This is a genomic window from Paenibacillus sp. ALE2 (assembly GCF_054113385.1).
The window spans coordinates 1,746,366-1,977,051 of sequence record NZ_CM134213.1 but is presented as its reverse complement, the minus strand read 5'-3'; the positions used below and the strand labels follow the sequence as shown (position 1 = coordinate 1,977,051).

Genomic DNA, 230,686 nt, shown 5'->3' with positions numbered 1-230,686 from the left:
CCTCCTCGGTTTTAGGCGATCCGTTCATCTCTTTCTTCGCTCGTTTGTTGTTGTCCTTACCAATCCATGAAGGACGTTTGGTCATTTTCCACCAAGGTGCACGGACGATAATATCCTTTTGATCCATATGGTTGTACGGGCTATATCCACTCATATAAGGTACACCAAACGATGTTAGCTTGGTTAGGTGCGTAGCAATCAGCGTTGTCGCAATAATGATGCCAAACAAGCCAAATAAACCAGCCATCAGCATGATTGGGAATCGCAGCAGACGAACCGTAATGGCAAAATTAAAACGCGGTATGGTAAACGAGGCAATACCTGTGAGCGACACAACAATAACTATTGGCGCCGATACGATCCCTGCCTGTACTGCGGCCTGACCAATAACGAGCGCCCCAAGGATACTGACGGCCTGACCAACCGTTTTGGGGAGACGAATCCCAGCTTCTCGCAGCGCCTCAAAGGAAATTTCCATCATCAATGCTTCCACCAGGGCTGGAAAAGGGATGGATTCCCGAGCCGCCGCAATACTCAATATGAGTGTCGTCGGCAGCATATCATGATGATAGGTCGTCACCGCTACATATAATGCTGGCAGAAAGAGAGCCATGATGAGAAAAAGAAAACGAATCCAGCGCACCATATTACTGATGAAGAAGCGCTCGTAATAATCTTCGCTCGCTTGCATCATTTGCCACATCGTGACTGGTCCAATCAGGGCAAAAGGCGTGCCGTCCACAAAAATGGCAAACCGTCCTTCCAGTAATTGCGCGGTGACGGTATCGGGACGTTCGGTGTATTCCATTTGCGGAAACGGTGAATATGGGTGATCCTCAATCAGTTCCTCAATATACCCAGTCTCCAGAACACCATCAATTTTAATATCGCTGAGGCGCTTTTTAACATCCTCCACCAGCTTCGGATCTATGATCCCTTCAACATAGGTAAGGACGACGCTCGTTTGAGTTTCTGTTCCGAGGGTCATGCTGTGCATCTTGAGCTTGGAGGTCTTCAGCTTGAATCGTAGCAGTGCCGTATTCACGCGAAGCGTCTCAGTGAAGCCCTCACGTGGCCCACGAATAACAGCCTCGGTCTGCGGCTCCTCCACGCCACGGCGGACACCTCCCTTGGCGCTGAAAATATAAGCACGAGCCGTTCCATCTACGAACAGAGCGGCATTGCCGTCCAGTATCGCTGCCGATACCTGCTTCCATTCGTCCATCGTTTTGGTCTGGGACATGGAAATACGAGTCTCATCCAACGGCTCCAATTTGCCGTTCACTTCAGGGTCCTTGAGCATCATGCCCAAGATGACAGGCCGCAGAATATGATCCTGCAAATCTTCTGATTTTACCGTACCTTCGAAATATGCCAGCAACCCTTTTCGTTCAGGGGAAATCATGAGCTCTCGGTAGACGATATCAGAGCATTCCTTGAAAATATCACGCATTGCGACCCTATTGTCTTCCAGACTGCTGCGCAGTGGCTCTTCCAGCCATGAAGACTCAGGCAGCCCTTTGGGCACACGAGCATTTCGTGTTTTGCGTTCAGTGGCTGGAACCGCTCTCCGGCTCCACGGTAGCTTTGGCAGCTTGGGAAAGCGCCCTTTCTTCATCGTTAGTCCCCCCTTTACGAATAAACCGATCAGTTAATATGACATATAGGATGTACCAGCCTGCAAAGGATTATGTATCCAATGAACTCACCATCTTGAACTCATAACAAAAAGACCCTGCAATGATGCAGAGCCTTCGAAAATCGATTATACATCCGAACATTTATGATTAAGAAGATTTAGTCTCCCCAATACTCCTCAGGGTGGTATTCAATCTCAGAACCGGCTTCAAACGTAAGCTCACCGATCTGAGCATGATATTGTACACTTTCCGGGGTGACGTAATACCAATGCTTTACCACGAATCCGCCATCTGCGGGCGTTACAAAACGAAATACGTTCAGTTCCTCGCTGAAACGCACAATCGCCTCCGCTGCCTCACTCGTCAACTCTTGAAGCGTGAAGCGAAACACGCCGTCCGCCGATTCCAAACGACAATCGAAACGCTGCTTGCGGCTGTCAGCAAAGCTTCGCCCTGTGACGGCATGCTTGATCAGCCATGTTTCCTGCTGCGCCATTGTGCCACCTCCTTTTAGGGCAAATCAATCAACATATAAAAAACAGAATCCTCTGCCTTCAGTGATAGCTTCCGCTCCTCCTCTATACGAGCAGAATCTCGCTCTTGCAGAAGATGCTCACCGTTGACACGCAGTGAGCCCTCGATGACGAACAGGAACACGCGCCGACCCTCGGCCTGTGTAAATTCTACTTGTTCCCCCGGCTGAAGCTTGCTTAAATAAATCGTTAAATCCTGATTGATTGAAGCTATCTCACCCTCCGTGCCGGGTACACGCTTTCCAGCAACGACAGGTAGGAGTTGACCTTGCAGACGTTCCGTATTGAACGTTGTAGTCTCATAGGAAGGTTGCAATCCTCTTGTGTGCGGACTAAACCACAATTGCAGCAGACTGACATCCTCGGTTTGCGAAGCGTTGTGCTCCGTATGAATGATGCCGTTGCCCGCTGACATTCGCTGAATGCCTCCAAAACGGGTCACCGCCACATGTCCACGGTTGTCTTCATGACGCAGCTCCCCATACAGCACAATGGAGACAATCTCCATATCGCTGTGCGGATGCGCCCCAAAGCCCCGGCCTGGTGCGATGACATCGTCATTACAGACACGCATAGGACCAAACGCTGTATTGTTCTCATCCTGATACTCCGCGAATGAAAAGCTGTGGCTCCCCCGCAGCCATCCCTTATCGAAGCTGAATCGGGAAGCAGCCGGATATATTGTAAACATAATAGCCCTCCTTCAAGGATGAACAATGAGATCAAATCCCTCTCATTGTACCCGAGCCCAAGCCATAAAGCTACGCTTCTGTCTGAGTGGTAATCTCATCTATAAAAGACTGCAAGGTACTGGTAACGAAGGCCTCCTTACGGCGGATAAACACCGTTGTCACTTCATTGTAAGGCTCAGGGATGGCATGACCGCACACAAGACCTTGAGCCACCAGCCCGCTGATCGAAGATTCGGGGAAAACGGTCATTCCAATGCCTGCCGCTACACTGCCGATAATCGTCTCAAATGTCCCAAACTCCATGATCCGCTTGGGGATAATCCCCTCCATTTTGAGCCATGTTTCCAGTCTTCCCCGATATCCGCAGCCTTTTTTATATACCAGGAGCGGACGAGTTGTAAAATCGTCAACCGAAAAGTCATTTCCTTGAGATACGAGGACCAGCTTTTCCTGAAATACATCAAACTGTTCAATGAGCGGATGCTTGACTGGTCCGGTTACAAAGGCTCCATCCAGTCGCATTTCTGCAACCTCCTGCACCAGTGATTCCGTAACCCCAGCCTTGAGGGACAATTCGACATCTGGGTACTTACTGTAGTAAGCATGTAAAATGGCCGGAAGGGCAATGACAGTCTCCACGATACCAATCTCCAGTACCCCAGAAGGTGTGGATGTGTTCTGAAACGCATGCTTCATTTCCTCAAATTGCGATAAAATGCTTTTCGTATATTGCAGCAGACGCTTGCCCTCAGCATTGAGGATCATCCCCCGCTTATGTCTATAAAATAAAGGCGTCTGCAGTTCCTTTTCCAGCAGCTTGATTCTGGCCGTTACATTGGACTGGACGTAGCTAAGCTCGGCTGCAGCCTTGCTGACACTGCCATGTGCAGCCACCGTCTGGAAAATGTTTAAATCGTTCAGATCCACTACTGTTCCCCCTTATTGTGAAGGGCAAGGACCACCAAAATTGACGCGCCTTGTCACTTATTATCATTTTAAATGATCATAATGTTTATTTTCAATCATTTTACCAACAGCTTCCTATCCTTTATGATGTGTCCATAAGATATGTCCGCTGAGACCGGCAAGGAGGAGCTTTTGTACACCATGAACAAACAGATCATGACCGGATCTTTACTATGCCTGATCGCCAGTATGTCCTGGGGGGCGATGTTTCCGGTTTCGCACATTGCATTACAGCATATTAATCCACTGTACTTTTCATTTTTGCGCTATTTATCGGTTACACTCATATTAATAGTGCTATTGTGGCTCAAAGAGGGACGGACTGCATTTCGCTTTGAGGGCAATGGCAAGGTGTTATTGTTCTTCGGAACTATGGGATTTACCATTTATAATATGGCCGTTTTCCAGGGACAGCACGCGATGGGGGCAGCAGGTACCCTTGTAGCTGCTATTATGGAAGTGCTAATGCCGATGATCTCCATTGCGATGGTGTGGATCATGACCCGTACAATGCCTCCAAAATATACATTAATCAGCATGTTGATTGCGCTGGCTGGGGCATTACTGGTTATCACGAACGGCAAATGGACCTTTTTCACGCTTGCCGGACAACATCTATTGGCGCTGCTGCTTATTTTCGTGGGTGTCGTCGGTTGGGTCGTATATTCCATGGGAGGCAGTCATTTTGCAGGGTGGTCTACTCTTCGATATTCAACCTTGACCTGCCTGCTTGGAACTCTGGTTTCTTTTGTAGTCGTGACCTTTGCCTCTGCTTTCAACTGGATTGCAGTGCCGGATTGGCAGCACGTATGGTCAGTCAAATACGAAATGAGCTTTATGATCCTGCTTCCAGGGCTAGCGGCCTTGCTGAGTTGGAATGCCGGAATCCGCAAGCTGTCTCCGCTAAACGGTATTCTATTTATTAATTTTGTACCGATTACCACGCTGGTACTTATGTATTTCCAAGGTTATGCCATTAGCCGTTTTGAACTGTACGGGACTGTACTGGTCATTTTCGCACTGATTCTGAACAATATGTTTCAGAGAAGCTCTCTGCGTCCGTCCAACAGCTCACGGGGTGCCCGTTTCCGTCTGAATCGTCGCAAGTCGTTCAACGGTGACTTCTAACCCTGCGACCCAAAGTTATGATAAAACATCAAAAAAAGCGCCTGGATACGGAATATAACCTCCGGTATCCGGGCGCTTTTTATCATTTCAGGATTTTTTTTCAACCTGGAAACGTCCAACCAGTTCGCGCAGCTCCTCTGCCATTTGGCTCAGGTCTGCTGTGGATGAAGCAATTTCCTCGATGGAAGCCAGCTGTTGCTCAGCCGCCGCTGAGATCGACTCGGTGTTGCTCGCTGCCTCGTCCGAGATGTGGGAAATATCGCTCATAATATCTGCGACGCCTACAGTCCCCCTCGCCATTTCCTGAGTCACTCCGGTAATGTCATGGATATGCCCCATCGCGCGTTCGACAGCCTGACTAATCTCTGCAAAGGAATGCTCGGATGTGGTTACCGAATCAATACCTTCGGATACCCGTGCCCGCGCTTGTTGCATCGCACCCAGTGCATGGTTCATATCCAGCTGCATCGCTTCAATGCGCTCCGAGATCAAGGTAGCTGATTTGGCGGATTCCTCAGCCAGCTTACGTACCTCTGTAGCAACCACGGCAAAACCCTTGCCATGATCCCCAGCGCGTGCGGCCTCAATGGATGCATTCAGTGCCAACAGATTGGTCTGTTTGGCAATACCAGATATAACACTGATAATATTCACGATTTCACCGGAGCGTTCATTCAGCGAGTCCATAGCCTGTCCCAGATCATGAACAGTCTCGTCGATGTCATGCATCTTCTGTACAGCCTGCGTAGCAGCCCTACTGCCTTCCTGTGCCGACTCGGCATTCATTTTCACATGTTCAGATACGCCCACCATGCGCTCGGATACATCCGCTGCTTGCTGAGCCAGCCCCTCCATACTCACAGAGCCATGCTTAACGCTTTGCAGCTGACGTTCGCTGCCTACAGCTACTTCTTGAATAGCAATTGTGACATGCTCAATGGCTTGGGTCGTCTGATCTGCACCCGCAGCCAGCTCCTCTGCCGAAGAGCTTACCCGGTCTGTCGTTTCACGCACGCTTCGAATCATCGTGCGCAAACTATTCACCATGGTTTGAAAGTGAGCTGATAGTTCGCCTACCTCATCTGTTTTTCCTGTTTCCAAATCGCCCGTCAAATCTCCTTCACTGATTCGTTCTGCTGATTTTTGCAGCTTACGAATCGGAACCAGAACCGAACGGGTAATTAGGAAAATCGCGATAAGCGCAATTACCAACGAGGCAGCCAGCACGAAAATCGTTACATAACGAATGGCAGCGGTGGCATCGCTAATCTCGGATTGATAGAAGGTGCCTGCAATTTTCCAGCCGGTATCCTTATTCGTTACATAGGTCAAATATTTCTCGCGACCTTCATGCATATATTTAAAATTCCCGCTCGGCGCAGTATACAGCCTATCAAGTGAATTGTCCTGAGGAGATGAGCCTGGTTTAACCGTAGGATGGACCACGAATTTCTTCGTGTGATCCAGAATGAGGATATATCCCTCCTGACCCACTTTAATGGAGGCCAGTTTACGTACACTTTCCAGATTCAGAGAGATCCCGATCACGCCAGACTGGTCGGAAAGCGTCTGGGATACGATAACTACAGGAATACCTGAAGAATTGATGATAACCGGGGTGATCGCTACCTTGCCCGGTTGCTTCATCGCTTCGATGTACCATGGTCGTGTGCGAGGATCAAATGTCCCTTCGTCCTTTTTGGGCACCCCCCGGATCATCAGCCCCTTCGGTGTTCCCACAAAAATATCCTTCGCGTCTTCGTGTAAGCCTATGTATTGGATCAGCTTGGGCTGAATCAAGGGACTATTTGGTCCGTCAATCATCGAACCGTCGAGGCGTTCCGCCAAATATCGCACATCTTCAATTTTACTGGCGATTGCATATTCAATCACGGAGTTAGCCGTCGTTACCCCCTGATTTGCACTGCTGTAAAGCTGTTTTTCCATAGCATTATATGATGATTCATAGGTTGCAATGGAAATACTTAAACTTGGAATCAGCAAAACAAGTAAAAAGCCTAAAATCAACTTGTTCCTGAGTGTCCATATGGTCTTTCTTTTTCGCGTTGTTGCCATGTATCTTTCTTCCCCTTTGCTCAAAAAGCGATATTATTTCATTACATTTCATGTAAGTTATATCGGCAGAAAGTAGCAAATCATTTACAAAGAATTTTCATAAAAGAGCAAAACAAAAACCGCATCCTATGAGACTAAGGATGCGGTAATATGAACATTTAGACCTGTACGTTACTATTTTCAGCCTTTTTACGGCCAAACAACTGATCCACCGCCAGAAAACGCCCACCGACAAGGGCTTGCTGAAGACTGGTGAACAAAATCAGGAGATCAAATTCAATCGAGCCAAAAGGCTGTCCTTTTTTTGCAGTCAGCAATACACCGATCATTACGATGGTCAATGCCGCTCCAGCCAGTCGTGTTCCGATACCCAGAACCAGTGCAATCCCTCCAACCAACTCAACCGTAGCGACCACAGGGGCCATCCAGCCAGGGAGTCCGAGGCTCTGGAAGAATCCGGAGGTTCCGTCTAGTCCCTGAAACTTTTGTGCACCGTGAACGATAAAAATAACTCCTGTAAAAATTCGTACCAATAACAATCCAATATTCGCAAGCGTTTGATTCATAAGCTCATCTCCTTTAAGTTGTATACGGATTAGATAATCAACACTACAAAATGTAGTGTTATACATATCAAGAACCGGTAGCGCACAAGGCGCCACCTTCTATGATACATATTGCCAAACTAGATTAACGCCAGTGTAAACATAAGCGTTAGCATGACGAGTACATAGCCTGAAAACATAATCGAACGCCAAGGCATCTGAATGGTCGGCTTTTGTTGAGGGTCTAGAATACGTGAGATACGATAATTAATGGACGTTTCTGCAAAAGAGGAACAAGCGGCGGAGTTTACCAGACGGGCATTAGCGGGTGTCATACTCAGAAGCTTGAGCAATGCGCTCCCAATCCCAACCGGTGAACCGGCTCGGTGAATCGCTTCGTTGTCCGCCAAGATTTCACGGGCCGTCTTGTAATGGTTGGTAATGTGACGTAGCACCGGCAAGTAAAACAGCTGTGTAGCGCACATTTGCAGGAACCAGGTCTTCAATGGATCATAATGCTTCATATGATAGGCTTCATGGTATATAACCGCTTCTTCCTCATGCTTGTCCAGTACGGACAACAGTGCAGAGGACAATACAATTCGCGGCTTCCATAACCCCATGGTGAAGGCAGCAGGCTTGGCATAATCAATGACCCAAATTCGATCGGTCCCGAGTTCGCGATATCGCTCACCCAGTGCTTCGGTCAACGGCAGGTCGCGCATTCGGTGCAGTCTGCGGAAAGCCGCCCTGGTAGCCATGCACTGTCTGACTGCTTCTCCTCCGGCGATAGCGAAGGTTACAAAAACCAGTCCGCTGAGCGCATCCACCATGTAGCCGATTCCGTAGTGCTGCAACAAACTTCTGCAAATTTGAAACACGTTAAAATTCAATTTCCAGCCGAAAACATGCTGCCCGGCGTACATCCCCATCTGCATAAGGGCAAAACCCGAAATCAAGGCGCCTGCTGTAAACAGTAATTTAGAACGTGTTTTCCACATCGTCTACATATCCTTTTTCCATTGTTTAATTTTTTGTTCCAAACGTTCAATCAAAATCGGATCAGCTACTTCCAGAGCATCAATCATATGGTTGACAGCAAGCGGACCAAATTCATCCACCAGTTCGTGACTCAGCTCTTTGGATTGCTCATCCATAAACTCTTCTCTGCTTAAAACAGGACGGTATAAGGACGTTCTCCCGCGTATACTTTTGCTCAAAATCCCCTTTTCCACTAAACGGTTCATCACGGTCATTACCGTATTGAAGTTAAAGTCCCGATCCCCCTCCAATGCGGTCTGCACTTCTTTGATACTCCGATCCGAAGTGGACCATAAAATATCCATGATTTTGGCTTCCAGAGGCCCGAAAAATCGGTTAAGTCCGGTTTCGCCAGCTTTAAAATTCAGTCGTTTCATAAGAAGCACCTCACACTACCGATTGTAGTGTATGTATCCTGATAAAGTCAACTGTCACACCTAGTGTCAGCTTTAAGCACCATATACAAACCGCCGAATGGTATCCATCCGGCGGAATTTATCGATATTCATAACTTTCCGTTTAATCTGCCAATCTGTATCCTACACCTCTTACGGTTGCTATATATTCAGGCTCCGCAGGTCGATCGTCCAGCTTCTTGCGCAAACTTTTGACATGCACATCCACAACATTGCTGCCGCCGACAAAATCGGTTTCCCAGATATCATGCATCATTTGCTCGCGCGAGATCACTTTTCCTTGAGAATCTATCAGCTTCAATAGCAAATCGTATTCCGTTTTGGTTAGATTCAATGGATTCTCTTCCTTATATACCAACATTTTATCACGGTCAATCCAGATATCCTTGAACACCGTACGATGGCTGGTTTGCGCTGCCTGGCGGGAAATCACCGGATGACGCACAATCATCCGCTCAATGTCATGCACCATTTGGTTGGATGCTAGTGGCCATATCAGTACCTCTTCCGAAGGAAGCAGCTCATGCGCACGTACAGACATCCGATCCTGAACCACATACATGACTGGTGTATCTTTCATATATTCATGTTCAAGGTTATTGCGGATACTCAGCAATTCACGCCGTGGATCAGTGGCGGTCAAATCGTAAATCAAGAGGTCGCTCCCCAAATGACGCTGCACTTCAGGCTCCCAACGATGGAATACCATTACGTCAAAACACGCATCTGACAACGTACGCACCACACCGTGGACTACACCCGGTACGGAACTGATCAGGATGATGCGACGCGTGGTCGGACAATACAAAGGTTCATTAGAAGGAACGGTCTGCACCGCAGGTGTAGACGGGTTAGACAACATTGATGTCCAACTGCCCTTCACCCGTCTAGGCATGTCAGCCACTTTAATACGATTCGTTACTTGATTCGCTTGCTTTGACATTCCTTACACACTCCTCCGAATACGACATGGGCATGGGCAATCGTATATCCCGTTTCATGCGCAACCGTATCAATCCAATCGTGTGGGACTTCACTCATCACTTCATCTACTCGGCCGCATACCTGACAAATAATATGCTGATGATCGTCCATCCGACCGTCATAACGACTAGCAGCTTCCCCTAGTTTCAGCTCACGGATTAATTCCTTATCCGTTAAATAACGTAATGAATTATAGACCGTTCCATAGGCCAGATTATATCCGCGCTCCATCAACCGATTCATAACATCGGCAGCGGTAGGATGATCGTGAGCCTCACGGACCACATCATATACCGCTTGGCGCTGCGAAGTTAAATTTAAAGTTCTCATACCGCATCTCCCTTCATCAACGCAGATTATATTTATTATAAACTTATAATCACAATAAAAATTAATTTAGAATAAGTATAAATCTTAATTTATTTCAAGTCAATGAGATCGGATAAATTGTGCCGCTTTGCAACACAATGTATACATGATATACATTCAGCTCATGGAGGGATGTTTGATGAAAACACTTTGGATATTTATGCTTTTTATGCTGCTAATGCTTGGGACAAGTGTGTCAATAAAATGGCTTTTCGGTATTCATCATCCTTGGGAACCTATTTCATTGGCTTTTCGCACGATGCGACCATCAGAATATATCGTCCTGGCTGGAATGCTTATGGTGCTCCTTATAAATGTGAGCAAAAAGCCATTAGGAAACGCACTTCGCTTCCTTTTCTCACAATGGTCACGTTTCCTCAAAGTTTCCACTTCTTCCTCTGCTTCTCCGCAAGAGGGCCATCAGAAAGAACAAACAAGGGAAAACGTAAACAAATAATGGGTGAATATAAATGAGGGATAGTCGTCCAAATTCAAAGTGCTCACTCAGGCTCGTTGCCCCTATCTGTGACCATAGTAAAACAAGAATACCGCAAGGTATCAGCGCTTTTCGGTATGGTAAACCAAATACATCCGATATACCTACCACTACAGCATAAAAAAACAAAGCCACTTTAAAAAAGTCTCCGATGATAATGGACATCAGTACAATAACATCTGGACGCTGCACATATTCCGAAAGCTGCACATTCGCAAATGTGCTTAATAATGGAAAAATAGAGCGTTCCGTTATACTCGTACCCAGCACGGTTACATTTAATATTGCAACTTCAACTAAAACGATACCCCCGGCTAAAATACTCACGTATCCGGCTTTGATGAGCTGTGAAGGCCTTTTTACACAAGGGACAAACATCATGAAACAGATCATTTCACCGTATGGAAAAGCCAAACGTTCCCTTATAGCTGACATGAGAACAGGCTTAACCCCTTGACTCATTACGGGCATCAGCTCCTCCAGATGAATACTGCCTGATAAGACTAATAACGTATTCCCTAAAATCATTACAAGTATGATCACTGCAATAAATACTTGTCCTGTACGAGCCAACACTTCAAATCCAAGCCAAAGGACATAGATTGTACATATAACCATCAAAAAAGCGACGACCAGGCTTGGGGTTTTTTCCAAAATAGAAACACGCACCAATTCAGTCTCATCACGTAAATTTCTGCTGGTCAAATACAAGAAAAACACAATATAGAGTATTCCTATAACTGTTCCGCCCGTCTTCCCGATCAATTGACGGGCATACGTGGTCAACATCTGGCCAGGAAACATTTCTGCTGTGTAGGTGTACATTCGGAACAAAACAATCCCGATAGCCATAGCGATCATCTGAACAATCCATGTATTTCGGTCATATTGATTATCCATATTAATAATGACCGCATTCCCTAGAAGAAAATGGAACATGAGAATGAGCATTTGTCCGGTACTGATGTATGTTTTATTGGCAAGACCATTACTCACGAGACATTCTCCTTTCCCCTTTTATTCCGTGTCTTTTTCAACCATGACAAAGTAAGCAGCAAAAAAGGAAAAAATACGGCAAATATCGGAAACAGCCATTTCAGCACAAACTCGCCTGTTTCAAGATGATCTTGATAGCCCAGTGCCATCAATACACAGGAGACCAACATGATCAGCCCAAAGGGCAGGATCAGCTTATGGTAAGACATTCTCAATACATCCTCTGCCGCTTTAACTGCGGCATAATAAAAAATGAAGATTTTGAAAAAATCGAAGATAATAACGGTCATAACGCCGATGACATCGACTCTGTCAATAAAATCAGATATTTCGACCTTGCTGATCATAGAGAGCAAAGGGTAAGTAGCCCGTCTGAACACGTCCTCTCCTAGTACAAGTACATTGGACAACGTAACCACAGACAGGAGTAGCCCTCCTAGCAATATAGCGGAGACTCCGACCCCGTTGGCACGATAGCCCTTTTTTAAAGTGGGAAGGATCATCGCGAACGTAACCATCTCACCGTACGGCAGCATTACGGCTTGCGAATAAACAACTTGCCATATCGACTGCCAGCCGTGCTCGGCTATGGGTAGAATATTGTCTATATTCACAATACCCGCCAACAAAATCAATATATTCGTAACGAGACCCAGCAGCAGCAGCAAAATCAACATGATAATGGCTGTCCGGCCTGCAACTTCGATTCCCAAATACACCACATACATGACAAGTCCAATCATTAAGGCACAAATGACTGTCAATGGCGTATGCTGAAGTGTCCGGTCAGCAATCAGGATCCCTGTGTCCCGAAGATCCCGTGCTCCGCCATAAAGAAAAAATACGATATATAAAAAAGCAAGAGCCCCCCCTGCTTTCTTGCCCAAAAGAACTCTGCAATACTGTGTCATGAGCAAGTTAGGAAAGCGTCGGTGAAGGCTGCCATAACATACAAAAAGCACTGCCCCGAAAATCGTGGAAATGAGGATGGCGATCCATGCATCCTTACCCGCATCCCTTCCGGGAATAGACATCATGGATGTGCCCAATTCAAACAGCACCATGAGAGAGATCATTTCTTTTATACTTATCTGTGTCTTTTTCATCGCCTTCCCCCCTTCCTGATTTCACTAGTTGGCTTCTCCCCTTGAGTACGGATTGGTTCGCGACTGTGTATGCTTCAGTACCGAAGTCACCTGAACACGAACGGTGCTTTCTGCAAAATAACGACTCCATTCGGAGGAGCGTTTTTCCCACTGTTTGGGGTACTTCCTTTCCAGAGCAAGCCCTAACCCGAATACATCGCTTCCGGTACGCTGAACCTCTTTGACCGTTGATAAAATGATTCTTTTCATTTCCTCTGCCCATTGCTCCTGCAATTGTTTTATTACCTCCGGGCTTTTCAAGTTAATGGAACACTCGGCTTCCTGAACCGCCCCGGTCTGCTTCAAATGAATTACAAAAACAGGATCTCCTTGCTCCATCTTACTGTCTATAGTGGTTTTAGAAAATAAGGTTTCAATACTAACGGCTCCCCCTTTTTTATCACAACTCAATGTTGTTTCAGCACTTTTTACCTTGTTGTTGATCAAAGACAGGCCAACTGCTCGGTCATCGTCCAACCAGCGGACAAGACGGTCTTTTTGGAACACTCCCATCCCTTTAATGCGAACAACTGCTTCCGGTAAAACATTGTCCACATTGTCCTTCCGTGAGGCCTGCTCCAAATTTCCTTTTACTTCTACGCCCGTAAGTACAGGACCGCCCCCTTTATTGGACATGCTGCGAATGACATCGTCGACACTCACTGCATAATCCCCAGCGTACAAATTTTGAGATATCTCCAGCTTTCCTGAAATATCATTAGCAGGAATACGGCCGATCGCAGTCATGGTTGTCAGTACATCCCTTCCTGCCTCACCGCGCGCTATCAGCATTTTTATCGTCAGACGGGTCTCCGTATACCTTTCCAGAAAATCCAGCGTGTCGCCAATCCCACGCCGTGCCAGCTTTTCTCCGATGACGACAAGCCTGGCATGCGCCAGGGAAATAATCCGTGGAACCTTTTGCGAAGCCTTGCGGATCGCTTGAAATAGACTTTTCCCTCTTTCCCGATACAAAACGACAGGGGTATCTCCTCTCGCTTTGGCCCCGGCGATTTCATCTGCCACGATCACTTGCAGGGAAACTTCGTAATCCGACTCCCCAACCATATCAATTCCTATCCCCGCTACTACTGCTCTCTGGTTTAACTCCACAGAATCCCAGCAACCGGATAACAATGGAGCAAACAGTACTAGGACCAAGCACAGTCTCCCTATTCTCCCCTTTAAGGTTACTGCACTTTGTTCATTCCTCTTCTCCTGATACACCCTGATTGCCCCCCTCCTGCATCGGCGTGGTTTTATCCGAAGGGGAATTTCCGCTTCCATCCTTCATTCGTTTCTGGTTCTTAGACGTAATGCTTTCAGGACGTTTTTTCATCATCCAGAATGGAAGTCGCAATACGGCATCCTTTTGACTCTCCAGCACAAAAGGACTGAAAGGCGCCATGTAGGGCACCCCGAAGGAACTCAGACTGTTCATATGAGCGATCAGCGCAATCAGCCCCAATGTAATGCCGTATAGCCCCATAAATGCAGACAGTATCATGAAAACAAACCGGCACAATCTCCCGGCCACTGCCATGTTATAGGCTGGGATTGCGAAACTGGCTATTCCCGTCAGGGCTACTACAATGGTGAGCAGCGGGGTGACAATCCCGGCTTCCACGGCCGCTTGACCCAACACAAGCGCACCTATAACGGATACCGTTTGACCACCTGCACGCGGCATACGAATACCCGCCTCACGCAAAATCTCAAAGGTGATTTCCAAAATAAACGCCTCTAAAAATGCCGGAAACGGAACGGATTCCCGCTGAGCCAATATGCTGATCAGCAATGGGGTCGGTATCATTTCATAGTGATATGTTGTTAAGGCAATGTAGAGAGAAGGCCCCAAAATAAGAATAATGAAGCTGATATATCTAATGAGCCGAACAACAGTCGCCATATCGTAACGTTCTTCATAATCGGAAGAATTCTGAAAAAATTGGGCAAATACTGTAGGCATCACCAGAACAAACGGAGTTCCGTCTATAATGAGCGCCACTCGGCCCTCCATAATATTGCTGCTGATGGTATCGGGTCTTTCCGTGTTAAAGATCGTTGGGAAGGGTGTGAAATGATTTTCTTGTATCATCTCCTCAACCATACCGGACTCAAATACAGCGTCAATATTGATGCTTTCTACCCGTTTACGAACCTCATCCACGACGCATGGATTTGCAATATTCTTCATATACAGCATGGCCACATTGGTGAGGGACGTGCTTCCCACTTGGAACATCTCCAGTGTAAGATCGGAGCTTTTAATCCGTCGCCGGACCAGAGAAATATTCGTGAACAGGGATTCTACAAATCCATCTTTCGGTCCTCTGACGACTGTCTGTGTTGTGGGCTCGCTGACCGCGCGTGTCTCTCCCCCACGCGTGCCGCACGCAATGGCTTTTTGGCAGCCTTCCAATAGGATGATCGTGTCTCCCATTAACAGTTGTTCCATCATGGAACTCCAATCATCGCAGTCCTTCACTTCTCCCAGTGCAAGCGCGTGACTCTGTATTCTTGCGTACAGCGCTTCTGCGCTCTCCACCTCAGCAGCCACTTCAGCAGATGGGCGGCTAAGCATGGATCTCATGATGAGTTCATTCACCGTATCCGTTTTGGCCATACTATCCAGAAATACAATTGCGGCGGGAACATCCGCCCTAATCCCCACTTTAAAGCGGCGAATTAGAAAATCTGGACTATCTGACGTCAATTTCTTAATTTGCTGCAGGTTGGTTTCCAAGCAAGTCTCGATTTTTAAATAGCGCGGAGAATTTCCATTATTCTTATCCGCACCCAATTTTCTATTATGTTTGCGATAGGGATAGCGAATCATGAGCAAACCTCATCTCCAAAAATGGCAGCAGTAAACACTACCTATTTCCTAATTAATGTATCTTTGGAGTATGCTCAATCTATTCCCAGTTATGCACCAAGTACAGGATCGAAACATTATAAGCCAACCTAACGTAATAAATTTCAATTAAATTTTTCTTTTTTAAGCCTAATGTCAGTTCTTTTTGATAAAATGAAGGAATATGCCTCTCGGGAGGGTTAGCATCTTGTTTAGTACGTTTTTTGTAAATACCTGTATCCTTGTCACCTTTTTGTACATAACCGGTCTTATTTCACAAAGGTATAAAATCCGCCTACACACCTTAACGCGCAAGGTACATTGGATCGGAGGCGCTCTTTTTGGTTGCTATGGCATTGTCATAATGTACTACTCCATTCCAGTGGGGTTTAATACCATCGCCGATCTTCGTCATCTGGCTATCGTTGCTACCGCAACTTATATCGGCGCCCCAGCTGCGCTTATGGCAACGCTTTTTATATGTTTAGGCAGACTATTGCTGTTTGGTATCAACACTCAAGCCGTGGTAGGCGCCATTTTTATGCTACTCGCTGGTCTGGGGTGTACTGTACTGTCACATTTGTCCTGGTCACGTTTACCCAAGCTGATGATTATGAATGTTTTTGCTTTGGGCATTATTTTCTGTCCCCTTATGATTAATTTGAAAAATCTCGATGATGTTCTGCACGTGTATCCGCTCCAATTCTTCATTTCTATGGTCGGCGGATGTCTTCTGTACCTCATTGCTGAATCTATCAACACATCCAATGAGCTGTTACTTCGACTGGAGCATACCTCCTACACAGACCATCTCACTAATTTAAGCAATAGAAGACAGCTTGAGTTCTCATTGGAAGAGCAGCTCCCTCAAGCTCGTCAACGTCATGAGCACTTATCTGTACTGGTGTTGGATATTGATCACTTCAAGGAAGTCAATGATACCTACGGACATGCCGCAGGCGATGCAGTGCTGCGTCAGCTTGGGCAGATTTTAATGGACAAGTGCCGTACTAATGATGTAGTCACCCGCAGCGGGGGAGAAGAATTCACCGTACTTTTGCCGAATTGTGCTTTTCGGCAAGCTCTGCGCACAGCTAATCAGATTCTTAGTGGAGTAAATCAGCACGAGTTTATTTTAGCGGACGGGCTTATTCTTAAAGTTACCGTATCCATCGGCGTGACCACCTTCCCTGGTACAGGAGAAGATATATCTGGAGCAGCCCTGCTGGAACAGGCGGATAAAGCACTATATGAAGCTAAAAAAGCAGGACGTAACCGGGTTTGCTCATATGAAATATAATTTGAGGCATGAGCTTTATACAGAAATAGCCGATACAACCCTCTCTTGAGGATCGTATCGGCTATTATCCTTTTAAATGAAAAGATGTTAATCCCTTGGGGAAGGTGAGTTGGTATCCTTATCTTCAATATGATTGCAATTTTCTACCACAAGTGATGTACGCTTGGCGAGCGAAGCAAGCGTATGAGATTCCCATACTTCCAGCATACGACGTTCACTCTCAGCTAATATCTCAGATACGGCGATCGCCAACTCCCCGCAAAAAGGGTTCGTCTCCGGTTCATGCATCATACCCGGGAAAATGGGGTCACATATTTCAATGGCGTGGTATATATCGGCAAGTGTAATATGATCCGCGGAACGGGTAAGCACATAACCTCCCTCGCGCCCTTCACGTGCTGCAATCAAATCAGCCTGCACAAGCCGTGTCAACACCCTACGCACCAAAGTGACCTCGCAATCAATGGAGCGGGCAATAGAACCGCTGGCACAAAGCTCCCCGTGTTTTTCCAAATAGACAAGCGCCTTTACCGCAATTCCAAGCCATTTGGGTGTTGCGGTGCGTAGTCTTTTTTCATTATTCAAATGAGATGACACCCCTAAGCTGTAGAAACTTCGTTGAATGCATTGTACGTGATGTCAGATGTAAGTTCAAGCCTGAAAGCCGGAACCCTCTGGATCCCTAGCGCCCAAAGTAAAATGACCTAGTCGTACTTCTCCACTAAGTGACAGATAAACATCCCGGATGCCGGAGGCTGACTGTACCTTTTCCGAGAGTGTCACCCATGCTTGTGTCCCTCCTGTATTGCCCACGTTGATGCGTGCCACAGCTTGGCTGTCTGGCCCATCCAAATGCAGTTCAATGGCTGCATCACTGCTGTTGCCTGACACGCGGCACTGAAACTCGACTACACTCACCGTATTCATATCTACGCCATGAAAAGCGATCCAACCAGAACGTTGCGCTGAACGGGGACGTATACAGGCCTCCCTTTGCTCCTTGCTTTCATCCAGCAGGATGTCGAAGCAATCATCAAAGTTTTCAGCTCGTATCCTTGGTCCAGCTTGCCGTGGTGGAATAACTTCACCTCGTACATACACAGGATGCTTCAACCGAATATCCGCTGAGGAGGCGCCTGCCAGCAGTGTATATTCACCTGATTCAACGCAATAGCAATCGCGTGTGACATCCCAAATCGCCCAATCCTTCACCCGAACCGTAAAAGAAACCGTTCGTGTCTCACCTGGCTCCAAGCGAATGCGCTGAAATCCGCACAATGTCTTCAACGGTCGCTTTACGCGCGAGGCTTCAGAGCGTACATATAGTTGTACAACCTCTTCGCCAGCAGCTTCCCCCCGATTCGTCACATCTATCCACACCTGGAGAGTTTCTGCAGCGTCAAGTGCAGCCATAGATTTAACGTTATCCTTATGGGCGTCTGTATGCAGATCACTATATTCAAATGGCGAATACGTTAGCCCATGCCCGAATGGATATAACGGTTCACCTTCAAAATATTGATAGGTACGGCCGCCACGGATAATATCATAATTTCTGATATCACCCAATTGATCCTCGTTCTGAACCCAGGTCATGTTCAGACGCCCAGCGGGTGCGTAATCTCCAAACAATACATCCGCTATGGCTGTACCATGCTCTTGTCCCGCATGAGACGTATATACGATCGCTGGAATATGCTCTTGAAGCCAAGGAATCGCAAATGGATAGCTGCCCGTCAGAACCACAATCGTATTCGGATTGACGCGATATACTTCCTCGATAAGTCGTTGCTGGGAAGCAGCCAGTTCCAAGCCTGGGCGATCATTCTCTTCCTTTCCGTTAATGAGCGGGTGATTTCCAACGAATACAATCGCTGTATCTGCAGCTTGCGCAGCGGCTATCGCTTCCGCTAAGCCATCCGATACCGTCTCTATACGGAAAGTCGTATGGTTGGAGTCTGTGGCGCTAGGTGCAGGAGTTGCGGATTCCATCACATTTAATGAACCCTCTGTTCCTGCGATCACTGGCTTACCGTTCCATGTGGTCCACAGATGCTCTCCTTGTTCCACAGGAGTCAGTCCAAAGACTTCTTTAACATACCAGCCATACGCTTCATCGGCCGTCACGCGAAGCGTCTCCTCATCGCTCGTCACATAGGTACCCAGATGTTCATCATGCAGCGTCACGCTGCCATAGCCCCAATCTGTCACGGTCAATACCGTTGGCTCTCCATCCTGGGACAGGCGCATATCGCCAGAAGAATTAACTATGAGCTTCGCGCCATCAGTCGATGCCCTCAAGGTCACACGATCTTTGGCATCGGAGTACACGACACGTTCCTCCGCGCCCCCTCTTTCCAGCTTGGCACGAATCGCCTCCAGCGGTGTAACCCAGTAAGGTAGCGTACCAGAATACCAGTCGCGGAACACCTCATTGCCATGCGAACCAATGACCGCTATTTTGCCGCACTGGGCAGGGTTCAATGGCAGAAGCTTTTGCTCATTTTTGAGCAATACGATCTGCTCCCTCGCCGCACGCAACGACAATTCACGGGCTTGCTCTGTCATTAAAGACTCCTCCCCAATAGAGGCATAGGGATTGTCTGCCGCCGGATCAAATTCCCCCAAACGAAAACGAACACGGAACGTATGGAACAATGCTCGATCCAAGTCCTCTTCTTGTAGCGAGCCCTGCTCCAAAGCTTCTCGAATCGCTTGCTTGGAGAACTCTGCATCATCGGTAATGCTGTCAATTCCTGCGCGAATAGATTCAGCCACGCCCGGCGTATGGGAATCGTAATATTGATGGTCGTTCACAATCCCCATCACATCACCCGCATCACTTACGACAAAGCCGTCCATTCCCCATTCGCCTCTGACAATATCGTTAACACCATGGTATAACGTAGCAGGCGTTCCGTTAATCAAGTTGTAAGAAGTCATCATCGACTGGGCTCCGCCTTCCGTAAAAGGCTTCTCGAATGCTTTTAGATAATATTCTCGCAGGTTTCGTGGGTCTATACTGGAGGAGCCAATTCCCCGGTCCACTTCATTATTGTTACCGAGAAAATGTTTTAACGTCGCAACCGCTTTCAAATATACCGGATGGTCACCCTGGATCCCCTTTACTAACTCCTTCGACAATTCTCCCGTCAAATACGGGTCTTCGCCGTAGGCTTCCTCGTTACGTCCCCATCTTGGGTCACGCTCCATATCCACTGTAGGCGCCCACAGGGTAAGACCATTCAATTTTGGATCACGACGATAGTAGACACGCGCCTCATCTGCAATTACAGAGCCGATCTGACGCATTAACTCCGTATCCCAAGTACAGGCCAAACCCACAGGCTGAGGAAATGAAGTGGCCTCCCCCAACCAGGCTATCCCGTGTGCTGCTTCCGTACCGTGCTTGTAAGCTGCAACTCCCAAACGGTCAATGGCCGGCTGGTATTGCAGCATAGATTCGATCTTTTCCTCTAAGGTTAGTCGTGACACGAGATCCCGTACACGCTCATCTAGTTGAATCTTCGGATCTTGAAATAAATATTCGATACCCGTTGTTTCATGACTCAAATCCGTCATCTCCTTAGCTTCATTAAGATGATAAAAAGTTTATTCACGAAAGCGCTTTAATATATCATAACGAAAAAGGAGTACACCAGCAACAATACCGAAAACATCCTAAATTGGATGAAATACAAACCGCGGCATACGAGAAAAAAAGTTACAATTTCTTTTTCTTATATAAAGCTAAAAATGATATTTTTTGGTATAATCAGGATATATCATTGAAGGAGGAAGCGCTGATGAAAAATACCGGAATGACACGGCCTCTGGATCAGCTGGGGCGAATTGTACTCCCTAAGGAAATGCGCACCACTATGGATATCAATATCGGTGATTCGCTTGAATTCTTCGTAGATGAAGAAGGATTTGTATTAAGGAAATACACGGGTGTCTCCTGCAAATTTTGCGGCGTAGTGGATCATTTAACTTATTTTCGGGACAGCTTTATTTGCGCTGATTGCATCCAGTTATTAAAGAACGATGAACATGTACATGCCACAAGCAATGATGCCATCCAGGCTCAAGAACATACCAAATCGAACCAAGCCAACACTACCTGGCAGCCCAAGCATTCCAGAGTGCAACAAGGTGAAATGGTAAAAAAGCTCCGCAAGCTGATTCAGGAACATCCGAACCTGCCACAAAAAGTGTATGCAGAAATGCTCGATATTTCCCAAGGCCGTGTGTCCCAACTGAAAAAGCTGCTCTAAACCTTCTAAAAATTTTTTTCCCAATATCATATACGATGTACTCGAAAACCTACTTATTTCACTGTAACTACAATGGCCAGGTGTAGAGTAAGGTGCATATCTGTGAATGTGTCCCTTATTCTATACCTGGCCTTTTCCTGCTTCTCGCCTCTATCAAGGTGACAATAGTCACATACTCTCAATGTCTACGTATATACAATATATAGATCGAAACAATTGGTTATCACTAGATATCATCAATATGTTGTTTTTGTGAAAAATATATATTTTTTACTATATGGAGGGTTTTACGATGAAGGTGCTGGAGGAACATCAATTATACGACATCGGTGAGCGAGTCATTGGGGCACAAGATCTGGACATGCTGCGGGAGAATGCAAATTTAAATGGAGAATCGTTCAGCGGTAAAATGAGCAAGCTTGGCTCGGAATATGCCAAATGGTATGCGCGCCTGCGTGTACTTCCGCCTGAATTAACAGACGCGATTGACCATGGGTATGTGTATGTTCACGATTTGGACCAATATGCGCTCGGAACTACAAATTGTATCTTTATCCCATTTGGTCGTTTGCTACAAGACGGTTTCAATACAGGCAATGGCTCTGTACGCACACCACAAACAATTATGTCTGCTATGGCACTGGTCGCCATCATATTCCAGTCTCAACAAAATAGCCAATTTGGTGGTGTCTCTGCCAATAAAATAGATTGGGATCTAGCTCCATACGTTGCTCGTTCCTTCCGCAAGCATCTGCGCAAAGGACTCCGGCTGTTCGAGGAAGAGCTAGACTCCCGTTGGTCTGACGACGAGCTGCATTTAGCCAATACTCACTTGCAAGAGGTCTGTCCTCGTTCATACTCATTCGCACGCGAAGAGACAGAGACAGAAACCCGGCAGGCGGCGGAATCGCTCATTCATAACCTGAACACGATGAGCAGTCGGGCAGGGGGGCAAATTCCATTCACTTCATTGAATTACGGGATGTGTACGTCTGCTGAAGGTCGGCTTGTTTCGCAATCGTTGCTGGAAGCCACGATTCGTGGACTGGGCAGCGGGGAAACTCCTATTTTCCCACAACATATTTTCCAATGTAAAAAAGGAGTCAACCAGGCAGAAGGCGATGTCAACTACGATTTGTTCTTAAAAGCGGTAGAATGCTCCAGCAAGCGGATGTATCCCAACTTTGTGAATGTGGATGCTACCTTCAATCTGCCTTATTACCGCGCAGATAACCCGGATACCATCATTGCCACGATGGGCTGCCGTACCCGTACCATTTCTGACCGTTTCGGCAGAAACCGCCAGAGCGGCAAGGGTAATCTCTCATTTAATACTATTAATCTGGTACGGCTCGGGATTGAATATGGTATTTGCACAGGCAAGCGTCTGACACCTGACCGTGACCGCTTTGACGCGAGACTGGAAGAGGTTATGCGAATTGCAGTAGACGGTCTAATCCATCGCTATCATATCCAGACCAGCCAGCCAGCCAAAGCCTCGGACTTTATGATGCGCGAAGGGGTATGGGAAGGCGGAAAAGAACTGGCACCTGATGAGAAGGTGGGAAGCGTCCTAAAGCACGGTACGCTTTCGATCGGATTTATCGGGCTGGCTGAGTGTATGAAAGCATTATACGGAAAACACCACGGAGAGGATGATTTTGTATACCGTGAAGCACAGCGAATCATCACCTCCATGCGCGTGTATTGTGATCGAATGAGTGAACATCACAATCTAAATATTACACTGTTCGCGACACCTGCCGAAGGGCTGTCGGGCAAGTTCACATTGCTGGATCAACGTGACTTCGGAGTTATTCCTGAAGTAAATGACCGGGAATATTACACGAATTCCTTCCATATTCCGGTGTATTACAAGCTCCCGGCTGCTCGTAAAATCAGCTTGGAGGCTCCGTTCCATAATCTATGTAATGCGGGTGCAATTTCATACATCGAGCTGGACGGTAATGCGCGGAATAACCCGGAGGCGTTTCTTAAAATTGTTCAATACGCGCTGCATCAGAACATTGGCTACTTCTCCATCAACCATCCGGTGGATCGTTGTACGGAATGCGGCTATGAAGGAATTATCGGGACAAGCTGTCCTCAATGCGGCACGGATGAGGAACACACGCACTTTCAGCGTTTACGTCGGGTAACCGGATATCTGACAGGTGATTATACCGTTCGTTTTAATGCTGCCAAGCAAGCGGAAGTTCGCGACCGGGTGAAGCATAAGTGAATTTGTGCGGCTATATTCCAGAATCTCTGAATGAAGGATACGGCCTGCGCACCGTTGTATTCATTAGTGGTTGCCGCCATGCCTGTCCCGGCTGCTTTAATCCAGCTTCGTGGAACTTCCGCGCAGGGGAGCCATTCACGCCCGAGCGTCAACAGGAGGTCATCCGTGATATCATGGATAATCCGCTGTTGGACGGATTGACTCTCTGCGGGGGAGACCCTTTTTTCTCAGCAGCAGAATGCTCGCAATTTGTACGTGACTTCCGCGCGGCTTGTCCCGACCGAACCGTCTGGGCCTACACAGGCTTTGTCTACGAAGATCTGCTCATGGATCAGGAGCGACAGGAGCTGGCACTATTGTGTGACGTGATTGTAGATGGCCGTTTTGTTGAACAGCAAAAAGATCTGACCCTCCCCTTTCGGGGCAGCCGTAATCAGCGCCTGGTAGATGTGAAAGCCAGTACTCAAGCAGGTTACACCGTTTCATTAGCTTAAAGGCGATGTTCTATTTAGCAAGATGCTATACCAAAGACAAGTCCCCCACGATGGGTTGGGCTTGTCTTTTTTGCATATAACTAACAGATTCCACTCCAGTTTCTATTCCTGTTTCTATTGCACATCCTGTGAGTTTCACTTATGATGGTGAACAAGTATACGAGTGCATAATTATTCGTCATACCTTAATCTTATAGTTTGGAAATAGGTGTCTGTTCTATTCAGATCAGACTTAAAAGGGAAGCCGGTGCAAATCCGGGACGGTCCCGCCACTGTAAACGGGGAATGTTCAGCTGCTCATACACCCACTGGTCCACAGACCGGGAAGGGATGCTGAACGTCATGATCCGTAAGTCAGGAGACCTGCCTATTTTAACAACATCGCAGTACCTACGGAAGATAGGGAGGTGTTAAGAGCAGTCGCCGTATTTTTGAATTTTAATCGCGGAGGCATTCTTTCCCCTACTCATTTTTAGCCTTGGGGACAGAATGCCTTTTTTGGTACGTAAAAATAAACTGGCTACCACTTAGGAGGAAACCTACATGTCCATTAACGAACGATCTACATTGTCCGGTTTGACTAGCAGTAATCTGGGATATCCGCGTATCGGCGGGAACCGGGAATGGAAGAAAGCACTGGAGCGCTTCTGGCAGGGTAGTATTAACGAAAGTGAACTGCATAGTGAGATGAAAAGATTGCGTCTGGAGCATCTGAGCAAGCAACGTGACAAAGGGATTGATCGCATTCCTGTCGGAGACTTTTCCTATTACGATCATGTGCTGGATACATCTGTGATGTTCGGTCTCGTACCCGAACGGTTCAACTATCGTCCTACAGGTCCGGTTCCTCTGTCTGTGTATTTCGGGATGGCACGTGGGCAGAAGGGAGCTACCGCCAGCGAAATGACCAAATGGATGAATACCAATTACCACTACATCGTTCCCGAATTGGAAAATGCGGCTCCAGTGCTCACTGAAAATAAGCCCTTACTCGCTTATCGTGAAGCAAAGCAGGAGCTAGGTATTGACGGTAAACCGGTTCTCATCGGTCCCTACTCATTTGTTGTTTTATCCAAAGGCTATGATCGTAAGGATCTGGCCTCTATTATACGAACCTTCCTGCCTTTATACACCCGAGTCCTGTCCGAACTAGCAGCAGAAGGCGTACAATGGGTCCAAATCGATGAACCTGTCCTGACCACCTCATTCCCAGTAGAGGATCTGGATATTATTCAGGAGGTCTATGAAGCTTTGACCCAAGCTGCTCCCTCCTTAAACATCATGCTGCAAACCTACTTTGGTAGCCTAGATCATTATGAGCGTCTGACTGAACTTCCGGTCCAGGGACTGGGTCTTGACTTTGTCTATGATGATGGCGAAAATGTCCAGCATATATCGCGACATGGCTTCCCCAAAGGGAAAACGCTGGGTGCTGGTGTCATTGATGGGCGCAATATATGGCGCAGCGACCTGAATGCCGTGGCTGCGCTGTTGGGCCAGTTAGCAGAACAAATCAATGCAGAACAGCTTATCGTGCAGCCATCGTGCAGTCTGCTGCATGTGCCGGTCAGTCTGGAAGCAGAGCACAAGCTGGACCGAGAGCTGGTGCATGCCCTAGCCTTTGCCGATGAAAAGCTGGATGAAATCGCAGTCTTGACGGCTGCACTTGGTAAGCATGATCCATCCGCACTTGCCAAGCTTGAGCAAAGTGCGGAAGCGGTAGCCCGCTTCAACAGCTCAGCGGCAAGGGTACAGACAGCTGCCGATTTGGCCAACCTGTTGGCAAAGGAGCCACTATCACGCAGCGTTCCTTTCGCCGAGCGCCGTATAATTCAGCAAAATAGGCTGAAGTTACCCCCACTGCCTACGACGACCATCGGCAGCTTCCCGCAAACTGCTGAGGTTCGCAAGGCCCGTCTGCACTATCGCAAAGGAGAATGGTCTGCCGAGCAATATCGGACATTCATCCAGCAGCAGATCAAGGAATGGATTGATATCCAAGAGGACATTGGCATAGATGTGCTTGTACATGGGGAATTTGAACGGACCGACATGGTTGAGTTTTTTGGCGAAAAACTAAAAGGCTTTGCTTTTACACAAAACGGATGGGTGCAATCCTACGGCTCCCGCTGTGTTAAACCGCCGATTATTTACGGAGATGTGTCGTTCGATCAACCAATGACTGTAGAAGAGACGGCATTTGCCCAATCGTTAACCTCCAAGCCAGTTAAAGGAATGCTTACAGGCCCTGTGACCATTTTGAACTGGTCCTTTGAACGTAATGATATTCCACGCAGGCAAGTTGCTTTGCAATTAGCTCTGGCATTACGGGCAGAGGTAGAGGCACTCGAACAAGCGGGTATTAGCATGATTCAGGTGGATGAACCCGCAATTCGCGAAGGGCTCCCGTTGAAAAAAGAACAACAGCAGGCCTATCTGGATTGGGCGGTTCAAGCCTTCCTTGTGACCACGGCCACTGTTGAACCTGCGACCCAAATCCATACACACATGTGCTATTCCGAATTCCAAGATATGATCCAGTCCATTTCAGACATGGATGCCGACGTGATTTCTATTGAAACCTCTCGTAGTCATGGTGAACTGATTGTTAGCTTTGAGGATCAGGTGTACGACAAAGGCATCGGTCTGGGCGTGTACGATATCCACAGCCCGCGCATTCCTGATGAATCAGAAATGCTAAGCATGATTCAGCGTGCCTTGCGCGTACTGCCAGCAGATTTGTTCTGGGTTAATCCAGACTGTGGGCTGAAAACCCGCACCAAGGAGGAATCTGTTGCCGCGTTGCGGCAAATGGTACAGGCGGCTCAAGCAGCCCGAGCCGTGCTGTCTGTATCCAACTAATATTTTTATCGTATCCAATCACGTTATTATATCCATCATATCCTATTCCCTTTTCGGTCTTTCTATTAGAGACCGGAAGGGAGTTATTTATTCCAAGTCATATAATGTATATAAACCTTGAATATGCTCGATTTTTAGCTGCTTCAGATGTACGCCTAAGCCATGCTCTCGATCCCAGGAACAATTAAAATTCAAATATAGTTCATCCTTTTCCGATGAGTCGGAAATCAGTATAGATATAAGCTGCATTCGATCCAGCAATTGCTCTGGTCGCTCCACATAAGGCGCATATTCATTAGGGTCCTCTCCCCATGAGCTGTATGCCTTCCGATACTTTTCCACGATGTCTACATAATGTTGGTATATGGACTGCAATACTTGAGGATGGATCGCTGACGAACATGCCATATACTTCTCCCATGTCTTTCTCTGAGGTTCCGTAGGTTCTTCTATAGCCTGTGCCTGTTCTTCAGAGTCGGCTCCCACGATAAATTCGACTTCTACCTCCGACGGATGCCCGCAAAAATCAAGATGTACCACACCACGCAGTACAACCTCCTCCGACACATCCCAAGTCTCATCATCCTGTTCCAATTCCCTATACCAGTGCTTCCAGTCCATCCTTTATCCACCTCTTCATAAAAGGTAATCTTTAGCTCTATTGAACACTTTACAATCTATCATTTTAATGAATGAAATTAAAGTAACATTCTATGGGTGTTTCCAGCCAGAAATCGAGGAATTTCCAAATAAAACTACTTTTTTCTACAAGATTTGCTATTCGTGTAAGCCTTCAAGAAAGAAAACCGGCCCATTTTGACCCGAAGATTTTATTATTAAAAATTTAGTACCTTGCATTAATCAGTACATGATGTTAAATTATACCTGACTACTGATTTATAATTAGTACCCGTGACAAATTATGCACAAACACACGTTTCTTCCCCTTATTCCGAACGACACCTATGAATTATGATTACATCAGGAAGGGAGCATCGCTCGTGAATGTGAACATCCAATTCAAAAAAGGGGTACTGGAACTATGCGTTCTAGTTCTAATTGGACGTAGAGACCGCTATGGCTACGAATTGGCTCAAGCCGTCTCCCGTCATATCGAAGTAGCAGAGGGAGCCCTATATCCACTGCTTCGCCGTCTGGTATCCGAGGGATACTGCACGACGTATTTACAGGAATCGACCGAGGGCCCGCCCCGTAAATATTACCGGCTGACCGATACCGGCAGCCATTATACAAGATTACTTACACGGGAATGGAATGATTTTGTCCATCATGTCGCAAGCCTACTGAAGGAAGGAGATCCTGATGAATAGAAAACAGTTTCTTACAGAGGTGGAGCAGCGCCTATCTCCTCTCCCTGCAGAGGTACGCCATGAGTTGCTTAGTGATTTGAGCCAGCATTTTGACTACGGCTTGGCCAATGGAAAAAGCGAAACTGAAATTGCCCATGAGTTGGGGAACCCAGAGGATATTGCCCGAGAAGCATTGGATGTTCCCAATGTAGACTGGAACGCTTCCCCTCCACTTCGCCAAGGAAGCTTCGCACGCAATCTTTTTACTTTCTTAGGGCTGCTGTTTCTCAACTTGTTGATCTCCATCCCGATTCTAGCTGCCCTATGGGCGGTATGGGCTTCATTAACCGCAGTGGCGGTCAGTTTCGTTGCAGCCCCTCTACTCGCCGTCACTGATTATGCGCTCAACAGCACCTTTTACCCAACCAAATTCTTCTTCTCCATCACGTTAACAGGTATGGGGCTATTGCTGCTGCCTGGGGTACGTTATCTCCTACTCCTTATGGTAAAGGGCACAGTGCGATACTGGAAATGGAATCAGACTACCCTGAGGGGAGCTTACTAACAACATGAATAAAATGTGGTTTATTGCAGCTGGATTGTGCATTGTCATCGGTGTAGCCGGAATGGTGGTCTACGGTGCTCCATGGAATCAACAAGTAATGAAAGAAACAACAGCTATAAATAAAAAATGGACATTCACACGTGGTCAGCTTCAAAACCTGAAAGTGGACAGTTCTGATGATGTTTCTATTTTGTTCACTCCTGGCTCTGGCGACCAAGGTACGATACGCATCAGCGGAGAAGTTCAGACAAAAGTAGCCGACCAGATTCATAATGCCCGAATTGAGAACGGTAAGCTTACCATTCAATCGAAGCCGGCCCCTTCCTTGTCATTCTTTTCGTTTACCCCTGATTTGGATCAAACGATTACTGTAGAGATGCCTGCTGGGGAAACACTAGCTGATCTGCAGGTAGATACACATTCAGGAAATGTAAAACTTCAAGATGCCTCCGTGGAGAATACTTCTATTACTGCTACCTCAGGCACTGCCGAGATTACAAACCTCCGAAGTACCCACCTGATCGCAAATCTAACATCCGGTAACTTTATAGCCAATCAGCTTACAGCAGATATGGAGCTAAAGCTTACTTCAGGAGATGTCACCATCCGCGATTATAGCGGTAACGGCCTTCTATCCCTAACCTCAGGGGAATCTAATATTACGCAACGCACCGTATCCAACTTGGAAGTGAATTCTGATTCCGGTGATGTAAATATTAAGCAGGCTCTCGATTTTAAAGGTGTCTATAATGTCCACTCTGACTCTGGAAGCATAAACACTCCCGAATCTGTTCCCGGCGCCGCGAGCGTGATCAAGGTCGAAACCACTTCAGGGGATATTGATATTTCCAAATAGGAGGCTACTACATAATGTCTCATCAGGCGAAGTTTGGTTCAAGGGGTTTAACCTAGTATAATGTAACCATGTGCTCAGATGCACAACCACGTTATATAGTGATAAGGAGGAGACTGGATGGAACTTAAAAACAAAACAGCCATTATTACAGGAGCCAGCAAAGGAATTGGTAAGGCAATTGCCGAGACCTTGGCCAAGGAAGGCGTTAATCTGGGGTTAATCTCACGCACATTGACCGACCTACAAAAGCTGCAGGATTCACTGGGAAGTACATACGGTGTGAAAGTGGTGAGTGCTGTTGCAGATATATCGGATCGTACACAGGCCGCTGCTGCTGTAGCTTCACTGGAGCATGAGCTGGGTGCCGTCGATATTTTGATCAACAATGCAGGCATCGCCACCTTCGGCACAGTCGCAGATATGGACCCCGAAGAGTGGGAACGTATTATTCGCGTAAACCTGATGGGAACCTATTATGTTACACACGCCGCTCTTCCAAGCATGCTGGCACAACAGAGCGGAAATATTATTAACATTTCCTCCACAGCAGGGGAACGAGGTTTTGCAACAGGCTCGGCATATTGCGCATCCAAATTTGCTTTGATGGGCTTCACGGAAGCACTGATGCAGGAAGTTCGCAAATCCAATATTCGGGTAACCGCGCTGACTCCAAGCACGGTCAATACAGAATTGGCGGTAAATGCGGGATTGAATATTGGTGACGAAGACCGCATGCTTCAGCCGCAGGATTTGGCCGATCTGACATTAGCTGCATTGAAGCTGCCGCCACGGGTTCAATTAAAAGTAGCCGGCATTTGGACAACCAACCCACAGTAATTCGACATGACATCTTAGATTCATTGGCTGCACCAAGCTCCGGCAGACGTAATTGTTCGTCATGCCGGAGCTTTTTTTAGGATAGCTATACCAAAACAAACTGTAATATAAGCGCTTTGTACTTCCAGCATACATAACATACAATTCCAGCAACCATAAGCGCATTCCAAGAAAGGGGAAAAATGATGAAGAATACAGGAATGACACGACCACTAGACCATTTGGGACGCATTGTGCTACCCAAAGAACTGCGCACTTCTATGAATATTAATATTGGAGATGCTCTCGATTTTTTTATTACACCAGAGGGACTGATGATTCGCAAGTATACGGGGGTTTCTTGTTATTTTTGTGGTGCCGTTGATCATTTAAGCTATTTCAGAGATCATCTGATATGCAAGAGTTGTATTGAGAACCTGAAGAGCGATAATCCCTCCAGTCATTTGAGTGAAGCACGTCCTGTCCAGCCGAAGAAAAGAAGGAGCTACAGAAATCAGAATGAGCTCCTGAATAAACTTAAGCAGCTCATGGAGGAATACCCTAATGTCTCTCAAAAAGAATTAGCCGAAATGCTGGAATTGTCTCAAGGTCGCGTCTCACAGCTTAAAAAGCTGCTCCTTTGAATCTATCCGTTCACCTCGTTTGTTAAAAATAATAAAAAAAGAGCCTGTCGGCTCTGGAATCATTCATTATTACGCAATGTCAGACTGCTCCATAATCGGGACTCGATAGGCAAGCAGGGACTCGTCTATTACGGCAGAAATAAACGATGCTTCTATTTCAGGCACCAGTCTAAGCGCATAGTTCCATGCGTTTTCCTCAATTTGCAGCGCAAGCAGTTGCCGGGTCCCGATCATGTTCTCTTGCTCCATTGCATCGGAGAGACCCTCTAATTCAGTATCGGCGGCGTGCCCGATCTCATGCGCAAGCACAACCGTAAAATACTCCTCAACTCGATCCGCGCTGCCGAACATCTGTAAACATTGTGTTTCAATAACATCCGTATACATGGTAATGGCGTGAGCATGCATAGCATATTTGCCCCCAATCAGCCGTCCACCAGGAAAACGTTTCTCCAGCTTCACTGTTACGCCTATAGCAGCCCGTTCCAAAAGCTCAGCGACAATGCACTCTGCCTGATTTCTCTCCAACTCAGCTTCGCTCCTCAAACCAAGATATATAAAGTTATATTTACGATATAACTTATGAAATTATGAATGTACTCATACAATACACAGTACGATATTATACCTTTTTACAAAGGAGAATACCATGCCAGAAGATTATTATCTAGGCTGGGGAACACTTGCCCTTATTAATGCCGGCTTGGCACAATCCAAAAATCGGAGCAGGCTTAACTGGTTTGCGCTCTCACTACTTATAGGGCCGATCGCGACCCTATTGATCGTTGTATGGGATAAACCGGAGTCCTGATCCAGCAATTAGTCTCCCGTTAGGTTAACCAGAATGAAAAGGACAACCTTGCGGCTTTTCCTGAACTCCAAAATTCGGCTTCACAAGCCGATTATCGTAAGAACTATGAAAAATATGTGTGGTTGCTGGGGATAATGGTGGGATCAACCACGTCCAATTACCTGTCAGTGCGCGGCCAGCCTTGGCTTCCCGTTCCTCAAACAACTTAAATTGGGCCGCTGCGGTATGATGGTCGACAATGCTGACTCCTGCTTTTTTAAAAGAATGCAGCACAGCAATGTTCAACTCCACCAGCGCCCGATCACGCCATAGCGTTGTTTCACTCGTCGTATCCAGCCCCATCAGTTTTGCCACCTGTGGCAACATATTATAACGGAAGGTATCCGCAAAATTACGGGCACCGATTTCTGTCCCCATATACCAGCCGTTAAACGGAGCTGCTGTATAGATGATACCGCCAATCTCCAGTGTCATATCCGAAATCATAGGCACAGCATACCAGCGCAATCCAAGAGTGGCTATACAAGAGAGTTCTGGATGCTCAATAGGCACCTCCATCACCAAATGTTCAGGAATATCAAAGAGCTTGGGAGGCTGACCCCCCGCTTCCACAACCAGCGGCAATACATCAAAAGCAGTCATCGCTCCTTGCCACCCCATATCCCTACAAGCATTGGTGAAATCCACCGAGATTGGATCCCCGATGACCCCTTGAGCCGTTTCATATCCAGCGTAACGAATGAGTTGATGGTTCCAGATACGAATATTCGGCTGTCCCGGCTGGGAGGCGCGAAATACAGTAAGCGTTGGCTTAATTTTACCGCCGTTTGTTCCTATACGGATATGCTCCAATAGCTCGTGAACTACTTGCGTCGCATCTGACGCTCCACGTGCATCCCTGACCAATAGCTTGTCCCAAAACAATCGACCGATACAACGATTGCTATTCCGCCAAGCCATAAGTGCCCCGTGTTCCAGCTCTTCGTAAGTATGATCGTATGTTCCAGTAGTCTCTATGTCGTGACGAATATGAAGAAGCCGGGCTTCCGCATCATCGCGGCTTCGACCCAGCTCCTCATAACATGTATATATAAACTGCTCCGCTTCATGCAAAAGCTGTTGTTTCACTTCCATAACCTACACCCCATCCCGGCAGCTCACTTCCTTATGAGCCTGTGGTCTTCCATGCTTCTTTGTCATTATACTCCAGTAGCAGGCCGGAACCAACGGGATGTATATCTTGTTCACCTGATCTCCATATCCGTGGAAAACACTCCCAGAAACTTATCCCAGATATGCGCTAAGCATCCAGATATGTTTATCCATTTCTTCTCTCAAGCCATTCAGAAGATCCTCTGTCGCTTTGTCCTGTGCCGCTTCTGCCGCTTCCATACCATTAGCCAGTTCAACAGTAATCGTTTTAAAATCGGCTACAACGGACTTCACCATATCTTCAGCTGTTTGCTCGCCTGCGGACTCCTGAATAGCTGACAGTTGCAAATGCTCCTTCAAGGTCGCAGCAGGACGGCCGCCAATAGCCAACAAACGTTCAGCAATCGTATCTAGATTAGCTGTTGCTTCATTGTAAAGCTCCTCGAATTTAGCATGTAGTGTGAAGAATTTAGGTCCTTTTACATACCAGTGGAAATAATGCAGTTTTGTGTACAATACAGACCAAGTAGCCACGTGTCGGTTCAATGCCTTGTGCAGTTCTTGAATTGCCTCTTGTGTAGGTGCGTTCGTATGATTTAATGTACTCATGTGTAAAATCCCCTCTCGTTATGATTCATCGTATAGTTGAGTGATGCTTGATACTCGCTAGCAGTAGTGTCTGATTTTCTTCTAAATCCCATGCGTAAACCTAAAAAATAATTAGCGATTAATTTAGACTTAATCTAAATCCTGTTTTAATTATAACACTATGTTAGTGTTTTTCAAGCACTTTATTAGAGTTTAATCATGAAGATTATGTGAAGTTGCCAATTGATTAATATTCATCAAGTACTCCCAACGCATCATAAATAGGTTACAACAATAAGCCTCTACAAGATGTTAATTTTGTCTGCTGAATAATGAAAAGAGCCGACCCGCAATGGATCAGCTCTACTTTTATTCTTATACTTCAGAAGGTTCCACGATTAAGGATACAACTTTGCCTGCATTTACATCAATCAAGCCGTGATCGGTAATTTTCAAAGCCGGGCTAACTGGCAAAGAATGAGTACTGAGCGACATGATTGGATTGTAATGGCGATAGCCCAGCGACAGTAAGGCTGAACGCAGTTCCTTCACATGGGCAGCAACCATTTCTAGTGGTCCTTCTGTTAAAATTCCGCCCACCGTTAACGGTAAATGGGACAGCACCTTGCCATTTTCAACTACGCAAAAGCCCCCTTGGCTGGATAAAACCGTATTCGCGGCCAATATCATATCTTGCTTGTTATGCCCCACGACCAACAAGTTATGGTTATCGTGCGAATAGGTGGTTGCCACTGCCCCGCGTTTAATCGTATCTCCCCCGATCAAACCGTAAGCACGGTTGCCGTTCTTGCCATACCGCTCAAACGTAGCAATGAGTCCATGTTCACCATGTTCCCATACCAGTTCACCCTGCTCTACTTGTGCAGGTGCAATCCGTTCGCTTGTAAAAGTAGATCCATCCTTGACCATCATAATACGGCATGGATGTGCGCCATCAGCTACATCCAACTTTACAGTAAAGTCCTGCTCCGTAAGCGGATTGAGCTTCACACTTTGATAAAAGTGGGCGGGAAAGCAACTTTTTACCGGTGCCTGATGGTATTCCTCGAATTTATCGAATACCTTGAGTCCGTCCTTATAGACTTGCTCTACATCAAATTGCTCCAGATCCGATAGCAGCACGAAGTCGGCTATTTTCCCTGGCGCAATGGTCCCGCGGTCATGCATACGCATCCGGGCAGCAGGAGTATACGTCGCTGCATAAATCGCATCCTCAGGCTTCATTCCCATCCCGATCGCTTTACTTACGATGTGGTTCAGATGCCCTCGCTCTGCGAAAGAGTCCGGCATCACATCATCCGTTACGAAGCAAAAATGTTGTGCCACGTCTTCCTGAATGAGATAGTCCATCACCTCAGGGGTCATGGATTTTTCCTGAATCTCAATAAACATTCCGGCGGCCATTCTTGCTTTCATACCTTCAATGCTTTGGTGGGTATGGTCTGAGCCTATTCCTGCATAGATCAACTGATGCAGATCCAGATCAAGCAACTGCGGCGTATGGCCTTCAATGATCAGCTCTGGGTAGTTTTCACGAACGTGGCGTAAGATGCGGTTCGTCTTGCTCTCCGGATCACGAATAACATCCACATAATTCATAATTTCACCCAGACAGATCATCTCACCTGTTTGCAACAAAGCATCAATTTCAGGGATGTCAATTTCACCCCCTGAGGTTTCCAAAGGCGTCGCTGGAACAGAGCTAGGAATCCCGTAAAACATATCAGCCACGCAATCTTTGCTGGCCTCCATCATTTCCTGAATGCCTTCCAGTCCGAAAACATTCGCCATTTCGTGCGGTTCTGGTACAATCGTCGTGACCCCATTGCGAATGAGTCCATAGGAAAAGGTTGCTGGTGTCACCATTGTGCTTTCGATATGCAGATGGATGTCGATTAGGCCGGGAATCATATATTTCCCGTGCCCCTCCACAATTTCAGCAGCCTCAAAAGACTCCAGACCGCGCTGACCGATATACATAAACTTGCCGTCAAGTATAGCCACATTGCCTTCCTCGAACGTCTTGTAGTAACTGTTATACACCTTAACTTGTAAAATCATTTTGTCTGCACGCATGATGTATCTCCTTCATCGAACCCGCTGATTATTGGACCAGCACCATTTTGTCTGCCGGAAAATGCAGGGTAACCCGTTGACCACTCAAGTAAGGCGTATCCATTTCCTGATTAGCCGTAAAGTTTCCTTTCGCTGTCTCTACCACATACTGATAGCTGCGTCCTAGGTACGTACTTACCTTAATGACACCGGGAAGCTCATTTTCTCCTGTCTCGTTGCCTTCTGTTCGAATGACCAAATCATCCGGGCGAATAGCGCCTTGGCGAGCACCCGGTTGGACTGTACCCTGATTACGCACTATGCTAAACGAAAGGTCGCCTGTATTCAGTCGAATACGTTCCCCTTCTTCAGTGCGCTCGTCAAAGCTTAGAAAATTATTAAACCCAATAAAGCGGGCGACAAATTCGGTCGTCGGATATTTAAAAATGGTCGATGGAGCATCTAATTGCTCGATGTTCCCCTTATTCATAATCGCAACCTGGTCAGAAATCGAAAAACATTCCTCCTGATCGTGCGATACATATACGGTAGTGATGCCCAGTTCCTGTTGAATACGGCGGATTTCTACGCGCATATTCACACGCAGGTTAGCATCTAAGTTACTCAGAGGTTCATCAAACAACAGCAGATCGGGTTCAATTACAAGCGCTCGTGCAATCGCCACACGTTGACGCTGCCCGCCTGATAATTCGCCGGGGAAACGTTTTTCAAATCCCCCCAAGCTAACCGTATCCAGCATAGTCATAACGCGTCGTTTTACATCATCTTCTTTTACTTTACGCAAGCGTAAACCAAAGGATACATTATCAAAAACTGACAAATGCGGGAAAAGCGCATAACTTTGAAATACAAAACCGAAGTTCCGTTTATTCACTGGAACCCGGGTATAATCCTTATCACCAAACAGAAATGTTCCTTGTTTAGCTTCGAGAAATCCTGCAATAAGACGAAGTGTAGTCGTTTTGCCACAACCACTCGGTCCGAGCAACGAGAGCAATTGCCCCCGTTCGAGCTGCAAATCGAAATCCTGCAAGATCAGTTGGTTATCATAAGCGACCGAGACGCGATCCAGAGTAAGCAGTGCCATAAGGTTGAAGCCTCCATTACCTTTTAGTGAAGTAAGACAATCCCATCAGTCGTTCAATCAAGAACATCAGGATACCCGTTAAAATCATCAGCATAACCGAGATCGCTGCAATCGTCGGGTCAAAGTAATTCTCGACGTAAGTCAGCATTTGAATAGGCAGGGTGCTGAAGCCCGGTCCTGTCATGAAGACGGAAATGTCGACATTGTTGAATGATTCCAGAAAGGCAATCAGGATAGCCGCAATAATACCTGAGCGGATGTTGGGTAGAACCACCTTGAAAAAGGTTTCCAGCCGTCCAGCTCCCAAACTAAGCGCTGCTTCCTCAATCGCAAAATCAAAGTTAGACAAACTGGATGCAATGACTCTAATAATGAACGGCAGCATAATCACCGTATGCCCGATCAAAAGTCCAGCGTATACCGGCAAATGGTACACAATGATCAAATAACGCAGCAGTGTAAAACCAAGCACAATACCTGGTATAAGTAACGGGGAAAGGAACAAGGCATTCAGCGCATCCTTCCCGCGAAAGGAAAACCGACTAAGTGCATAAGCGGCTGGCATACCGATTAACAACGCCAAGATATTGCCCAGCAGAGAGACGACAATCGACGTTTTGAACGTAGACATAAACAAATCCACTTCAAAAATATTTTCATACCAGCGCAAGGAAAAGCCCTGCGGAGGAAATTTTAATACCGTGCCCGGCTCGAAAGAAGTGACCGATATGATCAACAGCGGACCGAGCAGAAAGATGAAGACCAGCAGGCTAAAGAAGCCTAGTCCGTAATGTTTCTCCCGCATATCCACCTACCCCTTCGGATTGAGTTTATGGGCCGCCTTATTTAAGAGACCGACCACGATAAATGTAATAGCAATCATAATTGTTGCGATAACAGAAGCTAAAAACCAGTCGTTAAGCGTCATCGCATTTTGATACAAAAATGTAGCGATAACCCGCTGTTTTCCTCCCAGCAGTGCTGGGGTCGTATAAGCCGTCAGGCTGCCTACGAAAACAAGAATGCTTCCAATGATCAGACCCGGAACAGACAGCGGGAATACAATTTTACGAAATGCGCTGAATCTGGAAGCTCCAAGACTCTGAGCAGCATGGACAAGATCACCGTCGATATTTTCAAGCACACCAATTAGTGAAATAATCATCAGCGGCAAAAACAAATGGACCAGACCAATAATCATCGCTGCCGGGGTGTATAAAATATTCAGCGGCTCATCCACGAGTCCTAAACTCATTAGCACGTTGTTTAATAACCCCTTGCGACCCAAAATGACCATCCAGCTGAATGATCGCACCACCGGACTAGTCAACAAGGGGAAGATAGCCAGCGCCAGCAAAATCCCTTTACGACGCGGGGCCTTTCGTGAAATATAGTAAGCCGTCGGAAAACCGAGCAATACGCATACGAGAGTCGTTACGACACTGACCTCCAGCGTAGTTAGCAATATTTTCAGAAAATAAGGGTCCTTGAAGAAATGGAGATAGCCTTCTAAGGTGAATGAGCTGTTCTGTACGAAGGTCGAACCGATCGTCAACACAATCGGAATGACCATGAACACCGCCAGAAAGAGCAAACCTGGCAGCAGCAGCCAATACAAGTATGTTTTCTTCATGGGTAGCTCCTTGCGGTTATCAAAATGTTATTCCTTGTTCAGCACCTGGATAAACAGTTCCAGAAAAGCTTCGCTGTCCACCTGTTCGCACACAGTCATATTGGGACTATGATTGAGGCGGTTCTGCACATCGCCTACCGTTTGTCCGTCACATATGCGACTGGAGGTTTCCACGTCGACATATAACAGCGAGGTATCAACTATCCTCGAATTCAATGCCACACCTACGGCAAGCGGGTCATGAAGCGCACACGCTTTTACGCCGTTGCGTTCTTCATAACGCTTGGTATACACGGCCGTGCTTTCAGCTACATAATTACGAATCTCTGGACGGGTCAGACGAGCAATATGATCGGCAGTCAGCAGCGCCTTCCGTGTTACATCCAGCCCCACTTGTATCAATCGTCCAAATCCTGCGTGAAATACGATCCGTGCGGCTTCAGGATCCGCATACATGTTATACTCCGCTACAGGTGTGATATTGCCGCATCCGTGAATAACGCCGCCCATAAAAATGACCTCATGGACGTGATCCGTCAGATCGGGACACTTCAGCAGTGCCAACGCCAGATTGGTGAGCGGTCCGGTGCAAACCAGCGTTACTTCCCCCGAGTGAGCCATCACAGTCTCAATGATAATATCTGGTGCGAAACCTTCGGATGCAGAGATGGCTGGGACTATTCCGCTCAATGCGCCTCCGATGCCGTCTTCTCCATGAACACGGTGCTCGTGCAGGCCTTTGCGAATTAATGGAGCCTCTGCCCCCCGATAGACCGGAATATCCGGTCTATCCAGCAGGTTGAGGATTTTGCATGTATTCAGTGTTGCTTGCTTAAGTGAAACATTACCGCATACTGTAGTAATCGCTTGGATATCCAGCTGACCACTTTTGGCCGCAAGTAAAATACCCAACGCATCATCAATGCCTGTATCTACATCTAATATGATCTTTTTCATTATTGTGCAACTTCCCGGTTCCAGCGATCTGTCCATGCCTTGATATGATCGTTAACGAATTTCATATCCAGCTTGGTCAGCTTATTCACTACATCTGCACCGTACGTAATTCCCTCTGTATCCGCACCAGACAGTACCACCTGTGTGTTCACCGGAGAATCAACCTTTGCTTTGGCCGACTTTTCTTGAACTTCCTTGCTCAGCTGCCAGTTGATAAATTCCTCAGCCAGTTCCCTCTGATCAGACCCTTTTACTACATTAACTGTGTTCATTACTGCGTAGGCACCCTCGTTAGGAGCCACGAATTTCGCCCCTGGCACAGCTGCCTGCAAATCTTTGAAGTACATTTCCATAATCGGACCGCCCGCAATTTCCTGCTGGCTAAACATGTTTACGAACTCAGACGTTTTACTATAAAACTTAACAATATTCGGACTCAGCTCTTTCAGTTTCCCAAAGGCTTGGTCTTCATTAAATTCCTTGCTACCCGCTACCTTGGAGGCCGCATCCACCATCATCGGCCCAGCCGTTGCCGTAATATTCGGCAGAGTCACGTTTCCTTTGAATTCAGTGCCCCACAGATCAGCCCAGGAGGTCACATCTTTTTTCACCAGCTCCGGATTATAGGCAATACCGAGGCGTCCAACTGTATAAGCAGGTCCATATTCCTCACCCAGCGGTGCTTTGGCAATATCATAAATTTGGTTCAAGTTCGGCACTTTACTGCGATCCAACTTCTCGAATAGCCCTTGTTGAATCCCCTGTTGGGCATAATAATCAGACAGATAAATCAGATCGACATCCGTGCTGCCTTGACTGATTTTGTTCAATCGCTCCGCATTATTTCCGATTTCTACAACAATATCAACGTTATGCTCCTTTTCAAAAGGCGCGTACACTTCTTTATTAAAAAAGTCCTCGGAGAAGCCCCATGTGGAAATAACTAGTTTCTTTTTCCCATCAGCTGAGCCATCTTTTCCATCTGCCTGACCACCAGTAGCATTGCTGCCGCAACCTGCCAGTACCACAGATGCCAAGGTCACAGCCATAAATCCTTTAAACCACTTTTTCATATGAAACTCCCCCTGTTTTTTATTCTGCACACCTTATGACACAAAAAAGAAAAGTACTCTTGTAAAACAAGAATACTTTTCTTCGTAAACAAAGAATAAGTTGATCCCGCTGCGCGTTATAACAGGTTCTCCCCTCAGATAGATCCGAAGCGAAAAGCCGAATATCCAATTTTATTAGGATTCTTTCAGTATGATGTTCGTAATGGCCCACTGCGTTGCTGAATCATAATCGCGCAGTAAAGCTTCTATATCGAGCTCCATATCCTCAATCAGCTTCTCGCGAAGTCTCTTCTTGTACAGCATGGACATTCGGAAATCCACTTCCAGCTTCAAGCCGGGGGCTTCCACTTCCAATGCCGCCGAGCGTGGAGAACGCCGGTGCTTCGCTACAAAGGTAACAATGTTGTTCTCAACGGTGGCCCGCAACAGCGTGGTCCCGAAGCCGAACAGTTCCTTTGAAACTTCATTGTAAATCTGGCACATCCGCTTCTTGCTTTCGTTACTGTCGAGCAGCGTCATGAACCCACCCTCATCAGCATATTACGTACAATCAATCTTTCAACACGATAGATTATACATAAATATGCGATAAATAGCAAACTAAAATCCCTGATTCAATAGTATACATCGCGAAAAAGCGAACAATATGTCGAACTTTGTAGCTTTAGAACATTTTTTACACTTACCGACTTCAAAAATCTCGGTTTAGATCCATCCTACCAAAGGGCTGATAACAACGAAAGGAAATAAATAGCTATTTCCATTGATCAGATGAAACTTACATTAACTGTAGCCCGTACAACAATGCTCCAAAATAACAGCAACTTCAAGCTACAGACTCCAAAGATGCTATTTTCGCATTTCGGGAGATGTTTTTTTCTTCTACTATATATGTAGTTTTTATGTACACACCATTAAACCGTACCCCGCAGAAGTCCCCTAGCGATAGTACGGTTCTTTTAAGTTATGTAGCTGGCACAACAACATAAAGTTAGCTATGATATACGCCTAATCACCATTGTGCTGCTCGTTTGCGCTTTTCTTCCCGCCGATCAGCTTCTTCCATTTTGCGAATATAACGTTTCAACTGCTCTTTATGCTCATCCAACTCGTGTATTCGTAATGTGGTTCCTTGGAGGAACGCCTCCATTTTGCGTGTTAATTCAGCAGCTGATTCACCCCGCCAGTCTTGCAGACGACTATATATAGTTTTCATCTGTTGCTCCTGATGCTGAAGTCTTTGCTTTAGCTGCTCGCACTGCTGTACAGCCCTCCGCAGATCCCCCAGGCTCAAAGATATTCTGCTCATCTCTTTCGCCTCCCGTTGTGTTCTTCCAGCTGCTCTTTCTTATTGATCCACCATCGTAAATTCCTGGCCCTTGCGATCGATGTACTCTGCTATCTCTGTAATCGATTCCTGATACCAACGATTAATTCGATCCAGTGTCGCCGTAGCACTATGCGCAAGCGGGGTCAAAGACTGACTTTCACTTGTTCCGATATGAGCCTGAAATAACTGAATGGACGCACGGGTATCACTAGAAAATCCATGCAAGCTAGAGCGCATCTGATTAGCCGCATGCTTTAGCTCTTCAGGTGTTAATTGAATTGTACCCCCATTTTTGTTGCCTACAAAATAAGCTCCACCATTAGCGCGGCCATTTTGTTGGCCTGCTCCCATCAAATTCACACCTAGGGCATTAGCAGCAAACTGACCGAAGGCACCCAGTTGTCCACCGTAGCGTTCGACCAAATCGCCCATGACTTGCTTGAGCTCTGCCTGCGCAGCCAGCATTTGCTCGTACGCTTGGACCCGCGGATTTCCTTCTACCAATTGTCCATCCATGGTGTACAACAGATTGCTAATATTTCCACTCCCATCAAATGTGAAATGATCCATGCTATGCGTCGCTTCACCCAATACCGAATTATAGAACTTGGTAATTGCATCTTGCTGCATCATAGGCAACGTGATTGGGACATAAACAATGGGAGTCCATTTGGGTCCCAAAAAAAAGTTGGCCCACTTATTTTCTCTTTTGACTGGTAATGAAACAGGAACAGTGATTTTGGCTTCATTAGCCGTCTTATAATCATTGTCTATAAAGTAGGTTGCACCCACATGTGGCTGTGCATCATTAACTCCCGAACCAATAGTATCTTTCGGGTTGACATAAGCGACATTCGTCTTTCGAAAATCTCCATTTTCTACCTTCTTTTGAAGATCATCCGGTAATAGATGTACAATGCTTGGTGGATTATAACTGACGGATGTCAGTCCATTCCGCACCGCCACATATTCTGCCTCCGCTCCTCCTAAAGAATGGCCTGTGGTCGTTATCTCAGCAGAGGGATACTCTTTTTTTACAACATCATATAGATTTTGAGCTTGTGTAAATTGATTATTCTGATACTTTTCCTCATATTGAAGAAATGCAGTTTGCACTTGTGGTGGGAGTTTAGCCACCTCTTCCTTATTATTTTCATAATAATGATGGACTTCTTCCAACGTTTTCGCACGTCCTCCGACAACATCGCTGAAATCCGTTCCCCAGTCCATCGCTACGCTCCACTTGGGCCGATCCGGAGGTTCTGTTCCCCTGTAACCGATGATCACCTGATTGGTTTTTTCGTTATGGAACACCGTCGCATCGAATCCAGAACCGTTTGTGTCATGCAGCATAGCACCTTCAGGTTCAACAATCTTCCAGTCAGGAAGAATTCTGCTTTTAGCATCTTTAGCAGTCAAATCCCGGTCATACACTCTATCTGCAATGGTCCAATATGTTTTGTCGTTAATGTAGGTCAAGTTATTCCCACCTTGTCTATTGTGTAAATATATTATAGAGTTATGAAAAAAGGTGATTACCAGAAAAGGAGAATTGTAACTTGAACAGAAAAATCCAACTGATTCTGGCACTTATTTTAATTATTATGTATTTAGGAGGTTGTTCCAGCTTGTCCGACAAAGAGAAAAAAGAATTAGTAGACGTCGCCACTCCGATCGGCGTGGAATTTATTAAAGAACACTATAATGCTGATTTCATACTAAAAGATTATGTTGTGGACGATCCGGCTATCCACTCAAGAATATATCTGTATGGGTACATTAAAGGTCACGAAGACAGCAAAATTACTATTTATTACAGTTATAAAACCAAAGAAGTAATCGACGTCTCTGGGCCAGATTGGTTTATCGACAGCGAAGTTCCCAAATACAAGACCCCTTCTTCCTGAGAAGGGCTATTATAAATGTTAACGTCTAATTTTTCCCAAATTAAGAAGTAGTATAATTATAGTGCATCCTATTTACGAGTGATATAGTCAAGAGGAAAAATAAGTATAAAGTCATTGGATTCAGTATTTCTGGTCATAGTACATAGTTTATGCGGAATAGGTCTTTGTAACTGTATGTTAGGTGAAAGTTGCACAGATGAACATAGAAATAAGGCTCCTAAGGAGCCTTATTTACTCGTTGCCTGACTTATTTAACGTTTTTCACTTTGAGCGAGAGGTTGATTTATATAAATAAAAGGATATTCGCCTTTTCTTATTTTACGTTTCCATTCTTGAACCATATCTTCCTGGGTCGGCGTTTTCTCATTCACGATTGCTCCTGTAGTTACTTTAGCCATGCTTTTCCCCTCCCTTGGTGGTTTTATTTACTGCGTCTTTATCTTTTCTCCAGTCATTTTGATGTTTCCGTCCATTTCGACCAAACTCGTTTTACATTTTAAACCGATGGCATCTTTGGCTGTGACTTGTATGGTGTTACCCGCATTGAGTACTAGGTTTCCATCAGCCTTAACACGGATGTCCTTTTTACTCCGCAATTCGATGCCATGGTCATCTAGCAGTCGAATCACTACTTCATCGTCGTTCCCCGTGATTAAAATTTCATTTTTCTCAAATATAATGGCTTTGCGGTACTTGGTCATAAAGATCTTCGTGGACGGGTCCTTAATAAAGTCGCCCCCTTTGGATCTCTTGCGGATTGAATGAGTTACGATGGCGTCCTTTTCTTTAGCGGTCGGAAAGTAAATGTCTACAAAGTCAAACAACTCCGGCATACAGTACCATCCTGTATTTCCTTCCGATGTATAAAATGTAGCCGTTGGAAAAGCGTAGGTTTCCTTTACGTTCGGCTTGACCTTGTCCATTTCGTAAAAGAAAACCTTCACATGATCCTGATCGATTCCAATGACCTTGGACTTCAACGAGATGCCACGAATGCTCTCATTTACAATCAAATCCTGCTTCATTCCATCCGCTGTAGTCAGCACATACTCATGCCACAAAGCACTATGACGTATAAACGCCACAGACTGCAGGACGTATAAAGTTTTCCCTTTAAATTTAACCTCAGCCCCAATTTGCAGTAGGACATCTTTGGCTCCTGTCGTTTGCACTTTATAATACAAAAGGTTGTCGTCCTTGCCGGAACCTGGTTTGGTTTTTCTGGTCATGGAGTAGTTATACTGTTCCAGCTCGCCTTGATTCACACCATCCGGTAATCCAAAATAAAACTGAGGTTTTTCTCCAATCGGATCAGGTATCAGTCCCCAACCGAGTCGAGACGCTATACGCTTCAAAAACGACCAGTCTGTTTCATCGAATTGCATCGTAAATTCCTGTAAAAGCTGATCTTTTAAGCGGCTCGTACAATTGGCTTTGGGATAGGATTTGAGCACATGTTCGAGCAATACTTGCAGCTTCATCTTTACATTTTGAAAAGTTTGTCTATGAAGCACTTCATCCAGCTGGCTTGTATAGGATAGAGCTTCGACGACCAAATGGGCTACATTGGACACCAACTTGATTCTAAACTGCGCGACTAATCCTCGAAATAATACAATCTGTTTATGATCATCATTCACATAAGATACAACTAACTTCGCCCCTGCTTCCATATGATCTGTATATTCTTCCATTTGGGCACCCGTTAACACACCTGTCAAAAAGACTTTCACATGCTCATTCATTTTCTGTACAACTTTAACTTTCGGGTTTTTAAGAGATAAAACCGTCCCGTTATATTTGATGATTGGATATCCCATGTTACCGCTCCCTTTTGTCGGTTAGTTTACGTTAATCCGTTGTTTGCTTACGTATTGAACAACATCTTGAATGGTTTGATTATGTCCCTGATCGTTAAGAGTCTCATCTAATGCAGGGATCGTGGTAAAGGTTTTATTTGTTTTCTGAAAATAAATATCCGCTATAGGGAATTCATCAACTCTACCAGGCCCATGAATCCCGTTGTCAACATCGGCAATGATGATAACATCCTTCAATCCATCCTTATTCACATCCTTGAAGGCCACTGCTTCTACTCCTCCGTAACGTGCAACCCACTCACGGTTCCCGTAGAAATTGGGGAATGGATATAGAATATGTTCTTGGTCATCCAGTAGGAAGAAAAAGAATTTACGAAAACCTTCTGGATACCCATATGTGGATACAAAACGTACTTTTCCAAAGCCTTCGAGAGTAGTTTGAAAAGACTGCGACTCTTCAATTTCATATTGGTCGGTATCCAATTTTTCACCGCCAACTGTGGAAACAGACTGATCCTCAACAGAACTTAGCTCACTCCATAGTTCTTTATTCTGCCTGATATTCTCTGGAATTTGTGCAAAATGAATTTCATACTCCGCATGGTCCCCTACTACATGAGCCATAGGTACACTCATCCCCAACGAATCATTTGTGAGATAACTAAACGATTCCATTTCTACTTCCGCAAGCGAACCTTTGGTTACATCTGCGTTTGCTAACAATTGCATCAAATCATCTTTTGTGAAATCACCGATTAATCCTTGTTGCTCCGGCTGAACAGCTGTAATCTTCCCGCTTTTTATAAGCTCAATAAAAGGTTTCTCGACCTTTACCAGATCCCTCAATCTTATTCTTGAAGCCTGCTTCATATCCAGGTTCGTCGTATAAAACATATGAGTAGGATAGGCTGCGTCCTTCACATAACGAATACCCTTATATTGAACGCTCAAGAATCGTTCACTTTGTCGTTTGATCTCATAATCAATTTCGACATGGACTCCAGAATTGGAATCCGCATAGTCGTGTAATCCTCCTAAAGCTTCGGTCTTAAGAATTTGGTTTAAAGATTTTTGCTTTGCAATATCCTTGAGTTTTGTAATTTGAGGGTATTTAATCACGATCCCATTTTTGGAATACTTCTCTCGAGTGAGCTCATAGCTTTGCGGTTCACCATGGGTATTCGAGGCGATGCTATATTCGGAATCAATACGGACTTCTCCACTTTTGGAGAACTCAATGATAAGGTTTTGTTCAGAAAAATCACTGTTTATTAAGAAACCATCACCGTGGTCTAAAACCTCGATACTCATGCTATCATGTTGTCGATTCTCAATAATAATAGGCCCATTCATATCCTTGTTCAGTTCCCACGCATCCGGGAGCTTCATCTTACCTACATCTATACTTTTCTGCATCCACTTTTGTCCAGACAACTCCCACAAATCAACAAATACGGGGTCTGGATGATATATGGAAACATGTCCCCCTAAACACAACTGTATTCCTTGGTCTGAATCTCGAACCACAAAGTCTGTAGTCAATTCTGGCCCGCCATCCTCAATCATCTGGGCGTGTACAAGTTGCTTCGAACTCCACCACTGAATAAATGTGTATTTATCTCCGATCGTACCTGTCAGCGTTTTAGGTGCTCTATAATTCATAACCCTAACGTTTAGCTGCACACTTTTTAAATGAAACGATTTTGTTAAGATAGTGAAATTGTTATCGAATTTTTCTACTAATTCTCCATCCTTCATCTCTACACTTTCTGGCTCGTTTAACAACAAATTAAGTTCCTGTGTGAACTCCTCAAGCTTGTTTTGTCTGATATCAGAATCCTTATTCTCATCGTTGACTATACGAAGTTTTTGAACTAACGCATCCAACATTTTTGAATAAGAAATCGTTTTAACGTCATTTTGGAGAGAAAGTGTATGATTTGTTTCTGTTGCTGGAGAATCCTGTCCCTTCATGCATCCATTCAGCACTACACAGGAAATGAATAATAACAGCACATAACAAATTCGCACATACTTCAAGTAACTCATGCTGGAGATCACGCTTTCTACAATTTATCGTTCATCTCTATACTCATAATCTTCCACTTGCCTGACTGCTTTTCTAACGTAAACGTAATTTCCTTTTTCGCTCTTTCTTCTAATGAATTATCTTTTACCAAAATTTTTTTTCGGTTATCATCGCTACTAACCTCATTAATACTCAGTTCCAACACCGGGTAAGATAAATATGCTAAACCGGATAAATCGACAGCATCCTCAAAATCATACGTTTGCCTTGCTGCCGGATCAGTGAGCTGGTCCATTTCAGAAAAAGGTAAATCAAACCGCTTCATAAGATAATCAACTTCCAAGTAGTTCAGTATCACAGCCTTAGGATCGCTTGGATATACAAACTTTTTACTTTTATTTGTATAGAAAATCTCCTTTTTTTCAGGCCCTGTTCCATCATATTTTTGATAGACCACGATGGTATGCTCCTGAGTGTCGCTAAACTCGTAATAATCTACACTTTCAAAGACACCGTCATGATCGGTATCCTTTAACGTCCGAATCCCTTGTCCTGTAGCATTAGGAAAATCAGAATTTATATTTTTAATATGGTTATTTTCCAAGGCATATATAGAGAATCCTTCGGCCTCATCCACTTCGCTAGTGGAATATACAACTATAAATTTTTGATCTGTTTGATCCAGCTTCATGATTTTCATGTCTGTATTAAGATGTGCAACCATAACTGGGTCCTCTAATTTACCAATGATGTGATAGCCAGCATCCTCCCGGACTACAAATATGTTGTCAATCCCCCCTTTTTCTAATCCAAAAGCAAGCACATATTCCGGCTTTCCATCACGGTCCAAATCTTCTTTTAATACTTTTTGAAGCTGCTCATTTGGGGGTTGAATTTTTTTTATAAACTGATCTAAGGTGTTAGAATCTTGCACATTAGTTTTCCCAGTATCCTCCACAGTAACTTTACTAGTACCTTCCGTTATCTCAGGACTAACAACAGTTGATGTAGATGGTTTAGGAGCGATACTTTTTACCTCGGCCTCTTTATTCACACCACAACCACTAAGAATTAAAACAACTAAAACGAGTGCAAATAACTTATCACTAATCACACTTTCCCTTCTTTCAAAATGCCTATTTTATACTAGCTTGATTACCTTGATGAAGCCTGTGTAGGTTCAGGACAAGCCGTTGCAGGCATATTCTTATATACGGGTATTCTAAAAGTAAGAGGTGCATCTACGGTTTTAAGACCCTTGGAAAAGCGATCCGATTTTACATAAGCATCCATAATATTCGTGGCATACTGCTTACTAACAGTTCCGTTACTCCTAAAGGAATTTACATTCCACTTTAAGCTATAAAGCGTATCTTGCCCTGTTTGAATATAATTCCTATAAATCCATTTACCTCCGCCAATTATTGCACTATCGACAGAATTCCAATTCTCTGACTTAGCTTTTTTTGCACCATTTTTGAGCGCACTCCCATCGTTTGCGCCAATGCCATACATATTGTACCATCCGATATATCCCGGAACCTGTCCCTTACCTAAAGTTGAAGTTCCGCCTCCTGATTCAACCATAGCTTTTGCTGCTAAAAATACTGCACTCGCTTCATTGCCACCTGCCTTTAAGAATACATCCCCTTTATTAGCCAAGCTCTTGCTTAGCACTTTATTAACAGCTTCTTTATTTTGGGTGTTCTTATCATACTTTCCCGACAAAAATTGAAATACACGAGACTCAGTCAAAAAATTACGCGGGTCTAAAAAATATGAAACTGCCTTAGGAGAAGCAGCGTTATATCCTCTATCATATTTGAACTTAGGGTCTCTCCAAGATGGTGAATATCCATATTTGTCTACTTCCGTACACACCAGTCCATTTTTCATTTCTGCCTTGAGAAAACTATTAAAATCTACATTCGTTTCTTCTGCTATAAAGCGCCAAGAAGGATGCTGCTTGTGTAATTTTAATAGAGCTGGCCTGTATGATTCCGGAAATTTAGCAAGCTCAGCTTCAAAGCTATCATTTCCTGATTTATCAGGAGGTGCTTGTTCAGTTTTAGAACCATCCTTTGATTTATTGGTAACTGGTTCTTTTGGTGGCTCTTTAATACTAGTATCAATCAGCCCCAACTTCTCTCGAATGGCTCGTCCCGCCTTCTCAGCAGCTAACTTTTCCCTGATATCTCCGCTTGCCTCCGCAGTCATCCAACGAACGGTTTCTTTTTGCATCTGTTCTTGAGCCCACTTGGGGAATGTGGCCATTTCACGTAATTTGCTTCGCAGCCCCTCTGCTAGCTTTTGTGCTTTACGCATGCCAACCTCATCACCGTTGGCTTGAGCAATGTACCAGTCCTCTTTGTATTTACGCAGCCAGGACTGGGCCCAGTCGGGGTAATTCAGTTTCTGTTTCTTCTGTTCTGCCACCAGATCAAAAGCCTGTGCTTTTCTGCGTGCATTAGCGGTTGTTAAAGCTTTCAACATAGGGGTTGCACCAAACGTTGGCTCTTTCCATTTCATAGGCTATCTCCCTTTTGTAAGAATGCTAGAAAAGCCGTATATCAGAAATGCATGTATCCTGATATTTTGTTCCACGTTCAACTGATAAAATCGTAAGTTTGATAAATGAGGTATGAATAGGCTTCTTAAATTTTTTACGTGTGTTAAAATCATTCATTTCTAGAGAGGAACCATCCGAGAATTCCAGTTTTAGTTGTTGAACTCTATTATTCTCCCGATAACTTTTTTCAGATTTAGCATATCCATTAATAATTTGGATGCCATTTACCTTTTGTAAAGAGCCCAGGTCTAATACTATTGTTTCTCCTTCCCCGTTGCCGTTCACGCCTTCACACCATGCAGTAGATGAATCTCTATCTACCAAATTTTTGGCGTCATAAGTTTGCGTGCCTTTACTTGGCAGAGTCGATGAAGCTTTAATTTGATGCACTTTTATCTCACTTTCATACTTAGAAAAGTCATTAGCGGTGTAAAACCACTGCACAGGTGTCGCCATATTTTCATTAATTATAGTGATAGATGCGACTTTACTTTCTAAACCTGTATTTATATTCAGTTTATAGTTGGATGGCGAATCTAACTTTTCAAACCATACCTCCGAACCATCTCGAGACATTAAGGGCTGTTCCATCCCCTTGCCTAAAAGGCGCCGCTCTTCATTATTTAAATTTAACAAGTACGTTTTATTTACAGACATGGAATCAATAGAGTAGATTAATTGATTCTTCTGAGTCCATTGGTTGACTATCGCCATACCAGAATCTATATGGATTTTCTTAAGGAATCTATAATCCGAGACATCAAATATGACAAGATTCTGCTGGCTGTCGGTAAAACAAAACTGGGTACTATCTGGTGAAAATTGTCCTAGATGAATGTCATCTATATCTATAGAACTTCCATCTAAATGAATAGCTGTTGATTGTTTTGTTACCGTATCATATATATACGTTCTATCTTTATCCTCATATAAATACTTGGTTAAATCAGGAGAAATTACCGGACGGTTATAAGGTAGCTTAAATTCATTGACTTTGTTACCCGAATCCAAATCATAAATCTGTACTATTAATTTCGCTTCATTAAATAAATCTAATACGAATGCGACTTGACTCCCATCTTCTTGAACTCTCCCTACATCTACATAGGAATCTCGATATTTCTCTTTATCCTCCTTCGGCTGTAGGAGACTAATCAGTTTCTTGGCATTTAAGAACCGTTCGACTTTTGTCCCTTCCAGCTGAACTAAATAGGTTTCAGGATCTTCTCTGCCTTCTTCTATCGTTACAGCCCACTCTTTCTTATTTTTCTCTTTAACAAGCTCCGTTTTATTATCTTTATTAGATGATGCTATCGCTTCTGAAGTCACACCTACTGTTTTCGAAGAAAAGGAAGTGGGGTCTTTTGGAGAAGCATTACATGCTGACAACATAATTAAAAGAAGAATGACTAATATGCTTCTGATTATCTTCACTTTGTTCTATCCTTCCGATCAAGAATAGCTAATCCTTCTACAGGATTAGCTTTTTCATTTAATGAGTTCTTCACCACGCCTACTGAACTCAGAAATCTGACATATTCGTCTTTATGAACCGTTATACAAGCTGTCGAAGTTGGTTTAGGCTTTTTATCAGCATTATAGCCCTGGTGTATATTTACACCTTCTGCTGTGCACTCCTTTTTTTGACTTCCTTTGGTTGCTGGAACTGGTGCACCATTCCGAATACGCAAAGCAGGATAAGTACTCAAATGCAACCCGCCTACAAACTCATATACTCCATCTTTAACCGTTTTATACTTGCTCTCATAATCAGGAAGTGTGCTGGCATTTTTGCTTGTATACTTAATCTCGCCGTCTATCACCACAATTGCCATTGCTCCATATCGACCTTCCGGGTGGTCTTCTTGTTTATAACTATAAGAACCATCCCCTTCAAAGAAAAACACAAGCGGTGCTTTACGATTCGAGGACAGCTTCTTTTGAATGATACTGTTATTGGTATAATCGTTTACTCTGTACAGAGCCCGGGCTTGATTACCTTTTATGCCTTTACTACTTATATAGCTTTCAATCTTTTTCACCGCTACCAATCCATCTTTATAATCCTTAGGATCTAATGGCTTCGTTTCCTCTTTCGACGGTTTATCAGGAGTAGTCGGCGTCTTCTTGCCCGGTTCCGTTTTCGTTATTGGAGCTGCTGGCGTTGCAGCCTTATTAACCTTAGGCCATGGAAGAATACCATTGGCTACTTGATGCAGGTATACGGCCAGTACATCCCGACCATAGCCCTTATTCTCCAGGCCGTATTTTTTCGCAAAATCATGCAGTGCGGCGTTAAGCTCTTTATCCCAATCGCCTGTAGTTGGTAGCTTGTACGAGAAGCTGTCTGGATACTTCTTGGCAAGCTTGTTCAAATTCTCTCTGGCAAGCTGACTGTTCACCCCGTACTTACTCCGCAGAGCGGCCGCTTCCTTAGCCATAGCCTTTTGGTCAGCAACGGTCAGCTTATGGGCCGCATCTGCGTATTGCCCGGACAGTTCCTCCAGCCGATTCGCATCCAGATAGGATTTGGCTGAATGACCACGAATCAGCTCGTTGATTAGCACGTTGTCACGCAGTTGGTTGGCGAGAAGATGCATCTGCTTTTGCTTGGCCTTGTCGTTTGCGCCATGCGCTTCCCACCATTGGGACGTGTATCCATACATTTGCGCTCTGGCCCAGGCAGGCATACGATCTATTTCTGCCACCTGCTGACGCAATTGCTTGGCCTTGGCCGCTGCTTCCTTGGCCCCCTTTTTGTCCCCTGCTGCCACGGCCTTGTAGTAGTCGGCTTTGTACTGAAGCAGCAAATCCTGTACCCATTGTGGATATCCCTTCCCCTTCAATTCTTGAATCAGGGATTGATAAGCTTTCAATTCGGCATCAGGCATCTGATTTTTCATGAACTTACTAGCCTTGATATGAAGTGTTCCATCGGTTCGGATATAGCTGGTTTTGCACGTCAGAGATATTTCGCGAGTAGCGGTCATCTGTACCTTTTTGCCATGCAGCACCAGGTCTGTATCGGCGTGAAAGGTAAGATCGTGATGACTGTACACGTGAATACCAGATGCAGGATTTAAGCGTACAAGTATCTTGTCTTTCTGGGTGGAGAGAGCCAATTCCTTATCATCGAATCTCGCCACTTTTTGTGATTTGGTATGAAGCAGCTTTCTGGATGGCTGGCTGATTTCATCCCCTGTGTAGTCTCTCTTACGCAGGGATTGAACTACACGAGCTTCCTTTTCTTTGTTGGATGGAAAATACAAATGGACATGATCCCCAAGCTCGGGCATGCAATGCCAGCCGATCCCATCACCGGTATACATAGTGGGGTAGGCAAACCAGCACCCTTCAGCTTTGGACTGTGTGGAATCTACGGACAAGTGAAGTTTAACGGATTCGTTTTCGCTATTTAATTCAATAACTTTCCCTTCAATAGAAGCACCTTTGATAAACTGATTATGTATAACCCCCCTCGGAATGCCCGCTTCTGGAACGAGAACGTAGTCATATGTCATAATGCCCTGCTTCATCTCTGCATGAATCTGATCAATAACCCAATGCTTTCGTCGAAACAAGACCACATCTCCAAGTTCAAAACGTTTCGTGTCCTCCACTTCAGCATACGTATACTGGGGGCCTGACTTTGTTTTTTGGAGGGAAAAGTTAATGCTGCTCAGTTCACCTTTCACCTGTTCTTTTGAGGTACCTAACCATAGCCGCGGAAATACGGATGTAATCTCGGCAATCAGTCCAGTGTGCAGATGAGAGGCCATCCTTTTCAGAAACTCCCAATCACTCTCCCCATACTGAATAGTAAAGCCGCCCAGCTTTTGGTTGCTGTCTGTCAGGTCAATAAAATCGCCGTGTGGATAGCTATCTATAAGCTCCCGAAACAATTGATAATACGTCAAGCTGCTGTTTTGAAACGAACGATTTTTCCGTTGTCGATCCAGCATATATGTAAAAGAGGCTGCCTCTATGTACATGTGATATACACCATTTGTGAATCCAATTCTAATATGGGTGACGATTCCTTTAAAGATGCTTACTGTGCCTCGAGCTTCATCCATCTCGTATACCTCTAGCACATCCTCATCATGCGCTAAACCATCATATTTCGCATGATCTTCATCCGGTATGAGAGCAGTGATGTACACTTTGCCGTGCTCATTTACCTTCAGTGTCAATTGAACATCCAGTAGACGGACAATTTCATACGGCGCATTCACTCTAATATTTCCATAAGTCAGCACAGTTCCTGCCAGTCCCATCTTACTCCCCCCATTTGTCTTAACATGTGATGTTTCTACAATGAGTAGCTATTCCTGCCCATCTGACGTGAATGAAATTTTTCCGCACCACATGCATAGGTTCGTGGAGCAGCTCATCAGAGCAGGAGATTGATCTACGTATACATCTCTTTTTCCATTCAACCAAGGCATAGATACACTCGGATTGCAGGGCTGGGGAATAATTTTCCCAGGATTACCCTTGTTAGCAGAAGAAACAACAGGATTATGCATACTACGGCACATGCCGAAAGATGGGATATGCGTCTGCGGGTGAAAATCCTGAATATTCCCCTGCAATTTATCACCAATACTAATCCCCCTGTTAGCTGAAACACTAAACCTGCCCGAATGACTTCCATAGGTACACTGTATCTGTGCCCCGTCCACTACATAGCTCTCACTCATGATCGGACTCTCCTTTATATAGACGGCCTCTCCGTATCGACCTTTTGTAATTTCAAGCCAGCCAGATTAAACTTCAAAATACATTCAGCTACATCTAGGTCCACAATGATATGCTGATTGGCATGCTGAACCCTGAATATCTTATGATTCTCGACTGCATATTCATCTAAAATGATTTTCTTCAGTGTACCGTCCCTATGACATTCGCTAAGTAGTGATAAACACATCAGGCTAGGCGGATGAGCCAGCCAATACCTCGTTTGCTGCATACGCTGCATATCAGCAAAAACAATCAGCTTCCAGCGTAATCCGGCTTGGTATATATCAAAGATTTCCTTTAGTTGCTCAGAAACAATGGCTACTGGTTGCTCTATAAAATCAATATAGTCCGCATCGCCTGATACATAACATTGCAAAATAGACTCTTCATCAGTACACAATGAGCGTTCTGCCCATTCCAACATTTGTCTACGATTTGTCTCTACTGGAAACATATACTCTGTAATACGATTATCCTGTTGAATCATGTAGTACTCCATAAGCTGTTGGATACACCACCTCACTGATTCCTTTATACTCTCCTATTCTTATTTCCAAATCGTTCTCGCATTTCAATGCTTGGAATTCAGGGAGTTGTACAGCCTGCTGTATAGCGTCTTTAGCTAATTTCAAAATGTATTGATGAAATTCCCACGCAGCCTGAAGGACATATCGCTCGACATCAGGCTGAATAACCTTATTCATATAAGGTTTTCGAAGCTGATTCAGTTCGTCCTCCAGTTCTGCCAACAAGCTGAACGCCCAGCCTGCATCATAGGTTCCATGCCAAGGTTGAGGGTCAAAGTACCAACCCTTACCATACACCTCGATGACATAGTTATAATTGCGATCCATCAGATATGTGCGCCGCATAGAATAGGTAATATATCCGATTCTTATTTTGACCATTTCTGCAGAATTCGCTTGCAAGCAGATCAATTGAAAGGACTGGATAAAAGAGAAGATGAGCTCTTCTTTTCTGTGCTCATACAAAGACGCCACCTGATGTAATTTCTGATTCAACACAGCTTCCCCATAGGTCTTATGGAAGTGATCTAGGGCTTCCAGTCTATTCATAATTCCACCTCTGAACCTATTATATAGAATATTTACATGATTTTACTGGTTCTATTCTCCTATTTAATTACACTTTTTTTCATATGATGAGATTGCAAACGAATGTATAAAAAACCAAAAAAATCATTTTATGATTTCATAAATGTGTACTCGCATACCCCATACCTCTCAGAAAAACTGTAGACTAGACCTAGGAGATGAAGGTTTGTGCAAATGAATAGGTAAATCGAAGTAGAAAGCTCGGTTTATAATGAAATAATCATGTATAATTAACGATACGCTCCAACAACACTTTCAGAGAACCAGGAATGGGGTACACAAACTTCTAGAGTTTTGATAACCACCACTTTGCATCAGGATTGGAGACACATGACTACTTCACCTACAGGTTTTTATAATAGTATTCAAGAAGCTACCGCACACGTCATTGATGTGCTGAGTGATATTTTACATGTAAATACCATTTTTATTGCCGCTAACGATGGGGTTACCAATGTGATTTTAGATTCATTTAACCGGGAAGAGGTACTGGTTCGCAATGGTGAGGAGCTTCCTTTTGAGCTTAGCTATTGCAGTCTGGTGCTGAACCATTCCGCCGATTATCTCACCATTTCGGAAACGTCTACTCACCCGCACACATGTGGTTTAGATGTGACTAAAACCATTGGGAACCACTCATTTACAGGAATTCTTATTCGCATGAAAGATGGTCAGGCTTACGGAACCATTTGTGTTTTGGATGCGCCATCTGCCCATTTGACAGAAACGGAAATAAAGGCTCTTCAGGCTATGGCTGTATTTCTGGGTTATGTGGTAGAACTGGAAAAAGACAAGTTCGATGCTGAAGTCTCTTCTATGAACAAGCTGGATTTGATTTCTTCCCTGAGTAATAAAATTCGGTTTTCGCTCACTGAAATTTGGGGAGCCACGGATCTCATGCTGACCACGGAGTTAACAGAAGAACAACAGCAATATATGAGTATCATGGAGTCGAGCAGTCGCTCACTTTTGATGCTGCTGAATAATATTTTGGATTATAGCAATATTGAGTCCAGACAGATTGATGATCTTGAGGACCCGTTTGACCTGAGAACGATGATGGAAAATGTGTTGAGCTTGTACACAGAAGTAGCTGTGCAACGGAATTTAGAATTGAAGCTGGATTGGAATCTTGCCAGTTCGCCTATTTTTATCGGGGATGAGGCTAAAATTCGGCGTATGCTGATTAATTTGGTGGATAATGCAGTGAAGTTTACAAGCACAGGATCAGTCATCTTATCTGCAACCACTCAATCTGTGACCGATGCGCCTGAGGTTGAATTGGAAGTACGGGTGAAGGATACCGGAATTGGTATATCTCCGAATAAGCTGAAATTGTGGCTTGAGCATGACCATGGGTACTCTCCCTCATATGACAATCCCGGCTTGGGTTGGCAGATTACCAAACAGCTGTTGAAACGACTGAATGGTAAAATGACAGGGATTAGCGAACCTGGTAGAGGGACGGAGATTACGCTCCAGTTTACCCTGAAAATATACCAGGAGTCAGCCTGAACAAACGGTAGGCTTGGGGATCATATTGGGCCAATTAATAAAACCCGTGACAGATAGCGTCACGGGTTTTAGCTATGCATACGCACTAGGCAGTGTGATCACTGTATGCCACACGTTTGTGGACAGTTGGACTTAGTAACGTTTGGGAGCAGCCTGCTTGGCCAAATCCGCCATATACGTAAAGAAGGCTTCCGGGTCTGTATCATATACCAGGTTCACAGGGCGTCCATCCGCCTGTTCCACCGTTCTGCCCTGACTTGGGCCTTCTGCGATAACACTGCAATGCACGGTCTTTTTCTTGACAATGTCTGGGCGTCCTACAGATGCAGTGGTCAGTACATCCCACAGGTAATATGTTGAGTTGGTCTCACTGTACACAAGCGGAGGACATCCTGCGTAACAATTGCCCAGGAAATCAACGCCTTCATATCGGCGCTCGGCAGCCCAACGATTGCGTACGGCTGGAGTTAAAGGCACTTTGCTTGTGCTTTCCAGCGCTACCAGATCAATTGTGATGCTGCTTTGCCATACTCGATAGGCCGCTTCCGGGTCCCAGAACACATTCCACTCTGCGGTACCGTCATGCTCAGGCTCCTCCACATTCCCTTTTTCAAAGGTGCCGCCCATCCATACCAGCTTTTCAATCTTGGCTTCAATATCCGGTGCTTCATCCAGCGCCCGTGCCAGATCGGTTAGCGGTCCAGTGAATAGCAACAGCGTTTTACCTTCAGCTCCGCTTACCTTTTCAATTAGATGCTGATGAGCTGGCAGGGATGAAAGCGGTGCTTCCATTCGCCCCGATTCATTCAGCACAGGTAATGCATCTACATAGAAGGAATGTAAACGCCAAGCGGCAGGAAACGGATTTTTACCGCGTGAATTAGACTTGGCGACTTCAACAGGCCCTTTATTTTGTCCAAAACGATCAATAATTTTACGGCTGGCATCCGTCGCCGGCTCCAGGTAACCATCTGCTGGAATAACCGATACTCCGGTCAAATGAACCTGTTCCATCTGAAGCAGCATAAACAGGGATACTAGATCATCCACTCCACCATCATGATTAAAATAAACGTTTGTCTGACTCATCTGTCTCTTCCTTCCTTTATCCCCGTAAAACAGGCTTGTTCTTTTATCGGCAACCATCCTTCATTATGCCTGATCGCTACACAGGAGTAAATGTGTGATAGTACGTGCATCAGGGATTTTTTTATCTGCTCCATGCTTAAAAAAGGTAGAAATGTGTGTAATAACAGGGTAGAGGCATGGGTCCTAATCGGAAGCGTAGGAAGGAGAGATGCATATGACAGTCCGAACAATAGAAGAGTTGGAGCAGATCCGCAAAGAGTGTAAATCCATGGTGACGAAAAGGGCCGCAGCTTCAGGGGGAGCTGTATTGGTCCCCATTCCAGGGGCTGACGTTCTTGCTGATGTCGGCATTTTGATGCAGCTACTGCCTGCCATTAATGAAAAATTCGGATTATCTGAGCAGCAGTTGGAGGGTCTGGATGCAGAAACAAAGTCGATGGTGTATGGCTTTATCACTTCAATTGGCAGCAAGCTAATCGGACGACTCATCACCCGAGAAGCCATCGTGAAGATTTTGCAGAAAATGGGCATTCGCATCGCCACCAAGCAGGTTAGCAAGTTTGTCCCTCTCCTGGGGCAAGGACTAGCCGCAGCGATTGGCTTTACTGCAATGCGGACCATTGGCAACCGGCATATTGATGAGTGCTACGAAGTGGCCAAACGCCTGCTGGAGCAGCAAACAGCCGCAGATACGGCACGCAACTGGACAGTACCACAGCAGCCTCTAAATCCCGTGGGAGTTGATCAGTTGCCAAATCAAAATCCGGCAGCAGCGATTCCGCTACTGCCGGCATCCCATAAAGAATAATTTTTCAGACTTAGTATTCTCCAATTCTCCAGCACGGGGTAACACAGGTCGAGACAGCCCCTGTATCTCCGTGCTTTTAACCATCTATCTTGGCTCCATAGGAGCGGGCCACTGCTACGGCCTGCTCGATATCTAGCTTAGCTCCGGTGATGTCCAAATCTTTAAAATTCACGCCATCCATCTTCGCACCGCGCAGGTCTGTTCCTTGAAGGTGGGCTTTGTGCAGCCTTACCCGAGTAAGATCCGCCTCCCGCAAATCTGCCTTTTCCAGATGGCATTCGGATAAATCAGCTTCCTTGAAGCGTATTTTTCGCAAATCCTGTTTTCTTAAATCTGCATGACGTAAGTTCGTATAGGACCAGTCTCCGCCCGTAATCGTGATCCCATCCATATTTGCCCCTGCAAAGTCTGAACCTACCAGCTTACAGTTATCAAACCGGACTACAAACAGATTCGCGCTGGTGAATAGACAATTGGTAAAAGCGGACTCCTTGTAGTGAGATGCATTCAGGATGGCTCCGGTAAAATCACAGTCCACAAAGGTACAACCTTCTACAAGAGACTCATTCATCTCTACACCCCGAAAGCGACAACGGGTAAACTCGCAATTTCTCCACTCGCCTTCTCTGGCATCCATTGAGCCAAAATCACGGCCTTCATAGACCTCATCTGTATAAAAGAACATATTTCCCTCTCCTATTCCTTATCCCCGACATCAGGGATTCAGCTTTTCGGCAACGACCGCTCAAAACCGTTTTTCATTTTCCCCAGTAAACCCTTCATCATCTTATGATCCTGTGGCGTAAACTCAGACATGCATGACCGAATCAGCTTCGTATAATAAGGGACTATCTTACTTAATAGCTCTCGTCCTGCCTCTTTTAAGCCGACAGTCACCATCCGTCCGTCACTCTCATGAGCCACACGTTCAATCATGCCATCTCGCTCTAATCCGTCGATCAACCCCGTCATGGTTCCACGCGTGACATCCGCTTTTTCCGCTAACTCCGATGGTGTCATGCGATGCGGCGCATGGCAATGCAACAGACTAAGAACAATAATCCGGCCCTGAGAAGCCCCCAACTTGGTCAAATCTGTATCCATTTCCCTGAAAATACCGTTAGCCAAGCGCGCAAATGTCACAAAAGTCTCTATATTATCTACTTCGGCATCCTCATGTCCAAAGCTACGCAGCACCCCGCGTATGGAATCATTATGAAAATTAAAATTCATAGTCCATCCATTCCTTCCTTAATCCCGCTTGTTCCGTCAAACGGTAGCTTTTCCATTCGTCTGGCAGCAAAGAAGCATATGGCTCCTTGGCAAAACGATCATCTACCAGGACCAGCAGCCCTTCGTCATGCTCTGTGCGAATAAGTCTGCCTCCTGCCTGAAGAACCTTGTTCATCCCCGGATATACATACGCATAGTTGAAACCATTTCGTCCCTGTTCCGAAAAATAATCCCGCAGCACATCCCGCTCCGCTCCAATTTGCGGCAAGCCGACGCCGACGACCACTACCCCGTTTAAGCGATCACCCGGTAAATCGACGCCTTCAGCAAACACACCCCCCAGTACGGCAAACCCAAGCAGGGTACGCTCTTGCCCAGGCTGGAAGGTGTCCAGGAACCGATCACGCTCCGGTTCGGTCATACCTGGACTTTGTACCAACGTATCTGCAGACACGTCCCGAAGCATGAACTCCTCGTATACCTCACGCAGATACGGATAAGACGGGAAAAACACAAGGACGTTCCCTTTCCGCTCCGCAACCAATCCAGCCAGCATATCGGCAATCGCCCCTTTGGAACGCTCACGATCCCGATAACGGATGGAGAGCGGCAGCAGGCGTACATCCCATTGCTCCTGATGGAAAGGGGAAGGGACCTGTAACGTATAGTCTTCCTCGCTTGCTCCGAGCATGTCCCGGTAATAAGCAAGCGGTGTCAATGTCGCCGAAAAATATATAGTTGAGCGGTAGTTCTTTACAGCCTGTCCCAGCAAATGCGAAGGATCGAGGCAGAACAGCTTGATCCTCACCTCACTGCGCCCCGCTTCAATATAAGTAACGTAACGTTCATCGTATAGAGCAGCGATTCGCAGCATATTTTGAGCGGTAAAATACGTATCCAGAAGCAATGCGTAGGCCGTCCCCTCACTGCTTGCGCGGCTTGTACTGCTCCCCGTCACCAGTTCACGTTCAGCAGCTTCCACAAAAGGCACTAACAGCTCTAGCCCCCCTTGCGGTGCTGATGTTTCCACTGCTTTTCCTGTATCTGCATGTAGCTTGCGCAGCGTAATCATATGTGCGTTCACTGCACTCGCAGCCGCAGCAATCTCAGGGCTAAGCAACTTAAATTCTCTCTTCAGTTCCAAAAAAGAAGATTTCAGGATTTCCGCCGAAAACATGTCCCGACCGCGTTCCACCAGATTATGCGCCTCATCCACCAGCACAACACCTTTTCGCTTGTGCTCCTCCAGCAATCTTTTCAGAGAAATCCGTGGATCAAAAACATAATTATAATCACTGATTATACCATCCGAGGCATACGCCACATCTAGCGAAAATTCAAAGGGACATACCTTATGCTTGCGCGCATAATGCTCAATCACCGCCCGCGTCATTAACGTTTCATTCGCCAAAATATCGGACACCGCACCGTTAATCCGGTCGTAATAACCCTCACACATGCTGCATGCTCCTGCATCGCAATCATTTTCATCCTTGAAGCAAATTTTATCCTTCGCCGTCAACGTTACCACATGCATGTGCAGCCCTCGGGCCTGCATTCGGGCATATGCCTCTTCAGCTGCTGCCCGAGTGGTGGTACGCGCCGTTACATAATATACTCGCCTAGCCAGTCCTTCGCCGATCGCCTTAATCGCAGGATACAAAGTGGATACCGTTTTACCGATACCTGTGGGTGCTTTGGCAAACAGGTTAACCCCTTCGGCAATCGTCTTATACACCGAACCCGCTAGAGTTCGTTGACCTGAGCGATACGTGTCAAAAGGAAACTCCAACATAACAATACTGGTATCCCTCTTCTCCGCATGTGCTCTCAGCAGGAATGCATACGGTGCATAACCAGCAATCATTTCCTGAGCGAAAGCCTCCAGCTCTGCAAAAGCTAGCATCCGTCTGAAGCGGCGAATATTTTCACTGTGTGCTTGTACATAAGTAAGTTGAACTTGCATGGAATGATGCTGTTCCTCACGAGCAATCATATAGGCATACAGAAATGCTTGTGCCCAGTGCACCGGCTGGCCGTCCCCCTGAATATCTTCGAGGGGCTGAGAGATTGATTTAATTTCATCAACCGTCCATACGCCATCCAGCTCAATCAATCCGTCACAGCGGCCTTCAATGATAAACAATTCGCCCTCATACAAAATTTCTGTACGTAAATGCACCTCTTTGCGGTCATGCTCCTTGTAACCTTTCTGGATAACCTGATGCACGCGAGTTCCTTCCTGCATACTGCTATTCGAACGAAAGCCGCTCTGAATGCTGCCACTTCGATGCACATATTCCACAAGTGGACGCACCGAAATGTGAATTGGTTCCTTCATACGATCACCCGTTCCGGTCATAGTCCTTACACTGTACCACGTAGATCAACGAAACGTAAGGGACATAAGAATCGTTTGTGGTCGATTGGTATTCATTCATATCTACTTTTTACCGAAATATAGAAACGAGGCCTTTTACTTTATTCCCAACGATACTACAACTCACATTACAGCATAAAGGACAGGGATATGTTAAAAGAATTAATTAACAATTTTGCGTTATTAACGAGCTTCTTATTCTTTGGAAATTTATTTTCCCGGAAATATGAACGTTACCTGAAAAATCACGCACTCATTCATCGGGTAATGAACGGTTTAATGCTGGGTCTGTTTGGCATTCTGTTAATGATGACCGGTTTATGGATTCGTGGGTACATTGTGGTTGATCTGCGCCAACTGGCGATTATCATATCTGTTTATATGGGGGGATCGGTATCTGGTCTGCTGACCACCCTGATCATAAGCCTGTACCGTATTTACATCACTGGAGGTTGGACGGATATTTCTTTGACTGCTACTGTCAATTGCTTCATGACATTAGTCGTTTCACTTATCTTTATTCGAGAAAAAAGACTAACACTCAGCAAATGGATGTCAGCCGTGCTTGGAGCTGTTGTTGTGTCGCTGTTATCTACTTTCTTTGTGGCTAATCCTCCGAATTCGGAAACTATTATAATAATCACAACCGTGAAGATGCTGGGCGGCTTGTTCACTTATTTTATGATGTCCCATATCAAAAAAACAGAACGGGCTATTCATCTGCTGGAAGAAGCTGCAAACCGGGATCATTTAACCGGGTTATACAGTCCGCGTGCTTTTGATGCGCTGTTCGAAGAGGTACTTCATGCTTCCAAGACTACAAAAAAACCCTTTGGACTCGTGATGCTAGATATTGACCACTTTAAAAAAATTAATGATACGTATGGCCATTTGAACGGAGACACCGTCTTAAGCCAACTGGGAATTCTGTTAAACCGGGAATCTACAACAAGAGCATATCCCTCCCGTAAGGGCGGAGAGGAATTCGCAATTTTACTCGGAGATTGTGATACCGAAAAGGCGACAAGCTTTGCCGAGAAGATTCGGAAAGCTGTGGAAAATGAATGTTTTCTCTTGAATGACGGAACCATAATCTCTTTAACCGTATCCATCGGAGCAGGCAGTTCTCCTGTCATTGCATCAAGGCACTTACTCGAAAAAGCAGACGAAGCATTATATGAAGCTAAACGGTCAGGACGCAATCAGGTAAAGTTGGCAAAACCATAATTATTAGTCGCTAAATGTCAGGAAAGCTGGATTAATGTTAATAAAAAGTGGTAAAATGGAAATAACATCGTTATCAAAAAAACTTCTGCCGCTAGTGGAGACATGCCTTACAATCGACATGGGGGGTGGGCTTTGTGAACCTCGAACAATTGGAAAAACTCATGGAAAAAGAACGCCGTGAACTGAATCGCATGGCTGACTTACACGGATTAAGAGATGAACGTGTATTGGACAAATCCTCCAGGCTTGACCGTATTATGGACAAGTACCTTCACACCAAGCGCGCAATCAACCAAACACACTCATAAAAGCAAGCTACTTCGCTGCCCCTCAGGGCAGCTTTTTTATGATGTAAGCCACTTCCGTCCTTCTCACCGACGACTTCCGCCATATTCTGTCCGCAACAATCGCTGTGTGAAGGATATCCACTCTCTGGCCGCAAAGGACAGATACCGATCGTTCCGCCAAATCATCCCCAAATGCCAAGGAATGACAGGGTCCACCAGCGGAAGAACACGCAAACGTTCGGAATCCAAATCCCGGCATATCGCCTCCGGCAATAACGCTACTCCCAGGTTGGCAGCAACCATTTCGCTAATCAAATCCCATTGAGAGCTTTCGTAGACTACACGCGGCTGAAAGCCGGCACGGACACATTCGGCAATGATACGGTCATGCAGCGTAAAATCCTCACGGAACAGCACAAACGCCTCCTCTGCTAACGCAGATAGCGGCACCTCCTTGCACTCAGCCAATGCATGTGTAGGATGAACGAGCAGATTCAGCTTTTCCTCCACAAATAGAAATGTCTCGAACATATCGCCAACCGGAGGCAGCACAATCACCCCAATATCCAATGCCCCGGCTTCTACATCCTGCTCCACTTTCTTTGCCCCATCCTCAAACAATTGAATGGTTACATCGGGAAAGGCCTTGTGAAATTCTCCAATGACACGCGGAAAAAAGCTCGATCCGACCATAGGAGGCAGACCAATACGGATATGTCCTTTTTTCAGGTTCATCAAATCACTCAGTTCCGAGGACAGGCTCTGAAAGGACTTCACAATCGCTTGGGCCTGAAGCTCAATGACCTTGCCCGCATCCGTCAGTTCGATTTTTTTGCCAATCCGATCGAACAGAGTAACTCCCAATTCTTCTTCCAGGCTTTTAATCGTCTTACTGATCGTCGGCTGGGTAATAAACATGCTCTGGGCTGCCTTCGTAAAGCTGCGCAACCGCGCGACTTCCAGAAAATATTGCAAATGTCGGATATCCAAAGCTACACCTTCTTCCATAGACAAACGGAATAGACTTCATTCTTTATATGCATTTTACTCATGAAAGCTTGTGATGTAAAATTTCATTACAGTTTGAAAATAACGGATCTCGAAGATAGGAGACTTTATATATGAAAAGCTTCATACGCGGTGTCCTTCAGATCGCCGTCCTGATGGCCTTTTCGCTCATCCTGAACGCGGTGGTCTCCTGGCTCCACCTGCCTGTACCCGGTAGTATCATCGGTATGCTGATTCTCTTTATTCTGCTGCAAACGGGCGTGGTTCGACTAAGCTGGATCGAGGTTGGCGCTAACTGGTTGCTGGCCGAGCTGCTATTATTCTTTATTCCCTCCGCTGTTGGTGTTATGAATTATTGGCCAATGCTGGAACACGACGGCATGAGCATTATGCTGGTCGTGCTGCTCGGCACCTTCCTGGTGATGGCCTGCACAGGTATGATCGCCAGTCTGCTTGGTAAACGAAAGGAGCATAAATCATCATGACCGGTCTTCTATGTATTATATTAACACTTGCTATTTACTGGATGGCCAAACGCATGTACCGCACATTGCCCAAGGTGTATTTGTCCCCATTGCTCATTACACCTGTGGTTATCATTTTGATTTTGACGCTGACGGGTGTGAACTACCGTTCTTATAATTCGGGCGCTCATTTGCTATCCATGCTGCTACAGCCAGCCACGATTGCATTTGCTGTCCCTTTGTACCGATATTTCCCTGTGTTAAAGAAACACGCGGCCCAAATTGTGCTTAGCGTGTTGTCTGGATCTGTCGTAGCCGTGCTGTCCTCCATGGAGCTCGCCAAGTGGATGCACCTGGACTCCTCGCTGCTGAGCAGCCTGATTCCTCGCTCCATTACGACGCCTATTGCGATGAATGTATCGCAAACGATTGGCGGTAATCCAACAGTCACGGCTGTATTCGTTATTTTGACCGGATTGAGCGGTCTTATTATCGGCCCAATGACCGTAAAGCTGTTCCGTATCGAAAATGAAGTTTCACGCGGGGTATTGCTCGGTACCGGTGCGCATGGTACGGGTACTTCCAAAGCATTCGAATTTAGTTCGCTGACAGGTACGATTTCCAGTATCTCGATGGTGCTCGCCGCTCTCTTTACCTTGGCGGCTGCTCCGTTCCTGTTCCACTTGATGCTGTAAGCCATCTGTATACAAAGAAGCAGTGATTCTCTTATCAATAGAGAATCACTGCTTTTGTTTTGTAGGACCCTTTTTCGCTTAAAGCAGTGGTGAGAAACGAAACGATTGTAGAGAAGCGGAGCGGTAAAGGATACGCATCCCTCACGCTGTATCAGATGGCTTTAACAGCGCTGGGTTCCGCCTCTACCTCTACAGGTGTCACAGCTTCATACAGATAAGCATCCAGCTCAGTCGTATATTGGCGTTCTTGCTCGGCGCTCCAGCCTGCGTACTCGGACATCCATGCAATGACAGCCTGCTTCCAGCGCTTCACCTCGTCAATCTGAAAGAACAGTGCTCCAGTGCGACGTATGAAAAAGTCAGACGGTGTCACCGTCATTTCCTGTTCCATCGCGTACAATAGCGGAACACGCACTTCTATAGGCAACGCCGCTTCCGTCTCGGTGGCGTTCTTCATGCTCCGTGTCGCTATGGCGAACAGTCGCTCCGCATTTGAGCCATAGCGAACAGCCCATGCTCTGGCGGTTTCCGGCGATAGACCGAGCGCAGCGCCCGCTATGGCCTGCTTGCTCACGAAAGCGTCCCAGCCCGCCGAGCCGCCTACATTGCCGCCCGAAATCGGGATATGCCTTGTGCGGCATGCCCGAAAGCTTTGCCCATGCAAGCGGCCCAGCTCCCGTACCGCGCGATCCACGACGAGTTCGGACATTTTCCGGTAGCCTGTCAGCTTGCCGCCTGCAATCGTGATCAGACCTGAACGGGATTCCCAAATTTCGTCCTTACGTGAAATTTCCGAAGGGCTTTTACCGTCTTCATAAATGAGCGGGCGTACTCCTGCCCAACTGGATTCCACATCTGCAACCGTCAGCTTCACATCCGGGAACATCCCGTTGATCGCTTGAAGCACATACGCCCGGTCTTCGGCGGTCATCCGAGGGTGCGCCGTATCCCCTTCATACACCGTGTCGGTCGTACCTGCATAGGTTTTGCCATCACGCGGGATCGCGAACACCATGCGTCCATCCGGTGTATCGAAGTACACTGCTTGTTGAAGCGGGAAACGCTCAGCATCGAATACCAGGTGGATACCCTTCGTCAGGCGAAGCACCTTGCCCTCTTTGGAGCGATCCATTTCCCGCAACGTATCTACCCATGGCCCGGCAGCGTTAATGACCAGCGAAGCCCTGATCTCGTATGGCTTTCCCGTTACCCGATCGGTTACACTGGCGCCGCTTATTCGTCCGCTGTCATACAGCAGCTTGTCAGCCTTGGCATAGTTCACGGCCAGCGCCCCTCGTGTAACGGCTTCCTTCATCACCTCAATCGTTAGGCGAGCATCGTCTGTGCGGTACTCCACATAACTACCGCTTCCCTTCAGTCCTTCTCTCTTCAGCAAAGGCTCGCGCTCCAGCGTAGCCTGGATGTCCAGCATGCGGCGACGCTCACTACGCTTCACGCCAGCGAGGAAGTCATACACCAGCAGACCAATCGAGGTGGTGAATGCATTAAATGTGCCACCCTGGTGAAAAGGAAGCAACATACGCTCCGGAATGGTCACATGAGGGCCATTTTCAAATACGATAGCTCGTTCCTTCCCGACCTCTGCTACCATCTTAACCTCAAATTGCTTCAAATAACGAAGACCGCCATGCACCAGCTTGGTAGAACGACTGGATGTGCCTGCTGCAAAATCCTGCATTTCCACCAGAGCCGTCTTCAAACCACGATCCGCAGCGTCCAGCGCAATTCCCGCCCCTGTAATGCCGCCACCAATAATTAAAATATCAAAATGCTCACGCCCCATACGTTCCAAAACAGCCGTTCTCTCCTGTGCAGCAAATCCCTGTTCTCCCATCATCTATCCCTCCAATTTCGTACATGTCTGCTTTGCCATCTGACACCGAATCACCAAAAGATACAAAAAAAGACCACGAACATCGCTGCGGCGGATGCCGAGCGGTTCATGGTCTCTCCAAGTCTCCTGACGAGTATTAACTTATCTATATCGTAGCATACACAGTACACGATGAAAAGGGGAATCTGCCTGTTGTCAGCTGACTGCCTACTGTCGTAAAACCACCTTTACTTGAATGCCATCGCGGCATGGACCGCCTTTTTCCAGCCACCATATCGTTCAGCCCGCACTTCTTCACTCATGGTCGGAGTGAAGGTTCGGTCACTCTGAGCATATCCCCGGACTTCATCCAAACTGTCCCAGAAGCCGACTGCCAGCCCTGCCAAATACGCCGCCCCCAGTGCAGTTGTCTCGTTCACAGCAGGTCGTTCCACATGCAGATCGAGAATATCGCTCTGGAACTGCATCAGGAACTCGTTCATCACTGCGCCCCCATCTACACGCAATGAGCGCACAGGTACACCCGAGTCGCTCGCCATGGCGGTTAGAACATCTTTGGTCTGGTAGGCCAGCGATTCCAGTACCGCTCGTATAAAATGCTCCTTGGATGTTCCCCGTGTTAAGCCAAAGGTCGCGCCGCGCACATCACTGTCCCAATACGGGCTGCCAAGACCCACAAAGGCTGGGACAAAATATACACCCTCCGTTGAGGTCACCCGCGCCGCATACGCTTCACTGTCCTTGGCCTCGCGGAACATACGCAGCCCGTCACGCAGCCACTGAATAGCAGACCCGGCTACAAAAATGCTGCCCTCCAACGCATACTTCACCTGACCGTTCAACCCCCATGCAATGGTCGTAATCAGTCCATGCTTCGATTCACAGGGCTCATCTCCGGTATTCATCAGCATAAAGCAGCCCGTACCGTATGTATTTTTAATCATGCCTTTGTCAAAGCATCCCTGACCGAACAAAGCTGCTTGCTGATCGCCCGCCGCTCCGGCAATGGGAATTTCCTGTCCAAAAAAATGATAATCCACCGTATTCGCATATATTTCGGAGGATGACCTCACCTCCGGCAGCATAGACGCAGGAACGCCGAGAATATCCAGCAGCTCCTCATCCCATTTCAGCTCATAAATGTTGTACATTAGCGTACGAGCAGCGTTGGAATAGTCCGTTACATGCGCTTTACCGCCAGACAGTCTCCAGATCAGCCAGGTATCGATTGTACCGAACAACAGCTCTTCGCGTTCCGCCTGGGCTCTCGCTCCTTCAACGTTGTCGAGTATCCATTTGACTTTGGTACCCGAAAAGTAGGGATCAATGAGCAGCCCTGTTTTGCTATGAAAAGTTTGATCAAGTCCACGGCCTTTCAAGTCCTCGCAAATCCCGGCCGTTTGCCGTGATTGCCATACCAGCGCATGATATACCGGCAGGCCTGTATGTTTATTCCACACCACCACAGTTTCCCGTTGATTGGTAATGCCAATTCCAGCAATTTGACCGGCTTTCACACCTGATTCCGACAGACAAGAGGCGATGACGGCCAAAATAGAGCTCCATATTTCATTCGCGTTGTGCTCTACCCATCCCGGCTGGGGAAAATACTGAGGAAACTCCCGTTGTGCCTTGTACACCACTTTCCCCTGCCGATCAAACAAGATGGCCCGCGAACTAGTTGTGCCTTGATCCAAGGCAAGAATGTACTGTTCCATCATTTTCCAGTCTCCTTGCTTTATGTATGTTGCCTACTTGATTCAAATAGAAGCTATCGCTTATAGTGCTCAAACAGTTGTTTATTGGAGGTGGTAACTGCTGTAGCTCCCGCTGCCAACGCCGCCTCCACCTCCTCCGGGGTACGAATAAGTCCGCCAGCCAAAATGGGAATCCCTGTACGTTCACTGACCTCCGCAATCATCGGTGGCACAACACCAGGTAGCACCTCAATATAATCGGGGCGCGTTTTTTCCACCAGTGCGTAGCTTTTTTCCAGCGCAATCGTATCCAGCAGGAACACTCGCTGTACAGCAAGGATTCCCTTTTTTTTGGCGGTTGCAATCACCCCGGAACGGGTCGAGATAATACCAAATGGCTTAATCTCCTGACACAAATACTCAGCGGCATACTCGTCATTCTTCAAACCCTGCACCAGGTCGGCATGCAGAAGCATCTGCTTGTTGCGGCTCCTTGCCATCTGGTACAAGTTGCGCAACTGCGCTACATGCGTATCCAGAAAAACAGCATACTCATAAGAGCTGTCCAAAATATCCTCCAACTGCTTCATGTGCTTAGCTGCAGGTAAAATGCGTTGTCCCTGAAATGGCATGGATATCCTCCTTAGGCCGAATGGCGGTCAAAATCGTTCAAATTTTATATTATCACTCTGGTCGACGAACGTGAAGCGGTTCCATAAGAATATCCCTTTACACTCCATATATTCCTTTATTTATAAACCACATCCATGGATCATCTCATGTTCTTTTTTTGTACTTTTTGGTTGTCCGTATGTCTATTACTTTTTCAGAGAATTCGCATAGATTGATATTAATCTTTCAAAGAATGGAGTGAATAGAATGGGTTTTTATGTTCGTAACAGTACGTCTAACCCTATTTCAGTTGCCGTTGGATACTATGATTCTGGTTGTAGTCCTATCACCTATGCTAAGAGAGGGTGGTACCGTATAGAACCCGGTAGACGCGCATTTCTTGTAGCTGGATCAGCCGCAAACCAAACGTTTTATGTCTACGGGCATGACAGTTTTGGTAATTCGTGGGGTGGTGATTTCTACACAGATGTTCCTAGAGAGGCTTTCACAAGATGCTGGATAGCAAGTTGCCAGGGCCAGGGCTGTAGAAGCGTGGGATTCGAGGAGATCAATGTTGGCAATTTTGAAAACTACACTCTAAACCTTGTAGATAGTACCCAAAGTGCATCTAAGTCAAGACGTACTCTAGTGGCGAAAAAAAGAAAAACCAATTTTAAATTAGGGAAGTTCAGCTTTATAAAACCACCTGGAAAATTAGGGAAGTTAGGCAAGAATAGAAAACCGCTATATGGTAAACGCAAATAGAATTAAATAAACAGAACCAAAAGAAGCACCTCCCTTCATGGGCTGGGAGGCGCTTCCTTACATACTAACTGTGTATTCCTTCACTCGTCTATACAATTAGCCCCCAAACCCTTGGCGCAGCCACGAGGTAGCAAGCGTGATCGCACCGCGCTTGGCCGCAGTTTCCGACAATGGGTTCAGCATCACAAAATCGTGTATGATGCCCTGAAAGCGTACAGCGGTTACATCTACCCCAGCTTCACGCAGCTTGTTCGCATAAGCCTCCCCTTCATCACGCAACACATCAGCCTCGCCTGTAATAACCAGCGCACGTGGTAGCCCTTTGAGCTGATCCGTGGTAGCACGTAACGGGGACGCCGTGATCTGCGCCCGTTCGTTAGGATCTGTCGTATATTGATCCCAGAACCATTGCATCCCTTCACGGCTCAGGAAATACCCTGTGGCGAACTCATGGTACGATTCCGTATCAAAAGAAGCGTCCGTCACCGGATAGAACAGCAACTGTTGCCGAATGGCAGGGCCACTGCGTTCTTTGGCCAGCAGAGTTACAGCTGCAGTCATGTTACCACCGACACTATCTCCGGCGATCGTCAGCGTATCGGGCTTCAGCCCATGCTCGCGCCCATGCTGTGCCACCCATTGAACGACCGCGTAAATTTCCTCAATCGCCGTCGGATATTTGGCTTCAGGTGACAAGCTGTATTCAGGGAATACAACAGCTGCCTGTGAGCCTACTGCCAATTCACGAATCAGACGGTCATGCGTATGAGCATTACCGAATACCCAGCCTGCTCCGTGGATATATACAATGACCGGGAGATCACCTGTCACCTGTTGTGGACGAACAATTCTGACCTTCACCTCACCGCCAGGGCCACCTGGAATCGACAGATCCTCCAGATCTGCGGCAGGTTTATCTGCTGGACCGGATTGAACCTCATTGACCGTTTCACGTCCTTTTTCAGGACCCAAATCATACAGAAACGGAGGCTTGGCATTATCGTCTGCGAATTTTTGCGCTGCGGGCTCCAGCTGTACTTTTTTACTCATATCGTTTCACTCTTCCTTTCTTATTTGAAGTCTACATGTATTCAATATGGTTTACATTTATTCATTCAGTATCACCTTATATTTAAACGAGTTCCTCTCTTTCCAATCGGAGGACTCTATTTTGCCCAAAGAAGAGCTTGACTTTTATTTTATGTTGTAACTATAATAGTTACATATTAAAGTTCAAGTATGAACATCATACAACGCATGAATTAAGCCAATAAATCATCCAAATTATTTTTTAGGAGGCTATTCTATTATGAAAATTGCAGTTATTGGTGCAGGCGGTAAAGCAGGAAGTAATATCGTAAAAGAAGCATTAGACAGAGGGCATGAAGTAACCGCCATCGTCCGTGACCCAGCTAAAGTAACGGATAATCGTGCAGCTGTAGTACAAAAAGACGTTTTTGACCTGAAAACAGATGATCTGAAAGGTTTTGACGCCGTTGTTAATGCTTTTGCCGCTCCGTTCGGACAAGAGCATCTGCATGTAGATGCAGGTAACGTGCTAATTGAGGCTCTCCGCAATGTATCCGGTACTCGCCTGATTGTCGTAGGTGGTGCAGGCAGCTTGTTTACGGATGAATCTCAGACACTCTTGGTCAAGGATACTCCCGACTTCCCTGATTTTGTATATCCAACAGCTCATAACCAAGGAAAGAACCTGGACATTCTACGCGGTACCAGCGACCTGAACTGGACGTTTATTAGTCCTTCCGCGGAATTTGCTCTCGGCCAACGTACAGGCTCTTACCAAGTGGGCAAAGACACACTACTGGTTAATTCCAAAGGTGCAAGCTATGTTAGCTATGAGGATTATGCAGTTGCCGTAGTAGACGAAATTGAAAAACCACAACATTTGAATCAACGTTTCACCGTCGTATCCGAGTCCTAATTCTACAACCAACCGAACATTCCAACATAAAAGGACCCTTCGATCACTTTCCATCCTGCTTGGAAAATGAATCAGAAGGGTCTTTTAGTATGACTTGTCAGCACCAGCCTTTTACTTCTCTACCTGGCTTAAGGACTTCCTATCGTTAAAACATAGTTTAAGAATTGGAGGTGCGGCCAAAGTCGTCAAAATAACGGCAATGATGACCGATGTAAAATATTGCTGTGCCAGCAGGCCCGACTGTAGACCGGTAGCTGCGATAATTAGCGCGACTTCACCACGTGATATCATCCCAGAACCAATCGCCAGCGAAGAACGGTTATCGAAGCCCATCAGCCGTGCCCCGATGCCTCCACCAATTAGTTTTGTCACCAGCGCTATCAGGGTCAAAACAACGACAAATCCTAGCTGCTGGCCTACTCCCTCAAAGGATACATTTAAGCCAATGCTGACAAAAAATACAGGAACAAAGATGGAATAAGCGATAGGCTCCACCTTTTCTTCTACGACATGCTTAAAGCTTGTTTGCGAAATGGCAATCCCGGCAGCAAAAGCTCCGATAATACCCGCCATACCCATCAAATCTGCAAAATACGCAAAACCGAAACAAATAACCAAAGCAGCAGTAATCACAGCCTCTGTCACTTTGAGGGGGGCAAGTATTTTCATAATCCATGGAACAACGAACCAGCCACCCAGAATAGATACCATGAAGAAGATCAGCTTCTTGCCAACAAGAAGTCCCAGCGAGGTTTGCCCACCCATGCCGAATATACTCATCACTACCGCAAGCAGCACTACGACAAGCACATCATCCAGTACGGCTGCGCCCAAAATGGTCGAGCCTTCTCGAGTATTCAGCTTGTTCATATCCTTAAGCACCTGCACCGTAATGCTTACGGAAGTAGCGCTCAAGACAATCCCCAGAAACCATCCTTCATGCACTGAAAAACCAAAGGCTTCACCGACTCCAAAACCACAGAGCAAAGGCAAAATAATACCCCCGACAGCCACTGCTACCGCAGGCTTCCAGTTGCGCCGAAGCTGATCCAGATCCGTCTCCAGCCCGGCAATGAACATCAACAGCAACACGCCGATTTCAGACATATTATGAATCAGCGAATCATTTTGTACCCATCCCAAAACTGCCGGGCCCAGCACGATACCAGCGATCAGCTTCCCCAATACCGCAGGTTGACCGAGCTTAACCGATAAATGACCGGCTACTTTTGTAAACAATAGAATCAAAAGAAGATACAATATAAATTGCATAGGTTAATAACCTCCTTTTATTTAATCCTTGAACTCATTTGCGCATCATCTACAATTGAAGAAAACGGATAATCATAAAATGCAGAACAATCGTCCAAAATATGTGTCTGACCTTCAACAGACCACAACTCGCAAAATAAAAAGGGAAACCCGACATACAGCACAGGTTCCCCTAAAAAGACATAAAGGAGCCTTGGTGACAGGCTCCTCCGATAATTCATATATTCATTTGATGTTGTCGGTCATCCTTGCGCAAACAAGCAACTTTATCTTTTAATTATACCTCTTCTTTAAACCCCTGTAAACGTCATTGAGTCAACTTTTTGTTTTTTCCACATACCGGGCACAGTATTCATGCTGCAGCATACTCATCAAAATCGAATCGTGGTATTGATGATTGTAATATAGAGCATCCCGCTGCACACCTTCACGTTGAAAGCCTACTTTTTCATAGCAACGGATGGCCTGTTCATTAAAATCAAATACATTCAGCTCAATCCGATGCAGGTTACAAATACCGAATCCATAGCCTAGCATGAGCACAAGCGCTTCGGTGCCGTAGCCTTTACCTTGATTCCCCTGCTCATTGATCGCAATACGGATGTTGGCGCTGCGATTCAGGCTGTCCATATCCTGTAGCGCAATATCCCCGATGACACGATCATCTTCCTGAAGTGCAATGAGCAGCAGCAGGCTTGAGGAATCCTGTCCTTTAGCTTCTATATAACGAGCAATTTGCTCTTTGGTAAAGCTTCGCTGTGTGCCCGTCAGCCTCCGCACTTCCTGATGAAACAACGTATTATAATACAGCTCGGTGTCCTCCACGTTAATGGGACGCAAGTACACTCGTGATCCTTCAAGCAGTCGTGCCACTGGCGTTGCGGACGAATAATTTTCAGTCAACATGATCCCTCCTATGCTAAAAATATTGATGCTACAATAATATAAATTTCTTAAATGGAAGCAAACGATTACGCTAGATCGACATTTTGTTCAGTCGAAGGGGGAGGATCAGCAAGAGACTCGCGCCAAATTACAGATTGAAGCAGAAGTCCTGCCAAACCCAGGATCCCAACAGACATCCCGATCCAGACAAAAGCCGTTCCTACCCCTGCTATTCGGATCAATAATCCCCCGGTAAGCGGCGAAATGACCATGATCGCTCCAATCACGGTACTTTGAATACCGAAGACACGCCCCACCATATCAGCAGGGGTTTTGGCTTGTAATATGTAATTCTGGGTGATAATGTACAGACCATTCCCCACACCTAGCATAGCCCCGATCGTAAGCAGTACGGGTAGTCCTGTCCCGGGCTGCGCCCAGCCTAAAGCGGCAATCGCTCCGCCAATCAGCACATAGCCTCCACCGAGTCCCCAGCCTGCGCTTATACGATTCAAGCGATTAAGCACAAGCATACAACCAACAGCGCCAGCACCTATGGCGGAAACCAGCCAGCCAAGCAGCGATTCGTTGCCCGGTGCGAGCACTCGCAGCAACGTAGGGAACTGGTAGTCGATCATAAGAATGGCGATCAGGCCGAACAGCCCGAATATGAGCGTATGCAAAAGCATTCGACTGCGCCAAAGGAACGCCCAGCCTTCCCGCCACTGGCTGAAAAAACGGGATACATGAGCAGGCTCTCCCTGCGTCTTGGCATCATCAGCCCCATGCGCTGTAACCGATGCCAACTTTCCTAGCTGCTCGTCAGCAACCGCTTGCTGGTCTGTGCTGGCCAGCGCCGGACCGATTCCGCGCAGCGGCCAGAGCAAGAGGCCAGAGCAGAGGCGCAGCAGTGCATTTAGGATAATGCATGCTTGCGGGGACAGCACAGTCAAGGTCATGGCGCCCAGCAAGGGTCCCGCCACTTTTGAAGCCTGATTGACCAGGCCATTCAGTGAGGTTGCACGGAATAGGTCGCCACTGGCGACTACTGCACGAGTCAAACCTTGCTGTGACGGCATTTGGAATACGCCAGCCGCCGCGCGCAAGCCGAGCAAAGGCAACAGCCACACCGGACCAGGGACGGCGAGAATCGTCAGCGTCAATAAGGCGACAGCTACATCGCAGCCGATCATCAATCGGGCCTTATGTACCCGGTCGGCTAGCGTGCCTGCAATGGAACCAAGCAGCAGACCCGGTAGCGCCATAACTACCGGAATCAGCGCAATCAGCATCGGGTCAGCTTCCCAGCGATAAGCAACAAGCACCTGAATGGCGATAGCATCAAACCAATCACCAAAGGAAGCAGCCGTATGTGCCGCAAACATCCGCCGAAAACGACCGTTATGCCAAATGCTAGGCGTGGACTGCAATTCTTTCTTTTCCTTCATTTCTACTCACCCTGCTCTCATTATCTGCTTCTTTAGCAATAAGAACATTCTAACGGGCCTATATCAGAGGAAAATCAGACAGCTAAAAAAGTCAGGCCGCAGAAAGGATCTGCTCCAGCCAGTGCCTTAGCGCTGAACGTTGCAGTGTTAAACTGTTGTCCCGGTCAAGCTGATCGTATTGAGCCGCATACTTCTCTTCCAGCCTGGGATACGGGCCGCAAAGCTTTAAGAAACTTCGAATTTGAATAACCGCTTTGATTTTTAATAGCTCTTGTTTGGCCATATCAAGGGTGACCAGCCCCTCATCCATGAGCCGCTCGGCCTGGTCTACATCTCCAGTACGCAACAGCATAAGTCCGCGCAGCAAGCGATAACGGCCCAGTTCGCGCAAATACGGAGCCTCTGACAGCATGCCTTCCAGACGATCAGACAGTTCAGCAGCCTTTTCCATATGATTGGCAACCAGATGCATGTACATCTCCATGAGCGCAACTGGCATCACAAATTTATCGAGATCATCCCGCTCCATGATCATGAAGGTCAATGGCAGGCCTTCCTGTGCGCGTTCTGGTTGTCCATGTTCCACATAAGCCTCCAGAATATTGAGAATGCGTAATTCCCGCTCTTGTTCACTGGACAGCAATCCGCTGACGAGCGCACGTTCACAAAGGGCTAGCCCGTGATCCGTAACCGCTGCTGTGCCTGTATATAGCAGCAGCATCCAATACAAACGGTCTGCGGGTGCAAAATCCTCCTGCTTCAAGAACCAAGCCACATCTGCCTGTACAAAACGGGTATACATTTGATAAAAGGAGGACATTTGAAAACCCATCTGCTCCTGCTGGGCAGCTAGTGCTACGATGGAATTTCCCTGTCCCAACAGCTGGTATTTGCGGAATAGTCCATGTACGGCGTCTTGCACCTCCTGATCGTGCAAGGACGGATGGTTCTGTTGCTGCACGTCAGTCAGGGTCAAGCTGTAGCCATATCCTCTGACCGTATGAATACGGAGCCCATTCCATGACTTAAGTTTTTTGCGCAATCTATAGATATGATCATCCACTGTACGCTCCACTGGATATTCCAGTGGCCACACACGATCCAGCAGTTGTTCCCGGGTGAACACCTGATTCCGGTTATCGTATAAAAAGCGCAACAACGCAAACTCTTTAGCCAACAACATAACACGATCTGCATTATAGACCACGCTATAGCCATCTGCATCAAATTGCAGCCTGATCATCCACCTCGCCTCCGACATATCGTTTCTTGGCTGCACCTAGGCCTGTAAACATAAGCAGCACACTCAGGCACAAGAGTAAAAGCAGCGGAATTGTCCAGCCTTGTGTCGCATCATGCAAATAGCCGAACAGCGTCGGCCCAGTCGCTGCTAGCAAATAACCAAAGGATTGCGCCATACCTGACAGCTCTGCGGCCTGCTGCGGTGTGCGAGTCCGCAAATTAAAGAACATCATGACTAGCGGAAAAGCAAAACCACCTGCTATTCCAATACAAATAACCCAAACCACACTCCACTGTGTAGCCCCGAGCAGAAATCCACCTAAACCGATAAAATAGAGCACTGCCATAATCAGAACCAACATCCGCTGATCCTTCACTCGCGCCGCCCAAATAGGCACAATAAAGGTAAATGGCATTTGTGAAAATTGCAGCACAGACAGCATCCATCCCGCAGTCTCTGAATCCATTCCCTGTCCGCTCATCATTTCGGGAAACCAGGCAGCAGGAACATAGAAGAGGGCAGATTGCAGCCCCATGAACAGCGTCACCTTCCAAGCCAACGACGATTTATACACATTCACCGTTCGGGCAGATACTGCCGCTTGATTAGCCGTTCGGCGCGCCTTAAGGAGCTGCGGCACCCAGAGTAAAATACCTAGGACACCGACAATCGCCCAAATCCCCAAAGCACCGCGCCAGCCCATTCCTCCGTTCAGAGCCAGCGGTATACTCAGACCGGATGCTGTTGCAGCGACCACATTCATGGATACGGAATATACGCCGGTCATTAGTCCGCTGTTGCGGGGAAATTCCTCTTTGATCAAACTGGGCAGCAAAACATTGCACACAGCAATAGCCAGTCCCAGCATCGCAGTCCCGACAAATAATGCAGTCACCCCCAGCGTCGAGCGCACTACAATACCTGCGGTCAACAGCAGCAAGGCCGCAAAAATAATAAGGGAAGACCCGAAGCGCCGCGACAGTTTGGCTACAAAAGGCGACAACAGTGCAAAAGCAAGCAGCGGGAACGTCGTTAACAGACCACTTAGTGTATTCGAAATATGCAAAGAATCCTTAATCAAACCGATAAGGGGTCCTACCGAAGTAATCGAGGCGCGCAGATTGGCACCTACCAGGATGATCCCTGCGGCAAGCACCCAAGGACCTGCATGCCACAACGATTTGTATACCAAAGCTCGTTGGTGTTGCTGTGAACTCATCTCTCCATTCTCCAATCCATTCTGTATTATGCTCAAAGGCTCCAACCAAGTGTAACGGCTGGAGCCTAGGCAATTTTTATCTCATTAAATTATAAAGGCATTCGTGCCATATGCATAGGACGGATCGACACAACGCCCCAAATCTTCATATTCAGCTTACAGGTTCATCAAACAAATAAAAGCTGCCTGAAAGGACAAGTTCCTTTTGAGGCAGCTTTCAGTTCATAGCTTCGATGTGATTGGCGCTGATTAACGTACCAGCCAGCCGCCATCCACCGCCAAGATATGACCATTCATGTAGTCCGAACCCTGACTGGCGAGGAAAACAACAACCCCCATCAGGTCAGACGGATCACCCCAACGACCCGCAGGAATACGTGACAAAATCTCTTGATTGCGATTCTCATCCGCACGAATTGGAGCCGTGTTCGCCGTAGCAATATAGCCAGGGGCAATCGCATTAATCTGAACGTTATGAACCGCCAGTTCGTTCGCAAATGCCTTGGTTATGCCAGCCACTGCGTGCTTACTTGCTGTATACGGCGGAACGAACTTACCGCCCTGGAAAGCAAGCATAGAAGCAACATTGATAATCTTCCCGCTTTTTTGCTCTACCATTATCTTCGCCACTTCCTGGCTCAAATGGTATACAGCATTCAGGTTGATTTCCATAACAGCGTCCCAATCTTCATCTTTATACTCCAGCAAAGGAGCGCGGCGGATCGTACCCGCGTTATTGACAAGGATATCAATTTTGCCAAATTCCTTGACACACTCTTCTACAAGTTTTTTAATGGATGCTTTTTCAGTCAGGTCAGCCTGGTGAAAAGCAAACTTCACACCCGTTGGCTCCAGCAGACGTCTTGTTTCTTCATAATCATCATTGTTAGCTACAATGAACAGGTTTGCGCCTGCCTTGGCCAAAGCTACGGAATATCCTTGACCTAATCCACTGTTGCCCCCTGTTACAATCGCTGTTTTACCTTTTAGACTGAAAAAATCCAATGAAAAATCGTTCAGACCCATGCCTACGCCTCCATCACAAATTAGTATAAATACCTATATTTTCTGAAGCCTACAACGCTGCACGTACTTCTTTGTATTTAGCCACATAACGTGCTGCATTTTCGGTGATCAAGTCGTAGCGACCTTCCTTGGCTGGAGCCGTCAAATTGCCTCCAATTCCCACGGCCACACAGCCGTTACGCAGCCAGGTTTCCATATTATCCAGGTCAACGCCACCAGTTGGCATAATCTGCACGTGAGGCATTGGCCCTCTCACGGCCTTAACAAAGTCCGCCCCCATCGTATTGCCCGGGAACAACTTCACAACATCACTACCCAATTTCATGGCTTCCTTGATCTCATTCAGCGTCATGCAGCCAGGCATATAAGGAATCGCATACAAATTGCATAGCTTCGCTGTTTCTTCTTCAAAAGAAGGACTTACGACAAATTCTGCTCCGGCCAGAATAGCAATTCTTGCCGTCAGTGACTCCAGTACAGTTCCTGCACCAATAACGGCCCGATCCTTAAATTCGTCTCTCAATCTTCGAATGACCTGATCCGCATCTGGCGTGGTAAACGTAAGCTCAATATTATCCAAGCCGCCTTCAATACAGGCTTTGGACATTTGATACGCTTCCTCCGCTGTGTTTCCCCGAATGACTGCGACAACACCAACCGAAGTAATATGTTCCAAAACTTTCTTTTTCGTCATGTTCCTGATCCTTTCCACGAATGGGATGACCATGGTTCCTCAGCTGCTTGCAGGTCTACGTTCCAATACAATGATTAACGCAACTCGCTCATGGCTACCTGATCCATGTCCTTGTATGTTTTATTTTCACCGGCCATGCCCCAAATGAAGGTATAGCTGCCTGTAGCTGCACCGCAATGGATAGACCAAGGCGGAGAAATAACGGCTTCATCATTTTTCATGACCAGATGGCGTGTTTCGTTCGGCTCACCCATCAGGTGGAACATTCTGGCGTTTTCGTCCAGTTCAAAATAGAAATACACTTCCATGCGACGGTCATGAACATGTGTCGGCATGGAGTTCCACACACTGCCGTTCTCCAACGTGGTCATCCCCATAACCAGCTGGCAGCTTTGAATGCCTTCGTCATGGATAAAGCGACGTAACGTACGGTTATTGGCAGTTTCTTGCGAACCCAGACTTTCAGACGGCACATCGGCAAAAGACTGCTTCGTCGTTGGATACGTGGTATGAGCCAAGGCTGAAACGATATAAAATTTCGCAGGCTTTTCGCTGGAATCGCTTTCAAAGATCAACTTCTTAGCACCTTTACCTACGTAGAGACAGTCTTTTGTGGCCAGCTCGTAAGTTTCACCATCCACCTTGACCGTACCGCTGCCGCCGACATTAAAAACACCCAGTTCACGGCGTTCCAGGAAAGTTTCCGCTTTGATTTGATCGCTACCTTCCAGTGCAACAGATTTATTCACGGGATGAATGCCCCCGATAATGACACGATCTTCATGCGTATAGACCAGCTTTACTTCCTCAGGTACAAAAAGCTCCTGGATCAGATAGTGCTGACGCAACTCTTCAGTCGTAAAATGCTTGGCATGTTCGGGATGAGTTGAATAACGCATTTCCATAAAAACATTCCTCCTGTTTAGATAAACTTTTTTATCAACGGAATTGTTATAAAAGCGGTTTCTAACTCTACTTCTTAGCTAGAATTGTAATAATTATCTAAGAGTGTGTCAACCCAAAACTTCATCATTCCTAGAAAAAGCCTTAATATTCGCGGATTTTTATACGATTTTTACCTTTTGATAAACAAAATCATATTTTTTTATCTACATTGCCCAAAAAGTTTTTAGCAAATATATCAACTTACTCATTGTGAAAAACCGATTTATGTGATAATTTCATTTTATTCAAGTGGTGCATACGCTTACAGATTTAGTTTACTAAACATAAGGAGGAATTCAAATGACCGCAACATTGGATGCTGTTACCTTTGGAGAATCCATGGCTATGTTTTACGCCAATGAAGCAGGCTCTCTGGATGAGGTGCGTTCATTTACCAAAGCGCTGGCCGGGGCGGAGACGAATGTTTCGGCCGGTTTGTCGCGTTTGGGGCTACGAGCTGGACTCGTGACCAAGCTCGGCGAGGATACGTTCGGCAAGTTCATTGCCGATGCACTGCGTCAGGAGAAGATTGACACCCAAAATGTCATGTTTACCAAAGACCACTCTACTGGGATGCTGATTAAATCCAAAGTTACCAGCGGCGACCCTGAGGTCGAATATTTTCGCAGGCATTCCGCCGCTTCCACACTGAGCATTGCTGATTTTAACGAAGCTTACTTTGCTGGGGCTCGCCACCTGCACTTTACAGGTATTTCTGTCGCACTTTCCCCTGAATGCCGCGACTTCGCTCGACATGCGAAGCAGTTTATGAAAAAGGCAGGCAAAACCGTATCCTTCGATCCTAACCTCAGACCCAAGTTATGGCCTGACACACAAACGATGGTGGAGGCGATTAACGAAGCATCCGAGGGTTGCGATTGGCTGCTGCCAGGCATCCATGAGGGTAAAATACTAACAGGCTATACTTCGCCTGAAGACATCGCTTCGTTCTACCTTGATCGCGGCACCTCGCTGGTGATCATCAAGCTGGGAACCGAAGGCGCCTATTACAAATCCGCAGATGCAGAGGGATATGTCAAGCGTTTCCGCGTAGATCATGTCGTGGATACTGTCGGCGCAGGTGACGGCTTTGCCGCAGGTGTGATCAGCGCGCTGCTGGAGGGATTACCCCTGGCTAAAGCGGTCAAGCGTGGTAATGCACTTGGTGCGCTGGCGGTCATGTCCGCTGGAGACATGGACGGCTATCCGACACGAGCCGAATTGGAAGCTTTTTTGCTCAGCGCCAGCACGAATTAGTCTGGGCTCATTCCCCGCATAACCTTCACCGCTACGAGCGCAAGCTCAACAAGGCCGCATCCAAGTCAGCCTTAACTTCCAATAGCCCGTATTCACATTTGTGTGACCTGAGCAGCATGCGCATACTCAGGTCACACAAAGGAATACGGGCTATTTTTATAATATGTGGCATGGTGCTCATCTACAGCGTTTTGACAGATTCTCCTCGATTGATATCCGGCACAAATCGGTAAATAATCGGAACCGACTCGCCGCCTTCCTCAATGCTGGACAACAACGTTTTTGCCGCCTGTTTCCCCATATCTGCAATCGGTTGTGTAATGGTCGTAATTGGCGGATTGTAAATATGAGCAAACTCCGCATCGTCAATCCCAATAATGGACAGCTCTGCCGGAATGCGTATACGGCGGGCATTCACATACTTTAACGCCTCAGCCAACACGATATCATTCCCGGCCAACAGTGCAGTCGGCGGCTCCGGCAGTTGGAACAGCTCCTTCAGCGTCTGCTGGATTTCTTCTCTCGGCACGCTGTGCATATATTCTTCACGAAATGGCAAGCCATGCTCCTCCAGCGCCTTCTTATATCCGCTGAGCCGCTCCACTCGTGGAGTAATCCGATTCAAGCCAAGGGGCAAGGTAATCAACGCAATTCGTTCATGCTTGTGAGCCACAAGTTCCTGAATCGCCAGCTTAATCGCCATTTCGTTATCCAACAGCAGGCTACGTGTATTGACACCGTCCACCAAGCGGTCCAAAAACACCAATGGATATTTTTCACGAATGAGCTGGTTGTAAATGTCTGCATGCTTTCCTGTCGGGAAAATGATTAAGCCATCCACTTGACGGGCCTTGAGCATCTCAATATACTGACTTTCCTTGTCGGGGTTTTCATCGGCGTTGCAAATAATCACCTGTATGCCAAAGCGCTGCAATTCCTCCTCAATCGCACGGATAGACTGAATCGACAGCGTATAATCAATGTTGGCTACAATGACTCCCACCATAAACGTCCGGTTTTGCTTCAAGCTGCGGGCTAGCCCGTTAGGCTGATAGTTCAGCTCTTGAATAACCTCGGCGATCCGGTCTTTGGTTTGGTCGCTCATATATTTATATCGTTTGTTCAGAAATTGCGAGACAGTGCTTTTAGACACTCCCGCCTTCTGGGCAACATCTTCAATCGTCGGCTTCTTCATCGGTACACTCCTTGTCTTTCATGTACTGCGTTAGTGCAACAAAAGTATATCTTTCTTTTAGTAAATTTACCATACTTCTATTTATGAATGCCATTATGATATATTCTGAGCTTAAAACTTACCTGTGGCGCCACTGCGCGTTTTTTTCATATACAGTTTCTGGTTCTCTGCTATTTCCTCTCTATGCAGCAAAAAGAGGCAGCTCAAGATGTTCTCTTGAACTACCTCCACGTATACAACTCTATCGAAAAGCTAGATTCTAGCTAACCCGAATTATTACTTGGATTAGTGCGCCGGAACAGGCGTTGCAGGCTGATCTGTTGTATCGTGCTCGACCAGCGAATGCTTCTCCCATAACCGGCTTCTCCAGCGGGCATACATGATGACAGCACGAGTCCATTCATCAGCAGCAATCGCCAGCCATACACCAGCCAGTCCCATATCCAGCTTGAATACCAGCAGATAACCCAGCGGCAAGCTCATGCAGACCATGGAGATCAGGCCCATAAAGACCGGGAACTTGGCATCTCCAGCAGCACGCAACGAGTTAATAATGACGATATTCGTCGTCCGGCCAGTTTCCAGCAGAATGCTAAGTAAAATAACCTGTGCACCCAAACGAATAATCTCAGGGTTTTCCGTAAACAAACCGAGCAAGGGTACACGGAAAAAGATAACTATCGCATCAATGATCACAGTCACGAGCAGCGCCCATTTCACACTGCTCAATACACGTTTATAAGCCGTATCCTTCTCTCTGGCTCCCACGAGTCTTCCCACTACGATAGCTGTTCCCATACCAACTGCCATACTGAACAAATAAATATAGCTCGAAATATTATTGGCATATTGACGTGTCGCCATTGCTTCTGCGCCCAGATAGGTCACGTACAGTGTGAATATGAGCTGACACGACTGATACATGATGGACTCCAGCGCGGATGGTACACCAATACGCAATATTTTTGAGATAAATTTTTTGGATAAATGGACGTAATATTTCCACTCGACACGGACCTCAGTTACCCGGTACATCAGCCAGAAGAAGATCAAGAGACAAATAAAGCGGCTACCTACTGTAGAAATAGCAGCACCCTCTACACCGAGTGCAGGCATTCCCCAATGTCCCAAAATCAAAACATAGTTGCCGACCACGTGGATCACGTTCATAAAAACCGATACATACATCGTTTCTTTGGTAAAACCGTGCGTACGAATGGTCGCCGCCAGCGAGTTAATCAATGCCTGAAGGAAAATGGCCCCCCCGACGATACTCATATAGGATTCCGCGTAAGTCAGAATATCACCCTGGACATTCAGCCATTGCAACATATGAGTACCAAACACAAGAAAAATGACGCTTAGCAAAAGACCTACCATTAAATTCAGAGTAATGGCCGTACCCGTCACCTGGGCCGCTTCGACTAGTTTCTTAGAACCGATATATTGAGCTACGACGATAGCAGCGCCGTTGCCGATAACCTCCAGTACAAGGATAGCGATTGAAATAATTTGATTGGATGCGCCCACACCCGACACTGCATTATCAGATACAGAGCTGAGCATGAATGTATCGACGCTTCCCATTAGCATAAACAGGAACAATTCAAGGAAAATAGGCCATGTCAAACGGAACAAATTCAGTTCCTTGGCTTCGGACAATACCGAACCATTTTTTAGTGCTCTGGTTGTCATTCATTCACCTTTCTTCATAGAATATTTAACGATCAAAGGGTATGTTAGCACAGTCATTCTGAAAATACATCCCGTTTACGTAAAATGATTTGAAAAATGCGTAAGAATTCATTTATCACTCTCTTTATAATTGATTATCGAACTTTATTGAAATAGATTGTTGCAAGAATATATCCATAATCCGGTATTTTCGACGTAATTCTAAGCTAAAGGGTATAATAGATTAAGAGTTTGTGAGCATTGCCGCTGACAGGCTGTGCAGATTGTTGTATGCTGCATAAGCATAATTTGTATATTAGAGATGGAATATATAGACCAATCATAAGCTTAAACGGTAATAAAGGAGGCTTTTACAGATGACTCAGTCATTTCATGCCCTTGTCGTCGATCAGACGCAGGACGGTGAAGTTCAAGCAGAAGTGCGTTCTTTGGAAACTGACAGTTTACCTGCTGGAGAGGTATTGATTCGTGTCGCTTATTCCAGTATCAACTATAAAGACGGGCTTGCCGCCCGCAAGGATGGCAATATTGTCAAAGCCTATCCATTCGTACCCGGCATAGATTGCTCGGGGACTGTCGTCTCCTCGGAGGATAGCCGCTTTAGCGAGGGACAAGCGGTACTCGTTACAGGCTACGGGCTGGGTGTGTCTCAATTCGGAGGATTCAGCCAATACGCGCGTGTGCCTGCGGACTGGGTAGTTCCGCTTCCAGACGGACTCACGCTGAGAGAGGCGATGATTTTCGGGACAGCCGGATTTACCGCAGCCTTGTCGTTATATCGGCTAGAGCAAAACGGCGTTGCACCGGAGAAGGGCAAGGTACTCGTCACCGGAGCAACGGGTGGCGTAGGCGGTGCAGCCATTGCCTTGCTGCACAAGAGGGGCTACCATGTCGTAGCCAGCAGCGGCAAAGCCGAATCGCATGATTACCTCAAGGCGCTCGGGGCAGCCGAGGTTATTTCGCGTGAGGAGGTCTACGACGGTGCCGAGAGCATCCGACCGCTAGGCAAGCAGCTTTGGCAAGCGGCTGTAGACCCTGTAGGCGGAAAGCCGCTCGCTTCGCTGCTTAGCCAGATCGCCTACAACGGCTCTGTTGCCGTGAGCGGCCTGACAGCAGGCACCAAGCTGCCTACGACGGTGCTACCGTTTATTTTGCGCGGTGTAAATCTGCTGGGCATAGACTCTGTCTTTTGCCCCTATGACACCCGCGTAGCGATCTGGAAGCAGCTCGGCAGTGACTGGAAGCCGGAGCAGCTGGAGCAGCTGGAGCAGCTCGTTGAGCGCGAAATTGGCTTGGCTGACCTGCCAAGCGCGCTCGAAGACATCCTGGCAGCCCGCTCACAGGGTAGAACGATTGTACGGCTAGCTGATTAAGCGGGATTATGCCCGCAAGCTATCCGTTAGCGTGTTTTTGCCCCGAAGGAGTGCTCATCCCGTAGGGGCTAGCAATGAAACATATAAGAAGCCTGTAAATCTGCAGTTTTGAGATTACAGGCTTCTTTTTTTGTGTGGTACATTGGAGAAAAAGTGGACACATTCGAAGCGGACGATCTATTTTTCACAACCAAATGAACCTTTTGAGGACTCCAGTTGTTATATAGGTAAACTGCACGAGAAAGGAGAGCCATCATTGCAAAGTAATCGAGAGTTGTTTGATCTATATCAACGGGATGTATACCGAACCTGCTATTACATGGTCCATAATGCCTCGGATGCAGAGGATTTAACGCAGGAAGTGTTTATTACTCTGTTTCGCAGTAATCGCGAGCACATCGAGCAACTAAAAGCCTGGATCATGAAAGTTACGGTCAATCATTGTCTGAACCATCTTAAACGCCAAAAAAGCCTGCATTTGAAGGTAGCGGCTAATCCCCATCTCTTTACTGGAACAGAAGGCAAGCCTGTGGACAGGCAGGTGGAGGAACGCGAGTCGGCTGAGGAATGGGCCATTTACATGAACCGCCTTCCGGCCAAAATCCGTGCTGTGCTGACACTTCGCTATATGCATGATTTCACGCTAGCGGAAATATCGAAACTGCTGGAAATCCCGCTGGGAACCGTCAAATCCAGGACACACAAAGGACTAAAATTAATGGAGCAAATACTGCGGGAGGCTGGTGCACAGATTCCCAAGCTGGAAGGAGAGAACTATGAACAACGTAGAAAAGGTATTGAAGCGTAAGCTAAATGAAGATTCGGAAATAGCCTATCCTGACTTCGATGAGATGTGGAACCGGATGGAACAGGCAGGATATACTGCCCCTACGCTAACCGATGCTTCCGATTCATTCACTCCACACCAACATAGAAATTGGCGCAAAATAGCCATCGCTGCCTCCCTGAGCGCACTTCTCGTTGCCGTTCCCGTCTATGCTGCCATTCATTATAACTGGGGCAATTTGCTGCACGGGAGAAGTGGAATTGAGACGGCGTTAGCTCAAGACCTGGGGCAACCGTTAGGACAGTCTGTCACCAAAGACGGGATAAAGCTGACGTTGCATACCGCTATTGTCGATGAGAACCGAACTGTAATTCTGTACAGCCTGGATGTCGGAAAACGCGCAGACAACGAGTTTTGGAATGTCAAAGGGATATCGCTTAAAAATGCTGCGGGAAAAAGTAGTGAAGGGGAATATAGCTTCCAACAATGGGATGAGAAAAACCAACGCTATAACGGCTACTTTGAAAGCGATTGGACACCGCAGCAAGAAACAGAAAACGTGCGGCTGACCGTGGATCATATTGAGCTTACCAGCGTTCAGGAATTGGATTTGCCGCTTGATATCACATCGCCTCAGAAACAGACTTTCAGGCTAGATCGTAACGGTCTACAAGATATGAAGGTACAGGTATTCGAACAAGGTAAGGACAAGCTGATGCTGTCATCAGCAATTACCTTCGATTCCTCCATACCAAAAGAATGGGACAATCCGCAAATTATTGCCTACAAAGATGGGAAGCCTGTGAACCCCCAATCTGGAGGGACATTTGGTACACCCGGTGAGAACGGAGAATACACAGCCCAGCAGTATTTTACTAAAGGGGATATACCAGAAGGGCAGACTACTTTTAAACTGCAATATGCACAAACGGAGAAAAGTATACATGAACCCCTAAACTTTGACCTGCAGCTAAGCAAGAAGAAAATGGAGAGCGGGACGATTAAAAGTGTGCTGAATACCCCCTTGGAGAACGGTAATCCGAATTTCATGCTGGAACAAATGATTGTGACACCGACACAAATCCGTGTCACGATCAGAAGCGAAAAGAAATTCGCCATGTTGCCTTATCAAAAATATTTTCTTTCTGTGAACGGCACAACGTTAGAGGGTAATCGTTGGTCTTCACCAGATCAGGACCACGATCTGAATACGATCCGTTTTGAACGGCCGGCCCATCTTGCGATTACCCGAGATACTCCCATTACTTTTACAGGCAAATACAAGGTTACGACTCATTCGGATGACAAAACGCCGCAGCATTTGACTGATATTTCTGAGCAAAAGCAGACGATAACGACGCAAATCGGCGGCTATCCTGTGAAGTGGACCTACTACAAACAAGGAGCAGATTTATTCGTAGAAACCGAAAGTGAGGATACTCACTTTGGAGGGATCAACCAGACGCATATGGGTCTGGGGAAAGAACGGATGATTGGCAAGCCGATCACAGCCAACTTCGCCGGAGACGGCAATAATAAGGCAGTGGATGTCTACAAGAACTTCAAGGGAAAGGAAGCTTCTATTTATATGTTCTACTATACAACGGACGAACCTGAAGCAGAGACGAGCGTACCCTTGCAGCCACTGACTAGCAACAGCCAAGCATCTAAATAACCATGCTATAAAAAGAGGGTTCTCTATACCTGTGTGATTCGCAGTATAGGGACCCTCTTTTTACTTGCCTAGTAAGGCACAGCCCGCTTGAAGCTGTTGTATTCTCATCTTATTTTACAGAACCTTGCGTAACACCATTAATAATCCATTTTTGTGCAATCAGATAGACAATAATCATCGGCAGCAAGGCCATCAAGTACGAGGCAAAGGCCAGATTAAAGTCAGTATTGAACTGTCCCTGGAACACATACTGGACGAGCGGCAATGTATATTGCTCCGCATCGCTGATAATAATGAGCGGCAGCAAAAAGTCATTATATGTGGACAAACAAGTGAGAATCCCCACTGTAGCACTAATCGGCGCCATCAGCGGAAATATAATACGCCAAAATGTCCCCCATGTCGTCGCACCATCTACCGTGGCTGCCTCTTCCAATGCCACTGGAATCGAACGAATATAACCGACATACACGAAGACATTAAACGCCAAGCCATACACCGTATGCAGCACAATGAGACCCAACAGATTGGTCATATGCAGCCCCGAGGCCAGCTTTACAATCGGCAGCATGATGATCGGGAACGGAATAAACATGGCGCTGACAAAGTAAAAATATAATCCTTTGAAAAAACGCCGCTGCATATTGCGAGCAATGGCATAAGCAACCATCGAGTTGGTGAGCAAAGTGAGTATGACCGTCGATGTTGTCACCATCACACTATTCTGAAAAGCACTGAAAAAATGGGTCATTTCCACTGCACGACTAAAATTTTCCCAATGCAGCTCCGTCGGAAAGGCAAAGGCGGAATGCGCCATCTGCTCGGGATTTTTGAGTGCAATCGTCACCGTCATATAGAGGGGAAACAGGATAAATATTGTCCCCAACGCTACCAGAATCAGCACAGGCCAGTTGGTACGTCTGCTTGTTTTCATCAGTTATCCATCTCCCTTCTCTGGAGGAATCGCAGCTGTAAGATGGAAATGATCGCGATCACAATAAAGTAAATCACAGAGTTAGCTGACTGATAGGCAAATTCTCCTCCTCTAAAGCCTCCGGTGTATATCAGATGAGAAATCGACTGCGTGGCCCGTCCCGGTCCGCCGTTCGTCAAGGCCACGATCTGATCGAATACCATTAGGGAATTTTTCATCGCCAATACCATATTGATCGTAAAAAATGGAGCAATCAACGGAAAGGTAATGCTCCAGAATTCACGCCATTTACCTGCACCGTCCAGGTTGGATGCCTCATACAGACTGGTCGGAATTGTTTGCAGCCCTGCCAGATAGAGAATCGTATTAAAGGCAATGCCCTGCCATACGGCTACAATGACCACCCCCACCCAAGCCAACTGCTCGCTACCCAGGATGTTGGTCGATAGTGAGCCAATGCCCAGGTTCTGCCCCCAGATCGTAAATACGTTCGAGAACAGGTAATTGAATATGTAACCTACAATTAATACGCTCAAAATATTAGGCAAAAAATAAATTCCTCGAAAGAAATTACGGAAACGTATTTTAGCGTTCAGCCCCATGGCAATCAACAAGCTGAGAATATTAATCGCAATGGTAACCACAATCGCAAATTTGAAAGTAAACCAGTAAGCATTGCCCACATTGTCGTCCTGAAACAAATTAATATAGTTCTTAAATCCGACAAAGTGATACTGATGCCCGAATCCGTTCCAATTGGTAAGCGAATAATAAAAACCCTGCAAGGCAGGTAAGGTCAAAAATACAAAAAACAATAGCACCGCCGGCACCGTCATCCAGTAAAAAGTCGTCAGTCGCTTATTCATGTCTCATCCTCCTCCCCTATCGGCGGTTAGCTACCTTATTCCACTCACGGTCGAGCTTGGCTAGATAGGCGTCGATATCTCCATTTTGCAGGAAAGCCTGCACAATAGAATTCAATTGGACTGCTTTGGGAATATAATGATCGGCAAAATCAATGACACGGCCTGATTTAAAATACGGCAACAACTCTGCCACACTCGGGTCATCCTGTGTGACTCCCTTCACCGCTGAAAACAACGTTTGTTCCGTAATGTATTGCTTACTGTTCTCTGGCTTCAATAGGAAGGCAATGAACTCTTCAGCTTCCTTTTTATGCGGGGTGCTTTCCGAAACAGCTAATAGCGTATCTATCCCAGACACTAGCTTGACCGCCTTTTCGTCATTCCCTGTGGGGAACGGGAAAAATCCGAGTTCCACTTTCGGGTTAGCTTTGCGGATTTCAGATATAGCCCACGAGCCCTGAATGTACATCAGTCCCTGCCCGTTAGCGAAAGCACGATTCCCGTCAGCATAGTTTTTGCCAAAATTATCACTATGTCCGTATTTCAGCAGCTCCAGCTGCTTTTCCGCAACCTCGCGGTACTTGTCCTGAAAGGTGACCTGATTCTCACGCCGTTGCAGGAAAAAATCAATACCCACCAAATTTGGACCCAGTGCATTAAAAGGGAGGTTCGTTTGCCAATCATCTTTATATGTAAAATAGAATGGGATCTTGCCAGCGGCCTTGATTTTTTGCGCCGTTGCAATCAGTTCATCCCATGTTTTGGGCACCTGTAATCCCATTTCCCTAAAAAGCTTTTTGTTGTACATCACACCATTCGCATTCGCAGCATAAGGAATTCCATACACAGGATCGACCCCGGTCACATCCTTAAGCATTTTGAGGTAAATCGGGTCCACCGTACGTGGTAATTCTGTATTTGCCAGATCCGTAAAAATACCGCTTTGCGCCAAAATGGAGTAGGTATCTGTGGCCCCAAGCCCCACAATGTCAGGTACATCGTTTTTGACAACCCGTGTCAATAGCACCGTTTCTGCCTCTGGCGGGTTGACCTGTGTCACTTCAATACCAGGATGCTCCTGATTGAATTGAGCGATCAGCTTATCGAATGAACCCTTAGCCTCCGGCTTATTTTGGAAAAACTCAATTTGCACCTTGCCTGAAGCATCGCCCTTATTGCATGCGCTTACAACGATCGTTAGCAGCAGGATCGCCGCTAGTGCAGACAGCCTCTTGACCCCATTCCACATGCTCATACCTCCTTTTCCCCTATGTCAATCTATGCGGGACTAGACAATTAATACCCGTCCCTGGCGAAAAAGAAACGATACCGTAGAGGCAAACGCCTTCCCGAAGTCCAACACCGTTCGTATTAAAAAAAGATCCAGCTAACCTTCAAACGGTCGCGTGGATCCCTTTCGCTTTTATAATGTTCGGGTTACAAAGTCTTATTTCTAAACAATCTTCTTTTGCCATCGTGTAAAACTAATAATCATGCAGGCTATAATCATTCCTCCTGCACACATCCAAAATTCAAATGAGTTGTCAATCCTTAGAGCAAGCAATATTTCTCGAAATGGGTCCATTAACATAATGAGTGGCCTAAACAACTCGAAGAGAAATACGGATAAGATAAGAATCACTATATAGGCAAATAACGGCCGTGACACAAACAAACACACAACGCTACTCAACATGAGCTTTACCAGACAAACCAGCGTTAATACCAAATAAAACCCAAGTATGTAGGGGATAGCGTCCGACCGGAAAGAGGCAACGGATGACCCATATTTAAAAAAAGTAGAGCTGTGCGGAAAAAACAACCATCCAGCGATTACACCTATAAGCAAGCTTGTCCCCATAAAAATGACCGTTATGGCTGATAGTGCTAGCAACTTGGCAAGCCAAAACTGAAAACGTCGATACGGTCGTAACACATATAGCCTATAGGCTCCAGAATAGAGATCCCCGCTTAATTGGTCCACATACAGAATGGGCAGGATTGCTGTAATGAGAAATAAAGCAACCTCACTCATCATCAGCCACGGCAGATTGAGATTATTTACGACCACAGTTCCTTCACCAAAACGTAAGACCTTCGTACCCGTTACTTTATGGCTCCATATAATTGCGATCACGATTAATATATAGGCTATATATAATAAAAGACTGGATTTGCGATTCCAAATTCGTTCCATTTCACTTCGCCATATTCCTAGCACGAGGAAATCCCCCTAATACAGATAATCATCGGTCACAAACCGGCGGTAAGCCCCCCAAGTAAAAAAGATAAGATATAGACTAACCACGGTGATAATCGCTCCATTCACAGACAAATTCCCCATTAAGGACCTATCTAGTCCTGTATGCTGCATATATGGAACAATCATAAATGCAATCACATTGTATAAGTAGGGGATATGAGAAACCAAAGCGGCCAATTTTAAATACAATGAATCAAACAACAGTGAGCCCAGATTGTATACCATACAAAAACCGATTGCATACGTTACACTCTTACTGTACATCGCGACAAAGCAGTAAAAGGAGCTTATTGCCAATAATGAGGCAAGTGCCCAACCATAGTATTCAAGCATCTGTAGTCCCTGAGATCCAGACAGTCCCGCATCACTTATATCATATGAAAGAGTCCATACTTCAACGATCACCTGCGAGGATACTGCAAATGCCATGAGAAGAAGCAAGATAGAAGTATTCAAAACCAACAACTTACCCCAGAAAATCTGACCGCGGGTAAATCGGCGCATAAACAACAAGCGCAGTTGCCCGCTTCGAAATTCCTCTGTGTATACAGCAGCCGCTAAAACAGCCACAGCTATATTACATGCTAAAAACAAATTCTCACGCAGACCCGTAACGACAAAGTTTAGGGATAATACCTCTACAGGAATCTTCATCGTGCGCAAGAAATATACTCCTGTCGAACAGGCTAGCATTGGTGTACATAATACCATGAGCCAGAACCACTTTCGTCTCCATAATCTCTCGAACTCGCTGTATACTAATAACTTCATAGTCCCATTAATCCCATAAAGGCATCCTCCAGACGTTGGCCTTCCTTTATCAGCTGATCAGCGGGCCCCTGCCAAACTAGCCTACCCTCTTTAATTACAATGAGTTCATCGCACATCTGTTGCAATTCATCCAGTAGATGACTGGAGATAAAAAAGGCATAATTCGCAGAATCACGCAGCTGAAGCACAATATCTCTCAGCTCTCTCATCCCCATGGGATCAAGACCGTTGGACGGTTCATCCAGCAGCAGAAGCTCAGGAGCGCCCAGCATGGACTGCGCAATACCTAGTCTTTGCTTCATTCCCAGCGAGTAGGTTTTCACCTTGTCATCCCCCCGCTTTTCCAGCCTCACCTTTGTAAGCAACTCTTCGATATGTATCTCCCGATCTGAGGGCGCAATTTCAGAATGTAGCCGTGACAAGTTGCGCAAAACCTGCCTACCTGTCATGTAATCAAAAAAGACTGGAGATTCAACAATGGCCCCTACCTTGCATAACGCCTTTTCCCGATCAGTGTACACATCATATGAAGCTATCTTTACAGAACCGCTGGTTGGCTGCATTAATCCGGTCATGATTCGCATCATTGTAGTTTTACCCGCCCCATTAGGCCCAATAAATCCATATATCTTTCCTTTTTGAAGCTTAAAGGAAACACGATCTAACAAATACCTTTTTCCCATTTTTTTCGTCACCTGGCTGACCTCCAGCAAGGAGTCCGACATACTATTTCCCCCATTCATAACGAATCGTAAAATAGTTGCAACGCGGGCATTGGATATATAAGATTTCTATTGACGACACAAACTTCAGTTAACAATGATCCACATTAACCATACAGTTTAAAAAATACCACATGTTGCGAAATGTAAAAGGTTCGCTTTATATGTAAAATAAAATATAAATAATTTATAAATGTCATTTAATATAATAGATGGTTATTAATTTTGGCGTTAATGCCTTTACCATACAAAAATAGCCCCTCGGCAGACGCGCTACCTCAGGGCTATTCTTTATGCAAATATACGTTGCCTATCTTCAGCAACCAGCCTATCACTTACTCTAGTTCAACCCACTCGCCGAGCAACGTGTCCAGCTCCGCTTGCAGTCGCTCACGCACGTCCCACAGCTCCGCCATGCGCGCTGTGTCGCTGCTTGTGCCGAGCAGTTCCAGCTCGGCATCTGTCGCCGCCAATGCTGCTTCCTTGGCGGCAATCGCCCGCTCCAACCGCTCGCGGGACACAGCGGGTGGGCGGGACGGCTTCGCGGACTTCGCTCCGCGTGCCCCACTCCGGGCATCGGACGCCCCCAAGCGACCTGCCGCCCCGGAGCGAGCACGGCTCGCATCGGCTCCGGTAGTCGCCCCTGTCCGCGCAGCCGTTCCCGCATCATTGCTCGCTGCACTGGCGGGCGTAGCTAGGCCCGCGCCCGAGCCGCCACCAGATGCGGCTCTACCTGCAGATGCCGAGCGTACTCCTGCATCCGCTCCACGTTGCGAGTGGGCGTTTTCCAGCTCCCACTTCTTCGCGCGGTATTCATCAAAGCCGCCCAGATAAAAGGACAACTTCCCGTTTTCCAGCTCCCACACGCGTCCAGCCAGCTTATTCACAAAGTAGCGGTCATGGGAAATGGCTAGCACCGTTCCCGTGTAGGTGCCCAGCGCTTCCTCCAAGGCCTCGCGGGAATCGATGTCCAGATGGTTGGTCGGCTCATCCAGCACCAGCAAATTCGGCTTTTTCATAACCAGCAACGCCAGCCGCAAGCGAGACCACTCCCCACCGGACAGCATGCTCACAGGTTTAAACACATCCGCACCATAAAATAAATACTTCGCCAGCTGCCCGCGTGCTTCGCCTTCTTCCAGCCCTGCTTCCTCCTTGAAGTAAGCAAGCACCGTCGCCCGGCTATCCCGTTCTCTCTCTTGCTGCGCCAAATATCCGTACTCGACGCGTGCGCCCCATTGGACCGTGCCTGCATCTACGCTTTCCTGACCAAGCAACAGCTTGAGCAGCGTCGTTTTGCCTGCACCGTTATCGCCTAGCAAGGCTACCTTTTCACCAAATTCCAGGCTGCCTGTTGCCCCGTTTAATATTTGACGTTCTCCATAGGCTTTGGTGATGTCCTCGAATTGAAGCACCCTGCGACCGGAACGATCCTCCAACTTTAGGTGAAACTCCGCACCTTGAGGGTCCAGTACAGGTCGCTTCACCAGCTCCATTCGTTCCAGCGCCTTGCGGATTGAGGCTGCCTTTTTGAAGAACTTTTCATTATCGCCATTGCGTCCCCACTCTTCCAAACGGCGAATGGTCTCTCTCATCTTTTTGATCCGCTTTTGCTGCTCCTTATAATCCTCAAATTGCAGCAGCAGACGTTCTTCCTTCTCCTTAACGTAGCCGCTGTAATTTGTATAGTACGTAAAGGCCTCGCCATCCTCCAGTTCGATCATTTTGCCGGCAACTCGATCCAGAAAATAGCGATCATGGGATACAACCACACACGCACCTGTGTATCCCTGCAAAAATTGCTCCAGCCATTCCAGCCCTTTCAAATCCAAATGGTTGGTCGGCTCATCCAGCAACAGCAGATCTGGTCGTCCAATGAGCTGTGATGCCAGCGCTATTTTAGTTTTTTCTCCGCCTGAAAGTGACCCGAAGTTACGCGTATACATAGCTTTGGGAATACCTAGCCCATCCGCTATCTGATCCATACTGGCATCCATTTCATAGCCGCCGTTACGCTCAAACCGCTCTTGTAGAGAAGCATACGTTTGCAACAGCTTCTCTAACAGCTCGGGATTCGCTGCCACAACCGGATCTGACATTTCCCGTTCCAGTGTGGCCATCTGATTGCGGCAATCCTTCAGTTCACGATAGGCGTAAGCCAGCGTTTCGTATACGGTGAAGCTTTCAAACTCTGCCGGGATTTGCGGCAAGTAGCCGATTCTCGTATCTTTGGCGATGACGAGCTGCCCTTCATCTGGGCGGGACAAACGTGCAATTAGGCGTAATAGGGTGGTTTTGCCACTTCCGTTGCGACCGATAAGCCCCACCTTTTCTCCCTTATGGATATCAAACGTTGCACCATCTAAAATCAGATTGGCAGCGTGGTATTTTTTCAATTGTTGACCGTTTACAATATACATGTTCAGGCTCTCCTTTATATAGGAAGACCCTTACCCAGGTAACACAAAAAGAGCCGCAGGAGCAACCCCGCGACTCTTCGGAAGGTACAGCAATCCGTTCGAGTTAAGGTAGGCGTCTTCTCGCGATGTTTACAACCGTATGATTAAAATTGGACAGACTTCTCCCGTTGTATGGAAAAGCATGAACAATGCCAGCCATAGCAATCGGCAGCTGGCTAATACGGTTGTTCAGCATCTCGTGATTCACCTACCTCACCCCCTTCTTCATAATTAGAAGTAGTATAACATGTTTTCTCGTTTTATAAAAGAGGACAATGACCTCCCACCTAAGAAACAGAGTGGTGTCCTCTGACTGTCTGCGATGCCCCTGCTCTGGTAATCGAAAAAACGCCGCAGACAAAAGCAACAATCACAAATGCCCCGCCTACCCAAGCGTTTGTGGCAACAGACTCGCTATTCTCAATCACTACCCCTCCCAAGGCAGAACCGAGAGCGATCCCGACCTGGAGTGCGGAGAAATTAAAGCTTTGCTGAATACTACCCGATTCGGGTGCATTTTCAATAAGATAACTTTGCATCGGGGGCGACAAGGCCCAACTCAGAATCCCCCAGATGATCAGAAGCGGCGCAAACATATACACCGAGTGAATCGAGAACGGCAGCAGGAACATCACGGCGATAAACACACCCACGACGATGAGAATGCTTTTCGCTGTGCCGAATCGGTCTGCCAAAGAACCGCCAATAAAACCGCCACTCACTGCTGCTAGCCCAAAGACGAAATAGGCCACACTCACCCACGAGGCGTTCAACCCCATCAGGTTTTCCAAAAACGGAGTGAAATAAGCATATAACGTGTAGTGTCCCGCCAGTGTCAGCGTTGTTACCAGATGGGCGCTGATTACTTTAACATTTTTCAAGGACTTCAACTGCTCACGCATAGGCACAACATGCTCTGTTGGAATCCGCTCCATAAACAAGTGCATAATGATCATAGAAACTACGGTCAACAAGGCAATGATCAGGAATAGCACCCGCCAGCCAAACGCATTTCCAATCAGTACCCCGGCTGGAATGCCTAGCACAATGGAGGAACTGACCCCCATGGAGATTACACCGAGAACGCGGGCTTGATAAGCTTTGGACACCACTTTGACTGCAATGGTTAGCGACAATGTCACGATCAATGATCCACTGGCAGCAGTAATGATACGAGATATAAACAACACAGCATAGTTCGGACTCCAGAAAGCCAGCAGACTTCCCAGAATAAAGATAAACATCGACCACAAATACAGTCGCTTTCGTTCGATTTTGGCGGTCAACGCCAACAAAGTCGGCCCGGCAATAGCGTACACGAGCGCATAGATCATGATAAGCTGTCCTGCCGTGCTTACAGAGACATTCAAATCCTGTGCAATCTGGGGCAGCACGCCACCGATAATCAACTCCACCAGACCTACCGTAAAGGTCGCAATGGTTAAAATAACTACTTTGAAGTTCATTACATTAGCTCCTTTGCTGTCATGTAAATCCCTCGTATCACGCAAAAAAATCCTGACCACAAGAAATGTACAAGACGTACATTTTTGTAATCAGGATTTATCGGTTCCTGGTAGAGACCCTCAAACCATATTATTGAGGTTATACAAATGGGGCATTCATTTATTACGCTTCACGAAGGTTATAGCTATTACTATAAAGGAGCCTCTGGTTAAGTTCAACCCCTACAGCCGCAAAAATTCGCTCATGGCACGATCTGACAGATAGGGTAAATACTCATGACCGTATTCGTGATACACAAGCAATTCCTTGTTCGATACGATTTTATTGTACACCGCAAACTGTGTGGAAGGTGGACAGATGATGTCCGATAGTCCTGTCACGAATAGCACCCGTCCTCGAATACGGTCTGCTAAATGTTGAATGTCAATGTAGCCTAGACGGTGAAATACTTCGCTCTCCCGTACATGATTGGGATCAAACCAGCGAAAATAATAAACCAGTTCCTCATAGGCCGATGTCGTTGCATCCAACGCCCAGGCTCTTTTATAATCCGACAGGAACGGATATACCGGTACCGCCACACGGACACGAGGCTCCAATGCAGCGCAAGCAACCGTCAGCGCCCCGCCTTGGGAGCAGCCAAATGCACCGATCCGTTCAGGGTCAACCTGCTCCATAGACATTAGAATGCGCACCGTCTGTACCGTATCCAAAAATACGTTGCGGTAATACAACCGATCCGGGTCCGGGTCGTCAATTCCGCGAATAATATGGCCGCGAACCGTCGTTCCCTGAACCTGCAAATTGTCCTCAGACAGCCCACCTTGCCCTCGGCAGTCCATAGCTAGCACAGTGAATCCGTGTGCTGCATAACTCACCTTGTCGAACCAGTCGCCACTGTCGCAGGAATACCCATGAAACATAGCCAGGGCTGGACCTTGTTCCGTAAGATGCTTGGGACGAGCCAGCTTCCCATGAACCCTCGCTCCGCCCACTCCAGTAAAATACAGATGGTAACACTCCACCAGCGGAGAGACAAAATCGGCAGGCTCCAGTGTATATTCTAGCGACTGTCGTTCCAGCTCCTGTAGCGCCCGTTCCCAGTATATGTCAAAATCCTGCGGCTTTGGATTACTTCCCATGTATGACTGTAGCTGCTGTAAAGACATATCCTCCGGCATGTAAAATTCCTCCTACATCCGGCCTGACTCACGGTCATCTGCGACTACTTCATCCGTTGCGATGACATACTTTATAATGTCAGATACTGTCGTGTATGCGATACCTACATACGTATCAGCAGCTCCATAATAAATCGCAATTCTTCCGGTGTCCGCATCATGCAGTGTAGCACACGGGAACACCACATTTGGCACAAATCCCCGCTCTTCGTACCATTCCTCTGGGGTCAACACGAAGTTGGAGGAACGATATTTGACTTTGGACGGATCATCCAGATCAAGAACAGCTACTCCCATGCTGTATACCAGTCCATTGCACGTGCCTGTCACCCCGTGATAGAACATCAGCCAGCCCTCTGTCGTCTCAATCGGTGCTGGTCCGCCACCAATCTTCACCGATTGCCACCAGCCCTGACCACCCTTGCTCATTACATGACGGTGCTTACCCCAATATACCAAGTCAGGGCTTTCACTCAGGAAAATATCACCAAACGGCGTATGACCACTGTCGCTCGGACGGGATAGCAACATAAAGTTTCCATTTAGCTTGCGAGGCAACAGCACTCCATTGCGATTAAACGGCAAGAACGGATTTTCCAATCGTACAAAGCTTTTGAAATCCTTCGTTTGTGCGATCCCCAGCGCTGCTCCATAGAAATCTGTACACCAGATGATATAATACGTGTCTTCCACTCGAACCAGACGCGGATCGTAAGCATAATTAGGCTGATATTCATTTCCTTCCTCATCGACCATATGCAGACGCTCTGTCTCAATGTCCCAAGCCAACCCGTCGTCACTCCAGCCGAGATGCAAATGCGGGCGTCCATTAATCGTTTCAGCACGGAATATCCCTACAAATCGTCCTTCATACGGAGCTACGGCACTGTTGAAAATACGGGCAATGCCAGGCACCGGATTTCGTCCAATGACCGGATTCTCAGTATGCCTCCATACTGGAGCCTCACTGCCTTCCGGCTTATCCTGCCAAGGCATTTTCGACAAGCTGTCTCCTACAATTCGTACGTTACCTACATCCAAATCTACATTCAATTTACTCATACTTAACTCTCCTCTCACCTAGACACTTCATTTTATTTTTTTCTATTTCACTGAACCCTGTGCAAATCCGTTATAGATATATTTTTGTAATGATAAAAATGCAACCAGCGTCGGAATAATCGCAATGATGATGCCTGCGCTAATGACTTCCCATTGCGAACCGTATGGCCCTTTAAACTTAAACAGTGCCGTCGATATCACCTGAAGGCTTGTTTTGGGCATATACAGGAACGGGGTGTAAAAATCGTTGTAAATATTAACACCCTTGATAATGATCACCGTCACAATGGCAGGCTTCAGCAGTGGCAAAATAATACGCCAGTAGATGGTCAGATAGGAGGCCCCATCCAGCATGGCCGACTCATCCAGCGCCACCGCGATGGAATCCAGAAACTGAAGGAAAATATACACCGCAATAATATCGGTTCCCAAATACAGTAAAATAGCTGCCCAAGGCGTGTTAAACAGCTCCAGCTTGTTAATGATCTGGAAGGTCGATACCTGTGTCGTCACCCCTGGAATGAGTGTAGCGAGCAAGAACGCCCCCAGCATAAGACTTTTACCTTTAAATTTAAAACGATTCAAAATATACGCGATCATGGAACCGGTCAATGTAGCCCCGATGATGGAGATCAGCAAAATAAAGGCTGTGTTCATAAATCCGGTTAACATATTGCCATCCACAAAGGCTTTGGCGTAGTTTGCCCAGTTCAGCCAGTTCACCGGGGGAGTCAGAGGACTGGTTGCCGCATATTCAGTCTTCGTCTTCAAGGATGCAAACAAAATCACAACAATCGGCAGTAGAGCAATGAATGCACCGAGCAATAGCGCTCCATACTTGATACTGTTTGCCAGCAGTCTTTTTAGCTTATACATAGTTAGTCCTCCTCTCCCCGAATCAGCAACCGCTGAAGCAGCGTAACAGCAATTACGATCACCAGCAAAATAACCGCCATCGCCGAGGCCAAACCAACCTTGCTGTATTTGAATGCGACATCAATCGTCTGAATGACAAATGTCTTACTGCCGTTGGAGCCACCGGTCATAATGTAAGGAATATCAAACGCACTGATCGCGCCACTAATCGCCAAGATCAGATTCAGCTGCAAAATCCGCTTGATGGTCGGCAAAATAATAGAGCGGAACTGATGCCAGCGGTTGGCTCCGTCGATGTCGGCTGCTTCATACAGATCACTGGATATGGAAGAAATCGCACCGAGAAACACAATAAAGTTAAAGCCCATGTATCTCCAAATCGACGTACCAGACAGCGAAATATTAATAATCTCTGGGTTACCCAGCCACAGCTTGACATACGAACCCAACCCCACTGCCTGAAGCAGTGTATCGAGGGTACCATCTGGCTTAAAGAAAAATAGGAAAATAAATCCAATCGCCACCCCGTTCATCAGGGAAGGAAAGAACAAAATACCTTTGAAGAAATTTTTAAACCAGGTTTGAAAGCTGAGAATGGTTGCAAAATAAAGGCCCAGACCCATCTGCACAAACGTGGCTACAAAGTAATACAGACTGACCTTAAACACTGAAAAATACTCAGGATCAGTAAAAATTTTGATATAGTTTTCAAAACCCACATATTCCAGACGTTTACTATAGCCGTTCCAGTCCGAAAAGCTGTATTTAAACATATTGATCACCGGCAAGTACGCAAAAGTGACCAGCAGCGCCAGCGGAATAAATGAAAAGGCAACAATAATCGCTAATCTTTGTTTGGAGTAGCTGAGATTCGAAAATTTAAACATGCTGCACCTCCTAGCTATCCGTCCATCGACTGTCACATCAATCTCTTCTTATGTTCAGTTCAGATGGCTACTTTGCTTCCTTGGCTGCCACTTCTGCACGCGCCTTCACCCATGCATCGTTCAGATCCTTCATAATGGTGTCATACGATTCAGAGCGGTTACCCACCGCTGCCTCAATAATGCGTTTCTTGAAATCAGGCTGCCACAAGCCGATTTCGCCCATTTTATCGATTTTATCGACAATTCCTTCCTGTCCCTTCGGAGACGGGGTTAACGCTTCAAAAACAACTCCCTCATTCTCATACTGCTTCAAAATGGCAGGCATTGCGGCACCCTTCAGCGGACTAATGCTGCCTGCCTGCTCTACGGCATAGTTGGATTTTTCGGTAAACCAATCCACCCAGGCACGGGCCGCCTCTTTATTTTCACTGTTTACGTTAATACCGAGGTTAAAGTCACCTGCCAGCGGTACAAGAACCTTGGAGGCATTTGTTGGGAAAGGCATAAAGCCGATATCATCCTTGTTAGAAGCTACGCTTTTGATCTGATCAATCGCCCAAGAACCGAGAACCATCGTGCCGATTTTGCCTTGAGCAAGATCCGCCTTGGAAGTCTCCCAATCCGTAGTCGTTGGATCTTTTTCAATCAGACCATTTTTAGCTGCATCGTACAGGACCTTGTACAGCTCATAGTGAGGCTGACCCTTCGTGAAATTATCATCTGTAGTCGGTTGTGTGACATTCACGTATTCCTTCGTACCCGCTACTGTTGCCAGGCTAGACTCCCACTGAGTCAGTGCCCAACCAGAGGCATAGTTGGTAAACAGCGGCACTGCCTTGGTTTTGTCCTTAATTTGCTGTAACGCTTTCAGGAATTGATCCGGTGTTTTAGGAATTTGTGTGATTCCTGCTTCCTTGAACACCTTTTTGTTATAAATCACACCCGAGTAAACCATCGCAATCGGAATACCGTAGCTGTTACCATCCACTGTACGTTCTTCAATGCCGGTATACTTGTTTTTCATCTCCTCATAAGTACCTAGAGGCTCGAAAAAATTGGGTAACTCTTCAATTGGAATGCTGCCAGGAATCAGCAAGACATCTCCGTAATCCCGAGTCCCCATCCGAATTTTAATTTGACCATCATAATCGGCCAATGCCTGAAAATTGACCTTCACGTTCGGATAAATTTTGTTAAATTCCTTGGCGTAATCCTGAAATACGGTATCCACAATATCTGTCCGCTGTGTGATCACCGTAATTTCCCCTTCCGGTCCCTTCGGATCAGAGCTGGTAGCTGGCGCATCCTTCTTTGAGGTACAGCCAGTAAACAGTCCCGCTAACAAAAGCACGGATAGTAATGACATTAAAACCTTGGACAACTTCATGAGACGACCCCTCCTGTTGTTTTGAATAAGGTTATCGTTAAACTAACAAAATCATTTTATTATGTTAGCGCTTACTGTGTCAATTACAATATTTTTTTATGAAATAGCGCGGTCCTCATCTTGTGAAAAACACAAATATAGCATGGTTGACAGTTTATAAACACCTAGATATGATACTCCTGTAAAGTTAACGATAAACTAACAAATCATTTTCCGAAGGAGGCTTTGTCTCTTGGAAACACTAGTACACGAAATTAGACAGGAATGGCAGGAACACATACTCCCATTCTGGCTCGGCTTGAAAGATGAAACGCATGGCGGATTTTATGGCGAGGTAGACGCAGATCTGCACATCCATAAACAAGCGGACAAAGGTGGCATCGCCACTTCGCGGTTACTCTGGTCTTTCTCAGCAGCAGCCCGTGTAACAGGGGAACGTGCCTATGCAGATGCGGCACGACATGCCTTTACATTTCTGCAAAATCATCTGCTCGACCCGTTACATGGCGGAATGTACTGGATGGTGGACTACACCGGGCAACCTGTGGATACGTGTAAACATGTATACGCGCAGGCATTTGCCATCTATGCGTTGGCAGAATATGCACGAGCTACGGATGACCCGAATGCATTACCTCTGGCAATGGAGCTGTTTCACCTCGTAGAGCAAAAAGGATATGATCCTGCTCTACAGGCATACGGTGAACAATATGATCGTTCGTGGAACGAGCAGCCTAACGAGCTACTCAGCGAAAATGGAATTACCGCGCATATTACCATGAATACGCATATTCATGTTTTGGAAGCGTATACCCAATTGCTGCGCGCCTACCCAAACGAAGAGGTTCGGGACGCACTGAAGAACGTGCTGGACATTTTATACCAGCGTCTTTACGATGCTTCCGCCCGGCGGTTGGGAGTATTCTTCGACCGCGAATGGCACTCTCTGCTTGATTTGACCTCATATGGTCACGACATCGAAGCCAGCTGGTTGATGGAGGACGCCATGAATGTGCTGGGTTATCATCCATCCGAGTATGTGAATATGGTGATGGATATTGCCAGTGCGGTAGCTGAGCGGGCTGTTCAGCCAGACGGATCGCTCATCAACGAGCGGGAGGGAGAGCGGGTAGACACTTCACGTATCTGGTGGGTACAGGCCGAGGCAATGGTTGGTTTTTACAATGCGTTTCAGCGGACACAGGATGAACGATTTTTGAAAATTGTGCGAAATCTATGGACCTATACCCGGCAGTATATCATCGATCCGCGCACCGGAGGCGAATGGTTCTGGTCGGTTCAAGCGGACGGTAAGCCTGACGCGAGAGAGATTGCAGGCCCTTGGAAGTGCCCATATCATAACAGCCGATTTTGCATTGAAATGCTGGAAAGGATGGATAAACAATGATTCATAACAAATACGATGAGCTGCTAGCGCAGCAAGAAGAACTGATTACGCGCCCCAATGAGGTTAAAACCTCCTTTTACAATGGTATCTATGAACGCTACCTCTATCCGGTGCTCACACGCCATCATGTTCCCATTCACTGGCGGTTTGATCTGGATGCACAAACCAATCCCTTTTTCATGGAACGACTGGGTGTCAATGCAGCACTGAATCCTGGAGCGATCTATCATGAAGGAAAATACATTCTTGTTTCGCGCACCGAGGGACTGGACCGAAAGTCATTTTTTGCCTTAGCAGAGAGCGATAACGGCATTGATCAGTTTCGATTCGTTGACGCTCCCTTAGTATGGGATGATATCGACCCGGAAGAAACCAATATGTACGATATGCGGCTGGTGAAGCATGAGGACGGCTGGATTTACGGTATTTATTGCTCGGAGAAAAAGGACCCTGACGCGCCATCCCACGATACCTCCAGCGCTGTCGCTCAGGCTGGACTGGTCCGCACTCGTGATCTCCGCACATGGACCCGGCTCCCCAACATCACTACCCAGTCCCCGCAGCAACGTAACGTTGTCCTGCATCCCGAATTTGTGGACGGCCAATATGCCTTCTATACTCGTCCCCAAGATGGGTTTATTTCGACCGGATCAGGCGGAGGCATCGCGTTCGGTCTCTGCAAAGATATTACACAGCCCGTGATTGAACATGAGACAGTCATTGACGAGCGCTACTATCATACGGTATACGAAGTTAAGAACGGCCAAGGTCCTGCTCCGATCAAAACGAGTCGAGGCTGGATTCATATCGCTCACGGGGTACGCAATACAGCCGCCGGGCTGCGATATGTGCTGTATACCTTTGCCACCAGTCTGGAAGACCCTACGCGCGTCATCGCCAAGCCTGGCGGGCATTTTCTGGCTCCTTATGATGAGGAACGCGTGGGTGATGTTTCGAATGTTATTTTCTGCAATGGGGCAGTCGTTAATGAACGAGATGAAGTCTTCATATACTATGCGTCCAGTGATACCCGTATCCACGTAGCGACGACCACCATTGCCCGTCTGGAGGACTATACTTTCAATACACCATCCGATCCATTGCGTTCTCTTGGCAGCGCCGCTGTCCGCCGTGAGCTGATCCATCGCAATGAAGCGCTATTGCAAGCAAGCAACCGTCCTTCCCAGCGGATCTAAGCCGTAAGCTTTATCATGCTTGCGGAACCATGTATACTATCCATAGAACAACTGTTACCCGCAGGCTAATCGTTGTTCTATGGGCAGCTATGCTGCCAATCCTTGTATCTTTACAGAGCAGCTGCACCGCTAAGCTAATTGAATTTCTACAAGCGGATAAGCTATTCATATTCACCCCAGCATTTTGCAATCGTTATCTGAATGTAGGCAAAATGCTTATCTTTTTAAAATTGGAAGGCGGAACAGGAATGAAGAGCAACGTAACGATGCGGGATATTGCAGATAAGCTGGGAATAAGCAGCGTGACCGTGTCGAAGGCGCTCAATGACAAGGATGGGGTTAGCGAGGAACTCAAAGAACGTATTAAAACACTCGCGGGCGAAATGGGTTATCGTTTTAATACCGTTGCCAAGTCCATGAAAGAGGGGCTCACCTATAACATTGGTGTTGTCATCCCTGAACGTTTTACTGGTCCTGGCCAATCGTTTTATTTGCATATTTACCAGCAAATCTCACGGGCACTGGAGCCATACGGCTACTACGGTATCCTTCACATCCTCCATCGCGAGGACGAAGAGCAGCTTAATCTGCCACGTATCTATTACGACCGTAAGGTGGACGGCTTCATTCTTCTGGGCCAAGTGAGCAAGCCATATATTGAGCTGGTACAAACCATGGACCAACCTAAAATGTTTCTCGACTTTTATGATGAGCATGCCGATATCGACTCTGTGGTGACGGATAATTTTTACGGAGCCTACGAGCTAACCAATTATTTGATCGCCCAGGGACACCGGGATATTGCTTATGTGGGAAATATCTATTCCACCAGCAGTATTCAGGACCGTTTCCTCGGCTACTATAAATCCTTGCTGGAGCACAGGTTGCCCCTCCGTAACGAGTGGGTACTCAGCGACCGGGACGACGAAGGGTCCTATGTTGAAATGGCTCTGCCTCAGCTACTACCGACCGCCTTTGTATGCAACTGCGATCAGGTCGCTCACAATCTGGTGCACCAGCTGATTGGTCTGGGATACCGCGTACCCGAGGACTGCTCTGTGGTCGGCTTTGATAACGATGTATACGCCACGCTTATTGTTCCGCAACTGACCACGGTCGGAGTAGACATTGAGCAAATGGCACGTACGGCGGTGGATTCAATAATGAAAAAAATAAGCCATCCCGGCAGTCGTTTTGGTCGAGTCCTCGTACAGGGTCATATTGTATATCGTGATTCCGTGCAGCCCCTTGAGAGGTCATGATCCGTGAATATTCCACAACCAAAAGCCGCTCAGCATGTCGCTGGAGCGGCCTTTGACGTTTATAAACTTTGCAGCGTAATCATGGGCTTACCCCTCAATTAAGAGCGCTGGGCGACAAAGGAATTGCCCGTCCGATTGAGAATCGGTAGCATTCGCATTTCCTGTCCCATCGTGGCTTGGCAAAGTGGACAAGCCGGCTCGCTCAAAAAGGTAAAATCCGTTCTCATCCATCCGTTGCAACCCTCGTTGGTACACGACCAAATAGCCGTATTTTCCTCTGGAATGATTTCCGGGGCCTGGCGTCTGTACATCTATATCCCCCCTTGGTTGTTATAGGGGAACATCCCCTGTCGGCATACTGTTAATTCCGTCCTGTGCGGGTATTAATATGCTCCAACCTACGGAAAATATGCGTATTTTACCAAAATTCTTATTTACGGATAGCCTTGGTCCAGAAACCACCATGAAATTGCTTTGGCTCCACCGTAATGACGAAAGCCTTGGGATCGAGCTCCAGGATAGACTGATACAGCTTATTCTGGTTTTTCCGCTTAGCCAAAATTTCCATTACGAGGCGTTCTCCATCACGTCCACTGCCCAGCCAGGCTGTAACGCCGTACCCTTTGTCTCGCAGCGCATTGGCAATTCCTCCATTGATCTCATTGCTGATCACCTTCACGGTGACATAACCGAGCGCTATTTTTTCCTCAATCCACGCTCCAATAAGAATCCCCACTGCGTAGCCTATAGCGTATACCGCAAGACTTGCCACTTGATCCAGATACTTAAGCACGACATTCAAGCCCAACACATAAACTGTAACTTCCACGGTGCTGATGAGTGCAGCAATGTACTTCTGTCCTTTCAGCGTCAAAATCATGCGCAGTGTGTACGCCGATACATAAATAAGTTGAATAACGAGAATAAACAATAAAATTTTGAGCATACGCTCACCCCTTATTTCACGATCTAGTTGACCCCGTCCCCAACATTATGCCCCTGTCTGTGATCTACAGCCTCACGTTTCGTATTACCCTCGCTCGGGTAATGACTAACTACAGCATGCTGAATGAAAGTTTGATTATATGAGGAGGGCTATACCATGAAGGATAACGGAATTAGCGATAAAATCAAAGGTAATGTAAATAAAGCTAAAGGTGAAATCAAGGACCAAATCGGGAACGCCACGGATAATAAGTCCCTTCAAGCTGAGGGTAAATTGGATAAAGCCAAAGGTCACCTTCAGGAAACAGCAGGCAAACTGAAGGACCACAAATAGTCCAACTTTTGATACCCTAACGCACTGTACTCCAAACAAGTCTTGCTGTCTTGTACAGCGGACTTGTTTTATTTTGTTCGGTTACTTTTGGAAAATTATTTACGCAAACAGGGCAACTTTTACAGTCGCTTTTGCGTCTAACTAATATAAGCACAACCAATAACAACCCTTCCAACCTGTTGGATTTTGTATGTATTAATGTTACTCTAGTCTATGTATCAAGCTATAATTCTTAAATAAAGGGGTAGACCAACGAATGAAATCATTGAAGTCCATGAAGAAACCTGTCATCATCACTGCCGTGTCGGCCTTGGCCATCTCCGGGGCTCTGTTCAGCCAATCTACATATGCTGCACAAGTAACTAAGCCGATCCAAGCAGTATATAACAATATTAAAATTATCTATAACGGAACCGAGGTTGCCTCGGATGCTAAAACAGAACCATTTCTGCTGGATGGCGTGACGTATATCCCGCTGAAGCTGGCAGGTACAGCTTTGGATAAAAAAGTAACATGGGATGGCACAAACAAACGCGTAGTCATTGCTGATAACGGCGTTCCTATTGATCAGTCTACGGTTACAGCACTGAACAACCAGATTACGACGCTGACTCAAGAACTGAACACAGCAAAAGCAGCGAACACAACGAAAGATGCTACCATTGCTCAACTGCAAAAAGACAATCAGACGCTGAAAGATGATGCGAGCAAAAATAGCTCAAGCACCTTAAAAGATCTTCAGAAGCAACTGAACAAGGATTACAGTGATTCATATAGCACGAACTCGGATATCACGCTGGATGGTAACAAAAGCGATATTACAGTAACCATCGAAATGACAAAATCCAGATGGGATGATCTATCCGATAGCAGAAAGGAAAGCTACCTGGAAGACATCGTAGATGATATTTTGAAAGAGTATAAAGATGCCGATATTGAAGGCACAGTGAAAAACTCCAGTAATAGAGATAAACTGGCGACCTTTACAACGAACAGCAAAGGCGATGTAACGATTAAAAAAGTAGCTTCTTCTCTGGATTCAAGTACGATCCAACGTAACTTGTCCGATAGATATGGCACCTATAATGGAGTCGGCTTTGATTTCACCGTACGAGGCGACAGCAGTGAAGCTATCGTCGAGGTTTATGTAAATTCGGATGACTGGAATAAACTTTCGAACAATCAAAAAAACAACCTGACAGATGGCGTTAGTGATTATCTTAAAGATAGACAGTCTGTATCCAAAGTCGTTGGATATGTACGTAATAAAGGCAACAGCAGCCAAATCACTACCTTCTAAAAATTAATCTTTCAAAAAAAGCGACAAAGGCTATATAGCCTTTGTCGCTTTTTTATAATGCACAACCACCATGAATTCAATTATTGAATCAGCCTGCCTACGGAAGTAATGTATTTTATGTAATCACTATCCGCATTAGTTGTACCGATATTTTTTGTATATACCAAATGACCTGCCCTGGTTATTTTGACTTTGTGAAATGAACCGGGTTTAGAATAAGGATCTACACTATAAGTCCCTTTGCTATACACAATCATAGGATTAAAGTCAATTTGTTTGAAAGCAGGCGATAAGTCGCTCTTATACGTGGCATAAATATTTAATATACCCTGCTTTTGGTCCCAGTCAAAGGAAGTAAGATCAAACGCATTCGCATCAATGACTTTGGCTAAATCTTGTCCCATAAATTTCATAAGAACTGGACTTTCCGTAAAGCTATCATGTCTTAGCTTCAATAAACCACGCCTCGAATCCCACTCCATCTGCGCATCTGTATCTTTCAACAACATCGAAACTGGTAAAAACATCGCGTTGCTTTTCATGATGGGGACTGTGTCCATTGTCAACGGCTCACCGTTAACCGATATTTCGGGTGAACCGATCGTAGTCGTTACATTACGGCCTAGCAAATCAACAGAAGCCGTTTTGTTCGCTGCATTATAAGTTACTTTGCCGCCCAGTATATCTTCAGCCGCTTGGAGCGGTATAAGCAGTCTGCCCTTCGCATCCACAAAAGGTGAGGCAGGATAGGTGTATAAAATGTAAAGATCATTTACCTTCAGGTGTATAGGGGTCTGAGCTTGGGCTGATGTCGAATTCGAGTGTACAGTAGCAATGCTAAATAAAATCACAAGGCATACGAGCAACCTGATTTTCATATAATACCCTCCTTTTTCATAAACAGCTCACAACAAACATAACTGTTTTATTCATATATAACGTACCTCCACAAATGCATATCGTCAACCATAATTTATAATATATACCTAATTATAGATTATGTCATCTTCCCTACAGCTATGTGATTCATAAATACATTAATTATATTTATAAATATAAAGGTATTTTAGCAATGAAAGCAGAATATATCACTGTATTCCACTTTAGAAAGGGGTAAATGTATACGATGAGAAGATTGCTTAAACGTAGAGCCAGGTCGAGCATTGCATTAACAATGACTTTATTATTGGCAATTGCAGCCGTACCATTAGGTACGCTGGACGCCGCAGCAGCGGAGCCGAACCAAAACAAGAAGCAGGATGTGCCGACCTTCTCTAATGTATCGGTTCACGATCCTTCGATTGTCAAAGACGGTGACACTTATTATGTGTTTGGGTCGCATATCGCCGCAGCGAAATCAAAAGATCTCACAAACTGGACTTCTTTTGCAAACGGTTACACTACGCCTGGGAATACCCTTTACGGGGATTTATCGAAGAATCTGGCCGGATCTTTCGCTTGGGCGGGTGAGAATGATGCGGACAGCAAAGGAGGATTCTCGGTATGGGCGCCCGATGTGTTTTGGAATGAGCATTATGTCAATAAGGATGGCACAAAAGGGGCCTACATGATTTATTATAGTGCCTCCTCCACCTATATACGCTCCGCGATCGGCATTGCCGTTGCCCCCAACATTGAGGGACCCTATCAATATGTGGATACCATTGTGAACACTGGTTTTACAAAGGAGACTGCATTCGATAAAAATAGCAAAGTAGATAAAAAGTGGACAAATACGCCGATTCCACAACTCATTAATGAAGGCAAGCTGAAGGGTCCCAGAGCAGGATGGTTTAATGCCGACGGTTCTTATGCGAATCGGGTGTTCCCGAATGCAATAGATGCAGCAGTCTTTTATGATACAGACGGGCGCTTATGGATGACGTATGGGTCATGGTCCGGAGGCATTTTTTTGCTGGAGCTGGATAAAGCAACTGGCAAACCGATCTATCCAGGCCAAGATGGAACGACGGAGGATGGCCGGTTGATTGATCGTTATTTTGGCACCAAGATTGCAGGTGGATACGGTGAGTCCGGGGAAGGTCCGTATATTGAATACAACTCAAAAACGGGTTACTACTATCTGTATGTAACCTATGGCGGACTTGCAGCTGACGGTGGATATAACATGAGATTATTCCGTTCCAAGAGTCCGACAGGACCTTATAAGGATGCCAAAGGGCAGAATGCTGTTCTGCCAGCAAACACCAAAAATGCAGCCTATGGCAACAAATTAATGGGTAACTTCTTGTTCGATAGCCAAATAGGCGATCCAGGTACAGGTGTGGGCTACGGCTATGTATCTCCTGGGCATAACTCGGTGTACACCGATCCTGCTACCGGACAAATGTTTGTTGTCTTTCATACCCGATTCCCTCAGCAGGGGGAGACTCACGAGCTGCGTGTACATCAAATGTTCATGAATCAGGATGACTGGCCTGTGGTAGCTCCTTACCGTTACGGTGGCGAGACGCTTACAAAGCTGGATGAGAAACAATTCATTGGCGATTATCAATATATTAACCATGGTAGTGATTCTTCGGCGACGATCAAAAATACGCAGTTCATTCAGCTGAAAGCAGATCACACTATTAAAGGCGATGTGCAAGGAACATGGCACAAGTCGGGGGATGCGAATATCCAACTAACACTGGATGGCACTGTGTTTGATGGAGTACTCCTGAGACAATGGGACCAGGTAACGAATCAATATATTTTGGCGTTTACAGTTCTATCGAATAAAGGCGAAATGGCCTGGGGCAGTAAGTTCCCTGATATGCCGGATATGACAGTCGTTGACAGTGTGTATCGTGAATTAGATCTTGGCGATACGAGCCGGGTGACGGCTAATCTGACGCTTCCGAAGGAAGGCAGTCGCCAATCCGCGATTATCTGGAAAACTTCAAACCCAAGCGTCATTTCTGATACTGGTGAAGTCAAGCGCCCCGGGATCGGTGAAAAGGCTGTATCCGCTACTTTGACGGCTTCCATCACCAAAGGAGACAGCAGTCGGGATAAAACTTTTAACATTACGGTAGCTCCTTATGAGAAGGCAACATTGACCGCTTCATACCCATTTGAAAATAACCTAAAGGATCAGAATGATGCTTTTGCCAATGGTAAGGTTATTGGTGACCGGATCGATCGTCAGGGAGGAAGTGTATCCTACGCTGAAGGCGTAAGGGGCCAAGCTGTAGTCCTTGATGGACAGTCAGGTATTGCTCTGCCTGAAGGACTCATATCCAGCTCAGCCTTTTCTGTGTCACTGTGGGTGAAGCCCAGCGAGTTGACTGTCCATACACCAACTTTTTTTGGAGCTATGGATAGCAACCACTGGGTTAGCCTTCTGCCCAGAGGACCCGAGAAGGATAATACGATGGTCTGGTCCGGCAGCTCAACTTGGTATACTGGCAGTACGGGCCTGAAGATCAAAGCCAATGAATGGACACATCTGGCCTTCACTGTAGATCGTGGGGTATTAGAGGTGTATGTGAATGGCAAAATTCAATTTACCGGCTCAAAGTTCCCGGATGTCTTTACCTCTAAATCTGGAACATTCAGCCTAGGGGTCAATTGGTGGGACCCTGCGTTCAAAGGATCTATAGATGAGCTGAGTATATTTGAAGGCGCGCTCCCTCCTGCACAGGTGGAAGAGTTAACCATGATGAAGTGAATTAAGACTATTTGTGAAATGTGTAAGCATTGCTAGTGTCGAAGAATGAAAAAAAGAGAGCGCTGAACAGCGCTCTCTTTTAATAAACCATATCAATATTAATAGGCCAATGCAAAAAGTCCTTTGATGTGGGACAAGTAACGGATGTTACTGCCTTCCTTCATCAAGGTGGCTACAGCGCCTTTCAGTTGGGTGCCATTCGCACCTACAGTACCGATCGCGTCTGTTCTGCCCAAGCTGCCCAGTGTACCGGAGAACACTGGCGTAAAGCGTTCCATTTTCGCTCCGTTGAAATAAGCGAAGATGTTGTAACCAACTAATTCACCCATTTGCCAAGCCAACTGTGCAGTTGGAGGGTACGGACGCTCGCCTTCACCTGGGAACACTACTGCGCTGTCGCCAGCGAGGAAGATGTCTTCGTGGGAAGTCGATTGCAGTGCGCCATTCACAGTTGCGCGACCGCGGTTTACTTCAATACCAGATGCGCCAACCAGTGCATTACCTTGTACGCCGCCTGTCCAGATCAGTGTGTTCGTTTTGATCGAACGTCCGTCTTTCAAGAGAACTTCGTCAGCTTTCATTTCTGTAATCGGAACACCCGCTACGATTTGAACGCCACGTTTTTCAAGACTTGTTACTGCACGATCAACCAATGGTTGAGGGAAGCCTGCCAAAATAGATGGTCCAGCTTCTACGCAATACAAGTTGATATCTTCGTAGTTGATGCCTTTTTCACGGCAAACTGCAGGCAGTTTGTCAGCATATTCGCCCACCAGCTCAACGCCAGTCAGACCGCCGCCACCGATAACAATGGTAGCGTCCGCTTTGTTACCGGATTGCTTGTAAGCATCCAGACGAGCTTCCACATGTGCACGGATGCGATTAGCTTCTGCCACTGATTTCAGTGTGAAGCTATGCTCTTGCAGCCCCGGAATACCGAAGTATGCCGTTTCACTGCCCAGGGAAATAACGAGAGCGTCATAGCTCAACGTAGCACCACTGGCCAGAGTTACTTTCTTATCGTCCGGTTTGATTTCGGAAACAGTATCCACTTTCAGGATAATATCTTTGTTACGCAACAGTTTTTCCAAAGGAAGCGCCACAGCTTTTTCGGCAATCGTACCTGCCGCCAAACGGTGCAGTTCCGTAATAATTTGGTGCGACGCAAAGCGGTTTACCACTGTAATGGTTGCTTGGCTAGCGTCCATATGCTGGCGTGCTGTAAGAGCGGCCAGCAATCCGCCGTATCCGCCGCCCAAGATCAAAATTTGCTTCGACATGTCCATCCTCCGTTCTCGATCAGGTAATTATTTGCTTTCGCGTTGGCGCTCATTCAGAATATCCAGGAAAGCCTGGCTGAAACGCAGCGTTTTTTGTACATTAGGATCTTTAAGCATTTTGAGCAGGCCAAACAGACCTACACTGCCGTCCGTAGTTTGTACACGGTCATTTGCTTCAATTGCAGCAGAAGCCAATCCTTTAGCCGAATCTGTAACAGGCTTCACAAACTCTCCCATGGAGTTTTTCATATCTCCGATAAAGACAGGGTCAGTTGCCAGACTGCGGGCTACATCATAAGCATCGGTCATCAAAGTAACCATCTCAGTCAACTTTGGCAGATTCTCTACCAGTACGGTCAGCGATTGCTGAACCTCCGGTTTCATCAATTGGTCCAATACATCCCGAGACTCTTTGGTAGCTTCTTGTGTTACGGCCACCTCTTGTTGGTTTTCAGACATGCGTGAACGTCCTCCTTTACTGTGAAAATAGAAGTCCATTCCTTTCTCGTAACCTGCATCATAAACTCTAGCAATAAAACGTTCAAATGAATTCGCCCTTAAACATGCAAGAAGCACAGCTTAAACCGGCCTATACCCTAAAGGGCAAGACTGATGATCGCAGATGCCAATTGTATATTGCTTGGACGTTATTCTGTTGTTGTTACTGCTGCGGAATATCTCACGAAGCGCTCCCTCGTGACTACAACAGGCCGAAACGGAACCCTATACCTCTATATTACACCTTTCACAACCCAATCGTCGAAGAAATTTTAAATTTGCACAAATTTCTGCAAATTTTTTATTGTTATTTTAGATAAAAATTAGAATAAGCACGATTTTTGTCTAAGTTTACCTTAAAAAAAGGGGCATTTTATACTAGAGATGGGTAATAGAGAGGGTGAGTTTCTGTTTATTAATATGAAAACCAATACAAAACATATTCCTACGGAGGGTTAAACGATGGCTAAAACATTTGCAGACATGGTTCAAGAAGCGAGGCAGCACGTTCAGGGCATTACTTCACAGGAGGCACGTCAGCGAATTGAATCCAATCCAGATACATTCGTTATCGACGTACAGGATTCTCATGATGCAGGTGCTTGCGGCCTAATTCGTGGTAGCGCCAATATTTCACTGGGCATGCTACCCATCCGCGCTGACCTGGACGTTCCACAGGATTTGCGTGATGAACGCTTACGTGACCGCAACCGCCCAATTATCACCACCTGTGGGGCAGGCGGACAAGCTGCATTGGCAGCTTATATACTGCAACAGATGGGCTTTACCAATGTGGCCTTTATTGAAGGCGGAACAACAGCCTGGAAGGAATCTGGCTTTGAAGTAGAACTGTATTAAGGGAATGTAGCCGGATTCCCCAGCAAATCGTCCTAGGTGCGTAAGGTGTCCTCAGAAGCATCGGAAGCACCAGAAGGTTCAAAATCATCCGGAATCGGCAGTGGCACGCCAGACTCGATAAATTCCTCTACATCACGGGCTGCTTTAACTTGATTGCACTCGTTGCAGGCGCATACGCAATTTACTGGCGTGGTGTGTCCACCTTTAGCCCGAGGAAGTAAATGATCAATCGTGTCGCCATAGCCACCGCAAAAAAAGCACGTATAACGGTCACGTTTAAGCACATATTGGCGGAATTCCTTGTTGCTATAAAGTCTGCGGACCGTGTACGGATTTACAATCACCGCCATGCGTTCTCTGACCAGAGTCATCGCCAAATCAAGCTCAATCTCCTGATGCCAGCGTCTCCCTTGGTCGGTTTTGCCTCTTAGTCGAATCATGCCATTGCGATTAAGCCGCAACGCACGGGTATCCGCAGGCTTCAGCCTGCTAAGCAAATGTCGAACCCGTTGCCGATGGCGCTCACGCGCTTTGTCCGTGACGGGCTTCCTACGGGGGCGTTGAGAATCATTAGAAGGCTGCGCGGACGCTTCCAGACCGTACGCAGTCGTATCTGCTTCGGAGCTATGCCGTTCCACAGGAGCAGCCAAGGGCTTCACTTCCTCATGGGAAGGAGCGGACGCAACCGCCCGTTCTTGCGGGGCTAACTCCCGACAGGAACGACAAGGACCACGCCGGGAAAAAGGCCCCGCCCGGCGACCGGTTCTGCGCTGAAAGTCTGTTAATGGTTTGATCTCCTGACAATACGTACATTTTTTCATCAGCGGTTCTCTCGCTTCATCCTTATTCTGCTGCGGATCTGTCACGTTCATCCCTCCTTCCCTTTCTTGTTCGAGCTTATGGTTTGCCCGAAATCCGAACTATAGCTAAGTTAGATTCATTTTACCGTTTTCACGTTTCTTTTTCTAGCCATCGAGTCGTTGTCATCACTCAAGGTATAACAAATTTTAATGATTTAGCATACGTTATATAGCGGATCCATGTTCTTCATCAACATCATATTGACCATCAGACGTTTAGCCCCCCTCACTTGGTGGGTAACTTGTTATATATGAAGGAGGGACGCACATGAAAAGGAACCATACGATGATGCAATTTTTCGAGTGGAATGTCGCAGCTGACGGTTCTCACTGGAAAAAGCTTGCCCGCCTGGCACCGGAACTAAAAGCCAAAGGAATTGACGCGATATGGATTCCACCTGTCACCAAAGGCCAATCTCCTGAGGATACGGGTTACGGCGTCTATGACCTTTACGATCTGGGCGAATTTGACCAAAAGGGTGCAGTACGCACCAAATACGGAACCAGGGAAGATCTGCTGGAAGCTGTCGCATCCTGCGTTCGCCACGGCGTAGCCGTCTATGTCGATCTGGTCATGAACCATAAGGCAGGTGCAGATGAAACCGAAGTATTCAAGGTCGTCGAGGTCAACCCGGATAATCGTAATGAGGTCATTTCCGAGCCCTTTGATATCGAAGGCTGGACTAAATTTACATTCCCCGGCCGGCAAGGGAAGTATTCCACATTTCAATGGAACTTCGAACATTTTAACGGAACGGATTACGATGCAAGTCAGGACCGGACAGGAATCTATCGTATTTTAGGTAAAAATAAAAACTGGAGCGATAATGTAGATGATGAATTCGGCAATTATGATTATTTAATGTTCGCCAATATTGACTATAATCATCAGGATGTGCGTAAGGAAATGATCCGCTGGGGCAAGTGGCTGGTGGATACTCTACAATGCAACGGATTCCGTCTGGATGCAATCAAGCATATTAATCATGAATTTGTACGAGAGTTTGCTACAGAAATGATTAAAAAGCGTGGGCAGGATTTTTATATGGTAGGCGAGTTTTGGAAACCGGATCTGGAATCGTGTCAAAAGTTTCTGGATACCATCGATTATAAAATCGACCTGTTTGACGTATCCCTCCACTACAAACTACATAGCGCTTCCTTGGGTGGTAAGGATTTCGATTTAAGCACCATTTTCGAGGATACGCTGGTTCATACCCATCCCCTGAACTCGGTTACTTTTGTCGATAATCATGATTCCCAGCCGCATGAAGCGCTCGAATCCTGGGTGGAGGACTGGTTTAAGCCCAGTGCCTATGCACTCATCCTACTGCGCAAAGATGGTTATCCCTGCGTATTCTACGGGGATTACTACGGTATCCAGGGACAAACGCCTGTGATAGGCAAGCAAGCTGAGCTAGACCCGCTCCTATATGCTCGGTACCACAAAGCTTATGGTGAGCAAAAAGATTATTTTGATGATCCCCATACGATTGGATGGGTTCGTCAGGGCATTCCTGAGCTGCACGGCTCTGGATGTGCTGTGGTGATCACCAACGCAAATGACGGGGAAAAGCGCATGTTCGTGGGTAAACAACATGCAGGAGAAAAATGGACCGATTTGACTGGGCATCACGATCATGCCGTGAAGATCGAACAGGATGGCTACGGTGTATTTCCCGTTCGTGCTGGCAGTGTATCGGTATGGGCACTTCCTACCGAGGAAGACAGCCTGGAAACAGAGGATACCGCGAACGCTTGATGTATATCAACTCAAAGAGGACAGGATGCAAGGAAGCGCCCTGTCCTCTTTGTATATGGAAAATCACTCCGTCACCTTGCTTTGGTTGGCCACAGCCTGTTTTTTTGCCTCTACATGACTCGGATCACCAAGATAGAAGCGCCGTATAGGATCGATATGCTCATCCAGCTCATACACCAGTGGGATACCTGTCGGGATGTTCAAATCCAGCAGTGCAGTTTCGTCCAAATTCTCCATGTACTTGATCAAGGCTCGTAAAGTATTACCGTGTGCGGAAATGATAACCCGGTCCTTTTTGAGAATCAACGGCACGATCCGTTGCTTCCAAAACTCACCAACCCGATGCACAGTGTCTTCTAGGCTTTCCCCGAGCGGCAGCTCCTCCGGCTTAATATGGCGATAACGCTCTTCCTGATGTGGACTCCGTTCATCCTGCTCATCCAACATGGGTGGTCGCACCGTCAAACTACGCCGCCAAATATGAACCTGTTCCTCGCCGTATTGCACGGCGGAATCCAGCTTGCTGAGCCCCTGAAGAGCACCATAGTGGCGTTCATTCAGCTTCCATGACTTCTGCACGGGTATCCACAGATGATCCAGCTCATCCAAGATATGATACAACGTGCGGATAGAACGTTTTAGCACAGAAGCAAATGCCAAATCAAACGTATACCCAGCCTCCTTGAGGATACGTCCTGCCTCGATGGCCTCATGAGTTCCCTGTTCAGTCAGATCGACATCCGTCCAGCCTGTGAACAAGTTTTGTCGGTTATACACGCTTTCTCCATGCCTCACCAGCACCACTTGATACATATACCTCACTCCTCACCTATCTATCCTCTATGTTTTACCCAACTTCTATGTATTTAACGTAAAATGCATTTTTTAAACCGCCTTTTTCATACAAAAAAGGACGACATTCAGCCGCCCTTCTCTTCTCATCCTACTTAAACCATATGCAATAGTCGCAGATCTTAGTCCCTATTGCTAAGCTTAGCTAACAGATCCAATATTCGTACATATAGCCACACTAACGTTACCAGCAATGCAAAAGCGCCATACCATTCCATATATTTGGGTGCACCTTGATCAGCTTGTTCCTCAATGAAATTAAAATCTACGAGCAGATTCAAAGCGGCAATGATGACGATAAATAAACTAATGCCAATACCCACCCAGCCCGTTTCATGGATATACGGAACATTCATACCGAAAAAATTCAAAATAAAATCAACCAACGTCACCAGAAAAATCCCCATCGTACAGAGGACAACAAATGAGATAAAGCCACGTGTCACCTTGATGATTCGTTGTGTATACATAAAGAGCATCAAGAACAAGATACCCACAGTCAGCAAAATGGCATTAACTACAATTCCAGGGTACTCATACTCCATAAAAGCGGAAACGCCACCCAAAGCAAAGCCACTCAGAATCGCATATACAGGAGAAAGCAATGGAGCCGTTTTTGGAAAAAAGGATATCGCAAGTGCTACGCCTGCCATCCCAATAAAGCCTGCCGTCAGCAACGATAGCACCTCTACGGTTCCTTGGTAGGTCATATACCAGGTAATACTGCTAGAAACGATAAGTAGGACCAGCAGAAGTAACGTTTTGTTCACCGTTCCTCCGATGGTCATACGTTGTTCGCTAGCTTCTCTTTCATCTTCACGTAAAAAGATGTCATCACGTAAAACCGGATTGCTAAAGCTCATACAGGGTACTCCTTTTCGATGTGTTATTTGCGATGTCATATGTATATATCGGCACAACCTGAAAAAAGTTTCAGAAAATTTCAAACAATAAAAAAACTCTAACCTTGCCTTTCGGCAAAGCTAGAGTTAGAGGGTCAAGTCGTTACAGATTAAAAATCAGCGGTAGCAATTTGGATAGTACCTGTTACTGCTCCAACTGGAGTCGCCTGAAGAGCAGCTACCAGCAGCAAAGCAACTTCTAACGTAAGGCTGTTGCCCGCTGGGATTACATAAGTGATCACAGGAGCATTGACACGGGTAACCACAAGATCAACCGGATTGGCACCTGTATTATTCACAGTAATCGTAGCATTATTACCGCCTCTCAGATTTTCAAAGAAGGACTTACCCACACCAGCAGCAAGATTGTAGAATTGCGAAGGTAAAAGAATCGCCATAGTCTTCACCTCCCTTGCGTTTGATAATGTATTCTATGCTCCCAATCTATCAACGTAACGTTAAGTGCCTCAGTAATAAGACACAATTTAAAAGACTTATAGATTAACGTACTCTCTATATATTAAAAGGAGTTGCCCTCTCAGATCCTTTGCCTAATCTGCGGACAACCTGTCATTTTGAAAGGTTAAACCATTTTTTTCATATTATAAGCCTAATCATGATAAAATACGTACCATAATGAAAAAGACCCAAGGAGGATAACCACATGAAACAGGAACTGATTGACCGCCTGACTACATATGTTCAGGTGGATACCCAATCCGACGAAAGCAGCCACACTTGCCCCACCACACCCGGACAGCTCACATTGGGCAACCTCCTGGTGGACGAACTGAAAGCCATCGGTATGACAGACGTAACCATTGATGGTCATGGTTATGTAATGGCAACCCTTCCCTCCAATACGGATAAAGAAGTGCCCGTCATTGGTTTTCTGGCACACCTTGATACGGCTACTGAGCTAACTGGCGCAGGAGTGAAGCCACAGTTGACGGAGAATTACGATGGAGGCGATATCACGCTGAATGCCTCGCTGGGTGTAGTACTTTCTCCACGTGAGTTTCCCGAATTGACTCAATATAAAGGCCATACCCTAATCACAACAGATGGTACCACCCTGCTCGGTGCAGACAACAAAGCTGGCATCGCAGAAATCATGACAGCAATCCACTATCTGATTGATCATCCAGAAATTCAACATGGCAAAATTCGCGTTGCTTTTACACCGGACGAAGAGATTGGAAGAGGACCTGAACGCTTTGATGTAGCCGCTTTTGGTGCTGAATATGCTTATACAGTAGACGGCGGACCGCTCGGAGAACTGGAGTATGAGAGCTTCAATGCCGCAGCTGCTCATATTACCATTCATGGTGTGAATGTACATCCTGGTACGGCTAAAAACAAAATGATCCACGCTGCCAAAATCGCTATGGAACTGCACAGTAGATTACCTGCGAATGAAGCCCCGGAATATACAGACGGGTATGATGGCTTCTATCATCTGTTGGAGTCTACAGGCACAGCAGAACAAGCCAAACTGTACTATATTATCCGCGATTTTGATCGCGAGAGCTTCGAAAACCGGAAAGCTTATTTGACAAATATCGTAAAAGAGCTCCAGGCTGCCTATGGAGATAACCGCATCACGCTGGAGCTGAGAGATCAGTATTACAACATGAAAGAGAAAATCGAGCCTGTCAAACATATCGTCGATATCGCACATGAAGCAATGACAAAGCTGAATATTGAGCCCATTATCAAGCCGATTCGTGGAGGCACAGACGGTTCACAGCTGTCTTACATGGGACTGCCTACACCGAATATTTTCACAGGTGGGGAGAACTATCACGGTAAGTATGAGTATGTGTCAGTGGACAACATGGTGCTTGCCACCAAGGTTATTGTGGAAATCGCACAATTGTTCGAGCAACGCGGCAAGTGAACCACTTTTACACACACTGACACGTTTAGATTAAATATGAAGGCATATCGTTTCGCAATGGAAACGATATGCCTTTTTTATTGAAGCTCTCATATCCCCTTTAAATTTTCGATACCTTTATAACTTTTATCCGTCTTCAGACCGACAATTATATAAGACTATAAAAAATATATTTAGTAAAGAAAGGTAGGCAGTCCACTTGAATACAATAGATGCATTAATTGTAGCCATTCCCTACATACAACAGGTTATGCGTGAGAAAGTAACCCTTGCTCTCTTCGACCGCACTCACGTTCTTGCTTATACCCAATCAGAGGGTATGGACCTCGGCTTTGAAACAGGCTCGGAGCTGCTGGAGGACTACAAAAATTTTGCCATGCTTAAAAATGGACATGAGGCCAGCTTGACCCACATTCCGGCTGAAGTCCTGGGATATCCTCTTGATATGATCAGTATTCCTGTGTTTGACGATAAAGGGGACGTCATCGCAGCGTTTGCCGCCTCCTATAATTTGACCAACAAAAATCAACTGGATCAAATCGTATCCGAAAACCTCTCCATTACCGAGCAACTCATTGAGATGGTGCAGCATGTAACAGCGCATTCGGAGGAGCTACAGGCTACCAGTGAACACATTTTGAAGAACACCCAAATTGCCGTACAAAACTCGGGTAAAATTAATCAGGTTGCTGTATTTATCAAGGAAATTTCCGATCAAACCAACCTGCTTGGATTGAATGCTGCGATCGAAGCCGCACGTGTCGGAGAAGCAGGAGCAGGCTTCGGTATCGTTGCTCAAGAAGTACGCAAGCTGTCCGTAGAGTCCAAAAAAGCGACGGTCGATATCGAGGGAGCCCTTAAGGATGTACAGAACTCCATTCGTCAGATGGAGCAGGAAATAGAGCAAATTGTTTCTTCTTCTCAAGAGCAGGCGACTCTGGTAGGCTCTTTCACCGAAGTCATGGAGCGTATGCAAAAGGCGAGCGAAACGATGCAACATCTGGCCGATAACCTGACTTCCTATATTGTAAAATAAATAACATCGTTTCTTGGCATGAGAAAGGGGAGCGCACTGATCCGCAAATGGCGAAAAAGTGCGCTCCCCTTATTTACACAATCCCTACTGGGTATGACGATCGAAGTCTGAAATCAAGCAGTAAAAGAAAAAACACCATGATTCGAAGGATGCACGGAGTCTAAATCTCCCAATGTATTTCCTATCGGAAGAGCAACACTAAGAAACGCTAAGACCATAGTTATCGAGCTTAATGCCTTTTTCATTATGAAGCCCCCTTAATAAAATGGTTTGGTATTGCTCTTGCTGGGACGGTGTTGCCAAATCTCGGTAAGTTTCGAATAGTGCAACCAGTGTTCTAAAATCGGCATCGGCTTCTACCCCAATAGAGAATTGCAGAGAAACAAGGATATAATTCAAGGCAACGATATACTGCTTCTTTTTCAAATAGTAAATAGCTAATTGGTTGACCAGTTTTAAATAATATACGCGGTTGGCTCTATCTTCATAACCTTCAAATATCTCAATATCATCGGCAAACTCGTTCAGCAGTTCATCAATCTCCCAATCGTTCAAGTTAGCTGCTTCAGTAATACCAACCAATCCTGGTAGTAGCTCCTCGTCATTGTTGTGAAGAAACTGAACATATTCCGGTAAAAGTTCCTTCTTCCCCAAAAGTAAATCAATCATATATAAATTGGCCTTGGCGAGAAAACGGAATCTCTCTACTTCTTCGTGACCGCTTTGATCCAGCCCCATAAACCAGCCCATTTCGCTATACTTTATAATATAATCTCTGGCTTCCTCATACTGGCCCATATTCTGATAATAAATCGATTTCGCCAGATAGCTGTAAGCATAATAAAACACCAGCGGGTGTTTGGTGTCCAATGTCTCGTACTTGCCGTCCGCAGCATTTCTCAGTTGGGTATGATACAGGCTTTCAGCCAACGAATGCAGATAATCGGCAACCTTGTTCGCTTCATCCCAATCATTATGCGTGTAGCTGATTCTAAATAACTCGCAAGCTTTATCGAGCGCGTGGCTGTCCGACAACAAATAAATAGCTCCCCTTTGATTCAGGACCTCTTCCACTAAACCCCGCCTCCCTATCCTGAAAATTACGGTCACCCCTAGCCTAGCGGCTATTCTTCAGGGTAGTTATGCTGTTAGCCTCCCTTTTTACATACCAGTATATTACAAATATAGTCAAAACCTAACTTGAAGTCAATTCAATCATCGGTACATTCATATTTTTGCAATCTGACATGGATATGTATATTTACGAGTCACGAATAGAGGATTTTCATTATTGAAATAATGCTAAAGAAGACAAAAAGATTGGCTCTCTTATGGGTGGTTTTTATGATCTATAGTATCGTCAGGGTAACTACGTTACGAATTAGTGCGTACTTTTCAACCGAATACCGGAGCCTTACAATCAAACCTGTGCACGAAAGCAAAGTATAGAGTACGACTCAACAAAGCATGTACCTATTCACCAAAATACAAATTCACTTAAGGAGTGAAGTTAATAACATGGAACTTCAATTGGCTTTAGACTTGGTAGATATCCCACAAGGTATTGCATTGGTAAAAGAAGTGGAATCGTATATTGATATCGTAGAAATCGGTACGCCGATTGTCATCAATGAAGGACTTCACGCTGTAAAAGCAATGAAAGAAGCATTTCCCAATCTAAAAGTGCTGGCTGACCTGAAAGTTATGGACGCAGGGGGCTATGAAGTGCTGAAAGCTTCCGAGGCAGGTGCCGATATTGTGACGATTTTGGCTGTAGCTGAAGATGCAACGATCAAAGGTGCTGTAGAAGAAGCTAAGAAACAAGGCGGCAAAAAAATCCTGGTGGACATGATCGGTGTTAAAAACCTGGAGCAACGTGCGAAAGAAATTGATGCTTTAGGCGTTGACTACATCTGTGTGCATACAGGCTACGATCTGCAAGCGGAAGGACAAAGTCCGTTCGAAGCATTGCAAACCGTCAAAAAAGTCGTAAAAAACTCCAAAACAGCCGTAGCTGGCGGCATCAAGCTGAGTACATTGGCTGAAGTGGTAAAAGCTCAACCGGATCTGGTTATCGTAGGCGGCGGTATCACTGGCGAAGACGACAAAAAGGCTGTAGCCTCGCAAATGCAGCAGCTCATTAAACAAGGTTAATCCCAATGGAGACCTCTCAATATTTATCCGAGGTAATCAAGGAGCTGCAATTCGTTCCACAGCTAATCAGCGATACCGAATCGGAACAGCTGATCCACTCCATCGCTGCTGCGAATAAGGTATTCGTAGCAGGAGCGGGGCGCTCAGGGTTCATGATTCGCTCGCTGGCCATGCGGCTGATGCATATGGGAATTCAAGCTTACGTCGTTGGGGAAACCGTAACCCCTGGTTTGGGCGAGGGTGATCTGCTGATTATCGGTTCAGGCTCTGGTGAAACCAAAAGCCTAGCCTCCATGGCAGACAAAGCGAAAAAACTCGGGGCCTCACTGGCGCTCCTTACCACCTCCCCCGAGTCCACCATCGGCAAACTGGCCGATATCATCGTTAAGCTGCCCGGCGCACCCAAGGACCCATCCAACAAGAATTACCAAACCATTCAGCCCATGGGCTCACTGTTTGAACAAACCCTGCTGCTGTATGGCGATGCGTTGGTACTCAGAACGATGAAGCTGCGCAAGCTGACTTCCGAATCCATGTATGGTCAACACGCCAATTTGGAATAAAACTGCTTTTTCCTTTACGATAACAAAGCAGGCTGTCCCTACATGTCCGAGCATGTAAGAACAGCCTGCTTTGTTTGTGTTACATGAGATAACTCTCTTACCTGCAAAAGCCGGAATCTTGGCGAGTGGTACCCAGTTGCCCAGACGTACTGCATAGGATAAGGCAAAATGAAAGGTAGCCATAGCTCCAGCTCTCCTTTTGAACAACTCTACTCCTCTGTCTCAAATCATTTATTCATACTCCCTACTGGCAGCGGCGGCACTTTGGATGGATCAACCAGCGCCCAATATGCATATTTGGCCTTTAACCGTTCATCGAACAGCAGCGGCTTATCCAGCCGGGCAATCGGGAATGTACTAAGCCACGTATTGCCATCATCTGTCCCCCAAATCGTCACATTGCTGAGATGCTCCTGCTGTCTTGTAAACATATCGAACAGCGCCTGATAACGATGAGCCTGCCGGATCAGCAGGACGTCCGGGATCGTTTCGTAGCGATCCGTATCATTAGAGTAGAGGCCCATATCCAGCTCTGTGATCTGATTATCCAGCCCGAGTGAAGCAAACTTTTCGATGGATTGCTCGATTTCGGCAGTAGTAGGGAACTCCAGGCGGATATGCGATTGGTGACCTACGCCATCAATCGGTACACCTTTGGCAAGCAAATCACGCACCAGATTGTACAGAAAATCCCGTTTCTTCGGTTCATGGGTATTGTAATCGTTAATGAACAACCGCGCGTTTGGCCCCGCCACTTCCCTCGTGACACGGAACGCTTTTTCAATATAATCGGTTCCTGTAATCTGATACCACTTGCTACGGCGCATGCCGTCTGGCTGATCAGGATCAATGACCTCATTCACCACATCCCAATCGGTAATAACATTTTTATAACGAGCGGCAACAGCACGAATATGCGTCTCCAGGCGGTCCAACAAAAGCTTTTTATTCTCAGCAGTCGGTGTCATCGGCTGTCCATTTTTGTCCTTAAACATCCAGTCCCCGGTTTGGTTATGCCACACTAAGGTATGGAAACGAATTTCCAATCCGTGCTGTTTTGCAAATTGCACAATTTGGTCTGCTTCCTCCCAATGGAACTGCCCCTCGGATGGTTGCAAGGAGACAGGCTTCATCGCATTCCCTGCAACGACACTGTTAAAATGCTTCTGTACCAGTTCTCCGTAAGCCCCTTCGGTCTGGAAAGCCTCAATCGCTGTGCCGATGCTGAACTGTCCCTGATATAATCCATGCAAAGAAGGTATGTCCTTCTCAATCGCCAGCGGCGGCACCAGGGACAATTCGAAATCATCCATATAAAAGGAGGACGTCCCTTCTGGCGATTCCAGGTACATAGAAACGGCATCTGTATCATGTGCGAAGGTATACGTGCCAGACAAATGCATCCATCCTCCTGTCGTAATCGCCGTATCGCCTACAATCGTTTCATATGCACTTTGACCTTGGTAATCACGCTGTACGCTGAGCCTCACCTTGGCAGGCTGCTCACCTGGCACCAGCTTCACCCAGGCGCTGACCGTATAACGGTTGCCCTTTTGCATCGTGGCCGTCACGTCCAGCTTGGGACCGGCATATGCCTTTTGTCTGCCTGTTGTCAGCAGACTGTATGAGCCGGTCCGTGCATCGGCATTCGAGACCTGCACGGTCTCGGCTCCCAAGCGGGATACCCAACCTTGGGCTGTGCCATCTTCAAACCCAGATACAATCCCACTTGTAGGATTCGTTGGTGTTACTGATACCTGCCTAATTTCCACCTCATCCACATAGTAGGCCTGAGCGGGATTCGAGTTCTCCACATACAGCTTCAATGCATTCATCTCCCCGGTAAACGTATATCTCCCCTGAAGCTTGATCCACGAAGTATCTGCTGTTTCCGTCTGTGCTACAGTCTTCCATGCTGTAGTCCCCCCTGTCGGCTGCTGCTCCATCGTAAGCTTAATCACGCTTGGAATTGCCGCATTGCCGTCCAGTTTCACATACCCGCTAATTTCATACTCCACATCCGGCAGCAGCAGCGGCTTCACATCCAGCTCTGCTCCGTTCCAAGCCGCCGTACGAGCGGTTGCCTTCAGACTGTGCGTACCGCCATAGGCCGCTTCCGTGACGGATGCAATTTGGGTATAAGCTCCCCGGGGCTTCCAGCCGTCACTGTTTCCTTGCTCAAATCCATACGTTTTAATGATCTTCCCTGCCGATAGCACCTTGTCCGAAACCGACGGAGAATGTTCCATAGACGAAGCTGCCTTCGCTACAGACGTTCCCCACCATCCGATAGGTGATAACAACAGCACTCCAGCCAGCACTAGACAAAAAGGCGTATACCAACATGACCGCACAGCAATCCCTCCTGCACTCAAATTTTTGAATTCATATTTGGCACTCTTGGATTATAGTTATCTGCGGATTGGAAACGGCTCTTAGAATGAATGTAAAATATTCACTATCCTTTGACGCCTCCCAAGGTCATACCCTTCACAAAATATTTTTGTAAAAACGGATAGACTAAAATAATAGGCACTGAAGCAACAATCGTCATCGTGGCACGAATAGAGGTAGGCGTAACCGCCTTCGCCAAATTTTCCGACCCTGCAAATTGGCTGGCATAGTCCTGAGCGTTAACGGACGTATTGGAATTTTGCAGAATTTTCATTAGCTCATATTGGAGAGTGCTCCATTGCTCATACGACGAATTGTACAAAAATACATCGAACCAGGAATTCCATTGCGAGACCGCCGTGAACAGGGATACTGTTGCCAGCACTGGCACACACAGCGGCAAAACAATGCGCATAAAAGTAGCAAACTCCCCAGCCCCATCAATACGCGCCGACTCCAAAATCCCCTCTGGCAATCCCTCAATAAAGGAGCGAATGACTATGACATTAAACACCCCGATCAAGCCCGGCACGATGTACACCCAAAAGGTTCCCAGCATCCCAAGCTCACGAATCAAGAGAAAATTGGGGATCAATCCACCGCTAAAATACATCGTCAAAATAAAAGCAATCGAAACAAATTTGCGCAGCACATATTCCGGTCGGCTGATCGTATACGCCACCATTGCGCAGCAAAACACCGAGGTCACTGTACCTGCGACCGTACGTAATACAGAAATTAACGTAGCATGGAAAATCGTCGCTTCCTTGAATACAAATTCATAATTACTCCACGTGAATTCACGCGGCCACAAATAAATCCCGCCCCGAATCGAGTCATTCGCTTCATTTAATGAAACCGCCAACGTATTTAAAAATGGATACAGCGTGAACACCATTAGGCATAGCATAAACACAACATTGCACGCATCAAAAATCCGATCCGAGGGCGCCCGAAATCGCCCGTGTACGGCCTTCCCTTTGCCCATGACTTCCTCTCCTTTCTAAAAAATAGCCTAGTCCTGCACTTAAATCCGATTGATTATTCTTAGAGTTTGTTGGTACTGTTACTTGGAACTATCATTTTGAGTGGTTATATCTAGTGGCAATTGGAGTGAATTATGTGGATTATTTTTGGGACTATAAGAAGTCTGTTATAGTTCGTTGGTAAGGTCTTGATGAGGTCCGCGAAGCGGCCTGTTAAAAATCCACTGACCTTCCCTGTAGAATGGATGAGCAAGTTCCCCTGCTACAACCCTCAGTTCTTAAAAAATGACTTTACGGAGGATAGCAGCGGAGCGGGCGGAATTGTTCTAAAGAAGCGGAGCGTTCACCTTTATTCCCGGATTTTAACCTATGATTTTTATTCCAATAAGAAAATCCGGGGATAACAGTGATCGGAAGAACAATCCGCACGCGCAGCGACCTTCTCCCCCGTAACTCACTCTTTTTTAGAACAACCGCTCCTCCCCTAACCGCTTCGCAATATGATTGGCGCTAAACAACAGAATGAAGCTAACCACCGTTTTGAACATTCCAGCAGCAATGGAAAGCGAAAAGTTCCCCATCTGGATACCATATTTCAAGACGAAAATATCTAAGTTTTCCGAGTAATCCACGTTCATGCCGTTGCCCAGTAAATATTGCGGTTCAAAGCCTGATTCCAGCAGGTTGCCAATGTTCATAATGAGCAGGATGATAAATACAGGCTTTAATCCCGGCAAGGTCACATGCCAAATCCGCTGAAACCGCCCTGCTCCGTCCATTTCGGCCGCTTCATACTGCGAGGGGTCAATCGTGGTCATCGCGGCCAAATAAATGATGGTATTCCAGCCGACATTTTTCCATACCTCCGACGCTCCGAGAATCCCCCAAAAGTAGCTTCCCTCACCCAACCACAGAATAGGTTCCTTAATGAGTCCAAGCCACATCAGCACCTCATTGACAATGCCGCCGTCTGCTGATAGCGCCGTACTAATAATGCTGGCCGCAACTACCCACGAAATAAAATGTGGCAAGTAGCTGATCGTCTGCACCACTCGCTTAAATACAATCTGACGAAGCTCATTCAGCAAAATTGCTAGTGTTATAGCGGTAACAAATCCCAGCACCAGATTAATAAAGCTCATCGCCAGCGTATTGCGCATCACCCGCAGAAAGTGTTCATCCTGAAATAGAAAACGGAAATGCTTCAATCCAACCCATTGCTGATCAAGCAGCTTGCGGGCAGGCTTAAAATCCTGGAAGGCAATCGTCCAGCCCCAAAGAGGCAAATATTTAAAAATAAGCAGCCAGATTAAAAAGGGGACGGACATCCATACGAGTGCACGCTGCTGATTCAGCTTGTGTATAAATCCCCTAAAGCCGGTTCGTCGTGAGAGCGGCAAATGGCCCGAGGAGGTCGTAACAGGTGGCGGTGACGTGTAGCTCATAGCTGCTTCCTCCTTTATTTTTTCCCGACCGTCTTGATTTTTTTGGCAACCTCCTTCGTGATCAGCTCCTCAAAGGCCTTCACATCCAGCTTGTTAAACTCGGTGGTGTATTCCTTCCAAATGGCATCAAATTGTTCCGGTGCAGACAGTACCAAGCGCGGGAAATATTTGCGCTGCAGGTCTCCTTTCTTTTGCTGGAAAATCTGCGCAGGCGAGCCTTGATCAACCTGAATGCTCCAGGCTGGGAACCATGGACGCTCGTCAGGTGCGGAAAACATCTGCGAGAAGGACTCTACACCGTTCGCTTTAAGCAGCTTTTTATCACCTTCGGTATACGACATCCGCGCAACCTCAGGCTGCCGTCCGGGGCTAGCTGAGTTGCCGTCGGGTAAGGAAGAACCGTTACCGTACCGCGGCCAGCTGTATTCAAAATATTTGAAACCAAATGAGTCACGGAACGCATCCTCACCCGTCTTCTTAATTTGCTCCTTGGTCCGATAAAAGCGCCCATTTTTATCTACATCATAGGTTTCCCCTTTGATCCCCCAGTTGGATAATACCTGGTTTTCGTCGGTCAGCAGATTGTTGAAAAATTTGATGATACGTACCGGATCCTTGGCACTGACTGTAATTCCGATGCCTCGGTTATTAACAAATGACGACGGATCAAGATACTGATCCTTTATATTCCGGTCGTATACAACAGGCAGCCCTACATATTCCAGATCATCATTACCCGAACGCTTGGAAGCCTCCTGCAGGTTATTTAGAGACTGCCCTGCCTGCCAGCGATAATCGAAAAAGCCCAGCACCTTACCCGAGGTTAGCTTCGCCAAATATTGATCGTAATTGTCTACAAAGGAGGATTTATCGAATAGGCCCTCTGCGTTAAGCTGATTCAGTTCCTGGAGATACCGCTTTGTGATTTCCTCATCTCCATAATCCGTCGCCTGGTGTGTTTTCATATCAATAATCGTGCCGCCATCATTGGGATAGCCTGCCAGATGCATCGGCGCATTCGTAAGCGCATAAAACCTATCCTGCGTGGTTAACGCCAAGTACCCGGTTAATCCCTCGTCTGCATGCTTTTTCGCATAGTTCCGAATCAGAGCCAAGTACTCATCTAACGTTTTTATTTTTGGGTATCCCGCCTCCTTCAACACTCTACGCTGTATCCAAAAAGCTCCCTGCTCTATATTAGGAGCAGACAAATAATCACCGACCACCGCACTGAACGGCAGGAAATAGATATTCCCATCCTCCGCTTTCATCAGATTGTAGTACGGTCCATATACACGCTTGATATTTGGCCCATATTTATCGATCAAATCATTCAGGGGAATAAAAGCCCCGGCATCCAGCAGTTTATCAATCGTGCCATCAGGTACAATCACGTCTGGATAGTCATTACTGGCAATAAACGTGCCGATTTTCGTATTCGAATCCCCTACCAAATGCTCCAGCTTCCAGTTCACGCCGGTCTGATCTTCCAGTATTTTTCCGATCCGCGTTTCATTGGTATTAATGTCTCTTCCCGCCGTGGCATTAAAATACGTGAATGTGACCTTCTCCTTGCTATCTCCCGACGCAGGCTCCTTACCCGAGCTCCCTGAGCAAGCAGCGATCATAGATGCCATCATAACCATTACCAAACTGATGATTCCGAACCTTTTGCTTGTCATGCCAGACCTTCCCCTTTCGGCCTCTTTTGTCGATTGTGTGTGAATACCAAATTGTAAGCACTTTCATTTTATAAAATGCCGTTCATTTTGTTCACCTGTCAATCTATAGGTGTTACTTAGGAAACTATAGGTCCCGATCCGCCGGAATCATTATACGAATTTCTGTACCCTCGCCGGGTGCGCTGCGAATGACCAGCTTAAAGCGGTTGCCGTAGTAAAGTTTTAGACGATAGATGACATTTTGCAGACCTATACGCTCACCCATTTCTTCCTGCCTTTGCATGTAGCCATATAAGCGCTGCACCTGTTCCGCAGACATGCCCACCCCATCATCCCGAACCGTTAGCATCAGTCGTTCTTCCTCATGCTCAAAAAGAATCTCAATGCGTCCCCCATGCTTTAGCGGCTCAATGCCGTGGATACTTGCATTTTCAACCAGCGTCAGTACGACCATTTTGGGAATCAAATTGTCCAAGTCTTCGGAGCGTGCCTGTACATCGTACTGTATTCGCTCACCAAAGCGATATTGTTGGATTTCCAGAAAACAACGGATCAACTCCAGCTCGTCCCGCAAAGTAACCCGATCCTTGTTCCACACCAGCGAATTGCGGAAAATCCGTGCCATATTATGAATAATGCGGGCTGTCTCATCCTCATGCTTCATCAGGCTTCGCATACGAATCGTCTCCAGCGCATTGAACAGAAAATGGGGATTGATCTGGCTGTGAAGTGCATTCAACTGGGCGTGCCTACGCTGAATCTCCAGATTTTTCCGCTGAATATCGGCCATATAAACATCGTTAATCAGTCGTTTGATTCTCAGCGTCATCCGGTTAAATTCACCTGTGAGCTGTCCGATTTCATCACTCGACTCCATACCCGGAATGAGTTCAAAATGCTGATTTTTCACCTTCTTCACATGTTTCAGAATGCGATGAAGCCGCACGTTCAGCGAACGTGTAATCCAGATAATGATCAAGGTGGGCAGCAGCATATTCACACAGGCTAACAAGAGCGCAAAATTGCGAGGCTCCTGCATTTCATACAGCACCTCATCTCTGGATACCGCAGCCACAATGCTCCAGCCGTTCAGATTATTCGTAAGCACATAATGAGTCTTGAATTCCATGGTGTCATTGGGTAGCTTGAGGGTGCTATAGGCCACGCTCTTATGGTTTATATCAACCTTGGGGTCATTTGTATATTCGACTTCTCCCCGTTCGTTAAGCAGAAAGAGACTCCCCTGCAAGTTCAAGTTATTGAAAATCTCCCGAATGGATGACATTCGCAGCTCTATTTTCAGTATTTTTTCACGACCATTTTGGGAATAAAAATAGTTCATCCGTCGAATCAGGCTGAAGGGGTGTAGCTGCTCAGCGGTACTGTCGTCAGTACGGACAAATATAGGCTTGGACTGGCGTCCAGGCGGGATTTGGGTATACCAAGGGAAGCTTTTGACCCTCTCATCTATAAAGCTGATTCCCCCGGAATCCATTAGTGTTGGATTATCAGTATAAATCGTAATTCCACCTACGGATTGGTACACAGGACTGTAAGTATTGTTTAAGATACGACGTAAATAAGAGTCATAAACAGCAATATAGTCAGCAGGGTGGGGATATGTTTCTTCCAACACCTCATTGAGTCGATAATCGGTATAAAAGATAGACGAGATTTCCATCGCATCTTCAAATTCCCGGTAAAATTCAATTTTAATTTGTTCCAGTGCGCGCGTAATATCCTGAATACGCTGTTCTTTCACATTTTGCGAGGTAACATGGTAAAAGATCAGATTGGTCAGCACGATAGGTGTAAAAACACAGAGGAAATAAAGCAGCAGCATTTTATCTCGCAGCCGTATATGATCCAGGATAGTTCTCAGCCTCTTCATTCGCCGGACCTCTCTGGCTCGTACCCAGCACTTAGGCTATTGCGGTATTCACTTGGCGTGACGTGCGCCAGCTTTTCAAACTGAGTCACAAAATAGTCTGAACTGCCGAAGCCCACTCGCTCCGCAATTTCATAAATACGCAGGTCCGTCTGCCGCAGCAGGCGTTTCGCCTCCTGAATGCGCAATTTCAGCAGAAATTCGTTAAAGTACACCCCGTATGTTTTTCTGAACAATTGACCGAGGTATACCGGATTCATGTAAAAGTGAGCCGCAATACTTTTCAGGCTTATATTCTCGGCAGCATGCTGCTCAATATAAGCACGGATGTGCTGGATTCCTCCCTGCTGACATTCCTTGCGCAGCGTCCCAATATATTTTCCACTTTCTTCGGCAAAGGCTGTAAACAATCGTTGGAGTTCACCCAACGACAGATTCATATCCTGCCAGTTTATCATCGGTTCCAGTGACTGGAGTGAGCGCTCATTTCCCTGCATGTTTTGAATGACCCGCACGATACTAAGAACGCATTGATGCAGACTCATTTTCATAGCCTCAGGAGCATAATACTCTTCCCGAAAGCTGCTAAATAAATAACCTACGGTCGCACGTAGCTCTTCCAATTGGAGCTCCTCCACCTGCTCTGTCAAGCTATCCAGTACGTCCTGACGAATGGTCCTATAGTGGAGGGATGGCATTTCATCCTGTAAAAAGATAACAATACCACTAGGGTCATGAATGTATTTATGAAGCACTGCTTCCTTTGCACTGGCATAAGACTGCTGGATATCCCGCAACCGATTCACAGGACTTCCCGCATAAACGAATACCCGAATTCCCAACTGGTTTTTTACTGACTCCATCCCCTCTATCTCCTGTTGTAGCGCTTTCATAAACAATTCTACTTTGGCTCCAAAACCCTCTAAAAAGAAGTCCGGTACGATAAGACCAACCCGGTTACGATGCTCATGGACATAGAGAGGGTACTTGCCGTCCATTAAACGATGAAGCGCTTGCTCTATAAGCTCCCTGAACTGGAAAAGCGATAGCATGACACCATCGTCACCAGAGCGCCAAGGATGCTGATCATTCAGCTCAACAAGTACATAGTACATACACGTGGCTTCTCCAAGTCGCAGCTGCTGCTCCCAATGTGTCACCACTGCATCATCCACTGGGTTCATCATCATCGTCTCTAACAGCCCGCCTGTAAGGTGGTGTTGATATCGCTGCGCGTTCTGTTGCTCACGGTGCAATCTTTCACTCAGCTTGCGCAGTGTAGCCGAAAAGTCCTCATCATCAACCGGCTTGAGTATAAAATCATGCACTCCATAGCGGAGTGCCTGCTGTGCATAAGTAAAATCACTGTAACCACTCATGATAATAAAAGCAGGATGTTGGGTACCCCGTTCGAGTACGGATCGAATCAGCTCTAATCCATCCAGCACAGGCATACGAATATCGGTAATGATCAGATCCGGGTGAAGACGACTGATTAGCTCCAGCGCATCCTCACCATTATCAGCTTCTCCCACGATTTCAAAGCCACAGGTTTCCCAATCCACAAGTTGAATTAGCCCTTTGCGGGTGAATATTTCATCATCCACCACAATGGCTCGATGCAGCTTCATAACCTGCCTCCTCCTTTCAATGAAACGTTATTTTATTGGGGTTGACTACTTCGCGGGCCTTGCACGATATCCCAGCTGGAGAAATATGGCCTTTGCAACGTATTGTGGCACTTCGAGAGCAGTTTGTACAGACGGGATTTCATCATAAGGTCGCTCCAAAGCGTGAAAACTATTGCCCCCAGCTGCTTCCTCGCCGAACACAACCGTGACCTACAGTGGCTTGTTGATGAACAGACATCCAGCGTTGTCACAGATACAGTCATCCAGCTCAGAGGGGAATGTATAGTCTATTTCGGGGTGTGGCTCTCCAATAAGAAAGCCGCTTGGTCATTTAAACCAAGCGGCTTTCTTATATTTGGATTGCGTTTTCTCTTCTTGTTATTTCTATACTTTATACATTTTGTGCGTAGCTTTCACTTGGCGTTTTGGTCAACACCACATGCAGGCTGGAGTTCGCTCCCGCACCACCACGATAGGAAAAGTGCTCATCTCCGGTAATATGGATCATATCCCCTTGGACAACTTCCGTTTCTTCACCATTTACAGTTACAGTACCGCTTCCTTCAAGAACGAGCAAATATACATTCGCTCCTGGATGATTATGTGTTGGCAGCTCAGCATGAGGGGTGAAGTTGAGAATAAAAATAACATTGTCGGCTTCCTTATGCACAATTCGTTTTGTAAATGCAGCTTCTTTATATTCTTGAAATTGAATTAGGTTTGATTTTTTCATGTGGATTCACTCTCCTGTTTGTAATTGGATTGGGCCTATATAGTCTTATTGTATTTGATTATTACGCTCTTCTTGTGATTGCGATCACAAATATAAATTTAAGTCATAAATACTTTGAAATATTCAAAAATTTGATTTCAATCATCTTTTTCACCATCACATCTAGCTAGAATCAAATTGTGTTAGACAAACCAAAACAACAGGAGGTTATTCCTATGAAACCAGGATTTAAGCTGGCAAAGAATATATATTGGGTAGGAAAAATCGATAATCGTGAGGTACCCTTTCATCGGCTTACCCTATCTAAGGGTACAACCTATAATGCATACTTACTAAAAACCGGAAAACCAACCATTATAGATACCGTAGATATGGCGTTCGGTAGAGAATTTGCCGAAGCTGTAGCGGAATTGATCGACCCGTTGGATATTCAATATATAATCGTCAATCACACGGAACCGGACCACTCCGGCGGGTTGGCGGCCCTTGCTTCCAAGGCAGCAAACGCCACCATTGTCTGCACTGAGATTGCCGTTCCAGAAATTCAGCAGATGTACAAGCTCCAGCATCGGAACTTCCTCGTAATCAAAGACGGGGATCAACTCGATATTGGAGGCAAGACACTGCTATTTAAGGAAACACCTTACCTCCATACGGAGGAAACCATGATTACGTATTGCGTGGAAGATAAAATCTTGTTCCCTTGCGATATTTTCAGCACACACGTAGCTGTAGAGCATTTATTTGCCGATGAGGCCGGTTTTGATATTACCGAGGATTTTATCGGATACTACCAGGCTATTATTCATCCACATCGCAGATATGTGCGTACATTAATCGAAGCTGTATCTGACTTGGATATTGAGATGATTGCTCCTTCCCACGGCTTCGCGATCCGACATGATATTGCCAAATTTATTGATTTGTACGCATCGATGAGCACCGAAACCAAGGATGATAAAAAAGTAGCGATTGTTTATGCCACATTGAAGAACAATACCAAAAAAATGGCAAACATTCTGAGAGATTGCTTTTTGGAGAACCAAATCAAAGTGGAGCTATGGGATGTAGATAAGGCGGATGAAACCGAGATATTAAATAGTATTGCCTCAGCGGATGCTGTTTTCGTCGGTAGCTCTACCAAATATGCCGACATGACAGGCAAATTGGAAGACCTGCTGCAACAAATGCAAAAGATGAATTTGGAAGGCAAGCTTGCTGCCGCCTTTGGCTCCTATGGCTGGAGCGGTGAAGCCATTGAGGTCGTACAGGATTACTTGAACGGTACTAATATGAAAGTCCAAAGTACTTCAGATGTAATCAAGTCAACGGGTATGACGCATGTGGAATTTCCGGTACGTGTTCGCTTCTCTCCTACAGAAGATGAAAAAGTGAAAAAAATAAAAAATGCTGCTGAATTTGTCTCAGATCTGCTGCTTAGTGTTATTTAGCGCAGAAAGCTAGAGGAATAGGAGAGATGCCGAATGGGTAACCAACATTACGTTATAATCGGAGGCGGCGTGGCCGCTATCAACGCGGCAAAAGCGATCAGAGATCATGATGAGCTAGCCGAAATTTCGATTTACGGGGAAGAATCCTCCCTTCCGTATAACAGAGTCAAGCTTTCCAAGGCGCTATTTACTGACTTGCATAGCGACAAAATCCTGATCAAAAAAGAAAAATGGTTTGCCAATCAGCGGATTAACGTTTATTCCGGCACAAAGATCACCGCGATACACGCAGAGGACTGCACCATCGAAACAATAAATGGACAAACCGTTGCTTATGACAAGCTGTTGCTGTGTACAGGAGCCCATAACCGTAAGCTGGTGCTGGACGGGGCTTCACTAAGGAACGTTCACAACATTCGGTTTCGACAAGATGCAGACAGACTTAAAGCGGAATTGCGAGAGGGAGACCGGATATGTATCGTCGGGGGCGGTATTCAGGGTGTAGAAACCGCCTGGTCCTTCCAGCAAGCCGGATATGCCGTCACCATTCTGGAAGCTTCGCAACGGCTGATGCCCCGTCAGCTAGATGAAAAGGCATCCGCTATTTTGACCCGCCGAGTAATCGAACAGGGCACCCAGGTATGCCTTGGACAAGGCGTAAAGCGTATTACAGGCACGGAGCATGTAGAGGGCGTAGAACTGCAGGACGGCACTGTTATTCCCTGTGAACATGTCGTGTATTCTATCGGCATTGTACCTAATACGGAGCTTGCTCGCCAAATCGGTCTTGATATCAGACAAGGCATTCAGGTGAATGCGCAGATGGAGACCAGCTTCCCCAATATATATGCGGCAGGTGATGTAGCCGAGTTCCACAATAGAGTAGATGGATTATGGGAAAGTGCTATGGAGCAAGGGAAAATAGCAGGCACTAATATGGCGGGTGCCTCCGCAGCTTACCAGCGTCCCATTCCTGCCACCCTGTCCAACAGCTATGAATGCCCCTTGTTTTCCATTGGTCTGGTAGATGAACAGGAATGCGACACCAGCCTGACCTGTGGAAATCAAGGTTCTTATACACGTATGTTCATACAAAATGGCTCTATCTGTGGCGTGATTGGCTTCGGAGATGCTCTTGCTTCACTTCCATATAAAGCAGCCATTACCCAAGGACTAAGTCCGGACGCACCAGAGCTTACAAAAATTTTAGATGACAAGGAGAATTAACAATGAAAAAATATGTATGTCAGCCCTGTGGATACGTTTATGATCCTGCTATAGGTGACCCTGATGAAGACGTGATGCCAGGTACAGCGTTCGAAGACCTTCCAGAGGACTGGGTTTGTCCAGTCTGCGGTGAGGATCAAAGCCATTTTGCCCCTATAGATGATACAAAATAACAAGAACACACTATACTTTTTAGTTTCCGGTTGATGAATGGAGTGAATGAATGTGAATGAAATGTCCTGCCCCTGCCAGTGCGAACAGGAGCCCTGTGCCCGCAAAGTGCCTATCTTTTCCTCTTTGTCCTGCGAAGATTTGTGCAAGGTTAGCTCCATGATCCGGCACCGAAAATATCAAAAAGGCGAGGCCTTGATTGTCGAGGAACAGGCATCGGATACGCTGTACATTATTAAAAGCGGACATGTCAAGCTGCTGAAGATGACACCTCAGGGGAAAGAGCAAATTCTACACATTCTGACTACTGGCGATTTTTTTGGTGAGTTGAACATATTTAATAACGACGAGCTGAGTAATTTTAGTGCTTACGCCTTAAAGGACACTGATATTTGTATGCTCACCAAGGATGATATGGAGGAGTTGATCCGCAACAATCCCGATATCTCTTTGAGGTTGCTCAAAACCATTACCAAACGCTTGGCACATACTGAAAACCTGGCTCAAAGTCTGGCTACCAAAGACCCAGAAATCCGTATTGCCTACATGATTCTCGAACTCGGACATAAATACGGCAAGCCAGACGGCTCCTATATTAAAATAAATCTCCCCCTTTCACGCGAAGAGATGGCTAATTATGTGGGTGTGACACGTGAAACCATCAGCCGCAAGTTCGGAAAATTTGAACAACTAGGGATTATTCGTATCAAAGGTACACGAGAGATTACCATCTGCGATGTACAGAAACTGAACGAATATATGGATTAAATAAAAAACCGCTTCTTTGAGCTTATGGCTTGTGGCGACTTGGCCACTTCCCATTTGCCAAAGAGCGGTTTCTTTTGTTCTTTACATTTTGCTATCAGCTATTTCTCCATCGTTGTGTTCACACCTTGGGATGACGCTCCCCATGTTAATTGCTCCGATGGAAGCTCCGGGAGAACCATGTCCTTGGCAGGCGCAGCCTGAACTGTAGCCGGCCTGGAGCAATCCCACACTACCTTGACCAAATACACAAACAACAACACGTTTAGCAATGATGTTACACACAAAATAATACCGTAATGATCCTGAGAATTGGAGCTATAGAAAATATCAAAGGTGTTCAGGAAAATCGTAAGACTGAATCCACCCGCAAGCCACAAAAATCTGCGATCTCGCAAATACAGGTACGCCAGTACAGCTAACGCGGCCGCAGGGAACAGGTACCGTTCATGCATGCTGGAAGCGAAGGTAAATACACCTGCAATGAGTACCAGTGCAGCTGCTGCTGCGAACTGTGGTTTCCGACTGCGGATATACATCCACCATGTAAACAAAGTCACCAGCACAATGCAGATCATACCCCATGTATGGTAACTGAACAGGAACAGCGTTGTAGTGTCCTGCGTATAATTGCCACCAATGAGTGCGAAGAAGTTATACGCGTTCACCGAAGCATATGGATATTCGCCAACTGTCCCCTTGTATAAATCAAGCAGCCATAATGGCTCCTGCCCCCATGAAAATGGCAATATAACCAGAATAGTTGTTACAACGGCGCCACCAATGGATAACAGCCAAGGCTGTATTTTGCGCTGTCTCAGTAGTTCGAAGAACAGAACCGGCCCATAAATAATGCCCTGTGGCTTCATCAATACCGCTATCGTAAACAGTACAGCGGACCAGCCGATCCGGTTTTCCACCAACAGCACAATCATGCCTACAATCAGCATGGTAAAGAATGAATCTACCTGTCCCCAGAAGGTCGAATTGATAAATACAGCCGGGTTAAACACGTAGAATATGGCCAATCCGAGGCTCACTCCATAGCCGACCCGTTTGCTTGCCAACCGGTACAGCATGTACGCTGTCACGATATCGGCTAATATATTCGGAAGCCGCAGCAATACGGACATATAAGGACTGAAAGCATCCGTAGAGCCGATTTTACCGATTACATATAAAATATAAATATAGAACGGTGGATAGTCACTGGAACCATTCGTGTAAAAGCCTGACAAGCTATTCGCTGCTGTCGTAGCCCAGTTTCGGAATAGCATTAAGTCCATGTGACCCGAGATCCATGGGGCGATCGCCATTCTTAAAAAGAACCCCACACCCAGCACTGTCCATAGCATCAGTCCCCGGGTACGTTCCCCGAGCTTCCATTCTTGAGCCCGAAAACGGTAAGCAATAAACACGAACGCGCCGAAGAATAAAGCGGCGAAAATCGCCATCGGAGTAGCATAGGCAGATGAAGAATTTCCATTTCTTCCACCACCCATACCACCGCTAGGACCTCCCATGCCCATTCCAGATCCTTTACCGGACATACTACCGGAACCTCTATGCTGTCCGTCTCTAGCAACACCACTGCCGCCCGATGCAGACGTATCATTCCCGGCCGTTGTGCCTTTGTCACCTGATATCGATGGATTCTCAGTAGTGGAGTTTGTCGTTCCCTGATTCTTGCCGTCAGAGCTGTTCGTCGCATCCGTAGATGCTGAGGACGAATTCTGCTGGTCCTGTCCTACATTTCCTGTTCCACGGTTCCCCGCAGTCTGACCGTCAGAGGAACGTTGCCCCGGCCCTCCCATACCTCCGCCTGGTTCTCCTCCAAACCCACCGGATGGACCTTGCCTCACTGCCGCAGACTGAGACGCGGAACTACCTGAGTAACTCCATAACGACACGATACTAACGGCAGCACACAATATGAGACTAAATAGAAGTATATATTTCAGACCGTTCGCTTTCCAAACGTTCAAATCCGATGCACCTCTCTCTGTTTCTATTTTCCTCATATTGTATCTGCCTTAGCTTAGGACTTTGTGAGTTCTGGCTGAATGTTGGCTGAATACGTAATCATCGCACTGAACATTGCTGCTCCAACTCCATAATCGCTTTTTCCAGCTGAGATTGTGGATGCTTCAGCATGTTGCCATGACCGGCTGCTAATAGAGACGGATTGTAAGACGCCAGCTTTTTGGCACTTGCCAGCGAAACTTCCTTATCCCAGGTAGCTAGTGCTGGAAAAGGAAACAGCGGCTTGAGCCTTCCCGCCACCGCAACACCGCCCCGAGTCTGGAAGGCATCACCTGCAATCAACGCACGGGTACGGGTATCCAAAAACCCCATCGAGCCTGGCGTATGTCCCGGTGCGCTGATTGCCAGCAGCGAACCCACATGATCCCCATCCTCCAGTAAAACGTCAGGCTGGGTAAGGATATTCTTTGGCACGCTGCCCCGAATAGGAGTGTCCGGTTCGCCTGCCTCCAACGATACATCACCCTTCAGCAGCCGAGCATCCCGTCTTGAAATGAATACTTGTGCCTCAGGATACTTTGCCTTCAGCTTATCCAACGCACCTACATGATCCCCATGCGCATGGGTAAGTACAATTCGTACAATCGGCTGCCCAATGCGCGCCGCAGCTTGTTCAATACCCTGAGCACTATATGGCAATCCGGCATCGATCAGGGTAAGTCCCTCTTTCTCCTCCACCAAATAACAGTTCACCGGGAACAGCCGGGGCATAAACGTTAATTGATACACATGCTGCACCTGAACGATACGCATTTTATCTCATCTCCTTTTCTTGATCGTAAACTAATTATATTAGTATTATAATTAACATAATTAGTTTTAGGCAAATTTTTTCGTAATATGCCCATCGGAACGTTGGTTTTTTGGTCATACGTAGCGTTAAAGGAAAGGATTATACAAAGCAAAAAGCAGACCCGGAATCCTACCTCTGGGTCTGCCTTTATTCATATTATGCACATGTCTTTCAATTCATTAGCTCTACCGGATGGCCTCAGCAATAGGCGTACTGCCGGACACCAAATCAATCGCACGATGATACGTCTGTTTTTCCTCCAGTGCTGCTACCACCGTTGCCGCTACATCTTCACGTGAGATGGTATGGCTGGTAAGATCTTCACCAGTAGCAACCTTGCCAGTACCCTCATCATCTGTTAGCCCGCCGGGACGAAGAATCGTGTAATCCAGATTGCTCGCTTCCAGCAAGCGATCTGCATAATGCTTTGCCACATAATACGGCTTAATTGATTCGGGCCACTGCTCCCGGTTCTCCGCATGTAGAGCGCTGACCATAATAAAGCGCCGGATACCCGCTTGCTCAGCGGCCTCCATCGCCTTGACTGCTCCATCAAGGTCGATGAGCAGTGTTTTATCCGCTCCTGTTTTGCCGCCGGAGCCTGCCGTGAACACGACAGCATCGCTGCCTTTTATAGCTGCAGCAATTTCATCAACTGTCCCTTCAAGGTCAGCTACTACCGTTTCTGCTCCCAAACGTTCAAGCGCTTCGGCCTGATCCGGTTTGCGAATCAACGCCTTTACGCGATGCAATTCATGTTGCCCCAGTAGGCGAACGAGATGTCTGCCTACTTTTCCATTGGCACCAATCACCAATACGTTCACTCTTATCCCTCCTGTATTCACGGTCTCTCATCTACTTTATACTGATATAATTTACCCTTTGAGTCCAGGACGCAATCATATGGGTTATATCAGATTGAACTCAGTTTTTTTCTGAATGCTCCACATCTCGCTTTTGCTGTAACACGCGAAGACCTGCCCAAAAGGTGTCCATCATCACTTCGATACTCCGATCCACATCCACAGGTAAACCAAAACCACCCTTTTGTTCAAGCGAGGCAAAACCATGCAGAAGACTACGGAATCCCCTCGCTGCATGAATGCAATCTGCTTCGTTGAAACCGTAGCCACTGGATAGCACGGTAATGACAAGTTCCGCTACGCGATCCGCTGCATGTCTCAGCTCGGTATCATTTCGGTCAGTTGCATACAGCATCGCTTCATACAAACCAGGTCGCTCGCGCGCATACTGCATATACGCTCTCCCCATAGCAGTCAGCGCATCTTCGCCTGCTCTGCCTACGGCTGCGCTCACCAATGCCTCCTCTAACTTTTCGAGGCTATGTAATGCTAGCACATGACGCAATCCGTTCAACCCGTCCACATGGTTGTACAAAGATGGAGGACGAATATGCAGCTTTTGCGCCAGCGTAGTGAGCGTGACATCTCCCATCCCACGTTCATTGGCAATATCCTCAGCAGCCTTCAGGATATCTTGTAGCTTTACTCCATTTCTAGGTGACATCATCCTGTCCCCTTTCGTTGAATTCCTATGTAAGGTGATTTTCATATGGATATACAGACTAAGTTCTTATTTTGTCTTAACTAATCCTGTTAGTTTATACAAAGAGGGTCCCGTTTGCAACAGTTCCATCCCCCGGATCTTTTTTAGAAGAAGAGCCAGTAGGATATTACTGATATAATACAAAGAGATTATAGAGCGGATCTGATATCTTTTCCGATTCCCTGCAAAGGAGCTAACTATATCTATGGAATCCAAGCCACTTCCAGCTATTGAATTTAATCATATCACCAAATATTTCACCGGATCGGGGCAGCAACGTGCTGTCCTGAACGGGATTACAGCAAAGGTCCCTCGCGGAAAAATCACGACACTGGTTGGTCCGTCAGGCTCTGGTAAAAGCACACTGCTTTCATTGTGCAATCTCTTGCTAACATCGGATGAAGGAGAAATCAGCGTCCTCGGCAAGCCTATAACCGAGTGGGAGATCCCTGATTTGAGACGAAAGGTAGCATTGGTTTTTCAAGATGCTCCCATGCTTCAGGGGACGGTCCTCTACAATCTCCAGACTGTAGAGCGGCTGCATGGTACGGTACTGGAAGATCCGGTTGGCCTGTTAGAGCGCGTAGGGCTTACCCGTGACCTGCTGGAACAGAAGGCGCAGGAGTTGTCCGGTGGACAAAGACAGCGCTTGGCCTTGGCACGGACGCTTGCGAACCGCCCGGATATTTTACTACTGGATGAGATTACTTCTGCACTGGACCCCGCCTCAGTCAAAGAGGTTGAGGAACTGCTGCTTCAAATGAACAAAGAAGAGGGAACAACAATGATCTGGATTACGCACCATATGGAACAAGCCCGCAGAGTAGGCCACGAAACATGGCTGATGATTAACGGAAGACTGGTAGAGCAAGCGGATACGGAGACATTTTTTAATGCTCCACAGCATAGTGAAACCCGCAAATTTGTAGCAGGAGAATGGGTATGACGATTGTTGCCTTGATTCTCTCTCTTGGTTTTGTATTTATCGCCATCGTCATGTCCAAGTCCTTCAAACTCGGTTTGGACCGAGACATTATTATTGCCACGATCAGAGCATCCGTTCAGCTACTGGCGATTGGATATGTATTGCATTTGATTTTCGGGATGCAAAGCTACGGATTTATCGTATTATTCATTCTGCTCATGATCACTGTAGCTTCTCAAAATGTTGCACGCAAAGGACGGTTTATCCCTCGTCTCATGTGGAAGTCATTCCTGACGTTGCTGTGTGTGGAAATCGTTACACAGGCATTCCTGATTGGCCTGCATATCATTCCGGCGACAGCCCGGTACATGATTCCGATTAGCGGCATGATCATTGGCAGCTCCATGATTTTGTCCAGCCTGCTGGTATCACGGCTCAAGTCGGAAGTCCTGCTGCGCAAGCCTGAAATCATGCTCATTCTCGCACTGGGGGGAACCCCGAGACAAGCCATCTTCCCTATACTGAAGAATTGCATACGTTCCAGTATGATTCCAACCATTGAGGGGCAGAAAACACTCGGGCTTGTTCAGCTTCCCGGTATGATGACCGGACAAATCATTGCAGGTGCCAATCCGATTGTCGCCGTGCGTTTGCAATTGCTCATCGTATTCACTACCATGACCTCTGCCATTTTGACCAGCGTGCTGCTCAGCCTATTCATTTATCCGACATTATTTACCCGCCATCAACAACTGCGCACAGAGTCTTGGGAGGGCTGATAGAGACGGATACACCTAGTTATTCCCCAGTAATTTCCCACTATATAAAAATAAAATAGACATGTTTAATTCCTGACACGAAGGTTAATAGATACACGTAGACGCTTTACTAAAATTCGATGAGGAGTGATTGAACATGGCTAACAACAACCAAAATGGCAAAATGAGTCGCGAAGAGGCAGGACGTTTAGGTGGAGAAGCTACTGCTAAAAATCACGACAAAGAATTTTACCAAGAGATCGGCGAAAAGGGTGGCGAGGCCACATCCAAAAGTCATGGCAAGGACTTCTATCAGGAGATTGGTGAAAAAGGCGGCGAAGCCACTTCCAAAAACCATGGCAAGGAGTTCTATCAGGAAATCGGTCGCAAGGGCGGTGAAGCCCGTGGCAATTCGGACCAAAGTGATAGCGACGGGAAAATGAGCAGGGAAGAAGCAGGCCGCAAAGGCGGCGAAGCTCGCGCCCGTCAACGCAAAAATAACTAAGATTGATTAGGATACGTTGTCGGTGCAGTTGCAACGCAAAGGCACAGACTGCATAGAATGCAAAGTAAGTGAATGTTTATGTTATAAAAGCCTACCTGCCGGTGTTCCGGTAGGTAGGCTTTTTGTGTGAATAGTTACTTTCATCAAAAGGCCACTTTCAACATCCGATCATACGTCATACAATATACATATTCAGGTTAAATAACCATCCTACATATATTATTACAAATGAAAGAATGGAATAGTCAGATTCTTTTCTCATATCGCCTTACTTATTGTTATAAAAGTGTGCATGCAACTCAGGTCAAATATTCGTGCATCCTGGCTGCTAAGATGGAGTCGAAAGGAGGGAACCCCCGTGTACGAATGGAACGAAATGGTCCAGCTTATGATTGATTGGATTGATAATAATCTTACTTCAGCACCATCGTTGTTGAGAATGTCCGACCAGTTAGGCTATTCCCCTTACTACTGTACAAAACAGTTTCATTCTCTAACAGGAATGACGTTAAGGGATTATGTATGGATGCGCAGGATTAGTCGTGCAGCCCTTGAACTCCGGGACAGCAATGTCCGCATCCTCGATGTTGCCGTAAAGTACGGGTTTTCTTCACAGGAAGCTTTTACACGAGCATTTGTAAAAGCGTTCGAGGTAACTCCGGCTGTATACCGGAAGGAGCCCCGTCCTATTCCATTAGCCATTCGCGCCGAGGTATTCTCTCCTTATCATTACCATTTGAAGGAGCGGAATAAGATGGTTAAGGAGCATTTACAAGAAGCCGAAGTCAAAATTGAGCATATACCAGCACACAAATTTATTGGAATCTGGGATATCTCTTCTCGAAACTACGGCGATTTCTGGAGAAACGGCCATAATTGTGATGAAATTTGCGGAACCCTGGAAAGTATGTCTCACCTCAAGCTTCCCGGACAATTGGGTCAAACTGCAGGCTGGTTCTATCAGAATGGTCAGAAAGGCTATCTGTATGGAATACCGGTTGCTGCTGACTACAATGGAGAGATCCCAGCAGGTATGGAGTGCCGAAACATCCCCGAATCAGATTACCTGGTGTTTTTCCACCCGCCCTTCCATTATTTAAAAAACAATGGAGATGTTATGAGAGTGGTGGAGGAAAAAGCTTGGAGCTTTGACCCACGCAGTATGGGATATACATGGGATGAGGAAACGAAGCAGGATTATCAACGGCATTTCCCTGAGGGATACGGCTACGCAGTGTTACGTCCTGTAAAAGAAGTGTAGTAAAAAAAATCCCTAGAAGCCGCCACGATCTCAGGCTGCTGATAATCGTCTCGCGGCTTCTTTTTTAAAGGAATGGAGTATAGTCAATGAAGTCCTTTCGCTTTTGGCTGGTCCTAGTCTCTTGTATAGTTATTGTTGTAAATCTTACGGGGTACGACGACTATAATATACTATTGGCTATGATTAGCCCGTTGGTTTGGATGTATGAATCTTTTCAATTTGTGCGAAAAGCACATATCCCTATAGCCGTTGTATACTTTACTACGATAGGTTTCTGGTATCTCATTGGATACACTATCGATCATTTGATTAAAAAATCAAAAAATTAATATCAATTAAAATGATCTTCTAGCGCATCATCTACCTTCTCAGGCTCGTACTCGACTGTTTTATAGTCAGGTGAAGAAGGAATCATATTGACCACAACATTCCTCATTTGTAGCTTGTACTTTCCTTCTTCAAAAGCAAGAATATGCTTGATAGGAGGTAACTCTATATCCTTATACTTCGTTATCGAAGAAACAACAATCTTGGAAGGGTCAGAATCATCCACAGACATGATACGGTAATCTATCGGTGTCCCTTGGGCTTTTAGAAAATTAAGTCGTGCCCTCTCTGTTTTAAAACGATAATCATCAGACAGTGAAAGCATCTTATCGTAGTCGCGATTCATAGAAGCGTCCATATATTCTGAAAAGGTAGAGACAGCAGCCTCTTTGGGCTTATCGGGAAGTTTAAAATGTTCCTTACCCCCTCCAAAACCAGTAGCAATTACAGTCAAAACCCCTCCAAGAACAATCAAACAAGCCAACTTCTTACGTAGTGCAATCTTCAATGAAGAAAACCTCCCTCGCTAAAATTCAACCATATATTTGCAACATATACAGAGTTGTCGCCTTTCATAATAAGTCAACTTTTACTTAGATGCGGCTTGATAATGTTTACATGTATAGTCTTATTTATTAGGGTACTATTTACAGTCGCGCCCATAACCTCTGAAACCCATCTGAGAGGCACCATCACACGATTGGGTGATACTGGCATAACAGGCGCATTAGGCATTATTTTTTCTATATCATTTACATAAGCTACTTTACTGCCAATAGTCAGACGTACGATTTCGCCATGCTCAGAAAAGATTGTAACCTCCTGCTTCTCTCTATTCCAGCTTACACTCTCGCCCAAACTCTCGGATACAAATCGAATAGGGACATACGTTGTATTGGTTGCTCGTTCGATATAAGGATTTGCATCAGATGTGACTTCAACATTGTTTACTGTAAGGACAAGATTGTACAGATATTTAGGAAGTGCAGCATTTGCTTGATCTACGGTTACAAAGCAAATCACCGCAAATAGTATAGTATTAACTGCTCTTTTCAACATGTGATATCTCCTTTTTCAGGTAGAAACGAATTTATGAAACTCATTGAAACTTGAAATTCTACGGAATATGACTATGCAAATAGCTTGCATATCACAAGAATGTATACCTCAACTAAAAGCATACCACATTACCCAATTTCCCCCAATATTAGTTGTGGGCATGCGGGCCTGATTTTGCAGTATCTGTAGAATTTTATAATCCACTTGATCCATTCACTACATCTCCTTAAACACAAGATCTTAATTGATTTATAGAGTAAAAAGAAACCAGTCCAACACATTGTAAGCGTGTATTGGACTGGTGGACGTGTACACGTTGGCTTCCAGACAAATTAGATCAGCGTATAACCGCCATCCGGGAATAGCACGCTTCCGGTGGTGAACTTGTTAGTCATCAGGTACAACACCGTATGTGCGATTTCCTCATTATACCCCACTCGCCGTAGCAAGGTTACTTCCTTGTATTCCTCAAAAGCCTGCGCCCGCTGCTCCCCCTCGGGGCCGTCCCGCCAGATCGTGCCGGGAGACACCACATTGACCCGTACTGGAGCCAACTCCACCGCCAACGCCTTGCCCAAACTTTCAATCGCGCCGTTAGCCGCTCCATATGTAGCACCAAATCCCATCGGCCGTTGACTGAAGGCTCCAGACATGAGAACGATTGAGCCATCCTTGGAGATATGCGGTACCGCATGCTTGGCAGCAAAATACTGCGGCCAGAATTTTCCCTCGAATGGAGTCTTCGCCTTTTCCGTATCTATGGTGATCGGACCACGTGTATAGCTCGCACCCGGAGTAAACAAATGATCGAATGCGCCGACCTTTTCAAAAAACGCCTGTACTTCCTCTTCCTTTTGATTGTTCAATTGAAAGGTCTCCACCGCTTCTGTAGGAATGACCTTCTTCGCCTGCTCCAGCTTTTCTGCAGAACGGCCAGCGATTACGATACTCGCTCCTTGCTTTGCTGCTTCTATGGCTGTTGCCAGCCCTATCCCTGCACTGCCGCCAATCACGACAACACGTTGATTATGTAAATTCATACTATTATCATCTCCTTTATAAGGATTGTATCATAACTATTTTATAAGCATATATATTTTTATTCGGGTGAACTTTCAAGGGCTATATTCTTGCGATAGGATGTCGGCGACTGACCGGACCAGCGTTTGAATTGCCTGCTAAAATGTGCAATATCCCCATAGCCGAGCAAATCAGCAATTTGCTGCACTGACCATTGCGGATCAGCCAGCAGCAGCTTGGCCTCATGCAAGACAAGCTCGGATAGATACACCCGCGGAGATACGCCAAAAACGCTACGGAATACACGATTACAATGAGATACGCTAATACCCAGTTCGGATGAAATACCCTCGATCCCATCCTGTTTTCCCAACGAGCCGGCCTGTCTATAAGGCTGATTGACCCTGCCCTGAAGACGACTGGCAATCTGATGGGCAAGCTCTGCCTGCACATATCCACGCCCCGGCAGATGAGCGGCTTCACTGGATACAGCCTCCCACAACGTTGCGAACAGTTCGAACACAGCAGATTGAATCCGCATACGCTTTGCCACTGAATCACCATCTATACCTTTGTCTTCAAGCGCAGAAAGATCCAGCAGCTTGCCTAGCGCTGGTCCCATCTGCTTCGCTACTGTGCCATCCGCTGGAAAAAGTACTTGCTCCAAACGGCTCAGTAGCGAAAGAAACAATTTATCATCAATGTCGAAATGCATGCAAAAATACGTAAACCCCTCTCCGTTACTACGGCTGGAGTGGACAATTCCTGGGCGCAAAAGTATCAGATCACCTTGTCGCTGGATGAAGCTGCGACCATCCACAACCATGATCTGCTCTCCCGCAAGCACGATGTTAATTTCATATTGCGGATGTTCATGTGGCGGATAGCTCCACTCTCTTCCGACACTTCGTGTATGAATGGCAAACAGATTGACCGTAGTCCGCACATCGGGAAAAAAGAATTCCTCTCCGGCGACCGTAAGGTTTGGATCATGGGGATGCTTTGGTAAACGTGGTGACGACATGTTTTCCCTCCTAGCTTACTTACATCGATATACTTCAGTATATCGTTTCCAGCGCGATTTGGATAAATAGTTGAGCGATTTGACAATGGTTCCTCGGCACATGTCATGCTAGGCTCTAATTAAAGTTAGCCAAAGCCACATTTTATCATGAAAGGGGTTTCAATATATGTCGAAAAATATATTTTATAACACGCAGCATGCACCTATCGGTTCATTCTCCAGCTTTACACTTGGGTTTAAGGGTAATCGCGGCGGACTCGGCCTGGAACTGGGCAAGCCTGCTGATGAAAATGTATACATCGGGCTGCAATCCAGGGATGGAGGATCGTATGAGGCGCTTCCCTTTTTTGCATCCATACAGGATGAAAGTACCCGCTATGATGTGGAGAAAAAGGATAAAAAAACAGAGCCTCTGCTCGTTGCCTTTGTCGATCAGGACATCACCCGTGAGCTAAAAGCAGGAACCGATACATGGCAGGCAGGCGATTTGACATTCCGGCTGTACTCTCCCGTTCGCCCGGTGCCCGAGCCGGGAATTGCGGGCATAGATGAGCTGCGGGCAGCGTTGGTTCCGGCAGTATTTGCTGAGCTAACGATCGATAATACACAGGGTGCTGCTGCACGGAGAGCCTTTTTCGGCTACCAGGGCAGTGACCCGTATAGCGGCATACGCATTATAGGAGAAGATCCACGCAGGGACGCTATGGATTCTTCTCCATTGGAGGAAAGACTCACAGGCATCGGCCAAGGACGAAGCACTGCTATTGTGACCAACAGCAGCGAAGCGGTACCTGCCAGCGGATTTGCGATGGAGAAGCTACTTGGGGAGACCATGGCTGATAACTTATCCTTTGGCTTAGGTGCAACGGGTGCGCTCCTGATGGACGTTCCCGCAGGGGAGAAGCGCACGTACGCCTTCGCCATATGCTTTTATCGCGGCGGCATTGTGACAACAGGCATCGAAGCATCGTATTACTATACCCGGCTGTTCAAGGATATTGAAGACGTGGGAAGCTATGCGTTGAAGCATTTTGACGACCTGACCGCAGCCTGTGTTCAGGGGAATGACTGGATCGAATCAGCCAGCCTGAGTCCAGACCAGGAGTTTATGCTCGCTCAGGCGATCCACAGCTATTACGGCAGCACCCAATTGCTTAGTCAGCAAGAGGATGGCGAACCGATCTGGATCGTGAATGAAGGTGAGTACCGGATGATGAATACACTCGATCTGACGGCAGATCAGCTTTATTATGAATTGATTTTGAACCCATGGACGGTACGCAACGAACTGGAATGGTTTGTTCGACGGTACAGCTATCGGGATGAGGTACGCTTCCCGGGAGAGGGACAGACCTATCCGGGGGGGATCACGTTTACCCATGATATGGGCGTGGCCAATGTATTCTCCCGGCAGGGGTACTCCTGCTATGAGCTGGCAGGGATTGACGACTGTTTCTCTTACATGAGCCACGAGGAATTGGTTAACTGGCTTTGCTGCGCCACGGTATATATCGAGCAGACACAGGATCAGTCATTTACGGCACGTATGCTGCCTGTCTTGTGCGACTGCTTCGAAAGCATGCTGCGGCGGGATCATCCAGATCCGGCCCAACGAAACGGCTTAATGGGCCTGGACAGCTCAAGAACCCAGGGAGGTGCAGAAATTACGACTTACGATAGTCTAGATGTATCCTTGGGTCAGTCTCGCAATAACATTTATTTAGGCAGCAAATGCTGGGCGGTATATGTTGCGCTGGAAAAGATATTTGCCTCAAAGGGGCTTAACTCCCTTTCACAGGAAGCTGGCTCACAGGCAGACAAATGCGCAGCGTCGATCACCGCTCACATGACAGACAAAGGCTATATTCCTGCAGTCATTAAGGAAGGCAACGACTCACAGATTATTCCTGCCATTGAGGGATTGATCTTCCCTTATTTTACAGGATGTGAAGATGCGCTTAAACCTGATGGGCGGTTCGGTGGATATATCCAGGCACTTCGACGCCATTTGCAAACCGTACTGGTACCAGGAGTTTGTCTATTTGAAGACGGAGGCTGGAAGCTATCCTCGACCAGTAACAACTCCTGGTTGAGCAAAATCTATCTGTCACAGTTTATTGCTCGTGAGCTGCTGGAGCTGCCTTGGCAGGAAACGGGGCAGGCGGCTGACGCAGCCCATGTCTCATGGCTCCTCCATCCTGAAGAATCCTATTGGTGCTGGAGCGACCAAATGCTCTCCGGTATTGCCCACGGCAGCAAATATTACCCACGCGGGGTTACCGCTATTTTGTGGCTGTATGAAGGCAAAGGGAATCGGCTGACCCTCCCTCAGCATATGAGTCAAGATGAGAAGCAGCATGCCTGAGACGAACGAACCCTCACTCGTCCAAAGGAGGCCCAAATAATATGAGCAAGCGTATGGATATGCCCAAAGGGAGCGGCTATGACGCTTGGCTGCACTATCACCGCGACCAATTTGTAGAAAAGATGCCTGCTTGGTGCAGAGTCATCGTAGTTCATGAAACAGATGATGAAGTGCTTCAGACGGCTGCGAGTGAGCTTCGGCAAGGATTGGCTGCCATGTTCGGACAGCAGCCGAAGATAAGTACCGCTCCTGTCCATGTACCATTCGTTGCGCTGGGTACGTTCCCGAAGCAGCCATATGTCGCAGAACGGTTTAGTGCAGAAGAACAGGCAGAAGTGAGCGCAGAAGGCTACCGAATTCGCGGAGTAGAGGTGCCGGAGCTTGCAGGTTTAACTGGGCAAGATCACGATGATATCAAAGGACAGTGCCTTATAGTTGCGGGGCAGACGTCAAAAGGAGTATTGTACGGAGTCTTTCATTTGCTGCGCTACCTGCAAGGAGGACTAGACGGCAATCTGAAGCCCACTGCCAAAGGATCACTACATGCTCCCGTTTTAGACCTATTTTCCAATCCAGCTAATCCCATTCGCATGATTAATCACTGGGATAACATGGATGGTAGTGTTGAACGTGGATATGCCGGGGCATCTATTTTCTACAACCATAATACCTTTACTACAAATATGGAGCGCCTTCGAGACTATGCCCGTCTACTCGCTTCTGTAGGCATTCAGGCGTTATCCATTAACAATGTGAATGTCCATCAGGTAGAAACTGAGCTGATCACAGATCGGTTTTTACCTGATGTAGCCAAAGTAGCAGCCGTATTTCGCGCCTATGGTATCCAAATCTACTTGAGCATTAACTATGCCAGCCCGATTCAGCTCGGTGGATTAACCACAGCCGATCCTCTAGATCCCGGTGTAGCTGAATGGTGGCAGACCAAAGCACAGGAGGTTTACGCAGCCGTTCCTGATCTGGGTGGTTTTGTGGTCAAGGCCGATTCTGAAAATCGGCCCGGTCCCTTCAGCTATGGGCGCCATCACGCCGATGGAGCCAACATGCTGGCGGATGCACTACGGCCCTATGGTGGACGTGTGATTTGGCGTTGCTTTGTCTACGACTGCAAACAGGACTGGCGTGACCGCAACACGGATCGGGCTCGCGCAGCCTTCGACCATTTCAAACCGCTGGATGGATTGTTCCGGGATAATGTCATTTTACAGATTAAAAATGGCCCTATGGATTTTCAAGTTCGCGAGCCTGTCTCCCCCCTGTTCGGCGCGCTGGAAGCCACTCAGGTACTGCTGGAATTTCAAATTGCGCAGGAGTATACCGGACAACAAAAGCATCTATGCTACCTGGTTCCGCAATGGAAAGAAGTGCTCGATTTTGACACCTATGCACAGGGAAAAGGCTCTACCATCAAACGCATCGTAAGTGGCGCTTTGCATAACAGCAGCAATTCCAACTCCCATCGTGGGAAGGCTATTGTCCATGCAAACAGCGGTAGCCTCCAGGAAGAGTCAACCAATCATATTCCTAAACCCACGAACTTTGGATTAGCCGCTGTTTCTAATATTGGTGCAGACACCAATTGGACCGGACATTTGCTCGCCCAATCCAACCTTTATGGCTACGGCCGATTGGCTTGGGACCCGGATCTATCTGCAGATGAAATCGCGGATGAATGGGTTCGGCTGACATTCAGCGGCCAAGGTAAGGATGCCGATGATACCGAGTTGATTCCTACCATTAAGCAAATGCTGCTCGATTCATGGAATATCTACGAGTCCTACACTGCTCCTCTCGGGGTCGGCTGGATGGTTAGTCCCAATCACCACTATGGGCCAGATGTAGATGGATATGAATATTCAATGTGGGGCACCTACCATTTTGCCGATTGCTGGGGGATCGGGGTAGATCGCACGACTGCGACGGGAACAGGCTATGCAGGACAATATTTTCCTCCTGTTGCCGAGATCTACGAATCTATAGACACCTGCCCAGACGAGCTGCTCTTATTTTTTCACCACGTCCCTTATACGCACATGCTCCACTCTGGCCAAACGGTCATACAGCATATTTATGATACTCATTTTGAAGGTGCAGAACGTGCAGCCCATCTCCGAGACACATGGGTTAGCCTGCATGAGCAACTAAATGAAAGGGTGTATGAACAGGTGCTGGCGCGACTAGAGCATCAGGCTGAGCACGCCAAGGAATGGCGGGATCGAATCAATACGTATTTTTATCGTAAATGTGGTATTCCCGACGAAAAAAATCGCCCTATCTATTAAGAAGGTTGTCTCATGCAATACTTGCATACACACTGGGGTTTTCTTTCCCTTATTTTATTGCGGGAATTTACTATCTATAAAAGACACGCGTCTTATTCAGACCTGTGTCTTTTTTTTCCTGGTCTAATTTAAGCACACGGTTGCTAACGCAAAATGTCATATTTGTCCACCTTGAGTGTGCAATAAATTCTTCTTTTTATGCAACCGCTTGCTCTATACTATTTTTGTAGACGTTTACAAAATGTTGTCGAATTAGACTATGCTTTGGGGAGGATGATCGGTTTGACCTTGTATCGAAGTCTATGGAAAAAAGGGTGTATGCTTCTACTAAGCCTTGTGCTGTCTCTGACCGCCTTCATTGGCTCACCCTCTAATACGGCGAGCGCCGCGGTTGCAGATGATTTTCAGGCTTCCGTTATGGGACCACTGGCGAAAATCAACGACTGGGGTTCCTTCAAAAAGCAACTGCAAACGTTGAAAAACAATGGCGTGTATGCCATCACTACCGACGTCTGGTGGGGCTATGTAGAAAGTGCAGGAGATAACCAGTTCGATTGGAGCTACTACAAAACCTATGCAGATGCCGTGAAAGAAGCGGGACTGAAGTGGGTTCCTATTATCTCTACGCATAAGTGTGGAGGAAATGTGGGAGATGATTGCAACATCCCACTGCCAAGCTGGCTGTCAAGCAAGGGTAGTGCAGATGAAATGCAGTTCAAGGACGAAAGCGGCTATGCCAATAACGAAGCCCTTTCCCCATTGTGGAGCGGGACTGGCAAACAATATGACGAGTTGTATGCCTCATTCGCTCAAAACTTTGCCGGGTATAAAAGTATCATTCCCAAAATTTATTTAAGCGGCGGTCCTTCCGGGGAATTGCGCTATCCGTCCTACTACCCGGCAGCGGGCTGGAGTTACCCGGGACGGGGCAAGTTCCAAGCCTATACTGAAACAGCCAAAAATGCATTCCGTACAGCTATGAATGACAAGTACGGATCATTGGACAAGATTAATACTGCTTGGGGCACCAAGCTTACCAGCCTTAGCCAAATCAATCCACCGACCGACGGGGATGGATTTTACACGAACGGCGGGTATAATTCCGCGTATGGAAAGGATTTTCTGTCGTGGTACCAAAGTGTGCTTGAGAAGCATCTAGGTGTCATCGGAGCAGCTGCCCACAAGAACTTCGATTCTGTGTTTGGTGTCCGGATTGGGGCCAAAATTTCCGGTCTGCACTGGCAGATGAACAATCCTGCCATGCCGCACAGCACAGAACAAGCAGGTGGATATTATGATTACAACCGTCTCATTCAGAAGTTCAAGGATGCCGATCTAGACTTGACATTTACTTGCCTGGAGATGAGTGACAGTGGCACAGCACCGAATTATTCGTTGCCGTCCACCTTGGTTGATACCGTCTCCTCCATCGCGAATGCCAAGGGTGTTCGCCTGAATGGTGAAAATGCACTTCCGACAGGCGGCAGCGGCTTCCAAAAAATCGAGGAGAAAATCACGAAGTTCGGTTATCATGGGTTTACGTTATTGCGCATCAACAATCTCGTCAACAATGACGGCTCACCAACCGGTGAGTTGAGTGGATTCAAACAATATATCATCAGCAAAGCCAAGCCTGACAATAATGGCGGTACAGGCAACAAAGTAACGATATACTACAAAAAAGGCTTCAACTCGCCTTACATTCACTACCGCCCGGCTGGCGGTAACTGGACTGCTGTGCCTGGCGTGAAAATGCAGGACGCCGAGATTAGCGGCTATGCTAAAATTACCGTCGATATCGGTTCTGCCTCCCAATTGGAAGCCGCTTTTAATGACGGCAATAACAACTGGGACAGCAACAACACTAAAAACTACCTTTTCAGCACTGGAACTTCTACCTACACACCCGGCTCTAACGGAGCCGCAGGAACTATCCGAACAGGGGCACCTTCAGGGAGTGTCCTCAGCGTAGTGACTTCCACCTACGCAACCGACCTCAACGAAGTTACAGGACCTATCCAAACAGAAAAACTTTCAGGTGTATCCTTAAACGTAAGCACTTCTACCTACGCACCCAACTCTAACGGAGTTGAAGTAACAGCTCAAACGGAGGCGCCTTCGGGCGTCTTCACCCCTATGGATCTGGGTACCCTCTCCAAGCCCACCTCCCTCAGCACAGACTGGAGCAAACAGAGCATTTATTTTATCATGACAGATCGTTTCAGCAACGGTGATCCATCCAATGATAACTACGGTGGCTTCAATTCCAACAACAGTGATCAGCGCAAGTGGCATGGTGGCGATTTTCAAGGTATTATTAACAAACTCGACTACATTAAAAATATGGGGTTTACCGCGATCTGGATTACTCCAGTAACGATGCAAAAGAGTGAATACGCTTACCACGGCTATCATACGTATGATTTTTATGCAGTAGATGGGCATCTCGGAACAATGGACAAGCTCCAAGAGCTGGTTCGCAAGGCACATGACAAAAATATTGCTGTGATGCTGGACGTAGTTGTGAATCACACAGGTGATTTCCAACCGGGGAACGGATTCGCCAAGGCTCCTTTTGACAAAGCAGACTGGTATCATCACAATGGTGACATTACAGGCGGGGACTATAACTCCAACAATCAATGGAAAATCGAAAATGGTGATGTAGCTGGACTGGATGACCTAAATCATGAAAACCCTGCTACCGCAAACGAGCTTAAAAACTGGATCAAATGGCTGCTTAATGAGACAGGTATCGACGGGCTGCGGGTGGATACCGCCAAGCATGTACCGAAGGGTTTTCTAAAGGATTTTGACCAAGCTGCCAATACCTTCACCATGGGTGAAATTTTCCATGGCGACCCTGCTTATGTGGGCGATTACACCCGGTATCTTGATGCTGCACTAGATTTTCCGATGTATTATACAATCAAGGACGTGTTCGGACACGATCAATCCATGAGAAAAATCAAGGATCGCTACTCCGATGATCGTTACTATCGCGATGCTCAGACCAACGGTGTATTTATCGACAATCATGATGTAAAACGTTTCCTGAATGACGCATCTGGCAAGCCGGGTGCTAACTATGACAAATGGCCACAGCTCAAGGCCGCTTTGGGCTTTACTCTGACATCTCGCGGGATTCCAATTATCTACCAAGGCACTGAGCAAGGCTATAGTGGCGGAGATGATCCCGCCAATCGGGAGAATATGAATTTCAACGCCAACCATGACCTGTATCAGTACATCGCTAAGTTGAACTATGTGCGCAACAACCACCCTGCTCTGCAAAACGGTAGCCAAAGGGAAAAATGGGTGGACGACTCCTTTTACAGTTTCCAGCGCTCTAAAAATGGCGACGAGGCCATTGTATTTATCAACAACTCCTGGAATAGTCAAACCCGCACGATTGGCAACTTCGATAATCTGTCCAACGGAACCCGCCTGACTAACCAACTGAGCAACGACTCCGTTCAGATTAACAACGGCTCGATCACCGTAACTCTCGCTCCAAAGGAAGTTAAAGTTTTCACCAAGTAACAGTCACATTCAGTTACATTGATTATTCAGATGTGCTAAAATAAGTTATAGAAGGATATGCTAAAAAAGAGCAAGGATGCTGGTAACATCCCTACTCTTGGCAACAGCCGCTTTGAAGAGCGGTCGGCTGTTCAAAGGCGATCTAAAGAAATAGACCGTTTTCCCCTTGAGCAGGGCGGTCTATTTCTTTTTGCTATACCCTACTTATTTTTCTATACGAACATAACTTCGCAACGCCAAGAAAAGCCCTAGCACAAAAATGAAGCAAATACTGATGATTCCTCCAGGAACATATGTAAATGTTCTACCAAATGTGCCATGCGGAGAAAATAAAAACGGTACTGCCCATGGGTAAAAAGTATTCCCCGGTGCATTAACCAAAACAAAGTTTAAACACATGACCGTACACATTCCCATAATAGCGGGCACAAATTTTTTCCAGTGAACGGCGAAAAATGTGATCATCGGGATGAGCATAGCGTGCATAAGAACCATTTTGATGAAGATCCCAAGCTGACACATAACGATTCCAAAGGTTAATGGCCTGGTCGTAATAAACATACCCAATATGGCAGATAGCGCAAATGTCAACAACAGACTAACAGCGATGTACATATAAATAACAAGCAGCTTGCTGAAGTAGAGGCGACTCCGTCGAACAGGATTTGAAAACAGAGCAATATGGGTCTTCTCTTGGTATTCTCTCGCATAGATATAGCAGGTCAAAATGTAGTAGCTCATATACCCCGTTATAAAATTTATGGAAAACACCAAATCCATAAAGTAATCATTCCATCCATTACGCTCCAAGGAAAACTTGGGACTTACAGCGAAAGTACTAAAAGTTAAAAATACGGTTACAATTAAAATAAACACACTTAGAAAAAGAATTTTGGTTCCTTTTAGCTTCAAGCATTCTGCTTTGAACAGGGCAAGCATAGTATCCCTCCTTTCAATTTAAATTCTCCATTAGTCTTTTCTTTGATATGTCCATATAGACAGAAACAATCCAAGAAGAAAGGTTATGGATAAACTCAACCACGCTACAAGAGTATTGACGTGTCTGATCGCACTTCCTTCATTGGGAGACAAAAGATAGGGTACAATCCACGGATACCATTCACTTTTGTACATAAAATTCAAAAATATAACAGTACAAACTACGAGTACAACCACCATAATGCTTTTCCAGCGTATAGCAAAAAAAGAGGCGACCGGGATGAGCATCGCATGCATCACGCACATTTTGGCAAATACCTGGATTTGATATACCCAGATAGCCATCGTTAAAGGCCGATTTGTAATGAACATGCCTAATACTGTAGACAGAAATAGAACGATAAATAGCGACACAATAATAAACCCATAAATAATGATCAATTTACTAAAATAAAATTTAACCCTGGTGACAGGCGTAGTAAACATAAACAGATGCGTATTTTCCTGGTACTCTCTCGCAAAAATATGACCGGTTAATATGTAATAGCTAATAAATCCAGCTGCAATATTAACTAAGAAATCAATATTTGTAAAATAGTAGACCCAACCGAGCCTATCAATTGAATATCTATAAAAAATAGCGCTTAGAGCGAATTCCAACAGCACAATAGCCAGCAATATAATATAGCTCAACAAGAAGGCTTTAGAGCCTTTAAGCTTAATGAGTTCTGCTCTAATCATGCCGCCCACCCTCTCCTGAAATGAGAGTCAAAAAGTACTCCTCTAGCGTCTGCTTTGTGGTGTGTATCTCATAAACTGAAAACTGACGATCTATTAACTGTCTATTTAACATAGCTGTATTTTCAATTGGACTAGAAATTCTTAGTTGTTGTGGGGATATCAAATCAGATTTAAGTTGCTTCATGTTCTCATACAGAAACGCTTGTACTGCTTTTGCATCGTCTACCTTTACATCTGTATATTGCTCAAAACCTTCCTCTAACCGACTCAAACGATTCTCCGCTAACAGTTTTCCATTATGTATAATCCCGATGTGTGTAGCTAATTGTTGAATTTCGCTTAGAATATGGCTAGAAATAAGAATTGTTTTCCCTTGTTCCTCGCACAACTTCTTTAATAGCTGACGAATTTCCTTAATTCCTGACGGGTCTAACCCGTTCGTTGGCTCATCTAATATAAGCAACTCAGGATCATGAACAAGGGCCCTGGCAATCCCTAATCGCTGTTTCATTCCCAGGGAAAAATCTTTGAACTTCTTTTTTCCAGTATGCTCTAACCCCACCGTAGTTAGGGTTCGTTCAATTCTCCCATCATCCTGTACCCCCATGTACGTACAGCAGATTCTCAGATTATCTCGTGCACTCAGATTTTCGTATAAACCAGGCGTTTCGATAATCGTACCTATTTTTGAGAAGATAGAAGGATAGCTTTTCTCTAACCGCTCGCCAAATAAAAAAACCTCCCCACTTGTAGGCTCAATCAGCCTCATCAGCATGCGGATGGTAGTTGTTTTGCCAGCTCCATTTTCACCTAGAAAACCGTAGATGCTGCCCCGTTCTACATGTAAGGAAATATCGTCTACAGCTATCGACATCCCAAACTGTTTGCGGAGTTCCTTCGTTTCAATAACATACTGCATTTCTTTCATCCTCCTATACACACCAAATACAACTATTATACAGTATACAGATTTATCTATCCACAAAATGTAAAAGTAATCACTATTATTCATTTACGATCATTATCCCCATAAAAACAAAACAGGCACCTGCAACGAAGCGTACACTTCGTTGCAGGTGCCTGTTTATATATAAACAACGTGGGAATACTTAGGCCTCAGTAGCCACGTTGATATTGTTCAGGTACGGAAGGCTTCTCGCCGCGCAGCGCCACCGCTGCATGAATCGCCCAATAAGGGTCGCGCAGCAATCCGCGTCCTACAGCGACCAGATCGGCATCCTCATTGCCGATTACAGACTGCGCTAAGGCTGGGTCATCCAGTATGCCGACGGCGATTACTGGGATGTTCAGCGCCTCGCCGATTTGGCGAGCAAACGGCACTTGATAGCCCGGGTAGTTGCCTGGTTTTCTGGCTCCAGCCGGGCCTTCTCCGCCCGAGCTGACATGGATCATATCTACGCCTGCAGCCTGATATGCGCGGCTCAGTTCAATAGCATGATCCACATCGTATCCACCATCTACGTATTCCACCGCGCTGATGCGGAAGATTAACGGCATACCCGCAGGCATTTGCTTACGCACAGCCTGAACGACTTCTACCCCGAAACGGGATAAATCCTTACCATACTCGTCATCCCGTTTGTTCGTAACTGGCGAGTGGAATTGGTGAATCAGGTAACCGTGTGCACCGTGAAGCTCGATTGTATCCACGCCTGCTTGAACCGCCCGGCGGGCAGCGTCTCCGAATTTTTGTACCATACCACGGACTTCCTCTGTGGTCAGTGCGCGCGGCTGTTTATAATTTGCATCCGGGTATGCAATGGCCGAAGGAGCCACCGGCTCTGCTGCATCCTCAGCTTTACGGCCTGCATGAGCAATCTGAATGCCAACCTTGGCCCCGTGCGCATGAATACCGTCAACCAGCTTTTTATACGCCGGAATATGTTCATCTGACCAAAGCCCCAGATCGTAATCCGTAATCCGCCCATCCGCTTCCACGTCCGTCATTTCTATAATAATCAGACCCGTGCCTCCAATTGCCCGGCTTAGGTAGTGGACATGATGCCAATCATTCGGAATTCCGTCCTTGGCTGTCACCGAGTATTGGCACATTGGGGCCATGACCACACGATTTTTTAACTCCAAATCTTTGAGTGTGTACGGTGTAAACAACGAAGTCTTCAAAACGCTCATCTCCTTTTTCATCTCTACCACATAACTAAAAATGCGTTCCAAATTACACGGTCTATTATAAGCATAATCGGCACAGTCCAAACGAAATAAAGAGATTCCCCCAACCGGGGTATCCCTTCGTATTTGTACCTTGCAGTCATTATGTATATCGTAAGGTTGTAGATATATTGCACACAATCTATTATCCACAACTCAATAACTTTTTGCAAGTAAATATTTAAATATTATTAAATATTTTTTTGTCTACACTTTTCCCGGCTCTTAGCCATAACACAAAAAGACGCCCTTACGGGCGCCTCTGCGAAACCAGTTTTATTGCGCTGAGCCTAATTGGACCCATGCCTTCTCAATCTCTGCAACCGCCTGATCCTTGTTCATGTTACCACTGATATAAGCCTGCATCAGCTCACCAAATTTTTGGTGGAATGTATCCAGCGAGTAGTTGACAGACAGATCACCGGACTTGGATGTTTTCAAAATGCTATCCATTTCCTTAGGCATTTCCAGATCAGGAAGCGGTGCATCCTTAATTGGAGGAATCACCTTCGCTACCTGGGAGAACCAGTTCTTACCGTATTCCGAAGTGTACAGCCAGTTGAAGAATTCAATCGTTTCTTTGGATACTTCGGAGTCCTTGTTGATACGTAGCGCCTGATCCGCACCGGTAATGATGACCGATTGGTCCGCTTTGTCACTCACCGGATATCCCATGATGCCAATCTTGAGATCAGGGTTAATTTTCTTGATCGCTTCCTCATCCCACGCACCTTTACCCGTCATAAATGCAGCTTTTCCAGATGCAAAATCACTTACTCCCGCATTGCTGTCCCGTTCCAGCGGCTTATCTGTACCATGTTTCACCGTCAGATCAATGAAGCTAAAGAAGTTGTTGTAGAGCACTGGATAGTCCTTGATTTTTGCTTTACCTGCAATAAAATCATCAACGAGCTGCTTTGGCTCTACCCCGGCATCCTGCGCAGCAGCATCTACATAGTGTTGGAAGATATGCTTCCATACCCACCACTCTTTATATGCATTAGCAAATGGAGTAATGCCCTTCGCCTCTAGCTTGGTAACAGCATCCTGCATCTCGGCAATCGTCTTCGGCGGAGAGGTTATTCCAGCCTTGGTAAGCAAATCTTTATTGTAAATCAAAGCAAACAGGTTCCCCTTGACTGGTAATCCCAGCACTTTGCCGTCACTGGAACTCATATTGGCCCGGACGGCATCCGTCATGGCTGCTGCCAGCGGTTCATTGGTCAGATCAGCGCTATAATCAGCATAGGTGTCGATGTCGCCTCCGGCCGTGGTCTGGAACACATCCGGTGTACTGCCTGAAGCTATTTTTGACTTGAGAATGGTGTTGTAGTCTGCCTGCATGATCTCCAGATTGATCTTTACATTAGGCTTGACCTTTTTATACTCCTCGATGTACGCGTTAAAAGCATCGGTATACTCCGGTGAGGCTGTAAACATGTTTATTGTAACCGTTTTCAAATCATCTTTGCCGCCAGTGCTTTCTTTAGCCGCATCTGTGCCACCACTACTTCCACATCCGCTCAACAAACCGACCGTCAAAAGCAAACTGCCGGATAACGCCATCATCTTCTTTAACATGGATACTCCCCCATCTGTTTGTGATCAACGTTCATGCGCTCATTCTAAAAAATATAGCCTCATTTAAAAAGGCAGATTAGTGAAGCGTTAAGGGTAAAAAAGTGGTTTATTGCAGGCTCACGCGATATTCTGAAGGTGACACCTGATAATAATTGCGAAAAGCCTTGCTGAAATAGTTTTTATCCTTATAACCGAGCATATCGGAAATTTCCTGAATTTTCAGGCTGGAATCACCCAGTAGCTCCTTCGCCTTGTCCATCCTGACCTTCTGTACATATTCGTGAATACCGTAACCAAATTGCTGCTTGAACAACTTCATCAGATATTCCCGGCTCAAAAAATAGGTTTCGGCAAAAAACGAGATTTTGATATCTTCAAAATAGTATCGCTCGATGTATTTTTTGATCTCTGTAATATCAAAGGGTTGGTTACCCGCCTGTGCATGTTGGACCCCGGCAATGTAGAGCTCCAGTATCTGGTATAGTCTCTGGCTGTAGTCGGCAAAGCTCACAAAATCAGCAGATAGCTCACCTTCAATCACACGACCCAATTCCCCCAAAGTTCCCTCCTGATTAGACGCGGACATAGGCGTACCCAGCTCAATCGCTGCTTCTCTCAATAAAAAATGGAACTCCCGCAGCAATCGATCCGCATCCTGCAAACGAAAAACAGAGCTCGCTGCCAATTGTTTCAACAGATCGCCCAGCAGTACCTTTGCTCGGTTGGCCTGGCCGGTCTGAGCATCCTTTTGGATCGACAACAGCCGATCCGTCCATGGCATTTCCTCTGACGTCCCCATTTTCCGGGGTACCGTATGGAGAATAGATTCCCCTTCCAGCTTCAACACATCTGTATTGTGAATGAACCTCTTGGCATCCCTATACGCAGAAGCCAGCTCCACTACATCTGAACAGAGCTTGCCCACTCCGGCTGCTACCACCATACTGAACAGCCCATGCAGGTTCGCAACCGCCTTCTGTGCCACTTGTGCCAACTGGAGGGACATATGTTCTTCTTGTCCTGGGGCCAGGGTACAGATCGAAACGACCTCACGCTCTCTTCGCGGATGGGGGAAGCTAAAGCAATGCAACCGTTCATCTGATGTCTGCGCTAATACATTAGTTACGGCAAAGTCCATCAGATCGACATCGCCATGAAAACGAGTCCTGCGAATCTCATCCCTGTTCAGTAACCGCAGCACGATCACCCCAAAGCGGTTCTCCGCCCGATCGGCTCCAATTAGTGGGAGCAACGACGTATTGGCCTGCCTTTTAAAGCTGCCATCCAAAATGGATACATACAGCTTCTCTTTCAGCTTCGGTAGTGACATATTCAGCGTGATGCTCTGGTTGATGAATTCGTCTTGGCTTTGCTTGCGGCTTTCCAGAATGTCCACCGCCTTGCGCAGGGCCTGATTCAGATCCTGGCGGTTGATAGGCTTGAGCAGATAATCTACTACCCGTGATTGAATCGCTTGTCGCGTAAATTCAAAGTCGTTGTAGCCACTAATGACAATGGTCAGCAGATGGGGATATGCCTTTTCGATCACACGAAGAAATTCAATGCCGTTCATCTCCGGCATTTTCATATCCACCATCACCACATCGATAGGATGCTGACCGAGCAGTTCCATCCCCAACCTTCCATTCGTCGCCTCATAAATATGTTCGATGCCCAGACGATCCCAGTCTCCAACAATACGAATGGCCTCTCGTAACGGTTCTTCATCGTCAATAATCAATACGTTATACATGGTCGACTCCTCCCCGGGGAATTTGCATTCTCATTTCCGTGCCCGTTTCATCCGTAAGTATGAATAATCCTGCCTGATCTCCATACAAAAGCTTCAACCGTGTGTTCAAATTCTTCAAGCCAATATGCTCGCTCTCCCGCTCTTCCCATTTTTCGTGGAACGAATCCAACACTATTTTCAGCTTGTCCTCTGAAATTCCGGGTCCGTTGTCCCTGACTGAAATTGTAGCGTCTGTAGCACCCGATTCGGCTGAAATGACGATCAGAATGTCACTTGATACTTTTTCTAATGCATGCTTGATAGAGTTTTCTACCAACGTTTGCACGGATAATCTCGGAATTGGCAGCTCCATCAGCGTGTCCTCCCATACCACTTCGACCTGAAGTCTCGCCCCGAATCTTGCCTTTTGCAGACCTATATATCGTTCAATATGCTTGAGCTCCTCGCGGGCAGCTACGATATCCTTGCCGTTGATGGAATACCGCAAAGTTTGGGCCAATGCATCCACCATATCCGCCATATCGAACATCTTCCGCTTTAATGCCTGTGTAGATATGGCTTGTAGGGCATTGTACAGAAAATGGGGATTAATCTCAGCCTCCAGCGCCTTGAGTATGGCATTCTTTTCGACCAGCTTCATGCGATAGCGCTCATTAATAAGTTCTTCGGTTCTTTGGACCATTTCGTTAAAGTGCAGCGACAAATATGCAATCTCGTCATGCCCCTTCACAGGAGCCCTTGCCTCAAAATCTCCGGTGCTGAACCGTTTCATCTGGGTAGATAGCTTATGTAAAGGTCGGGTAATGGCGTTCGAGGTCAGGGTCACCAAAATAATAGACACACCTAAAAATAAAGCCCCGATGACATAACTCCAATTCCGTGTGGTCGTAGCTGCCTCATAAATTTGGCGATATGGAATCGGCTTGATGAGCTGCCACCCATCCTTTTCACCTGCATCATACACGACCAAATACTCCTGGTTGCTGTTGCTGTCTGACCACGTTACTCGCCCGCTTCCTCCCTCTCCGATCTGGGCCAATACGCCAGAATCACGCATTCGTTCATACAGCGGAAGGCTGTTCACATAAAAGGGAACCCGCTTGGGGCTAATTAGCATCAGTTGATCCCCTTTACCCAGTGGAATATTTCGCATGATTTCATCTACGGCACTCGTGTTGTAATAAAAGGACAACACTGCCTGCGGGTGACGGGATGCAATCGATCTCAGCACTCGATGGTAAGCCATAAAGCTGGCTTGTGGCGCCACATAGCCCATATCAGAGCGGGACTCCACAAAGGATTGAAAAGATTCGTTAGCGGTACTGTCCATCGCCTCTTTATACCAGGGAAGCTTGGGAATATCCGTGTTTATTCCTTTGCGTACTGTAATATTGTACGTTTCCCTAGTCACCACGTAGTATTGATGCCGGTCCGCCACATACAGATAAATCGCTTCCAGATCATTGCGGGAATAGAACATGTTGCGCAAGTAATTTTCAATGACCATTCGTGCAGCGTAGTCCCGGTTCTCATTGGCAATCGCGTTCATGATATCGTTATAGCGAAGCTGCGGAAGGGCCAACTGCTGCATTCCCTCCAAGTAATCCTCCAAATTCTGATTGACCAGCAGCAGATTATTCGTCGTGCTGGCGATGCTATGATTGACCGACTCCTTTTCAATCATCTGATAGGAAATAATCGTGAGTGAGCCCACCACCAGAATAATCACCGAGGTAAAAAGCAGAATGAGCTTGTTCACTAATTTTTGCGTAATCCGCCTCCACATGGATCGAAGGATTGTTCCTACATGCCCTGACATCATGATAACCGCCCCTTTTGAAAGCGTACACATTTTTACCCTCAACTGTTTTCTTAAATCCATTGGTCCGGCCCTAGGGGCTATCCTATACTTTCATTATATCTTAAACAGCTTGGAGCGAAAGACCGGAAAATGCTGAGAAAAAGAGGTGCGTTATGCTGAAAAAAAGGGGAACATGGGGCGACAAGGGCAGTAAGCTGGAATTTGGTTTATTCACACTGCCCGTAATTTTGTGCATTACAATTGCATTTTATATTCCGTTTTTGATGACGATACGCTATTCCCTGACCAAGTGGAACGGCATATCCAAACATCCGAAATTCGTAGGTCTAGATAACTTCAAGCAAATCCTGCTCGGAGACGCTAACTTTGCACATGCAGCCTGGTTTACGATCAAATATGCCATTCTGTACATTGTATTGGTAAACGTGCTGGCCATTTTGCTGGCGCTCGTCCTCGACATGAAGCTCAAAAGCTCAGCCTGGCTGCGCGCGGCTTTCTTTATTCCTTATATCCTCAGCCTCGTCATTGTCGGCTTTATATGGAAATTCATCTTTATGCAAGGCTTTGAGTCACTGGGACACAGTACAGGCTGGGGCATCTTCCAGCTCAGTTGGCTAGGCGAGGAAGGGCTCGCGTTTATTTCCATTCTGGCAGTATCCATCTGGCAATCCATTGGCTTTTACATGGTCATTTATATCGCAGGCCTGCAATCTGTACCTGAAGATCTAAAAGAGGCTGCCATCGTGGATGGGGCAGGACCGATTCGGAGATTTTTCAGTATTATTTTACCGATGCTTGCGCCCTCGATTACGATCTCGGTCTTCATGGCACTGACCAACTCGATCAAGGTGTTTGACGTCATTTTATCTCTGACTGGCGGTGGGCCAGGAGGTACGACATACAGCATTGCGTATGATATTTACCGAGACACGTTCCAGAACAATCTGTATGGCTACGGAACAGCCAAAGCCTTGATTTTATTCGTTGCAGTGCTGGTCATTACGATTATTCAATTGTCTATTTTCAAACGCAGGGAGGTTGAAGCCTGATGCAACGCAGCCGTACGGGACGTATTTTGCTGGAAGCGGGCATGATTGTATTGTCGCTGTTATTTTTGTACCCGCTGTTTCTCGCCATTAACAATTCGTTCAAAAGCTTCGCTGAGGTCATGACCGACGTCATTGCGCTGCCTAAGCAGCTTTCGCTGGATAACTACGTATATGTATGGAAGTTCATTGACTATCCACGCTTATTTCTGAATAACACGATTATTACTGTGCTCGGGCTGGCAGGCATTGTGCTAATATCCTCCATCGCTGCCTATAAGCTGGCACGGACGAAAAGCAAGTGGAGCTCCGCCATTTACATGCTGTGCATTATGCCGATGCTGATCCCATTTCAGTCTATTATGCTGACCGTCTTGCGCCTGGCGAAAGACTTGAATTTGGCAGACAGCACTTGGGGGCTTGGCCTGCTGTACTGGGGTTTTGGAGCCCCACTGGCAGTGTTTATCTATCACGGCTTTGTGAAAGGCATTCCGGTCGAGATTGACGAAAGCGCCAAGATCGACGGAGCCTCAGGCTTTCGGCTTTTCTTTTCCGTCATCTTTCCCTTGCTGAAATCGGTCACCGCTACTATTGTTATTATCGACGTGATGTGGATATGGAACGATTTTCTGCTTCCGCTGCTCATGGTTAACGGCTCACCCAGCACCAAAACGCTTACGCTGGCTGCCTATACCTTCGTTGGGCAATATACATCAGACTGGCAATATGCTATGACCGCAATGGTAATGGCTGTACTGCCCTCCATTATCGTATTTATCTTTCTGCAAAAATACATTGTTAAAGGTGTAGTGGCCGGGGCCGTCAAAGGCTGAGGCAATTACATCATGACAGATGACCCCCAGAGGACTTGCGTAAAGTTTACGCAAGTCCTTTTGACTGATTGGCTCCACCTTCCTTGACATTTTTCCACATAAATGATTTACTAATTTCATTATTCGTAATTATTACTATTAATTTATCAAACAGAAAGTGCTGCTGCTTTCCTATCTCGCATTACAGTTACTACTGCACAGTCAACATTTTATGAAACTTTCGAAGGGATGAGTGATTACGTTGGCAAACGCTATGGAAAGAGATGAGAAAATACCGGTCACGGTTCTAAGTGGGTACCTCGGTTCCGGCAAAACCACACTGCTGAACCATGTACTGAACAACCGGGAAGGCTTACGGGTAGCTGTCATCGTCAATGATATGAGTGAGGTTAATGTGGATGCTGATCTCGTTCGCGACGGTGGAGGATTATCCCGTGTGGATGAGAAGCTGGTGGAAATGTCCAACGGTTGCATCTGTTGTACCTTGCGTGAAGACTTATTAAAAGAGGTAGAGCGACTGGCGCTCGAAAAAAAGTTTGACTATATTCTTATTGAATCCACAGGTATAGGTGAGCCCATTCCAGTGGCCCAAACCTTTAGTTATGTAGATGAGCAAAATGGAATTGATTTGACCAAGCTGACCCGATTGGACACAATGGTCACTGTCGTGAACGCGCCAGAATTTTGGAAAGACTTCTACTCTAGAGACTCCCTTAAGGATCGTGGGCAGGAAGTGGCGGCAGAGGATGTACGCGGCATCGTTGATCTGCTCATAGAGCAGGTGGAATTTTGTGACGTGCTAATCATTAATAAATGCGATCTGGTATCGCAAGAGGAACTCGAACGACTGGAAAAGGCACTACGCGGCATTCAACCGAACGCCAAAATCATCCGTTCCGAATACGGTAGAGTGGACCCAAAGGAGATTTTAAACACGCATCGCTTTGATTTTGAAACAGCTAGTCAGGCTGCGGGCTGGATACAGGAAATGAACAAGGATGAGCATGTACCGGAGACAGAGGAATATGGCATTGCTTCGTTTGTGTACAAGCGCAAAATCCCATTTCATCCCGAACGTTTATTGAAATGGCTGGCTCAATGGCCTACTGAGGTTGTACGTTCCAAGGGATTAGTGTGGCTCGCCACGCAAAACCGTACTGCCTTTACATTCAGTCAGGCGGGTAGCTCCAAACAATTCGCACGCGCAGGACTATGGGTGTCTGCTTTGACTGAAGAAGAACGACAATACTATCTCGGTGAAAACTTTGAAAAAACACCCGATTGGGATGAGAAATATGGCGACCGGGTTACCAAACTCGTATTTATTGGTATCGATATGAACCGGGAAGAAATCGAGCGTAGCTTAGATGAGACACTGCTAACCCCTGAAGAAATGGAACAGGACTGGCGCAAGTTACCTGACCCGTTTACGAAAAACATATAATGAGTTTGAAAAAGCGCCTAAAGTGAGCAACTACCTCCCATCTTAGGCGCTCTGGCCTTATTTATGCTTAACCCATTGCGCGTTATCGATCGGCCAAAAGATCACATCCGCACGTCCGACAATATCCTTGATGGAAACAAAACCAATTGCACGACTATCCCTACTATTATTGCGGTGGTCACCCATTACAAAAATATACCCATCAGGAACCTTGGAATCGGTTATGGTTCCGTTTGGAAAGTCCACATTGTTATATAATTCTCCCTTGGCGTGAGCATCTTGGATAGCCTCTTGAATGTACGGCTCCTCTACTTTCTTACCGTTCACATAAAGATGATCACCTTGATACTGAATCGTATCTCCAGCCACTCCAATCACACGCTTAATAAAGTCCTTTTGTTCCTTTTTTACATGAAATACAACCACCTCACTTGCCTTGGGGTCACGAAAATCGTAAATCACCTTATTCACGACCACTCGTTCATCTGTTTTGAAATTCGGTTCCATGGATGCTCCCTCAACAATAAATGGCGCAAATAACAGCCAACGTATAATGAACACGAGCACAATGGCAACAATAATTGCCTTAAGCCAATCGATCATCTCCTTGTTCATTCGCGGTCGCTTTTCCTGCAATGGTTCGGAAGTTGAACTTGTCAAATGCTTCCCGCTCTCCATGCGCTAAACCCACCTTTTCTCACAGTTTTCATTTCTATTATATGTATAATGTTTAAGTATAATCAAATTTTCCCAGTCTAGCAAAACTGTATTTTTAGTTGAAACAAAAGTGTGAACTTTTTTTCACAATATTAAAAAAACAATAAAAAACTGTTGATGCAAACGTTAACATATATTACACTGTGCATATACTTCTTAGAGCGTTTTGGACTTATGATAGATCAATCTGTCCCCCCAGGAGGTGTCCTGTTTTTTTAATGGAAAGACAGCATGAGCGACTTTTATATGTGCTATCTTCTTTTAAAATATGAGCTCAGATAAGGAGGAATTTACATGTTTAAACGGAATGATCGTTCAAAAAACGGCTTTAACGCTCTAAGACTCGGTGTTTCTTTTGTTTTTGCTTCTTCTTGTCTTATTGGAACCGCTTACGCGGATATTCCATCCAACAACCTCCCCTCTACCACACTCACAGAGGAGGCAGTTAGTGCAACCGATTCAACAACTGTTTCCACCACGTTAGCGGCAGGCGATTTGTATGTGGCTCCAAATGGTAACGTGTCCAATCCGGGTACCATATCTAGTCCTACCACCCTCGAAGCAGCACTGACACAAATTGCTCCTGGCAAAACCATCTACCTGCGCGGTGGTAAATACGCCTACTCCTCAACGATTACAATTCAGCGTGGAAATAACGGCAATAACGGCTCACTCAAAGGATTAGTCGCTTACGGTAGTGAAAAACCTGTACTTGATTTCTCTGCTCAGGCCTTTGGTTCAGCTAATCGGGGACTTCAGCTTAACGGGGACTTCTGGCTGGTGAAAGGTCTTGAAGTCAAAGGTGCCGGAGATAACGGTATCTATATTGGCGGCAGCAATAACCGAATTGAAAACGTCGAGACCCACCACAATCGGGATACCGGGCTCCAACTCGGACGCTACTCCCCTAACGCTTCCACCAGTGAGTGGCCTGCGAACAATTTGATTTTGAATTCCTACTCTCACGATAACGCCGATCCCGATAATGGCGAGGATGCCGATGGCTTCGCGGCTAAACTGACTGTAGGATCAGGCAATGTGTTCGATAACTGCTTGGCAGCGTACAACGTAGACGATGGCTGGGATCTGTACAGTAAAACGGAAACAGGCCCTATCGGTGCCGTAACCATTTTGAACAGTGTGGCCCATCACAACGGGCAAACCTCTGATGGAACGTCTACTGCGAACAGTGACGGCAACGGCTTTAAGCTGGGTGGAGACAAAATCAAGGTCAACCATATTGTAAAAAACAGTATCGCTTTCCAAAACAAAAAACACGGTTTCACCTACAATAGCAACCCTGGCACCATTACTTTGACCAACAATACTTCATGGGACAATGGACAAAGCAATTTCGCCTTTGATAAGGGTGAACACGTGTTCATTAACAATCTTTCTTTCGAGGGAACAGCAAGTGATAAAACAAGTGGTACGGATCAAGATAACTCTAACGTCTGGTGGAAAAACAAAAAAACGACGAATGCCAAAGGTCTCACAGCCAGTGCAGACGACTTTGTTAGTCTCGTGCCTTCCATCACTCGAAGTACAGACGGTTCCATCCAGCTGGGTGATTTCCTTAAGCTGGCCAAAGGAAGCGATCTGATTGGCTCGGGTACTCCGAGCGGAAATATAGGGGCACGGTAAAAGCCCCACCTAATCAGGACGCCTGGCCCATCTACCAACCTAGACCATTCTGCATAATATAGCGACCGGTGATTGTCCTCATAACCAGACAAAATATGAGGTGAACAGATCATGGAACGAAAAATCACACTGAAACATACACTTGCCTATGGAAGCGGTAACATGCTGGGAAGTGGTGCACTTGCTATTAGCGGTGCATGGTTAATGTACTTTTATACAACCTTTTGCGGACTGTCTCCTGTTCAGGCCGCAGCCATTTTCTCTGTTGCCAGCATCATAGATGCGGTCAGCAATCCGATCATGGGCTTTATCAGCGACAACTTTCACCGAACCCGCTTAGGTCGTAAATTCGGCAGACGCCGTTTTTTCATCATGATGGGTATTCCGCTGATGCTCGTGTATCCGATGCTTTGGATAGATGGGTTGGGCTTCTGGTATTACCTGAGTACGTACGTGCTGTTTGAACTGGTGTACACCTCTGTCATGGTGCCATATGAAGCACTAGCATCCGAGATGACCCGGGATTTCGGTGCACGCTCCAGACTGACCGGATGGAAGGCCATGTTTGGTAAAATTGCGAATTTCGCCGCCGCTTTTATCCCTGGTCGCTTTATTGCTGCGTACGGCAAAGACTCTCCGCTGCCTTTCTTGTATACCGGTCTCGTTTTTGCAGCAATTCTGCTGATTGCCATGGCATTCTTGTACAAAAACTCCTGGGAGCGTCCAAGTGAGGAACTACAAAAGGAACTGGAAGGTGAAGCTCCGCTTTCCTTTATAGATTCCATGAAAAAGTTGTTTATCGATATTTCCTCTACTTTTCGGGTCAAGACGTTCCGTCATCATCTCGGGATGTACCTGGGCGGCTTTTCCGCTGAGTGGCTGTTTACTTCAGCTTTTACGTACTTTATTGTTTTCTCCTTGTTCCAAAGCTCTGAAATGGTATCCAATCTGAACAGCTTTAACTCTGTCATTCAATTGATTTCTACCTATTTCTTCATCCAATTCTGTGTGCGTAAAGGGTTTCGTATGCCTTTCATCGCCGCACTCGTCGTCGTTTGCTTTAGCGTAGCAGGTTATGGCTTGCTCTATATGACGGGAGCCTCTAATACGATGATGTGGCTATATGTCATCACACTGTTCATGGGACTTGGTACGGGTGGAGTCTACTACATCCCTTGGAATCAATACACGTTCCTTGCCGATGTGGATGAAGCGTTAACTGGTCGTCGCCGGGAAGGTATTTATGCGGGTATGATGACTTTTGCCGGAAAAATGGTGCGGGCCGTTGTCGTTTTCATTCTCGGCTGGGTGTTACAGCACTTTGGCTTTGTATCCGGAGCTGAAAGTCAGCCAGTCTCTGCTCAGCACGCTATCTTTTATGTACTCGTGGTGGGTACGATCGTTCTCGCGATCATCGGGATGATTGCTTCTGTCGTAATGAAGCTGGATATTGACAGCCACAAGAAGCTAATCGCCGAGATTGACCGCCTCAAAAACGGCGGCTCGATGAAATCAGCCAAGCCAGAGGCTCGCAAAGTGTTCGAACAGCTGACAGGCTTCAGCTACGAGCGGTGCTGGGGCAACAATAATGTGGGCTTTAAGAACAAACCCGTTGATCCTAAGACACACACTCCGTCTATGTAACAACAATAACATTACAGATTAAACTTTACTGAAGAGGTGACTGTATCATGGCAAATTCAACATCGCAACCAACAACAAATCCTACAAAAACAGATTCCTGGGCTGTACGTATGAGCGATTCCGTGATTAAACGGAGTCCGGAATTTTATGAAAAATGGGAATATGACCATGGCGTGATTTACAGAGGTTTGGAATGGGTTGGCGAACTGACAGGCGATCCCAAGTATATGGAATATATAAAAAAACATATGGATCACTTTGTTGATGAAAATGGTGTGATTCAGCGCTATAAAGTAGATGAGTATAATATTGACCATGTGAATAACGGCAAGCTGCTCTTCACTCTGTATCGTGCCACAGGCGATGAACGCTATAAAAAGGCAGCCTTTCAATTACGCAGTCAGCTGGAAAAACATCCACGCACAAGCGAGGGCGCATTCTGGCATAAGCAAATTTATCCGTATCAAATTTGGCTTGACGGCTTGTACATGGGTGCCCCATTCTATGCTGAGTTTATTCGCGAATTCGGAGATCCGTCAGAGTTTGACGATGTGACCCTGCAATTCAAGCTATGCTACAAGCATACGCGTGATCCTGAAACAGGTCTGCTCTATCACGCTTGGGATGAGAAGCGGGAACAGCATTGGTGCAACCCGGAAACCGGCTGTTCCAAAAATTTCTGGGGCCGCTCAATGGGCTGGTTTGTCATGGCACTCGTCGACGTGCTGGACTACATTCCAGAAGATCATGCAGATCGTCCCGTCTTGATTGATATGTTGAGAGAAACACTGGAAGCCTTGCTGAAAGTGCGTGATAAAGAAAGCGGCGTCTTTTATCAGGTGCTCAACCTGGGCCATGTGAAAGGCAACTATCTGGAAGCATCTGCCTCCTGCATGATTCTATACGCTATGGCCAAAGGTGTTCGCAAAGGTTATCTGCCAGAGCATTATCGCCAAGAAGCAGAAATCACCCGTAAAGGTATTATTGATGAATTTATTACGATTACTGAAGAAGGACTTGTGAATCTGAACAAAACAGTACAAGTAAGCGGTCTAGGTGGTAAAGATCGCCGGGATGGTACCTTCGCTTACTATATCAGCGAGCCGATTATAACTAACGATCCCAAAGGTATTGGAGCTTTCATTCAGGCGATGGGTGAAGCAGAGCGCATCTAAATGATGCGGACTATGTACTTTTAAATAGCACAAAGGACGGTGGCGATGAGCCCCGTCCTTTTCTCATATATATCTTACTTCATAACTTTAAATTCATATCCCTGTTTCTTCAGATATTCTATAATTTGCGGCAATGCTTTGGCTGTTTCTTCTTTACCATAAGTGTCATGCATGAGTATGATCGCTTTTTCTCGGCCTTTAACTGACCTCATAAACTGATTAATTAGTGCGGGTGCTTTCTTGGATCTTCCCTCTGCATCCTTCGTTAATACATTCCAGTCCACCTGATGGTAATCCTTTTGAAGTAAAACCTTATCCAGAGCAGCCATTCCTTGTGGATCTCTTCTGTTCCATGTCATGTGCCCCCCGGGGAATCGGATCATTCTGGTGGAGAATTCTGGTCCCAGAATGCTTTTTAGAACCTGATTGTTCTTCTCGATCTCCTGCATAACATGATCCGTATTTACTCGTCTGTTCGGATATAAATACTTATAGTTATGTGAGTACGTATGGTTTCCTATCGCGTGACCCTCTTTGACAATTCTTTTGATAAGGTTCCGGGTATGCTCATTCTCATTGGCTTCTTTTCCTACAATAAAAAAGGTTGCCTTGACCTTTTGCTTTTTCAGAATGTCTAATATTTGGGGTGTGACCGTCACAGATGGACCGTCATCAAAGGATAAGTAGGCCACCTTTTTACCATCGGCTCCATCAGGCATCTTTCCTAACATTTGCTGATTTAAATATTTTTCAACAAAGGCACCGTCTTCTACACCGGGATCATTTTTTGGAGAGGCTGCTTTATCGTTTACCCCTGCGCTGGCTTTAACTTTGGATGAGTCCTTGGATACAGAATCTGTTTTTTTAGCAAGCTCCTGAGTCGGCGCATGTGGTTTGCTATCTGAGACCTTTATTGCAATAAAAGTAATGCAGCCTGCCACAAATAATACAATAGCAATCAGCATCAGCCTTCTTTTGTTCCTCTTCAAGCGGTGCTCTCTTGTTCTACTATGTGAATAACCCTTTTCCATTAGATTATGTACCTCCACCCTAAAATAAGAAAAACCACCGGAGCAGGGTGAAAGCGCACCTTACAACGAACATTGGAAAACCGGGAGGTTTGACCGATGAAAGTTTAAGGTTGCACTTCAACCAGGGGACGGACAACCTACTCCCGGTGGTTTCTTATCTTGCATTTGCATAATTTATGAATATCATTGCGGTTCTGTTCATTAAGATTGCTTCGTTAGGGCCTGAGCCAGTAAAGACGCATAGGCTTTAGCGCCTTTAGGTTTTAAATGTACTCCATCATGCTCAAAATATGAGTTTTTACCGGAGCTTGCTGCATACCAGTCAATCATTGTAATTCGTGGGTCTTGGGATGCAGCTTCAGCAAGATGCTTGTTCACAATGCTCTCCCAAGGCCGAGGTACACGGGTATTCACAAGTATAATATGCTTTGTATCCTTCAGACTGGCGAGCAGATTGGATAGCTGGTCCTTGGTGAAAGCGCCGTTCGTACCCAGCTCAATAATAACCGTCTTGCCCAGCTGTCCGTTCTGTCTCAGTTGCTCCAGTATAGCAGGCGCTTCCGCCATTTGGCGGCCGATCCGTCCATCCACAACAGCCCCTGGGAAGGATTCCTGAATGTACGACTGTACATCGAGCATGACAGAGTCTCCAATGGCAGTCACACTAGAGCCATCGCCTGTCATAGGCTTAGCTTGTTGGGATGTGGTCGAAGGTTCCGTCTGCGTCGTAACGCCATCCGTAGTACCAGCCTTGACTGCCGTATTTTTAGGCGCCTGGGTTTGGGACGAAGCCTTGCTGTCCTTGACTCCTGGCGGCTTGGTGGCTGTAGGCTCCTTGGAAGCTACGGACACCGTTCCATGAAGCGGCGGCATCGCCTTTGCCTTGGCAATTGGCTGCTCATCACTAGATGCTGCCTGCAACGTTGCGTCAGGAGATACCACGTACAGGTGAACGGTACCCACACCAATACCTATACAAAGCATTGCTGTTGCGGTTGTGGAGATCCATCTCCACCGCATCTGCCGACGAACCGCTGAACGAATTCCTGCAATCCAGTGCCGGAATCCATCATGCCGAATCGGTTCCTCGATATATTTATACGAGAGAGACGCCAGCAGTATGGTAGCCAGCAATTGTATAACGATACGCATCACATGCACACCATCGGTATCCACCTGAGGTGTCGTTAGCGTGATAACTGGAAAATGCCATAGATACAGTCCGTAGGAACGGGCGCCGATCCAGCGCAGCGGCTTGCGTCCAAGCAGGCGACCGAGATGGCTCACCGGGTGTGCCAATGCTGCAACCACAATAGCAGTGACCACCGCAATCCCCAGCAAGCCGCCGCGGTACAGAGCTGGGTCATATTCATTCGAGGCCCACGCCCAGTGGCATAGCAGCAGCAAGCTGATTGCACCGACGCCATCGAGAAGCAAGCGCGCCTTCGCAGAAGCATGCTCTTTCAGCTTGCCGCTTGGCCATACCAAGGCCAGCGCCGCACCAATCAGTAGAGCGAAGCCGCGTGTGTCCGTGCCATAATATACCCGGCTCGGATCGCTTCCCGGTACGTAAATCACGGCCATCAGGAGCGCGGATATTAACGCCAGACAAATCACCCATCCGGCCAGTACAATACGCTTGGGCATGTACTTCAGCCCAAGCGCCAGTAGTAAAGGCCACAGGATATAAAACTGTTCCTCCACCGCCAGCGACCACAGATGCCCAAGCGGAGAAGGAGGACCGAAACTTTCAAAATACGAAACCTGATGGAAAATAAACCACCAATTGCTCATATACACCAATGCGGCAGGTACATCTCCGCGCAAGGCCGTAAGTCGTGACGGATCGAAGAGCAACGAGCACAGGACAATGACAGCCACCACCGTCAGCATGGCAGGCAGCAATCTTCTGGCACGACGCACCCAGAAATCTTTCATTTTAAAACTATGATATGTATCCCACTGACTGACTAGAATATCTGTAATCAAATACCCCGACAAAGTAAAAAAAACGCCTACACCCAACAAACCACCCGGTAACCAATCCGGATTCAAATGATACACAATGACTGCGATGACCGCCAGTGCTCTTAATCCATCCAAACCTGGCATATAACGACGTTGTGGCGACAACCGATTAGACTTCATTTCAGCCGCCGTCCTTCTTGCAAATTCGAACTCTCTGTCTGTTTCAATGCTCTTCTGCCCTTTCCCTCTCCTGCACATCGTCTGTGCGATGCCCTGTAGCCTTTTCATTCATTATATAAAACTTCATAATCGTAATGATTTCATTGAAGTTAAAATTAATGACAATGTTTTTATTATATCATTCCTTTCCACAGTTAGGTAACCACTGATAGATATACAAAAAAAGGTATCTCTTCCCTTAGGAAGAAAATACCTTTTTTTTAATTCGTGTCTATTAAAATTTGATGATCCCTGAAGTATGAAGGAAGACCAACAACATCAGGATCGGTGCAACATACCGAAGGCCGAACAACCATACACGGAACCAGAAAGGCTTGAGATTGGCATGCTCGCCAGCAGTTTTCCAGTAGTACCCTGTGAATATAACTATCAGTAAGCCGCCCAATGGCAAGAAGATGTTGGACGCTGTGAAGTCAACAAAGTCAAAGAAAGATTTGTCGCCCACCTTTAACTCTGGAACCAACCCCATCGACAATGCAGAAGGGACACCCAGCAACAGACACAGGATCGATACGATGACAACCGAGCGTACCCGGCCCCAACGGAACCGCTCCATAACATAAGCTACGGGTACCTCCAGCAGGGATACCATAGAGCCTAATGCTGCAACCGCCAGCAATACGAAGAACAAACCGCCGAAGAAAGCTCCGAAAGGCATGGCAGAGAATGCAGCCGGTAAAGCAATAAAAACCAAAGACGGTCCTTGGGCAGGGTTAATACCAAAGGAGAAGGTTGTAGGGAAAATGATCATACCTGCGATAAATGCATAGATTAAATCCCCGCCACCCACTGCCAGCATAGCTCCACCCAGCGATTGTCGACGATCTACATAAGCACCATATGTGACCATGATCCCCATCCCCAGTGAGAGGGAGAAGAAGGCATGTCCCAAAGCAACCAATGCAGATTCTATACTTAACTTAGAAAAGTCAGGATTCAAAAAGAAGGATACACCCGCACCAGAACCTGGCAGCATGAGAGCGTTAATCATCAGCACGAGCAACAGGATGACCTTAGCAGGAATCAAAATTTTATTGAACTTTTCAATTCCGTTCGATACCCCAAGGGTAACCACGACTGCTGTAAATGCAAAAACAATTAACAACCACACCAACGGTGCATAGCCGGAGGAAAATGAAGCAAACTGACCAGCAAAATCATTATTCGAAAACAGACTTCCGCTAAATGCCTCTACGGCATAATGCAGTGTCCATCCTCCTACAATGGCATAGAACGACAAAATAACAAACGGCACGATAACAAACATAATGCTCATCTTGCCCCAAATTGGATGTCCGCCTACTTTCACCATTGCAGAGGCAGCACTTCCTCGACCTGCACGACCAAGCGCAAGCTCTGCTAAAAGTACAGGCAAACCAACAAGCAACAAGCAGACAATAAACAACAAGAAAAATGCAGCTCCGCCATATTGTCCGGTAATATACGGAAATTTCCAGATGTTACCTAGTCCTGCCGCACTCCCGATCGCTGCCAAAATGAATCCAGCCGACGAGAAGCGTTCATTCTTATCAGACAGGTTATTCTGCCCCTTGCCCAAATTCATGGTATCCCCCTCATTCTCTCTACTTACGCATAAACTTGAGCATGCGTACATAAATAATTTTTTCTCATTATAGCGTAAGTAGGATGTAAGGTCATGCATAATTTTTCACTATTACCGGATTTATTTTCATAATGTTCGGGATCTACACAATACAACAAAAAACTACATTTTTTCTTCAGCATCCTTCTTTATTATGGTCTCCCCCATACGATTGGATACTTTTTGATAAATATACGAAATGGCCAGCAATACAACCCCAAAGGAGAAATAGGCTACAATCGTACTTCCTGACGTTAACAGATGTAGATCGTACAAAAGCAGCTTACCTGTCGATAGCAGGGTCAATCCCAACCCAAATCGGCGAATGTAGACCACTCGCTTGAGGAAGCCGTATACAATATACAAAATAGCCAACAGCAGATACACCAGACTGAACACAAGACCTGCGTCTCCCAGATGGAACTGAACTCCGAGAAAGGCGGTAATGATGCCCAACAAATATACACCCATAATGACCGGATATAGCTCATTACTTCTATAATGTCGCGTCATCAGTGCGTTTAGGAAGTCCCTGCTGCTGAAGAACACCAGTACATTAAAGGCTACCAGTACAATTAGCGCAACGTAATCAGCAGCCGTATTCTGCGCATAATCCTCATGCAAGGTTGGAATCGCTACGGTTACCACCAATGCCAGCGCGTAGCCTATGACGTACAATGCCAAGCTATAATATTTAATCACCCGATCGTACAACAGCTTCACTTTAGGCAGGAAATAAGCTAACACCAGGGATACGCAGGTGAACAACAATACCTTGTACAAGGTGTAATGTGCAAACTCATCGGATACGACGATGTTATACCAATGCCCAGCTTCGTACAAAAGATAGAGGTACACGTTCACCAAAGCTACATACTTAAATCCTTGCATGATATGCATTTCGTACAAACGATTGTTTTTGAAAGCATTCGGACGACTATATTCAATCGCATAGAAGACAGTAACGATCAACATTCCCAGTGTAATGAGCGTATATTTGAGCCCAAAATAATCTGTCTCAAAGCCTGACAACAGATATATAGGGAAATCAATGAAAAAGAATGCGCCCAGACACAATCCTAGAATGCCCCATCCTGCACGCTCCAATTCTTTCAAGCGGTAGCGATGTCCATACAATGTAAGAAGCACAGCCTCGATTAACCAGCCCATGGACAACCATCTGACTCCAAACTGGAACGGAATCATGAGAATGGCAAAGGTCAATGATGTCGCATAAAACAGTATTTTGGTTTGTTTCTCCTCTGGAATATATCGCCGTACCCATTGGCCCAAGCCCCCATACACCAAGCAAAAGACGAGTGCCAGTAATCCTTTGTAATCATCCAGACCTGCATCGCCGAACAGAGAATACAGAACGGAACAGCTCACAACTGTATTCAGAGCCAACAAGGAGAAATCCAGCCATGATAGTTTTGTTTTGAGTCGGAACGGCACCCACAGTGTCATCCCGAGATACATCGCAAATGTAATGATTGCATATAGCATGCTGGCTATATTGCTTTCTGATAACCACGCGAGTACAACCATTAATGGGGTATTGAGCAGAAAGCTGATATATTGCACGATGACCCACCGTTTGCGGAAGGATACAAGCAGGATCAGCAGGTTCAGCAGGAATAGATAGCCCATCGCGATATACACGGCGTTTCCTTCCAGCCCGTTTGCTGCCATATAGGAGAACAACGGAAGATATCCCCCTACTAAACCGAAGGAACATATCGTTCGAGACTCATATCTTAAGGACAACAGCACAGCGGTCACCGTAACTAGAACGGACAAGCCTATGCCTGTATACATTCCTATGATTTCTAGCAAAAAGTAGCTATAAAATATGGACCCGTACAGTACAGAAATACCGCCGCCCAAAATACCGAGCGCAAAGGTCTGCTTCTGCTTGCGATACAACCACTCGCCGGCGCCCAGCATCAGCGCTCCTAGCAAAAAGAACGCAACGCCCTTCATATTCCCTGTAAACCAGTTTGAGTATGAGTATTTAAAAGCGGCTCCCACACCCAAGATAATGAGCAAAATCCCCAGCTTGTTAATCCAGTTCAATCCCAGCATCATTTCAAACTGATTCTGCTTCATGCGCTTCTGCATCGTTTCTTCGCTGATCTCTTCTTCCCCGAGCTGATGAAGCTCGTTTTCCGTCTGATGAAGCAATTTGCGCTCTGCTTCCTGAAACCGCCTGCGTTGCTCCATGATCCGGTCACGAATCTCCTCCGAGAACAGTCTCAGTCTAGCGACGATCTCATCCTGATCCTCTTTAAGCTCATGAGTGGTTTGCTGAATAAGCTGGTCCACCCGGTTTTTAGCCCCATATTCAATGGATGTCAGCCGGTTTTCCCCTTCTGCGGTTCTGGAAGCAAAATAGGTCTCCAGCTTTTCCCGCGAAATGCGAATCATATTCGCCTTTTCGCTCAACATCTGCTCCGTCAGCGCAGTACGCAGCTTTCCATTTTCCTGCTCAATATGTCGTACCCGCTCTTCCAAGTGAATGCAGCGAGCCTGATAATCCTCGAACTTTTTTCGCAGAACCTCGTTTTCCAAAATGATATCTGAAGCCTCGTAATCTGCGATTAATGTTTGATACTCCTTGAGCAGCTTGTTCTGTTCTTGGCGGATCGTATGTAAACGATCTTTAAAATCCTCCATGTTCCCCTCCATCGCTGTCGTTTTGGTAATCATTACATTTTACATGAAATTAAAATAGCATTATAGAGACTATAGCCCATTTTGAACGCTGAATTAAGGCTATTACTTAAATATTCTTCCAGTTTCATTATCACAGATGAAGTAGAATGGAAATACATAAGAAATAAAGCCTACCTTTCCCCTTCGCAAACATGAAATCGAAATTGAAAGGAGAAATATACATGTATTCAGTAAGTGGTACTATAGCTTTGATCGCAAGCATGTCCATGTTTTGGATTTTATACGTTCTAAGAGTCAGCCATTCTGTAGGTTACAATGATGCTTTTCACTTGTTTCCACTTATCTTAATCGCATTGTGTATTTATTTTTATTGGAAAGATCATGTTGAAAAAAGGAAGTAATCCAGTGTACTGACTCATGCCCTTGATTAACCTGCCAAAAATTCGTATACTTACAAAAAAGCAAACGACATTGTGCCTGTGAAGAGCATCCAACTCGGAGGCGTTTACGCCAAGGATTATACGTTAGTGTACGATATGGCGATATGTTCCTAAGTAAACCGGACCCGCCCGTTAAAGCGGAGCAAAGTGGATTGGAGAGTCATGACTTCTGTCATGCTGTCCGATCAATTTGGGTGGCACCGCGAGATCAAAGCGCTCCTCGTCCCATGTGTGGATGAGGGCGCTTTTTGTATTTTTATCCGAAAAGGAGTGCGGTGTCATGTTAGATATCAAGTGGATTAGAGAGCATCAAGAGCAGGTTCAGAGAGCGGCAGACGATAAAAGAATACAAGTATCGGTCGCAGAGCTGTTAACCCTGGATGACCGGAGAAAGCAGTTGCTTCAGGAAGTGGAGCAGCTTCGCCAGATGCGTAATCAGTGTAGTCAGGATATTGGGGCGCTAATCCAGGCCGGGAAAAATGAACAGGCGGATGAGGCTAAGCGGCAGGTCAAAGAAATTAACGGACGGCTAGATCTTCTGGAAGTCCCGCAACAGGAAGTAGAGCAACAGTTTCAACAGCTCTTGCTTCTAATGCCTAATATCGTATCCCCGGATACGCCGCGAGGCCAGTCGGATCAAGATAATATAGAACTGGAACTGGTCGGAACGATACCTGACTTTGGATTTGAACCCAAGGATCATATGATGCTCGGCCAGCTTCACAACCTGATCGATGTGCCTCGCGGTGTCAAAACAGCCGGTACCCGTAATTATTATCTGACGGGAGCTGGGGTCGCGTTGCACCGGGCTGTACAGCAGCTTGCTGTTGATCTGCTGAGCGAACGAGGATTTCAGCTGATGGACGTACCATTAATGGTACGCTCTGAGGCAATGCGCAGCACTGGCTTTTTCCCGCTTGGACTGGATCAGACGTACCGTATCGCAGGGGAGGATCAATGGCTTGTAGGCACCTCGGAAGTTCCGCTGGTCTCGTATTACAGCGGTGAGATTGTGGACGTTACAGACCCGATTCGGCTGGCGGCGGTATCCGTATGCTTCCGCAACGAGGTTGGCTCGGCCGGAAGGGACGTGCACGGACTGTATCGTGTGCACCAGTTTGCCAAGGTGGAGCAGGTCATCATCTGTGAAGCGAGTCTGGAAGCTTCGGAGCAGATGTTTCAGGAGATTACGCGCAATGCGGAAGATCTGCTTCAACTGCTGGAGCTCCCCTACCGTAAGATGGCTGTCTGTACAGGCGACATGTCGCAAAAAACCTACAAGCAGGTGGACATTGAGACATGGATGCCTAGCAGACAGGCTTACGGCGAAACACACTCGTCGTCCCAGTTGCTTGATTTCCAGGCGCGTCGTTCCAACATCCGGTACCGTAATGCGGACGGCAAGCTACAATATTGTTACACACTTAACAATACAGCGGTCGCTTCGCCTCGGATCTTGATCCCGTTGCTAGAGCATCACCAACAAGAGGACGGTTCGATCCGCATTCCAGAAGCTTTACGACAGTATATGCCGCAGCATATAGAATTTTTGCGTCCGCCCATGTCATGAAAATATGGGCACACTTTGAAGAAGCGTAGAGCCAATGAGTAGGATTTCCTCATAGTCATAAACACAAAAAAGACGAAGGACAACCATCCTTCGCCTTTTTTTAATGTCTCACTGCGCTTCTGCTTCCCATGCACTAGCAGGGCCAAAAAATTCATAGTGGATATCCGATGCAGGGATATTCCACTCTTTCAACAGGCCGTATACCGATTGCATGAATCCCACAGGACCGCAAAAGTAATATTGCGCATTACGTTCCGGTATTACGGATTGCAGCCAGGCCAGATCCAAACGTCCTTCCTTGTGAAAAGCCTGGGCTAGACGATCCTGCTCGGTTGGTCTGCTGTAGCACCACCGAACGGCCGCCTGTGCATGTGTGGCAACCAGCTTTTCCACCTCATTACGCAGAGCGTGGTTATCTCCGCTGACTGCTGCGTGGACAAAAGTGACGGGCCGATTCGGAGCAGTTTCCACCAAGGAAGCCAGCATGCTGACCATCGGGGTGAGCCCGACTCCACCACTGATCAATACAACAGGTCTGCGATCTGTCCGATCCAGGGTAAAGTCACCCGCCGGTGCAGATACCAATAGTACATCGCCCTCCTGCACGTGCTCATGCAGATACACAGATACCTTGCCCGCTGGACGAGACCCTACAGCATCCTCTCGTTTTACGGATATCCGGTAGTAAGGTTTTCCTGGTGCACTAGAAAGGCTATATTGACGGATATGAGTATTATGTTCACCCGGAATCTCCATCTTCAAGCTGATATATTGCCCAGGCTCGAATGCAGGCAGCACCTGTCCATCCTGCGGCACCAGGTAAAAGGACGTAATTCGCTCGCTTTCCTTAACCTTTTTCTGTACAACAAAGTTCTTAAAGTCTGACCAACCTCCCTGCTGCTGTTCAGTCTCCTTGTACATTTCAGCTTCCACATCTATAAATACATTCGCAATCACACCATAGGCTTCGGCCCATGCATTAATGATCTCATCCATTGCCGCATCCCCCAGCACGTCCTTGATCGCAGCGAGTAGATATTTCCCGACGATCGGATAATGCTCTGGCTTAATCCCCAAACTACGATGCTTATGTGCAATCTGGCGTACCACCGGAAGAATTTCCTCCAGACGGTCAATGTGCTGTGCGGCCGCATATACAGCATTGGCCAGCGCGCCTTGTTGACGTCCTTGCTTCTGATTCGCATGATTAAATATATTGAGAAGCTCGGGATGGGCCTCAAACATCATCTGATAAAAACGCTTGGTGATTGTAGTTCCGTGTACCTCCAAAACAGGTACAGTCGATTTGATCGTTGCAATGGTTTGCTCACTTAGCATTGTTGTATCCCTCTTTTCTCCAAAATAATGATGAACAAAAGGCGTTACAACATAGCTCCCTTTTGTTAACCTTCAATTAAAGCAAGTATACCCACATAAAGTAACCGTTTATGTGATTCCAGTCACTTTAAATTTGAAATAATGTGAACGTGTCAATGACAAAACGCACAATTATATACATTCCCGGTGTAGATAATAGCACATCCACAAGTAGGCAAAGAGAAGCTCCTTTTAACTCAGCCAACCACCATTCCCATTTTCATTCAGTACCGATTCCAATTTATGATTCGAAAGACTTCAATTTATTCCACTTGTAAACGCTTCCAATTAAGATAGAATCGTAGATGAGGTACCGGACAAGCTGTTCGGGGCCATCCTATCTATATTAGGGAGGCAGATGATATCGTGAAGTGGATCAACAACAGCAAATGGTTAGCCCCATGGATTTGTATTATAATCGCAGTGGTCGGTGCAGGTCTTCAACCTGATGCAGTACATGCCAATACAACAGGCGTTACGCAAGCAACCTATGGGAGCGAGATGAACCCATCGCTGAATGGTTTGGACGCCGCTAATGCAGAACTATCCTTGAGTGCAACAGCAAGCACAGCCATTACGAATGGAACGGATTGGAAGGACACCGCAGGAAACCCGATTCAGGCGAACAGCGGCAATATCCTAAAAGTAGGTTCCACTTATTATTGGTACGGCGAGCACGCTGAGAACTGGAAATTTGAAAAAGTGAACGTATATACCTCAACCGATCTGAAAAATTGGTCTTTCCGCAGTAGTATTCTCACCAAAGATTCCGCCCCTGAGTTGAATTCAAGCAAAATTGAGCGTCCCAAAGTCATTTACAACAAATCTACCGGAAAATATGTACTATGGGCACACTATGAAAATGGCACAGACTACTCACTCGGTCGCGTAGCTGTTGCTACCAGCGATACGCCTGACGGGAATTTCACCTATCAAGGCAGCTTCCGCCCGCTGAATTATGAGTCCCGTGATATGACGGTGTTTACGGATACCGACGGTAGCGGTTACCTCATTACAGCTTCACGTAAAAATGGCGGCGCCAACGATACGATGGCGATCTTCAAGCTGACAGCCGATTATACAGGCGTGCAGTCATTTGTTGGCTGGATTTTTGAAAATGGTTATCGTGAAGCGCCTGCTGTTGTGAAAAAGAACAACACCTACTACCTGTTCACCTCGCAGGCATCCGGCTGGTATCCGAATCAGGGTGCTTATGCAACCGCCAGCTCCATGACTGGAAGCTGGTCTGCTTTGTCGCCTTTCGGTGATCCGGCGGCTTACGGCTCGCAAATCCACTCCATCGCCACAATTACAGGCAGCGCAGGAACCAGTTACATCTATATGGGCGATCGTTGGAACCCGCTCAATCTGAGCGATCACAAATTCATCTGGTTGCCATTGACCCTGAATGACTCCAATAAAACGGCTACTCTAAACTGGTACAGTAGCTGGGATATGGATGCTGCTACAGGCACAGTCATCCTGCCATCCCTTGTGAATCACGCGCAAGGCAAAACAGCTACTGCCAGTTCAGCCGCATCTGCTTCCCCGGCTTCACTGGCGAACGATGGCAATCCCCAAACCTCATGGAAGGCTACATCTGCATCCTGGCCTGCTTGGTGGCAGGTGGATTTGGGCAGTACCAAGACGATTAACGAAGTGGATATTTCATGGTTTATGTACAAAGGATCTGAGGCATATTACAAGTATAAGATCGAATATAGTACGGATGGCGTTCATTATTCCACCATTGACCGTACGAGCAATACTGCATACGGCTTTACCAGTGACAAAGTTAATTTTCAAGCCCGTTACGTGCGAATCAATCTTGTAAATGCAGCGCTATTCAATAATCCGAACAACTGGTATACTCCGACGGTGCATGAAGTGAGATTGCTTGGCAATTAATTTGCTTCATTAAAAAGAACATGGCAGGAGAGTGCCCACATCAGTTAGGCCTTCTTCTGCCATGCTTGTGCTTTACCATCCGTTTCTTACTCACTGGCTCAACGCATCCGATTCACTGTGGTGAACACAAATTTATCATACCGATGGCGCGAGAATGAGTATTCAAATGGTATCCCCGTATCCAGATAACCCACTTGCTCAATTTCCAAGATTGGGTCATCTGCTGCACAATCCAGATGCTCCCGATCCAGTTCCGTCGACTTGGATGCCCGGATGGTACGATGTGAACCGACAATATTAAGGCCCAGCTCCTCCTTAATATGTTTGTACACCGATCCATACAACACTTCCTCGGTAATACCGCTAATCAGCTTCGTTGGCATGTACGTGCGCTCGATAACATAGGGTTCGCCCTCCACAACACGCAGACGGATCACATGATATACAGGAGAATTGACGTCAATAAACAGATGAGTCGCTACTTCCTCGGATGGAAATTGAACGTCAAAGGCTATGATTTTACTTTTGATTTCTTTCCCGCGCAGTACGTTGGTCAGCCCCAGCATTTCATTTACAACGACATTAACCGGGCCATTGTAGACCGATTTAACGATAAAGGTTCCGTGTCCTCTTTTACGATTCAGCAGTCCGTCCATCACCAATGTGTCCAATGCCCTCTTAATCGTCATTCGACTTACACGAAACTCTTTTGCCAATGAGATCTCATCAGGGATGGGATCATCACTGCAGTAGGTCTTATTCATAATACGCTCTTTGACCTCTTGTGCAATCCGCTCGTATTTGTTCATCTGTCTACCACCTGTACTAAAAATTGTTTTATGTCAGCATTTTACCAAAATATCGGTAGCGCTGGTTTTTCTGTTCTGCAGGCGGGACGTTAAGGTATGACGGTATAGTAAGTATACCGAACATTATACTTTCTCACCAGCGGTATACAGCACAGCTTCCTTTCAGCAATGAAGAAAAAAAGGCGGTCCAAAGGACCACCCCCCACCTTACCTTAGAATCCGTTATTTTCGATCACTTGTTTGAACCAGTACCCACTCTGCTTAACGGATCTTTTACCCTCGTTCTGAAGATCCACGGATACAAAGCCGTAGCGATTCTTATATGCGTTCGTCCAGGACCAGTTGTCCATAAACGTCCATAAGTGATAGCCTTTCACATTGGACCCTTCTGAGATAGCTCGTTGGACCCATTTGAGATGCTCACGGATAAAATCAATACGATAATCATCGCGGATCATACCCTGCTCATCTCTGAATTTTTCTTCACCTTGTACGCCCATTCCGTTTTCTGAAATGAAGCATTCAATGTTGCCGTAATTTTCTCTGACATTGGTCAGAATGTCGTAAATGCCCTTCTCATAAATCTCCCAGCCTCGCATCTCATTCATCTTACGACCAGGCATGGCATAATAATCGAAGAATCGTTCCGGCACAAAAGGTGCGTCCGGATTTGGGAGACTTTCACGGGCCTTGACTCTGCGCGGCTGATAATAGTTAATCCCCAGCAGGTCCACAGTACCCTGGCGTATAATTTCCCGATCTCCGTCTTCCATGCTCGGTACAAATCCCTCTTGGCGTAACAGCTCCACAAGCAAAGGGTTAAATTCTCCCGTCACAGATGGGTCTAAAAAGGAACGGTTAAAGAACGCGTCGCATATTTCAGCAGCTTGCACGTCTGCCGGATGCTGACTACGCGGATAGCTCGGCGTCAGGTTCAAAATAATACCGATTTTGCCCTTATAGCCGCCTTCTCTGTAAGCCTTAATGGCACTGGCGCTCGATAACAGGGTATGATATCCCACCTGTACAGCTTTACCGAAATCCACTTCATTGGGATAGTGGAAATCGTATAGATAGCCGCCTTCCACCGGGACAATTGGCTCGTTATGCGTAAACCATTTGGCTACACGATCCCCGAACAACTCAAAGCAAGTGTTCGCGTAATCCACGTAAGCTTCGACCGTCTCGCGGTTTACCCAGCCTCCTTTTTCCTGTAAAGCCATCGGCAAATCAAAATGATACAGATTCACAAACGGCTCAATGCCCACCTGGTGCAACTCTTCAATAACGGAATTATAAAATTGAACCGCCTGCTGGTTTATTTCACCTTTCCCTGCCGGAAACAGGCGTGACCAGGAGATAGAGAACCGGAAAGAGTTGTGGCCAAGCTCTTTCATGAGTGCAATATCCTCTTTGTAACGGGTATAGAAACGGGATGTATCAGCAGGACCGACCCCGTCATAGAAACGGTTCGGCTCCTGCTCAAACCAATAATCCCAAATGTTCGGTCCTTTGCCGTCTCCCTCCACAGTTCCTTCTGTCTGGGTAGCCGAAGCTGAGGAACCCCACCAGAAGTCAGTCGGAAAACGGTATTGAATGGCTTGCTGCTCTATATCTTTCATTTCGGTATGATTCACAGCTCTACTCCTCTCTCTTTTGCAAAGAACAAGTCCACTACACTAGCAGCTCATTCATGTTACATTCCAACAGTTTGATCCTTACCTGCAACGGCTGCTTGTTTAAGCTCCTCTTCCTGCTCCTTACGAACGTTCATCCGATCAATAATTTTCAGGAACGGGAACCAGATGACAAAGACGACAGCCATATTAAACAACTGCAGTATGCCTCCCATTAGAGAACCCGTAGCCATCATTCCACTAAAGAACAACGGCATCGTCCAAGGAACCTGTATCCCGTTGGGTGGCGGTACAATCCCCGTAGTCATGGCAAAGTAAGTAATCAGCGTAACGATCATTGGAGAAATGACCCACGGAACAAAAATAAGCGGATTCATCACAATCGGCAGACCGAATATGACGGGTTCGTTGACATTAAACAGACCTGGTCCAAGGGCCAGCTTACTGACCTGCTTCAATTGCTTACTCTTCAGGAAGATCAGAATCGAAAGCACAACAGCCAATGTCATACCTGTACCACCGATACCTACTGTATAAATATCCACAAACTGCTTGGTGATAATATGCGGCAGTTCTGCTCCTTTGGAGTACGCTTCATAGTTCTCAAGTGCCAGTGTATTCCAGATTGGGTCCATAACCGAGTTGATAATAATCTGACCATGAAGCCCAAAGAACCATAAAAGCTGAACAAAGAAAATAGCAATTAATGTAGGTATAATACCACTGCCCAAATGCACCAGCGGTGCCTGTACGGCATGATAAATCAGATCATGCAGGTTATTGTGAAGGGTCAGTGTAACTACAACATTAATGATCAAAAATATGCCCAATGTGATACATGCCGGAAGCAAAGCGGCAAACGATTTGGCAACGGCTGGCGGAACACCTGGAGGCATTTTAATGACAAAATTTCGCTGTGTCACCCTCCGGTATATCTCAGCCGCGATAAAGGCGACGATCATACCAAGGAACATGCCTTTGGCACCAATCCGGTCCACCGGAATGACACCAGCAATCGTGGCACCGCTTTCTTGTGTCAGTACAAAAGGGGTGAGCATTAAGAAACTGGCCAACGCGATCATACCGCCGAATATGGGCTCGACCTTATAACTTCGAGATAGATAATAACCAATCCCGACGATGACAAATAAGGTCATAATATTCAGTGTGGCATTAGGCGCAATGTTCAGCAGACTGCTAAAAGTCGCATAATTGCCGTCGCCCATCCACCCTTTTAGAAACGGCAGATTAATAATAACTACAATAATGGAGCCAAAAACTGTTAATGGAAATGACAGCATGAATGCATCACGCAGTACAGTAAGATAGCGGTTGTTGTTCAGTTTACCGGCAATAGGTATCAGTATCCGGCTTAATTTTTCAAACAAAGCCTATTCCTCCCCGCGAAGTGACTTGCATCAATAGGGTTGCAAGCATTTCATGTCCCAAAATTCACAAATTTACAGGTCCAGCTATAAACTTCTGGATTTGAACAGCTCCAGCAGTTCTTGGACCAAATCCTTCATGGTAGCCGTGGACATCAAATGATCCTCGGCATGCATCAAGAGAAGCGAGAAGGGAGTTTGGGTTCCTCCCGCTTCCTTCTTAACCATTTGAAAATGGATATCATGCGCGGCACGTAAATCCTGCTTGGCTTGTTTGAGCAAATCGTCCGCACCTTCTACATTTTCATTTCTGTATTCAGTCAGCGCCTGAATCACTTTGCTGCGAGCGCTTCCACTATGCAAAATAAGTTGGAAACTAATTTGTTCTTCCGTCAGATCAGCTATATTAACTTTATCCATTTTTACGTTCCACCAGTTTCACAGCCTGTTCGTAGGCTTTCTTACCGTCAACCATTCCGTAGGCCATCATGTCAATCACTTCTACATGAATACCATATTGGGCTGCTTCCTTTTCCAGCTGTCCTTTAAGAAAACTCATTTGCGGGCCGATCAATACAGCGTCAGCCTTAGCCATGTCCTCTGCGGCTTGATCTTGACCTACTGCCCAAATTTCAGCCTCGTCTCCAATGGACTTAGCATAATCCTGCATCTTAGTAACCAGCAAACTTGTAGACATACCTGAGCTGCACGCCAGTAAAATTTTCTTCATGATTGTTCCTTCCCTTCAAGGTCTGATTGGATGATAACTACTAGAAAACGTTTACAGCGTAATTATAAATCCGCTTTTTGAATTTGTCTATACATTTAACATATATGTATAGACTTTTTTTAAAATGACACATTTTCTTCTTTTTTTTGAAATTGAACTGATCCCTCATCTTTAATCTCTCAATAATAATCGATTTTCACTATTAGAGATTCTCCCAATGATATGTTATTCGATTCTGTAAATTGTTAACATAAGCTACGGAATAGGCTTGATAGCCCCTCCGTAGCCAAAGAATAGCTGAGGTCAGAAGAGATGAGTAGAGACGAGATGAACAAGCATCCTACATGAAAGTAGAGCTTTCACGCACTGAAAATTAGAAAAATTTTGAATATCAAGAAACATTCCTACATTTTTATCGTCTATATTATGGAAGGCCTTACGTATGAGGGCAGGATTCTTTGAAGCCCGAAGTTAAAAATCAACTCACAAAGGAGCTTATGCATGTTGAAAAAGTTAGGATTAGCTGCATTAATTTTGATTACTGGCATCTCTGTTATTGGAACAGGCTGGGCCGCACCCAGCATAACAACCATTGAAGTCTCTAAAACTGCTGTAGATTACAACATTGCTCGTCCTTCAAGCGATGGTGCTTTTCATGATGGCTTATTGGCTGCTGAAACATCTGCCGGAAACCTTGTGTATTACAATACCAAGGGACAAAAGGCTTTCTCTCTTCCCGCCGAGCTTAAACCTGTTGGTGATTTTCAAGAGCAGCGGGCTGTAGTCAAAAATACAAAAACCAATCTCTTTGGGTACATTAATACGAAAGGGACACTGGTCATTCCTTGCCAATACACCGAAGCCAATGTCTTTTCCGAAGGCAAGGCCAAGGTCACCATAGCAGACACCAAAGAAAATGCAATTATAGATCGAACGGGAAAAACCCTTTCTCATTTTAAAGAACATGTGGATTCAGAATATGTATTTACAGAAGGTCTGGCCCTTGCCTATGCCCCTAACACTGGGAAGATTGGTTTTGTGAATGCTTCCGGTAAGCTAGCGATTCCTTATCAATACAAATACAGTCGTAGTTTCTCGGATGGCTTGGCTATTGTTCAAAATAGCAAGGGACTATACGGTTATATCAATACGGCAGGAAAAGAAGTCATTCCACCTCAATACAAATCCGGCGGAGACTTCTCGGAAGGATTGGCTCCAGTACAAAATGCCAAGGGTAAATGGGGATTCATCAATAAACAGGGAAAAGTCGTGATTCCCTTTAAGTTTACGGATGCACAGGATTTTAGCGAGGGCTTGGCCAGTGTGAAAAATGCGAAAAATGAGGTTGGGTTTATTGATAAAACCGGAACATTGGTCATTAAATATCAACAAAAATATGACGTTACATCTCCATTCAAGGAAGGCATTGCTTTAGTTGGTAAACAAGCAAACTCATCTGTCTCGAACGGAAAATTCGGTTACATCAATCGCCAAGGGCAACTGCTGACCAAGCTTGAATACAGATCGGAATCTTCTTCCTTCTCTAATGGTTATGCTGTTGCTTTTGTCAAGCCAGGCAAAGCCTTCATTGTATCTAAACATTCTGCTTCAAAATAAAAAAATAACCCTGGAGGCAGATCGAATGGATCTGCTTCCAGGGTTATTTTGACTGCTAATATCTCAAAACCACTTAGTCGTGTGTATAGAATTTTACGCCAGGCAGATCAGCTGCCACCCAAGAGTAATTAATAGTATTACTGTTGTAATTTTTGGTTCCCGCCTGAGCGATCTGTACTTCCTTCAAGATCGTGATCGATGAACCCTTTGGTCTGACGACAACGACATGACCATGTCCGTCCGCTTTTTTGATCCCGATGGTTGGGTACCCGAGGTTTGCTCTTTTCTGAGCATCCTGAAAATTTACGGAGTACCAGCCCGGCGTGTTGTTACCCAGTAAAGCATCAGCCATTTGATTGGCTAAGCCACTTGGCAAGGAAGCCGACATCGCAGCCATCACGTCTTGTGCAAAAATATTACATTTTGTTCCACCTACCGGCGAATACTTTTTGTTCGTTTCTACCTTAAAACCGTCGATTACAGATGCGTATGTGCTTGCACTTCTAGCCATTGAAAATTCCCCCTGAATATAAGTTGTAGAGGAAATGACGGAGTCGCTTGAACATCTGAATGGCTCCACATTCGATTGATATTAGCTTCAATTCCCTCTCAACTATTAGGGTGATTTCCGGCTTACTTTAACAACGCAATACCACAGAAAACGAACTATATTTTTATAATTTCAATCGAAACCAGAGACTTTGCTCAAAATCAACTTAACAGCAGCCATAATGTGACCCTTATTGTTTAGTCATCACTTAGCTGAAGGCTTTCTTCACTGATTACAGTTGGAACGATAAGCTCAGGAGTAGTCACAGGCTTAGCTGGTGTAAAATAGTCTGCAACCCCCACCATTATAGCAATGCCAATAAATAGCACGATCCAATTACGATTCTTTTTCATCATCTATACCTCTCATTCTTCACTGCGCCCATTCAACCACTTGAACCAGTGGAGCAAATGACTGAATCGGTATTCATGCTGGGAAGCATACGTCCATACCTCCGGCTCTTCACCAGGTTCCTTCCAGACGAGCATGGAAAAGTGACCTTCTTTCTCGCTTGCGACCGACAGCAGCGAAAGACGATCATCCCCGAATCGGTAAGGGGCCGATTCCACCCAGTAATTTCGCATATCGCTGATCCAGCTGCGAAAATGCTGTGTACCTGCGATCCGGAGCACTTCATCAGGAAGGAGCAGATGCTCATGGATGTCCTTCCAATCCCCTGCATATTGGTACCGCATTGCCAACATTGGACTGAGCGGTCTCACTTTCCCTAGAGCCAACGTAGGCATACAGGTGACGGGAACGACCGGGCCAATACGCTGGATAGCATAAGCACGGGCTTCCTCCTTACTCATTCCATAGGACATAGCCTCCACGAGGAAATCGTTCCGTCTTACACCAAACTGATGCTGGTAGTGTGACATTTCATCCCGTAGCTCTAGTACCATACCTTGTAACGTATCTGTTCCGATCATTCCCAAACACCTCTCATTCCAAAATATAGGCGTGCAATTCCTGTTGCGCTCGATACTTAGCCCAATTGAATTCGGGCCAACTCGATTCTTCTCTCGTCATGCTCATCAAGCGGGCTTGTAAAAACTCATCCAGCGCTCCGTGTTCCTTACGGCTAAAATCAATCAGTAGTGGAATCGCGTCCGCTGATAGCTCACTCAAATATTCCTTGTCTATCACCGATGTTGTACGATACCGTTCGAGATTATTTTCAGCTATCCGTACATCAATACCCACATAATTCACGACGACATAGGCGATTAGAGCGAGTACAATATAATATTTCGCCAGCGGAAGCTGGCGGACATGAATACGCACGGCCGCAACGAGCAGCAGCAAGCCCAGAAAAATCATAAATGCGTGTACCAGATAACGGATATACGTATATCCGTATGCTTCTTCGTACATAACCAGCCGGGTATATCCCGAGTACAGCATCACACCCGAACAACCGACGAGTATGTACAGCAGGCCGCTGTTCAATGTTTGCACTATACCTGAGCCGAATTCAGTCCATTTCAATACACTGATCATCAGCACAAAATTGATACCTGTTACCATAACCAGCTCCCCGAATCCTCTTCTCGCATATTCAGCATACGAGGTTCCTTCTGGCAAAGCACCTTCCCATGCACCAAACAGATATCCGAACTGCAGCACGACGAACACAACATACACCAGGTTCATGACAATCAGCACTGTAGCGGTAATGACAGGATCAAACTTGATTGCGACCGGCTCGTGGTAAGGTACTGCTGCTGACTGAGCCTCTCTTTCCGTATTCCGCGGAGCAGGCTGTACGAATCCCCACAAGTAACAGAAAAAACAGAAGGTAAAAAAGCAGGCCCAGATCAGCCGCGGCAAACCACTCCCAAAGGTTAATGTGCCAATCCATGCGGGTATGCCAGATAACAACTCTTCGAACACCCCATCTGCGGAAGCCAGCAGAGATATAATAATGAGTAGCAACGGCAAGGCAATAAGTAGACCGATTATCACTTTACCCAATACACGCTTACGCTCATCCTTTACATTCCGAAAGGCTGCCGTCTTAAACATTCGAAACGGAGTCACGATATGGCGAAAATTTTGATAAAACCAATGGCTTAGCGCCTGACCGATAATACCGATTTCTGACCAGCTATGCCTTTTTTCCCCGAACAGCAACACCATATGTACGCTAATCAGAGCAGATATAGCTAGGGCATTTAACACATAAAAGATCGGGTTATCGAACAGCACATATGTCAGTGCCAGCATCATAATGACCACAAACAGCAGACGTCCTATCCATGTAATGGGCTGGCAACGATCTCGATTAAAGGAATACATATACACGTAAAATACAATAACGAAAATAGGCATAGACACGCCCAGCCCATGTCCGAAGAACAGATATTGATGGACCAGCGCCAATACAATGGCGCCGGCAAAGGCGGACAACAACGACGCTTTCGGCAAAGACGATCCATTCACCTTGTCATGCATGGTAAATACCTCCACAACTATGCTTTATAACCCTTATTGTAGATGATAAAATAAGAAGATAAAGAGAAATTAATCAAAATAAAATTTCCTATTTTATAAAAGCAGTTGCGCTTTTACTCAAGCATAGGGGAAACGGAGCATTCCTGAATGAAACTTCACGCCCAATTTTTACGGCTTCACTCCCACGCAGCTGACGACAGGGACGAGAACCATACCATAGAGACTACGCTGGATGAGCTGGCGGCTATTTTTGACTGCACCCACCGCAATGCCTTGATGATCATTCAGAAAATGGAACAGCACGATTGGATACAATGGACTCCTCGCCGAGGCAGAGGCCGCCGCTCCAGTCTGCGCTTCCTTATTCAGCCGGAAGACATTGCTGTGCAATCCATGATGCAAGCCATAGACCGCCATGATATCAAACGCGCACTGGATGAAATCCGAGTTCATTCACGCTCCTCCACCATGCAGGAGCATTTACAGGGCTGGCTGCTGAATTATTTCGGGCATCACGCGGAGGTGCGCAGTGATCAGCAGCAGATCGACACGCTGCGTCTGCCCATTCGCCAGCAGCTCTATACGCTGGACCCGTTGTACTTGAACTGGCTCGCCGAGTCCTTCGTATCCAGTCATGTCTTTGACGGGCTGGCCCGCCGGGCGAACGAGAGCGGTGAGATTTTGCCGGGACTGGCGCACGCTTGGGAGGTGGACACTTCTCGTACGCAGTGGACCTTTTTCCTGCGTAAAGAAGTGCTGTTTCATAACGGCAAAATACTGACCGCGGAAGACGTCGTCTATACCTTTGAGCGACTGAGTCGGGCGCCGGGAAGGAGACTTTACCATTTTATCGTCCGGCAAATTCAGCACGTTCAAGCGTTGAGTCCGACGATGGTACGCTTTGTACTAAAGGAGCCGAACGAGCTATTTTTATCCTTCCTGTGTACCAGCCGGGCTGCCATTGTACCGCGTGAGCTTAATCAGGTGGGTGAAGCCGCCTTTGGCATTCGTCCTATCGGTACGGGGGCTTTCAAGGTCACGGAAATGAACGAAAGCTTGTGCTTACTTGAGGCTTTTGCGCCTTATTTTCAGGGTCGTGCTCATCTAGATCGGGTGGAAATCGTTCAACTCCCGTGGGCGACTAAGCTGGAATCGCCGGATATGGAAGATACCGCTTCTTCTTTTCACATTATCCATAATCCTATACTGGCAAGAGACACGGATACCGCATGGAGCCAGATTCACTCGGCGGCTTCGGTACGCAAATTTATCACATGTAACACACACAAGGATGGACCGCTGCGCAACCCGGAAATACGTGCTCGGATTGTAGCATGTCTGGATCACCGCCCCCTTCCTTCAGCAGTGGATTCATCTAACGCTAATGATTCATGCGAACCACTGGCGGCGTTACAAATTGCCACCATTCCCGAGTATAGAGCGGATGCAGAACGGGTCGCAGCTCAGCTCGAATCCTGTGGATATACGTGTAACATTGTGGCCGCATCCATGAATGAATTCAAAAGTTCATCTATTCGTATGGAGTCAGACTTAATCATCTTTTCTCTGTTTCGTGACCGTGATGAGCAATTGCGTCTGTTTGATCTGTATCTCAATGTATCCGGGCATGTGGAGCCGCATAGCCGTGTGGATATCGAAAGACTGCTGCGCGAAATTGCACGGGAAGCCGATCATACCGTTAGAGCACAGCAATTTGAACATATCGAAACTCGGCTCATGGATGAGCACCAGCTGCATATTTTATATGAAAAGCCCGTTCAGACGGCCTATCTTCCTACTGTTCGCGGCGTATCCTTTAACAGCCAAGGTTGGGTGGATCTTCGTCATGTCTGGTTTCCGCCTGCCCAACCTCCAACTCCTCACACTTGACGGCAAGGACGCTCCTTCAACCTTCAAATGCACTTGCAAATAAAAAAGGTATCCTCTTCATAAGAGAATACCTTTTTTAATGTTATCTAGACCCTCTAAGCCGATGGTTCAGGAGATGACAATGCCCATCCCCCCAGCCCATGACTGTGGACATCGCTAGGGTCTTCTATAGGAGGGGTGACGGGTGGAAAATTCAATAGGATAAAAACATTAAATGCGAGCAGAGAAAAAACGATCTTTTTTATCATAGATGTACTCTACCTCTCCAAGTAAGTTTTTATATTCCTCTTTGTCCTCAGAAGTGGCAGTATGCCGATACTTTTCAAATAGTCCTACACACTTGATGGTGACAGGATTACCATTCAGCACGACAGAATAGGAAAGGCTCTCAAGCAGGAATTTCATACCTTTGGAATAACGATGTTTGTTGAGATCGTAACAAGCCATCTCTGCCAAAAATCGTGCATAGAGATCTGCTGACATTTGCTCGGTATAGGTGCCTACCTTGGCATGCTGATCTGCAAATGCCTCAATTTGTTTTTCAAAGTGCTGCAGTACATGATCTACATTAAAATCATAACGGTTGGCCGCTACCATTATCTTATGTAACCCCACCAGAATTTCGCCCTCATTTTTTTCCAAATAATTTACATACTGTGGAATCACATCCAGGCTACCGGACATCAACTGATACAAATACCTGTTGGCCTCAGCCCAGTTGCTACAAAGGGCCTTCAAATGCCGAGCTTCCTCCGTATCCTCTTGCACCCAGCTCAAATCAGAGTATAGGGATACAAATTCCAGTGCCTTCTGATAATCCCCGCGCTCATCCCACACCCCGGCACGGAGTACGTAAGAGTATACAATATACATAAACAAAGGGCCCTTAGGTTCCTTGCCACGCTCTGATTTTCTGGTATTTCCGTATTTTTGCTCGTATTGTACTTTGGCTTTTTGAGCCATTTTTTCAGCAAACCATTCTACTTTATCCCAACGCCGCAAGGAGGCATACGTATTAGCCAAATCTCTTAAGGCATCCAGTTGGTCTGCCTCACCCAATCGCTCTACAAAGCTTTCAAAATGTGTGGCTGCCCATAAATTTTCATCCTGATCATCGCCAACGGTAATCGTAAATAAACGGTATTGGCAGAGCGCCAGCCGCTCCGAATGTTGATACTTCTCACTTTCCGCGACATTTTTATAAATAATGGCCGCAGCCTCCAACCTACCTTCGCTGAATAATTCTTCCGCTGTCTCAAACAAAGCCGGGGCGTATATGAGATAGTCCATGATAAACTCCACGACTTGCTTAATACAATCGAGTTTGTTCAGCTCTGCACAGCGATGCAAAAAGGGCCGAACCCGTCGCCAATTCGGTGCCGTATTCCGTATAAATTCATCAATGTATAGCTCATAGAGGCTTCCTTCTTCAAGCCCCATACCTGCAGCAATCCGATCCAGCAGCAGCATCGCAATTGGCCGGTTACCGTTGATAATGGCACTGATTGTTCCTGCATTAATACCTGTGTTCTCCCCAAACTTACTAATCGTAATTCCTTCTCGTCTGATGTACTGCTCCAGCTCTGCGCGAATAGTGGTTGTTTCCTTCAAATCAGGCACCCCCAGGGATAACTTGCATGATTTCAATACAAAAAAAGAAAATTCCCGTGAATATTCCCTTAATTATACAAAAGAAAGCCCACTTAGCCAACTGCATAAGTACATTTATATCAAAAAATTCAATAATTCTCCGAATTACCGTATACTACAGGAGGCGAGCTGAACAGCTACAACCAATCGGTCGCAGGAAAGGATACGACAAATGGACAACACCCCAACTATAGAACAACAAATTGCACAATGGATGGTCGCGCAAATCCGCGAAGTGGGCACTCTGAAACAAGAAGATGCCATTGCATATGTACGCTCTGAATACGGAGAGCAGTATGTGTTTATAAGCGAGCATGGTCATGTATCTTTGGAAAAAGAAATCAAAAAGGCATTCCGCAAGCTACATGGTGGCCGAATCGCCTGGGATCGTGATGCATTCCTCTGGGCCTGGACTTAACAAGCAAAAGCATCTGCTATAGGCAGATGTTTTTTTGATGATTTAACCGTATATCCTCTGGAGTCGGCTAATCTCCTCCTTTACAAACTGTCGGAGTATTGCAGGCTCCACGATTTCAACCCGGCCGATCCAATCCATCGCATCGCGGCAGGCCGCTTCATAGCTATACATGTTGACGGTTAGAATGAAGTGATTGCCTTCCTGTACAGACTGGATGATTTCCATCCTTTTCGCTAGTATTCCAGCTTGCTTCTTAGTCGCTCGGACCAGAACAGGATAGTATTCTTTCTCTCTACAAAGCTGCTTAAACGCGCTTTCTTGCTTCATCCAATAATATTCCAGTGAAAAATCCTCAGGAACCTTAAAGACTTCAACAGACGGCTGAACCTCCATAATTCGCTCACACTTAAAAGTCCGAATCTCCTGCCCGACTTCACAAAAGGCAATCAGATACCAATCTCCTTTTTTCACCACAAGTCCATAGGGATGTACATGGCGAGAAGTGCAAGAGCCGTCAGCTTTCTCATATTGGATCATTACTTTATAGGACCCCCATACTGCCGCTCTCACGGCTTCCAGGCAAGGAATCGCTATACGTTCCGTCCACCACGGTGTATCATCAAAATAAAACCGAGCTTTGGCTTTTTGAATATCGGATTGATAGGGGGCCGGCATCGTCTGTTCCAGTTTGAGCAAAGTATTCTTTAACTTCAAACCCGATTCGGTGGACCCGCCCGTATAAATGCCCATCCCCGTTAAATACAACTGAATGACATCCCCGCCATTCAACTGCTTCAGGTTTGCCGTATAACCCTCCATTAAATAAATTCCGCCCTTCGGACCGGATGCAGTAACAATCGGAACTCCGGCTTCAGCCAGAAGGTCGATATCCCTGTAAATGGAGCGTACAGAGGTTTCCAGTGCCAACGCCAATTCCCTGGCCTTCATTCTCCCTCTAGATTCGATACATAATAAAATCGCGATTAAACGATGCAGTCTCACAATCATACCTCCACAATAGATGGTTAACCGGAAATGAAAAGATGATGCAAAGATTGTTGACACCCTGTTGGCAGCAATAGGTGTGTATCATAGAAGTAAAGGGGTGTAATGGATGATGAATATTGGAATTTTGGGGACGGGATTCGGCGCGTATCATGCCTCGCTGTTAAACAACCATCCCAAGGTAAACAGACTCATTGTATTTGGAAGGAACGAAATCAAGCTGCAAAAATTGAAAGAGGAGCTAAACGTAGAAGTCACACAAAATATAGAGGATATTCTGCTGGATCCGGACGTGGATATCGTCGATCTATGCCTGCCCTCCCACCTGCATAGGTCACATGCCATTGATGCGCTAAAGCACGGGAAGCATGTATTTTGTGAAACACCGGTTTGCTTTCATCTCGAAGACGCTCTTCTTATGCAACAAGCTGAGAAGCAATATGGAAAAAAAATTCTGGTTAACCAGTTCATTAAGTTTGATCCTGCCTATACCTATCTGTACGAGGCTTATCGCCAACAAAAATACGGAAAACTCATTTCCTTGTCCTTAAAAAGAGAAACCCCTCCCCTGTGGGGAGACCTTGGACTAAGTTCCATCCCTACGCAGTTCATGATTCATGAACTGGATCTATTCACCTGGCTATGGGGTCCATGTGATCCATATACAGTGTGGGGTACAGAGGTAGTCCATCCCGAACAGGCACAAGTTCGGGCTTATTTTCAGCATCGGGATACATTCACAGAAGTCATCGCTTCTTCCCATATGCCGAAAAGCTATCCTTTCACGGTGGCCTATGAAGCTTATTTTGAAAAAGCCAAGCTGGTATTTCATGAGAGTGACGAAAACGATCCCATACCCACCGCATTATTTGAGTATACCGCATCAGGACAGCAAAAAATCAACCTCGAATCCGCCAATCCATACGAAAAAAGTTGGGATCATGCACTTGATTGCTTTGGCGGACATGCGGAATGTCTGATTCCATTGGAGTCGGCCGTACAAGCACTGGAAATGGCCATTGAGATTAAAAACAGACTGGAGCAAGCTCGGCGTTAGCCGGTAGTTAGCCCGTACCTTCGGAAATCAGCTTCCTATCAGGAAGCTGTATCCGCAGGCAGGGACACTTCGTCCGCGTAGTTCGTTGCCATAATCTTGGCTACCTCAGCCGGGTCAGTTGTCTGGCCCAACGCCCACATCATTTTCGTTACCAGCGCTTCTGTTGTCATGTCATACCCCGGAATAACACCCTTTTCCAGCACCTTCTGCCCTACCTCATAAATCGTCAGGTCCCCGCCCTCATAAGGACATTGAGTGGTAACAACAATACTCATACCGTCCTTCATCAGATCCTCAATTTTACTGATGAGGCTCCTTTCTTTAAAAGGCACGCCGCCCATGCCAAAGCCCTCAATGACGATACCTTTATAGCCCAAGCTCTGAATAGCATCAAAAATCGCCGGGTTTGTACCTGGAATCAGCCTGAGCAGAAATACTTCAGAAGCATACCTGTCATTGTATGGGTGACGAACGGTATCACGATTTGCAAATACGCCCTCCGTATAGACCACCTTGCCGTTCTCCACGAGACCTATGTACGGATAGTTAATACTCTCAAAAGCATTATAGCTGCGTGTTCTGATCTTCGAGCTGCGGCTGCCGTTGATAATCTTGCCATTAAACACGACAAAAACCCCTGCTACCTCGCCACATGCGGTCAGGAATGAGTCAATTACATTTTTTTTGGAATCGCTGTGCTCCGCCAATATGGATACTTGCGACCCTGTCACAACGACGGGTTTGTCCACAGTCCCCAACATAAAACTCAGGGCTGAAGCCGTATAAGCCATCGTATCCGTGCCATGGGCAATAACAATACCGTCGTATTGATCGAGCGAACGATGTACCATCCGGGCGATGGAAGCCCAATCCTCTGGTTGTGTATTGGTGCTATCAATGCTCATCAGATTGTAGGCATCAATCTCGCAAATTTCCTGGAGCTCTGGAATTTCAGCCAAAATATTTTCAGCCGATTGAGTTGGAGTCAGGCCGTTTTCCTGATAGGAGGAAGAAATTGTTCCTCCGGTATTAATGAACAGAACCTTTTTCATTTGCCAATGTTCCTTCCCGATTACAACTTCACTTTATTGTTCTTAGAATTTATCATGAATAAGGGTGATTAGCTACTTTGCTAAAGAAAAGAAATAATGAAGGATAGTGCATTCATGAATCTGGAGCAGCTAGCAACCGTCATCCCGTTGCTGGAGCATATCGAATACGGCAACACCTCTCAGACCCTGCATCCTGGCTCCGACAGCCATCTCCTGATTGTTGCGCTGCACGGACATGTCACTCTCTCAGCTAAAGACCAAGAGCCAGTTATTTTCACGCAGGGCTTTGCCTTTCATAATCAATATGGCGCTTGCAGCATTCAGGTCCCCAAAACCCGGGAAGGCGAATATATCGTGCTTACGTATCGTGTGCTGCGAAGCGAATCCACGGATTGGACGCTGCATGGTCCGTTGCGTACCTTGAGTGAATACAAAATCAAATATATGCTGGACGAGCTGCTACGAACAACAGCCCCAAGCATTCAGGATGAAGCTGGCGTGGAAAAGGCGGCCCGGCAATTTCGAAAAAGACTGCTTCTGGAGCGCTTGCTATTCATTTATATCTATGAGACGCATATGGTGCAGGACAACCACAACTCATCGGTATCTATTGAACAATCCCTGTCTTATATCCATGAGCATTATATGCTCAAGCTGACCTTGCCGCTTCTGGCTGATCGGGCGGGCATGAGCGAAGGACATTACACGGTGTTGTTCAAAAAAGCCACTGGCATGACCATGACCCAGTATTTACGTCATCTCCGTATCCAAAAAGCGAAGCAAATGTTCCAGCAGACCCGACTTCCAGCCAAGGAAGTCGCCCAACGGGTCGGATTTACGGATTATTTTCATTTTAGTCGTATTTTTAAAAAAGAAGTCGGCTGCTCCCCCACCCAGTTTCAAAGAATCTAATAATATAACATGTAACGTCTACAAATCAGACATGGTATAAAAGAGAGGTTACCGCTAAAATTCAAATGAGAATAATTATTATTATCAGGAGGAAACAGGATGCATCATTGGTTTACACGTATATTGGGCCTCGCCTTCACCTTACTGCTCGCTATTAGCTTGGCAGCTTGTAGTTCATCCTCCACGAATCAGACTGCGGCAAACGACAATTCGACGGGTTCCCAACCAGCGAACAGCTCATCTGACGGAGACCGTATCACCGTTCAGGACGCACTCGGAACTGTCACTTTACCAGGCAAGCCTGCACGTATTATTTCAATGGATTTCAGCTTTACGGACATGCTGGTGACTCTGGGTGTGCAGCCTATCGGAATTGCTGATGACGGTACGCCTGAGCTGTTCATGGATTCCGTGAAAAGCAAGCTGAAGGACTACACTTCCGTAGGCTCCCGTTATGAACCCAACATTGAACTGATCAGCTCATTGCAGCCTGATCTGATTATTGTGGATATTAATAAGCACAAAAACGCCCTAACTCAATTGAAAGGCATTGCCCCAGTGCTGGCACTGGACGATTTTCAGGCAGACTATGAGCATATGCTAAAAAACTACACGATCCTCGCTACGGCCGTAGGTAAAAGTGAAGAGGCTCAAAAACGCCTAAAAGAACATCAGGTCAAAATGGATGCAGCCAAAAAGAAGCTGAAGAACACCTCTCTGACCGTACTGCCTGCTGTCGTCAATCCTAAAGGCTTCTTCGCCCATTCGGACCATGCATATACTGGCTCCATTGTAAAGCTGTTAGGCTTCACCGATCCGGTGCACAGCGACAAGGCATATCCCGAGCTGACACTGGAGCAGTTGGTTGAAGCCAACCCACAGGTACTGTTCCTGATGCCGACAGACCCTGCAACGATCGTGAACCAGTGGGAAAGCAATCCCTTGTGGCAAAAAATAGACGCAGTTAAAAACAACCGTGTATTTACGGTAGAACGACGTAATTGGTCCTTGTCCCGCGGGATGCTGGGAAGTGAAAAAATAGCCGAGGACATCGTAAACAGCCTGGGAGAGAAGTAAAATGATCCATTCCATATCCACCAAGAAGCAGAGCCGTTCGCGGTTTCTGCTCTTCCTGTTTTTAGTGTCTTTGATTTTATTAATCCTGGGCTTGTTATTCAGCCTCAAATGGGGCCCCGCCTCTATATCGTGGGCTGAACTGTATCAGGCATTGACCTATCAGCGCAGCGACAAGGTACATCTGTACATTCAGACGCTGCGCCTGCCGCGCACCCTGACCGCCTGCATGGTCGGTATCCTGCTGGCGCTGGCGGGGCTATTGACCCAGCTCACCACACGAAATCCGCTGGCTTCACCACATGTATTTGGCATTAACGCTGGGGCTTCTCTCGCCGTGGTGCTGGGACTCGTCTTATCCGCACAGCTATCGGCAACATCCACGATGCTGATGGCCTTTGCTGGGGCAGCGGCAGGTGCATGGCTGGTCTGGTCGCTGGCTGGATTCGCAGACAAGCAGCCTGTTCGCTTGGCGCTGGCAGGCATCACCATTCATTTCATGCTGTCGTCACTGACAGAGGGCTTCATTATATTAAATCAGTACTCTACGGAGTCCATGATTTTCTGGCTGGCTGGCTCTGTCAGCCAGGCGGGCTGGACCGAGGTACGAATGATTCTTCCCTTTTTCATCGTGAGTCTTGCGCTGCTCGTTATGCTGTTGCCAGCCCTGCGACTGCTGCTGTTGGAGGATGAGATCGCAGCCGGACTAGGGCAGCGCGTCCCTCTTGTTCGAGCGCTGGCTCTGCTGCTGGTTATCGTAATGGCAGGCTCAGCCGTGGCGGTATGCGGACCGATCGGCTTTGTCTGTCTGATCGTACCCCACATCGCCCGGGCGCTGGTTGGAACACGTCTCTCGTTGCTCGTTCCGATGACAGCGCTTGGCGGAGGACTGCTGCTGGTGTATGCGGATCTCCTCAGCCGCATTATTTCTTTTCCGTTCGAATCGCCCGTGGGAATTGTAACCTCTGCTATCGGAGGGTCGTTTTTTATCTATCTGGCCCGTAAAAAAAGGAGGGGGACACGATGACCAGACCTTTCTATCTTGCGGCCGCCTTGCTTTTGCTGCTCCTGCTCGGCATCGTTTCGGTCAGTGTGGGAGCACTTCCTATTCCCTTGCGTGATGTCAGCTCGGCTCTGATGGATACGCACAGCCGTTTTCATTTTATCGTATACGAGGTTCGCTTGCCCCGGACGTTGGTTGGACTGCTGGCAGGCATGGGACTAGCCGTGGCAGGAGCTATTCTGCAAAGTCTGATTCGCAATCCGCTAGCCAGTCCTGACGTGATCGGCATTTCCAAAGGAGCCGGATTTGCAGCGGCGGCTGTGATTTTCCTGTTCCCCCAGTCTCCAGCCTATATCCTGCCCTTGGCGGCGTTTGGCGGAGCCGTGGGAACATTCCTGATTCTGCTGCTGCTCAGCCGTAGACTTACGCTGGCTCCAGCAGCTCTAGCTCTGGTCGGGGTCGCTATGGGGGCCGTCCTCATGGCAGCCACGCAGTATCTCATCGTAACCCACCCGACCAATGTGAACACGGCTTTGCTCTGGATGTCAGGCAGCCTATGGGGCCGGAGCTGGCGGGAGGTCATCTCACTGCTGCCCTGGATCATTGTCTTGCTACCCTTGGTCTGGGGCAGCTACCAAAAACTGAATGTTTACCAGCTTGGCGATGAGACCATCACTTCTCTCGGGGTACATATGACTCGCCAGCGCCTGCTGCTTCTATTGCTTGCCGTTACACTGGCCGGAATTTCAGTCTCGGCGGTCGGCGCCATCGGCTTCATCGGACTGATGGCACCCCATATGGCTCGAAGATTTGTTGGCAGCCACAATCAGTGGCTGATTCCGCTGGCTGCCCTGCTGGGAGCGAATCTGATGCTGCTGGGCGACATCTTGGGCAGAATGCTCATTGTTCCACGTGAAATACCCGTCGGGATCATGACAGCACTTGTGGGCGCTCCTTATTTTGTATATTTGCTGCGGAGGGAACGCAGCAGAAGATCATTCTGATTCCCCGATACCCACGGGAAAAGACCTCTTATCCTACCTGAGGATTCTCCGGGTACATCCACTAGTAGCCTGATGCATCTATATAGCACGCCAAAAAGCACGTCAGACATACGCAGGTTTCCCTTCTCCTGCGATAAGTCTAACGTGCTTTTTACTCTAAGTTCTATCCCTTTCCGCGTCACTTTACGGATTACGGTTGCTCCTGTAACGTTCTTTGTCCCAAAGCTTTGCCCAGGAATTGCCGTGTCCGTTCTTCCTTCGGATGATTGAAAAACTGCTCCACCGGTCCCTGTTCTACGATCGCACCATGCTCCATCAGCACGACCCGATCCGCTACATCCCTCGCAAAACCAAGCTCATGCGTGACAATAATCATCGTATTGCCTTCACTCGCCACCTTTTGAATCACGGACAGCACTTCATCCACCAGTTCAGGATCAAGCGAGGATGTCGGCTCATCGAACAACAGCACCTGCGGATTCAGCGCCAAAGCGCGGGCAATCGCAACACGCTGCTGCTGTCCACCCGAAAGCTGGGCAGGATAATAGGTCATACGATCCTTTAACCCGACCTTTTCCAAAATGCCTTCACTGATCTCCCTTGCCTGCTTGCGATCCATCTTTTTCACACTGGTCAGACCAATCATCACGTTGTGGAGTGCATTCAAATTTTTAAACAGCTGATATTGCTGAAATACCATTGCCGTTGCCATCCGCAGTCCGAGAATGTCCTTTTTTCCGGCCTTGGCTGCATCTACCTTCAGGCCATCAATTTCAATGGTACCGCTGGTCGGCTGTTCCAAAAAATTAATGCTGCGCAGCAGTGTGGACTTCCCCGATCCGCTTGGGCCCAGAATGACCACCACTTCTCCCTTACCTACCGTCAGGTCTATGCCCTTTAACACATGATGCTGCCCAAAATGCTTATGAATTTGATGAAGTTGAATCATGCCCTTACTCACTTCTTTCGTATATTCGGATACGCTTCTCCAGCACAACAAGCCCGCGCTCAATAATGATGCACACCAGCCAGTAGATCAAAGACACCGCAACATAGACCTCAAAAAAAGCCAACGCCCGCGCGCCCATAATTTTGGCCTGCCCCATCATATCGACGACACCAATCATAAAGATAAAAGACGTATCCTTCACTGTACTGATCAGCGTATTTCCCAGATTGGGCAAAGCCACCGTTAGCGCCTGCGGCAATACAATTTTAAGCATAATCTGTGTTTGGCTCATTCCGATGGAATTGGCCGCCTCAAACTGTCCCCGATCGACCGAATGAATCGCTGCCCGGAACGTCTCCGACAAATATCCCCCCAGGTTCAATGAAAATGAGAGCAACGCAAACAGCTCGGGTGGAATGACGTAGACATTGAATTGCTGCAAGAAGCCATATTCGCTCTGAAAATAATACAAAAACTTGGGTATTCCGTAATATACGAGAAACAGCTGCACAATGAGCGGTGTTCCCCGGATATACGAGACATACAATGTAGACAAGGGTGCCAAGACAGGCACCTTGTATATCCGGATTAAGGCCGTAGCTAACCCGATGATCGCACCCAGCAGCATGGAGACAAACGCAATCCATAAGGTAACGGGGAGATACTCCACGATCTGGGGAAGGCTTTTCAGCATATAATCTAAATCAAACAGCTTTTCCATAGGAACCCCACTCTATTCTTTACATTGTGATTACTGAGGAATAAATTCTCCACCTGTCCACTGTTCAGACAATTTTTTCAGTGTTCCGTCCGCTTTAAGCTCTTTAATAATCGGGTCGATTTTAGCTTTCAGTTCTTCACCCTGCTTATCCTTCTTGAACACTAGATTGATGTTATCGCTTTGCACAGGCTCGCCCACAGCTTCCACCTGTAAGCCTTCCTTCTTGATCGTTGCTGCCGCCATCACTGGATCATTCACATAAGCGTCCACTCGGCCATTTTGCACATCTTGAAGGTTATCGGACGAAGTGCCTGTATCATTATATTTTAAAATAATTTTGTTCCCGTTCTTCGCATTATACTGCTCCAGTAACTGCGTATAGGAATCGCCTACCGAGGCGGCTACCTTCTTGCCCTCCAAATCCTTGAGAGAATGGATATCCGTTCTACCCTTTTTCACAATAATAACCGACTGAGCCGAGAAATAGGACTCGTCCGAGAACAAATACTTCTTCTCACGCTCAGGATTTTTGGCAACTTCATCTGCGATAATCTGCACTTTATTCGCATCCAGCGCAAGGAATATCGCATCCCAGCCCGAAGGTACAAATTCAATCTTATAGCCGTCCAGCTTCTTATCGATCTCCTTGACTACTTCCACATCGTATCCGGTCAGCTCATTTTTATCATTCGTAAAGGCAAACGGCGGGTAGTCATTTTGTGTCCCCACATAGAGTACCTTATCTCCTGATGCCGCTTCCTTCGAGGAACAACCACTCAAGGCACCCGTTATTAACACAAGAGATAGCCCAATCGCTGCTACCCAAGCAGATTTCTTCATAAATGACATCCCCTTTTAAAATCCAAGTAATTTACTATGATTTTATATTATAACGAGTTATTCAAATAATACAACTAGCAAATTTCATTTTGATTATCTAACCAGATGCTGCACAAAAAAAGACCCTTGCGGGTCAGTTGTTATCTATGAAGCGGAAGACGGTCTGCTGGATGCTCCGGCAAAATGGACGAAATTAAACGTTGTACAGCCGGGTGAGCAGATTCAAAAATCTGATCTTTCTCAGCACAGTGCTCGACTAATTTCCCTTGTTCCATCACAGCAATGCCATCACAGACGGCGTAAGCCGCTCGAATATCATGTGTGATAAACAGATATGACAATCCAAATAAAGTTTTCAGCTCTTCCAACAGGGATAAAATGCGCATCTGATGAACCATATCCAGACTGCTGACGGACTCATCCAGCACGATCAGCTTTGGTCTGAGCGCAATCGCCCGTGCAATGTTAATCCGCTGTAATTGTCCGCCGCTGAATTGATGCGGATATTTATTCCGATCCTCCGGCTTAAGACCCACCCGCTCCAGCAGATTTTCTACCGTTCTTTTTTGTTCCTGCACTGATAACCGTTCGTAATTGTCCAAGGGCTCTCCGATAATCTGTCCGGCGGTCATGCGAGGGTTTACAGCAGAATAGCAGTCCTGGAATACAACCTGCATATCCCGTCGCAATCCCCTGCGTACTTGAGGACTTCCATTATAGATGTCCTGCCCCTGAAACAGCACCTGACCCTCCTGCGGCTTCTCCAGCCCCAGAATAACCTTGCCCAGCGTGCTCTTCCCCGCTCCACTGGTTCCAAGCAGTCCTAGGCAAAATCCGCTCTCTATGGTAAGCGACACATCAGTGAGCACAGGGAGACGTGATTCGGAGCGGCCCAGCCATTTGCGCTTTCTATAGCTATGAGTTACTTCCTTCACTTGCAGCACATGCATTCGCTCCCCTTTTGAAAGTATCCAACAGGCAACTCATCGCCCTACTGATTTATGCTCTGAAGGGACAACTTAGGTCTGGCCTGCAACAGCATTTTCGTATATTCATGCTGTGGCTGGTCGAACAACTGAAACACCTCTGCCTGCTCAACAATACGCCCCCGCTGCATCACTGCCACTTCATCCGCCATTTGGGAGATGACACCCAGATCATGCGAGATCAGCAAAATAGACGTGTCATATTCCGTACGCAAGCGATCCAACTCTCTCAGCACCTGTAGCTGATTAACCACATCAAGTGCCGTCGTCGGTTCATCCGCAATAACCACTGCTGGCCGCAGGCACATGGAAATGGCGATCATGACCCGTTGCAGCATCCCGCCACTCAACTGAAACGAATAACGTTTCAATAGCTTGGCTGGATTGGGCAGATTCATATTTTCCAAAGCCGTTATAGCAAGATCACGGGCCTGTCGTTTACTTAATCCGGTATGCGTGCGGATCGTTTCCATAAATTGAGCCCCAATCGTATATACTGGCGTAAAAGCTCTCATCGGATTTTGCATAATAAAAGCAATTTCCTTGCCCCTAATGCGGCGCATCTCCTCGGCTGGCATTCCATTCAACTCACGTCCGTTCAGACGAACACTGCCTTCCACATCCATCGTCTGGCGATCCAGTAGCTGGAGCAGCGCGTTACAGGTTACTGTTTTACCGCTACCACTCTCGCCGACAAGACCCAGAACCCGCCCCTTTTTCAGTTCAAAATGGATAGGTTCCAGCAGAGATACCGCCCCTGCATCAGTTTTGAGCTTTACCTGTAAGCCACTGACCTCCAGCACCTGCGTCTTGGCTGTGTCATCCATCGTTGTCCTCACTCCTGTTTTACTGACGTTTGGCAATTCCATATCGGTCGGACAACGCCTCTCCCAATATATTGAAGGCCATTACCACCACCAGAATCATGAAACCCGGATAAATCATTAATTCTGGATGACTGCGGATGTATCCCGTTCCCTCATGGATCATGGCTCCCCATTCAGGAGTCGGCGGCTGGATGCCTAGACCCAGGAATGACAACGCGGAGATATCCATGATCGCCCAGCCCATCTCCAGCGTACCAATGACCACAATCGGCCGCAGCACATTCGGAATGATGTGCCGCCGGATAATGGCCCCTGAGGAGGAGCCGCTAATCCTTGCGGCCGCTATAAAATTCTGCTCTTTCAGACTGACGACCATATTGCGGCACATTCGAGCATAGTACACCCACTGCACCAGCATCAAGGCAAACAGCACCTGCATGAGACCTGGCCCAAAAATACCAACAATGCCGAGCACAAGCACCAAGTTGGGAAACGCCATAATGCCTTCGCAAAACCGCATCAGTACACTATCGACCCAACCGCCCAAATAACCTGCAACTGATCCGATCACAACACCGATACTAAGCGAGGACAGGAAAATTAATGTCGCAAAGCCGAGCGAAATTCGCGCTCCATACAGCAGCCGGGACAGATTACACCGACCCAGATGGTCCGTTCCCAGCCAATACTCTTTTGAGGGGCCTTCCAGCTTATGCAGTAAATTGACTTTAACCGGATCATGAGGAGCTAGCCACGGAGCCAGCGCCATTATGATAAAAAGGGCTACCAGCACGATAGAGCAAACCACGATTACCTTTTGACCTTTGAACATTTTACGCAACCTTATCATCACTGCTCTGCTCGTCCCTTCGAAGAAATTCGGGGGTCCATATACAAATGCACCAGATCAACGAGCAAATTGCATACGATGAACAGGCATGCCGCCAAAAACACATAGCATTGTATGACGGGAATATCCCGGTTAAAAATGGCTTCCACGAAATAACGGCCAAACCCAGGCCATGAAAACACCTGCTCCACAATAATCGTTCCAGTCAGCAACTTGCCCAGATTCATGCCCATACTTGTTATTAGCGGGGTAATGGCCATTTTGAGTATGTGCCTGAGCATAATCACACGCTCGCGTATTCCTCTGGTTCTGGCATACTGGACATACGTTTCCTGAAGCTGTTCCAGCACACTGGAGCGCAACAGGCGCGTATATAAAGCAATCAGAACCAGCGACAGAGTCAACGTCGGCAACACCAGATGCTGCCACGTTCCCCGACCCTCTACAGGTAGCCAGTCCAATCGTACAGAGAAAAAGAAGATTAACAAATATCCCAGCCAGAACTGGGGAATAGATGCCCCGAAATACGAAATCCCTCGACTCAGTATGTCGATCCAGCCATTTTTACGCATCGCCGCCAACACACCCAGCGGGATGCTCACCACGATGGATAATGCCATGCTGCTTAAGGCCAGCTCAACAGTGGCAGGCAATCGAGCCTTCACCTCATCCCACACTGACTTGTTGGTCAGATACGAAGTACCAAAGTCCAACCGACTGATTCTTTGAAGTGTATGCATATACTGTGTCAGCAATGGCTGATCCAGCCCGAACTCATGCCTCTTCTGCTCCAGAATTTCCGGGGTAGGATAAATATGAGCAGCCGTCAAATAAGCTTCAGCCGGATCAACCGGTGAAATGTGAATGAGTGCAAAGGTAACAAGGGTGGCAAAGAGAACAATAGGAATGACCGCTACCATTCGCTTCCCGATATAGCTAATCATAGTTGTCCTCCTATCCTGTAAATTAACGTTACCTTCCCGTTTCAGCTACTTTCCAATTTCAATTCCCTCAAATGGATTTTCATCCCGATTAGCTGGGAATACAAAATTAGTAATCTTTTTCTGATACACTGCCGTCTTCTTAATATACGAAATAGGTACAATTGCAGATTGCTCCTGAAGTGTCTTCAAGATTGAGGCGTACAGCTCCTGACGCTTAGTTTCGTCTGTCGATGAAAGTGCTTCGTGTACTTGCTGATCCAGATCCTTCTTCATCGGAAGGGCGCTCAGTACCTCAGAAATTCCGAAGCTCTTCTTGGCAATAACATTAATAAAGGAATGCGGATCATAAGGCGCACCATAGTTGTACCAGAAATACAGATCAAACTGGTTGGATCTAAGCCGCTTGATTTGAACCGTTAGCTCCAGTCCGGTCAGATTCACTTTGACACCCAGCTCTCCCCATTCAGCCTGAATGGTTTCAGCCATCGCCTTTTGGATCGGATCGGTCTTATCGAAAATCAGCTCAAAATCCAGCTGTTGTCCTTCTTTCTCCCGTACTGTGCCGCCTGCGGGCAGCTTCCAGCCAGCCTCATCCAACAATGCTTTGGATTTTTCCACATCATAGCCTATTGGCTGTAAGTCGACATTCGTATACGGGTAGTTTTTGGATAAAACCGTATCCGCTGTTTCCTCGAGCCCCGAGGTTACGCCTTCCACCATCGCCTGCTTGTTAAATCCATGCTGGAGTGCCAGACGTACCCGAAGGTCTGCCAGCTTGGGATTGGAGGAGTTGAGCAACAGGCTTCTTGTGCCGACAGGCTCGGACAGCGTGGTAACATACTGATTCGTGTCGCGAAGCTGTTTGAAAGCATCCAGGCTAATAACACCTTCTCCATAAATCAGATCCAGGTCGCCTTTTTCAAAGGCCATTACACGTGTTTCACCATCGGGAATAATTTTGACCGTAATTTTGTCCACCTTCGGTGCAGTACCCCAATAATTCGGGTTACGCTTAAAGGTTGCATACTCATCCTGCTTGTATTCATCCAGCATCCAAGGTCCTGTACCTACAGGTTTCTTAATTCCTTTGGACGTATCTCCATCATCCGGGAACCCGGCTTCACCCAAAAAACGGAACGGGCGAACGACAGACAGATCCTGAATAACTGGGTAGTATGGCTCTTTGAGCGTCATTCGGAACGTACTGTCATCTACAGCTTCAGTTTTGTCGAGAACGCCTACTATACCAAGCCAGCTATGCGTTTTCTCATTTTTCATAATAGCGTCAAAGTTCTTTTTCACAATCGCCGCATTAAATAGCGTTCCATCGGAAAATTTCACACCTTTACGCAGCTTAAACGTATATGTCTTGCCGTCCTTGGATATGGTCCAAGATTCAGCCAAAGCAGGCTCTAGCTTGCCTCCTTGCTTGTAGCTGACTAACGGCTCATAAATCATGGATTGTGCAAATAGCTGGGAAGGGTTGTATACGTGAGGATTCATTGTACCAATGTCCCGCGGCCACGATAGCGTGATCGACTTTTCATTGGCAGTTCCGTTAGTAGAGGTGGATGCAGGTGTGTTCTCCTGCTTCGCGCAGCCCAGAATAACGGATAATAAGAGGAGCGTCACCAACATAAGGGTGGCAGTCTTGCGGTGTCGAACGGACATCAATGTATTTCCCCTTTTCTATATATGTGATAATGATTATCATAATCATATTTAGAATAGGTACCACATTATATTTTGTCAACAATATTCGGCAAGCAGAGCTATTATTTATTTTGAATTTGTATAATATTAAATTTATGGATTAATCCGCCAATGTTTGAAATAGGGCACGCGTGTATTCATGCTTCAATAGTTCTTCATCCCAATCCTCAAATATTTCCACGATCTCTCCCTGAACCATGACGGCAACACGATCACAGAACGTACGGGTGGACTGAAGATCATGGGTGATAAAAAGATAGGACAGCTGGCGTTCGAGCTGCATTCTTTTGAGCATGTCTAGCACGGAGGACTGGGTTGACGTATCCAAATTGGCGACCGATTCATCGAACAGGATGATTTCTGGTTCAACCGCCAACGCCCGAGCAATGCACACCCGCTGTTTTTGTCCACCGCTTAGCTGTGCAGGGTATTTTCCCAGACTGTCAGCCTCCAACCCTACCGATTCCAGTAAGGAAAGGCAGATATCCAGCGCCCTTACCTTTCGCTTAGGAAAATAGTTACGGATCGGCTCCATCAAAATATCTTGAATGGTCATACGGGGATGCAGTGAAGAGGCCGAGTCCTGCGTGACTAACTGAATTCGTTTGTACAGATGAATATCTTTCATCCTTCCGGTATGTATGGGCTGCTGATCCAGCCAGATTTCCCCTGAAGTCAACGACTCCAGCCCCAGGATACACTGCGCCAGCGTGCTTTTGCCACTTCCGCTTTCTCCAACCAATCCAAGGCATTCTCCCTGTCGTAATTCCAGACTCACTTTCTGTATAGCCTGCTGCTGACTCTGTCTCGTGTTGAACCAGCCTTTTCTCCGTCTGCGGACAGGATAAGCTTTGGTGACGTTCTTCAATTCCAGTATCACGGTTGCATCCTTCCTTCCGGGGTCATCTCCAGCACCCGATCTGCTATGCGGCTTATCCCCTGACGATCATGTGAAATTAACAAAATCGTGAGATCGAAATCTTCCCTCAACTGTAGAAACAAGGCCAGAACCTTGTCGCGGTTAATAACATCCAGCGCCGTAGTAGGCTCGTCGGCAATAAAGAGGCGCGGACCAGAGCTTAACATTGCAGCCAGCAGGACCCTTTGGCACATACCTCCGCTTAGTTCAAAAGGATAGGATGACAGAATATGCTCAGGATCGGCAAAACCGACCTTGCGGAGCAGAGAACACAAATAGGCTTCCTGCCCTGGAATAGTACGGCCTCCAGCCAGCTCCGTGACACGGTTCAACATCTGCCGCATCCGTGACAGCACGCCCTGGGGCTGCGATGCAGTGTGGGACAGGGCAGCATCAGCTTGCCCCAGCTCCTTCTGGGCGTGCATCAGGCGCAGCCCGTTCAGTCTAAGCGTATCCGTCAGCTGGGCACGGACGGTACGGATCGGATTCAGCCCGCTCAGCGATTGCTGAATGAGCAGGGCAATTTCCCCACGGCGCAGTCTTTGCCAGCGCTGTTCATGGAACGGAATAATGTCTTCCCCGTTATAGTAGATGCACCCTTGCGTAACACCAACACCTGGGTCCAGCATACCCGCGATTGCGTGTGCGGTCAGACTTTTGCCGCATCCACTTGGCCCAGTCAAGGCTACAATTTCCCCTGGGTAGACGGAAAAGTTCACATCCCGTAATAGCGGTTTGCTTTCGCTTTCGCTGGCTCTTACACCTGTACGGCAAATCTCCAAATGTTCCACGTGTAACAACGGTTTTCGTACGTACGCTTGCTCTGTCGTATCCATCCGCCCTATAACAGAGTGCTCGCCCACTATTTCGCAGCCCCCTTTTCTGAAAAATGATCACCCAGAAGCTGGCAGGCAAGCACAAACAGCATAATCGCTAAACCCGGGAAGATCATCACATGCGGAGCCACCTGAAAATACGAGGTTGCATCATGCAGCATCACACCCCACTCTGGCTTGGGCGGCTGTACACCCAGTCCAAGAAAGGAGAGCCCCGCAATCATTAATACCACGCGGCCGATATCCCATACCGCATAAACCAACAATTGCGGCCATACTTGTGACAATACATAACGTCTTAGTATGCGAATGTGTGAATTGCCAGACAAACGAGCATACCGTACATAGTCCTCCTGGCAGGCTTTTTGAACCAAACTACGGATATAGCGGACATAGCCCGCCCACCGTACCGCAATAATCGCTAAGGCCATGTTGACGAAACCCGGGCCCAAAATACCCACAATCGCCACCGTTAAAATAATATCAGGAAAAGCCAGTACGCCGTCGATTCCCCGCATAATCAGCTGATCCACACGTCCTCGCACATAACCAATGAGCAAGCCTGTGGGCAGACTAATACACAGCGTAGCTACCGTAATCGCACAAGCGATTAATACGCTTGTCCGAATTCCATAAATGAGCCGTGACAGCACATCCCGACCCAGATGATCCGTACCGAAAGGATATTTACGGCTGGGTGGTGCCAAACGGTTCAGAAGGTCCACATGCAGAGGATCATGCGGAGCGGCCCAGGGAGCCAGCAACCCAAGCAGCACGATCAGGCCAAACAGTGCGCCCCCTGCCAGCAAGCTTCCTCTAAAGGAAAGCCGTATCTTTTTCATTTTCAGCTTCCCCCTTAACGCAAACGCAGCCTTGGATCTATCACCGTCTGGACCACATCCACCAAACACTGAACACCTACAATTAAAAACGCGGCAAACATAACATATCCCTGAATCACCGGGTAATCCCGCTGCGTAATTGCATCTATAAAATACTTTCCTAACCCTGGCCATGAAAAAATGGTTTCTACGATGACGTTACCTGCCAGCATAAATGATAGATTCGTACCTAACAGCGTGATCATAGGCAGAACGGCATGTTTAAATATCTCAAAAAAGAGAATATGCATACGTGAAAAACCGCGAGCTCTCGCTGCCTTCACAAAATTCCGGTCACTCAGCTCCAGCATCTGAGCACGCAATACACGGGCTTGCACCGTTCCCAATCCTGCACCAAGCGTCAGCGCTGGGAGTACTAAATGTGTCCAGTCCTCCCTTCCCATGGATGGGAGCCAGCCCAAGCGAACGGAAAATAGATAGATCAGCAGAAACCCAAGCCAAAAAGAAGGAATTGACGATCCCAGCAAAGCGAACAGCCTGCCCAGACGATCTAGTGGACCGCTGACTTTTAGCGAGGCAGCCAGTCCCATCCCAAGCGTAAGCACCGCCATGACGGCAAAGCCCGCCAAAGCTAGCTCCACCGTAGCGGGCAGTCTGCTCCATAGTTCGTTTAGCACTGACTCCTTGGACACATACGAGGTTCCCCAATGTCCTGTGAACACATCCCTCAGCCAGTTCACATATTGAATATGAAGCGGCTCATTCAAGCCCAGTTCGTTTCGCAGCGCGGTTAGCGCCTCCCCAGAAGCAGGAACATTATGCGCGGTGAGCAAAATGAGAGCAGGGTCACCAGGGGCCAGCCTCATCAGTACAAAAGTCAGCGTAGATACAACGAATACAATGATGGGCAGCTGCGCCACACGTTCCAATATAAAACGAATCATAGGATACGTTGCTCGTTATTCTGCAATATCAGATTGCGCTGTAATGTAGTAATACTCGATCGGATGCGGTGTAAAGCCCTTTACTCCTTTTTTCACACCAAACACATTGTCAGGGTGCACAATGAACGACTGCGGTAAATCTGTATTGATGATATCCAGCGCTTGCAGTGTTACCGCATTACGCTGTGCGGTATCCTTCGCCAACTTCAGGCTGTGAAGAATATTCTCCAGCGGTTTGGAAGCATAACGGCTTACATTCGCTTCACTTGTAGAGGAGTAGAACATGTCCATAAAATACTGCGGCTCCCCTGTATGGGCCGTGAGCATGCTGTACATAGCAAAATCCCAATCATTTTTGGTCAATGCCTCGTCGATATTTTCCACCTTGCGAATCTTGACCTGGATTCCCTCATTCAGCAACTGGCTCTGAATAACCTCAGCCATGACGGATAGCTCCGGACGCTGAGGGAAGGTCAGCAGCGTAACCTCGAATGGCTTGCCCTGCTTGGACCATGTGCCTTGGGCATCCTTCTGCCAGCCATCCTTCGTCAACAACTGCTCTGTCGTTCCGTCCAATGCTTTACGCTCAATCTTACCGAAGGGAAGAATGCTCGGAAACGGGCTACTTGCTTCCGTGCCGAAGCCCCTCATAACGGCGCTCACAATGGATGCGCGCGGAATCAGACTGTCCACCACCTTACGGTTGGTTGCATCCTTGAACACAGGTGATTCCATGTTGTACACAATCATATGGGTGCGCAAGGATGGAGCCGACAGCACTTGTAGCTTGTCGTTCTTTTTTAATACCTCTGCGTTATCTACCGGAATATCCGTCGCTACATCCACCTCACCAGATTGCAACGCCATCAGGCGCGAATTACCGTCCGTAATGAATTTCATCGTCGCTTCGGCCAATCGCACCTTTTCGCCCCAGTATCCGTCATAACGCTCGACGACCAAGGATTGATCCTTGTTGAAGGCTTTGATTTTAAAAGCACCTGTCATTGCAGGGTAGCTTTGCTCATCTTTTATGGATGCCACATCCAGTACAATCGTTGACGGATCAGCCAAATTGGATACCAGCGCTGCATTCGGCTGGTTTGTCGTAATTTTCAGCGTCAGCGGACCAGTTACATCAATGGACTTCACATCCAGTAAATCCTTCGCCAGGTGACTTTTCTCGATAGAGCGCAGCAAAGATGCTTTTACGCTTGCTGCATCCATACTCTTTCCATCATGAAAAGTGACCCTATCCTGCAAGCTGAACGTCCACACGTTAGGACTGTCGTGCTTCCATTCCTTGGCTAGCCAAGCCACAGGCTCCAACTTTTCATTCAAACGAATGAGTGTCTCACCGGCACCGGAACGCATCACATCCCAGCTATTGTCTCCATGCGGATCGACGCCTGACGGTTTCCACGTATACGCCATCACCAGCTTTTTACCTGCTGGAGTCTGTTGTGCAGGCGTATTCTCACCCTTGCCTGAGCTATCCTCCGTCTTCGTGGCTGTGCCGCATCCCGAAAGAGCCATAACTGCCATCAGCAGCAGCAATCCTGTACATATGAACCATGAACGCCTATTACGATTGCCTATCATCCCACATGTCCTCCTCTATCTTGTAAAATATCGTATAAACCTAACGCAAAACGCGAAAAAAGCATTCCCAACCACTTGACCAGCAGTCAGAAATGCTTTCATTATAAAATGTCAAAACTCACCTCAAAGCCAACTCCAAAAACATAGAAGGGATCAGATCGGTTTCAGACATTCCGTATGCAGCACGCCTAACCACCTCCCCAGCATCCCGTGGGTCTGACAGTGATGTCAAAACAGGCAGGTCTCCTGACTCCAGGCTTATCTTTCAGGCCTTCCCGGTTCCTCACAGTTCCAGTGGCTATTCTGAAAGCTCCAGCAGTACCCTGCTGATGCCTGTATACAGTGGCGGGTCCGTGTCGGAATCTACCGAACTTCCCTTTTAAGTGAACACGCTCAACAACTATCTACATCGTCTCTACGAAACTTCGTATATAGAGTTGTCCGGCTCACACCTGTTTTCTTCCTTTATTCCTTTTTATTACGATTTAGGATTATCTTATTTTGTTGCTACTGGCTTGTCAACAAATGTTGCGTAATAATTTAAATTTGAATGATATAGTGTGAATCAAGACCAAGGCTATTCATTGCTTGCGCGCAATTGAAGGTATGTCTTAACGTTGCGTGCACACAATTCACGTGTTAAAATTAGGTATAGAGATAACCACTGTATCCGTATACTAAAAAGAGCCTTCGCCGCTCCAACGGCAAAGACTCTTAGGACTTGAAAGGCTGTGGATCACCACCACGGCGCGCTGCATAACTGAATGTTAATGCGAACGAAACCCACCGTTAGGGGCCAACCTAATTACGCGGTGGGTTTTCGCTTGTTCCGAAATTTCCGACGCAGCCAGCGATAAAGCTTACGAATACTAAACACCAGGCTTAGTAACGTAACCATCCAACGCAGCACATCATAGCACGACACAAGGTTGACCATCGGCTTCACCCCCTTTCGGGAAGCTGCGCCGTGATCCGAAAACATCCACCACTATCCAAAGTCCTTAAGGTAGATTATACCATGCCTCTTCCTACCACTCGAAAATCCAAACCCCGATCTTCATACAGAAAGAGGGTTTTATCAATAATTTCATGCTGCTTAATAAATAACTAGTTCTGGATAACCCCATGCCAAACAGCCGGAAAAGAGGCTACGCCCTCTCTCCGGCTGTTTTTGTTTATTTCCTATTCATCAAACCTTCTGTGGAACTTCTGAGACATTAACGCCTTTGACCGATTCACCCTGTTTTCTTGCCAAAACAATGTTCAAGACAATTGCCGTAATCGAGCCAGATACGATGCCGTTTTGCAGCAGCATTTTGGCAAAGCTCGGCAGTTGGTCGAACATTTGCGGCAGAACAGCTGAGCCTAGGCCCACGGCAATACTACATGCTGCAATCAGCAGATTGCTTTCTTTCCGCAGATCCACTTCTGACAAAATAGACATGCCTGATGCAGCAACCGAGCCAAACATGACGATCATCGCCCCGCCCAGCACAGCGTTAGGAATCACTGTCGTCAAGGCAGCCAGCTTAGGCAGCAAACCGAGGACGACCATAATGCCGCCAGCAGCAAAAATAACGTTACGGGATTTGACGCGAGTCAGCGAGATCAGACCCACATTTTGGGAGAAGGCCGTGTAAGGGAACGCATTAAAAATACCGCCCAACATAATCGCAAGTCCTTCCGAACGAAGTCCATTGACGATTTGCTTTTGCTCCACTTTCTGATCAATCGCTTTACCTACTGCCAGATAAACCCCTGTAGACTCGACCATGCTCACAATATTGACGATAATCATCGTACATACTGCCATAATGCTAAACTCCGGCTTGCCAAAATAAAACGGCTGCGCAATACTCACCCACGAAGCATCCGCTACGGGAGCAAAATGCACCATTCCCATCGCATAGGCAACTACAGTACCTGCGAACAGACCAATAAGAACGGAAATCGAGCGTAAAAAGCCCTTGGCTACTCGATTGACAAGCAGAATAACCAGTAGTGTAACCAGCGCCAGCAGCAAATTACGCGGCTGTCCAAAATCCGCGCTGCCCTGACCACCCGCTACATTGTTCATCGCCACCGGAATAAGGGATAGACCGATAATCGTAACGACCGAGCCGGTAACCACTGTTGGGAAAAAGCGTAATAGTTTGCCATACAACGGTGCCGCAAGCACCACAAATATACCGGACAAAATGATGGCACCGTACGCTGTCGCCAGATTTGATGTCGAAGCAATTGCGATAATGGGTCCTACTGCCGTAAACGTACAGCCCAAAATGACAGGCAGTCTACTTCCGAAAAAACGTGTGCCCATAATCTGTAATAATGTAGCAATCCCGCAAGTGAATAGATCAGCAGCCACTAGATAAGCCATCTGGGCTGGCGTCAGGTGCAGCGCTCCCCCTACAATTAGAGGGACAGCAATGGCTCCGGCGTACATCGCCATGACATGCTGGAAACCCAGCGCAAATAATTTTTGTTTACTTAACATCCCACATTCTCCTTAACGGGAGGAATTACCGTGCCAGCTTCCTCTATAAAATGGACTTCGCCCGGTGCCATGGAAGCGATACGCGCTAGAGAACGTACGGCAATACCTCTTTGCTCCAACAGTCCACGGCCTTCCTGAAAGCTCTTTTCAATTACGCAGCCAACTCCGGCCAGCTCTGCTCCTGCTTCCTTCACAATATCGGTAAGTCCGACCAAAGCTGCACCAGTTGCCAAAAAATCATCCACGATCAGCACATGGTCGCTGGCATCGAGATATTTTTGGGAAATGCTCACCTGATAGGTTTCCTGCCGAGTGAACGAATGAACCTCTGCGAAGTATACCTGTTCATTCAGCGTGATCGCCTTCTTTTTCTTCGCATAAATGAACGGTACTCCCAAAGCAATAGCAGTGGCCATAGCAAATTGAATACCACTAGCTTCAATAGTAAGCACCTTGGTAATTGGAGCACTGCCGAACAGACGTGCGAACTCCTTACCAATCTCCAATGCTAATGCTGTATCCACCTGATGGTTCAAAAATGAATCTACCTTTAACACCGTATCGGATAAAATTTGTCCCTCTTGACGAATACGTTCTTCCAAAGCTTTCATTATGCGAATATCGCTCCTCTGTACTTAAAATAGAATAAAACCTGCAAAAACCAAAAAAGGACAAGCTCCCTTGAGTCGTTTCTCAAGTGAAGCCTGTCCTTGGGGTCGTAATCCCTGACGGATTGGCGCACAAATAAAATGCCCGCATTCATCCGAAGCTGATGCGCTATCACTCATAGTCGGACGATTACAGTGGTCATCCGGTAGAAACTTTTGGGCCATATCCCCAATATTATACGAGTCATATGAAATTGATATCTTGTATACTACACCCTCTGGCGGGCGGTTTCAAGACTATTTTTCATACAAACAGCGGCATTTGGAGAACCTTCCACAATTTGAATATCGCAACAACACACCGATCCCTGTTTGAGGTATATATATAGTAGAAAGCAGATATTAAAAAACGAAAAACAATACAAAACAACATTTAAAATTAATTTTATTTTTAAATTCAAAAGAAAAACCAAAAATTATACTTCCGTTTATGTTGACTGCACAGACAAACGGAAGTAGTATGGAATTAGTTAAGAAACAAAAGGCAGTCTTTCAGGCTGCCGGGATTTCATCCATGCAAGGAGATTAGATATGAACAACTATCTTGCTGTTGATATTGGAGCTTCAAGCGGAAGACTCGTGAGTGCAACTCTACAAGGTGAACAAATTCACTTGCAAGAACTTCATCGTTTCAACAACTCCTTTACTGAGAGGAACGGGCACGATTACTGGAATATAGACAATTTATTTGATGAAATCATCCAGGGACTAGAAAAAGCCAAACAAAACGGGATTGACTCCTGTACGCTCGGCATTGACACATGGGCTGTAGATTACGTGTTACTTAATAAGGAAGGTCATCGCATCCATGAGGTGTACGCATACCGCGATGCACGCACTCTACATGCCCCCGATAAGCTGCACCAGCTCATCAGCCGAGAAGAGGTATATGAGAAAACGGGCATCCAGGAACTAAACTTTAATACCCTATATCAACTGTTCGCCCATGATCGGGAACAACTCGCCCAAGCAGATAAAATATTGATGGTACCCGATTATCTGTACTATCGCCTGACAGGCATTATGGTCAATGAAATGACCAATGCATCCACGATGCAGCTTCTCAACGTGAACACCCGAGAGTTTGATGAGGACCTGCTCTCCCTGCTCCAGCTTCGGCGCAATCAATTTTCGGAGCTGGCTGAGCCTGGTCGTGTTCTGGGCTCCATCTTGCCGGAGCTTGTTCGGAAATACGATCTTCCCGACTGTCAGCTCATCCTTGTGCCTACACACGATACCGCCTCAGCGGTTGCAGGTGTTCCATCATCGCGAGAGGAGTCTTGGGCTTATATCAGCAGCGGAACATGGTCGCTATTGGGTATGGAACGATCCCGACCCTTGAATACCGAGACAGCTATGCAGGCGAACTACACCAATGAATGGGGCGCTTACGGCACGTACCGTTTTTTGAAAAATATCATGGGCTTATGGATGATTCAGGAGGTTAGAAGAGAAGGTGGTTCTGCACATAGCTTTGCCGAATTGGCTCAATTGGCTTCAGCAGAGACACCATTTGTCAGTCTCGTCCTCTGTAACCAGTCCTCTTTCTTAAATCCGGATAGTATGACCCTTGAGATTCAGAGGTTCTGTGAAAAAACCGGGCAGCCTGTCCCACGCACACCTGGCGCGCTCGCCCGCTGTATTTTTGACAGTCTGGCCTTAAGCTACCGGGATGCTTTACATGAGCTACAACATTTAACAGACGAAACGATTACCAGATTGCACATTGTCGGCGGAGGCGCTAACAACGAATTACTATGTCAGCTAACAGCCGACCTTTTAGAAATTGAGGTTCAGGCAGGACCTTCCGAATCGACGGCCATCGGCAATATTGTCGTGCAATTAATCAGCTCTGGTGCTCTTGGAGATCTGAAAGCTGCTGGCCGAACCATAGCCAATTCCTTCCCGACTCGGCTATATGAGCCGCAACCGGTGGAAGGCATGGGAGAGCTTCTGGATCGCTGGGAACGCCTCAAGATACAAG

General features: G+C 46.5%; 204 protein-coding genes and 4 riboswitches (2 of these 208 only partly in view). Of the genes, 65 read left to right on the top strand and 139 right to left on the bottom strand.

Features of this window, described 5'->3' with window-relative positions; translation table 11 throughout:
* From ACXHJ1_RS08580 to ACXHJ1_RS08565, 4 genes are all read right to left on the bottom strand, one after another.
* Positions 1 to 1,618, bottom strand: the 5' portion of a protein-coding gene (locus ACXHJ1_RS08580; protein WP_457905953.1) for a spore germination protein. Its footprint begins 8 nt before the window's first position; only the first 1,618 of its 1,626 coding nucleotides appear in the window; its start codon is at positions 1,616 to 1,618; its stop codon lies off the left edge, out of view.
* Positions 1,619 to 1,797: 179 nt separating this feature from the next.
* The gene (locus ACXHJ1_RS08575; protein ID WP_457905952.1) at positions 1,798 to 2,136 is read right to left on the bottom strand and encodes a hypothetical protein; all 339 of its coding nucleotides are present in this window, start codon (positions 2,134 to 2,136) and stop codon (positions 1,798 to 1,800) included.
* A gap of 14 nt (positions 2,137 to 2,150) precedes the next feature.
* Complete coding sequence (locus ACXHJ1_RS08570; RefSeq protein WP_126666451.1) at positions 2,151 to 2,864, bottom strand: pirin family protein; 714 nt, start codon at positions 2,862 to 2,864, stop codon at positions 2,151 to 2,153.
* Positions 2,865 to 2,934: 70 nt separating this feature from the next.
* Positions 2,935 to 3,792, bottom strand: coding sequence for a LysR family transcriptional regulator (locus ACXHJ1_RS08565; protein WP_016822786.1), 858 nt, complete (start codon positions 3,790 to 3,792; stop codon positions 2,935 to 2,937).
* A 180-nt stretch (positions 3,793 to 3,972) separates the two neighbouring features.
* Here ACXHJ1_RS08565 and ACXHJ1_RS08560 point away from each other — a divergent pair, with 180 nt between their 5' ends.
* Positions 3,973 to 4,959: a DMT family transporter gene (locus ACXHJ1_RS08560; protein ID WP_457905951.1), complete on the top strand. Its 987-nt coding sequence runs from the start codon at positions 3,973 to 3,975 to the stop codon at positions 4,957 to 4,959.
* 87 nt (positions 4,960 to 5,046) lie between these two features.
* On the opposite strand, the gene ACXHJ1_RS08555 is transcribed toward ACXHJ1_RS08560, so the two are convergent.
* The 10 genes from ACXHJ1_RS08555 to ACXHJ1_RS08510 form a co-directional block, all read right to left on the bottom strand.
* Positions 5,047 to 7,035: a methyl-accepting chemotaxis protein gene (locus ACXHJ1_RS08555; RefSeq protein ID WP_340865836.1), complete on the bottom strand. Its 1,989-nt coding sequence runs from the start codon at positions 7,033 to 7,035 to the stop codon at positions 5,047 to 5,049.
* A 158-nt stretch (positions 7,036 to 7,193) separates the two neighbouring features.
* A complete protein-coding gene (locus tag ACXHJ1_RS08550; RefSeq protein WP_013373539.1) occupies positions 7,194 to 7,601 on the bottom strand; it encodes a DoxX family protein in 408 nt (135 codons plus the stop codon).
* A gap of 119 nt (positions 7,602 to 7,720) precedes the next feature.
* Positions 7,721 to 8,581 (bottom strand): M56 family metallopeptidase, encoded by an 861-nt coding sequence (locus ACXHJ1_RS08545; RefSeq protein ID WP_250247965.1) that lies wholly within the window; start codon positions 8,579 to 8,581, stop codon positions 7,721 to 7,723.
* A gap of 3 nt (positions 8,582 to 8,584) precedes the next feature.
* Entirely contained in the window at positions 8,585 to 8,998 is a 414-nt protein-coding gene (locus ACXHJ1_RS08540) for a BlaI/MecI/CopY family transcriptional regulator (protein ID WP_016324858.1), read from the bottom strand.
* A gap of 142 nt (positions 8,999 to 9,140) precedes the next feature.
* A complete protein-coding gene (locus tag ACXHJ1_RS08535; protein WP_290402529.1) occupies positions 9,141 to 9,980 on the bottom strand; it encodes a winged helix-turn-helix transcriptional regulator in 840 nt (279 codons plus the stop codon).
* The gene (locus ACXHJ1_RS08530; protein WP_013373543.1) at positions 9,956 to 10,351 is read right to left on the bottom strand and encodes a Fur family transcriptional regulator; all 396 of its coding nucleotides are present in this window, start codon (positions 10,349 to 10,351) and stop codon (positions 9,956 to 9,958) included. The genes ACXHJ1_RS08535 and ACXHJ1_RS08530 overlap by 25 nt, the downstream gene beginning before the upstream one ends.
* A gap of 406 nt (positions 10,352 to 10,757) precedes the next feature.
* Positions 10,758 to 11,882 (bottom strand): GerAB/ArcD/ProY family transporter, encoded by a 1,125-nt coding sequence (locus ACXHJ1_RS08525; protein WP_457905950.1) that lies wholly within the window; start codon positions 11,880 to 11,882, stop codon positions 10,758 to 10,760.
* Complete coding sequence (locus tag ACXHJ1_RS08520) at positions 11,879 to 12,988, bottom strand: GerAB/ArcD/ProY family transporter (protein ID WP_340865845.1); 1,110 nt, start codon at positions 12,986 to 12,988, stop codon at positions 11,879 to 11,881. Before ACXHJ1_RS08520 ends, ACXHJ1_RS08525 begins: the two co-directional genes overlap by 4 nt.
* Positions 12,989 to 13,012: 24 nt before the next feature.
* A complete protein-coding gene (locus tag ACXHJ1_RS08515; protein ID WP_457905949.1) occupies positions 13,013 to 14,254 on the bottom strand; it encodes a Ger(x)C family spore germination protein in 1,242 nt (413 codons plus the stop codon).
* Complete coding sequence (locus ACXHJ1_RS08510; RefSeq protein ID WP_457905948.1) at positions 14,232 to 15,866, bottom strand: spore germination protein; 1,635 nt, start codon at positions 15,864 to 15,866, stop codon at positions 14,232 to 14,234. The genes ACXHJ1_RS08515 and ACXHJ1_RS08510 overlap by 23 nt, the downstream gene beginning before the upstream one ends.
* 226 nt (positions 15,867 to 16,092) lie before the next feature.
* Here ACXHJ1_RS08510 and ACXHJ1_RS08505 point away from each other — a divergent pair, with 226 nt between their 5' ends.
* A complete protein-coding gene (locus ACXHJ1_RS08505; RefSeq protein ID WP_457905947.1) occupies positions 16,093 to 17,184 on the top strand; it encodes a diguanylate cyclase in 1,092 nt (363 codons plus the stop codon).
* An 87-nt stretch (positions 17,185 to 17,271) separates the two neighbouring features.
* On the opposite strand, the gene ACXHJ1_RS08500 is transcribed toward ACXHJ1_RS08505, so the two are convergent.
* Both ACXHJ1_RS08500 and ACXHJ1_RS08495 read right to left on the bottom strand, forming a co-directional pair.
* On the bottom strand, positions 17,272 to 17,769 hold the full coding sequence (locus tag ACXHJ1_RS08500) for an Rrf2 family transcriptional regulator (RefSeq protein ID WP_457905946.1): 498 nt from the start codon (positions 17,767 to 17,769) through the stop codon (positions 17,272 to 17,274).
* Between the two features lie 66 nt (positions 17,770 to 17,835).
* Positions 17,836 to 20,757, bottom strand: coding sequence for a glycoside hydrolase family 3 C-terminal domain-containing protein (locus ACXHJ1_RS08495; protein ID WP_457905945.1), 2,922 nt, complete (start codon positions 20,755 to 20,757; stop codon positions 17,836 to 17,838).
* A 233-nt stretch (positions 20,758 to 20,990) separates the two neighbouring features.
* Between ACXHJ1_RS08495 and ACXHJ1_RS08490 the strand changes: the two genes are divergently transcribed.
* The 4 genes from ACXHJ1_RS08490 (at position 20,991) to metE (ending at position 27,059) form a co-directional block, all read left to right on the top strand.
* Positions 20,991 to 21,461, top strand: a complete 471-nt coding sequence (locus ACXHJ1_RS08490; RefSeq protein ID WP_174821007.1) for an AbrB/MazE/SpoVT family DNA-binding domain-containing protein — start codon at positions 20,991 to 20,993, stop codon at positions 21,459 to 21,461.
* Between the two features lie 292 nt (positions 21,462 to 21,753).
* A complete protein-coding gene (locus ACXHJ1_RS08485) occupies positions 21,754 to 23,703 on the top strand; it encodes an anaerobic ribonucleoside triphosphate reductase (protein ID WP_457905944.1) in 1,950 nt (649 codons plus the stop codon).
* Positions 23,700 to 24,197, top strand: coding sequence for an anaerobic ribonucleoside-triphosphate reductase activating protein (gene nrdG / locus ACXHJ1_RS08480; protein WP_016822771.1), 498 nt, complete (start codon positions 23,700 to 23,702; stop codon positions 24,195 to 24,197). Before ACXHJ1_RS08485 ends, nrdG begins: the two co-directional genes overlap by 4 nt.
* A 189-nt stretch (positions 24,198 to 24,386) precedes the next feature.
* Positions 24,387 to 24,582, top strand: a riboswitch (cobalamin riboswitch).
* Between the two features lie 158 nt (positions 24,583 to 24,740).
* Positions 24,741 to 27,059: a 5-methyltetrahydropteroyltriglutamate--homocysteine S-methyltransferase gene (gene metE, locus ACXHJ1_RS08475; RefSeq protein WP_457905943.1), complete on the top strand. Its 2,319-nt coding sequence runs from the start codon at positions 24,741 to 24,743 to the stop codon at positions 27,057 to 27,059.
* Between the two features lie 87 nt (positions 27,060 to 27,146).
* Here metE and ACXHJ1_RS08470 read toward each other — a convergent pair whose 3' ends face one another.
* Entirely contained in the window at positions 27,147 to 27,680 is a 534-nt protein-coding gene (locus tag ACXHJ1_RS08470; RefSeq protein WP_039276426.1) for a DUF6985 domain-containing protein, read from the bottom strand.
* Between the two features lie 380 nt (positions 27,681 to 28,060).
* Here ACXHJ1_RS08470 and ACXHJ1_RS08465 point away from each other — a divergent pair, with 380 nt between their 5' ends.
* The 5 genes from ACXHJ1_RS08465 (at position 28,061) to ACXHJ1_RS08445 (ending at position 31,250) form a co-directional block, all read left to right on the top strand.
* Positions 28,061 to 28,390: a PadR family transcriptional regulator gene (locus ACXHJ1_RS08465; protein ID WP_016822768.1), complete on the top strand. Its 330-nt coding sequence runs from the start codon at positions 28,061 to 28,063 to the stop codon at positions 28,388 to 28,390.
* Positions 28,383 to 28,934 (top strand): DUF1700 domain-containing protein, encoded by a 552-nt coding sequence (locus ACXHJ1_RS08460; RefSeq protein WP_016822767.1) that lies wholly within the window; start codon positions 28,383 to 28,385, stop codon positions 28,932 to 28,934. The genes ACXHJ1_RS08465 and ACXHJ1_RS08460 overlap by 8 nt, the downstream gene beginning before the upstream one ends.
* 4 nt (positions 28,935 to 28,938) lie before the next feature.
* Entirely contained in the window at positions 28,939 to 29,790 is an 852-nt protein-coding gene (locus ACXHJ1_RS08455; RefSeq protein ID WP_019688889.1) for a DUF4097 family beta strand repeat-containing protein, read from the top strand.
* Between the two features lie 117 nt (positions 29,791 to 29,907).
* Positions 29,908 to 30,627, top strand: coding sequence for a 3-ketoacyl-ACP reductase (locus tag ACXHJ1_RS08450; protein ID WP_016822765.1), 720 nt, complete (start codon positions 29,908 to 29,910; stop codon positions 30,625 to 30,627).
* A gap of 185 nt (positions 30,628 to 30,812) precedes the next feature.
* Positions 30,813 to 31,250 (top strand): AbrB/MazE/SpoVT family DNA-binding domain-containing protein, encoded by a 438-nt coding sequence (locus tag ACXHJ1_RS08445; RefSeq protein WP_013373561.1) that lies wholly within the window; start codon positions 30,813 to 30,815, stop codon positions 31,248 to 31,250.
* A 69-nt stretch (positions 31,251 to 31,319) separates the two neighbouring features.
* Here the strand turns inward: ACXHJ1_RS08445 and ACXHJ1_RS08440 are convergent, their stop codons facing one another.
* Positions 31,320 to 31,778, bottom strand: coding sequence for a hypothetical protein (locus ACXHJ1_RS08440; RefSeq protein ID WP_457905942.1), 459 nt, complete (start codon positions 31,776 to 31,778; stop codon positions 31,320 to 31,322).
* Between the two features lie 121 nt (positions 31,779 to 31,899).
* On the opposite strand from ACXHJ1_RS08440, the gene ACXHJ1_RS08435 reads away from it, so the two are divergent.
* Positions 31,900 to 32,061: a hypothetical protein gene (locus ACXHJ1_RS08435; protein WP_162835285.1), complete on the top strand. Its 162-nt coding sequence runs from the start codon at positions 31,900 to 31,902 to the stop codon at positions 32,059 to 32,061.
* Positions 32,062 to 32,085: 24 nt separating this feature from the next.
* On the opposite strand, the gene ACXHJ1_RS08430 is transcribed toward ACXHJ1_RS08435, so the two are convergent.
* From ACXHJ1_RS08430 to ACXHJ1_RS08380, 11 genes are all read right to left on the bottom strand, one after another.
* The gene (locus ACXHJ1_RS08430) at positions 32,086 to 33,195 is read right to left on the bottom strand and encodes a nitric oxide synthase oxygenase (RefSeq protein ID WP_457905941.1); all 1,110 of its coding nucleotides are present in this window, start codon (positions 33,193 to 33,195) and stop codon (positions 32,086 to 32,088) included.
* A gap of 150 nt (positions 33,196 to 33,345) precedes the next feature.
* Positions 33,346 to 33,822 carry a Dps family protein gene (locus ACXHJ1_RS08425; RefSeq protein ID WP_017428614.1) on the bottom strand — a complete coding sequence of 159 codons (477 nt, stop codon included), beginning with the start codon at positions 33,820 to 33,822 and terminating at the stop codon, positions 33,346 to 33,348.
* Between the two features lie 354 nt (positions 33,823 to 34,176).
* Positions 34,177 to 35,898 (bottom strand): adenine deaminase C-terminal domain-containing protein, encoded by a 1,722-nt coding sequence (locus ACXHJ1_RS08420; protein ID WP_457905940.1) that lies wholly within the window; start codon positions 35,896 to 35,898, stop codon positions 34,177 to 34,179.
* Positions 35,899 to 35,926: 28 nt separating this feature from the next.
* Positions 35,927 to 36,985: an ABC transporter ATP-binding protein gene (locus ACXHJ1_RS08415; protein WP_457905939.1), complete on the bottom strand. Its 1,059-nt coding sequence runs from the start codon at positions 36,983 to 36,985 to the stop codon at positions 35,927 to 35,929.
* Between the two features lie 16 nt (positions 36,986 to 37,001).
* Entirely contained in the window at positions 37,002 to 37,790 is a 789-nt protein-coding gene (locus ACXHJ1_RS08410; protein WP_013312456.1) for an ABC transporter permease, read from the bottom strand.
* A 6-nt stretch (positions 37,791 to 37,796) separates the two neighbouring features.
* A complete protein-coding gene (locus ACXHJ1_RS08405) occupies positions 37,797 to 38,618 on the bottom strand; it encodes an ABC transporter permease (RefSeq protein WP_167437891.1) in 822 nt (273 codons plus the stop codon).
* 27 nt (positions 38,619 to 38,645) lie between these two features.
* Positions 38,646 to 39,575 (bottom strand): nucleoside hydrolase, encoded by a 930-nt coding sequence (locus ACXHJ1_RS08400; RefSeq protein ID WP_016822758.1) that lies wholly within the window; start codon positions 39,573 to 39,575, stop codon positions 38,646 to 38,648.
* Positions 39,575 to 40,648 carry an ABC transporter substrate-binding protein gene (locus ACXHJ1_RS08395; RefSeq protein WP_457905938.1) on the bottom strand — a complete coding sequence of 358 codons (1,074 nt, stop codon included), beginning with the start codon at positions 40,646 to 40,648 and terminating at the stop codon, positions 39,575 to 39,577. Before ACXHJ1_RS08395 ends, ACXHJ1_RS08400 begins: the two co-directional genes overlap by 1 nt.
* Positions 40,649 to 40,822: 174 nt before the next feature.
* Positions 40,823 to 41,167 (bottom strand): hypothetical protein, encoded by a 345-nt coding sequence (locus tag ACXHJ1_RS08390; protein ID WP_013373571.1) that lies wholly within the window; start codon positions 41,165 to 41,167, stop codon positions 40,823 to 40,825.
* A 493-nt stretch (positions 41,168 to 41,660) separates the two neighbouring features.
* On the bottom strand, positions 41,661 to 41,957 hold the full coding sequence (locus ACXHJ1_RS08385; protein WP_017428620.1) for a WXG100 family type VII secretion target: 297 nt from the start codon (positions 41,955 to 41,957) through the stop codon (positions 41,661 to 41,663).
* 39 nt (positions 41,958 to 41,996) lie between these two features.
* Positions 41,997 to 43,457, bottom strand: coding sequence for a lipase family protein (locus ACXHJ1_RS08380; RefSeq protein ID WP_457905937.1), 1,461 nt, complete (start codon positions 43,455 to 43,457; stop codon positions 41,997 to 41,999).
* Between the two features lie 80 nt (positions 43,458 to 43,537).
* Between ACXHJ1_RS08380 and ACXHJ1_RS08375 the strand changes: the two genes are divergently transcribed.
* Complete coding sequence (locus ACXHJ1_RS08375; protein WP_016822754.1) at positions 43,538 to 43,885, top strand: hypothetical protein; 348 nt, start codon at positions 43,538 to 43,540, stop codon at positions 43,883 to 43,885.
* 251 nt (positions 43,886 to 44,136) lie between these two features.
* On the opposite strand, the gene ACXHJ1_RS08370 is transcribed toward ACXHJ1_RS08375, so the two are convergent.
* Genes ACXHJ1_RS08370 through ACXHJ1_RS08325 form a run of 10 tightly spaced genes read right to left on the bottom strand, consistent with a single transcriptional unit; the run spans position 44,137 to position 56,122 of the window.
* Positions 44,137 to 44,283 (bottom strand): hypothetical protein, encoded by a 147-nt coding sequence (locus ACXHJ1_RS08370; protein WP_290402513.1) that lies wholly within the window; start codon positions 44,281 to 44,283, stop codon positions 44,137 to 44,139.
* Between the two features lie 27 nt (positions 44,284 to 44,310).
* The gene (locus tag ACXHJ1_RS08365; protein ID WP_457905936.1) at positions 44,311 to 45,705 is read right to left on the bottom strand and encodes a hypothetical protein; all 1,395 of its coding nucleotides are present in this window, start codon (positions 45,703 to 45,705) and stop codon (positions 44,311 to 44,313) included.
* A gap of 21 nt (positions 45,706 to 45,726) precedes the next feature.
* The gene (locus ACXHJ1_RS08360; protein WP_457905935.1) at positions 45,727 to 47,754 is read right to left on the bottom strand and encodes a DUF4163 domain-containing protein; all 2,028 of its coding nucleotides are present in this window, start codon (positions 47,752 to 47,754) and stop codon (positions 45,727 to 45,729) included.
* 17 nt (positions 47,755 to 47,771) lie between these two features.
* Entirely contained in the window at positions 47,772 to 48,848 is a 1,077-nt protein-coding gene (locus ACXHJ1_RS08355) for a hypothetical protein (protein ID WP_457905934.1), read from the bottom strand.
* Between the two features lie 41 nt (positions 48,849 to 48,889).
* Positions 48,890 to 50,263 carry an N-acetylglucosaminidase gene (locus ACXHJ1_RS08350; protein WP_102997480.1) on the bottom strand — a complete coding sequence of 458 codons (1,374 nt, stop codon included), beginning with the start codon at positions 50,261 to 50,263 and terminating at the stop codon, positions 48,890 to 48,892.
* 25 nt (positions 50,264 to 50,288) lie between these two features.
* Positions 50,289 to 51,737, bottom strand: a complete 1,449-nt coding sequence (locus tag ACXHJ1_RS08345; protein ID WP_102997479.1) for a discoidin domain-containing protein — start codon at positions 51,735 to 51,737, stop codon at positions 50,289 to 50,291.
* Positions 51,734 to 54,580, bottom strand: coding sequence for a phage baseplate assembly protein V (locus ACXHJ1_RS08340; protein ID WP_457905933.1), 2,847 nt, complete (start codon positions 54,578 to 54,580; stop codon positions 51,734 to 51,736). Before ACXHJ1_RS08340 ends, ACXHJ1_RS08345 begins: the two co-directional genes overlap by 4 nt.
* Before the next feature lie 48 nt (positions 54,581 to 54,628).
* Positions 54,629 to 55,006 carry a DUF4280 domain-containing protein gene (locus ACXHJ1_RS08335; RefSeq protein WP_457905932.1) on the bottom strand — a complete coding sequence of 126 codons (378 nt, stop codon included), beginning with the start codon at positions 55,004 to 55,006 and terminating at the stop codon, positions 54,629 to 54,631.
* 14 nt (positions 55,007 to 55,020) lie between these two features.
* Positions 55,021 to 55,533 (bottom strand): hypothetical protein, encoded by a 513-nt coding sequence (locus tag ACXHJ1_RS08330; RefSeq protein WP_457905931.1) that lies wholly within the window; start codon positions 55,531 to 55,533, stop codon positions 55,021 to 55,023.
* A complete protein-coding gene (locus tag ACXHJ1_RS08325; protein ID WP_457905930.1) occupies positions 55,517 to 56,122 on the bottom strand; it encodes a hypothetical protein in 606 nt (201 codons plus the stop codon). The genes ACXHJ1_RS08330 and ACXHJ1_RS08325 overlap by 17 nt, the downstream gene beginning before the upstream one ends.
* Positions 56,123 to 56,491: 369 nt before the next feature.
* Between ACXHJ1_RS08325 and ACXHJ1_RS08320 the strand changes: the two genes are divergently transcribed.
* A complete protein-coding gene (locus ACXHJ1_RS08320; protein ID WP_457905929.1) occupies positions 56,492 to 57,676 on the top strand; it encodes an ATP-binding protein in 1,185 nt (394 codons plus the stop codon).
* Between the two features lie 132 nt (positions 57,677 to 57,808).
* Here ACXHJ1_RS08320 and ACXHJ1_RS08315 read toward each other — a convergent pair whose 3' ends face one another.
* Positions 57,809 to 58,765: a nucleoside hydrolase gene (locus ACXHJ1_RS08315; protein ID WP_457905928.1), complete on the bottom strand. Its 957-nt coding sequence runs from the start codon at positions 58,763 to 58,765 to the stop codon at positions 57,809 to 57,811.
* A gap of 214 nt (positions 58,766 to 58,979) precedes the next feature.
* Here ACXHJ1_RS08315 and ACXHJ1_RS08310 point away from each other — a divergent pair, with 214 nt between their 5' ends.
* Positions 58,980 to 59,573, top strand: coding sequence for a hypothetical protein (locus ACXHJ1_RS08310; protein ID WP_457905927.1), 594 nt, complete (start codon positions 58,980 to 58,982; stop codon positions 59,571 to 59,573).
* Positions 59,574 to 59,649: 76 nt separating this feature from the next.
* Here ACXHJ1_RS08310 and ACXHJ1_RS08305 read toward each other — a convergent pair whose 3' ends face one another.
* From ACXHJ1_RS08305 to ACXHJ1_RS08295, 3 genes are read right to left on the bottom strand one after another with little or no spacing between them, the layout of a single operon-like run.
* Positions 59,650 to 60,258 (bottom strand): pentapeptide repeat-containing protein, encoded by a 609-nt coding sequence (locus tag ACXHJ1_RS08305; protein WP_019688903.1) that lies wholly within the window; start codon positions 60,256 to 60,258, stop codon positions 59,650 to 59,652.
* Between the two features lie 38 nt (positions 60,259 to 60,296).
* Entirely contained in the window at positions 60,297 to 60,806 is a 510-nt protein-coding gene (locus ACXHJ1_RS08300; RefSeq protein WP_016822737.1) for a MarR family winged helix-turn-helix transcriptional regulator, read from the bottom strand.
* Entirely contained in the window at positions 60,796 to 63,168 is a 2,373-nt protein-coding gene (locus ACXHJ1_RS08295; RefSeq protein ID WP_457905926.1) for an ATP-dependent DNA helicase, read from the bottom strand. Before ACXHJ1_RS08295 ends, ACXHJ1_RS08300 begins: the two co-directional genes overlap by 11 nt.
* 168 nt (positions 63,169 to 63,336) lie before the next feature.
* Between ACXHJ1_RS08295 and ACXHJ1_RS08290 the strand changes: the two genes are divergently transcribed.
* Complete coding sequence (locus ACXHJ1_RS08290; RefSeq protein WP_017428638.1) at positions 63,337 to 64,413, top strand: diguanylate cyclase; 1,077 nt, start codon at positions 63,337 to 63,339, stop codon at positions 64,411 to 64,413.
* Positions 64,414 to 64,547: 134 nt separating this feature from the next.
* Positions 64,548 to 64,721 carry an aspartyl-phosphate phosphatase Spo0E family protein gene (locus ACXHJ1_RS08285; protein ID WP_013373596.1) on the top strand — a complete coding sequence of 58 codons (174 nt, stop codon included), beginning with the start codon at positions 64,548 to 64,550 and terminating at the stop codon, positions 64,719 to 64,721.
* Positions 64,722 to 64,784: 63 nt separating this feature from the next.
* Here ACXHJ1_RS08285 and cidR read toward each other — a convergent pair whose 3' ends face one another.
* Positions 64,785 to 65,690: a cidABC operon transcriptional activator CidR gene (gene cidR / locus ACXHJ1_RS08280; RefSeq protein ID WP_025366094.1), complete on the bottom strand. Its 906-nt coding sequence runs from the start codon at positions 65,688 to 65,690 to the stop codon at positions 64,785 to 64,787.
* A gap of 131 nt (positions 65,691 to 65,821) precedes the next feature.
* Between cidR and ACXHJ1_RS08275 the strand changes: the two genes are divergently transcribed.
* Positions 65,822 to 66,193 carry a CidA/LrgA family protein gene (locus ACXHJ1_RS08275; protein WP_016822733.1) on the top strand — a complete coding sequence of 124 codons (372 nt, stop codon included), beginning with the start codon at positions 65,822 to 65,824 and terminating at the stop codon, positions 66,191 to 66,193.
* Complete coding sequence (locus tag ACXHJ1_RS08270) at positions 66,190 to 66,867, top strand: CidB/LrgB family autolysis modulator (protein ID WP_457905925.1); 678 nt, start codon at positions 66,190 to 66,192, stop codon at positions 66,865 to 66,867. Before ACXHJ1_RS08275 ends, ACXHJ1_RS08270 begins: the two co-directional genes overlap by 4 nt.
* 151 nt (positions 66,868 to 67,018) lie before the next feature.
* Here ACXHJ1_RS08270 and ACXHJ1_RS08265 read toward each other — a convergent pair whose 3' ends face one another.
* The 3 genes from ACXHJ1_RS08265 to ACXHJ1_RS08255 all read right to left on the bottom strand — a co-directional run bounded on the left by ACXHJ1_RS08265 (position 67,019) and on the right by ACXHJ1_RS08255 (position 71,051).
* The gene (locus ACXHJ1_RS08265; protein ID WP_457906176.1) at positions 67,019 to 68,722 is read right to left on the bottom strand and encodes a glycerol-3-phosphate dehydrogenase/oxidase; all 1,704 of its coding nucleotides are present in this window, start codon (positions 68,720 to 68,722) and stop codon (positions 67,019 to 67,021) included.
* 227 nt (positions 68,723 to 68,949) lie between these two features.
* On the bottom strand, positions 68,950 to 70,440 hold the full coding sequence (gene glpK / locus ACXHJ1_RS08260; RefSeq protein WP_457906175.1) for a glycerol kinase GlpK: 1,491 nt from the start codon (positions 70,438 to 70,440) through the stop codon (positions 68,950 to 68,952).
* 53 nt (positions 70,441 to 70,493) lie between these two features.
* Positions 70,494 to 71,051, bottom strand: a complete 558-nt coding sequence (locus ACXHJ1_RS08255) for a glycerol-3-phosphate responsive antiterminator (protein ID WP_025366097.1) — start codon at positions 71,049 to 71,051, stop codon at positions 70,494 to 70,496.
* Between the two features lie 247 nt (positions 71,052 to 71,298).
* Between ACXHJ1_RS08255 and ACXHJ1_RS08250 the strand changes: the two genes are divergently transcribed.
* Positions 71,299 to 71,796 carry a DUF1036 domain-containing protein gene (locus ACXHJ1_RS08250; RefSeq protein WP_044786915.1) on the top strand — a complete coding sequence of 166 codons (498 nt, stop codon included), beginning with the start codon at positions 71,299 to 71,301 and terminating at the stop codon, positions 71,794 to 71,796.
* 96 nt (positions 71,797 to 71,892) lie between these two features.
* On the opposite strand, the gene ACXHJ1_RS08245 is transcribed toward ACXHJ1_RS08250, so the two are convergent.
* Positions 71,893 to 72,846, bottom strand: a complete 954-nt coding sequence (locus ACXHJ1_RS08245) for an alpha/beta hydrolase (RefSeq protein WP_025366098.1) — start codon at positions 72,844 to 72,846, stop codon at positions 71,893 to 71,895.
* A 259-nt stretch (positions 72,847 to 73,105) separates the two neighbouring features.
* On the opposite strand from ACXHJ1_RS08245, the gene ACXHJ1_RS08240 reads away from it, so the two are divergent.
* The gene (locus ACXHJ1_RS08240) at positions 73,106 to 73,741 is read left to right on the top strand and encodes an NAD(P)-dependent oxidoreductase (RefSeq protein WP_016822726.1); all 636 of its coding nucleotides are present in this window, start codon (positions 73,106 to 73,108) and stop codon (positions 73,739 to 73,741) included.
* 111 nt (positions 73,742 to 73,852) lie between these two features.
* On the opposite strand, the gene ACXHJ1_RS08235 is transcribed toward ACXHJ1_RS08240, so the two are convergent.
* The 8 genes from ACXHJ1_RS08235 to kduI all read right to left on the bottom strand — a co-directional run bounded on the left by ACXHJ1_RS08235 (position 73,853) and on the right by kduI (position 82,433).
* Positions 73,853 to 75,013: a cation:proton antiporter gene (locus ACXHJ1_RS08235; protein WP_457905924.1), complete on the bottom strand. Its 1,161-nt coding sequence runs from the start codon at positions 75,011 to 75,013 to the stop codon at positions 73,853 to 73,855.
* Positions 75,014 to 75,328: 315 nt separating this feature from the next.
* Positions 75,329 to 75,919: a GNAT family N-acetyltransferase gene (locus ACXHJ1_RS08230; RefSeq protein ID WP_031462428.1), complete on the bottom strand. Its 591-nt coding sequence runs from the start codon at positions 75,917 to 75,919 to the stop codon at positions 75,329 to 75,331.
* Between the two features lie 65 nt (positions 75,920 to 75,984).
* Entirely contained in the window at positions 75,985 to 77,346 is a 1,362-nt protein-coding gene (locus ACXHJ1_RS08225) for an MFS transporter (RefSeq protein WP_457905923.1), read from the bottom strand.
* 91 nt (positions 77,347 to 77,437) lie between these two features.
* A complete protein-coding gene (locus ACXHJ1_RS08220; RefSeq protein WP_457905922.1) occupies positions 77,438 to 78,589 on the bottom strand; it encodes a winged helix-turn-helix domain-containing protein in 1,152 nt (383 codons plus the stop codon).
* On the bottom strand, positions 78,570 to 79,808 hold the full coding sequence (locus tag ACXHJ1_RS08215) for a CynX/NimT family MFS transporter (protein ID WP_457905921.1): 1,239 nt from the start codon (positions 79,806 to 79,808) through the stop codon (positions 78,570 to 78,572). The genes ACXHJ1_RS08220 and ACXHJ1_RS08215 overlap by 20 nt, the downstream gene beginning before the upstream one ends.
* Before the next feature lie 249 nt (positions 79,809 to 80,057).
* A complete protein-coding gene (gene kduD / locus ACXHJ1_RS08210) occupies positions 80,058 to 80,834 on the bottom strand; it encodes a 2-dehydro-3-deoxy-D-gluconate 5-dehydrogenase KduD (protein ID WP_025366104.1) in 777 nt (258 codons plus the stop codon).
* A gap of 49 nt (positions 80,835 to 80,883) precedes the next feature.
* Positions 80,884 to 81,528: a bifunctional 2-keto-4-hydroxyglutarate aldolase/2-keto-3-deoxy-6-phosphogluconate aldolase gene (locus ACXHJ1_RS08205; protein ID WP_013373614.1), complete on the bottom strand. Its 645-nt coding sequence runs from the start codon at positions 81,526 to 81,528 to the stop codon at positions 80,884 to 80,886.
* 74 nt (positions 81,529 to 81,602) lie between these two features.
* On the bottom strand, positions 81,603 to 82,433 hold the full coding sequence (kduI, locus tag ACXHJ1_RS08200; protein WP_017428648.1) for a 5-dehydro-4-deoxy-D-glucuronate isomerase: 831 nt from the start codon (positions 82,431 to 82,433) through the stop codon (positions 81,603 to 81,605).
* Between the two features lie 340 nt (positions 82,434 to 82,773).
* On the opposite strand from kduI, the gene ACXHJ1_RS08195 reads away from it, so the two are divergent.
* Positions 82,774 to 83,730 carry a sugar kinase gene (locus ACXHJ1_RS08195; protein ID WP_457905920.1) on the top strand — a complete coding sequence of 319 codons (957 nt, stop codon included), beginning with the start codon at positions 82,774 to 82,776 and terminating at the stop codon, positions 83,728 to 83,730.
* A 181-nt stretch (positions 83,731 to 83,911) separates the two neighbouring features.
* Here ACXHJ1_RS08195 and ACXHJ1_RS08190 read toward each other — a convergent pair whose 3' ends face one another.
* Together ACXHJ1_RS08190 and ACXHJ1_RS08185 are read right to left on the bottom strand one after the other, a co-directional pair.
* Positions 83,912 to 84,925: a LacI family DNA-binding transcriptional regulator gene (locus ACXHJ1_RS08190; protein WP_013373617.1), complete on the bottom strand. Its 1,014-nt coding sequence runs from the start codon at positions 84,923 to 84,925 to the stop codon at positions 83,912 to 83,914.
* Between the two features lie 285 nt (positions 84,926 to 85,210).
* Complete coding sequence (locus ACXHJ1_RS08185) at positions 85,211 to 86,620, bottom strand: MATE family efflux transporter (protein WP_457905919.1); 1,410 nt, start codon at positions 86,618 to 86,620, stop codon at positions 85,211 to 85,213.
* Between the two features lie 356 nt (positions 86,621 to 86,976).
* On the opposite strand from ACXHJ1_RS08185, the gene ACXHJ1_RS08180 reads away from it, so the two are divergent.
* From ACXHJ1_RS08180 to ACXHJ1_RS08170, 3 genes are all read left to right on the top strand, one after another.
* Positions 86,977 to 87,993, top strand: a complete 1,017-nt coding sequence (locus ACXHJ1_RS08180; protein WP_457905918.1) for an acrylyl-CoA reductase family protein — start codon at positions 86,977 to 86,979, stop codon at positions 87,991 to 87,993.
* Between the two features lie 256 nt (positions 87,994 to 88,249).
* Positions 88,250 to 88,801 carry an RNA polymerase sigma factor gene (locus ACXHJ1_RS08175; protein ID WP_090888929.1) on the top strand — a complete coding sequence of 184 codons (552 nt, stop codon included), beginning with the start codon at positions 88,250 to 88,252 and terminating at the stop codon, positions 88,799 to 88,801.
* Positions 88,770 to 90,455: a DUF4179 domain-containing protein gene (locus ACXHJ1_RS08170; RefSeq protein WP_457905917.1), complete on the top strand. Its 1,686-nt coding sequence runs from the start codon at positions 88,770 to 88,772 to the stop codon at positions 90,453 to 90,455. The genes ACXHJ1_RS08175 and ACXHJ1_RS08170 overlap by 32 nt, the downstream gene beginning before the upstream one ends.
* Before the next feature lie 109 nt (positions 90,456 to 90,564).
* Here ACXHJ1_RS08170 and ACXHJ1_RS08165 read toward each other — a convergent pair whose 3' ends face one another.
* From ACXHJ1_RS08165 to ACXHJ1_RS08100, 14 genes are all read right to left on the bottom strand, one after another.
* The gene (locus tag ACXHJ1_RS08165; RefSeq protein ID WP_016822712.1) at positions 90,565 to 91,389 is read right to left on the bottom strand and encodes a carbohydrate ABC transporter permease; all 825 of its coding nucleotides are present in this window, start codon (positions 91,387 to 91,389) and stop codon (positions 90,565 to 90,567) included.
* Positions 91,389 to 92,255, bottom strand: a complete 867-nt coding sequence (locus ACXHJ1_RS08160; RefSeq protein ID WP_090737781.1) for a carbohydrate ABC transporter permease — start codon at positions 92,253 to 92,255, stop codon at positions 91,389 to 91,391. Before ACXHJ1_RS08160 ends, ACXHJ1_RS08165 begins: the two co-directional genes overlap by 1 nt.
* 16 nt (positions 92,256 to 92,271) lie before the next feature.
* On the bottom strand, positions 92,272 to 93,504 hold the full coding sequence (locus ACXHJ1_RS08155; RefSeq protein ID WP_457906174.1) for an ABC transporter substrate-binding protein: 1,233 nt from the start codon (positions 93,502 to 93,504) through the stop codon (positions 92,272 to 92,274).
* A gap of 204 nt (positions 93,505 to 93,708) precedes the next feature.
* On the bottom strand, positions 93,709 to 94,476 hold the full coding sequence (locus ACXHJ1_RS08150) for an ABC transporter permease (RefSeq protein ID WP_019688923.1): 768 nt from the start codon (positions 94,474 to 94,476) through the stop codon (positions 93,709 to 93,711).
* A gap of 12 nt (positions 94,477 to 94,488) precedes the next feature.
* Positions 94,489 to 95,229: an ABC transporter permease gene (locus ACXHJ1_RS08145; RefSeq protein WP_231124974.1), complete on the bottom strand. Its 741-nt coding sequence runs from the start codon at positions 95,227 to 95,229 to the stop codon at positions 94,489 to 94,491.
* A 56-nt stretch (positions 95,230 to 95,285) separates the two neighbouring features.
* Positions 95,286 to 96,014 carry an ABC transporter ATP-binding protein gene (locus ACXHJ1_RS08140; protein WP_174821014.1) on the bottom strand — a complete coding sequence of 243 codons (729 nt, stop codon included), beginning with the start codon at positions 96,012 to 96,014 and terminating at the stop codon, positions 95,286 to 95,288.
* 332 nt (positions 96,015 to 96,346) lie between these two features.
* The gene (gene abc-f, locus ACXHJ1_RS08135; RefSeq protein ID WP_457905916.1) at positions 96,347 to 98,431 is read right to left on the bottom strand and encodes a ribosomal protection-like ABC-F family protein; all 2,085 of its coding nucleotides are present in this window, start codon (positions 98,429 to 98,431) and stop codon (positions 96,347 to 96,349) included.
* Positions 98,432 to 98,534: 103 nt separating this feature from the next.
* The gene (locus ACXHJ1_RS08130) at positions 98,535 to 98,678 is read right to left on the bottom strand and encodes an RAxF-45 family protein (RefSeq protein ID WP_016822706.1); all 144 of its coding nucleotides are present in this window, start codon (positions 98,676 to 98,678) and stop codon (positions 98,535 to 98,537) included.
* Positions 98,679 to 98,757: 79 nt separating this feature from the next.
* Complete coding sequence (locus ACXHJ1_RS08125; RefSeq protein ID WP_285693558.1) at positions 98,758 to 99,936, bottom strand: MFS transporter; 1,179 nt, start codon at positions 99,934 to 99,936, stop codon at positions 98,758 to 98,760.
* A 67-nt stretch (positions 99,937 to 100,003) separates the two neighbouring features.
* A riboswitch (purine riboswitch) is annotated at positions 100,004 to 100,103 on the bottom strand.
* 55 nt (positions 100,104 to 100,158) lie between these two features.
* Positions 100,159 to 101,118: an acetylxylan esterase gene (locus ACXHJ1_RS08120; RefSeq protein ID WP_457905915.1), complete on the bottom strand. Its 960-nt coding sequence runs from the start codon at positions 101,116 to 101,118 to the stop codon at positions 100,159 to 100,161.
* A gap of 12 nt (positions 101,119 to 101,130) precedes the next feature.
* Positions 101,131 to 102,180, bottom strand: coding sequence for a glycoside hydrolase family 130 protein (locus tag ACXHJ1_RS08115; protein WP_045244715.1), 1,050 nt, complete (start codon positions 102,178 to 102,180; stop codon positions 101,131 to 101,133).
* A 42-nt stretch (positions 102,181 to 102,222) separates the two neighbouring features.
* Entirely contained in the window at positions 102,223 to 103,056 is an 834-nt protein-coding gene (locus ACXHJ1_RS08110; protein WP_107733741.1) for a carbohydrate ABC transporter permease, read from the bottom strand.
* 2 nt (positions 103,057 to 103,058) lie between these two features.
* Positions 103,059 to 103,943 (bottom strand): carbohydrate ABC transporter permease, encoded by an 885-nt coding sequence (locus ACXHJ1_RS08105; protein WP_107733740.1) that lies wholly within the window; start codon positions 103,941 to 103,943, stop codon positions 103,059 to 103,061.
* A gap of 67 nt (positions 103,944 to 104,010) precedes the next feature.
* Positions 104,011 to 105,330 carry an ABC transporter substrate-binding protein gene (locus ACXHJ1_RS08100; RefSeq protein ID WP_457905914.1) on the bottom strand — a complete coding sequence of 440 codons (1,320 nt, stop codon included), beginning with the start codon at positions 105,328 to 105,330 and terminating at the stop codon, positions 104,011 to 104,013.
* Positions 105,331 to 105,562: 232 nt separating this feature from the next.
* On the opposite strand from ACXHJ1_RS08100, the gene ACXHJ1_RS08095 reads away from it, so the two are divergent.
* The 3 genes from ACXHJ1_RS08095 to ACXHJ1_RS08085 all read left to right on the top strand — a co-directional run bounded on the left by ACXHJ1_RS08095 (position 105,563) and on the right by ACXHJ1_RS08085 (position 109,196).
* Complete coding sequence (locus ACXHJ1_RS08095) at positions 105,563 to 106,738, top strand: AGE family epimerase/isomerase (protein WP_457905913.1); 1,176 nt, start codon at positions 105,563 to 105,565, stop codon at positions 106,736 to 106,738.
* A complete protein-coding gene (locus ACXHJ1_RS08090) occupies positions 106,735 to 107,934 on the top strand; it encodes a glycoside hydrolase family 130 protein (protein WP_017426153.1) in 1,200 nt (399 codons plus the stop codon). Before ACXHJ1_RS08095 ends, ACXHJ1_RS08090 begins: the two co-directional genes overlap by 4 nt.
* A gap of 248 nt (positions 107,935 to 108,182) precedes the next feature.
* The gene (locus ACXHJ1_RS08085) at positions 108,183 to 109,196 is read left to right on the top strand and encodes a substrate-binding domain-containing protein (protein WP_026065364.1); all 1,014 of its coding nucleotides are present in this window, start codon (positions 108,183 to 108,185) and stop codon (positions 109,194 to 109,196) included.
* Positions 109,197 to 109,294: 98 nt separating this feature from the next.
* Here ACXHJ1_RS08085 and ACXHJ1_RS08080 read toward each other — a convergent pair whose 3' ends face one another.
* Together ACXHJ1_RS08080 and ACXHJ1_RS08075 are read right to left on the bottom strand one after the other, a co-directional pair.
* The gene (locus tag ACXHJ1_RS08080; RefSeq protein ID WP_016822696.1) at positions 109,295 to 109,507 is read right to left on the bottom strand and encodes a cold-shock protein; all 213 of its coding nucleotides are present in this window, start codon (positions 109,505 to 109,507) and stop codon (positions 109,295 to 109,297) included.
* Positions 109,508 to 109,626: 119 nt separating this feature from the next.
* Positions 109,627 to 110,142: a DUF2179 domain-containing protein gene (locus ACXHJ1_RS08075; protein ID WP_013373641.1), complete on the bottom strand. Its 516-nt coding sequence runs from the start codon at positions 110,140 to 110,142 to the stop codon at positions 109,627 to 109,629.
* Between the two features lie 156 nt (positions 110,143 to 110,298).
* Here ACXHJ1_RS08075 and ACXHJ1_RS08070 point away from each other — a divergent pair, with 156 nt between their 5' ends.
* A complete protein-coding gene (locus ACXHJ1_RS08070; protein ID WP_013373642.1) occupies positions 110,299 to 110,475 on the top strand; it encodes a CsbD family protein in 177 nt (58 codons plus the stop codon).
* A 256-nt stretch (positions 110,476 to 110,731) separates the two neighbouring features.
* Positions 110,732 to 111,775 carry a stalk domain-containing protein gene (locus ACXHJ1_RS08065; protein ID WP_107733737.1) on the top strand — a complete coding sequence of 348 codons (1,044 nt, stop codon included), beginning with the start codon at positions 110,732 to 110,734 and terminating at the stop codon, positions 111,773 to 111,775.
* Positions 111,776 to 111,855: 80 nt separating this feature from the next.
* On the opposite strand, the gene ACXHJ1_RS08060 is transcribed toward ACXHJ1_RS08065, so the two are convergent.
* A complete protein-coding gene (locus ACXHJ1_RS08060) occupies positions 111,856 to 112,653 on the bottom strand; it encodes a copper amine oxidase N-terminal domain-containing protein (protein WP_457905912.1) in 798 nt (265 codons plus the stop codon).
* A 248-nt stretch (positions 112,654 to 112,901) separates the two neighbouring features.
* Between ACXHJ1_RS08060 and ACXHJ1_RS08055 the strand changes: the two genes are divergently transcribed.
* Entirely contained in the window at positions 112,902 to 115,448 is a 2,547-nt protein-coding gene (locus ACXHJ1_RS08055; RefSeq protein WP_457905911.1) for a LamG-like jellyroll fold domain-containing protein, read from the top strand.
* 98 nt (positions 115,449 to 115,546) lie between these two features.
* Here ACXHJ1_RS08055 and ACXHJ1_RS08050 read toward each other — a convergent pair whose 3' ends face one another.
* Entirely contained in the window at positions 115,547 to 116,728 is a 1,182-nt protein-coding gene (locus tag ACXHJ1_RS08050) for an NAD(P)/FAD-dependent oxidoreductase (RefSeq protein ID WP_013373647.1), read from the bottom strand.
* 27 nt (positions 116,729 to 116,755) lie between these two features.
* Positions 116,756 to 117,187 (bottom strand): DUF1641 domain-containing protein, encoded by a 432-nt coding sequence (locus ACXHJ1_RS08045; protein WP_017426146.1) that lies wholly within the window; start codon positions 117,185 to 117,187, stop codon positions 116,756 to 116,758.
* A gap of 501 nt (positions 117,188 to 117,688) precedes the next feature.
* Between ACXHJ1_RS08045 and ACXHJ1_RS08040 the strand changes: the two genes are divergently transcribed.
* Positions 117,689 to 118,084: a rhodanese-like domain-containing protein gene (locus tag ACXHJ1_RS08040; protein ID WP_017426145.1), complete on the top strand. Its 396-nt coding sequence runs from the start codon at positions 117,689 to 117,691 to the stop codon at positions 118,082 to 118,084.
* Positions 118,085 to 118,116: 32 nt separating this feature from the next.
* Here ACXHJ1_RS08040 and ACXHJ1_RS08035 read toward each other — a convergent pair whose 3' ends face one another.
* Entirely contained in the window at positions 118,117 to 118,950 is an 834-nt protein-coding gene (locus tag ACXHJ1_RS08035) for an HNH endonuclease (RefSeq protein WP_457905910.1), read from the bottom strand.
* A gap of 262 nt (positions 118,951 to 119,212) precedes the next feature.
* Here ACXHJ1_RS08035 and ACXHJ1_RS08030 point away from each other — a divergent pair, with 262 nt between their 5' ends.
* Positions 119,213 to 120,706, top strand: coding sequence for an alpha-amylase (locus ACXHJ1_RS08030; RefSeq protein ID WP_457905909.1), 1,494 nt, complete (start codon positions 119,213 to 119,215; stop codon positions 120,704 to 120,706).
* 63 nt (positions 120,707 to 120,769) lie between these two features.
* On the opposite strand, the gene gpmA is transcribed toward ACXHJ1_RS08030, so the two are convergent.
* The 3 genes from gpmA to ACXHJ1_RS08015 all read right to left on the bottom strand — a co-directional run bounded on the left by gpmA (position 120,770) and on the right by ACXHJ1_RS08015 (position 122,858).
* Positions 120,770 to 121,519: a 2,3-diphosphoglycerate-dependent phosphoglycerate mutase gene (gene gpmA, locus ACXHJ1_RS08025; protein ID WP_457905908.1), complete on the bottom strand. Its 750-nt coding sequence runs from the start codon at positions 121,517 to 121,519 to the stop codon at positions 120,770 to 120,772.
* Between the two features lie 161 nt (positions 121,520 to 121,680).
* Entirely contained in the window at positions 121,681 to 122,421 is a 741-nt protein-coding gene (locus ACXHJ1_RS08020) for a Bax inhibitor-1/YccA family protein (RefSeq protein ID WP_457905907.1), read from the bottom strand.
* Between the two features lie 149 nt (positions 122,422 to 122,570).
* Positions 122,571 to 122,858 (bottom strand): hypothetical protein, encoded by a 288-nt coding sequence (locus ACXHJ1_RS08015; protein ID WP_013312533.1) that lies wholly within the window; start codon positions 122,856 to 122,858, stop codon positions 122,571 to 122,573.
* Positions 122,859 to 123,124: 266 nt separating this feature from the next.
* On the opposite strand from ACXHJ1_RS08015, the gene pepT reads away from it, so the two are divergent.
* Together pepT and ACXHJ1_RS08005 are read left to right on the top strand one after the other, a co-directional pair.
* Positions 123,125 to 124,360 carry a peptidase T gene (pepT, locus tag ACXHJ1_RS08010; RefSeq protein WP_031462447.1) on the top strand — a complete coding sequence of 412 codons (1,236 nt, stop codon included), beginning with the start codon at positions 123,125 to 123,127 and terminating at the stop codon, positions 124,358 to 124,360.
* Positions 124,361 to 124,559: 199 nt separating this feature from the next.
* Entirely contained in the window at positions 124,560 to 125,396 is an 837-nt protein-coding gene (locus tag ACXHJ1_RS08005) for a methyl-accepting chemotaxis protein (RefSeq protein ID WP_016822685.1), read from the top strand.
* A gap of 198 nt (positions 125,397 to 125,594) precedes the next feature.
* On the opposite strand, the gene ACXHJ1_RS08000 is transcribed toward ACXHJ1_RS08005, so the two are convergent.
* Positions 125,595 to 126,470, bottom strand: coding sequence for a DNA-binding protein (locus tag ACXHJ1_RS08000; RefSeq protein ID WP_457905906.1), 876 nt, complete (start codon positions 126,468 to 126,470; stop codon positions 125,595 to 125,597).
* A gap of 444 nt (positions 126,471 to 126,914) precedes the next feature.
* Here ACXHJ1_RS08000 and hxlA point away from each other — a divergent pair, with 444 nt between their 5' ends.
* Together hxlA and hxlB are read left to right on the top strand one after the other, a co-directional pair.
* Positions 126,915 to 127,550: a 3-hexulose-6-phosphate synthase gene (gene hxlA / locus ACXHJ1_RS07995; protein WP_013312540.1), complete on the top strand. Its 636-nt coding sequence runs from the start codon at positions 126,915 to 126,917 to the stop codon at positions 127,548 to 127,550.
* Positions 127,551 to 127,555: 5 nt separating this feature from the next.
* Positions 127,556 to 128,113, top strand: coding sequence for a 6-phospho-3-hexuloisomerase (gene hxlB / locus ACXHJ1_RS07990; RefSeq protein WP_025366131.1), 558 nt, complete (start codon positions 127,556 to 127,558; stop codon positions 128,111 to 128,113).
* A 227-nt stretch (positions 128,114 to 128,340) separates the two neighbouring features.
* Here the strand turns inward: hxlB and ACXHJ1_RS07985 are convergent, their stop codons facing one another.
* From ACXHJ1_RS07985 to ACXHJ1_RS07955, 7 genes are all read right to left on the bottom strand, one after another.
* Positions 128,341 to 130,467, bottom strand: coding sequence for an endo-1,4-beta-xylanase (locus tag ACXHJ1_RS07985; protein ID WP_457905905.1), 2,127 nt, complete (start codon positions 130,465 to 130,467; stop codon positions 128,341 to 128,343).
* A 104-nt stretch (positions 130,468 to 130,571) separates the two neighbouring features.
* The gene (locus ACXHJ1_RS07980) at positions 130,572 to 131,495 is read right to left on the bottom strand and encodes a carbohydrate ABC transporter permease (RefSeq protein WP_044786959.1); all 924 of its coding nucleotides are present in this window, start codon (positions 131,493 to 131,495) and stop codon (positions 130,572 to 130,574) included.
* Positions 131,496 to 131,957: 462 nt separating this feature from the next.
* The gene (locus tag ACXHJ1_RS07975; RefSeq protein WP_016822679.1) at positions 131,958 to 132,938 is read right to left on the bottom strand and encodes an ABC transporter permease; all 981 of its coding nucleotides are present in this window, start codon (positions 132,936 to 132,938) and stop codon (positions 131,958 to 131,960) included.
* Between the two features lie 14 nt (positions 132,939 to 132,952).
* Positions 132,953 to 134,620, bottom strand: coding sequence for an ABC transporter substrate-binding protein (locus ACXHJ1_RS07970; RefSeq protein ID WP_457905904.1), 1,668 nt, complete (start codon positions 134,618 to 134,620; stop codon positions 132,953 to 132,955).
* 124 nt (positions 134,621 to 134,744) lie between these two features.
* Positions 134,745 to 136,511 carry a sensor histidine kinase gene (locus ACXHJ1_RS07965; RefSeq protein WP_107733732.1) on the bottom strand — a complete coding sequence of 589 codons (1,767 nt, stop codon included), beginning with the start codon at positions 136,509 to 136,511 and terminating at the stop codon, positions 134,745 to 134,747.
* Positions 136,508 to 138,139, bottom strand: a complete 1,632-nt coding sequence (locus ACXHJ1_RS07960; protein ID WP_016822676.1) for a response regulator transcription factor — start codon at positions 138,137 to 138,139, stop codon at positions 136,508 to 136,510. The genes ACXHJ1_RS07965 and ACXHJ1_RS07960 overlap by 4 nt, the downstream gene beginning before the upstream one ends.
* A gap of 391 nt (positions 138,140 to 138,530) precedes the next feature.
* On the bottom strand, positions 138,531 to 138,872 hold the full coding sequence (locus ACXHJ1_RS07955; protein ID WP_019688945.1) for a cupin domain-containing protein: 342 nt from the start codon (positions 138,870 to 138,872) through the stop codon (positions 138,531 to 138,533).
* Between the two features lie 215 nt (positions 138,873 to 139,087).
* Here ACXHJ1_RS07955 and ACXHJ1_RS07950 point away from each other — a divergent pair, with 215 nt between their 5' ends.
* From ACXHJ1_RS07950 to ACXHJ1_RS07935, 4 genes are all read left to right on the top strand, one after another.
* The gene (locus ACXHJ1_RS07950) at positions 139,088 to 140,323 is read left to right on the top strand and encodes an FprA family A-type flavoprotein (protein ID WP_016822674.1); all 1,236 of its coding nucleotides are present in this window, start codon (positions 139,088 to 139,090) and stop codon (positions 140,321 to 140,323) included.
* 33 nt (positions 140,324 to 140,356) lie between these two features.
* Positions 140,357 to 141,550: an NAD(P)/FAD-dependent oxidoreductase gene (locus ACXHJ1_RS07945; protein ID WP_457905903.1), complete on the top strand. Its 1,194-nt coding sequence runs from the start codon at positions 140,357 to 140,359 to the stop codon at positions 141,548 to 141,550.
* Between the two features lie 2 nt (positions 141,551 to 141,552).
* A complete protein-coding gene (rd, locus tag ACXHJ1_RS07940; RefSeq protein WP_016822672.1) occupies positions 141,553 to 141,723 on the top strand; it encodes a rubredoxin in 171 nt (56 codons plus the stop codon).
* Positions 141,724 to 141,784: 61 nt separating this feature from the next.
* Positions 141,785 to 142,489 carry a Crp/Fnr family transcriptional regulator gene (locus tag ACXHJ1_RS07935; RefSeq protein WP_107733893.1) on the top strand — a complete coding sequence of 235 codons (705 nt, stop codon included), beginning with the start codon at positions 141,785 to 141,787 and terminating at the stop codon, positions 142,487 to 142,489.
* 98 nt (positions 142,490 to 142,587) lie between these two features.
* Here ACXHJ1_RS07935 and ACXHJ1_RS07930 read toward each other — a convergent pair whose 3' ends face one another.
* The 4 genes from ACXHJ1_RS07930 to ACXHJ1_RS07915 form a co-directional block, all read right to left on the bottom strand.
* Positions 142,588 to 144,300 carry a glycosyltransferase 87 family protein gene (locus tag ACXHJ1_RS07930; RefSeq protein ID WP_457906173.1) on the bottom strand — a complete coding sequence of 571 codons (1,713 nt, stop codon included), beginning with the start codon at positions 144,298 to 144,300 and terminating at the stop codon, positions 142,588 to 142,590.
* Positions 144,301 to 144,568: 268 nt separating this feature from the next.
* A complete protein-coding gene (locus ACXHJ1_RS07925; RefSeq protein WP_457905902.1) occupies positions 144,569 to 145,282 on the bottom strand; it encodes an MBL fold metallo-hydrolase in 714 nt (237 codons plus the stop codon).
* Between the two features lie 225 nt (positions 145,283 to 145,507).
* Positions 145,508 to 146,146: an SDR family oxidoreductase gene (locus tag ACXHJ1_RS07920; RefSeq protein WP_016822668.1), complete on the bottom strand. Its 639-nt coding sequence runs from the start codon at positions 146,144 to 146,146 to the stop codon at positions 145,508 to 145,510.
* Between the two features lie 100 nt (positions 146,147 to 146,246).
* Positions 146,247 to 146,849: a TetR/AcrR family transcriptional regulator gene (locus ACXHJ1_RS07915; protein ID WP_090888990.1), complete on the bottom strand. Its 603-nt coding sequence runs from the start codon at positions 146,847 to 146,849 to the stop codon at positions 146,247 to 146,249.
* 244 nt (positions 146,850 to 147,093) lie between these two features.
* On the opposite strand from ACXHJ1_RS07915, the gene ACXHJ1_RS07910 reads away from it, so the two are divergent.
* The 4 genes from ACXHJ1_RS07910 (at position 147,094) to ACXHJ1_RS07895 (ending at position 150,337) form a co-directional block, all read left to right on the top strand.
* A complete protein-coding gene (locus ACXHJ1_RS07910) occupies positions 147,094 to 147,834 on the top strand; it encodes an ATP-binding cassette domain-containing protein (protein WP_457905901.1) in 741 nt (246 codons plus the stop codon).
* Entirely contained in the window at positions 147,831 to 148,592 is a 762-nt protein-coding gene (locus ACXHJ1_RS07905) for an ABC transporter permease (protein WP_457905900.1), read from the top strand. The genes ACXHJ1_RS07910 and ACXHJ1_RS07905 overlap by 4 nt, the downstream gene beginning before the upstream one ends.
* Before the next feature lie 136 nt (positions 148,593 to 148,728).
* Positions 148,729 to 149,076 carry a KGG domain-containing protein gene (locus ACXHJ1_RS07900; RefSeq protein ID WP_013373683.1) on the top strand — a complete coding sequence of 116 codons (348 nt, stop codon included), beginning with the start codon at positions 148,729 to 148,731 and terminating at the stop codon, positions 149,074 to 149,076.
* A gap of 358 nt (positions 149,077 to 149,434) precedes the next feature.
* Positions 149,435 to 150,337, top strand: a complete 903-nt coding sequence (locus ACXHJ1_RS07895) for an AraC family transcriptional regulator (protein ID WP_045244729.1) — start codon at positions 149,435 to 149,437, stop codon at positions 150,335 to 150,337.
* Positions 150,338 to 150,668: 331 nt separating this feature from the next.
* Here ACXHJ1_RS07895 and ACXHJ1_RS07890 read toward each other — a convergent pair whose 3' ends face one another.
* The 5 genes from ACXHJ1_RS07890 to ACXHJ1_RS07870 all read right to left on the bottom strand — a co-directional run bounded on the left by ACXHJ1_RS07890 (position 150,669) and on the right by ACXHJ1_RS07870 (position 153,767).
* The gene (locus ACXHJ1_RS07890) at positions 150,669 to 151,172 is read right to left on the bottom strand and encodes a hypothetical protein (RefSeq protein ID WP_457905899.1); all 504 of its coding nucleotides are present in this window, start codon (positions 151,170 to 151,172) and stop codon (positions 150,669 to 150,671) included.
* 74 nt (positions 151,173 to 151,246) lie between these two features.
* The gene (locus ACXHJ1_RS07885) at positions 151,247 to 151,723 is read right to left on the bottom strand and encodes a copper amine oxidase N-terminal domain-containing protein (protein ID WP_090889007.1); all 477 of its coding nucleotides are present in this window, start codon (positions 151,721 to 151,723) and stop codon (positions 151,247 to 151,249) included.
* Between the two features lie 108 nt (positions 151,724 to 151,831).
* Complete coding sequence (locus tag ACXHJ1_RS07880) at positions 151,832 to 151,936, bottom strand: AsnC family protein (protein WP_016822657.1); 105 nt, start codon at positions 151,934 to 151,936, stop codon at positions 151,832 to 151,834.
* Positions 151,937 to 152,055: 119 nt separating this feature from the next.
* Positions 152,056 to 152,763, bottom strand: a complete 708-nt coding sequence (locus tag ACXHJ1_RS07875; protein ID WP_016822656.1) for an SDR family oxidoreductase — start codon at positions 152,761 to 152,763, stop codon at positions 152,056 to 152,058.
* 59 nt (positions 152,764 to 152,822) lie between these two features.
* Complete coding sequence (locus tag ACXHJ1_RS07870) at positions 152,823 to 153,767, bottom strand: AraC family transcriptional regulator (protein WP_457905898.1); 945 nt, start codon at positions 153,765 to 153,767, stop codon at positions 152,823 to 152,825.
* A 166-nt stretch (positions 153,768 to 153,933) separates the two neighbouring features.
* On the opposite strand from ACXHJ1_RS07870, the gene ACXHJ1_RS07865 reads away from it, so the two are divergent.
* The 3 genes from ACXHJ1_RS07865 to ACXHJ1_RS07855 all read left to right on the top strand — a co-directional run bounded on the left by ACXHJ1_RS07865 (position 153,934) and on the right by ACXHJ1_RS07855 (position 161,975).
* Entirely contained in the window at positions 153,934 to 156,132 is a 2,199-nt protein-coding gene (locus ACXHJ1_RS07865) for a glycoside hydrolase family 52 protein (RefSeq protein WP_457905897.1), read from the top strand.
* Positions 156,133 to 156,173: 41 nt separating this feature from the next.
* Positions 156,174 to 158,432 carry an alpha-glucuronidase family glycosyl hydrolase gene (locus ACXHJ1_RS07860; RefSeq protein WP_457905896.1) on the top strand — a complete coding sequence of 753 codons (2,259 nt, stop codon included), beginning with the start codon at positions 156,174 to 156,176 and terminating at the stop codon, positions 158,430 to 158,432.
* 282 nt (positions 158,433 to 158,714) lie between these two features.
* A complete protein-coding gene (locus tag ACXHJ1_RS07855; protein ID WP_457905895.1) occupies positions 158,715 to 161,975 on the top strand; it encodes a family 14 glycosylhydrolase in 3,261 nt (1,086 codons plus the stop codon).
* A 204-nt stretch (positions 161,976 to 162,179) separates the two neighbouring features.
* Here ACXHJ1_RS07855 and ACXHJ1_RS07850 read toward each other — a convergent pair whose 3' ends face one another.
* From ACXHJ1_RS07850 to ACXHJ1_RS07820, 7 genes are all read right to left on the bottom strand, one after another.
* Positions 162,180 to 162,914 carry an ABC transporter permease gene (locus ACXHJ1_RS07850; protein ID WP_457905894.1) on the bottom strand — a complete coding sequence of 245 codons (735 nt, stop codon included), beginning with the start codon at positions 162,912 to 162,914 and terminating at the stop codon, positions 162,180 to 162,182.
* A 30-nt stretch (positions 162,915 to 162,944) separates the two neighbouring features.
* Positions 162,945 to 163,655 (bottom strand): ABC transporter permease, encoded by a 711-nt coding sequence (locus ACXHJ1_RS07845; RefSeq protein WP_457905893.1) that lies wholly within the window; start codon positions 163,653 to 163,655, stop codon positions 162,945 to 162,947.
* Complete coding sequence (locus tag ACXHJ1_RS07840; protein ID WP_457905892.1) at positions 163,648 to 164,574, bottom strand: ABC transporter ATP-binding protein; 927 nt, start codon at positions 164,572 to 164,574, stop codon at positions 163,648 to 163,650. Before ACXHJ1_RS07840 ends, ACXHJ1_RS07845 begins: the two co-directional genes overlap by 8 nt.
* A 197-nt stretch (positions 164,575 to 164,771) precedes the next feature.
* Positions 164,772 to 165,800 carry an NADH:flavin oxidoreductase/NADH oxidase gene (locus ACXHJ1_RS07835; protein ID WP_457905891.1) on the bottom strand — a complete coding sequence of 343 codons (1,029 nt, stop codon included), beginning with the start codon at positions 165,798 to 165,800 and terminating at the stop codon, positions 164,772 to 164,774.
* 321 nt (positions 165,801 to 166,121) lie between these two features.
* Complete coding sequence (locus ACXHJ1_RS07830) at positions 166,122 to 167,426, bottom strand: ABC transporter substrate-binding protein (RefSeq protein ID WP_016822648.1); 1,305 nt, start codon at positions 167,424 to 167,426, stop codon at positions 166,122 to 166,124.
* A 106-nt stretch (positions 167,427 to 167,532) separates the two neighbouring features.
* Positions 167,533 to 169,179: a response regulator transcription factor gene (locus tag ACXHJ1_RS07825; RefSeq protein ID WP_457905890.1), complete on the bottom strand. Its 1,647-nt coding sequence runs from the start codon at positions 169,177 to 169,179 to the stop codon at positions 167,533 to 167,535.
* Complete coding sequence (locus ACXHJ1_RS07820) at positions 169,172 to 171,031, bottom strand: cache domain-containing sensor histidine kinase (protein WP_457906172.1); 1,860 nt, start codon at positions 171,029 to 171,031, stop codon at positions 169,172 to 169,174. The genes ACXHJ1_RS07825 and ACXHJ1_RS07820 overlap by 8 nt, the downstream gene beginning before the upstream one ends.
* Positions 171,032 to 171,153: 122 nt before the next feature.
* Between ACXHJ1_RS07820 and ACXHJ1_RS07815 the strand changes: the two genes are divergently transcribed.
* From ACXHJ1_RS07815 to ACXHJ1_RS07805, 3 genes are all read left to right on the top strand, one after another.
* Positions 171,154 to 172,050: a carbohydrate ABC transporter permease gene (locus ACXHJ1_RS07815; RefSeq protein WP_016822645.1), complete on the top strand. Its 897-nt coding sequence runs from the start codon at positions 171,154 to 171,156 to the stop codon at positions 172,048 to 172,050.
* A complete protein-coding gene (locus tag ACXHJ1_RS07810; RefSeq protein ID WP_013373701.1) occupies positions 172,050 to 172,880 on the top strand; it encodes a carbohydrate ABC transporter permease in 831 nt (276 codons plus the stop codon). Before ACXHJ1_RS07815 ends, ACXHJ1_RS07810 begins: the two co-directional genes overlap by 1 nt.
* Before the next feature lie 253 nt (positions 172,881 to 173,133).
* Positions 173,134 to 174,324: a GTP-binding protein gene (locus tag ACXHJ1_RS07805; RefSeq protein WP_457906171.1), complete on the top strand. Its 1,191-nt coding sequence runs from the start codon at positions 173,134 to 173,136 to the stop codon at positions 174,322 to 174,324.
* Positions 174,325 to 174,381: 57 nt separating this feature from the next.
* Here ACXHJ1_RS07805 and lepB read toward each other — a convergent pair whose 3' ends face one another.
* Positions 174,382 to 175,002 (bottom strand): signal peptidase I, encoded by a 621-nt coding sequence (gene lepB, locus ACXHJ1_RS07800; RefSeq protein WP_025366156.1) that lies wholly within the window; start codon positions 175,000 to 175,002, stop codon positions 174,382 to 174,384.
* Positions 175,003 to 175,335: 333 nt separating this feature from the next.
* Between lepB and ACXHJ1_RS07795 the strand changes: the two genes are divergently transcribed.
* The 3 genes from ACXHJ1_RS07795 (at position 175,336) to ACXHJ1_RS07785 (ending at position 179,504) form a co-directional block, all read left to right on the top strand.
* The gene (locus ACXHJ1_RS07795) at positions 175,336 to 176,685 is read left to right on the top strand and encodes a right-handed parallel beta-helix repeat-containing protein (protein WP_016822642.1); all 1,350 of its coding nucleotides are present in this window, start codon (positions 175,336 to 175,338) and stop codon (positions 176,683 to 176,685) included.
* 111 nt (positions 176,686 to 176,796) lie between these two features.
* Positions 176,797 to 178,329, top strand: coding sequence for an MFS transporter (locus ACXHJ1_RS07790; RefSeq protein ID WP_457905889.1), 1,533 nt, complete (start codon positions 176,797 to 176,799; stop codon positions 178,327 to 178,329).
* A gap of 47 nt (positions 178,330 to 178,376) precedes the next feature.
* The gene (locus tag ACXHJ1_RS07785; RefSeq protein WP_107733716.1) at positions 178,377 to 179,504 is read left to right on the top strand and encodes a glycoside hydrolase family 88/105 protein; all 1,128 of its coding nucleotides are present in this window, start codon (positions 178,377 to 178,379) and stop codon (positions 179,502 to 179,504) included.
* A 74-nt stretch (positions 179,505 to 179,578) separates the two neighbouring features.
* Here ACXHJ1_RS07785 and ACXHJ1_RS07780 read toward each other — a convergent pair whose 3' ends face one another.
* From ACXHJ1_RS07780 to ACXHJ1_RS07765, 4 genes are all read right to left on the bottom strand, one after another.
* Positions 179,579 to 180,535: a polysaccharide deacetylase family protein gene (locus ACXHJ1_RS07780; protein ID WP_107733715.1), complete on the bottom strand. Its 957-nt coding sequence runs from the start codon at positions 180,533 to 180,535 to the stop codon at positions 179,579 to 179,581.
* A gap of 201 nt (positions 180,536 to 180,736) precedes the next feature.
* Complete coding sequence (locus tag ACXHJ1_RS07775) at positions 180,737 to 182,683, bottom strand: acyltransferase family protein (protein ID WP_457906170.1); 1,947 nt, start codon at positions 182,681 to 182,683, stop codon at positions 180,737 to 180,739.
* 274 nt (positions 182,684 to 182,957) lie between these two features.
* The gene (locus ACXHJ1_RS07770; RefSeq protein WP_016822637.1) at positions 182,958 to 184,307 is read right to left on the bottom strand and encodes a sodium-dependent transporter; all 1,350 of its coding nucleotides are present in this window, start codon (positions 184,305 to 184,307) and stop codon (positions 182,958 to 182,960) included.
* A 162-nt stretch (positions 184,308 to 184,469) separates the two neighbouring features.
* On the bottom strand, positions 184,470 to 187,022 hold the full coding sequence (locus ACXHJ1_RS07765) for a DUF2339 domain-containing protein (RefSeq protein WP_044786990.1): 2,553 nt from the start codon (positions 187,020 to 187,022) through the stop codon (positions 184,470 to 184,472).
* Between the two features lie 720 nt (positions 187,023 to 187,742).
* On the opposite strand from ACXHJ1_RS07765, the gene serS reads away from it, so the two are divergent.
* Positions 187,743 to 189,032, top strand: coding sequence for a serine--tRNA ligase (serS, locus tag ACXHJ1_RS07760; protein WP_457905888.1), 1,290 nt, complete (start codon positions 187,743 to 187,745; stop codon positions 189,030 to 189,032).
* 108 nt (positions 189,033 to 189,140) lie between these two features.
* Here serS and hmpA read toward each other — a convergent pair whose 3' ends face one another.
* Positions 189,141 to 190,370: an NO-inducible flavohemoprotein gene (gene hmpA, locus ACXHJ1_RS07755; RefSeq protein ID WP_457905887.1), complete on the bottom strand. Its 1,230-nt coding sequence runs from the start codon at positions 190,368 to 190,370 to the stop codon at positions 189,141 to 189,143.
* 405 nt (positions 190,371 to 190,775) lie between these two features.
* Between hmpA and ACXHJ1_RS07750 the strand changes: the two genes are divergently transcribed.
* Positions 190,776 to 192,317 carry a family 43 glycosylhydrolase gene (locus ACXHJ1_RS07750; protein WP_457905886.1) on the top strand — a complete coding sequence of 514 codons (1,542 nt, stop codon included), beginning with the start codon at positions 190,776 to 190,778 and terminating at the stop codon, positions 192,315 to 192,317.
* A 98-nt stretch (positions 192,318 to 192,415) separates the two neighbouring features.
* Here the strand turns inward: ACXHJ1_RS07750 and ACXHJ1_RS07745 are convergent, their stop codons facing one another.
* From ACXHJ1_RS07745 to ACXHJ1_RS07725, 5 genes are all read right to left on the bottom strand, one after another.
* Positions 192,416 to 193,126 carry a GntR family transcriptional regulator gene (locus ACXHJ1_RS07745; protein WP_016822631.1) on the bottom strand — a complete coding sequence of 237 codons (711 nt, stop codon included), beginning with the start codon at positions 193,124 to 193,126 and terminating at the stop codon, positions 192,416 to 192,418.
* A 212-nt stretch (positions 193,127 to 193,338) separates the two neighbouring features.
* Positions 193,339 to 194,748, bottom strand: coding sequence for a glycoside hydrolase family 1 protein (locus tag ACXHJ1_RS07740; RefSeq protein ID WP_031462474.1), 1,410 nt, complete (start codon positions 194,746 to 194,748; stop codon positions 193,339 to 193,341).
* Positions 194,749 to 194,822: 74 nt separating this feature from the next.
* A complete protein-coding gene (gene celB, locus ACXHJ1_RS07735) occupies positions 194,823 to 196,151 on the bottom strand; it encodes a PTS cellobiose transporter subunit IIC (RefSeq protein WP_016822629.1) in 1,329 nt (442 codons plus the stop codon).
* Between the two features lie 84 nt (positions 196,152 to 196,235).
* Positions 196,236 to 196,568, bottom strand: a complete 333-nt coding sequence (locus ACXHJ1_RS07730; RefSeq protein WP_016822628.1) for a PTS lactose/cellobiose transporter subunit IIA — start codon at positions 196,566 to 196,568, stop codon at positions 196,236 to 196,238.
* Positions 196,561 to 196,878: a PTS sugar transporter subunit IIB gene (locus ACXHJ1_RS07725; RefSeq protein WP_013312603.1), complete on the bottom strand. Its 318-nt coding sequence runs from the start codon at positions 196,876 to 196,878 to the stop codon at positions 196,561 to 196,563. The genes ACXHJ1_RS07730 and ACXHJ1_RS07725 overlap by 8 nt, the downstream gene beginning before the upstream one ends.
* A gap of 501 nt (positions 196,879 to 197,379) precedes the next feature.
* On the opposite strand from ACXHJ1_RS07725, the gene ACXHJ1_RS07720 reads away from it, so the two are divergent.
* Positions 197,380 to 198,495: a WG repeat-containing protein gene (locus ACXHJ1_RS07720; protein WP_107733711.1), complete on the top strand. Its 1,116-nt coding sequence runs from the start codon at positions 197,380 to 197,382 to the stop codon at positions 198,493 to 198,495.
* Positions 198,496 to 198,568: 73 nt separating this feature from the next.
* Here the strand turns inward: ACXHJ1_RS07720 and ACXHJ1_RS07715 are convergent, their stop codons facing one another.
* From ACXHJ1_RS07715 to ACXHJ1_RS07700, 4 genes are all read right to left on the bottom strand, one after another.
* Positions 198,569 to 199,006: a hypothetical protein gene (locus ACXHJ1_RS07715; protein ID WP_457905885.1), complete on the bottom strand. Its 438-nt coding sequence runs from the start codon at positions 199,004 to 199,006 to the stop codon at positions 198,569 to 198,571.
* Positions 199,007 to 199,242: 236 nt separating this feature from the next.
* Positions 199,243 to 199,401, bottom strand: a complete 159-nt coding sequence (locus ACXHJ1_RS07710) for a hypothetical protein (RefSeq protein WP_457905884.1) — start codon at positions 199,399 to 199,401, stop codon at positions 199,243 to 199,245.
* A gap of 9 nt (positions 199,402 to 199,410) precedes the next feature.
* A complete protein-coding gene (locus ACXHJ1_RS07705) occupies positions 199,411 to 199,977 on the bottom strand; it encodes a hypothetical protein (protein ID WP_019688980.1) in 567 nt (188 codons plus the stop codon).
* Between the two features lie 13 nt (positions 199,978 to 199,990).
* Positions 199,991 to 201,502, bottom strand: coding sequence for a DUF4153 domain-containing protein (locus ACXHJ1_RS07700; RefSeq protein ID WP_167437910.1), 1,512 nt, complete (start codon positions 201,500 to 201,502; stop codon positions 199,991 to 199,993).
* A gap of 147 nt (positions 201,503 to 201,649) precedes the next feature.
* Between ACXHJ1_RS07700 and ACXHJ1_RS07695 the strand changes: the two genes are divergently transcribed.
* Positions 201,650 to 203,392 (top strand): ABC transporter substrate-binding protein, encoded by a 1,743-nt coding sequence (locus ACXHJ1_RS07695; protein WP_126666334.1) that lies wholly within the window; start codon positions 201,650 to 201,652, stop codon positions 203,390 to 203,392.
* Positions 203,393 to 203,602: 210 nt separating this feature from the next.
* On the opposite strand, the gene ACXHJ1_RS07690 is transcribed toward ACXHJ1_RS07695, so the two are convergent.
* Entirely contained in the window at positions 203,603 to 205,003 is a 1,401-nt protein-coding gene (locus tag ACXHJ1_RS07690; RefSeq protein ID WP_457905883.1) for a helix-turn-helix domain-containing protein, read from the bottom strand.
* Between the two features lie 211 nt (positions 205,004 to 205,214).
* On the opposite strand from ACXHJ1_RS07690, the gene ACXHJ1_RS07685 reads away from it, so the two are divergent.
* Entirely contained in the window at positions 205,215 to 205,460 is a 246-nt protein-coding gene (locus ACXHJ1_RS07685) for a DUF6953 family protein (protein ID WP_013373729.1), read from the top strand.
* Positions 205,461 to 205,502: 42 nt separating this feature from the next.
* Here the strand turns inward: ACXHJ1_RS07685 and ACXHJ1_RS07680 are convergent, their stop codons facing one another.
* The gene (locus ACXHJ1_RS07680) at positions 205,503 to 206,468 is read right to left on the bottom strand and encodes a helix-turn-helix transcriptional regulator (RefSeq protein ID WP_457905882.1); all 966 of its coding nucleotides are present in this window, start codon (positions 206,466 to 206,468) and stop codon (positions 205,503 to 205,505) included.
* Between the two features lie 106 nt (positions 206,469 to 206,574).
* Between ACXHJ1_RS07680 and ACXHJ1_RS07675 the strand changes: the two genes are divergently transcribed.
* On the top strand, positions 206,575 to 207,522 hold the full coding sequence (locus ACXHJ1_RS07675; protein WP_457905881.1) for a Gfo/Idh/MocA family protein: 948 nt from the start codon (positions 206,575 to 206,577) through the stop codon (positions 207,520 to 207,522).
* Between the two features lie 38 nt (positions 207,523 to 207,560).
* Here ACXHJ1_RS07675 and ACXHJ1_RS07670 read toward each other — a convergent pair whose 3' ends face one another.
* The gene (locus tag ACXHJ1_RS07670) at positions 207,561 to 208,574 is read right to left on the bottom strand and encodes an asparaginase (protein ID WP_045244741.1); all 1,014 of its coding nucleotides are present in this window, start codon (positions 208,572 to 208,574) and stop codon (positions 207,561 to 207,563) included.
* 114 nt (positions 208,575 to 208,688) lie between these two features.
* On the opposite strand from ACXHJ1_RS07670, the gene ACXHJ1_RS07665 reads away from it, so the two are divergent.
* The 4 genes from ACXHJ1_RS07665 (at position 208,689) to ACXHJ1_RS07650 (ending at position 212,567) form a co-directional block, all read left to right on the top strand.
* Positions 208,689 to 209,486 (top strand): helix-turn-helix domain-containing protein, encoded by a 798-nt coding sequence (locus ACXHJ1_RS07665; protein ID WP_174821020.1) that lies wholly within the window; start codon positions 208,689 to 208,691, stop codon positions 209,484 to 209,486.
* Between the two features lie 99 nt (positions 209,487 to 209,585).
* Positions 209,586 to 210,563 carry an ABC transporter substrate-binding protein gene (locus ACXHJ1_RS07660; protein WP_174821021.1) on the top strand — a complete coding sequence of 326 codons (978 nt, stop codon included), beginning with the start codon at positions 209,586 to 209,588 and terminating at the stop codon, positions 210,561 to 210,563.
* A gap of 1 nt (position 210,564) precedes the next feature.
* A complete protein-coding gene (locus ACXHJ1_RS07655; RefSeq protein WP_174821022.1) occupies positions 210,565 to 211,587 on the top strand; it encodes a FecCD family ABC transporter permease in 1,023 nt (340 codons plus the stop codon).
* Positions 211,584 to 212,567, top strand: coding sequence for a FecCD family ABC transporter permease (locus ACXHJ1_RS07650; protein WP_457905880.1), 984 nt, complete (start codon positions 211,584 to 211,586; stop codon positions 212,565 to 212,567). The genes ACXHJ1_RS07655 and ACXHJ1_RS07650 overlap by 4 nt, the downstream gene beginning before the upstream one ends.
* 190 nt (positions 212,568 to 212,757) lie before the next feature.
* On the opposite strand, the gene ACXHJ1_RS07645 is transcribed toward ACXHJ1_RS07650, so the two are convergent.
* From ACXHJ1_RS07645 to ACXHJ1_RS07570, 16 genes are all read right to left on the bottom strand, one after another.
* A complete protein-coding gene (locus ACXHJ1_RS07645; RefSeq protein ID WP_164964379.1) occupies positions 212,758 to 213,516 on the bottom strand; it encodes an amino acid ABC transporter ATP-binding protein in 759 nt (252 codons plus the stop codon).
* Positions 213,517 to 213,520: 4 nt separating this feature from the next.
* Positions 213,521 to 214,237 carry an amino acid ABC transporter permease gene (locus ACXHJ1_RS07640; protein ID WP_016822612.1) on the bottom strand — a complete coding sequence of 239 codons (717 nt, stop codon included), beginning with the start codon at positions 214,235 to 214,237 and terminating at the stop codon, positions 213,521 to 213,523.
* Between the two features lie 30 nt (positions 214,238 to 214,267).
* Positions 214,268 to 215,077 carry a transporter substrate-binding domain-containing protein gene (locus ACXHJ1_RS07635; RefSeq protein ID WP_016822611.1) on the bottom strand — a complete coding sequence of 270 codons (810 nt, stop codon included), beginning with the start codon at positions 215,075 to 215,077 and terminating at the stop codon, positions 214,268 to 214,270.
* A 140-nt stretch (positions 215,078 to 215,217) separates the two neighbouring features.
* A complete protein-coding gene (gene nikE / locus ACXHJ1_RS07630) occupies positions 215,218 to 216,027 on the bottom strand; it encodes a nickel import ATP-binding protein NikE (RefSeq protein ID WP_457905879.1) in 810 nt (269 codons plus the stop codon).
* 41 nt (positions 216,028 to 216,068) lie between these two features.
* Positions 216,069 to 216,890, bottom strand: coding sequence for a nickel import ATP-binding protein NikD (gene nikD / locus ACXHJ1_RS07625; protein ID WP_457905878.1), 822 nt, complete (start codon positions 216,888 to 216,890; stop codon positions 216,069 to 216,071).
* 19 nt (positions 216,891 to 216,909) lie between these two features.
* A complete protein-coding gene (gene nikC, locus ACXHJ1_RS07620; RefSeq protein ID WP_039269211.1) occupies positions 216,910 to 217,740 on the bottom strand; it encodes a nickel ABC transporter permease subunit NikC in 831 nt (276 codons plus the stop codon).
* Positions 217,740 to 218,684, bottom strand: a complete 945-nt coding sequence (gene nikB, locus ACXHJ1_RS07615) for a nickel ABC transporter permease subunit NikB (RefSeq protein WP_174821024.1) — start codon at positions 218,682 to 218,684, stop codon at positions 217,740 to 217,742. Before nikB (ACXHJ1_RS07615) ends, nikC begins: the two co-directional genes overlap by 1 nt.
* Before the next feature lie 45 nt (positions 218,685 to 218,729).
* Positions 218,730 to 220,355 carry a nickel ABC transporter substrate-binding protein gene (gene nikA, locus ACXHJ1_RS07610; RefSeq protein ID WP_457905877.1) on the bottom strand — a complete coding sequence of 542 codons (1,626 nt, stop codon included), beginning with the start codon at positions 220,353 to 220,355 and terminating at the stop codon, positions 218,730 to 218,732.
* A 142-nt stretch (positions 220,356 to 220,497) separates the two neighbouring features.
* Positions 220,498 to 221,277, bottom strand: coding sequence for an ABC transporter ATP-binding protein (locus ACXHJ1_RS07605; protein WP_457905876.1), 780 nt, complete (start codon positions 221,275 to 221,277; stop codon positions 220,498 to 220,500).
* Complete coding sequence (locus ACXHJ1_RS07600) at positions 221,274 to 222,179, bottom strand: ATP-binding cassette domain-containing protein (RefSeq protein WP_457905875.1); 906 nt, start codon at positions 222,177 to 222,179, stop codon at positions 221,274 to 221,276. Before ACXHJ1_RS07600 ends, ACXHJ1_RS07605 begins: the two co-directional genes overlap by 4 nt.
* A complete protein-coding gene (locus ACXHJ1_RS07595; RefSeq protein ID WP_457905874.1) occupies positions 222,179 to 222,994 on the bottom strand; it encodes an ABC transporter permease in 816 nt (271 codons plus the stop codon). The genes ACXHJ1_RS07600 and ACXHJ1_RS07595 overlap by 1 nt, the downstream gene beginning before the upstream one ends.
* 14 nt (positions 222,995 to 223,008) lie before the next feature.
* The gene (gene nikB, locus ACXHJ1_RS07590; protein ID WP_025366176.1) at positions 223,009 to 223,938 is read right to left on the bottom strand and encodes a nickel ABC transporter permease; all 930 of its coding nucleotides are present in this window, start codon (positions 223,936 to 223,938) and stop codon (positions 223,009 to 223,011) included.
* 15 nt (positions 223,939 to 223,953) lie between these two features.
* Complete coding sequence (locus ACXHJ1_RS07585; RefSeq protein WP_457905873.1) at positions 223,954 to 225,537, bottom strand: ABC transporter substrate-binding protein; 1,584 nt, start codon at positions 225,535 to 225,537, stop codon at positions 223,954 to 223,956.
* A 219-nt stretch (positions 225,538 to 225,756) separates the two neighbouring features.
* A riboswitch (cobalamin riboswitch) is annotated at positions 225,757 to 225,960 on the bottom strand.
* 382 nt (positions 225,961 to 226,342) lie between these two features.
* On the bottom strand, positions 226,343 to 226,474 hold the full coding sequence (locus ACXHJ1_RS07580) for a hypothetical protein (protein WP_016822600.1): 132 nt from the start codon (positions 226,472 to 226,474) through the stop codon (positions 226,343 to 226,345).
* A gap of 252 nt (positions 226,475 to 226,726) precedes the next feature.
* Positions 226,727 to 228,034 (bottom strand): nucleobase:cation symporter-2 family protein, encoded by a 1,308-nt coding sequence (locus tag ACXHJ1_RS07575; RefSeq protein WP_016822599.1) that lies wholly within the window; start codon positions 228,032 to 228,034, stop codon positions 226,727 to 226,729.
* Positions 228,028 to 228,645 (bottom strand): xanthine phosphoribosyltransferase, encoded by a 618-nt coding sequence (locus ACXHJ1_RS07570; protein WP_016822598.1) that lies wholly within the window; start codon positions 228,643 to 228,645, stop codon positions 228,028 to 228,030. Before ACXHJ1_RS07570 ends, ACXHJ1_RS07575 begins: the two co-directional genes overlap by 7 nt.
* A 156-nt stretch (positions 228,646 to 228,801) precedes the next feature.
* A riboswitch (purine riboswitch) is annotated at positions 228,802 to 228,905 on the bottom strand.
* A 328-nt stretch (positions 228,906 to 229,233) separates the two neighbouring features.
* Here ACXHJ1_RS07570 and rhaB point away from each other — a divergent pair.
* Positions 229,234 to 230,686, top strand: partial view of a rhamnulokinase gene (rhaB, locus tag ACXHJ1_RS07565; RefSeq protein WP_457905872.1) — the 5' portion only. The gene runs 29 nt beyond the window's last position; only the first 1,453 of its 1,482 coding nucleotides appear in the window; it begins with the start codon at positions 229,234 to 229,236; its stop codon lies beyond the right edge, outside the window.

What these genes read in the sequence shown, in the direction of transcription:
- ACXHJ1_RS08575 (WP_457905952.1), bottom strand. Translation starts at nt 2,136, where the DNA reads ATGGCGCAGCAGGAAACATGGCTGATCAAGCATGCCGTCACAGGGCGA.
- ACXHJ1_RS08570 (WP_126666451.1), bottom strand. Translation starts at nt 2,864, where the DNA reads ATGTTTACAATATATCCGGCTGCTTCCCGATTCAGCTTCGATAAGGGA.
- ACXHJ1_RS08560 (WP_457905951.1), top strand. Translation starts at nt 3,973, where the DNA reads ATGAACAAACAGATCATGACCGGATCTTTACTATGCCTGATCGCCAGT.
- ACXHJ1_RS08555 (WP_340865836.1), bottom strand. Translation starts at nt 7,035, where the DNA reads ATGGCAACAACGCGAAAAAGAAAGACCATATGGACACTCAGGAACAAG.
- ACXHJ1_RS08550 (WP_013373539.1), bottom strand. Translation starts at nt 7,601, where the DNA reads ATGAATCAAACGCTTGCGAATATTGGATTGTTATTGGTACGAATTTTT.
- ACXHJ1_RS08545 (WP_250247965.1), bottom strand. Translation starts at nt 8,581, where the DNA reads ATGTGGAAAACACGTTCTAAATTACTGTTTACAGCAGGCGCCTTGATT.
- ACXHJ1_RS08540 (WP_016324858.1), bottom strand. Translation starts at nt 8,998, where the DNA reads ATGAAACGACTGAATTTTAAAGCTGGCGAAACCGGACTTAACCGATTT.
- ACXHJ1_RS08535 (WP_290402529.1), bottom strand. Translation starts at nt 9,980, where the DNA reads ATGTCAAAGCAAGCGAATCAAGTAACGAATCGTATTAAAGTGGCTGAC.
- ACXHJ1_RS08530 (WP_013373543.1), bottom strand. Translation starts at nt 10,351, where the DNA reads ATGAGAACTTTAAATTTAACTTCGCAGCGCCAAGCGGTATATGATGTG.
- ACXHJ1_RS08520 (WP_340865845.1), bottom strand. Translation starts at nt 12,988, where the DNA reads ATGAAAAAGACACAGATAAGTATAAAAGAAATGATCTCTCTCATGGTG.
- ACXHJ1_RS08510 (WP_457905948.1), bottom strand. Translation starts at nt 15,866, where the DNA reads ATGATTCGCTATCCCTATCGCAAACATAATAGAAAATTGGGTGCGGAT.
- ACXHJ1_RS08490 (WP_174821007.1), top strand. Translation starts at nt 20,991, where the DNA reads ATGAAAAATACCGGAATGACACGGCCTCTGGATCAGCTGGGGCGAATT.
- ACXHJ1_RS08485 (WP_457905944.1), top strand. Translation starts at nt 21,754, where the DNA reads ATGAAGGTGCTGGAGGAACATCAATTATACGACATCGGTGAGCGAGTC.
- metE (WP_457905943.1), top strand. Translation starts at nt 24,741, where the DNA reads ATGTCCATTAACGAACGATCTACATTGTCCGGTTTGACTAGCAGTAAT.
- ACXHJ1_RS08470 (WP_039276426.1), bottom strand. Translation starts at nt 27,680, where the DNA reads ATGGACTGGAAGCACTGGTATAGGGAATTGGAACAGGATGATGAGACT.
- ACXHJ1_RS08460 (WP_016822767.1), top strand. Translation starts at nt 28,383, where the DNA reads ATGAATAGAAAACAGTTTCTTACAGAGGTGGAGCAGCGCCTATCTCCT.
- ACXHJ1_RS08455 (WP_019688889.1), top strand. Translation starts at nt 28,939, where the DNA reads ATGAATAAAATGTGGTTTATTGCAGCTGGATTGTGCATTGTCATCGGT.
- ACXHJ1_RS08450 (WP_016822765.1), top strand. Translation starts at nt 29,908, where the DNA reads ATGGAACTTAAAAACAAAACAGCCATTATTACAGGAGCCAGCAAAGGA.
- ACXHJ1_RS08445 (WP_013373561.1), top strand. Translation starts at nt 30,813, where the DNA reads ATGAAGAATACAGGAATGACACGACCACTAGACCATTTGGGACGCATT.
- ACXHJ1_RS08435 (WP_162835285.1), top strand. Translation starts at nt 31,900, where the DNA reads ATGCCAGAAGATTATTATCTAGGCTGGGGAACACTTGCCCTTATTAAT.
- ACXHJ1_RS08430 (WP_457905941.1), bottom strand. Translation starts at nt 33,195, where the DNA reads ATGGAAGTGAAACAACAGCTTTTGCATGAAGCGGAGCAGTTTATATAT.
- ACXHJ1_RS08425 (WP_017428614.1), bottom strand. Translation starts at nt 33,822, where the DNA reads ATGAGTACATTAAATCATACGAACGCACCTACACAAGAGGCAATTCAA.
- ACXHJ1_RS08420 (WP_457905940.1), bottom strand. Translation starts at nt 35,898, where the DNA reads ATGCGTGCAGACAAAATGATTTTACAAGTTAAGGTGTATAACAGTTAC.
- ACXHJ1_RS08415 (WP_457905939.1), bottom strand. Translation starts at nt 36,985, where the DNA reads ATGGCACTGCTTACTCTGGATCGCGTCTCGGTCGCTTATGATAACCAA.
- ACXHJ1_RS08410 (WP_013312456.1), bottom strand. Translation starts at nt 37,790, where the DNA reads ATGCGGGAGAAACATTACGGACTAGGCTTCTTTAGCCTGCTGGTCTTC.
- ACXHJ1_RS08405 (WP_167437891.1), bottom strand. Translation starts at nt 38,618, where the DNA reads ATGAAGAAAACATACTTGTATTGGCTGCTGCTGCCAGGTTTGCTCTTT.
- ACXHJ1_RS08400 (WP_016822758.1), bottom strand. Translation starts at nt 39,575, where the DNA reads ATGAAAAAGATCATATTAGATGTAGATACAGGCATTGATGATGCGTTG.
- ACXHJ1_RS08395 (WP_457905938.1), bottom strand. Translation starts at nt 40,648, where the DNA reads ATGAAAAAGTGGTTTAAAGGATTTATGGCTGTGACCTTGGCATCTGTG.
- ACXHJ1_RS08390 (WP_013373571.1), bottom strand. Translation starts at nt 41,167, where the DNA reads ATGACGCTGCTCGACAGTAACGAAAGCAAGAAGCGGATGTGCCAGATT.
- ACXHJ1_RS08385 (WP_017428620.1), bottom strand. Translation starts at nt 41,957, where the DNA reads ATGAGCAGAATATCTTTGAGCCTGGGGGATCTGCGGAGGGCTGTACAG.
- ACXHJ1_RS08370 (WP_290402513.1), bottom strand. Translation starts at nt 44,283, where the DNA reads ATGGCTAAAGTAACTACAGGAGCAATCGTGAATGAGAAAACGCCGACC.
- ACXHJ1_RS08365 (WP_457905936.1), bottom strand. Translation starts at nt 45,705, where the DNA reads ATGGGATATCCAATCATCAAATATAACGGGACGGTTTTATCTCTTAAA.
- ACXHJ1_RS08360 (WP_457905935.1), bottom strand. Translation starts at nt 47,754, where the DNA reads ATGAGTTACTTGAAGTATGTGCGAATTTGTTATGTGCTGTTATTATTC.
- ACXHJ1_RS08350 (WP_102997480.1), bottom strand. Translation starts at nt 50,263, where the DNA reads ATGAAATGGAAAGAGCCAACGTTTGGTGCAACCCCTATGTTGAAAGCT.
- ACXHJ1_RS08340 (WP_457905933.1), bottom strand. Translation starts at nt 54,580, where the DNA reads ATGGGACTGGCAGGAACTGTGCTGACTTATGGAAATATTAGAGTGAAT.
- ACXHJ1_RS08335 (WP_457905932.1), bottom strand. Translation starts at nt 55,006, where the DNA reads ATGAGTGAGAGCTATGTAGTGGACGGGGCACAGATACAGTGTACCTAT.
- ACXHJ1_RS08330 (WP_457905931.1), bottom strand. Translation starts at nt 55,533, where the DNA reads ATGATTCAACAGGATAATCGTATTACAGAGTATATGTTTCCAGTAGAG.
- ACXHJ1_RS08325 (WP_457905930.1), bottom strand. Translation starts at nt 56,122, where the DNA reads ATGAATAGACTGGAAGCCCTAGATCACTTCCATAAGACCTATGGGGAA.
- ACXHJ1_RS08320 (WP_457905929.1), top strand. Translation starts at nt 56,492, where the DNA reads ATGACTACTTCACCTACAGGTTTTTATAATAGTATTCAAGAAGCTACC.
- ACXHJ1_RS08315 (WP_457905928.1), bottom strand. Translation starts at nt 58,765, where the DNA reads ATGAGTCAGACAAACGTTTATTTTAATCATGATGGTGGAGTGGATGAT.
- ACXHJ1_RS08310 (WP_457905927.1), top strand. Translation starts at nt 58,980, where the DNA reads ATGACAGTCCGAACAATAGAAGAGTTGGAGCAGATCCGCAAAGAGTGT.
- ACXHJ1_RS08305 (WP_019688903.1), bottom strand. Translation starts at nt 60,258, where the DNA reads ATGTTCTTTTATACAGATGAGGTCTATGAAGGCCGTGATTTTGGCTCA.
- ACXHJ1_RS08300 (WP_016822737.1), bottom strand. Translation starts at nt 60,806, where the DNA reads ATGAATTTTAATTTTCATAATGATTCCATACGCGGGGTGCTGCGTAGC.
- ACXHJ1_RS08295 (WP_457905926.1), bottom strand. Translation starts at nt 63,168, where the DNA reads ATGACCGGAACGGGTGATCGTATGAAGGAACCAATTCACATTTCGGTG.
- ACXHJ1_RS08290 (WP_017428638.1), top strand. Translation starts at nt 63,337, where the DNA reads ATGTTAAAAGAATTAATTAACAATTTTGCGTTATTAACGAGCTTCTTA.
- ACXHJ1_RS08275 (WP_016822733.1), top strand. Translation starts at nt 65,822, where the DNA reads ATGAAAAGCTTCATACGCGGTGTCCTTCAGATCGCCGTCCTGATGGCC.
- ACXHJ1_RS08270 (WP_457905925.1), top strand. Translation starts at nt 66,190, where the DNA reads ATGACCGGTCTTCTATGTATTATATTAACACTTGCTATTTACTGGATG.
- ACXHJ1_RS08265 (WP_457906176.1), bottom strand. Translation starts at nt 68,722, where the DNA reads ATGGGAGAACAGGGATTTGCTGCACAGGAGAGAACGGCTGTTTTGGAA.
- glpK (WP_457906175.1), bottom strand. Translation starts at nt 70,440, where the DNA reads ATGGAACAGTACATTCTTGCCTTGGATCAAGGCACAACTAGTTCGCGG.
- ACXHJ1_RS08255 (WP_025366097.1), bottom strand. Translation starts at nt 71,051, where the DNA reads ATGCCATTTCAGGGACAACGCATTTTACCTGCAGCTAAGCACATGAAG.
- ACXHJ1_RS08250 (WP_044786915.1), top strand. Translation starts at nt 71,299, where the DNA reads ATGGGTTTTTATGTTCGTAACAGTACGTCTAACCCTATTTCAGTTGCC.
- ACXHJ1_RS08245 (WP_025366098.1), bottom strand. Translation starts at nt 72,846, where the DNA reads ATGAGTAAAAAAGTACAGCTGGAGCCCGCAGCGCAAAAATTCGCAGAC.
- ACXHJ1_RS08240 (WP_016822726.1), top strand. Translation starts at nt 73,106, where the DNA reads ATGAAAATTGCAGTTATTGGTGCAGGCGGTAAAGCAGGAAGTAATATC.
- ACXHJ1_RS08235 (WP_457905924.1), bottom strand. Translation starts at nt 75,013, where the DNA reads ATGCAATTTATATTGTATCTTCTTTTGATTCTATTGTTTACAAAAGTA.
- ACXHJ1_RS08230 (WP_031462428.1), bottom strand. Translation starts at nt 75,919, where the DNA reads ATGTTGACTGAAAATTATTCGTCCGCAACGCCAGTGGCACGACTGCTT.
- ACXHJ1_RS08225 (WP_457905923.1), bottom strand. Translation starts at nt 77,346, where the DNA reads ATGAAGGAAAAGAAAGAATTGCAGTCCACGCCTAGCATTTGGCATAAC.
- ACXHJ1_RS08220 (WP_457905922.1), bottom strand. Translation starts at nt 78,589, where the DNA reads ATGATCAGGCTGCAATTTGATGCAGATGGCTATAGCGTGGTCTATAAT.
- ACXHJ1_RS08215 (WP_457905921.1), bottom strand. Translation starts at nt 79,808, where the DNA reads ATGAGTTCACAGCAACACCAACGAGCTTTGGTATACAAATCGTTGTGG.
- kduD (WP_025366104.1), bottom strand. Translation starts at nt 80,834, where the DNA reads ATGGGTCTGAACGATTTTTCATTGGATTTTTTCAGTCTAAAAGGTAAA.
- ACXHJ1_RS08205 (WP_013373614.1), bottom strand. Translation starts at nt 81,528, where the DNA reads ATGACGAAAAAGAAAGTTTTGGAACATATTACTTCGGTTGGTGTTGTC.
- kduI (WP_017428648.1), bottom strand. Translation starts at nt 82,433, where the DNA reads ATGGAAATGCGTTATTCAACTCATCCCGAACATGCCAAGCATTTTACG.
- ACXHJ1_RS08195 (WP_457905920.1), top strand. Translation starts at nt 82,774, where the DNA reads ATGACCGCAACATTGGATGCTGTTACCTTTGGAGAATCCATGGCTATG.
- ACXHJ1_RS08190 (WP_013373617.1), bottom strand. Translation starts at nt 84,925, where the DNA reads ATGAAGAAGCCGACGATTGAAGATGTTGCCCAGAAGGCGGGAGTGTCT.
- ACXHJ1_RS08185 (WP_457905919.1), bottom strand. Translation starts at nt 86,620, where the DNA reads ATGACAACCAGAGCACTAAAAAATGGTTCGGTATTGTCCGAAGCCAAG.
- ACXHJ1_RS08180 (WP_457905918.1), top strand. Translation starts at nt 86,977, where the DNA reads ATGACTCAGTCATTTCATGCCCTTGTCGTCGATCAGACGCAGGACGGT.
- ACXHJ1_RS08170 (WP_457905917.1), top strand. Translation starts at nt 88,770, where the DNA reads ATGAACAACGTAGAAAAGGTATTGAAGCGTAAGCTAAATGAAGATTCG.
- ACXHJ1_RS08165 (WP_016822712.1), bottom strand. Translation starts at nt 91,389, where the DNA reads ATGAAAACAAGCAGACGTACCAACTGGCCTGTGCTGATTCTGGTAGCG.
- ACXHJ1_RS08160 (WP_090737781.1), bottom strand. Translation starts at nt 92,255, where the DNA reads ATGAATAAGCGACTGACGACTTTTTACTGGATGACGGTGCCGGCGGTG.
- ACXHJ1_RS08155 (WP_457906174.1), bottom strand. Translation starts at nt 93,504, where the DNA reads ATGTGGAATGGGGTCAAGAGGCTGTCTGCACTAGCGGCGATCCTGCTG.
- ACXHJ1_RS08145 (WP_231124974.1), bottom strand. Translation starts at nt 95,229, where the DNA reads ATGGTATTATGTACACCAATGCTAGCCTGTTCGACAGGAGTATATTTC.
- ACXHJ1_RS08140 (WP_174821014.1), bottom strand. Translation starts at nt 96,014, where the DNA reads ATGTCGGACTCCTTGCTGGAGGTCAGCCAGGTGACGAAAAAAATGGGA.
- abc-f (WP_457905916.1), bottom strand. Translation starts at nt 98,431, where the DNA reads ATGTATATTGTAAACGGTCAACAATTGAAAAAATACCACGCTGCCAAT.
- ACXHJ1_RS08125 (WP_285693558.1), bottom strand. Translation starts at nt 99,936, where the DNA reads ATGAACTTCAAAGTAGTTATTTTAACCATTGCGACCTTTACGGTAGGT.
- ACXHJ1_RS08120 (WP_457905915.1), bottom strand. Translation starts at nt 101,118, where the DNA reads ATGCCGGAGGATATGTCTTTACAGCAGCTACAGTCATACATGGGAAGT.
- ACXHJ1_RS08115 (WP_045244715.1), bottom strand. Translation starts at nt 102,180, where the DNA reads ATGAGTAAATTGAATGTAGATTTGGATGTAGGTAACGTACGAATTGTA.
- ACXHJ1_RS08110 (WP_107733741.1), bottom strand. Translation starts at nt 103,056, where the DNA reads ATGTATAAGCTAAAAAGACTGCTGGCAAACAGTATCAAGTATGGAGCG.
- ACXHJ1_RS08105 (WP_107733740.1), bottom strand. Translation starts at nt 103,943, where the DNA reads ATGTTTAAATTTTCGAATCTCAGCTACTCCAAACAAAGATTAGCGATT.
- ACXHJ1_RS08100 (WP_457905914.1), bottom strand. Translation starts at nt 105,330, where the DNA reads ATGAAGTTGTCCAAGGTTTTAATGTCATTACTATCCGTGCTTTTGTTA.
- ACXHJ1_RS08090 (WP_017426153.1), top strand. Translation starts at nt 106,735, where the DNA reads ATGATTCATAACAAATACGATGAGCTGCTAGCGCAGCAAGAAGAACTG.
- ACXHJ1_RS08085 (WP_026065364.1), top strand. Translation starts at nt 108,183, where the DNA reads ATGAAGAGCAACGTAACGATGCGGGATATTGCAGATAAGCTGGGAATA.
- ACXHJ1_RS08080 (WP_016822696.1), bottom strand. Translation starts at nt 109,507, where the DNA reads ATGTACAGACGCCAGGCCCCGGAAATCATTCCAGAGGAAAATACGGCT.
- ACXHJ1_RS08075 (WP_013373641.1), bottom strand. Translation starts at nt 110,142, where the DNA reads ATGCTCAAAATTTTATTGTTTATTCTCGTTATTCAACTTATTTATGTA.
- ACXHJ1_RS08070 (WP_013373642.1), top strand. Translation starts at nt 110,299, where the DNA reads ATGAAGGATAACGGAATTAGCGATAAAATCAAAGGTAATGTAAATAAA.
- ACXHJ1_RS08065 (WP_107733737.1), top strand. Translation starts at nt 110,732, where the DNA reads ATGAAATCATTGAAGTCCATGAAGAAACCTGTCATCATCACTGCCGTG.
- ACXHJ1_RS08060 (WP_457905912.1), bottom strand. Translation starts at nt 112,653, where the DNA reads ATGAAAATCAGGTTGCTCGTATGCCTTGTGATTTTATTTAGCATTGCT.
- ACXHJ1_RS08055 (WP_457905911.1), top strand. Translation starts at nt 112,902, where the DNA reads ATGAGAAGATTGCTTAAACGTAGAGCCAGGTCGAGCATTGCATTAACA.
- ACXHJ1_RS08050 (WP_013373647.1), bottom strand. Translation starts at nt 116,728, where the DNA reads ATGTCGAAGCAAATTTTGATCTTGGGCGGCGGATACGGCGGATTGCTG.
- ACXHJ1_RS08045 (WP_017426146.1), bottom strand. Translation starts at nt 117,187, where the DNA reads ATGTCTGAAAACCAACAAGAGGTGGCCGTAACACAAGAAGCTACCAAA.
- ACXHJ1_RS08040 (WP_017426145.1), top strand. Translation starts at nt 117,689, where the DNA reads ATGGCTAAAACATTTGCAGACATGGTTCAAGAAGCGAGGCAGCACGTT.
- ACXHJ1_RS08030 (WP_457905909.1), top strand. Translation starts at nt 119,213, where the DNA reads ATGAAAAGGAACCATACGATGATGCAATTTTTCGAGTGGAATGTCGCA.
- gpmA (WP_457905908.1), bottom strand. Translation starts at nt 121,519, where the DNA reads ATGTATCAAGTGGTGCTGGTGAGGCATGGAGAAAGCGTGTATAACCGA.
- ACXHJ1_RS08020 (WP_457905907.1), bottom strand. Translation starts at nt 122,421, where the DNA reads ATGAGCTTTAGCAATCCGGTTTTACGTGATGACATCTTTTTACGTGAA.
- ACXHJ1_RS08015 (WP_013312533.1), bottom strand. Translation starts at nt 122,858, where the DNA reads ATGGCGATTCTTTTACCTTCGCAATTCTACAATCTTGCTGCTGGTGTG.
- pepT (WP_031462447.1), top strand. Translation starts at nt 123,125, where the DNA reads ATGAAACAGGAACTGATTGACCGCCTGACTACATATGTTCAGGTGGAT.
- hxlA (WP_013312540.1), top strand. Translation starts at nt 126,915, where the DNA reads ATGGAACTTCAATTGGCTTTAGACTTGGTAGATATCCCACAAGGTATT.
- hxlB (WP_025366131.1), top strand. Translation starts at nt 127,556, where the DNA reads ATGGAGACCTCTCAATATTTATCCGAGGTAATCAAGGAGCTGCAATTC.
- ACXHJ1_RS07980 (WP_044786959.1), bottom strand. Translation starts at nt 131,495, where the DNA reads ATGGGCAAAGGGAAGGCCGTACACGGGCGATTTCGGGCGCCCTCGGAT.
- ACXHJ1_RS07975 (WP_016822679.1), bottom strand. Translation starts at nt 132,938, where the DNA reads ATGAGCTACACGTCACCGCCACCTGTTACGACCTCCTCGGGCCATTTG.
- ACXHJ1_RS07970 (WP_457905904.1), bottom strand. Translation starts at nt 134,620, where the DNA reads ATGACAAGCAAAAGGTTCGGAATCATCAGTTTGGTAATGGTTATGATG.
- ACXHJ1_RS07965 (WP_107733732.1), bottom strand. Translation starts at nt 136,511, where the DNA reads ATGAAGAGGCTGAGAACTATCCTGGATCATATACGGCTGCGAGATAAA.
- ACXHJ1_RS07960 (WP_016822676.1), bottom strand. Translation starts at nt 138,139, where the DNA reads ATGAAGCTGCATCGAGCCATTGTGGTGGATGATGAAATATTCACCCGC.
- ACXHJ1_RS07955 (WP_019688945.1), bottom strand. Translation starts at nt 138,872, where the DNA reads ATGAAAAAATCAAACCTAATTCAATTTCAAGAATATAAAGAAGCTGCA.
- ACXHJ1_RS07950 (WP_016822674.1), top strand. Translation starts at nt 139,088, where the DNA reads ATGAAACCAGGATTTAAGCTGGCAAAGAATATATATTGGGTAGGAAAA.
- ACXHJ1_RS07945 (WP_457905903.1), top strand. Translation starts at nt 140,357, where the DNA reads ATGGGTAACCAACATTACGTTATAATCGGAGGCGGCGTGGCCGCTATC.
- rd (WP_016822672.1), top strand. Translation starts at nt 141,553, where the DNA reads ATGAAAAAATATGTATGTCAGCCCTGTGGATACGTTTATGATCCTGCT.
- ACXHJ1_RS07935 (WP_107733893.1), top strand. Translation starts at nt 141,785, where the DNA reads ATGTCCTGCCCCTGCCAGTGCGAACAGGAGCCCTGTGCCCGCAAAGTG.
- ACXHJ1_RS07930 (WP_457906173.1), bottom strand. Translation starts at nt 144,300, where the DNA reads ATGGGAGGGCCGGGGCAACGTTCCTCTGACGGTCAGACTGCGGGGAAC.
- ACXHJ1_RS07925 (WP_457905902.1), bottom strand. Translation starts at nt 145,282, where the DNA reads ATGCGTATCGTTCAGGTGCAGCATGTGTATCAATTAACGTTTATGCCC.
- ACXHJ1_RS07915 (WP_090888990.1), bottom strand. Translation starts at nt 146,849, where the DNA reads ATGTCACCTAGAAATGGAGTAAAGCTACAAGATATCCTGAAGGCTGCT.
- ACXHJ1_RS07910 (WP_457905901.1), top strand. Translation starts at nt 147,094, where the DNA reads ATGGAATCCAAGCCACTTCCAGCTATTGAATTTAATCATATCACCAAA.
- ACXHJ1_RS07905 (WP_457905900.1), top strand. Translation starts at nt 147,831, where the DNA reads ATGACGATTGTTGCCTTGATTCTCTCTCTTGGTTTTGTATTTATCGCC.
- ACXHJ1_RS07900 (WP_013373683.1), top strand. Translation starts at nt 148,729, where the DNA reads ATGGCTAACAACAACCAAAATGGCAAAATGAGTCGCGAAGAGGCAGGA.
- ACXHJ1_RS07885 (WP_090889007.1), bottom strand. Translation starts at nt 151,723, where the DNA reads ATGTTGAAAAGAGCAGTTAATACTATACTATTTGCGGTGATTTGCTTT.
- ACXHJ1_RS07880 (WP_016822657.1), bottom strand. Translation starts at nt 151,936, where the DNA reads ATGGATCAAGTGGATTATAAAATTCTACAGATACTGCAAAATCAGGCC.
- ACXHJ1_RS07875 (WP_016822656.1), bottom strand. Translation starts at nt 152,763, where the DNA reads ATGAATTTACATAATCAACGTGTTGTCGTGATTGGCGGCAGTGCAGGG.
- ACXHJ1_RS07870 (WP_457905898.1), bottom strand. Translation starts at nt 153,767, where the DNA reads ATGTCGTCACCACGTTTACCAAAGCATCCCCATGATCCAAACCTTACG.
- ACXHJ1_RS07865 (WP_457905897.1), top strand. Translation starts at nt 153,934, where the DNA reads ATGTCGAAAAATATATTTTATAACACGCAGCATGCACCTATCGGTTCA.
- ACXHJ1_RS07860 (WP_457905896.1), top strand. Translation starts at nt 156,174, where the DNA reads ATGAGCAAGCGTATGGATATGCCCAAAGGGAGCGGCTATGACGCTTGG.
- ACXHJ1_RS07850 (WP_457905894.1), bottom strand. Translation starts at nt 162,914, where the DNA reads ATGCTTGCCCTGTTCAAAGCAGAATGCTTGAAGCTAAAAGGAACCAAA.
- ACXHJ1_RS07845 (WP_457905893.1), bottom strand. Translation starts at nt 163,655, where the DNA reads ATGATTAGAGCAGAACTCATTAAGCTTAAAGGCTCTAAAGCCTTCTTG.
- ACXHJ1_RS07840 (WP_457905892.1), bottom strand. Translation starts at nt 164,574, where the DNA reads ATGCAGTATGTTATTGAAACGAAGGAACTCCGCAAACAGTTTGGGATG.
- ACXHJ1_RS07830 (WP_016822648.1), bottom strand. Translation starts at nt 167,426, where the DNA reads ATGTTAAAGAAGATGATGGCGTTATCCGGCAGTTTGCTTTTGACGGTC.
- ACXHJ1_RS07825 (WP_457905890.1), bottom strand. Translation starts at nt 169,179, where the DNA reads ATGTATAACGTATTGATTATTGACGATGAAGAACCGTTACGAGAGGCC.
- ACXHJ1_RS07820 (WP_457906172.1), bottom strand. Translation starts at nt 171,031, where the DNA reads ATGTGTACGCTTTCAAAAGGGGCGGTTATCATGATGTCAGGGCATGTA.
- ACXHJ1_RS07815 (WP_016822645.1), top strand. Translation starts at nt 171,154, where the DNA reads ATGCTGAAAAAAAGGGGAACATGGGGCGACAAGGGCAGTAAGCTGGAA.
- ACXHJ1_RS07810 (WP_013373701.1), top strand. Translation starts at nt 172,050, where the DNA reads ATGCAACGCAGCCGTACGGGACGTATTTTGCTGGAAGCGGGCATGATT.
- ACXHJ1_RS07805 (WP_457906171.1), top strand. Translation starts at nt 173,134, where the DNA reads ATGGAAAGAGATGAGAAAATACCGGTCACGGTTCTAAGTGGGTACCTC.
- lepB (WP_025366156.1), bottom strand. Translation starts at nt 175,002, where the DNA reads ATGGAGAGCGGGAAGCATTTGACAAGTTCAACTTCCGAACCATTGCAG.
- ACXHJ1_RS07795 (WP_016822642.1), top strand. Translation starts at nt 175,336, where the DNA reads ATGTTTAAACGGAATGATCGTTCAAAAAACGGCTTTAACGCTCTAAGA.
- ACXHJ1_RS07790 (WP_457905889.1), top strand. Translation starts at nt 176,797, where the DNA reads ATGGAACGAAAAATCACACTGAAACATACACTTGCCTATGGAAGCGGT.
- ACXHJ1_RS07785 (WP_107733716.1), top strand. Translation starts at nt 178,377, where the DNA reads ATGGCAAATTCAACATCGCAACCAACAACAAATCCTACAAAAACAGAT.
- ACXHJ1_RS07780 (WP_107733715.1), bottom strand. Translation starts at nt 180,535, where the DNA reads ATGGAAAAGGGTTATTCACATAGTAGAACAAGAGAGCACCGCTTGAAG.
- ACXHJ1_RS07775 (WP_457906170.1), bottom strand. Translation starts at nt 182,683, where the DNA reads ATGAAGTCTAATCGGTTGTCGCCACAACGTCGTTATATGCCAGGTTTG.
- ACXHJ1_RS07770 (WP_016822637.1), bottom strand. Translation starts at nt 184,307, where the DNA reads ATGAATTTGGGCAAGGGGCAGAATAACCTGTCTGATAAGAATGAACGC.
- ACXHJ1_RS07765 (WP_044786990.1), bottom strand. Translation starts at nt 187,022, where the DNA reads ATGGAGGATTTTAAAGATCGTTTACATACGATCCGCCAAGAACAGAAC.
- serS (WP_457905888.1), top strand. Translation starts at nt 187,743, where the DNA reads ATGTTAGATATCAAGTGGATTAGAGAGCATCAAGAGCAGGTTCAGAGA.
- hmpA (WP_457905887.1), bottom strand. Translation starts at nt 190,370, where the DNA reads ATGCTAAGTGAGCAAACCATTGCAACGATCAAATCGACTGTACCTGTT.
- ACXHJ1_RS07745 (WP_016822631.1), bottom strand. Translation starts at nt 193,126, where the DNA reads ATGAACAAATACGAGCGGATTGCACAAGAGGTCAAAGAGCGTATTATG.
- ACXHJ1_RS07740 (WP_031462474.1), bottom strand. Translation starts at nt 194,748, where the DNA reads ATGAAAGATATAGAGCAGCAAGCCATTCAATACCGTTTTCCGACTGAC.
- ACXHJ1_RS07730 (WP_016822628.1), bottom strand. Translation starts at nt 196,568, where the DNA reads ATGGATAAAGTTAATATAGCTGATCTGACGGAAGAACAAATTAGTTTC.
- ACXHJ1_RS07725 (WP_013312603.1), bottom strand. Translation starts at nt 196,878, where the DNA reads ATGAAGAAAATTTTACTGGCGTGCAGCTCAGGTATGTCTACAAGTTTG.
- ACXHJ1_RS07720 (WP_107733711.1), top strand. Translation starts at nt 197,380, where the DNA reads ATGTTGAAAAAGTTAGGATTAGCTGCATTAATTTTGATTACTGGCATC.
- ACXHJ1_RS07715 (WP_457905885.1), bottom strand. Translation starts at nt 199,006, where the DNA reads ATGGCTAGAAGTGCAAGCACATACGCATCTGTAATCGACGGTTTTAAG.
- ACXHJ1_RS07710 (WP_457905884.1), bottom strand. Translation starts at nt 199,401, where the DNA reads ATGATGAAAAAGAATCGTAATTGGATCGTGCTATTTATTGGCATTGCT.
- ACXHJ1_RS07705 (WP_019688980.1), bottom strand. Translation starts at nt 199,977, where the DNA reads ATGATCGGAACAGATACGTTACAAGGTATGGTACTAGAGCTACGGGAT.
- ACXHJ1_RS07700 (WP_167437910.1), bottom strand. Translation starts at nt 201,502, where the DNA reads ATGCATGACAAGGTGAATGGATCGTCTTTGCCGAAAGCGTCGTTGTTG.
- ACXHJ1_RS07695 (WP_126666334.1), top strand. Translation starts at nt 201,650, where the DNA reads ATGAAACTTCACGCCCAATTTTTACGGCTTCACTCCCACGCAGCTGAC.
- ACXHJ1_RS07685 (WP_013373729.1), top strand. Translation starts at nt 205,215, where the DNA reads ATGGACAACACCCCAACTATAGAACAACAAATTGCACAATGGATGGTC.
- ACXHJ1_RS07680 (WP_457905882.1), bottom strand. Translation starts at nt 206,468, where the DNA reads ATGATTGTGAGACTGCATCGTTTAATCGCGATTTTATTATGTATCGAA.
- ACXHJ1_RS07675 (WP_457905881.1), top strand. Translation starts at nt 206,575, where the DNA reads ATGATGAATATTGGAATTTTGGGGACGGGATTCGGCGCGTATCATGCC.
- ACXHJ1_RS07670 (WP_045244741.1), bottom strand. Translation starts at nt 208,574, where the DNA reads ATGAAAAAGGTTCTGTTCATTAATACCGGAGGAACAATTTCTTCCTCC.
- ACXHJ1_RS07665 (WP_174821020.1), top strand. Translation starts at nt 208,689, where the DNA reads ATGAATCTGGAGCAGCTAGCAACCGTCATCCCGTTGCTGGAGCATATC.
- ACXHJ1_RS07660 (WP_174821021.1), top strand. Translation starts at nt 209,586, where the DNA reads ATGCATCATTGGTTTACACGTATATTGGGCCTCGCCTTCACCTTACTG.
- ACXHJ1_RS07655 (WP_174821022.1), top strand. Translation starts at nt 210,565, where the DNA reads ATGATCCATTCCATATCCACCAAGAAGCAGAGCCGTTCGCGGTTTCTG.
- ACXHJ1_RS07650 (WP_457905880.1), top strand. Translation starts at nt 211,584, where the DNA reads ATGACCAGACCTTTCTATCTTGCGGCCGCCTTGCTTTTGCTGCTCCTG.
- ACXHJ1_RS07645 (WP_164964379.1), bottom strand. Translation starts at nt 213,516, where the DNA reads ATGATTCAACTTCATCAAATTCATAAGCATTTTGGGCAGCATCATGTG.
- ACXHJ1_RS07640 (WP_016822612.1), bottom strand. Translation starts at nt 214,237, where the DNA reads ATGGAAAAGCTGTTTGATTTAGATTATATGCTGAAAAGCCTTCCCCAG.
- ACXHJ1_RS07635 (WP_016822611.1), bottom strand. Translation starts at nt 215,077, where the DNA reads ATGAAGAAATCTGCTTGGGTAGCAGCGATTGGGCTATCTCTTGTGTTA.
- nikE (WP_457905879.1), bottom strand. Translation starts at nt 216,027, where the DNA reads ATGCATGTGCTGCAAGTGAAGGAAGTAACTCATAGCTATAGAAAGCGC.
- nikD (WP_457905878.1), bottom strand. Translation starts at nt 216,890, where the DNA reads ATGGATGACACAGCCAAGACGCAGGTGCTGGAGGTCAGTGGCTTACAG.
- nikC (WP_039269211.1), bottom strand. Translation starts at nt 217,740, where the DNA reads ATGATAAGGTTGCGTAAAATGTTCAAAGGTCAAAAGGTAATCGTGGTT.
- nikB (WP_174821024.1), bottom strand. Translation starts at nt 218,684, where the DNA reads ATGATTAGCTATATCGGGAAGCGAATGGTAGCGGTCATTCCTATTGTT.
- nikA (WP_457905877.1), bottom strand. Translation starts at nt 220,355, where the DNA reads ATGTCCGTTCGACACCGCAAGACTGCCACCCTTATGTTGGTGACGCTC.
- ACXHJ1_RS07595 (WP_457905874.1), bottom strand. Translation starts at nt 222,994, where the DNA reads ATGAAAAAGATACGGCTTTCCTTTAGAGGAAGCTTGCTGGCAGGGGGC.
- nikB (WP_025366176.1), bottom strand. Translation starts at nt 223,938, where the DNA reads ATGATTCGTTTTATATTGGAACGTGTGGCGCAGCTGCCCATCATTGTA.
- ACXHJ1_RS07585 (WP_457905873.1), bottom strand. Translation starts at nt 225,537, where the DNA reads ATGATAGGCAATCGTAATAGGCGTTCATGGTTCATATGTACAGGATTG.
- ACXHJ1_RS07580 (WP_016822600.1), bottom strand. Translation starts at nt 226,474, where the DNA reads ATGGTCAACCTTGTGTCGTGCTATGATGTGCTGCGTTGGATGGTTACG.
- ACXHJ1_RS07575 (WP_016822599.1), bottom strand. Translation starts at nt 228,034, where the DNA reads ATGTTAAGTAAACAAAAATTATTTGCGCTGGGTTTCCAGCATGTCATG.
- ACXHJ1_RS07570 (WP_016822598.1), bottom strand. Translation starts at nt 228,645, where the DNA reads ATGAAAGCTTTGGAAGAACGTATTCGTCAAGAGGGACAAATTTTATCC.